General features: G+C 64.6%; 216 protein-coding genes, 3 tRNA genes and 5 pseudogenes (2 of these 224 running past the window's edge). 108 read left to right on the plus strand and 116 right to left on the minus strand.

Going from position 1 to position 226,437, the window contains the following annotated elements:
* Positions 1-177: the 3' portion of a hypothetical protein gene (locus VUG52_RS16600; RefSeq protein WP_331831799.1), read on the plus strand. Its footprint begins 120 nt before the window's first position; only the last 177 of its 297 coding nucleotides appear in the window; its start codon lies beyond the left edge, outside the window; it ends in the stop codon at positions 175-177.
* 94 nt (positions 178-271) lie between these two features.
* Complete coding sequence (locus VUG52_RS16605) at positions 272-409, plus strand: hypothetical protein (protein ID WP_331831800.1); 138 nt, start codon at positions 272-274, stop codon at positions 407-409.
* A gap of 24 nt (positions 410-433) precedes the next feature.
* Here the strand turns inward: VUG52_RS16605 and VUG52_RS16610 are convergent.
* Both VUG52_RS16610 and VUG52_RS16615 read right to left on the minus strand, forming a co-directional pair.
* Positions 434-730 (minus strand): annotated as a pseudogene (locus VUG52_RS16610) (hypothetical protein).
* A gap of 81 nt (positions 731-811) precedes the next feature.
* Positions 812-1,126, minus strand: a complete 315-nt coding sequence (locus tag VUG52_RS16615; protein ID WP_331831801.1) for a hypothetical protein — start codon at positions 1,124-1,126, stop codon at positions 812-814.
* Positions 1,127-1,483: 357 nt separating this feature from the next.
* Between VUG52_RS16615 and VUG52_RS16620 the strand changes: the two genes are divergently transcribed.
* The gene (locus tag VUG52_RS16620) at positions 1,484-1,786 is read left to right on the plus strand and encodes a hypothetical protein (RefSeq protein WP_331831802.1); all 303 of its coding nucleotides are present in this window, start codon (positions 1,484-1,486) and stop codon (positions 1,784-1,786) included.
* 275 nt (positions 1,787-2,061) lie between these two features.
* Positions 2,062-2,840: pseudogene (locus VUG52_RS16625) on the plus strand (IS5 family transposase); the annotation flags it as partial.
* A 1,163-nt stretch (positions 2,841-4,003) separates the two neighbouring features.
* On the opposite strand, the gene VUG52_RS16630 reads toward VUG52_RS16625, so the two are convergent.
* The 3 genes and pseudogenes from VUG52_RS16630 to VUG52_RS16640 form a co-directional block, all read right to left on the minus strand.
* A complete protein-coding gene (locus tag VUG52_RS16630) occupies positions 4,004-4,246 on the minus strand; it encodes a hypothetical protein (protein ID WP_331831803.1) in 243 nt (80 codons plus the stop codon).
* Positions 4,247-5,197: 951 nt separating this feature from the next.
* Positions 5,198-5,502: pseudogene (locus VUG52_RS16635) on the minus strand (hypothetical protein).
* 4 nt (positions 5,503-5,506) lie between these two features.
* Complete coding sequence (locus VUG52_RS16640; protein WP_050706352.1) at positions 5,507-5,800, minus strand: hypothetical protein; 294 nt, start codon at positions 5,798-5,800, stop codon at positions 5,507-5,509.
* A gap of 181 nt (positions 5,801-5,981) precedes the next feature.
* Between VUG52_RS16640 and VUG52_RS16645 the strand changes: the two genes are divergently transcribed.
* Complete coding sequence (locus VUG52_RS16645) at positions 5,982-6,158, plus strand: DUF3606 domain-containing protein (protein ID WP_082337789.1); 177 nt, start codon at positions 5,982-5,984, stop codon at positions 6,156-6,158.
* A 90-nt stretch (positions 6,159-6,248) separates the two neighbouring features.
* Here the strand turns inward: VUG52_RS16645 and VUG52_RS16650 are convergent, their stop codons facing one another.
* The 40 genes and pseudogenes from VUG52_RS16650 to VUG52_RS16845 all read right to left on the minus strand — a co-directional run bounded on the left by VUG52_RS16650 (position 6,249) and on the right by VUG52_RS16845 (position 33,727).
* A complete protein-coding gene (locus VUG52_RS16650; protein WP_050706303.1) occupies positions 6,249-6,437 on the minus strand; it encodes a hypothetical protein in 189 nt (62 codons plus the stop codon).
* Positions 6,421-6,969 carry a DUF2514 domain-containing protein gene (locus VUG52_RS16655; RefSeq protein ID WP_050706304.1) on the minus strand — a complete coding sequence of 183 codons (549 nt, stop codon included), beginning with the start codon at positions 6,967-6,969 and terminating at the stop codon, positions 6,421-6,423. The genes VUG52_RS16650 and VUG52_RS16655 overlap by 17 nt, the downstream gene beginning before the upstream one ends.
* Positions 6,966-7,397: a lysozyme gene (locus VUG52_RS16660; protein WP_050706305.1), complete on the minus strand. Its 432-nt coding sequence runs from the start codon at positions 7,395-7,397 to the stop codon at positions 6,966-6,968. Before VUG52_RS16660 ends, VUG52_RS16655 begins: the two co-directional genes overlap by 4 nt.
* Positions 7,398-7,909: 512 nt before the next feature.
* Positions 7,910-8,068: a hypothetical protein gene (locus VUG52_RS16665; protein ID WP_156329648.1), complete on the minus strand. Its 159-nt coding sequence runs from the start codon at positions 8,066-8,068 to the stop codon at positions 7,910-7,912.
* Between the two features lie 76 nt (positions 8,069-8,144).
* A complete protein-coding gene (locus tag VUG52_RS16670; protein ID WP_256206010.1) occupies positions 8,145-8,441 on the minus strand; it encodes a hypothetical protein in 297 nt (98 codons plus the stop codon).
* Between the two features lie 115 nt (positions 8,442-8,556).
* Positions 8,557-9,030 carry a phage tail assembly chaperone gene (locus VUG52_RS16675; RefSeq protein ID WP_256206011.1) on the minus strand — a complete coding sequence of 158 codons (474 nt, stop codon included), beginning with the start codon at positions 9,028-9,030 and terminating at the stop codon, positions 8,557-8,559.
* Positions 9,030-10,292, minus strand: a complete 1,263-nt coding sequence (locus VUG52_RS16680; protein ID WP_050706307.1) for a gp53-like domain-containing protein — start codon at positions 10,290-10,292, stop codon at positions 9,030-9,032. Before VUG52_RS16680 ends, VUG52_RS16675 begins: the two co-directional genes overlap by 1 nt.
* Before the next feature lies 1 nt (position 10,293).
* On the minus strand, positions 10,294-10,893 hold the full coding sequence (locus tag VUG52_RS16685) for a YmfQ family protein (protein WP_050706308.1): 600 nt from the start codon (positions 10,891-10,893) through the stop codon (positions 10,294-10,296).
* Complete coding sequence (locus tag VUG52_RS16690; protein ID WP_050706309.1) at positions 10,884-11,924, minus strand: baseplate J/gp47 family protein; 1,041 nt, start codon at positions 11,922-11,924, stop codon at positions 10,884-10,886. Before VUG52_RS16690 ends, VUG52_RS16685 begins: the two co-directional genes overlap by 10 nt.
* Positions 11,914-12,312 carry a phage GP46 family protein gene (locus VUG52_RS16695; RefSeq protein ID WP_050706310.1) on the minus strand — a complete coding sequence of 133 codons (399 nt, stop codon included), beginning with the start codon at positions 12,310-12,312 and terminating at the stop codon, positions 11,914-11,916. The genes VUG52_RS16690 and VUG52_RS16695 overlap by 11 nt, the downstream gene beginning before the upstream one ends.
* A pseudogene (locus tag VUG52_RS16700) lies at positions 12,309-12,827 on the minus strand (phage baseplate assembly protein V). Before VUG52_RS16700 ends, VUG52_RS16695 begins: the two are co-directional and overlap by 4 nt.
* On the minus strand, positions 12,824-13,933 hold the full coding sequence (locus tag VUG52_RS16705) for a phage baseplate assembly protein (RefSeq protein WP_050706312.1): 1,110 nt from the start codon (positions 13,931-13,933) through the stop codon (positions 12,824-12,826). The pseudogene VUG52_RS16700 and the gene VUG52_RS16705 overlap by 4 nt, the downstream one beginning before the upstream one ends.
* Positions 13,934-13,936: 3 nt before the next feature.
* Entirely contained in the window at positions 13,937-15,208 is a 1,272-nt protein-coding gene (locus VUG52_RS16710) for a DNA circularization protein (protein WP_052895998.1), read from the minus strand.
* 3 nt (positions 15,209-15,211) lie between these two features.
* Complete coding sequence (locus VUG52_RS16715; RefSeq protein WP_050706314.1) at positions 15,212-17,164, minus strand: phage tail tape measure protein; 1,953 nt, start codon at positions 17,162-17,164, stop codon at positions 15,212-15,214.
* Positions 17,165-17,293: 129 nt separating this feature from the next.
* Positions 17,294-17,608, minus strand: coding sequence for a phage tail assembly protein (locus VUG52_RS16720; protein WP_050706315.1), 315 nt, complete (start codon positions 17,606-17,608; stop codon positions 17,294-17,296).
* A complete protein-coding gene (locus VUG52_RS16725) occupies positions 17,608-17,955 on the minus strand; it encodes a phage tail tube protein (RefSeq protein ID WP_050706316.1) in 348 nt (115 codons plus the stop codon). The genes VUG52_RS16720 and VUG52_RS16725 overlap by 1 nt, the downstream gene beginning before the upstream one ends.
* Positions 17,956-18,012: 57 nt before the next feature.
* Positions 18,013-19,515, minus strand: coding sequence for a phage tail sheath subtilisin-like domain-containing protein (locus VUG52_RS16730; protein WP_050706317.1), 1,503 nt, complete (start codon positions 19,513-19,515; stop codon positions 18,013-18,015).
* Positions 19,512-19,694 (minus strand): DUF2635 domain-containing protein, encoded by a 183-nt coding sequence (locus VUG52_RS16735; protein WP_050706318.1) that lies wholly within the window; start codon positions 19,692-19,694, stop codon positions 19,512-19,514. Before VUG52_RS16735 ends, VUG52_RS16730 begins: the two co-directional genes overlap by 4 nt.
* Positions 19,691-20,266, minus strand: coding sequence for a phage tail terminator protein (locus VUG52_RS16740; RefSeq protein ID WP_050706319.1), 576 nt, complete (start codon positions 20,264-20,266; stop codon positions 19,691-19,693). Before VUG52_RS16740 ends, VUG52_RS16735 begins: the two co-directional genes overlap by 4 nt.
* Before the next feature lie 9 nt (positions 20,267-20,275).
* On the minus strand, positions 20,276-20,710 hold the full coding sequence (locus VUG52_RS16745) for a hypothetical protein (RefSeq protein ID WP_050706355.1): 435 nt from the start codon (positions 20,708-20,710) through the stop codon (positions 20,276-20,278).
* Positions 20,688-21,062, minus strand: coding sequence for a head-tail adaptor protein (locus VUG52_RS16750; protein WP_050706320.1), 375 nt, complete (start codon positions 21,060-21,062; stop codon positions 20,688-20,690). The genes VUG52_RS16745 and VUG52_RS16750 overlap by 23 nt, the downstream gene beginning before the upstream one ends.
* Positions 21,059-21,442 carry a head-tail connector protein gene (locus VUG52_RS16755; RefSeq protein ID WP_050706321.1) on the minus strand — a complete coding sequence of 128 codons (384 nt, stop codon included), beginning with the start codon at positions 21,440-21,442 and terminating at the stop codon, positions 21,059-21,061. The genes VUG52_RS16750 and VUG52_RS16755 overlap by 4 nt, the downstream gene beginning before the upstream one ends.
* A 9-nt stretch (positions 21,443-21,451) precedes the next feature.
* The gene (locus tag VUG52_RS16760; RefSeq protein WP_050706322.1) at positions 21,452-22,675 is read right to left on the minus strand and encodes a phage major capsid protein; all 1,224 of its coding nucleotides are present in this window, start codon (positions 22,673-22,675) and stop codon (positions 21,452-21,454) included.
* A gap of 15 nt (positions 22,676-22,690) precedes the next feature.
* The gene (locus VUG52_RS16765; protein WP_050706323.1) at positions 22,691-23,308 is read right to left on the minus strand and encodes an HK97 family phage prohead protease; all 618 of its coding nucleotides are present in this window, start codon (positions 23,306-23,308) and stop codon (positions 22,691-22,693) included.
* Between the two features lie 3 nt (positions 23,309-23,311).
* Positions 23,312-24,538, minus strand: coding sequence for a phage portal protein (locus tag VUG52_RS16770; protein WP_050706324.1), 1,227 nt, complete (start codon positions 24,536-24,538; stop codon positions 23,312-23,314).
* Positions 24,535-24,678 (minus strand): hypothetical protein, encoded by a 144-nt coding sequence (locus tag VUG52_RS16775; protein WP_052896001.1) that lies wholly within the window; start codon positions 24,676-24,678, stop codon positions 24,535-24,537. The genes VUG52_RS16770 and VUG52_RS16775 overlap by 4 nt, the downstream gene beginning before the upstream one ends.
* Positions 24,679-24,687: 9 nt before the next feature.
* The gene (locus VUG52_RS16780) at positions 24,688-26,424 is read right to left on the minus strand and encodes a terminase large subunit (RefSeq protein WP_050706325.1); all 1,737 of its coding nucleotides are present in this window, start codon (positions 26,422-26,424) and stop codon (positions 24,688-24,690) included.
* A gap of 8 nt (positions 26,425-26,432) precedes the next feature.
* Positions 26,433-26,909: a phage terminase small subunit P27 family gene (locus VUG52_RS16785; protein ID WP_050706326.1), complete on the minus strand. Its 477-nt coding sequence runs from the start codon at positions 26,907-26,909 to the stop codon at positions 26,433-26,435.
* A 115-nt stretch (positions 26,910-27,024) separates the two neighbouring features.
* Positions 27,025-27,414: a hypothetical protein gene (locus VUG52_RS16790; protein WP_162232971.1), complete on the minus strand. Its 390-nt coding sequence runs from the start codon at positions 27,412-27,414 to the stop codon at positions 27,025-27,027.
* Positions 27,314-27,658 (minus strand): HNH endonuclease, encoded by a 345-nt coding sequence (locus tag VUG52_RS16795; protein ID WP_082337781.1) that lies wholly within the window; start codon positions 27,656-27,658, stop codon positions 27,314-27,316. The genes VUG52_RS16790 and VUG52_RS16795 overlap by 101 nt, the downstream gene beginning before the upstream one ends.
* A gap of 39 nt (positions 27,659-27,697) precedes the next feature.
* Positions 27,698-28,018 carry a phage holin family protein gene (locus VUG52_RS16800; RefSeq protein ID WP_050706356.1) on the minus strand — a complete coding sequence of 107 codons (321 nt, stop codon included), beginning with the start codon at positions 28,016-28,018 and terminating at the stop codon, positions 27,698-27,700.
* Positions 28,019-28,242: 224 nt separating this feature from the next.
* Entirely contained in the window at positions 28,243-29,223 is a 981-nt protein-coding gene (locus VUG52_RS16805; RefSeq protein WP_082337782.1) for a DUF4238 domain-containing protein, read from the minus strand.
* Between the two features lie 45 nt (positions 29,224-29,268).
* Positions 29,269-29,658 carry an antiterminator Q family protein gene (locus VUG52_RS16810; protein WP_177330848.1) on the minus strand — a complete coding sequence of 130 codons (390 nt, stop codon included), beginning with the start codon at positions 29,656-29,658 and terminating at the stop codon, positions 29,269-29,271.
* A 3-nt stretch (positions 29,659-29,661) separates the two neighbouring features.
* Positions 29,662-29,979 carry a hypothetical protein gene (locus tag VUG52_RS16815; protein ID WP_050706357.1) on the minus strand — a complete coding sequence of 106 codons (318 nt, stop codon included), beginning with the start codon at positions 29,977-29,979 and terminating at the stop codon, positions 29,662-29,664.
* Entirely contained in the window at positions 29,979-31,265 is a 1,287-nt protein-coding gene (locus VUG52_RS16820; RefSeq protein ID WP_050706327.1) for a tyrosine-type recombinase/integrase, read from the minus strand. The genes VUG52_RS16815 and VUG52_RS16820 overlap by 1 nt, the downstream gene beginning before the upstream one ends.
* Positions 31,262-31,558: a DUF1364 domain-containing protein gene (locus tag VUG52_RS16825; RefSeq protein ID WP_050706328.1), complete on the minus strand. Its 297-nt coding sequence runs from the start codon at positions 31,556-31,558 to the stop codon at positions 31,262-31,264. The genes VUG52_RS16820 and VUG52_RS16825 overlap by 4 nt, the downstream gene beginning before the upstream one ends.
* Positions 31,540-31,752, minus strand: a complete 213-nt coding sequence (locus VUG52_RS16830; RefSeq protein WP_082337785.1) for a hypothetical protein — start codon at positions 31,750-31,752, stop codon at positions 31,540-31,542. The genes VUG52_RS16825 and VUG52_RS16830 overlap by 19 nt, the downstream gene beginning before the upstream one ends.
* Positions 31,749-32,432, minus strand: coding sequence for a replication protein P (locus VUG52_RS16835; protein ID WP_050706329.1), 684 nt, complete (start codon positions 32,430-32,432; stop codon positions 31,749-31,751). The genes VUG52_RS16830 and VUG52_RS16835 overlap by 4 nt, the downstream gene beginning before the upstream one ends.
* Positions 32,429-33,157: a DnaT-like ssDNA-binding domain-containing protein gene (locus tag VUG52_RS16840; RefSeq protein WP_050706330.1), complete on the minus strand. Its 729-nt coding sequence runs from the start codon at positions 33,155-33,157 to the stop codon at positions 32,429-32,431. The genes VUG52_RS16835 and VUG52_RS16840 overlap by 4 nt, the downstream gene beginning before the upstream one ends.
* Before the next feature lie 162 nt (positions 33,158-33,319).
* Positions 33,320-33,727: a helix-turn-helix transcriptional regulator gene (locus VUG52_RS16845; RefSeq protein ID WP_442964594.1), complete on the minus strand. Its 408-nt coding sequence runs from the start codon at positions 33,725-33,727 to the stop codon at positions 33,320-33,322.
* On the opposite strand from VUG52_RS16845, the gene VUG52_RS16850 reads away from it, so the two are divergent.
* From VUG52_RS16850 to VUG52_RS16865, 4 genes are all read left to right on the plus strand, one after another.
* Positions 33,702-34,430 carry an XRE family transcriptional regulator gene (locus tag VUG52_RS16850; RefSeq protein WP_050706358.1) on the plus strand — a complete coding sequence of 243 codons (729 nt, stop codon included), beginning with the start codon at positions 33,702-33,704 and terminating at the stop codon, positions 34,428-34,430. The genes VUG52_RS16845 and VUG52_RS16850 overlap by 26 nt on opposite strands.
* A gap of 317 nt (positions 34,431-34,747) precedes the next feature.
* Positions 34,748-34,930 (plus strand): hypothetical protein, encoded by a 183-nt coding sequence (locus tag VUG52_RS16855; protein ID WP_050706331.1) that lies wholly within the window; start codon positions 34,748-34,750, stop codon positions 34,928-34,930.
* A gap of 158 nt (positions 34,931-35,088) precedes the next feature.
* The gene (locus tag VUG52_RS16860; protein WP_050706332.1) at positions 35,089-35,940 is read left to right on the plus strand and encodes a ParB/RepB/Spo0J family partition protein; all 852 of its coding nucleotides are present in this window, start codon (positions 35,089-35,091) and stop codon (positions 35,938-35,940) included.
* Between the two features lie 3 nt (positions 35,941-35,943).
* Complete coding sequence (locus tag VUG52_RS16865; RefSeq protein ID WP_050706333.1) at positions 35,944-36,327, plus strand: helix-turn-helix domain-containing protein; 384 nt, start codon at positions 35,944-35,946, stop codon at positions 36,325-36,327.
* Positions 36,328-36,466: 139 nt separating this feature from the next.
* Here VUG52_RS16865 and VUG52_RS16870 read toward each other — a convergent pair whose 3' ends face one another.
* The gene (locus VUG52_RS16870) at positions 36,467-37,231 is read right to left on the minus strand and encodes a hypothetical protein (protein ID WP_156329650.1); all 765 of its coding nucleotides are present in this window, start codon (positions 37,229-37,231) and stop codon (positions 36,467-36,469) included.
* 99 nt (positions 37,232-37,330) lie between these two features.
* On the opposite strand from VUG52_RS16870, the gene VUG52_RS16875 reads away from it, so the two are divergent.
* Complete coding sequence (locus VUG52_RS16875; protein ID WP_050706335.1) at positions 37,331-38,035, plus strand: hypothetical protein; 705 nt, start codon at positions 37,331-37,333, stop codon at positions 38,033-38,035.
* Positions 38,036-38,059: 24 nt separating this feature from the next.
* Here VUG52_RS16875 and VUG52_RS16880 read toward each other — a convergent pair whose 3' ends face one another.
* Positions 38,060-38,356 (minus strand): hypothetical protein, encoded by a 297-nt coding sequence (locus VUG52_RS16880; protein ID WP_050706336.1) that lies wholly within the window; start codon positions 38,354-38,356, stop codon positions 38,060-38,062.
* A 68-nt stretch (positions 38,357-38,424) separates the two neighbouring features.
* Positions 38,425-38,622 (minus strand): hypothetical protein, encoded by a 198-nt coding sequence (locus VUG52_RS16885; protein WP_052896007.1) that lies wholly within the window; start codon positions 38,620-38,622, stop codon positions 38,425-38,427.
* Between the two features lie 122 nt (positions 38,623-38,744).
* Here VUG52_RS16885 and VUG52_RS16890 point away from each other — a divergent pair, with 122 nt between their 5' ends.
* Positions 38,745-39,524, plus strand: coding sequence for a DUF2786 domain-containing protein (locus tag VUG52_RS16890; protein ID WP_050706338.1), 780 nt, complete (start codon positions 38,745-38,747; stop codon positions 39,522-39,524).
* A 43-nt stretch (positions 39,525-39,567) separates the two neighbouring features.
* Here VUG52_RS16890 and VUG52_RS16895 read toward each other — a convergent pair whose 3' ends face one another.
* The 4 genes from VUG52_RS16895 to VUG52_RS16910 all read right to left on the minus strand — a co-directional run bounded on the left by VUG52_RS16895 (position 39,568) and on the right by VUG52_RS16910 (position 40,972).
* Positions 39,568-39,840, minus strand: a complete 273-nt coding sequence (locus VUG52_RS16895; RefSeq protein ID WP_050706339.1) for a hypothetical protein — start codon at positions 39,838-39,840, stop codon at positions 39,568-39,570.
* 155 nt (positions 39,841-39,995) lie between these two features.
* The gene (locus VUG52_RS16900; protein WP_050706340.1) at positions 39,996-40,223 is read right to left on the minus strand and encodes a hypothetical protein; all 228 of its coding nucleotides are present in this window, start codon (positions 40,221-40,223) and stop codon (positions 39,996-39,998) included.
* Between the two features lie 10 nt (positions 40,224-40,233).
* Complete coding sequence (locus tag VUG52_RS16905; protein ID WP_052896010.1) at positions 40,234-40,590, minus strand: hypothetical protein; 357 nt, start codon at positions 40,588-40,590, stop codon at positions 40,234-40,236.
* A 217-nt stretch (positions 40,591-40,807) separates the two neighbouring features.
* On the minus strand, positions 40,808-40,972 hold the full coding sequence (locus tag VUG52_RS16910) for a hypothetical protein (RefSeq protein WP_155952720.1): 165 nt from the start codon (positions 40,970-40,972) through the stop codon (positions 40,808-40,810).
* 105 nt (positions 40,973-41,077) lie between these two features.
* On the opposite strand from VUG52_RS16910, the gene VUG52_RS16915 reads away from it, so the two are divergent.
* Positions 41,078-41,323, plus strand: coding sequence for a DUF4224 domain-containing protein (locus VUG52_RS16915; protein ID WP_050706341.1), 246 nt, complete (start codon positions 41,078-41,080; stop codon positions 41,321-41,323).
* A gap of 1 nt (position 41,324) precedes the next feature.
* Entirely contained in the window at positions 41,325-42,374 is a 1,050-nt protein-coding gene (locus VUG52_RS16920) for a tyrosine-type recombinase/integrase (protein WP_050706342.1), read from the plus strand.
* 121 nt (positions 42,375-42,495) lie between these two features.
* Here VUG52_RS16920 and VUG52_RS16925 read toward each other — a convergent pair.
* A tRNA-Ser gene (locus tag VUG52_RS16925) sits at positions 42,496-42,583 on the minus strand.
* Between the two features lie 147 nt (positions 42,584-42,730).
* Between VUG52_RS16925 and VUG52_RS16930 the strand changes: the two genes are divergently transcribed.
* The 8 genes from VUG52_RS16930 to VUG52_RS16965 all read left to right on the plus strand — a co-directional run bounded on the left by VUG52_RS16930 (position 42,731) and on the right by VUG52_RS16965 (position 48,537).
* On the plus strand, positions 42,731-43,402 hold the full coding sequence (locus VUG52_RS16930) for a Bax inhibitor-1/YccA family protein (RefSeq protein WP_028692373.1): 672 nt from the start codon (positions 42,731-42,733) through the stop codon (positions 43,400-43,402).
* Between the two features lie 214 nt (positions 43,403-43,616).
* Complete coding sequence (locus tag VUG52_RS16935; RefSeq protein WP_050706343.1) at positions 43,617-44,996, plus strand: nucleobase:cation symporter-2 family protein; 1,380 nt, start codon at positions 43,617-43,619, stop codon at positions 44,994-44,996.
* Between the two features lie 86 nt (positions 44,997-45,082).
* Positions 45,083-45,475: a sulfurtransferase complex subunit TusD gene (gene tusD, locus VUG52_RS16940; protein WP_028692375.1), complete on the plus strand. Its 393-nt coding sequence runs from the start codon at positions 45,083-45,085 to the stop codon at positions 45,473-45,475.
* 1 nt (position 45,476) lies between these two features.
* The gene (gene tusC / locus VUG52_RS16945) at positions 45,477-45,836 is read left to right on the plus strand and encodes a sulfurtransferase complex subunit TusC (protein WP_331831808.1); all 360 of its coding nucleotides are present in this window, start codon (positions 45,477-45,479) and stop codon (positions 45,834-45,836) included.
* Complete coding sequence (gene tusB, locus VUG52_RS16950; protein ID WP_050706345.1) at positions 45,836-46,132, plus strand: sulfurtransferase complex subunit TusB; 297 nt, start codon at positions 45,836-45,838, stop codon at positions 46,130-46,132. The genes tusC and tusB overlap by 1 nt, the downstream gene beginning before the upstream one ends.
* Positions 46,129-46,464 (plus strand): TusE/DsrC/DsvC family sulfur relay protein, encoded by a 336-nt coding sequence (locus VUG52_RS16955; RefSeq protein WP_028692378.1) that lies wholly within the window; start codon positions 46,129-46,131, stop codon positions 46,462-46,464. The genes tusB and VUG52_RS16955 overlap by 4 nt, the downstream gene beginning before the upstream one ends.
* A 29-nt stretch (positions 46,465-46,493) precedes the next feature.
* Entirely contained in the window at positions 46,494-47,477 is a 984-nt protein-coding gene (locus tag VUG52_RS16960) for a glycosyl transferase family protein (RefSeq protein ID WP_262952434.1), read from the plus strand.
* Positions 47,478-47,574: 97 nt separating this feature from the next.
* Positions 47,575-48,537, plus strand: a complete 963-nt coding sequence (locus VUG52_RS16965) for a glutathione S-transferase family protein (protein WP_331831810.1) — start codon at positions 47,575-47,577, stop codon at positions 48,535-48,537.
* Positions 48,538-48,650: 113 nt separating this feature from the next.
* On the opposite strand, the gene cysG is transcribed toward VUG52_RS16965, so the two are convergent.
* The 6 genes from cysG to VUG52_RS16995 form a co-directional block, all read right to left on the minus strand.
* Positions 48,651-50,042 carry a siroheme synthase CysG gene (gene cysG, locus VUG52_RS16970; protein ID WP_050706348.1) on the minus strand — a complete coding sequence of 464 codons (1,392 nt, stop codon included), beginning with the start codon at positions 50,040-50,042 and terminating at the stop codon, positions 48,651-48,653.
* A complete protein-coding gene (gene serS, locus VUG52_RS16975) occupies positions 50,043-51,323 on the minus strand; it encodes a serine--tRNA ligase (protein ID WP_050706349.1) in 1,281 nt (426 codons plus the stop codon).
* A gap of 30 nt (positions 51,324-51,353) precedes the next feature.
* Positions 51,354-51,728, minus strand: a complete 375-nt coding sequence (crcB, locus tag VUG52_RS16980) for a fluoride efflux transporter CrcB (protein ID WP_028692383.1) — start codon at positions 51,726-51,728, stop codon at positions 51,354-51,356.
* Complete coding sequence (locus tag VUG52_RS16985; RefSeq protein WP_110733657.1) at positions 51,725-53,050, minus strand: replication-associated recombination protein A; 1,326 nt, start codon at positions 53,048-53,050, stop codon at positions 51,725-51,727. Before VUG52_RS16985 ends, crcB begins: the two co-directional genes overlap by 4 nt.
* Before the next feature lie 12 nt (positions 53,051-53,062).
* The gene (lolA, locus tag VUG52_RS16990; RefSeq protein WP_028692385.1) at positions 53,063-53,686 is read right to left on the minus strand and encodes an outer membrane lipoprotein chaperone LolA; all 624 of its coding nucleotides are present in this window, start codon (positions 53,684-53,686) and stop codon (positions 53,063-53,065) included.
* Between the two features lie 62 nt (positions 53,687-53,748).
* Positions 53,749-56,193: a DNA translocase FtsK gene (locus VUG52_RS16995; RefSeq protein WP_186735334.1), complete on the minus strand. Its 2,445-nt coding sequence runs from the start codon at positions 56,191-56,193 to the stop codon at positions 53,749-53,751.
* 425 nt (positions 56,194-56,618) lie between these two features.
* On the opposite strand from VUG52_RS16995, the gene aat reads away from it, so the two are divergent.
* The 3 genes from aat to infA all read left to right on the plus strand — a co-directional run bounded on the left by aat (position 56,619) and on the right by infA (position 58,387).
* Positions 56,619-57,299: a leucyl/phenylalanyl-tRNA--protein transferase gene (gene aat / locus VUG52_RS17000; RefSeq protein ID WP_050706359.1), complete on the plus strand. Its 681-nt coding sequence runs from the start codon at positions 56,619-56,621 to the stop codon at positions 57,297-57,299.
* 57 nt (positions 57,300-57,356) lie between these two features.
* Positions 57,357-58,064, plus strand: a complete 708-nt coding sequence (locus VUG52_RS17005) for an arginyltransferase (RefSeq protein ID WP_028692388.1) — start codon at positions 57,357-57,359, stop codon at positions 58,062-58,064.
* 104 nt (positions 58,065-58,168) lie between these two features.
* Positions 58,169-58,387 (plus strand): translation initiation factor IF-1, encoded by a 219-nt coding sequence (infA, locus tag VUG52_RS17010; RefSeq protein WP_002553999.1) that lies wholly within the window; start codon positions 58,169-58,171, stop codon positions 58,385-58,387.
* Positions 58,388-58,529: 142 nt separating this feature from the next.
* Here infA and clpA read toward each other — a convergent pair whose 3' ends face one another.
* Positions 58,530-60,800, minus strand: a complete 2,271-nt coding sequence (gene clpA, locus VUG52_RS17015; RefSeq protein ID WP_050706360.1) for an ATP-dependent Clp protease ATP-binding subunit ClpA — start codon at positions 60,798-60,800, stop codon at positions 58,530-58,532.
* A gap of 30 nt (positions 60,801-60,830) precedes the next feature.
* Complete coding sequence (clpS, locus tag VUG52_RS17020) at positions 60,831-61,205, minus strand: ATP-dependent Clp protease adapter ClpS (RefSeq protein WP_050706361.1); 375 nt, start codon at positions 61,203-61,205, stop codon at positions 60,831-60,833.
* 231 nt (positions 61,206-61,436) lie between these two features.
* Here clpS and cspD point away from each other — a divergent pair, with 231 nt between their 5' ends.
* Positions 61,437-61,691, plus strand: coding sequence for a cold shock domain-containing protein CspD (cspD, locus tag VUG52_RS17025; RefSeq protein ID WP_050706362.1), 255 nt, complete (start codon positions 61,437-61,439; stop codon positions 61,689-61,691).
* Positions 61,692-61,767: 76 nt separating this feature from the next.
* Here cspD and icd read toward each other — a convergent pair whose 3' ends face one another.
* Positions 61,768-63,024 carry an NADP-dependent isocitrate dehydrogenase gene (gene icd / locus VUG52_RS17030; protein ID WP_050706363.1) on the minus strand — a complete coding sequence of 419 codons (1,257 nt, stop codon included), beginning with the start codon at positions 63,022-63,024 and terminating at the stop codon, positions 61,768-61,770.
* Positions 63,025-63,484: 460 nt separating this feature from the next.
* On the opposite strand from icd, the gene VUG52_RS17035 reads away from it, so the two are divergent.
* From VUG52_RS17035 to VUG52_RS17065, 7 genes are all read left to right on the plus strand, one after another.
* Positions 63,485-65,710 (plus strand): NADP-dependent isocitrate dehydrogenase, encoded by a 2,226-nt coding sequence (locus VUG52_RS17035; RefSeq protein WP_331831812.1) that lies wholly within the window; start codon positions 63,485-63,487, stop codon positions 65,708-65,710.
* A 170-nt stretch (positions 65,711-65,880) separates the two neighbouring features.
* Positions 65,881-66,321 carry an NUDIX hydrolase gene (locus VUG52_RS17040; protein WP_050706365.1) on the plus strand — a complete coding sequence of 147 codons (441 nt, stop codon included), beginning with the start codon at positions 65,881-65,883 and terminating at the stop codon, positions 66,319-66,321.
* Positions 66,322-66,380: 59 nt separating this feature from the next.
* Positions 66,381-67,505: a tRNA 2-thiouridine(34) synthase MnmA gene (gene mnmA, locus VUG52_RS17045; RefSeq protein ID WP_050706366.1), complete on the plus strand. Its 1,125-nt coding sequence runs from the start codon at positions 66,381-66,383 to the stop codon at positions 67,503-67,505.
* Complete coding sequence (gene hflD / locus VUG52_RS17050) at positions 67,502-68,128, plus strand: high frequency lysogenization protein HflD (RefSeq protein ID WP_050706367.1); 627 nt, start codon at positions 67,502-67,504, stop codon at positions 68,126-68,128. Before mnmA ends, hflD begins: the two co-directional genes overlap by 4 nt.
* A 204-nt stretch (positions 68,129-68,332) precedes the next feature.
* Positions 68,333-69,703 (plus strand): adenylosuccinate lyase, encoded by a 1,371-nt coding sequence (gene purB, locus VUG52_RS17055; protein WP_331831815.1) that lies wholly within the window; start codon positions 68,333-68,335, stop codon positions 69,701-69,703.
* Between the two features lie 81 nt (positions 69,704-69,784).
* The gene (locus tag VUG52_RS17060; RefSeq protein WP_050706369.1) at positions 69,785-70,951 is read left to right on the plus strand and encodes a ribosomal protein uL16 3-hydroxylase; all 1,167 of its coding nucleotides are present in this window, start codon (positions 69,785-69,787) and stop codon (positions 70,949-70,951) included.
* Complete coding sequence (locus VUG52_RS17065) at positions 70,944-71,378, plus strand: GNAT family N-acetyltransferase (RefSeq protein ID WP_050706370.1); 435 nt, start codon at positions 70,944-70,946, stop codon at positions 71,376-71,378. Before VUG52_RS17060 ends, VUG52_RS17065 begins: the two co-directional genes overlap by 8 nt.
* Before the next feature lie 169 nt (positions 71,379-71,547).
* Here the strand turns inward: VUG52_RS17065 and VUG52_RS17070 are convergent, their stop codons facing one another.
* Entirely contained in the window at positions 71,548-73,398 is a 1,851-nt protein-coding gene (locus VUG52_RS17070) for a polyurethane esterase (RefSeq protein ID WP_331831817.1), read from the minus strand.
* 236 nt (positions 73,399-73,634) lie between these two features.
* Between VUG52_RS17070 and VUG52_RS17075 the strand changes: the two genes are divergently transcribed.
* From VUG52_RS17075 to VUG52_RS17095, 5 genes are all read left to right on the plus strand, one after another.
* Positions 73,635-75,581, plus strand: a complete 1,947-nt coding sequence (locus tag VUG52_RS17075; RefSeq protein ID WP_331831818.1) for a DNA topoisomerase III — start codon at positions 73,635-73,637, stop codon at positions 75,579-75,581.
* A gap of 154 nt (positions 75,582-75,735) precedes the next feature.
* Entirely contained in the window at positions 75,736-77,025 is a 1,290-nt protein-coding gene (locus VUG52_RS17080; RefSeq protein WP_050705233.1) for an NAD(P)/FAD-dependent oxidoreductase, read from the plus strand.
* A complete protein-coding gene (locus VUG52_RS17085) occupies positions 77,018-77,578 on the plus strand; it encodes a helix-turn-helix domain-containing protein (protein ID WP_050705232.1) in 561 nt (186 codons plus the stop codon). Before VUG52_RS17080 ends, VUG52_RS17085 begins: the two co-directional genes overlap by 8 nt.
* A 10-nt stretch (positions 77,579-77,588) precedes the next feature.
* On the plus strand, positions 77,589-78,941 hold the full coding sequence (locus VUG52_RS17090) for a glutamine synthetase family protein (RefSeq protein WP_331831820.1): 1,353 nt from the start codon (positions 77,589-77,591) through the stop codon (positions 78,939-78,941).
* Between the two features lie 327 nt (positions 78,942-79,268).
* Positions 79,269-80,042: a TSUP family transporter gene (locus tag VUG52_RS17095; protein ID WP_050705230.1), complete on the plus strand. Its 774-nt coding sequence runs from the start codon at positions 79,269-79,271 to the stop codon at positions 80,040-80,042.
* Positions 80,043-80,903: 861 nt separating this feature from the next.
* On the opposite strand, the gene nudC is transcribed toward VUG52_RS17095, so the two are convergent.
* Together nudC and VUG52_RS17105 are read right to left on the minus strand one after the other, a co-directional pair.
* A complete protein-coding gene (gene nudC / locus VUG52_RS17100; RefSeq protein WP_050705229.1) occupies positions 80,904-81,734 on the minus strand; it encodes an NAD(+) diphosphatase in 831 nt (276 codons plus the stop codon).
* 36 nt (positions 81,735-81,770) lie between these two features.
* Positions 81,771-82,583, minus strand: coding sequence for a crotonase/enoyl-CoA hydratase family protein (locus VUG52_RS17105; protein WP_028692407.1), 813 nt, complete (start codon positions 82,581-82,583; stop codon positions 81,771-81,773).
* Positions 82,584-82,734: 151 nt separating this feature from the next.
* Between VUG52_RS17105 and nhaB the strand changes: the two genes are divergently transcribed.
* Positions 82,735-84,237 (plus strand): sodium/proton antiporter NhaB, encoded by a 1,503-nt coding sequence (gene nhaB / locus VUG52_RS17110; protein WP_050705228.1) that lies wholly within the window; start codon positions 82,735-82,737, stop codon positions 84,235-84,237.
* 174 nt (positions 84,238-84,411) lie between these two features.
* On the opposite strand, the gene VUG52_RS17115 is transcribed toward nhaB, so the two are convergent.
* Entirely contained in the window at positions 84,412-84,732 is a 321-nt protein-coding gene (locus VUG52_RS17115; protein ID WP_050705227.1) for an I78 family peptidase inhibitor, read from the minus strand.
* Positions 84,733-85,020: 288 nt separating this feature from the next.
* On the opposite strand from VUG52_RS17115, the gene VUG52_RS17120 reads away from it, so the two are divergent.
* The gene (locus tag VUG52_RS17120) at positions 85,021-85,233 is read left to right on the plus strand and encodes a hypothetical protein (RefSeq protein WP_050705226.1); all 213 of its coding nucleotides are present in this window, start codon (positions 85,021-85,023) and stop codon (positions 85,231-85,233) included.
* Here VUG52_RS17120 and VUG52_RS17125 read toward each other — a convergent pair.
* The 7 genes from VUG52_RS17125 to VUG52_RS17155 all read right to left on the minus strand — a co-directional run bounded on the left by VUG52_RS17125 (position 85,205) and on the right by VUG52_RS17155 (position 92,355).
* The gene (locus VUG52_RS17125; protein WP_050705225.1) at positions 85,205-86,215 is read right to left on the minus strand and encodes a nucleoside hydrolase; all 1,011 of its coding nucleotides are present in this window, start codon (positions 86,213-86,215) and stop codon (positions 85,205-85,207) included. The genes VUG52_RS17120 and VUG52_RS17125 overlap by 29 nt on opposite strands.
* Before the next feature lie 146 nt (positions 86,216-86,361).
* A complete protein-coding gene (rbsD, locus tag VUG52_RS17130; protein ID WP_050705224.1) occupies positions 86,362-86,766 on the minus strand; it encodes a D-ribose pyranase in 405 nt (134 codons plus the stop codon).
* The gene (rbsK, locus tag VUG52_RS17135) at positions 86,763-87,671 is read right to left on the minus strand and encodes a ribokinase (RefSeq protein WP_050705223.1); all 909 of its coding nucleotides are present in this window, start codon (positions 87,669-87,671) and stop codon (positions 86,763-86,765) included. Before rbsK ends, rbsD begins: the two co-directional genes overlap by 4 nt.
* A 9-nt stretch (positions 87,672-87,680) precedes the next feature.
* The gene (locus tag VUG52_RS17140) at positions 87,681-88,706 is read right to left on the minus strand and encodes a LacI family DNA-binding transcriptional regulator (RefSeq protein ID WP_050705222.1); all 1,026 of its coding nucleotides are present in this window, start codon (positions 88,704-88,706) and stop codon (positions 87,681-87,683) included.
* Between the two features lie 4 nt (positions 88,707-88,710).
* Complete coding sequence (locus VUG52_RS17145) at positions 88,711-89,703, minus strand: ABC transporter permease (RefSeq protein ID WP_050705221.1); 993 nt, start codon at positions 89,701-89,703, stop codon at positions 88,711-88,713.
* Positions 89,700-91,253: a sugar ABC transporter ATP-binding protein gene (locus VUG52_RS17150; protein WP_050705220.1), complete on the minus strand. Its 1,554-nt coding sequence runs from the start codon at positions 91,251-91,253 to the stop codon at positions 89,700-89,702. Before VUG52_RS17150 ends, VUG52_RS17145 begins: the two co-directional genes overlap by 4 nt.
* Positions 91,254-91,407: 154 nt before the next feature.
* The gene (locus VUG52_RS17155; protein ID WP_050705219.1) at positions 91,408-92,355 is read right to left on the minus strand and encodes a sugar ABC transporter substrate-binding protein; all 948 of its coding nucleotides are present in this window, start codon (positions 92,353-92,355) and stop codon (positions 91,408-91,410) included.
* Positions 92,356-92,697: 342 nt separating this feature from the next.
* Here VUG52_RS17155 and VUG52_RS17160 point away from each other — a divergent pair, with 342 nt between their 5' ends.
* From VUG52_RS17160 to VUG52_RS17170, 3 genes are all read left to right on the plus strand, one after another.
* Positions 92,698-93,786 (plus strand): asparaginase, encoded by a 1,089-nt coding sequence (locus tag VUG52_RS17160; RefSeq protein ID WP_050705237.1) that lies wholly within the window; start codon positions 92,698-92,700, stop codon positions 93,784-93,786.
* A gap of 231 nt (positions 93,787-94,017) precedes the next feature.
* Positions 94,018-94,260, plus strand: a complete 243-nt coding sequence (locus VUG52_RS17165) for a DUF1654 domain-containing protein (protein ID WP_050705218.1) — start codon at positions 94,018-94,020, stop codon at positions 94,258-94,260.
* A 6-nt stretch (positions 94,261-94,266) separates the two neighbouring features.
* Positions 94,267-94,956 (plus strand): endonuclease, encoded by a 690-nt coding sequence (locus VUG52_RS17170; RefSeq protein WP_050705217.1) that lies wholly within the window; start codon positions 94,267-94,269, stop codon positions 94,954-94,956.
* 6 nt (positions 94,957-94,962) lie between these two features.
* Here the strand turns inward: VUG52_RS17170 and VUG52_RS17175 are convergent, their stop codons facing one another.
* Together VUG52_RS17175 and VUG52_RS17180 are read right to left on the minus strand one after the other, a co-directional pair.
* On the minus strand, positions 94,963-95,388 hold the full coding sequence (locus VUG52_RS17175) for a bifunctional (p)ppGpp synthetase/guanosine-3',5'-bis(diphosphate) 3'-pyrophosphohydrolase (RefSeq protein ID WP_050705216.1): 426 nt from the start codon (positions 95,386-95,388) through the stop codon (positions 94,963-94,965).
* Positions 95,389-95,623: 235 nt separating this feature from the next.
* A complete protein-coding gene (locus tag VUG52_RS17180) occupies positions 95,624-96,193 on the minus strand; it encodes an SPOR domain-containing protein (RefSeq protein WP_050705215.1) in 570 nt (189 codons plus the stop codon).
* A 158-nt stretch (positions 96,194-96,351) separates the two neighbouring features.
* On the opposite strand from VUG52_RS17180, the gene VUG52_RS17185 reads away from it, so the two are divergent.
* Positions 96,352-98,409 carry a hypothetical protein gene (locus VUG52_RS17185; protein WP_050705214.1) on the plus strand — a complete coding sequence of 686 codons (2,058 nt, stop codon included), beginning with the start codon at positions 96,352-96,354 and terminating at the stop codon, positions 98,407-98,409.
* 70 nt (positions 98,410-98,479) lie between these two features.
* Here VUG52_RS17185 and VUG52_RS17190 read toward each other — a convergent pair.
* Positions 98,480-98,556, minus strand: a tRNA-Val gene (locus tag VUG52_RS17190).
* Between the two features lie 301 nt (positions 98,557-98,857).
* Positions 98,858-98,934, minus strand: a tRNA-Val gene (locus VUG52_RS17195).
* A 202-nt stretch (positions 98,935-99,136) separates the two neighbouring features.
* Here VUG52_RS17195 and VUG52_RS17200 point away from each other — a divergent pair.
* On the plus strand, positions 99,137-100,420 hold the full coding sequence (locus VUG52_RS17200; protein WP_050705213.1) for an NAD(P)/FAD-dependent oxidoreductase: 1,284 nt from the start codon (positions 99,137-99,139) through the stop codon (positions 100,418-100,420).
* A 53-nt stretch (positions 100,421-100,473) separates the two neighbouring features.
* Here VUG52_RS17200 and VUG52_RS17205 read toward each other — a convergent pair whose 3' ends face one another.
* Positions 100,474-101,166: a peptidase C39 family protein gene (locus VUG52_RS17205; protein ID WP_052896440.1), complete on the minus strand. Its 693-nt coding sequence runs from the start codon at positions 101,164-101,166 to the stop codon at positions 100,474-100,476.
* A gap of 204 nt (positions 101,167-101,370) precedes the next feature.
* Here VUG52_RS17205 and VUG52_RS17210 point away from each other — a divergent pair, with 204 nt between their 5' ends.
* Positions 101,371-101,550: a hypothetical protein gene (locus VUG52_RS17210; RefSeq protein WP_050705211.1), complete on the plus strand. Its 180-nt coding sequence runs from the start codon at positions 101,371-101,373 to the stop codon at positions 101,548-101,550.
* A gap of 102 nt (positions 101,551-101,652) precedes the next feature.
* Here the strand turns inward: VUG52_RS17210 and VUG52_RS17215 are convergent, their stop codons facing one another.
* Together VUG52_RS17215 and VUG52_RS17220 are read right to left on the minus strand one after the other, a co-directional pair.
* Positions 101,653-102,405, minus strand: coding sequence for a TerC family protein (locus VUG52_RS17215; protein WP_050705210.1), 753 nt, complete (start codon positions 102,403-102,405; stop codon positions 101,653-101,655).
* Positions 102,406-102,420: 15 nt separating this feature from the next.
* The gene (locus tag VUG52_RS17220; RefSeq protein WP_050705209.1) at positions 102,421-102,660 is read right to left on the minus strand and encodes a hypothetical protein; all 240 of its coding nucleotides are present in this window, start codon (positions 102,658-102,660) and stop codon (positions 102,421-102,423) included.
* A 132-nt stretch (positions 102,661-102,792) separates the two neighbouring features.
* On the opposite strand from VUG52_RS17220, the gene nhaR reads away from it, so the two are divergent.
* From nhaR to VUG52_RS17235, 3 genes are all read left to right on the plus strand, one after another.
* A complete protein-coding gene (gene nhaR, locus VUG52_RS17225) occupies positions 102,793-103,686 on the plus strand; it encodes a transcriptional activator NhaR (protein WP_050705208.1) in 894 nt (297 codons plus the stop codon).
* A gap of 155 nt (positions 103,687-103,841) precedes the next feature.
* Positions 103,842-105,053 (plus strand): serine/threonine transporter SstT, encoded by a 1,212-nt coding sequence (gene sstT / locus VUG52_RS17230; protein WP_050705207.1) that lies wholly within the window; start codon positions 103,842-103,844, stop codon positions 105,051-105,053.
* A 123-nt stretch (positions 105,054-105,176) separates the two neighbouring features.
* Complete coding sequence (locus VUG52_RS17235; RefSeq protein ID WP_198745278.1) at positions 105,177-105,818, plus strand: YceH family protein; 642 nt, start codon at positions 105,177-105,179, stop codon at positions 105,816-105,818.
* 1 nt (position 105,819) lies between these two features.
* Here the strand turns inward: VUG52_RS17235 and VUG52_RS17240 are convergent, their stop codons facing one another.
* A complete protein-coding gene (locus VUG52_RS17240; protein WP_110738951.1) occupies positions 105,820-106,011 on the minus strand; it encodes a hypothetical protein in 192 nt (63 codons plus the stop codon).
* A 182-nt stretch (positions 106,012-106,193) separates the two neighbouring features.
* Here VUG52_RS17240 and VUG52_RS17245 point away from each other — a divergent pair, with 182 nt between their 5' ends.
* The gene (locus tag VUG52_RS17245) at positions 106,194-106,658 is read left to right on the plus strand and encodes a nuclear transport factor 2 family protein (protein ID WP_050705204.1); all 465 of its coding nucleotides are present in this window, start codon (positions 106,194-106,196) and stop codon (positions 106,656-106,658) included.
* Positions 106,659-107,149: 491 nt separating this feature from the next.
* Here the strand turns inward: VUG52_RS17245 and VUG52_RS17250 are convergent, their stop codons facing one another.
* Positions 107,150-108,211 (minus strand): sigma-54 interaction domain-containing protein, encoded by a 1,062-nt coding sequence (locus VUG52_RS17250; RefSeq protein WP_262974615.1) that lies wholly within the window; start codon positions 108,209-108,211, stop codon positions 107,150-107,152.
* A gap of 328 nt (positions 108,212-108,539) precedes the next feature.
* Between VUG52_RS17250 and VUG52_RS17255 the strand changes: the two genes are divergently transcribed.
* The 4 genes from VUG52_RS17255 to VUG52_RS17270 all read left to right on the plus strand — a co-directional run bounded on the left by VUG52_RS17255 (position 108,540) and on the right by VUG52_RS17270 (position 112,690).
* Positions 108,540-109,607: an ABC transporter substrate-binding protein gene (locus tag VUG52_RS17255; protein ID WP_050705200.1), complete on the plus strand. Its 1,068-nt coding sequence runs from the start codon at positions 108,540-108,542 to the stop codon at positions 109,605-109,607.
* A 15-nt stretch (positions 109,608-109,622) separates the two neighbouring features.
* Positions 109,623-110,846 carry a lipase family protein gene (locus tag VUG52_RS17260; RefSeq protein ID WP_262974616.1) on the plus strand — a complete coding sequence of 408 codons (1,224 nt, stop codon included), beginning with the start codon at positions 109,623-109,625 and terminating at the stop codon, positions 110,844-110,846.
* A gap of 15 nt (positions 110,847-110,861) precedes the next feature.
* A complete protein-coding gene (locus tag VUG52_RS17265; RefSeq protein WP_050705198.1) occupies positions 110,862-112,031 on the plus strand; it encodes an LLM class flavin-dependent oxidoreductase in 1,170 nt (389 codons plus the stop codon).
* A 386-nt stretch (positions 112,032-112,417) separates the two neighbouring features.
* The gene (locus VUG52_RS17270) at positions 112,418-112,690 is read left to right on the plus strand and encodes a type II toxin-antitoxin system ParD family antitoxin (protein ID WP_050705197.1); all 273 of its coding nucleotides are present in this window, start codon (positions 112,418-112,420) and stop codon (positions 112,688-112,690) included.
* A 74-nt stretch (positions 112,691-112,764) separates the two neighbouring features.
* On the opposite strand, the gene VUG52_RS17275 is transcribed toward VUG52_RS17270, so the two are convergent.
* Positions 112,765-113,502: a class II aldolase/adducin family protein gene (locus VUG52_RS17275; protein WP_262952953.1), complete on the minus strand. Its 738-nt coding sequence runs from the start codon at positions 113,500-113,502 to the stop codon at positions 112,765-112,767.
* Positions 113,503-113,517: 15 nt separating this feature from the next.
* Positions 113,518-114,564: an ABC transporter substrate-binding protein gene (locus VUG52_RS17280; RefSeq protein WP_050705195.1), complete on the minus strand. Its 1,047-nt coding sequence runs from the start codon at positions 114,562-114,564 to the stop codon at positions 113,518-113,520.
* A 319-nt stretch (positions 114,565-114,883) separates the two neighbouring features.
* Between VUG52_RS17280 and VUG52_RS17285 the strand changes: the two genes are divergently transcribed.
* The 8 genes from VUG52_RS17285 to VUG52_RS17320 all read left to right on the plus strand — a co-directional run bounded on the left by VUG52_RS17285 (position 114,884) and on the right by VUG52_RS17320 (position 128,336).
* Positions 114,884-116,116 (plus strand): acyl-CoA dehydrogenase family protein, encoded by a 1,233-nt coding sequence (locus tag VUG52_RS17285; protein WP_262974339.1) that lies wholly within the window; start codon positions 114,884-114,886, stop codon positions 116,114-116,116.
* A 111-nt stretch (positions 116,117-116,227) separates the two neighbouring features.
* Entirely contained in the window at positions 116,228-118,009 is a 1,782-nt protein-coding gene (locus tag VUG52_RS17290; protein ID WP_050705193.1) for an ABC transporter ATP-binding protein, read from the plus strand.
* The gene (locus VUG52_RS17295; RefSeq protein ID WP_050705192.1) at positions 118,002-119,822 is read left to right on the plus strand and encodes an ABC transporter ATP-binding protein; all 1,821 of its coding nucleotides are present in this window, start codon (positions 118,002-118,004) and stop codon (positions 119,820-119,822) included. The genes VUG52_RS17290 and VUG52_RS17295 overlap by 8 nt, the downstream gene beginning before the upstream one ends.
* A gap of 233 nt (positions 119,823-120,055) precedes the next feature.
* Complete coding sequence (locus tag VUG52_RS17300; RefSeq protein WP_050705191.1) at positions 120,056-121,204, plus strand: LLM class flavin-dependent oxidoreductase; 1,149 nt, start codon at positions 120,056-120,058, stop codon at positions 121,202-121,204.
* Positions 121,205-121,215: 11 nt separating this feature from the next.
* Positions 121,216-122,283: an ABC transporter substrate-binding protein gene (locus VUG52_RS17305; RefSeq protein WP_050705190.1), complete on the plus strand. Its 1,068-nt coding sequence runs from the start codon at positions 121,216-121,218 to the stop codon at positions 122,281-122,283.
* Positions 122,280-123,338, plus strand: a complete 1,059-nt coding sequence (locus tag VUG52_RS17310) for an ABC transporter substrate-binding protein (protein ID WP_050705189.1) — start codon at positions 122,280-122,282, stop codon at positions 123,336-123,338. The genes VUG52_RS17305 and VUG52_RS17310 overlap by 4 nt, the downstream gene beginning before the upstream one ends.
* A gap of 182 nt (positions 123,339-123,520) precedes the next feature.
* Entirely contained in the window at positions 123,521-125,761 is a 2,241-nt protein-coding gene (locus VUG52_RS17315; RefSeq protein ID WP_050705188.1) for a TonB-dependent receptor, read from the plus strand.
* Between the two features lie 133 nt (positions 125,762-125,894).
* Positions 125,895-128,336, plus strand: coding sequence for a TonB-dependent receptor plug domain-containing protein (locus VUG52_RS17320; RefSeq protein WP_050705187.1), 2,442 nt, complete (start codon positions 125,895-125,897; stop codon positions 128,334-128,336).
* Positions 128,337-128,402: 66 nt separating this feature from the next.
* Here the strand turns inward: VUG52_RS17320 and VUG52_RS17325 are convergent, their stop codons facing one another.
* Positions 128,403-139,229, minus strand: coding sequence for a peroxidase family protein (locus VUG52_RS17325; protein WP_050705186.1), 10,827 nt, complete (start codon positions 139,227-139,229; stop codon positions 128,403-128,405).
* A 657-nt stretch (positions 139,230-139,886) separates the two neighbouring features.
* Between VUG52_RS17325 and VUG52_RS17330 the strand changes: the two genes are divergently transcribed.
* The 4 genes from VUG52_RS17330 to VUG52_RS17345 all read left to right on the plus strand — a co-directional run bounded on the left by VUG52_RS17330 (position 139,887) and on the right by VUG52_RS17345 (position 144,972).
* Complete coding sequence (locus tag VUG52_RS17330; RefSeq protein WP_050705185.1) at positions 139,887-141,623, plus strand: type I secretion system permease/ATPase; 1,737 nt, start codon at positions 139,887-139,889, stop codon at positions 141,621-141,623.
* 6 nt (positions 141,624-141,629) lie between these two features.
* Positions 141,630-142,967, plus strand: a complete 1,338-nt coding sequence (locus VUG52_RS17335) for an HlyD family type I secretion periplasmic adaptor subunit (RefSeq protein ID WP_050705184.1) — start codon at positions 141,630-141,632, stop codon at positions 142,965-142,967.
* 1 nt (position 142,968) lies between these two features.
* Complete coding sequence (locus tag VUG52_RS17340) at positions 142,969-144,297, plus strand: TolC family outer membrane protein (RefSeq protein ID WP_050705183.1); 1,329 nt, start codon at positions 142,969-142,971, stop codon at positions 144,295-144,297.
* Between the two features lie 66 nt (positions 144,298-144,363).
* Positions 144,364-144,972 (plus strand): hypothetical protein, encoded by a 609-nt coding sequence (locus VUG52_RS17345; protein ID WP_050705182.1) that lies wholly within the window; start codon positions 144,364-144,366, stop codon positions 144,970-144,972.
* Positions 144,973-144,978: 6 nt separating this feature from the next.
* On the opposite strand, the gene VUG52_RS17350 is transcribed toward VUG52_RS17345, so the two are convergent.
* Positions 144,979-145,326: a hypothetical protein gene (locus VUG52_RS17350; protein WP_156329615.1), complete on the minus strand. Its 348-nt coding sequence runs from the start codon at positions 145,324-145,326 to the stop codon at positions 144,979-144,981.
* Between the two features lie 424 nt (positions 145,327-145,750).
* On the opposite strand from VUG52_RS17350, the gene VUG52_RS17355 reads away from it, so the two are divergent.
* From VUG52_RS17355 to VUG52_RS17380, 6 genes are all read left to right on the plus strand, one after another.
* Positions 145,751-146,125: a hypothetical protein gene (locus VUG52_RS17355; RefSeq protein WP_050705180.1), complete on the plus strand. Its 375-nt coding sequence runs from the start codon at positions 145,751-145,753 to the stop codon at positions 146,123-146,125.
* A 151-nt stretch (positions 146,126-146,276) separates the two neighbouring features.
* Complete coding sequence (locus tag VUG52_RS17360; RefSeq protein ID WP_050705179.1) at positions 146,277-146,621, plus strand: metalloregulator ArsR/SmtB family transcription factor; 345 nt, start codon at positions 146,277-146,279, stop codon at positions 146,619-146,621.
* A 21-nt stretch (positions 146,622-146,642) separates the two neighbouring features.
* A complete protein-coding gene (locus VUG52_RS17365) occupies positions 146,643-147,926 on the plus strand; it encodes an arsenic transporter (protein WP_050705178.1) in 1,284 nt (427 codons plus the stop codon).
* A gap of 15 nt (positions 147,927-147,941) precedes the next feature.
* Positions 147,942-148,412, plus strand: coding sequence for an arsenate reductase ArsC (locus VUG52_RS17370; protein ID WP_050705177.1), 471 nt, complete (start codon positions 147,942-147,944; stop codon positions 148,410-148,412).
* 109 nt (positions 148,413-148,521) lie between these two features.
* Entirely contained in the window at positions 148,522-149,337 is an 816-nt protein-coding gene (locus tag VUG52_RS17375; RefSeq protein ID WP_050705176.1) for an isocitrate lyase/PEP mutase family protein, read from the plus strand.
* Between the two features lie 17 nt (positions 149,338-149,354).
* Entirely contained in the window at positions 149,355-149,555 is a 201-nt protein-coding gene (locus VUG52_RS17380) for a hypothetical protein (RefSeq protein WP_050705175.1), read from the plus strand.
* Positions 149,556-149,569: 14 nt separating this feature from the next.
* Here VUG52_RS17380 and VUG52_RS17385 read toward each other — a convergent pair whose 3' ends face one another.
* The 3 genes from VUG52_RS17385 to atzF are packed head-to-tail and all read right to left on the minus strand — an operon-like array spanning position 149,570 to position 155,756.
* The gene (locus tag VUG52_RS17385; protein ID WP_050705174.1) at positions 149,570-150,298 is read right to left on the minus strand and encodes a GntR family transcriptional regulator; all 729 of its coding nucleotides are present in this window, start codon (positions 150,296-150,298) and stop codon (positions 149,570-149,572) included.
* 9 nt (positions 150,299-150,307) lie between these two features.
* Positions 150,308-153,931 carry an urea carboxylase gene (uca, locus tag VUG52_RS17390; RefSeq protein WP_331831825.1) on the minus strand — a complete coding sequence of 1,208 codons (3,624 nt, stop codon included), beginning with the start codon at positions 153,929-153,931 and terminating at the stop codon, positions 150,308-150,310.
* 10 nt (positions 153,932-153,941) lie between these two features.
* A complete protein-coding gene (gene atzF, locus VUG52_RS17395; RefSeq protein ID WP_256205981.1) occupies positions 153,942-155,756 on the minus strand; it encodes an allophanate hydrolase in 1,815 nt (604 codons plus the stop codon).
* 346 nt (positions 155,757-156,102) lie between these two features.
* Here atzF and VUG52_RS17400 point away from each other — a divergent pair, with 346 nt between their 5' ends.
* Entirely contained in the window at positions 156,103-156,966 is an 864-nt protein-coding gene (locus tag VUG52_RS17400; protein ID WP_050705171.1) for a sensor domain-containing diguanylate cyclase, read from the plus strand.
* A 106-nt stretch (positions 156,967-157,072) separates the two neighbouring features.
* On the opposite strand, the gene bla is transcribed toward VUG52_RS17400, so the two are convergent.
* The gene (gene bla, locus VUG52_RS17405) at positions 157,073-157,948 is read right to left on the minus strand and encodes a class A beta-lactamase (RefSeq protein ID WP_052896438.1); all 876 of its coding nucleotides are present in this window, start codon (positions 157,946-157,948) and stop codon (positions 157,073-157,075) included.
* Between the two features lie 205 nt (positions 157,949-158,153).
* Between bla and VUG52_RS17410 the strand changes: the two genes are divergently transcribed.
* The 4 genes from VUG52_RS17410 (at position 158,154) to VUG52_RS17425 (ending at position 159,894) form a co-directional block, all read left to right on the plus strand.
* Entirely contained in the window at positions 158,154-158,471 is a 318-nt protein-coding gene (locus VUG52_RS17410; protein WP_050705170.1) for a hypothetical protein, read from the plus strand.
* A 99-nt stretch (positions 158,472-158,570) separates the two neighbouring features.
* Complete coding sequence (locus VUG52_RS17415) at positions 158,571-158,954, plus strand: tautomerase family protein (RefSeq protein ID WP_050705169.1); 384 nt, start codon at positions 158,571-158,573, stop codon at positions 158,952-158,954.
* A 50-nt stretch (positions 158,955-159,004) separates the two neighbouring features.
* Entirely contained in the window at positions 159,005-159,223 is a 219-nt protein-coding gene (locus tag VUG52_RS17420; RefSeq protein WP_189657284.1) for a hypothetical protein, read from the plus strand.
* A gap of 17 nt (positions 159,224-159,240) precedes the next feature.
* On the plus strand, positions 159,241-159,894 hold the full coding sequence (locus VUG52_RS17425; RefSeq protein WP_050705168.1) for an HD domain-containing protein: 654 nt from the start codon (positions 159,241-159,243) through the stop codon (positions 159,892-159,894).
* A 124-nt stretch (positions 159,895-160,018) separates the two neighbouring features.
* Here the strand turns inward: VUG52_RS17425 and VUG52_RS17430 are convergent, their stop codons facing one another.
* Complete coding sequence (locus VUG52_RS17430) at positions 160,019-160,480, minus strand: Lrp/AsnC family transcriptional regulator (protein ID WP_050705167.1); 462 nt, start codon at positions 160,478-160,480, stop codon at positions 160,019-160,021.
* Positions 160,481-160,609: 129 nt separating this feature from the next.
* On the opposite strand from VUG52_RS17430, the gene VUG52_RS17435 reads away from it, so the two are divergent.
* The 6 genes and pseudogenes from VUG52_RS17435 to glsB all read left to right on the plus strand — a co-directional run bounded on the left by VUG52_RS17435 (position 160,610) and on the right by glsB (position 166,787).
* Positions 160,610-161,845 carry a Zn-dependent hydrolase gene (locus VUG52_RS17435; RefSeq protein ID WP_050705166.1) on the plus strand — a complete coding sequence of 412 codons (1,236 nt, stop codon included), beginning with the start codon at positions 160,610-160,612 and terminating at the stop codon, positions 161,843-161,845.
* A 38-nt stretch (positions 161,846-161,883) separates the two neighbouring features.
* Positions 161,884-163,089: a diaminopropionate ammonia-lyase gene (locus VUG52_RS17440; RefSeq protein ID WP_050705165.1), complete on the plus strand. Its 1,206-nt coding sequence runs from the start codon at positions 161,884-161,886 to the stop codon at positions 163,087-163,089.
* A gap of 195 nt (positions 163,090-163,284) precedes the next feature.
* Positions 163,285-164,454 (plus strand): MerR family transcriptional regulator, encoded by a 1,170-nt coding sequence (locus VUG52_RS17445; protein ID WP_050705164.1) that lies wholly within the window; start codon positions 163,285-163,287, stop codon positions 164,452-164,454.
* Positions 164,455-164,479: 25 nt separating this feature from the next.
* Positions 164,480-165,037: pseudogene (locus VUG52_RS17450) on the plus strand (HD domain-containing protein); the annotation flags it as partial.
* Between the two features lie 9 nt (positions 165,038-165,046).
* A complete protein-coding gene (locus VUG52_RS17455) occupies positions 165,047-165,553 on the plus strand; it encodes a GNAT family N-acetyltransferase (protein ID WP_262951374.1) in 507 nt (168 codons plus the stop codon).
* A 316-nt stretch (positions 165,554-165,869) separates the two neighbouring features.
* Positions 165,870-166,787, plus strand: coding sequence for a glutaminase B (glsB, locus tag VUG52_RS17460; protein ID WP_028691427.1), 918 nt, complete (start codon positions 165,870-165,872; stop codon positions 166,785-166,787).
* A gap of 9 nt (positions 166,788-166,796) precedes the next feature.
* Here glsB and VUG52_RS17465 read toward each other — a convergent pair whose 3' ends face one another.
* Complete coding sequence (locus tag VUG52_RS17465; RefSeq protein ID WP_262951349.1) at positions 166,797-167,831, minus strand: AraC family transcriptional regulator; 1,035 nt, start codon at positions 167,829-167,831, stop codon at positions 166,797-166,799.
* A 238-nt stretch (positions 167,832-168,069) separates the two neighbouring features.
* On the opposite strand from VUG52_RS17465, the gene VUG52_RS17470 reads away from it, so the two are divergent.
* On the plus strand, positions 168,070-169,017 hold the full coding sequence (locus VUG52_RS17470; protein WP_423812671.1) for a SphA family protein: 948 nt from the start codon (positions 168,070-168,072) through the stop codon (positions 169,015-169,017).
* Positions 169,018-169,247: 230 nt separating this feature from the next.
* On the opposite strand, the gene VUG52_RS17475 is transcribed toward VUG52_RS17470, so the two are convergent.
* The 7 genes from VUG52_RS17475 to VUG52_RS17505 form a co-directional block, all read right to left on the minus strand.
* Positions 169,248-170,525 carry a DSD1 family PLP-dependent enzyme gene (locus tag VUG52_RS17475; RefSeq protein WP_050705160.1) on the minus strand — a complete coding sequence of 426 codons (1,278 nt, stop codon included), beginning with the start codon at positions 170,523-170,525 and terminating at the stop codon, positions 169,248-169,250.
* 15 nt (positions 170,526-170,540) lie between these two features.
* Positions 170,541-171,935 (minus strand): D-arabinono-1,4-lactone oxidase, encoded by a 1,395-nt coding sequence (locus VUG52_RS17480; RefSeq protein WP_050705159.1) that lies wholly within the window; start codon positions 171,933-171,935, stop codon positions 170,541-170,543.
* Positions 171,936-171,950: 15 nt separating this feature from the next.
* On the minus strand, positions 171,951-172,307 hold the full coding sequence (locus VUG52_RS17485; protein ID WP_050705158.1) for a c-type cytochrome: 357 nt from the start codon (positions 172,305-172,307) through the stop codon (positions 171,951-171,953).
* A gap of 305 nt (positions 172,308-172,612) precedes the next feature.
* Entirely contained in the window at positions 172,613-176,848 is a 4,236-nt protein-coding gene (locus tag VUG52_RS17490; protein WP_050706430.1) for a hemagglutinin repeat-containing protein, read from the minus strand.
* A gap of 38 nt (positions 176,849-176,886) precedes the next feature.
* Positions 176,887-178,596, minus strand: coding sequence for a ShlB/FhaC/HecB family hemolysin secretion/activation protein (locus VUG52_RS17495; RefSeq protein ID WP_050706431.1), 1,710 nt, complete (start codon positions 178,594-178,596; stop codon positions 176,887-176,889).
* 420 nt (positions 178,597-179,016) lie between these two features.
* Positions 179,017-179,709: a hypothetical protein gene (locus VUG52_RS17500; protein ID WP_050706432.1), complete on the minus strand. Its 693-nt coding sequence runs from the start codon at positions 179,707-179,709 to the stop codon at positions 179,017-179,019.
* A 12-nt stretch (positions 179,710-179,721) separates the two neighbouring features.
* The gene (locus VUG52_RS17505; protein WP_050706433.1) at positions 179,722-180,297 is read right to left on the minus strand and encodes a hypothetical protein; all 576 of its coding nucleotides are present in this window, start codon (positions 180,295-180,297) and stop codon (positions 179,722-179,724) included.
* 142 nt (positions 180,298-180,439) lie between these two features.
* On the opposite strand from VUG52_RS17505, the gene VUG52_RS17510 reads away from it, so the two are divergent.
* The 9 genes from VUG52_RS17510 (at position 180,440) to VUG52_RS17550 (ending at position 189,772) form a co-directional block, all read left to right on the plus strand.
* A complete protein-coding gene (locus VUG52_RS17510) occupies positions 180,440-180,898 on the plus strand; it encodes a GNAT family N-acetyltransferase (protein ID WP_050706434.1) in 459 nt (152 codons plus the stop codon).
* Positions 180,899-181,215: 317 nt separating this feature from the next.
* Positions 181,216-182,718, plus strand: a complete 1,503-nt coding sequence (gene proP, locus VUG52_RS17515) for a glycine betaine/L-proline transporter ProP (protein WP_050706435.1) — start codon at positions 181,216-181,218, stop codon at positions 182,716-182,718.
* Positions 182,719-182,867: 149 nt separating this feature from the next.
* Positions 182,868-183,323: a (2Fe-2S)-binding protein gene (locus VUG52_RS17520; protein ID WP_050706436.1), complete on the plus strand. Its 456-nt coding sequence runs from the start codon at positions 182,868-182,870 to the stop codon at positions 183,321-183,323.
* Positions 183,323-185,566 (plus strand): xanthine dehydrogenase family protein molybdopterin-binding subunit, encoded by a 2,244-nt coding sequence (locus VUG52_RS17525; protein ID WP_050706437.1) that lies wholly within the window; start codon positions 183,323-183,325, stop codon positions 185,564-185,566. Before VUG52_RS17520 ends, VUG52_RS17525 begins: the two co-directional genes overlap by 1 nt.
* A gap of 17 nt (positions 185,567-185,583) precedes the next feature.
* Positions 185,584-186,918, plus strand: coding sequence for a c-type cytochrome (locus VUG52_RS17530; RefSeq protein ID WP_050706438.1), 1,335 nt, complete (start codon positions 185,584-185,586; stop codon positions 186,916-186,918).
* A 168-nt stretch (positions 186,919-187,086) separates the two neighbouring features.
* Complete coding sequence (locus tag VUG52_RS17535) at positions 187,087-188,103, plus strand: XdhC family protein (RefSeq protein WP_050706439.1); 1,017 nt, start codon at positions 187,087-187,089, stop codon at positions 188,101-188,103.
* A 111-nt stretch (positions 188,104-188,214) separates the two neighbouring features.
* The gene (locus VUG52_RS17540) at positions 188,215-188,790 is read left to right on the plus strand and encodes a hypothetical protein (protein ID WP_050706440.1); all 576 of its coding nucleotides are present in this window, start codon (positions 188,215-188,217) and stop codon (positions 188,788-188,790) included.
* A 63-nt stretch (positions 188,791-188,853) separates the two neighbouring features.
* Positions 188,854-189,408, plus strand: a complete 555-nt coding sequence (locus tag VUG52_RS17545; RefSeq protein ID WP_050706441.1) for a lipocalin family protein — start codon at positions 188,854-188,856, stop codon at positions 189,406-189,408.
* 58 nt (positions 189,409-189,466) lie between these two features.
* Entirely contained in the window at positions 189,467-189,772 is a 306-nt protein-coding gene (locus VUG52_RS17550; RefSeq protein WP_050706442.1) for an NIPSNAP family protein, read from the plus strand.
* A 60-nt stretch (positions 189,773-189,832) separates the two neighbouring features.
* On the opposite strand, the gene VUG52_RS17555 is transcribed toward VUG52_RS17550, so the two are convergent.
* From VUG52_RS17555 to VUG52_RS17600, 10 genes are all read right to left on the minus strand, one after another.
* The gene (locus tag VUG52_RS17555; RefSeq protein WP_050706443.1) at positions 189,833-190,099 is read right to left on the minus strand and encodes a hypothetical protein; all 267 of its coding nucleotides are present in this window, start codon (positions 190,097-190,099) and stop codon (positions 189,833-189,835) included.
* Positions 190,100-190,170: 71 nt separating this feature from the next.
* On the minus strand, positions 190,171-190,725 hold the full coding sequence (locus VUG52_RS17560; RefSeq protein WP_050706444.1) for an EndoU domain-containing protein: 555 nt from the start codon (positions 190,723-190,725) through the stop codon (positions 190,171-190,173).
* Positions 190,726-190,804: 79 nt separating this feature from the next.
* Positions 190,805-191,587 carry a glycoside hydrolase family 19 protein gene (locus VUG52_RS17565; RefSeq protein WP_050706445.1) on the minus strand — a complete coding sequence of 261 codons (783 nt, stop codon included), beginning with the start codon at positions 191,585-191,587 and terminating at the stop codon, positions 190,805-190,807.
* A gap of 96 nt (positions 191,588-191,683) precedes the next feature.
* The gene (locus tag VUG52_RS17570; protein WP_050706446.1) at positions 191,684-192,070 is read right to left on the minus strand and encodes a hypothetical protein; all 387 of its coding nucleotides are present in this window, start codon (positions 192,068-192,070) and stop codon (positions 191,684-191,686) included.
* Between the two features lie 31 nt (positions 192,071-192,101).
* A complete protein-coding gene (locus VUG52_RS17575) occupies positions 192,102-192,275 on the minus strand; it encodes a hypothetical protein (RefSeq protein ID WP_256206015.1) in 174 nt (57 codons plus the stop codon).
* Between the two features lie 43 nt (positions 192,276-192,318).
* Complete coding sequence (locus tag VUG52_RS17580) at positions 192,319-192,624, minus strand: hypothetical protein (protein WP_050706448.1); 306 nt, start codon at positions 192,622-192,624, stop codon at positions 192,319-192,321.
* Positions 192,624-192,896 carry a hypothetical protein gene (locus VUG52_RS17585; RefSeq protein ID WP_050706449.1) on the minus strand — a complete coding sequence of 91 codons (273 nt, stop codon included), beginning with the start codon at positions 192,894-192,896 and terminating at the stop codon, positions 192,624-192,626. The genes VUG52_RS17580 and VUG52_RS17585 overlap by 1 nt, the downstream gene beginning before the upstream one ends.
* 87 nt (positions 192,897-192,983) lie before the next feature.
* Positions 192,984-193,592 carry a DUF2589 domain-containing protein gene (locus VUG52_RS17590; RefSeq protein ID WP_050706450.1) on the minus strand — a complete coding sequence of 203 codons (609 nt, stop codon included), beginning with the start codon at positions 193,590-193,592 and terminating at the stop codon, positions 192,984-192,986.
* Between the two features lie 11 nt (positions 193,593-193,603).
* On the minus strand, positions 193,604-194,092 hold the full coding sequence (locus VUG52_RS17595; RefSeq protein ID WP_050706451.1) for a DUF2589 domain-containing protein: 489 nt from the start codon (positions 194,090-194,092) through the stop codon (positions 193,604-193,606).
* Between the two features lie 196 nt (positions 194,093-194,288).
* On the minus strand, positions 194,289-195,329 hold the full coding sequence (locus tag VUG52_RS17600) for a helix-turn-helix domain-containing protein (protein WP_052896032.1): 1,041 nt from the start codon (positions 195,327-195,329) through the stop codon (positions 194,289-194,291).
* Positions 195,330-195,553: 224 nt separating this feature from the next.
* On the opposite strand from VUG52_RS17600, the gene glpT reads away from it, so the two are divergent.
* Positions 195,554-196,906 (plus strand): glycerol-3-phosphate transporter, encoded by a 1,353-nt coding sequence (gene glpT, locus VUG52_RS17605; protein ID WP_050706452.1) that lies wholly within the window; start codon positions 195,554-195,556, stop codon positions 196,904-196,906.
* Between the two features lie 48 nt (positions 196,907-196,954).
* On the opposite strand, the gene VUG52_RS17610 is transcribed toward glpT, so the two are convergent.
* From VUG52_RS17610 to VUG52_RS17620, 3 genes are all read right to left on the minus strand, one after another.
* Positions 196,955-198,559 carry a mechanosensitive ion channel domain-containing protein gene (locus VUG52_RS17610; RefSeq protein WP_050706453.1) on the minus strand — a complete coding sequence of 535 codons (1,605 nt, stop codon included), beginning with the start codon at positions 198,557-198,559 and terminating at the stop codon, positions 196,955-196,957.
* Between the two features lie 447 nt (positions 198,560-199,006).
* Positions 199,007-199,471 (minus strand): GNAT family N-acetyltransferase, encoded by a 465-nt coding sequence (locus VUG52_RS17615; RefSeq protein ID WP_050706454.1) that lies wholly within the window; start codon positions 199,469-199,471, stop codon positions 199,007-199,009.
* A gap of 5 nt (positions 199,472-199,476) precedes the next feature.
* Positions 199,477-199,674 carry a DUF1737 domain-containing protein gene (locus VUG52_RS17620; protein WP_050706455.1) on the minus strand — a complete coding sequence of 66 codons (198 nt, stop codon included), beginning with the start codon at positions 199,672-199,674 and terminating at the stop codon, positions 199,477-199,479.
* Positions 199,675-200,175: 501 nt separating this feature from the next.
* Between VUG52_RS17620 and VUG52_RS17625 the strand changes: the two genes are divergently transcribed.
* Positions 200,176-200,532 (plus strand): hypothetical protein, encoded by a 357-nt coding sequence (locus VUG52_RS17625; RefSeq protein ID WP_050706456.1) that lies wholly within the window; start codon positions 200,176-200,178, stop codon positions 200,530-200,532.
* A gap of 214 nt (positions 200,533-200,746) precedes the next feature.
* On the opposite strand, the gene VUG52_RS17630 is transcribed toward VUG52_RS17625, so the two are convergent.
* The gene (locus tag VUG52_RS17630; protein ID WP_050706457.1) at positions 200,747-201,001 is read right to left on the minus strand and encodes a hypothetical protein; all 255 of its coding nucleotides are present in this window, start codon (positions 200,999-201,001) and stop codon (positions 200,747-200,749) included.
* Between the two features lie 492 nt (positions 201,002-201,493).
* On the opposite strand from VUG52_RS17630, the gene VUG52_RS17635 reads away from it, so the two are divergent.
* A complete protein-coding gene (locus VUG52_RS17635) occupies positions 201,494-202,570 on the plus strand; it encodes a type I restriction endonuclease (protein ID WP_050706458.1) in 1,077 nt (358 codons plus the stop codon).
* Between the two features lie 61 nt (positions 202,571-202,631).
* On the opposite strand, the gene VUG52_RS17640 is transcribed toward VUG52_RS17635, so the two are convergent.
* A complete protein-coding gene (locus tag VUG52_RS17640; RefSeq protein ID WP_050706459.1) occupies positions 202,632-204,428 on the minus strand; it encodes a glycoside hydrolase family 15 protein in 1,797 nt (598 codons plus the stop codon).
* Between the two features lie 335 nt (positions 204,429-204,763).
* Between VUG52_RS17640 and VUG52_RS17645 the strand changes: the two genes are divergently transcribed.
* The 5 genes from VUG52_RS17645 (at position 204,764) to VUG52_RS17665 (ending at position 211,525) form a co-directional block, all read left to right on the plus strand.
* The gene (locus VUG52_RS17645; protein WP_220689919.1) at positions 204,764-207,121 is read left to right on the plus strand and encodes a type VI secretion system Vgr family protein; all 2,358 of its coding nucleotides are present in this window, start codon (positions 204,764-204,766) and stop codon (positions 207,119-207,121) included.
* Positions 207,122-207,326: 205 nt separating this feature from the next.
* Positions 207,327-208,457 (plus strand): VRR-NUC domain-containing protein, encoded by a 1,131-nt coding sequence (locus VUG52_RS17650; protein ID WP_162232976.1) that lies wholly within the window; start codon positions 207,327-207,329, stop codon positions 208,455-208,457.
* A complete protein-coding gene (locus VUG52_RS17655) occupies positions 208,450-209,550 on the plus strand; it encodes a type VI immunity family protein (protein ID WP_082337801.1) in 1,101 nt (366 codons plus the stop codon). Before VUG52_RS17650 ends, VUG52_RS17655 begins: the two co-directional genes overlap by 8 nt.
* Before the next feature lie 10 nt (positions 209,551-209,560).
* Positions 209,561-209,818 (plus strand): PAAR domain-containing protein, encoded by a 258-nt coding sequence (locus tag VUG52_RS17660; RefSeq protein WP_082337802.1) that lies wholly within the window; start codon positions 209,561-209,563, stop codon positions 209,816-209,818.
* 657 nt (positions 209,819-210,475) lie between these two features.
* Positions 210,476-211,525, plus strand: a complete 1,050-nt coding sequence (locus VUG52_RS17665; RefSeq protein WP_050706461.1) for a 3-oxoacyl-[acyl-carrier-protein] synthase III C-terminal domain-containing protein — start codon at positions 210,476-210,478, stop codon at positions 211,523-211,525.
* A gap of 60 nt (positions 211,526-211,585) precedes the next feature.
* Here VUG52_RS17665 and zwf read toward each other — a convergent pair whose 3' ends face one another.
* Together zwf and gnd are read right to left on the minus strand one after the other, a co-directional pair.
* On the minus strand, positions 211,586-213,079 hold the full coding sequence (gene zwf / locus VUG52_RS17670; RefSeq protein WP_050706462.1) for a glucose-6-phosphate dehydrogenase: 1,494 nt from the start codon (positions 213,077-213,079) through the stop codon (positions 211,586-211,588).
* Entirely contained in the window at positions 213,080-214,099 is a 1,020-nt protein-coding gene (gnd, locus tag VUG52_RS17675) for a phosphogluconate dehydrogenase (NAD(+)-dependent, decarboxylating) (protein WP_256206016.1), read from the minus strand.
* A 160-nt stretch (positions 214,100-214,259) separates the two neighbouring features.
* Between gnd and VUG52_RS17680 the strand changes: the two genes are divergently transcribed.
* The 8 genes from VUG52_RS17680 to VUG52_RS17715 form a co-directional block, all read left to right on the plus strand.
* Complete coding sequence (locus tag VUG52_RS17680; protein ID WP_220037411.1) at positions 214,260-214,427, plus strand: DUF6026 family protein; 168 nt, start codon at positions 214,260-214,262, stop codon at positions 214,425-214,427.
* Positions 214,428-214,919: 492 nt separating this feature from the next.
* The gene (gene glgA, locus VUG52_RS17685) at positions 214,920-216,479 is read left to right on the plus strand and encodes a glycogen synthase GlgA (RefSeq protein ID WP_050706464.1); all 1,560 of its coding nucleotides are present in this window, start codon (positions 214,920-214,922) and stop codon (positions 216,477-216,479) included.
* A gap of 14 nt (positions 216,480-216,493) precedes the next feature.
* Positions 216,494-218,236, plus strand: a complete 1,743-nt coding sequence (gene treZ, locus VUG52_RS17690; RefSeq protein WP_050706465.1) for a malto-oligosyltrehalose trehalohydrolase — start codon at positions 216,494-216,496, stop codon at positions 218,234-218,236.
* Positions 218,233-220,302 carry a 4-alpha-glucanotransferase gene (malQ, locus tag VUG52_RS17695; protein WP_050706466.1) on the plus strand — a complete coding sequence of 690 codons (2,070 nt, stop codon included), beginning with the start codon at positions 218,233-218,235 and terminating at the stop codon, positions 220,300-220,302. Before treZ ends, malQ begins: the two co-directional genes overlap by 4 nt.
* Positions 220,299-223,073 (plus strand): malto-oligosyltrehalose synthase, encoded by a 2,775-nt coding sequence (locus tag VUG52_RS17700; protein ID WP_050706467.1) that lies wholly within the window; start codon positions 220,299-220,301, stop codon positions 223,071-223,073. Before malQ ends, VUG52_RS17700 begins: the two co-directional genes overlap by 4 nt.
* A gap of 20 nt (positions 223,074-223,093) precedes the next feature.
* Positions 223,094-223,360: a DUF2934 domain-containing protein gene (locus VUG52_RS17705; RefSeq protein ID WP_050706468.1), complete on the plus strand. Its 267-nt coding sequence runs from the start codon at positions 223,094-223,096 to the stop codon at positions 223,358-223,360.
* 125 nt (positions 223,361-223,485) lie between these two features.
* Positions 223,486-225,639, plus strand: coding sequence for a glycogen debranching protein GlgX (gene glgX / locus VUG52_RS17710; RefSeq protein WP_050706469.1), 2,154 nt, complete (start codon positions 223,486-223,488; stop codon positions 225,637-225,639).
* Between the two features lie 125 nt (positions 225,640-225,764).
* Positions 225,765-226,437: the 5' portion of an endonuclease/exonuclease/phosphatase family protein gene (locus VUG52_RS17715; RefSeq protein WP_050706470.1), read on the plus strand. It continues 122 nt past the right edge of the window; 673 of the gene's 795 nt are visible here — the first part of the coding sequence; the start codon lies at positions 225,765-225,767; its stop codon lies off the right edge, out of view.

Raw genomic sequence — 226,437 nt, forward strand, 5'->3', positions numbered from 1 at the left:
AAGGTGCTTGAGCCGCTGCCTGCTCGCATCAAGCTCTCGGAGCTGATCGACCAGCTCACCAAAGCCTTCGAAGACAGCCACCTCCGCGACAAGCATGGTAGCGAGGCGCCGACGTTCATCATCGAGAAGGGCACAGAGCTTCTCGTCCACCTCCGACTACTGGCACCTCTATGCTGATGCCAACGAGGAGGTACACAAGTATTCCTGCCAAGTGCAGATGGCGTTCATCGGCGAGGGTGAATGCTACTCACTTCGCGTTGGCGAAACCGACATGAAGAAGTCCGTGATTCTTGGCAGCGCTTACGGCGCCGAGGCCCTGGTGTTGAACCTGTACACGGGCGGCACCAAGGTGGAATATGAGCAGGTGTACGTCGGCAACATCCGCTACAGCGAAGAAGCCTACGATTGACTCTACTACGCTGCCCGCAGCGCTTTAGAAGTCCGCCCCTTTTACCTGGCCGACCCCGTTGCCTCTGTTCTTACCGGTATACGAGACATCAGGCGAGCCATCCGGGTTGATCGATAGCGAGATAGTCACGTCGCTGTCCTAGGCTTCGAAGTAGTTGTCGTTGAACTTCTTCAGATTCCCTTCCTTGCCATTGATGTAGATCGGACCGCCCTTGTCGGCGTGCACCTCGATGTTTCCTGGGCAGGTGGCGTTCACCAGCGGAATACCAGCTTGGGCCGCGCTTGAGGCCGCCAGCAAAGCACCTATCAGTAGTCGCTTCATCTCACGCTCCTTGGTGAATTGACGGAGAAGGAAGCAATAGCCCATTTCAGCGCTGCCCGCCAGCGCCTTCGTTTACCGTACTTACCGTGCGGCTTGGACGACAAAGAACGCAGCAGGCCAGATCAGCAATGCAGATTTGGCGAAAATAGACATCACCCGTGTACGGATCCGCCGCAGCTCAACCATCATCACCGCTGTGCAGATGACAATGGCAATCGGCATTAGCCACAGCAGGTGGAAGACACTTATGCCGGTGATTAGCGTGATGCCTATGAGCACCCACCAGTGCATCAAAGCCGCGAGTGTCGCCTTCACGCGAAACTGTGGATTGATGATTACACCTAAGCTCCAGGAAAAAGCAAAAAACAGCACCACACCCCAGGCTGCAATTGCCATCGTCTACCCCCTGTTTTCCGATAAACGCTTGAAGAAATAGCTCACCCTCATACATTCCGCCACCCCGGCGAGGGCGGAGCCTGCACGCAAGGACCACGATGTGACCACAGCAATCGACCTGTTCGCCGGCCTCGGCGGCGCGTGCGCCACAGGCGTACAGGTGCTTTAGGCAGTCAACCACCGCCCCAAATACGAGCGTCTTAGCGCCTATAGATATTTGAACACGCGCTAAAATTTAACGCAGGCAGCTACAACGACGATGGGGATCATCGAAGCATTAGTAGGTGCTCACACACGGTGCAAAGAGCCAGGAAGGTGGAGTTCTTGCGCTCTACTTATTCCAATTGGAGCGATAACGTGGACATTACCAAATTCGGCCCACCCGAGGTTCGCGGTATAGACCTCGACTGCGACATTTACTTCACTCTCAACTCGGCGGAGGTAGAGGGGTTGAGCAATCCTGTGACTGCAGCGGCCATCCTGGCTGCTATGACTCCGCTCGTCCCGCCTTTTGGGGCGATCGCCGCAGCAATGATCCTAGCGTACATAGATACGATGCAGCAGCACTCCAGCGATAGGGGTGTATCTGTTAAGTGTACGATCCGGCAAGGAGCAGGCAGTCTTATGCAAATGAAAGAGTTTATTGCAGAGCCAATATAATACGCTGCTGTTGAAGTTTTAATGTGAAAAGGTCATCGGGACGGATCCCGGTGACACCTAGATCTCTCATCAGTAATATCTCCGAGTTTTGCGGATTGCGCAGGATAGACAACCGGAATTCCGCCAACTGTCCCACAGATAATCTTAATCCTGTCACGCTCACAGTAGTAGATCCCAGCACCTAGGTTCTGTATGAAAACCTTTGAAACCTCACCAGAGCCTCTGGAAGCCTGATTTTCCGTAGAGTTCTCGCTTTTTAGGCGAAGGATTCTGCCATGTCCAAGCGATACGAACTTTCCGACGCAGAATGGGAAATAGTCGCGGACCTCTTCACCGCACATCGACGTACAGGACGCCCGAGAGTCGATGATCGCTTGATGCTCAACGGCGTGTTGTGGGTGCTGTGCTCCGGTGCAACCTGGCGGGACATGCCTGAACGATTCGGGCCTTGGTCGACGGTCTATCAACGATTTCGAGACTGGCGAAACCAAGGAACCTTCAACAAGATGCTCAAGCGGTTACACCTCAAACTCAATGCACAGGGCCAGATTGACTTGACCACCTGGTGCATCGACTCAACCGCCGTGAGGGCCACCCGTGCCTCTGCCGGAGCAGGCAAAAAAGGGGGGCTGAAGAACCAACGGTCCACGCACTTGGACGAAGCCGGGGTGGGTTGACGACGAAAATTCACATGGTCAGTGACGCCCATGGCATCCCACTCCACTTCACGCTCTCAGGTGGTAACGCCAGCGACATCTCCATGCTCAGCGACTACTGGACGGTGTCCACATCTCCTCGAACCGAGGTAGGCCGCGCAAGCGCTGCCGCTGGCTCCTGGCCGACAAAGGCTATGACGCAGAATCCTTGCGGCAATACTGCGACCGCTATCGGATGCAGCCGGTGATTCCGCTGCGTGACATGAAGCGCAAGCCGAAGCCGGGCTTACCGCGCCTGTTTGACTAGCCCAAGTGTCGGCAGCGGAATGCTATCGAACGGCTATTTGGTTGGTTGAAGGAGCACCGCCGCCTAGGTACACGCTATTGCAGGCTAGCGGCGGTGTTTACGACATTACTTTTCGTACAGTGCCTAACTCAAAAAGCAAACCAGAGGTTCACTAGTCACCTATTTTTTATATCCGCAGCTTTTCCCGTAACTTCCTGTATCCTCACATACCAAACCAGAGCAGCAGGTATAACCTTCGACGCCGCAAAGATCCCCTATGCCTGAGCACTTTTCTGCCAGAATCTGCTTATTTTTTTCCTTTTCAGTCAGTAGCATAGACTGCTGTCTGTAGGCGTCCCGCAGCCCACTTCCATTTATCGGCTTTTCCGTCTCAGAAGCGACAGACACTGAGCTTAGGACAACCATGAAAATGGCAATAAAAACTTTCACAGCAAACACCTCGCCAGTAAGTACATGACAAGCTAGATGCTAGCCCACAGAAAGCCATGTGAAATACTCATTCGCTATTAAGCTTATTTACAACACCCTACTTAATTAACCCCCAGCCGCCATACGCATCACATCGAAACCAACTCAGCGCGACACCCATTAGGCACCCAGACAGACTCATAGCAAGGAGACCGTAACAAAATACCGAAAATATCTCCCCATTTTTATTCACTACCGCTATATAGCAGCGCGGTATCGGCAAGCGCCAAGCCTGCCAGGCCAATTACACGACGATAAGCAACTTAAAGAAACGATGCCACTTGAGTCTGCAGACCTGTACCCCCTGCACGGGTCTCCAAGCCCACACCTGAGGCCTATGTGGCGCGGGGCATAGGCACAGAAAATTCGACATGTTTAGCCCGGAGGCTCGGCGGGGAAAATCAAAGGACCACGCGTTTGGGAAAGGCTGGGTAAACTGATAACGAAAACTCAGGTGTGAGCTTGTGTATGCTTACCCCAACGACTGTCGAGGGAGTGCAAGATGTCCGATCCATCTATCAACTTCAAGTGCCTCGGTCACTACAAACGCGACGCCGATAATATCGAGCACTACACCATCGAGGTGACCTGCACGCATAACAATCAAGTGGAAGTTCTTCAAGTCAAGCCGGAGCACCTTCTCTCGGTACAGAGCATGAAAAGGCTTCTCTTGGACCGATGTATTTTCTACTCAACCACTCAAAAGATGCATACCGACGCTATGCTTTCAATGCTGGAGCGCGGTAGCCTCAAAAACAACGCAAACGCAAAGGGTGAAGCACACCGTCAGACGTTGGAGGTGACTTCAATGATCGCGCATGTCCGCCCTTCGCCCTCTGAAGCATAGGCGATCTGAGGTCGTCTCAGCGTGTCGCGACTTAACTCAACGTTGAAAGCTGAAACGTCGTAAATCTCAAATGGCCGCACCAGATATCCCTGATTCACAACGTCCGGATCTTCGGTGGTCACCAAGATATCAAGGGCTGGGTCAAGCTTCTGCAATTGTTCGATCAGTTCACGGACTTTCATAGGGCATCCATCTCCAATGCCACGTATTGACTCGCTGCGGCGGCAATGCGACAGGCATCACATGCAGCCTGTGGGTGAGTTACCGTAAAAATTAACGCTTAAGCCTTACGGCGACTGCTCCTGAAACCAATAATCAGCAGGACAGCTCCGCTAACCATCATCGCTGCTCCGCTATACCCAAAAGCAGGCCGCCCCATTGCGCCAGCTGCTGCGAAGCCAGCTCCGGTGGATAGCAATGGGATGGCTGCGTAGGTGAATGGGGGCCTGGCTGTCTTGCTCATTTCGGTCCTCCTGATTGAGGATCCATTTAATCACATCCGGCTGGCAGCGCGACTTAGCCAAGCCAAGGGTCAGCCTTTCGAGGTGTTCGCCGAGAGGGATGCAGCGCCTATGAGATCGAGCGCCGCTCGCGCAGCGCATCGCGGGGCAAGCCCGCTCCCACATCTGTTTCGGGCCAGTTATGCCTGTGCCGCCGCGGCTGTACGCCTTGGTGCATGCCTCAAGTCAGGACAGACGGCTGCAGCGACCACGCGCAAACAGCGTTGTGCAAACAGGGCGGACCAGGCAATGACACAGGAGTGATTGGCCCGAAATAGATGTGGGAGCGGGCTTGTCCCGCGATGCGCCGCGCGGGCGGCGCTCGATCTCGAGAACACTGCAAGGCTATCGCCAGGCCCCTGCCCGCCCACATGCGATCAAACGCCCCTCGCCCGCCCCTCCAAGAACGCCCTCCCGGACAACTCCCAACCCCAGAAACGCAAAAGCCCTGACAATGTCAGGGCTTCAAATATGGCGGAAGCGTAGAGATTCGAACTCTAGGATAGTTGCCCATCGACGGTTTTCAAGACCGCACCATAAGCGCCCATTTATCAAGGCGTCAACGCAATAATCGGTTCCAAAACTAAGAAGAGATGGCTCGGCTACAGGCCGCATAGAAGAAGGGCCACAATTTCAGTTTTGGAACCGATTTTCACCCCTCCACGGCGTTCTGCCGACCACGATCCGTTCTGGCTCGTCCGCCCCCTCAACCGCCCACCTTTTCCAGCCAAAATGAAGACCTATTCGCGCTCCAGTAGCGCCCACACCCTGGCCGCTTCGGCGAGCTCAAGCATGTCAGAAAGTACACTGGGATCGATCTCGTGGCGCCGGCAGGCGGCATAGGCCATTTCCTCCAGCACGGCGGCGCGCCCATCCGGATCTGTGACTAAGGCTGACTGGTCACTCAGCTCATCTAGCCAGGGCTGAGGGATCCCCATCAGGCTACTCAACACGACACCACCAAGACTGTGAATACAGAACGCCGTCAACCTCTTCGAAGCCAGTGATGTTCATACCGAGCTGTGCCATGCCGTTGACGCAGGCATCGTGCAAACGAGGAATGATGTCCCCGCTCGGACTTGGATTGAAAACCCAGGCTTCAATGCATGGACGCCCAAGCACCTTGCTGTGCCCGTACTCAATGTGCACGTCTGCGCGCAGCGGCTTGATCCTCTTGAGCTGATCGTTGGGGATGACGACACCACGCTCTCGGCGGCGAACAAGGAGAAAGTACATGCGACACCATGACTGTATATGCATACAGTATTTGAGCATCCGAACGAATGGCCTGGCCAGTACCATCCGGCGGGCGGTCCTGCATGACTAGGAAAGGGTGGGCTGCTCCAATGCACTGCTCTGCGAGTCGTCTATATTGAGCTGGGCTTGGATGGACCAAGCGAAACTAGAGGACATGAGCATGGCTGATGATCTGTCGAACCGCGGGCCACAGGACCGCTCTCGGATCAATCTGAGCGAAGACTGGGAAGTCCAGTATTGGACCAAAAAGTTTGGCGTCACCAAGCAGCAGTTATCCGATGCTGTGAAGGCCGTAGGTAGCAGCGCCGACGCTGTGCAAAAGAAGCTTGGCAAATAAGGCTGCGGGTGAGTCAGAGCGCGAGCGTGGTATCGGTCGCGCTTCGCTCTGCTTTGTGGTTACTGCGAAAAACAAGTCTGCCTCGGCGAGTCAGTGACGGGTCAGCGGTTGGTGCCCCAGCGCATAGAGCTGGTATTCGGTCACAGCTTGGAAAGCAGACTCAGCGATTACCCGAAGGCGCTCTACCTCCTCTGCCGAGACTTCGGCGGCCTGAGCATTGTGGTACGTGCGCAGGGCCTCAATTGCCTCGCGTATCAACGGCTCACCCGCCTCTATCATCCCCTCGATGGTTCGCTTCACGGCTCTGTCCTGTTGGCTTGACCAAGGCATTATAGGACGCCTCACAGGCAAGGCTCGCTACTCGGGTTCTATCATAAGCTGCCGCCAGCTCTCGATTCGTTTCGACAGACCTGTCGAGCAGTTCGGAGAGCACCATGGCGGCGCGGCGGGCTGTCTCGCCTCGAGCGGCAATGGCGGGATCTTGGCCGGCACAACCGACGGTGGCAGCGAGCTTTCCGGCTTCGTCGCGCAGCCGCTGGCCAGCAGCATCAGCCCCAGCAGCACCGGTTTCAGCGATCGTTCTTTGTTCCTGAGCATGCGCCCTCACCTCTTCATGTGCCGCAGTGCGGCGCTGTTCCTCCTCCCGGGCGCCGCGCTCGCCCAGCACCTCGGCCAGGCGATCACCGCTGTCCCGCTGTGCAGATGCCGCGACAGCCTCGGCGCGCTCCACCGATCGCCCGTGCTGGTAGACGAGCCAGTACGACCCGACCACGGCCAGCAGCGCGATCACTCGAACGCCCCAGCCGCTCACGCAGCCTCCAGGAACAGATCGCGCTCAGCGGCGCGGCGGCGGACCAGGCCCGGCAGAACCTTGCCCCCCGCCTTGTTCCACCGCGGGAACTGCTCAGCGGCGGCGGCATACTCCCCGGCATTGAGCAGGCGCCGCAGCGTCGACGACTTGAGGTTCGCCGCGCCCAAGTTGTAAGTGAAGCTGATCAGGGCGTCCCACTGGTTCTGGCTCAACGGCGCCGTCACGGCGCGCTGCACCTCCGGCTCGAAGCGCTGGACGTCGTTCAGCAGCATGCGTTCGGCCTGCTCCTTGCTGATCGACATCCCGGACTTCACGCCCCGGGTGGTGCCATAGCCGATGGTCCAGACGCCGACGGCATCCTGATAGGCCTGCAGACGCAGGCCCTCGAACGATTTAATGAGGCTCAAGCCGCGTTGCGATGTACGCATGGGTTTTCTCCAGACAAAAAAATACCGCCCCATAGGCGGTTCGGTGATGTTGCGGTCCGGCTATGCCGGGCGGGTTGGCCGATGATCAGCCTGCCGGTCACCCTCGGTACCGTCCTGCCATTTGCGGACCAGGCCCCGGTAGCACAACCACTAGGGGCTAGTGCCGGGCTTTTCGTTTGCTCCTCGCCGACAAGCGCTCCATGCTCTCCTCCCCACTTGGTCTACCCTTACCCCTTCAAACCACTCACATGAAGGGTGCGAAGATGCCCGCGGATGAGAAGCGGAGATTTGCTGAGGCGCTGGAGCACTGGGCGGAAGCTGTAGATGCGATCCGCGCCCGGGATCGGGCTGAGGCCATTGCCCGCGTCGAGGAACTGGAGAGCGCCCGCCTCATGCAGATTTTGCTCGCCAGCGCACTAGGGGTGCACCACGCCGGGAAGCGCCGCAGTCAAGGGTGAGCGTCGGATGTAAAAAGCCCAGCGCATGGCTGGGCTTAGGACACCTTCTGAGTATCACTCTCGCGGAACGTCTACCTGATCTGGATTCTCGCGCTGCTGCCCCATCCCTTCATCTTCTTCCTCTTCGTCCATGAGCGGATCGTCTTCCACCGAGTCCGGTTGAGTCGGATCATCTGGGTCTCTGCCGCCCTGCTCTCTTGGATCTGTGCTCATAGCTGCATACCTCGGAAGGAATTGCGGGGTACCACAGTTCATTCGAGATTCGCTACTCCACAGCCGTTCGTTTTGTTTATGTCCCACCGGTCGCCTGGACGGGCGCCGAGGCGCTGTCGGCTATTTCTCTGGCCCGAGCTACACCCCACAGCATCGCCGTGGTCATCGACTGGCCAGGCCTGGTCTCATAGGCCTCTTCGTGCAATACATCGCCATCCTGGCCATAAAGTCCGATGAACATTTGAGTGGCGCCAACCCGGGAAAGACGAACCTGCACATCAATGGTCGTTCCAGAATCAAGTATCTCGGTGTGCGTTCGGCAGTGAAGCTGGGCATCCGCCCAATCCCAATAGGTGGAACCTCTCGTTCTCATTTCGATCTCCAATGGATGAGATCTAAGTAAGGCACATCAACGTCATGCCCTCTAGCCCGCCTGTCAGTATCATTGAACTAACTCCCACTTTTGTAATTTGTTGGTCATAGAACGCTCATTGGCTGAGAGCGGCAAGCCATTCCGGTGGCGTCGGACGCCCCGGCAAGTCAGGAAATGTCGAGGATTCCGGCCACTTGCGTAGCGCGCTGCGGAACAACTGAAGTTCGCGGTACTGCTCGGAGGTCAGCGTGGTGCTCGCTTCAAACTCCAGCTCGTCGCGATGGCGCGTCACGATTGAGTCGGTCTGCAGCAACTGCTGATCACGCCACCGGCGCTCACGCTCGGCCAGCACCTCATTGGACGGCGGCGGCGGTTCCGCTAGCTCTGGCTCGCCATCAGCGCCGGGCACGATCACTTGCCCTTCCTCGGTGCCAGCGCACAACTTCGCTCGATGCTCGGTGCTCACCTCCAGGGCGTCGGCGGGCATGGTCAGGTTGTAGGACGGAGAGAACCACCCCGCGAGTTCGAAACTGTAGAACCACACCGGTTCCATCGGCCCCGAAGTCAAATCGTCTTCATGTCCAGTCATCAGTATCCCCAAGCCATCCAGCTGATGTATTGATTTGCCGCCCCGGTGGTGGTCGACACGTCTTGCGTGAGACGCAACGTTGAATTCGACGCAAGCGTCGCATAGGCGCTGTAGTTGCCCTGGTTGTTGGCCGTACCGGCCGCCACAGTAGCGAGGGCACCTCTGCCCATGTTGAAGGTGATAGGCAGCGTGACGTCGACCGACGACTCCGGCGCGACCAGCGTCGTCCCCATCACCAGAAGCAAGCCGCCAGTGCGGTCAGGAATGCGAATGAAGTCCGGTGCACCAAAGTTACGACGGGGTAACAACGCTTCGACGGCCTGGTTAATCAGGTAGTTGGTGTCGGCCCTGGTGTAGACATTGGCCACGTCGGCCTTGCTGGAGGGGTCGAAGTTTCCGCTATGGAACAGCGCTCGCCATTGCCCGGTTCCGTTGGTCTCTACCCGGCGAACGCAAAAGTGATCATGCGTGACGGCCCCCAGGAACTGGATGGCCATCTTCCCGTCCGGGTACTTAATGGACATGCCACCGGCGTAGCTGATACCAACCGGCTTATCCGTCGTGGCATCCGCTGCCGCCAAGAAGCGGGTATCCGTGATATCTGCCATCGCTCCGGCCACAACCCCCGGTACACCGGTTACCCCGCCCAGGTCGGAACTCCCTCCCACCACGCGGCCTGCCGAATCAACAGTCACCTTGGCATACGAACCAGCGGCGACCACGCGACCGAAGGCCAGGGTAAACGTCAGCTCAGTGACTCCCACCGTTATAGGACCAGGCGTGGCCAACTGCCAAACCGAGGGACCATAGGTGGTGCCTGCGGCCACCGCCACGACCAGACCGCCGCCGACATCGCCACCACCGCTGAAGTCATCGGCGCGTCGCCACGCATTGGCTTGCGCGAGCCAGATGCCGTTCAAGGCCTTGCTGGGCTGATCCTTCACCAGAACGCGATCACCGGCTGCGAGCTGCACACCGTCGATCACCTGCAGGCCATCCAGGCCGATGGCGGCCGTGGTCGCCACCCGCACCGCTCGCTTGAAATCTCCCGACAGCATGCTGCGAATCGACCGCAACAGCTGGTCATGTGACGCCTCATCGGGTTCGAGGCCTGCAGCCTTGATGACGTTCACCAGCTCTTCAGTAACGCCGTTGCCCCAAGATGCCGGGATCAACGATCCAGGCTGGCCGGTGGTGGTGTTTTCGTCCACAAAGCGCCCGTCCACCAGGCCGGCGCCTGGTGTGCTCTTTGGATAATCCATGTCATTCCCCGTACTTGATAAATTCAATCGCATGCGCCGGGGCGCTGCGTCTTAATGCGCACTCCAAGGCGCCGCTGGGATTGCCCCCGAACGTTTCGCCGAAGTAGGCAGCACCGAAGCGACGCCCGAGTCGGCGACGCGGCCCAGTGTCCAGCGTCCACATGAATTGAGCTGCCCAGGTGCCAAAGCGGGCCGAGCCGAAACGCGAGCGCCCAAAGCGCGGCGCCCGGTGTTCGATTACCTGGGCATTCGGATACCCCTGGGTGATGGCCAGCTCTACGAAGTAGGCCCGCGACTGGCCCCCCACCTCTGTCAGGCGACGGCGCACAGCAAGCTGACGATCCTCGAACTTGGGAGCCTCGCCCATGCATGGGTCCGGCAGGAACATCACCCGCTCCCAGTCAGGCACCAGTTCGCGCACGGTGTCGGGATTCGATTCGGCCAGCAGGTCCTGGGCACGCACGTCCTCGACCGCGAGCAGCTCGGCACCGGCCAGCAGCAGCTGGTCAATCCCGCGATTGAACTCCAGATCCCAGGCAGGCCCTGGCGGCAACAGGCTGCGCAGCTGCGCGTGGTAGTCGGCGGTGGTTCTCAACGCCATAACACACCCCCATAGGTGAGCAGCTCATTCGGTGCCGCCTGGACGTTGCCCGCCGGGCTCAGTACCTGGTGGTCGCGCTCACCTGCCGCCCCACTGATCGCCTCCCGGACATGCGAGAGCAGCAGCTCGGCTCCCAAACCGGATTCGCGCTGATGCAGCTCCACGAGCTCGGCCTCCACGGCGCGGCGCACTGCAGAACTGTCGGGGCTCACCTTGATTTCGTACTGCACCGGCTTCTCAACCGGAGGCAGCACGTATACCTCTGCCGTCACCGGGCGTTCCTGCTCGATGTACTCCTGCACCACGGCGCAGGCTTCGGGCGTGGGAATCGGGTCGATGTCGTTGTCACGCACAAAGAACACGCCCACCGTGCCCGGCCCCATCCAGCGTCGAACGATCCAGGCCCGCGTCACGCCCGGCACTTCCAGCGCCCAGGTCTCGTAATCGCTTTGACTGCCACCGTGCGGAATGACGCGGTACGAGCGAATCACCCGAGCGCGCAGCGCCTCGATGCTCTCCTGCTCGGTACCGCCACCCAAGCCAGGGGCTGCAACCTTGGCCACGTCGTTGACGCCGAGCACCGGCGAAACCAGCCTCAGCGTGACGCCCGGCGGGGTGTTACCGAGTTGGCCTGGTTCGACCGCTGCGACTTCCAGCGCGACGCCGGCAGCGGCCAGGGTGCCGCCGATCACTACTCGAAATAACAGGCCATCGTCGCGCTGCAGTAGCACCCCGGCATCGATCACGGCTCCGGGCGCGCCCGTGAAGGCTGCGCTACCGGTGGCGGATACCGCCGGCAACCGATCACGCTTGAGGCGGGCCGCCGCCATCCGGCGCAGGGTGTCTTCGTCAGCCGTGTCCGGCAGGATCTGGTCAGCAATGTATTTCTGTTGGCCGTATCGCCCGTAGGACGCAGCCGCCAACACCCGAGCCAGCACCTCGGCATCGCTGCGCTGCAGCGCCGTGGAGCCCGCCAGCGCCGCTTGCTCGCGGCTGATCAGCTCGGGCAGGTTTGGAATATCAAACGGCATGTATCACCTGCCATAGATTGTCGAGTTTCAGGTCCACCTGCCCGCCATCGCGTAGGCTGATGACGACGGCAAGGTCGAGTCGGTCGATGCCCCGGGTAACGGCCACAGCCACGTCGGAGACGCGGCCATCGTCCAGCATCCAGGCCAGTGACTCGCGGGCGAAGGTTTCTGCGTCTCGCAGCGTGGCGTCGGTCAAGGTGCGCCGGCGCAACTGCCACAGCCGCGAACCAATGCGGTCATTCGCCACGCTGGGGAAACTGTCACCCCACCAGCCGTGGCGCTCGTTGTCATCGAGCACGTCGTCAGCCTCGGCGCGGCGCCAGGTCAGCAGGCTGATCACCGCTGCCCGCCGCCAGGCGCTTTCGGAGGCGTCATCGAGCAGCGTCATGCTGCCCCCTCGGGCTTGGCCGTCAGCTTGTCGCCCACGGCAACACCGCCGTGCAGGTGGTTGATCTGGCTGATTGAGCCGGCGATCTGGTCGCCGGCCGACACGATGCGGCCGGTGGTACGGATCTCGGGGCTGTCGATCTCGACCGCCGTTGCCGCATTGATCTTGAAGGTCCGGGTTGTCAGCTCCACCACGTTGCCGCGCTTGAAGACCAACGTGTCCTTTTAGTCGGTGTAGATGGCCACCTCCCCGGCCTGCAGCTCGGCGATCCGGAACTGACGGTCGGCGACGCAGATGACCACGCCGTGGGAGCGGTCGCCGTTGAAGAACAGCGACAGGCCTTCGGCGCCAGGATGGGGGTGAGCGCTGAACCCGTAGGGTTCGAAGTGCTCCATGCCGTCTTTCACCTCGTCGGCGTGCAGCCGCATCTGCAGGGTCTGCATCTGGCTGCCGGCGTTGACCAAGGAGACAACGCCACGGGTCACCAGATTGCGGATCTGTCTCAAAGGGTTCATGGCGCGGGCTTCCAGTCAGCGGGGATCAGGTACTCGAAGTTGTCGGCCTTGCCGCCCTTCTTGAGCTTGCGTGCCTTGTGCGGGTCTTTCGGCTCGGGGTCGAAGCCATCGGGCGGGCCGACGGTGATGTTGCAGATCGTGCCGGCGTCCAAGCTGTACTCGATCTCACTGATCAACATGTCGCGGTCGATCCCAAGCACCGGGTCTACGATGCGCACCAGCATGTTCGGCAGCCACAGCGCACCGTTGGACTGCCGCCAGCCTTGCACCTGGTACTTGAGGGTCAGCGCCTTCCCCATTCGGTTGCCGCGCTCCCAGTTCGCCCGCGCACTGGCCAGTTCCGGCGTCATCTGCCCGCTTTCATGGATCAGCAACACCCGCCTGCGCGCCGCTCGGGGATCGGTGACGGCGGCCTTCACCTCGCTTGCCTGCTCGGCGCGCTCGCCATCGGCGCCGGAGCGCTGCCCGGTAACCCGGTACTCGGAGAACACCCCCGAGAAATCCAGATCCGCTTCACCGCTCAGCAGGTTTTCGCCCAGCACCAGACTGTCGACGGCATGGCCGGCGCTGCCCGGCTTGATGATCACCAGCCGACCGCGTGGGTCATCGGTGGACAGCAGGCGCGAGAGCGTCAGCAGGCGGTCGATGGATTCGAACGTGGTTTCCCCAGGCTCGATGGTGTGGTCGGCCAGCTTGCCGGTGTCCGGCACCTGGCTGCGCACCGCGATGTTGTAGTCGCTGGCCAGCGAGGTGACGATCCGCTGCACGCTCTGTCCTTTCCACTGCCCTGGCTTGTTCACTGCAGAGCAGTCCACCAGGTCAGCGGTCAGTGAGCGGCCGCTGATCGAGCGCGTCACCTGCCGGGCGTCGTAGCGTACCGGCGTGGCGAAGACCCAGCCGGTCAGCACCAGGTCTTCGCCGATCAGCACTTCGCAGCGGTCACCCTGGCGAATCGGGATTTCTTGGGCCTGGCCGGGCCACTGCCACGTCACATCGAGGCTGAAATCCCGGGCTTGGCGCTCGATGCCGGCGCCGATGCGGACTTTCTTCCAGCCGCCATAATCCATGCCGTTCACGCGCAGCGTGACAGCGTTCAATGGGTTCATTCGTTACTCCTGTGCGACGCGCAGGGTGTCCGCCGGCAGGAAGCCGGGGTGTTTCACCGTGTTGCGCGAAACGATCTCGTCGGCGCGTGTGGCATCGCCATACAGCCGGTACGCCAGCACCACCGCCGGCAGGCTTTCTTTTGGGGTGACATCGACCAGGCGCACACCTGCCATGGCCACCTTCGTCAGATGAGCGCGCAGTTTCTTCTGGGTGCTCTGCAGCACGGCGAAATGCGCCGGCGGCGCGGTCAGCCCGGCTTGCCAGATCGCATCGCTAAGCGCGTCACGCAATGCCAGCACGGCGTCGGTGGTGGGCACCTCGGGACGCGTGATCGGCGTTCCCACCTGCTGCTCAAGCGTGGGCACCCCGGGCAGCGTCACCGGTGCCTGCACCACCGGCATTTGCGCGGCGATCTGCACGGCCTTGACCAGCAGCGCGTCACGTACCAGGTCGCGGGCGGCCTCCACGGCAGCCACGGTGGCTTGGCCACCAGCAGGCGGCGATGCCGCAGTCAGACCTGCCGCCGCCGTTGTTGCGTTGCTGGCCTGGCCGGCCAACACGGTAAACGCGGGCGCCTGATCCTCGTCGCCCGTCCACCGGCGGCCATCCCCGAAACCGGAGAACTGCGCGTCGACCATTGTGGCCAGGTTGTCGGGGAAGTTGGCCAGCAGGTCGGCCAGCGCCTTGACCGATGTGATCGCGCCGGCGATCTGCCCGAACTCACCCTGAATCGCCATCTGCACACCGGCGATACCGTTCTGCAGCTGCACCGCGGCGATCCGCACTCGGTTGACCACGGCCATGGCGGCCCGGTAGCGCGCAATCGCCGAGTCGAGCCAACTCTCGGACTGGTCTTCCAGCTGTCGCGAGGTGTTGGGTACACCCACCGGATAGCCCTTCTCCCCGGCCTCGATAAAGTCCAGCTCGAAGCGCACCATGCCACCGGCCTTGCGGTCGTGCGATACGTCGCAGCCATCGCCGGCGGTGACCTGCATGCGTCCGAACCAAGGGTGTACCAACTCCCCGGGGCCAGGCTGGTTCAGCGCGTGCAGGAGGTTGTCGCGCTGGAAGAAGCAATCGTCTCCGATGACGAAGGCGGTCAGCTTGACCCGTAGCGTCTGCGCGCCCATGTCTTCCACCAGCGGCTTGTCCCGTTGCGGGTATTCGTGCAGTTGGACACGGCGCCCTACCGGCGTTGAATCGGCGTCGACAAAGAAACCCACCCCACGGAAGGACGCGGGGTGCAACTGATCGCGCCACGTTTGCTCAGCCATGCATCACCTCGCGAGCGATCGATAGCCGACGTTCTGCGAAACAGACACGCCGGGCTGGTTGGTCTTGGCTTCCTCCACCCGCATGCCGGGTGGGGCGTTTTCGAAGCGCACCGCAATGGAGCCTTCCAGGCCTTGCTTCTGACCTTGGGCTGCCTGCTGCACGAGGGAGCCCGGTGCCGGCCCGCCCGGGGCACGCAACAGGCTGGCCGTGCCCACGGCCGGAGCCTTGAGCAGGTCGGCGGTGGCAGGAATGCCGAGCCGGGTGCTCATGGCCTGCTGCTGGGCCGCCGCCTGCTGGCCCGCATTGGCGGCCAGCAACGCACCATCGCCCTGCCCTACGGCCTCACCGTTCCTCACGTTCTGCGCATACGCAGCGCGCTGCATAGTGGCGGTGATGCCTTCGCCTTTGCCTTCATCATCCATGCCCATGAACTTCATCATCGGCTCGATGAACTTACGCACCCTGTCCCAGATGCCCTTGAAGAACCCGACGATGGGTTCCCAGTTCTTCATGATGAAGCCTAGCGGCGTCCAGGCAGCAAACTGCTTGAACAACTCCCAGACCGGCACGGTGTAGGCCTTGATCAGCTCCCACAGTGCCTCGAAGAACGGCCCCACGGTGTCCCAGTTGGCAATCAGGAAACCGGCGGCAAGCGCGATGCCGCGCACGATCATGCCGATAGGGCTCATGCTCGCGACCCCGTTCATCAGGGTCAACACTGCCGTGGCACCAGCAGTTGCCAGGCGCAACACCGTGAAGCCCACGGCTGCGCCAAGGATCCCCTTGATCAGCCCCGGGTGAGCAGCCGCCAGACCGGCAACCTGACTCACCAGCGGGCCAACGAATGCAAGGAAGTCGTTGAGCGGCGGCAGCAAGATCGAGCCAACCGAGATACCCAGCCGGGTCACCCGGTTCTGCAGCAGCTGCAGGGCATTGGCCGTGGTCGCCGCCCGCGCCGAGTACTCCGCCTCCATGGAACCGGCGAACTTGCCTTCGGCACCGACGTTCTTGAAGTTCTTCTGCAGCGTGTCGAGGCTGGTCAGCAACGGAGCGATGGCCCCCACCGACTCCTTGCCGAACAGATTGGTCAGTACCGCCGCCTGTTTGCTCTTCTCGACCTTGGCCAGCGTCTTGAGCACCTTGTTGATCGTGCCTTCGCTGTCCTTCTGCATACCCTCTGCGATCTCATTGGCATCCAGGCGCAACGCCTTGTAGGCCTCCCGCTGAGACTTCGTCGCTGCATTGCCAGCGGTCAGGGTCAGCATGAAGTTCTTGATGCCCGTGGCGGCCACATCCTGGGCAATACCCACCCCGGCCAGGGCCGAGCCCATCGCCGCCAGTTGCCCGGCGTTGACCCCGGCCACCTCGCCCAGCGGGCCAATGGCCGTCACGATGGCGGAGATCTGCGCCGTGCTGGCCGCGCCCGTATTGCCCAGGTAGTTGATCTTGTCGGCGAGGGTGACAACCTCGGCCTGGTTCAGGTGAAACGCAGTCCGCCACTTCGCCATCATCTCGCCCGATTGCTCGGCGGTCTGGTCGAAGGCAACCCCCATCTTCACCGCGTCCTCGGCGAACTGGTTCAGCTCTGCCCGAGCGATACCCGACTGACCGCCGGCCGCGACAATCGCCGCAATGCCGTCAGCCGCCATAGGCAAACGCTCGGACAGGTCGAGCACGTCGGTGCTCATGGCCTGGAACTGCTCGGGCGTTTCGAAGTCGACGACCTTCTTGACGTCGGCCATGGCGCTTTCGAAGTTGATCGCCGCCTTGACCCCCATCACGAACGGGGCCGCCATGGCCCCGCCCTGGACTGCATCGGCGAAAGTGATCTTGCCAAGCCCTGAGGCGTTGATCTGCTTGCGCAGCGTGGCCACGTTCTTGCGCACGCCGGTCAGCACCGGCGAAAGCTTGTCGACGCCGGTGATCAGCGCCTTGAGCTGGAATTTATCCGCCATCCCCTGCCCCTACTAGTGATTGAATCCGGCTCGCGTTGGCGTAGCCCTCCAGCAGGTCGTCCAGCGACCAGTCCTTGACATGCTCGGGGCTGAGCTTCCAGTACCAGGCGAGGTCGTAGACCAGCTGTGTCAGGCCGCCGAGGCTTCCTCCTTCGCTTCCTTCTTCTTCGGGGATGCCATGAAAAAACCGGCCAGCGCCCAGGCGACGGTGTTGAGGTCCATCACCTCCAACTGGTCAACCGAACTGCTGGGAATTCCGGCACAGACCACGATGTACTTGGCAGCCACATCGAGATTGAGGCCAACCGACTCGTCCTTCTCGATGCGGTAGGGCAACTGGCCGATTTGTCGGCACTCTCGCGTCGTAGGGCGGCGCAGGGTCAGCTCGGTAAGCGGCTCGCCGTGAGCCTGGATGGGGGTGTCAAGTTTGATGGTGGTGGTCATTACTGCCAGTCTCCCGAAACGCCTTCGAAGTTGAGTGAAACCTTGCCATCGTCGCCGGTCACGTTGACGTCATCGACCGTGTAGGCGCCGGACAGCACATAGCTGCTGCCGTCCTTGAACTCGGCGGTAATGGTCATGTTGGTGGCCTCGGCGATCTTGGCGAACGGGAAGCCCGGGGTTTTAACCGCGTCGACCTTGAGGAACGGGGCGCGATCTTCTTCTTTGAAATAGCCAGGCGTGATGGTTTCGCGCTTGACCTTGGACAGCGGCGCTTCGACGCCGCCAGTGATAATCAACTGGGCACCGTCCACTTTGATGTAACAGGTGCCCGCGACTTTCTGACCCATAAAAAGCCCTCATGAAAAAGCCCGCACGCGGCGGGCTTGGGATAGATGGGACGCGGATCAGGCCGCGTCGGCGGGGTATTGCAGGCGGAACTGGTACAGCAGCGCGAACACGCGCAGCTGGTTGACCAGATCCGGCGGATACAGCACGTTCAGGCGGTTGGGATTGGTGGTGTCCCGCTCCACGATCAGGTTGGCCTTGAACGCCTCGGTGTTCTCCACGATGCCCAGGCTTTCGAGGTAGCGATAACCGGCAATCAGCTCGCCACGGATCACCAATGGCGTGACGATGGCCTGGCCAGGCCCGAAGACCGTGCCGTCGTTGGCCAGCTTGTGACGGCCGTACTTGCTGGTGATAATGCTGGCCAGGTAACGCAGCACGTAGGCCGTCTGGTGCAGCGGTTCGCTGTCCAGAAACGAATCATCGACCTGGCCGTAGGCGTTCTTCTGGTAGGTAGTCACGGCGCGCTGCAGGCGCATGTAACCACCTTCGTAGTACGCCGTGCCGATGCCGTGACTCAGCAGAGATTGGCGCTCGGTCAGCATGAAGCGCTCGCTGGACTTGGCCGGATCCAGCCCCGGCAGTGTACCGGTCTGTGTCGGCCGGGCCGGGTCGGCACTGATGAACACCGCCGTGCGCGCTGCAACCTGCGCCGCGACCACCCACACCGGCTGCGGCACGCCGGTTTCGAAGCCGATGATGGTCATGTGCGGGTCGTTACGCTGACTACCCAACGCGACCAGTTGGCCGAGGGTGCCGCGCTTGGCGCTGTAGACGTGGCCCCACAGCTGTTTCGACCAGGACCAGCGACCGCTGTTTTCGTCCATGGCGTCTTTCCAGGCGTCCAGGGTGTCAGCGTCAGTCCAGGGTTGCGCGCAGAACTCGAACGGCTCGTCACCCAAGGCTGCCAGCAACGGCGCCATATCAGGGCTGCCCACGCCGCCAGTCATCACGGCGACGGCCAAGGTCAGCCCCTGCGGGGTTTCCTCGCCATTCGCCCGCCCCAGGCGGTTCAGCTCGACGCGCACATCATTGCCCAGCTCGCCCTTGAACTTTGCTTCCAGGGTGACCACCCCACCGGCAGCCGTCGCGGTCACCGGCAGGTCGAGCATGGCATTCACGCTGGCAGCAACTGCCGTGGCCACCGCTGCCGCGCTCATGGTCGCAGTAGCCGTGGTGCGCACCCGGGTTCCGCCGATGTACAGATTGACCAGGCCGGCGGCAGACGCCGTGCCCGTTACCGTAACGGTAGCCTTGGCAGTGGCGCCTTCGCTGACCTTCACCGGCAGGCACCAGACCTCCCCCGCCACGTCGATGGCGCGATGGGCCGCGAACATCGTCGCCAACATCGAGCCAGGGCCACCAATTTCGACGGCCTCGGCCTGCCGGGACACCAGCACCAGACCACCGATCTCGGCGCTGTCGGCATCGTCGTTGACCTGGCCGACGATCAGCCGCCGCAGGGCACCGGCAGCGCCGCTATTGGCCATGCTGTTGTCGACCTCGGCATAGAACAGCGGCACCTTCAGGTCGCTGGGGATGAAGCTGAACGGGACACTCATGCCTGGGACTCCTTCGCGGCCTTCTTGGTTTCGACCGGCACTACATCGCCTGCATCGAGACGACGTTGCCAGTACGCGTTATGCGGGACCGAATCCCCCGCTTCAGGCAGCAACACGCCACCCTTTTCCGGTATCGGGCACGCACGGCCCGAGGCCGGCTTGACCTTGATCTGTTTCATTGGGGGAAGTCCTCGTGAATCTCGAAATCGATTCGGCCATCAGGGCCGACGGGTGGGTGGCTGTCGACACGAAGGTTGAAGCCCTCCAGTGCCGGCAGGCCGGCCAGCTGCCATTCCTGCCAAGTCTGCGGCTTGCCTTCGCCGGCCTGATCCCAGCGGCCGAGCTGAAAATCGGCATAGAAGCGATAGCGGTAGACCATGCGGTCGCGGTCGAGCAGCAATAGCTGGCCGCCGTCGTACAGCAAAGGCCCCGATTCGTTGTCGGGCTCGAAGCCCACCAAGACGCGCCACACCTGGGCGCGCACGTCGTGCAGCACGTCGACCACCGACTGCCCGCGCTCATCGTCGGTCGGCAGTACAACGCAGACGTCGATCACGTCGCGAACAGCCTGGGTGTAAACGTTCTTCGCTTGCGGCTCATCGGCCGAATCGCCAACGGCGATCACATAGGCCGCCGGCGGGGGCATCTTGGCGCTGTCGGCGGTCGGATCCCAATCCAGACCACCAGCCACGCGCCCTTCGAAGCCAGGCGCATAGGCGCGCAGCTGCTCGATCACAGGCGTGATTTTCATTTCAGGTACTCAGTTGAGCAGCGCGGCGGCAAAGGCCTGCTGCAGGATGCGTTGCACCTCGGCGCGGCTGTCGACCAGGGCGTCGGTCATGTAGTTGTCGCGGGGCTTGATCCGCCACCCGCCCCCACTCTTGCGGCGCACGCCGTAGTGCAGGTAAGCCGGGTAATACTCCTTCATGCTCGTGGTCTTGCTGGGTGCGACACGCACCAGAAATCCCGAGCGCGACACCTTGTAGCCGATGGAGTCGGTAGTGGCCCCACTCCTGTTGACTGGGTAGCCGTCCTGGCCACCGCCGAGCGCCAGATTCATCTGCGCCCGGCCGGTAATCAGTTGGCCAACCTTGCGCATGCCGGCGCGGATCTTTCGCTTGTTGAAGGCCTCTTGGTCGAACTTGTCGAAGCCCTCGACATGCAGATAGCCGTCAATCGAAACGGAGTTGGCCACGGCCACCTCCCGCCGGCGCATTCGCCGCCTGCAGCTCCTCGACCTCGATCACCGACCACACCTGCCGCCCGCGCATACCGGTAGCCCGCTTGACGCGGAACACCCGGCCGCCGGCGACCAGTTCATGCCGCGTGTCCAGGTCACGCACGAACCGGCAATAGATCCGATGCGTGATAGTCGTGCCGGTCTGCACCGACCCGGTGTAGGTGGCCGTGCCTAACGGCTCGATCTTGCACCAGCGTTTGGCTACCGGCTCGAAATTTGACTCAAGGCCTGCAGAGCCTTTTGGCGTGTCGCTGCGGATGCGCACCACCGCCCGGGTGCGCAGTTCGCCCGCTTCCGGCTCCCTCACAGCGTGAACCAGCGGTAAGGCTGCACCAGGGCGTCATAGGCCAGCGGCAGCGCCTTGGTGCCGTTGCTGGTCGACTCGGTGACCGGCTCGCGGTTGCGGTGCCAGTGGGCGACCAACAGCAGCATGGCCAGCGCCACGTCGTCCGTTACGGGTAACGCGTTCTCCGAAGCATCGAGCGGCAACAGCCCACGTAGGTAGGCTTCATCGCCGGTCGCGTCTGCCGGCGCGTCGGCCGGCAGCGTGACCCAGTACAACCGCCGGCCGCTGTCCTTCTCGACCTGGCGACGCGCTGCGCGGGCGTAGGCCTGCAGCAGCGTGTCTTCCTCGGTTTCGTCCAGCTCCAGCTTGCAATGGCTCTTGATCTGCTCAAGCGTCAGCATGGGCACCCCTCAGGCGGTCTTGCCCACCAGGTGCTTGATGGCGGCCGTGTCCTGCAGCACCAGGCCGAAGCGCACGAACGCCAGGAAGCCGACCTGGCCGTACTCGGCGTAACGCTCCACCAGGCGCTTGAGGGTCAGGCTGCGGACCGCGCGCAGCACCAGTTCGTTGAAGTCGCCGGCATACATGAATTTCTTGCCGGCGCCGATATCGGCGATGGCCTGATCGATCACGTACTGATGCTTGAGGATGGTGGCCGGACGGTCGCTGTCGATGCCGGGCAGCCACAGCGGACGGTTGTTGGCGTCCACCATTTCTTCCATCGCCTGCAGCGTCTTGTCGTTGAACGCCAAGCGGAACTTGGCGGCCGCACGATACGCCGGGTCAATGGAGTGAATCAGGCTGTTGACCTCCTGCCAGGTAAAGGCGGTGGCCTTGGCCGTCATGGCACCTTGAGGGGTCGAGTATTCCAGGCCCTTCGGCTGCGCCGGCGCATCGGCGGTTTCGCCGGTACCGGTGCCCTGGACGATCAGGCGGTTACGGGTACGCGACACGCGCTTACCGATACGGCCGGCCAGGTAGCCTTCCATGTCAATGCCCGAGTCCTGCAGCAGCTGTTCAGAGACGCGGATGATCTTCGAGCTGATGGTGTGCGACCCCATGGTGCCCATCCCGAACTCGACATCCTTTTCGCCGGCGGGCTTGTTCTCGCCGATCAGCTCGCCTTCTTCCTCGCCGCCGTTGCTGGTGGCCCAGGCGATAGGCGCGCCGTTGTCGGTCTGCAGCAGCTGGCACACCGAAGCAATACCGCCGTAGGTCACCAGCGATTCGATCACCTTGGCCTGCAGGGTGGTCGGTACGGTGAAACCGCCTGCCTCGTTCGGATTGGTGCCTTGAGCACGCATTTCCAGAACCACGGAACGCTGCTCGGGGGTCAGATACTCCAGGCCGCGACGTACCCAGTTATCCCAGGCGCTGCGCTGCTCAGCTTCCGCCTCGTTCTTCGGCGCGCCGGCCGGACGCTCACGGTCCAGACCTTCGACAAAGCTCTGATCCTGGGCGCGCAGCTCTTCTTCACGCTCGATCTTCTCGCGCAGCCCCTTGAGGTCGGCTTTCATGCCTTCCCACTTGGCGCGGACTTCGCCGGTCCAACCGTCGTCCGGGGTGGTGTCATGCAGCGAGCGCATTTCGGCCGACAGCTTGTTATAGGCTTCTTTCATTTGTTGCAGGGTCATAGCTCCCCCTTGGGATCACAGTTCAGTTAGGTCAAGCAGGCGCTCGCGGGCCTCGCGCTCAAAATGTGCGCGGGCTTCGTCGCCTTCGGTTTGCGCCTGCTTCCAGGCAGTCAGGGAGCGCTGGGCAGCGCTGGAGTCGGGGTAAGCCGGGAACGCCACCGGCCCTACGTCGCGCAGCTCGGCGATCTTGAAGATCGTGCGCACGATCAGACCGTCTTTCTCCTCGTGCCAGGTGTCGCCACCCTTGGCCACGCGCATGGCGAAGCTGCTGCCGCTCATGTCGCCACGGCGCAGCGGCTCGACCACCAGGTCGCGGATGGTCTGCGTATTGGGCGTATCGATTTCGTAGGCCAGGCCGCGTTCATCCACGGTCAGGCGCAGCGTGCCGCTGGCCGTGCGGCCCAGCAGGTAGGTCGGGTCGTGGTTGAACAGCGCTCGGGTGTCCTGGTTCAGCACGTCGTCAAACGCGCCCGGGGCGATGATCTCCACGAAGGTGCCGCCCAACAGGTCGCTACGCTGGTTGAAGACAGCGGCATAGCCGGCGATCTTCGGCGCGCTGCCCTGCTCATCCGGCTGGACAGCACGAAGCTCGCAATGCTGCGCCTGCAGCATGCGTTGTTCGAATTCACTCATGGGTTATTCCTGCTTCGTTACGGGTAACGGCTTGCCGTCGGCGCCGAGCAGCTGCGTGTTGACGTTGAGCAGCATCGAGTCGAGGCCTTCCAGCTGATTGAGGTCTTCCAGCACGCGCACTTCGTTGCGGCTCATCCAGCCATCCTGAATGGCGATGCGGTAGAACTCGGCGCGCTCTTTCGGGGTGCCGCGCAACAGGCCGGCCAGATTGAACTTGACGTAGTAGCCGGCCATGCGCTCGGCGCGGGTGAAGACGCGGCGGTTTACTTCTTCCTCCCAGTTCTTCACCCACGGCATGACCGTATGGCGCACGAACTGGATGGCCTGTTCGCTGATGTTGGAAAACGTGGCCTTTTCCAGGTCGTTGATCATGTGCGCCGGCACGTTGAAGATGCTGGCAATCTCGCTGCGGGTCAGCTTGCGAGTCTCGAGAAACTGCGCATCCTCGGGCGCGATGGTCAGCGCCTTGTAATCGAGGTCGGCGGGCAACAACAGCGTCTTGTTGTCCGAACGTTTGAGCCGTTCCACGGCGGCGCGCCAGACCGTTTTCAGGCGCTCCCAGCTGGTGTTATCCAGCTTCCCGTCCTTGACGGTGACCAGTCCAGTCGGGCGGCCGCCACCTTCGAAAAACTCCTTGCCATAGCGCACCGTGGCCATGCCTAGGCCGATGGTGTCGGCGTTCTGCCGGATGGGGCTGATCCCCATGCGCCGGTGCGAGCCGATGGCGCGCAGGTGAATCATGTCCTCGGGTGACACCGCTAGCGGCGCGCCGTCCTCATCCTGGGTCGAATACACCCAGCGATTGCCGTTCTTCACCAGATCGGTGTGTTGCGGCTCGTGCATTTCCAGCGACAACAATTCACCGCGGCGACTGCGCACCGTGCGCGTGTAGCCGTTGCCCCAGCCGAGCACATGGGCTTGCTTGGTTTCCCGCCAGCGGTAGGAGGTCTGCCAGGTGTTAGGCTCATCGTGCAGCAGGTAATGGGCCGGATGGTCGGTGGCCACCTCGATCCGCCCGTTGACCTTGCGCAGCACGCTCAGCGGCAACTGGGCCATGGAGCTGGACAGCACGTAGATGCAGGCATACACCGCCGTCAGACGCATGGCCGAAGCCGGGCTGACGCTGATGCCCTGCCCTTCGAACAGGTATTCGGTCAGCTCCTTGCTGTTCATCGGCGTGCTGGGCACTTCCAAGCTGCTGCGCTGCTCGAACATCGCGCCCAGGATCATCGCCACACCGCCTTGGCGGCGCCGGCCACCAGCAGGCCGCCACCGACCATCAGGGCCACACCCGCCCCAAACTGGACGTAGAGGCCCGCGACGAACAGGCAAAAGCCTGCCGTCCCGATAGATTCAGGAAGCCATTTCATCGTAGGGGCTCACATAGCTAATAGGTCGTCTTCGGTCAGGCTGGCCAACAGCCCTTCCGGCTCAAATTCGCTGACCATGGCGCGGTTCATCGCCATCAGCGCGGCGACAATGCCGTCGATTTTGCGCATGTCAGTCTTGCCTTCGTCGGCCTTCATCGGCGTGATGCAGCCTTTGAACGGACGCACCACGACGTTTCCGGCCTGCCAGGCCAATACCGGGTCGCTGGAGTGGCGCACGCGACCGGACAGCAGCGCCGCTTCCAGCTCACGCATGGGCAGGTTCATGCTGGCCACGCCGCCGCCCATTTCGACTACATCGGCGCCGTCCTTCTGTAGCTGGTGGGCCAGCTGGGTGGCGCGCCATTTGTCGTAGGCCACTTCCTGCACATCGAACATGCCAGCGAATTCGCCCACCATGTCGCGCACCAGGTCGAAGTCCATTTCCTCGCCGTCGCAGACTTCCAGCAGGCCGGCGTTGGCCCAAGCCTCGTAAGCGGCCTTGTTGGGGCCGCCCCGCTCTATCGCGCCTTCGGGCAAGAACGACTTGCAGAAGATGGTCCAGCGGTTGACCCACTTGCCGCTCCCCGGGACCAGCTCCACCTTGTCCAGGAACACCAGCGACACCGCGCAGATATCCGATTTGCTGGCCAGGTCAATGCCAATCCAGCAGCGTTGCCCCAAGAACTGATCCAGGGTCAGCGTAGGGTCGCCGCACGCCTCCCAGTCGGCCATGTTCAGCCAGGCTTCCTTGGCGCTTACCCAGATGTTGAGGTGCTTGGTCTTGAACGCGTTTTGCCGTGACGGGTAACGCGTCGCATCAGCCTGGCGTTTCAGCAGGTACTCCGCCCCGACCGAGACGCCATAGTTGGGGTTGGCCTTGCGCAGGACCGCCGGGTCTTTCCAGTCGTCGTCCTCGTCAATCGTGTAGATGATCCCGAACAACTCATCGTTCGGCACCGTCCCTTCCAGCTTGTCGATCACCTGGGCGCGCTGCAGGTAGCACGGCCCGGCGATGTTGTAGCCCGCCGTGGTGATGGCGAACATCATCGGCTGATCACGGGCGCCCATGCCGGTCAGCATGGTTTCATAGAGCGCGGCCGAGGTGTGTTCGTGGAACTCGTCCACGATGGCACAGCTCGGCGACTGGCCGTCGCCGGGGTCGCCGATCAGCGGTTCGAACTTGCTTTCGTCACCGATCACCGACAGGTTCTTTGCCGCGACCTGGATACCGAAGGCCTCGACCAGTTCGGGGGTGCGTCGCACCATCTGCCGCGCCGGCTTGAACACCTCCCAGGCCTGCCGCTCGGTGGTCGCACCGCAATACACCTCGGCGCCGAACTCCCCGTCCATGACCAGCATGTACAGGCCGACACCAGCGGCCAGCACGCTCTTGCCGTTCTTGCGCGGCACCTCGATGTAAACCTCGCGGTACCGCCGGCGGCGGGTCTTCTTATCGACCCAACCGAAGATGCTGCAGAAGATAAACAGTTGCCACGGCTCAAGCTTGATCAGCTCGCGCAGCGCCGCCCATTTGCCCTTGGCGTGCGGCAGCAGCTGGATGAACACCGCCACCTGCTCGGCAGTGTCGCGGTCGAAGGTCCAGCGAAAATTACGCTTCTTCGATTTGGCCAGGTCCTCCAGATGGAGCTGACAGGCCCGGCGCACGTACTTGCATGCTGCGATCTTGCCGGCCACCACGTCACGGGCGTACTTGTTCGCCGCGTTTACGTTCGGGTAGCTGGCCATGTCCTAACTCACTTCGAGGCCCGCCCTCCCTTGAGCACGATGAACGGGTTTTCTGGTTTCTCCGGCCCGCCGCTGCCCATCAGGCGCGCACGGCTGGCCGGGTCCAGCCCGAGGGCTGCCCCGAAGCTGGCCAGCTGACGCAGCGCCTCATTGATCACGGTGCAGGCGGGGTTTTTCTTGAGCACGCCCTTGGCGTCCACGACGGTGATGCCATTGCTGGCCACTTCTGCCTCAGCCAGCCGCCACCGCTCATAGGCGGCGCAGAAGACCGCCAAGTTGTGCGTGTCGGTGCGGGTCATGATCCCGGTTTGGGTCAACCACGGTGCAATGGCGCCCCACATTTCAACGGCCCATTCCCCAAGCCACTCCGGGGCGTCTGGGGTTTCCGCCAGCGGCGCCGGCGCGGGGCCGTCCTTCTTGAGTTTTCGCTTGCCGGGATTGCCCTGCAGCAGCTTGAGGGCGGTAGGTTTCGCGGGTCGCCCCATCGTTTAGGCCTCCCGATTTTCTGGAATGCGATTTTTTTTAATTTCGCGGGTGTGTGAAAAAGGCTGGGCGATCGGTGGAGAGAGACGAAAGCTGTAGAGATTTTGTCCCGCCCCCTCATTTGGCCGTTTTTTGACCACTTTTCGCTAATTTTGCCCGCAGACTCTCGCCATCGATTAAGGCAGCCAGATGTACAAACGGACGCTCTGGCACTCCGTCTGCGGCATGCATGTATGCATCAATTGCTGCCACTAACTCATGCAGAACACGCGAAATCAGCTCTGGAATTCCAAGCTTATGAATGTTTTTCCAGGAATACAGCGCTCGATCCAGGTGCCAGTCACCATGGCGGATCAGTTCGGCACTTCGACTGCGCTTGATCGCTTTTTCGCGCAAACGCATAGCCTCACGCGCCAGTCGGACGGCCTGACCGCGCCCGTGCCGACTCTGCCGCCGTTTTGAACTTGTGGCAGTTTTCATTGATGGCAAACAGGTTGGATGGGTCATTCGTTCCCCCTTCAAACTTCGGTATACGGTGATCAACCTCTGTCGCTGGCAGGCGGCGACCATTGCAGACAGGGCACTGGCACAGATAACGATCACGTTTGAGTACTGCCTTGGCAAGCTTGCGCCATGCCCAGTCATAGCCACGCTGCTCAGCAGTGCCTCTTGAAGGGGTGTTCCAACCGCTAGCGAGGTACGCATGACTTTCGCAGTAACCGCTATCGGCCTGAGTCTTACGTGGGCACATCGGCGACCGACAAGGTCGCTTTGCCTTCGGTGGCACACTTCACTCCTTCGACAGTAGGCCGGCACGTTTGGCTAGAAATTGTGTGTACAACCCGCCTGCTACATCTGCACCAATAACGGCAATCACGATCCCAAGACCGGCGGCCAGATAGAGATTGCTCCAGACCGCCATTGCGAGTAGCAGTGTCGCCATTCCGAGCAGGCCTGATGCCAGAAAACGCAACGCAACTCTCTGGAGAATCTGACGCAGGCCCAACTCAGTTCCCGATGCTCGCAGCATTTCACCTGACAACCCGGCCATGCTTAGAAGCACTAAAAGCCAAAGAGGAACATCGGCTAACGCCTGATGCTCAGTATTCATGTGCATTCCTCAATCAACTCCGACCTCCATGGGCTCGCATCTGGCTGATGCCAACGAGTTAGCCATAGGATCGGGAACAAAACCCGCTCGATGGCAAGGCTTTGGAGATGGCATAAAAAAACCCAGCTCGATGGCCGGGTTTCCGAAGGGGCGTCGCGCTGCGTTCACAGCACCACACGCTGCTATAAAAACAGACTCATTCCGTGCGGAAAAGCCTTTTTTCACTACGGGGTCGTCTTGGTCCACTTTGGCTTCTTGGTACGGACATCAAATTCTAGTTCGTGAATAAGAAGATCCCCACTACGAAACGACAATTTGCTAGCTCGGTGAACAGGCGAAATATCTTCAAATTCTGCTATGAGATCTTCTTGAGAGTCCGAATTAGATATAACTGCCTCGTAGCCAAAGCGACATGTCTGGGCATTGATATACTCAATCCATTTCTCATCTGTCGTATCTGCGTGCGCCAAGCCATTGCGTACAAAGTTATCCCGATACTCCGACGCCCCCAGCAACAACATATCCGGACTGATAGGAAATTGAACCACCGTTGGACCACCCAGCTTAATCCTATATGGCTTCTGCTCTCCAAAAGGCAAAGAAGAGTCATACCAGGCGACTGGGTTATCGCTGGTAAGGAACGGCAACCCAGTCTTATTATGAAGCAATATCCACCCGACGCTATCAATAACAGGAGCAATGCCCTTGATGATTTCCACCATTGCGTGAATGCTTTGATGAGGGTCGATTGATATATCGACCTTCTCTAATAGGTCCTTATGACCTTCGGGAGCCGGTGGAAGTTTACCATCACGCTGTAACTTTAGAGCAACGCCTCTTACCGACTCAGCCATTAACGACTCCATTGCATCGCGACAAGCTGGAACTCGTGCACGCTGGAGCGCCATGAAGTTAAAAAGCGCTTCAAGATTGTCGTTAACATTCTCCCGAGACTTAAGCCGTTTTACCAAAGGAGGCCAGCCGCCTTCAAACCCGCAGAAGAAGTCTTCTAAACGGTTGTTATCCATGCCGCCTTCTGGCTTGGGTTGGGAATAGTAATATCTTTGGAATTGTGTTGCATCCGGAACCACTGGGAGTGGTTTTCCATCACCATCCTTTCGGTACACGAGAACGCGCCCATGCTCATTGCAGAATGAATTCAAATACGCCTTGGGAATGAAATGATGCCGTTTTTTCTGGCTCATCCTACATCTGACTCCTTGGCTAAATTTATCATTCTAGCCTATCCACTAAGCTGCCGGACGCATATTTTCTATACAGCAGTCGATCCAGGCAACTCCAGCACGGACCAACTCTCTAGCCTTGCCTTCGCTGATTCCGTAGTTCCGACCTACCCGTAACATTGGCCACTTAGCACCGAAATACAGCCAGATCACATCCCCCATTTGCTGGTCACGCTTCGTGAGTTTTGCGATAGCGTTGTCAATAGCGAGCGCCCAATCATCGCTAATACAGTAGCTCTTGCTTGTCGACACTGCAGGGTGTGCGAGACGCATTAATGCAAGCGAAGGAGACACACATGCCGGGACCCCCGCGCTATCAATCCTCCACCATCCCCATTGCTCCAGAAGATACTCAGTGTCACCCAGCGGTCGCCCTGCCGGTTTTCGAATCATCATGCCTCAATCCCCTGTGTAGTTAACGCCACCAGCGCCAAGCCGGTTGCCTTCCTGATATTGCTCCGCCGGCCCGAATACCCGAGCCGCCCTCAATTGCTCAATCTGCCGTGTCGCGACCTGCAGCCTCATGCTGAGCTGAGTCACCAGTTCATCCAGGGCCAGGGCCTCACCAGTTGCAGCCGCCAACCACCCAGAGGCATTACAGTGGTCGCATGGCAGTTCGTAAAACACGCCCTTGATGACCGCTCTCCCACGGCACAAAGGGCACTGAGCCAGGTCGATCACCGACCTCGTGAGGGCCGGGCCGTGGCTCTTTTTCATCATTTCGAATCCTCGCCTATGGTTGTTTCCTGAATCCCGTTGCAGCCCTCGCGCTGCGCGGCCTGTGGGCCATTACCCGAATCTGCGTTTCTACCCTCCTTCTTCCCGTGGATGCGCTCGAAACCCTTGCTGTCGAGAAACGCATGCCACTGTTCCAGGGCGTCGCGCTTGCGCTCCTCGGCGGTGGTCTGGATGTACACCTGAACGTTGTGGCCCATGGCGTGGTTGATCAGCAGCTCACCGATCAGGAAGTCGATGCCCAGGTCCGCCCAGCAGCCCCTGGCCAGCTTGCGCAGGTCGTGACTGGTCCACTCGCCTTGCCCCAGGCGGGTGAACACCGCGGCGGCCTGCTTCTCGCTCAGGCAGCGCCCTGACCGGCCCGGGAACAGGAAGCGCCCGGTGTAGCCCTGGGCCTGCTGGAACTCGCGGTACTGGGTCAGCAGCGCGCACACCTGGTCGGTCAGCGGCAGCGAGTGCTCCACCCGGGTCTTGGTGTGCTCGGCCGGCAGGTACCAGCGGCGGGTGGCCAAGCTGATGTGCGCCCACTGCGCCATGCGGGTCTCGCCGACACGGTTGCCGTGACACAGCATCAGCAGGGCCAACATGGCGTCGGTGGGTGCCTGGGCGTTGACCTCGACCAGCAGGGTCAGCAGGTGTTCGATCTGTTCCGCACGCAGGCGGGCCGCCTTGGGCTTGATCCGCGCCTTGGTGAAATCGCCGAAGCGCATCCCCGCCATGGGGTTGGTCGCAACCATGCCCAGGGCCTGGGCCTTCTTGAACGCATCGGCCAACAGGCCGAACACCAGGCGCACGTACTCAAGCGACAGCTGCTCCTGCAGCGGCCACACCAGATCGCGATCCAGCGCGCTGCGACTCACATCGGCCAGGGCCATGCCGCCCAGGCGCGGAATCAGGTGGCGGCTGATCGCCGACTTGGCCGTGGCTTTGCGCTTGGCCGACAGGCTGCGGTTACGCTCCAAGCGATCGGCGAACCAGGCCAGCAGCTCGCCCACCTGCTCCCAGCCCGACACCGTGGCGACGTTATCGGCGGCCAGCCGCTGGCGGATCTCCGGCAGTGCGGCCAGCACCACCTTGGTGGACTGGTCGGGATAGGCGCCGATGCGGTGCCAGCGCTTGCGCACCACCAAGTACCAGGTGCCACGCGGGCGGGCCTCGGTGAAGCGGAAGCGCAAGCCTGGATAGCGTGGGTCGCGTAGCAGCACGGCGGACAGGTCGTCCCCCCGGCGGCGTAGCTCTGCGTCAGAAAATGCGATAACCGACGTCATGCAATCAGCACCCCTTCGTTGAGCAACGCGGCCTGGGTGCGCATGACGCCCTCGGCGTGGTACTGCCGCGCAATGTCACGGTCGACTACTCGACTACGATTGTCACAGGCGTCATGGCAGGCGCTGCACGCCCAAGCGCCCTGCATGTCGTGTGGTTTCATGCCGGCGCCGCAAGTGCCCGCCATGCGGTAATGAGCAAGCACGGTGGTTTCTGGGTTGCCATTGCACACCCCGGGAATGCGCACTTGGCACTCCCGGCCGCGTGCGGCCTTGGTCAGCTTCGATTGCCGCATGGGCTGTCTTCTCCATGAAGGTCAATGACGGTGTAAGCGCTCGGCCACATGAGTTGGCCATGCGCGACGGCCGAAGCTTCGTCGCGATAGAGCGCAATGGGTGGATGCGAGGTACTGGAGAGCCCGAACAGATCGGAGCGGCAGTACAGCGCGTATCGGTATTCGGTGAGGTCAGGTGCGGGAAGCTCGATCATCGGACGAGCATCCTGGATCGGATCGCCGCCAGGGCTTCATTCCCCACTTTGGGCGTGCGCTGGCCTGGCACCTCCGCAGGGAGAGCTAGCGGCATTCTCTGGAGCGGCTCACCTGCGACCAGGCGCCGAACGGCAATCGTGTAGTTGCGCTCGAACAGCTTGGCGCTCACATCGGTAGCCAGCTTGTTCAGGTTCTCGAAACCACTTTCCTTGGCGGCATGCCAGACCGCGTCATGGGTCCACTTGCCCTTCCCTGCCATGGCGGGATGCGCGTTACGGCACGCCTCACGGAAGGCAGTAGCCAGCGGGGGAAGACCCAGCATTTCCGGCGAAGGCTGGCACCACTCGATGAACTTCCCGGGTGCCGGGATGAACTCGCGGCCGGATTGCCGGCAGCGCATCAAACCGAACTGCAGTTGCTCCGGGGTGTTGATGCCAGCCTCGAGAAATGCAGTTAGCCACTGCTGCTTGGCCGCCTTGTACGTCGCCTCATCCGGCCATGCCTGCTTCCAGGCGCTGCAGATCGTGCGCAGATCACGGAACAGGTCGTTGATCACCCCCGCAGTTTTGCGATTGAGCTCGGCCTTCACGTCGGCAGGCAGCGAGTAATCCGAGGGCACGTATTGGCCAGTCTGGACCTTTGCCCACAAGCCATGGGCCACGGTTGCAACCTGATTCATTGGCCGCCCCCTTCCCCGATCCACGATGTGTCATCGTCATCAAAGCTGGAGCGCTGCGATCCACCGGTACGAACAACGGGCGAGCGAGCAGCACGGGCGAGATCGGATTTGACCCAGCTGACCAGAGCGGCCAGCCACTGCTTTTCGGTTTGGGCCACGCCCTTGGCATCGTGGTGGAGCACAAAGCCGGATATGGCAACCGCGTTGAACTGATCCAGGGTCAGACCTGCCCGACGGGCGTAGGCCTTCAGCAATTCCGGATTCGGTTCCCAGTCGAGGGACATTGCGAATGGCTCGCGCAGAGAGAGAGTAGATTGGTTCAATGACGGATTGGGTGCAGCTGCTGCACCCCGTTCTGCGTTTTGCTGCACCCCGTTCTGCTGTGAGCTGCACCCCGTGCGGTTTCCTGCACCCCGTTCAGGACGGGGTGCAACAGATGCACCCCGCTTAATCAACAGGTCGTAAACGACAGGGCGACGGTCACGGCGATCGATATGGGCAGCAGCAATTGCCTGGTTACCCTCAGCGATCCAACCGGCCTGGGCGAGCTCATCTAGCTTCAGCCGTACTGTTCGCTCAGAAAGGCCGGTGTCGTCAGAGAGAGTCCCGGCAGAAGGGAATGCCCCTCTTCCATCGCTGCCTGCGTAGTTGGCGAGGCAGAGCAGGACATGACGGGCTGCAGGATTCTCGAGTGCAGCTTTGGGAATGGCGAGTGCCCAGGTCATAGCTTGTACGCTCACGCTTGCCACCGTTGCGATGGACATAGAGCGACAGGCGCAGCATTGCGCGCAGCATTGGAGAAATGCATAATTGATCCCGATTCAGAAGTTGAGAAAGCCGGGCTGCCACCCGGTTTTTTTATGCCCGCGATTTGGGTACTGGATGAATTAGCAGGTGTTTTGGCCATCTACTCGCACAAGGCTGGCTAGATCAGAATCTGCACCACTTGGCGTCAGACCTCCGGCTGAAACAGGGAAAACATCATCCAGGGCGCAAGTCGCTCCAAGTTGATTTAGGGCCGAGACGATCTGTCTTGCCTCTTCCAGCCCTGGGGCCCTCCGCCCCGCCTCATAATTGGCGAGCCGTGATTGGTTCCAATCGAGCTTTCGCCGGAGACTGGCCTGACTGATACCCGCCCCCTTTCGGATCTGTCGAACGTGGTTCATAGGGGTTCCTCTTGCCTGGGCCCCAGGATAAACACGTAACGTGTTATTTTCAATCACGAAGAGTGAAAGCGAGCTATTTCGTAACGTGATTACAATCACGGCTATGAAAGAGACCCTCGGACAACGCATCAAACGCCACCGCAAGGCTGCCGGGCTCTCCCAGGCCGCGCTGGCGACTGCCTGCGGCTGGAAATCCCAATCACGGGTGGGCAACTACGAAACTGATACGCGGGAGCCATCTCTCGCGGATCTGCGCCTAATCGCAAATGCGATTGGTGTGGATGAGTCGGAAATCATCTTGGATTACAAACCGAGCGCCCCGGAAGCGGGCGCTGAGGCTGTCGAATCAAACGCGACGATGATTGGCCCATTTGATGTGTGGGATGACGAAACGCCATTGGATGGAGATGAGGTATACGTGCCCTACCTGAAAGAGGTCGAGCTTTCAGCAGGCCGAGGCCGCACGGTTGTTGAGCAATCACATACGCGCAAATTGCGGTTCGGCAAAATCACCCTTCGCCGACAGAACGTGCAACCGAGCGAAGCAGTTTGTGTGACCGTTGGCGGCAATAGCATGGAGCCCGTGCTACCCGATGGAAGTACAGTCGGCGTTGATCAGGGTGCCACTACCGTAATCGATGGCAAGATGTACGCAATCAACCATGGCGGCCAGCTGCGGGTGAAAACCCTATACCGCTTGCCTGGGGGTGGGATCAGGATGCGCAGCTTCAACCGTGATGAGCATCCTGACGAGGAATACAGCGCAGAAGAGATGGTCGCTAAAGAGATCGTCATTCTAGGGAAAGTCTTCTGGTCCTCGGTCCTCTGGTAGCACTCCTTTCGCCAACCAAGCCCGGCTAAATGCCGGGCTTTTTGTTGCTCGACTGAAAAATAATCACGTTTCGTGTTGACACCAATTAACACAATACGTGATATTTGCCTTCGCCGGATCGACACCGGCCAGCAACGAAGGCAGCGATGAACAGGCCTCAACTGTTCAGAGGGGTGGCAACTGCCCTGGGCGTGCAGCGTAAAGCGCCAATGCAGTTTTCCAGCGGGTGAGCACCGCGGCTGGAGCAAAAACAGATTTCACCGGCTGGCCTTGGAAACAGGGCCAGACGGGAAATCAACCGTCCTGAGAGCAAGACGATGACCAAGGCCGAACAGCTCCTGAACGCAACTGGCGAGGAAATCAAAGCCGCCGCACTCCGCCGCGAGATCCTGGACCACGCCACGCAGTTCACTTTCGACGACGGTAGCTCGATCCAGTGCCGAAAACTGTCTGGTAGATCTGCCTTCGCTCGTAGTGGCTGGCACCTGAAATCCAACTGAGCATCCAGTACCACGTCCGCCTGACGTTAACTGCCCGATCACCTGGTCTTCCCCAGCACCAGGCTGCATCGGAGAGCCCTTCCCGACCCTACATCAACATGTTCAGGGAGACAGGCGGGAACGGCTCTCCAATGCAGCCCCAACGGAAGTGAATTGCAATGACAAAGTCATTCAAGCAAATGATCAAGGATGGCGATGTGCGCCGCGCAGACGCCATGAAGGTGAAGCTGGAAGATCTCCATGAGGAACCCGGCTTTAACTTGCGCACTGAGGGCGATGCGCTCGAAGCAAGTATCGACGCCCTTGCAGAGTTCATCGCCGGGGGCGGCCAGATCCCTCCACTTGAGGTGCGACCTCGCGCAGAAGGTGGCGTATGGGTAGTCGATGGCCATCGGCGCCGTCGCTCACTCCTCAAGCTCGACAACGCCGGGCGGTTACCTCGCACGCCGAGCAAAGATCCTACGCAACCTCCTGAGGCTTGGATTGCGGTCACCGCCTTCGAAGGCAGCGATGCAGATCGAGTCGCACGAATCATCACCAGCCAAGAAAACGAAAAGCTTTCCCCTCTTGAGCTGGCCGAGGGCTACAAGCGATTGCGAGCCTTCGGATGGACGCCCGACCAGATCGCCAAGAAAGTCGGTAAGACACGACAGCATGTCGAGCAGGTGCTCACCGTGGGCAATGCAAACACCGACGTGCAGAACCTAGTAGCAGCCGGACATGTATCGGCGACCACAGCCGCCCAGGTTGTCCGCGAGCACGGAGACGGTGCCGGGAAGGTACTAGGCGCTGAACTGGAAAAAGCTCAGGCCAAAGGAAAGAAGAAGGTCACGGCGGGCACGATGAAAGGCCCGACGATCCCTAAGCCTAGGCTCGTCGCCGTGCACACCGCTTCATGCAATTTGATTGCATCGCTGGACTCCATTGACGAAGACAGCGGGCATCTCACTCTGCCGACCGCGCTAGTCCTTGAGCTGCGTAAAGCCCTGGAAGGCGCTCTACCGAGATAACTCATGGAAACGATCACCTGCGGCACATGGACAGGCCATCTTGGCAAAGGGTTGGCTCCACGCGAGCTGGAGGCGCTGCTCGGCGTCGCCCAGGGCATGACCGCGAAACAGATTGCCCAGCAGATGCAGATCACCCCAGGCACAGTCGCCAACCGCATTGAAAACGCGATGTTCAAGCTCGGCGTGGCCCGACGGGCCGCTGCGGTGGCCGAAGCCATGCGGAGGCAGATCATCAGCCCGCTATGCATCGCCCTCGCCGGCCTGATCGCGATGCATGCGGTCATTGATGACAGCGATCCACTGCGCCGCGACCGCAGGGCGCCAGAGCGGCGCACAGCCCAGATTCGAATCGTTCGTAAGGCCGAGGCCTTCGAGCACCACGCCTGAAGTGTCCCGAGAAAATCTAATGCAAGCAAAAATGCCTCAAACCTTGGAGTACAAAATCGCCTTGCTAAAAATCTTGCTTCTGCGCTCAAGGGCGGTACGGAACGAAACCCACGCCAAGATCAAACAGACGCCGCCGCGCTTACTGCGGCATAAACCGTTCGTAACTAGAACGCTTAACATTAATTAGCTTTTCCGAGTTCTTTGGTATTACAGCAGTTACTTTATTAAATTGACCGTCCTTCACCCCACCCAAAACAAACCTATCGCCATAACCAGCTAATATAACATACTCCTTTCCATCCATCTCAAAAGACGAATAGCTAGTTTTGAATCTAGCTGCGGCCTTCCCCACACCTACAGTCATTGAAGAAAAAACCAGAACCACGAAACACATAACCGATACTGCAACCAATTTATCCCAAAATTTTGCCGGACGTGATGACGGACGCGAACCGTCTATGTCTCTGATTCCTTCGGCATCAGCCGCCGCCGCCATAGCGCTTGACCAGCCCACCTTAATTGCCTTAAAGGCCACTGACAATAGTGAAATGAACATGAGCCCCACAGTGAACCCGACAGCTATGTAGGTGGCAATCTTGCTAAACCCAGTTGTGTACACCCCGATAAGCAGCGGAGCAGGCATTAGCAACTTGATTGCCCACCATCGCACCTCTCTCCTCCTATTTGTCCCTAAGTTAAAAAGAAGATATCCATAAAGGCATAATGGCACGAAAGCCAAAAAAACAAACATCAGCGCAGGAAGCATCATCTTTAGATCTACATCAATTAGCTCCCGCGAAATACCAAGCTCATCAGCGTAGCCAATTTCATACATCCAGGCCATATAGAAGGCTATGACTGGTAGCAGAGCCAGCATTACACCTTCTTTGAATTCAAACCGCATAACCTATCCTAGTTATCCGCCTGCAATAGGTGGAGGCTACCTAAATTGCCAACATGCTGCCACCACTACGGAGGGAGGCGCACGCGCAGGAGACACCCCATGCAACTCGACATAAACATCGAAGGAATCGTAGCCGCATCAGTAGCCGCCGCGCTGAGCCCGGAAAAGCTGCAGCCGATCATCAGCAAGAACGTGGAGAGCGCAGTCAACAGCGCGATCCAAGAGCAGTTCAACTGGAACTCACCGTTCAAGAAGCTGCTGGAAGAGAGCCTGGCGGGCGCCATGCCTACCAAGATTGCGGGCCTGGGCCGCTACGGGGATCTGGTGCTCAAGACTGTCTCCGCGATGATCAACGACTACCAGGAACAGGCGCTACGCCAGACCATCACGGAAAAGCTCGCCAAGGTGCTGGAACCACTGCCAGCTCGAATCAAGCTCTCGGAGCTGATCGACCAGCTGACCAGGGCCTTCGAAGACAGCCACCTCCGCGACGATAGCGAGGCGCCGACGTTCATCATCGAGAAAGGCACGGGCTACTCGTCCACTTCCGAGTACTGGCACCTCTATGCCGATGCTAACGAGGGGGTAGATAAGTACTCCTGCCAGGTGCAGATGGCGTTCACCGGCAAGGGTGAGTGCTACTCGCTTCGCGTTGGCGAAACAGACATGAAGAAGTCGCTGATTATCGGCAGCGCATACGGCGCCGAGGCCCTGGTGCTGAACCTGTACACGGGCGGCACCAAGGTGGAATACGAGCAGGTGTACGTCGGCGAAATCCGCTACAGCGAAGAAGCCTACGACTGACTTTACTGCGCTGCTGGCAGCGCTTTAGGAGTCCGCCCCTTTTACCTGGCATACCCCGTTGGCTCGGTTCTTACCGGTATACGAGACATCCGGCGAGCCGTCCGGGTTGATCGACAGCGAGATTGTCACCCCGCTGCCTTTGGCTTCGAAGTAGTTCTCGTTGAACTTCTTCAGCTTGCCTTCTTTGCCATTGATGTAGATCGGGCCGCCCTTGTCAGCGTGCACCTCGATGTTTCCTGGGCATGTCGCGTTCAGCAGTGGAATACCAGCCTGGGCAGCACCAGACACCACCAGCAATGCCCCCAGCAGTAATCGCTTCATCTCATGCTCCTTGAGTGAATTGACCGAGAGGGAAGAAATAGCCCAATTCGGCGCTGCCCGCCAGCGTATCAGCCCTTCCGGTATACCTCAGGTGACCAGGCGCTGCAGAAAACGATGACGCCAAAGATCAGCAGATAAAGCCAGTGTTGGCTCGGGTACGAGAAAGACCCTACCTGGGCGACCAAAAAAGCAGCGCCGCCCGCATCCAGACGCTGCCGGCGGGTGAACCTCTGCTGCAGCGCTACCAGCTTTCTCTTCCATCCCATTACCACTCTCCTTGTTTGGTAAGCGGCGAAGCATATCACTTGGCGCTGCCCGCCAGCGCCTTCCCCTATTCAACGATAACGCCGACCTGGTGAGGGCGGCGCCTGCACGCAAGGACAACGACATGACCGAACAACAGCACGACGAAAGCAAACTCGAACGGATCATCCGCAAGATCAAGCGCTGCCTGGCCCTTTCGAAAAGCTCGAACGAAACCGAGGCGGCCACAGCTATGCGCCAGGCTCAGGCTCTGATGAGAGAGTACCGCCTCACTGAGGTAGATGTTCGCCTCAGCGACGTCGGCGAGGTCGAATCTGACAGCTCAAGAGCCAAACGCCGCCCAACCTGGGCTCGAGACTTAGGCTCGATTGTTGGGGACGCCTTCGGAGTTAGGTCATTCTCCCGACGCCAGTGGTGCGCGTCGACACGTAGAGTCATCGAACGAGAGCTGTATGTGGGTGTGAATCCGGCTCCCCAAGTCGCGATGTATGCATATGAGGCGCTACTGACCAAACTCATGATCGCCAGGCGTGACTACGTGTCTCAGGTTCGAGCAGGCAAACAACGCAGCGATTACTCGCCAGAGACTGCTGGGGATCATTTTGCACTGGCCTGGGTATCGGCTGTATACGACAAGATCCACGAGTTGGTGCCGCGCGGTGAAGAAGATCACGCCATCGGGCAGCATTCCTCTGGACGCGATCTCATGGCAGTAGAAGCGCAGGACCAAGCCTTGATCGAGCAGTTTTTGACTGGTAGGGCGATTGGAAAGGCCCGCAAATCGCGAGACGTGGAACTTGACCTCAATGCCCAGATCGCCGGTCTACTAGCAGGCCGGCGTGTAGAACTGAATCCTGGCCTGGCGACCGGGAGCGAATCCCAACTCCAGCTCGCAAGCGTTTGAGGCATTCCCGTGCCTCCAGAAAGCTCGCATGCGGTGAACAGATCTACCTCCACCCGCCAGCCACGAACGTCTTCGCCCGGAGCACTCCCCAGAGCAAGGCCCGACTCATCGTTTCATTCGGCCTGGAGCTATACGTCTCCTCTACGATTCGGTCCCCGCTGTTGGCGTACACCCCGATGAAGAGCTGCGTTTCGCCTGTCCGCGAGAGTCGGGCTTGCACGTCGATACTCCTGCCGTCATCAAGAGTTTCCTCATGATGGCGGAGGTGAAGCGCTGGGTCTGCCCACGTCCGGAATTTCTCACCGCGACATCTCATATCGATCTCCTCTGATACCTCAGTAGGCGCGGTAATCAGAGAGATAGATATCCGTTTCGCTTAAATGCGACCAGCGGCCAAAGACTGGCAGTTCCTGGCAGATTTGACACCTAACCCCGAGATATCGAGGTACGGTGCCGATAGCCGTCGATTAGTCACATATCGTCTGGGTTGTTCGGAGCTGAGTCGTTCTCTTCGCCGGTCTGCAGGTCAGCGAATTTAATCCACTCATCAAAGGCAATTCGATGGGCTTTGCACGTCTTCTCCCAGTCGACCCCGCTCATTCGACCGTAGGCCACCTGGTTCATCGTGGCGGCAATTTGAGCATCAAGCTCTCTTAATAGCTTATAGGCCTGATAACGGCCTTCCTTTGCGCTTGGCATGTAGCTCACCTCACTGGTGGGATAGATGAGCTATCAGCTTCAACGGCTCATTACGGTGGACTCCGCCCTTACCTAGTCTGTTCCATGCATTGACTGTCTTACCTTTGCCTCCAACTGCTGTCACGTTGGTCTCACACAGGCTCACCAGTCGGGACGTCTCAAAATCGCCCGATTTCCGATCGGCTTTCAGGATAAAGGTGAAGCTCCCAGTGAGTCCTTGGCGAAGCTCCTTCGGCATCAAGAAGCCGAAGTGAATCAACCAGGAACCATCATCGAGACGGAACGTATCGCTACGGTAGCGCTCCACTTCTGCTTCAGTAATGCCAATCTCAGCTGCCACTTCTCGATTGGTAGGTTCGCGATCCATCGGTGATGCTCCTTCTGGCCTTGCGCCGGGATGCCACCAATACGCCGCAACACGCGAATAAATCGCACTGACAGTTGCCGGCGGCGCCTGTTCTAGCTGCATGATCCTTTACTGGTCGTGGCTCATCGCCTTCCTTGAAGCGGTGTTGAGCTATTCGCCCCGAGTTTTCACTGCACGCTAGAAAGCCGCCTTTTGAAGACGGCTCTAAGCATCATGATCACGATTTTACTGACTGCCCTTTGGCCCAGTGGGCCTTAGGTAAGCTTCGGTTAAAGCCGCTGACACCTGAGGGGACATTCTGAATTTCCCCGCCTTTGGACAAGAACTGTTCAATCTTTTGCTTCAGGTGCAAATGCGCCTGATGCGTCGCGGATTCGTACATGTTCTTACCCCTTCGATGAGCCGGACGAATGCCGACTCGCTCCCCACTATACCCCTTTACCCCGATTGGTGCGGGTAACGGGGCTGCATATCCAAAGAGACCATCATGGAAACCGAGATCCTTTCGGACGAAGAGCTGGCCGACCTTACCGGCTACAAGGCCAGAGGCTGGCAGCGCCGCTGGCTCAATGATCGCTGCTGGCACTTCGTCGAGAGCCGCGGCGGCCGCCCTCTCGTGGGGCGCCAGTACGCCCGGATGAAGTTGGGCGTAACACCGGAGGTGGTCACCCTGGCTCCTCCCCCGCTGCCACCGACTACCACCTGGACACCAGACTTTTCGAAAGTGAGATGACATGCGCCCGCGCAAGACTGAGAACCGCCACCTCCCGCCCCGACTGTACGAACGAAAGCGCAAGCGTAAAAGCGGCAAGATCTGGGTCAGTTACTACTACCTCGACAGATCGGGAAAGGAGATCGCCCTAGGCGCCGACCTGAATATCGCACGATTAAAATGGGCTGAGCTTGAAGCGAAAGACAAGCCTCATGATCTGCTTCTGATGAAGGCGATCTTCGATAGGTACCAGCGAGACGTAATCCCCAAGAAGGCAGAACGGACGCAGAAGGACAACCTGGCAGAGCTCCGCCAGCTTCGCCCCTTCTTCGACGCGGCGCCTATTGAAGCCATAACGCCGGCCCTGGTCGCACAGTACAGGGATGCCAGATCAGCGCCCGTGAGGGCAAACCGGGAGATCGCGCTTCTGTCCCACGTCTACAACCTGGCCCGAGAGTGGGGCTTCACCACGAAGGAGAACCCTTGCCAGGGCGTGCGTAAAAACAAGGAGACGCCGCGGGACTTCTACGCCAATGACGCGGTCTGGAGTGCGGTGTATGCGAAAGCAGTTGAAGAGCTGAAGGTCGCCATGGACCTAGCGTATTTGACGGGCCAGCGTCCTGCGGACGTGCTGGTGATGAGGAAGGACGACATCGAGGACCAGGCCCTCGGCGTCAAACAGAAGAAGACCCACAAGAAGCTGCGGATCATGCTGGAGGCGGATGGATTGGCAAGCGGCCTGGGCGTTCTGATCGCAAAGATCTTGAAACGCAACGAGGCTCACACCTCGCCTTACTTGATTCTCACCGAGGCGGGCAAACGGGTCACAGCCGCAATGCTACGACACCGCTGGGATGATGCCCGAGAGCAAGCAGTGAAGGAAGCTGTAGCAGCCGGAGACCAGATGCTAGCGGGCCGGATCAGCCAATTCCAGTTCCGCGACATTCGCCCGAAGGCGGCCTCGGAAATCACCGATGTCGACCATGCCAGCCTGCTGCTTGGCCATACGAAAGGAGACATAACCGAGCGGGTTTATCGACGCGTCGGGGCACTCGCCAAGCCGACCAAATGAGCAAAGTATTAGGACGCGTCCTAATTCAAAGTATCTGGCACCATTCCCAAAGGTGTTCCCATGGGTAGTTTTACTATGCCCCAAAAACGCAAAAAGCCCTGAAAAATCAGGGCTTTGAATGTGGCGGAAGCGTAGAGATTCGAACTCTAGGATAGTTGCCCATCGACGGTTTTCAAGACCGTTGCCTTAAACCACTCGGCCACGCTTCCAGCTTGTTTTGCGGCGGCAATCATACCGTAATGTAACAAGCTGTCAAACTCTCTGTGTCGCGCCCTGCGACAGCTCTGATATGCTCTGCCTCATACGTTCCACTACCGCCGGTCCCGGACCGCGGTCTCACCCCAAAGGAGTGCGCCATGCGCGAACAGGATTACGCCGTCCAACACGGCCAGCAGGTCGAGCAGCAGGAGGTCAGCAAGGTCCTGCGCAACACGTACAGCCTGCTGGCCCTTACCCTCGCCTTCAGCGGCATCATGGCCTTCGTCGCCCAGCAGATGCGTGTCGGCTACCCGAACATCTTCGTGGTGCTGATCGGCTTCTACGGCCTGTTCTTCCTCACCAACAAGCTGCGTGATTCGGCCTGGGGCCTGGTGTCCACCTTCGCCCTCACCGGCTTCATGGGCTTCATCCTCGGCCCGATCCTCAACCGCTACCTGGGCATGGCCGGTGGCGCCGAAGTGGTCAGCTCGGCCTTCGCCATGACCGCCCTGGTGTTCGGCGGCCTGTCGGCCTACGTGCTGATCACCCGCAAGGACATGAGCTTCCTCAGCGGCTTCATCACCGCTGGCTTCTTCGTCCTGCTGGGTGCCGTGGTGGCCAGCTTCTTCTTCCAGATCAGCGGCCTGCAACTGGCGATCAGCGCTGGCTTCGTACTGTTCTCGTCGGTCTGCATCCTGTTCCAGACCAGCGCCATCATCCATGGCGGCGAGCGCAACTACATCATGGCCACCATCAGCCTGTACGTGTCGATCTACAACCTGTTCGTCAGCCTGCTGCAGCTGTTCGGCATCATGGGCCGCGACGACTGATCGAGCCGGTCGACAGCGCCTCACAAAAAGCCCGCTTCGGCGGGCTTTTTCGTGCCTGCTGAACAGCGGTAGCAAAGCCGACGAAGATTGACTTAAAAGTCAGCTTATTACCCCCATTTCTCCGCGATTGTGCGGCCATCGTGCTTGCCTCTACCCCTATGGCCTTTCTGCCCGTAGAATGCGCTCCTTTTTTCTTCCGGGGCGGCATTTTCCCATGAGTTCACACGAACACGGCCCAGGCGCGGCGGCGCCTGCCAATGAACTGGTCCTTGGCCTCGAGGACAAGCCTCGCCTGCTGATCGGCCTGCTGGCGGCATTGCAGCACCTGCTGGCGATCATCGTGCCGATCGTCACGCCGGGCCTGCTGATCTGCCAGGCGCTGGGCGTGTCGGCGCGTGACACCAACCTGATCGTGTCGATGTCGCTGGTGATCTCGGGTATCGCCACCTTCGTCCAGTGCAAGCGCTTCGGGCCGTTCGGCGCCGGGCTGCTGATCGTCCAGGGCACCAGCTTCAACTTCGTCGGCCCGCTGATCGCCGGCGGCGCGCTGATGGTCAAGCAGGGCACGCCGGTCGAGAGCGTGATGGCGGCGATCTTCGGCGTGGTCATCGCCGGCTCGTTCGTGGAAATGGGCGTGTCGCGCATCCTGCCCTTCGTCAAGCGCCTGATCACCCCGCTGGTGACCGGCATCGTCGTGCTGATGATCGGCCTGACCCTGATCAAGGTCGGCCTGATCAGCATGGGCGGCGGCTTCGGCGCCATGGCCAACGGCACCTTCGCCGATGGCGAGAACCTGCTGCTGTCGGGCGTGGTGCTGGCGATCATCGTCATTCTCAACCGCATTCCGGTGGTGTGGATGCGCAGCTGCGCCATCGTCATCGCCCTGGCCGTGGGCTATGCCCTGGCCGGCTACCTGGGCCGCCTGGACTTCACCGGCATGCACCAGGCCGCATTGTTCCAGGTGCCGACACCACTGCAATTCGGCCTGGGTTTCTCCTGGTCGCTGTTCATCCCGATGCTGGTGATCTACCTGGTCACCTCGCTGGAAGCCATCGGTGACGTGACCGCCACCAGCAAGGTCTCGCGCCAGCCGGTGGAAGGCCCGGTGTGGATGCAACGGATCAAGGGCGGGGTGCTGGTCAACGGCGCCAACTCGCTGCTGGCCGGCCTGTTCAACACCTTCCCCAGCTCGATCTTCGCCCAGAACAACGGCGTGATTCAGCTGACCGGCATCGCCAGCCGCCATATCGGCATCTGGATCGCCGCCATGCTGATCCTGCTGGGCCTGTTCCCCAGCGTCGCCGGGGTGATCCAGGCGGTGCCGGAGCCGGTGCTCGGTGGCGCGGCCATGGTGATGTTCGGCGCCGTGGCGGCCTCGGGCATCAATATCCTCGCCAGCACCCGCCTCGACCGCCGCGCCCTGCTGATCATCGCCGTGTCGCTGTCGCTGGGCCTGGGCGTGGCCCAGGTGCCGGAGTTCCTCGCGCACATGCCGGCAGCGCTGCGCAACGTGCTGGAGTCGGGCGTCGCCACCGGCGGCATCTGCGCCCTGCTGCTCAACTGGTTCCTGCCCGAGGGCAAGGAACAGGCCTGAGCCGCACCCGCCTGAGCAAAAAGCCCGCGCCCACCAGCGCGGGCTTTTTGCTTTATCATGGCCGCATTCATTTGCACGAGCCTTCCATGAAATTCGCCATCGCGGTCTTTTCCCCGGCCCATGCGCCCTCCTCGCGCCGCGCCTTGCGCTTTGCCGAGGCGGTGCTGGCCGGCGGGCATGAAATCGCCCGATTGTTCTTCTACCAGGATGGGGTGCACAGCGCCTCGGCCAATATCGTCACGCCCCAGGACGAACTGGATGTGGCCGCGCAGTGGCGCGCCTTCGTCAGCGACCACCGCCTGGACGCCGTGGTGTGCATCGCCGCGGCCCTGCGCCGGGGCGTGCTCGACGATACCGAAGCCAACCGCTACCAGCGTCCGGCGGTGAACTTGCCGATGCCGTGGGAGCTGTCCGGCCTGGGCCAGCTGCACGAAGCCGCGCAACTGGCCGACCGCCTGGTCTGCTTCGGAGGTGATTGAGATGGCCAAGTCCTTGCTGATCATCAGCCGCCAGGCGCCCTGGAGCGGCCCGTCCGCCCGCGAGGCGCTGGACATCGCCCTGGCCGGCGGCGCCTTCGACCTGCCGCTGGGCATGCTGTTCCTCGATGACGGCGTGTTCCAGCTCGCCGCCGCGCAGCAACCCGACGCCCTGCAGCAGAAGAACCTGACCGCCAACCTCCAGGCCCTGCCGATGTTCGGGGTCGAGGAACTGTTCGCCTGCGGCCACAGCCTGGCCCGTCGCGGGCTGGACGCCGACGCCCTGGCGCTGCCGGTCGAGGTGCTCGACGATAGTGCGCTGGCCGCGCTGATTGCCCGTTTCGACCAGGTGGTGACGCTCTGATGACGACCCTGCATGTAATCGCCCACTCGCCCTTCGGTGACGAGCGCCTGGCCAGTTGCCTGCGCCTGCTGGGCCCGCAAGACGCGCTGCTGCTGTGCGGCGACGCCACCTACGCGCTCAAGGCCGGCAGCGAACCGTTCGCCGCCCTGCAGGCCGCCAACCTCGGCGGGCGGCTGTTCGCCCTCGCCGAAGACCTGCAGGCTCGCGCCCTCGACAACCCGCTGGCCAAGGCCGTGGACTACGCAGCCTTCGTCGAGCTCTCCCTGCACCACGACAAGGTCAACAGCTGGCTATGAGTACCCTGACTGTCGGCGATCGCCACATCGCCCTGGACAAGGACGGCTTCCTGGTCGAGCTGCAGGACTGGTCCCACGAAGTCGCCGAGGCCCTCGCCACCCGCGAAAGCATCGCCCTGACCGCGGACCACTGGGAAATCCTCGAACTGCTGCGCCAGTTCTACCAGGAGTACCAGCTGTCGCCGGCCACCCGCCCGCTGATCAAGTACACCGCGCTCAAGCTCGGGGCGGAAAAAGGCAACAGCCCGCACCTGAACCGCCTGTTCAATGGCACCCCCGCCAAACTCGCCGCCAAGCTGGCGGGCCTGCCCAAGCCGACCAACTGCATATGACCGAGCCACAGCTGAACGACGTACGCCCGCTGACCCTGGAAACCCCGGCCGAACACCCGTTCGCCGAATTCGTGCGCATCCTCGGCAAGGGCAAGCGCGGCGCCCGCGGCCTGACCCGCGAGGAGGCCCGCGCCGCCATGACCCTGCTGCTCGAAGGCAAGGTCGAGGACACCCAGCTGGGCGCCTTCCTGATGCTGCTGCGGCACAAGGAAGAAAGCGCCGAGGAGCTGGCCGGCTTCACCGAGGCCCTGCGCGCCCACCTGCAGGCGCCGCGCATCGCCGTCGACCTCGACTGGCCGAGCTACGCCGGCAAGAAGCGCCACCTGCCCTGGTACCTGCTGGCGGCCAAATGCCTGGCAGGCAATGGCGTGCGCATCCTGATGCACGGTGGTGGCGCCCATACGGCCGGGCGGCTGTACACCGAGCAACTGCTCGATTTGCTGGACATCCCGCTGTGCCGTGACTGGACGGCCGTGGAGCAGGCCCTGGACAGCCGCCGACTGGCCTTCTTCCCGCTGCAGGACTGGGCGCCGCAACTGCAGCGCATGATCGACCTGCGCAACACCCTGGGCCTGCGCTCGCCCATCCACTCGCTGGCCCGGGTGCTCAACCCGCTTGCCGCCCGCTGCGGCCTGCAGAGCATCTTCCACCCCGGTTACCAGGCGGTGCACCGCGAAGCCAGCCGCCTGCTCGGCGATCATGCCGTGGTCATCAAGGGCGACGGTGGCGAGATCGAGGTTAACCCGGACGTCATCAGCCACCTGTACGGCACCTCGGCCGGCGAAGCCTGGGACGAGGAATGGCCGGCGCTCAGCGCCCAGCGCCATGTGAAGCCGGCCAGCCTGCAGCCCGAGCACCTGCTGGCGGTGTGGCGCGGCGAGGCGCAGGACAGCTACGGCGAACTGGCCGTGGTCGCGACCATGGCCCTGGCCCTGCGTGGGCTCGGCCAGGAGCGCGAGCAGGCGTTCAGCAAGGCCCGCGCCTACTGGGCCGCCCGCAAAGATATCGAATAAACCGATAGGAATAGGGCAGTCTTTTCGCTATTTATTCGAACGCTTTGCCCTAGACTGAGCTCCAACGACAAACGATTGTGTTTCGAGGAGCTCCGAGATGGGCCTTTTGATCGATGGCCGCTGGCATGACCAGTGGTACCAGAGCAGCAAGGATGGCGCCTTCCAGCGCGAGAATGCGCAGCGGCGCAACCCGCTGCCTGCCGCCGAAGCCGGCCGCTATCACCTGTATGTGTCGCTGGCCTGCCCGTGGGCGCACCGCACCCTGATTTTTCGCGCCCTCAAGGGCCTGGAGCCGTTGATCGATGTCTCGGTGGTCAGTTGGCTGATGGGCGAGCACGGCTGGACCTTCGACCAGCAGCAAGGCTCCAGTGGCGATCAGCTGGATGCGCTGCAGTACCTGCACCAGCGCTACACCCAGGACGATCCGCACTATACCGGGCGCGTGACCGTGCCGGTGCTGTGGGACAAGCAGGAGAAGCGTATCGTCAACAACGAGTCGGCCGAGATCATCCGCATCTTCAACAGCGCCTTCGACGGGCTGACCGGCAATACCCTGGATCTCTATCCCGAGCCGCTGCGGGCGACCATCGATGGGCTCAACGAGCGTATCTATCCGGCGGTGAACAACGGCGTGTACCGCGCCGGCTTCGCCACTTCGCAGGACGCCTACGAGACCGCCTTCGACGAGGTGTTCAATGAGCTGGATCATCTGGAAGGGCTGCTGGGTCGCCAGCGCTACCTGGCCGGCGAGTACCTGACCGAGGCCGATGTGCGCCTGTTCACCACGCTGGTGCGTTTCGATGCGGTGTACCACGGGCACTTCAAGTGCAACCTGCGCCGCCTGAGCGACTACCCGAACCTGTCCAACTGGCTGCGCGAGTTGTACCAGTGGCCGGGCGTGGCGGGCACGGTGAACATGGAACATATCCAGAAGCACTATTACATGAGCCACAAGACCATCAACCCGAACGGGATCGTGCCCAAGGGGCCGTTGCAGGACTTTGGCTTGCCGCATGACCGGGAGCGGTTGTCGGGCAGAGGGATCTGGCAGAGAGGATGAAGACCCCACGTGGGAGCGGGCTTGCCCCGCGATGGCGCCGGATCAGGCAACAATGTTGCCGCCTCTGACGCTATCGCGGGGCAAGCCCGCTCCCACGTGGATCTACAACGTGCTCAGGCGTCTTGCGACCCTTCAAACCACGCCAGCTTCTCGCGCAGTTGCACCACTTCCCCAACGATTACCAGGGTTGGCGCATGCACTTCATGACGCGCCACCAGCTCCGGCAGGTCAGCCAAGGTACCGGTGAACACCCGCTGATTACGCGTGGTCCCCTGCTGCACCAAGGCTGCCGGCGTGCTCGCCGCGCGCCCATGGCGGATCAACTCGGCACAGATGGTCGGCAACCCGACCAGCCCCATGTAGAACACCAGGGTCTGGGCCGGCGCCACCAGGTCATCCCAGGGCAGGTTGCTGGTGCCGTCCTTCAGGTGACCGGTAACGAAACGCACCGACTGGGCATAATCGCGATGAGTCAGCGGAATCCCGCCATAGGCGGAACAACCACTGGCCGCGGTGATACCCGGCACCACCTGGAACGGGATACCCTCATCCGCCAGCTCCTCGATCTCCTCGCCGCCACGGCCGAAGATGAACGGATCCCCCCCCTTGAGCCGCAGCACGCGCTTGCCCTGGCGGGCCAGGTCGACCAGCAGGCGGTTGATCTTGTCCTGTGGCACGGCGTGGTCGGCGCGGCGCTTGCCGACATAGATGCGCTCGGCGTCACGCCGGCACATCTCGATGATGGCCGGGGCCACCAGGCGGTCGTACAGCACCACGTCGGCCTGCTGCATCAGGCGCAGGGCACGGAAGGTCAGCAGGTCCGGATCGCCCGGCCCCGCGCCCACCAGGTACACCTCGCCGCCCTGCTGCACCGGCGCGCCATCTACCAGCGCCTGCAACAGGCGCTCGGCCTCGGCGCCCTGCCCGGCCAGCTGGCGCTCGGCAACCGGGCCCTGGAACACGCTCTCCCAGAAGCCACGGCGCTGATTGACGTCCGGGTACAAGGCCTTGACCTTGTGCCGGAAACGCGCCGCCAGCCCGGCCAGCTCACCGTAGGCGGACGGGATCCAGGCTTCCAGCTTGGCGCGGATCAAGCGCGCCAGCACCGGCGCGTCGCCACCGCTGGAGACCGCCACCACCAGGGGTGAGCGGTCGACGATGGCGGGGAAGATCACCGTGCACAGGGCCGGGGCATCCACCACGTTGACCGGCAGGCTGCGCGCCTGGGCCTCGGCCGAGACCTGGGCGTTGAGCGCGGAGTCGTCGGTGGCCGCGATCACCAGGCGGCAGCCCTCCAGGTCGCTCGCCTGGTAGCCACGCACCAGCACCTCGCCACCGCCCTCGCGGGCCAGCGCGGCCAGCTGGCCGTCGACCTCCGGCGCCACCACCCGCAGCGCGGCGCCGGCATCGGCCAGCAGGCGCGCCTTGCGCAAGGCGATCTCGCCGCCGCCGACGACCAGCACGCGGCCGCCCTGCAGCTTATGGAAAAGCGGCAGGTAGTCCATTCAGCGAATGACCTCGACGCCACCCATGTACGGCTTGAGCACCTCCGGCACACGGATCGAACCGTCGGCCTGCTGGTAGTTCTCCAGCACCGCCACCAGGGTACGGCCGACCGCCAGGCCCGAACCGTTGAGGGTGTGCACCAGCTCCGGCTTGCCGGTTTCCGGGTTGCGCCAGCGGGCCTGCATGCGGCGCGCCTGGAAATCACCGCAGTTGGAGCAGGAGCTGATCTCGCGGTACTTGTCCTGGCTTGGCACCCATACTTCCAGGTCGTAGGTCTTGACCGCGCCGAAGCCCATGTCGCCGGTGCACAGCGCCAGCACGCGGTACGGCAGCTCCAGCAGCTGCAGCACGCGCTCGGCGTTGGCGGTCAGGCCTTCGAGGGCTTCCATGGATTTCGCCGGCTCGACGACCTGCACCATCTCGACCTTGTCGAACTGGTGCTGGCGGATCATGCCGCGGGTGTCTCGGCCCGAGGCGCCGGCTTCGCTGCGGAAGCACGGGGTGTGGGCGACCAGCTTCAGCGGCAGCTGCTTGGCGTCGAGGATCTCGCCGGCCACCAGGTTGGTCAGCGACACTTCGGCGGTCGGGATCAGGTAGAAGTCGGCTTCGCCTTCACGGCTGATCTTGAACAGGTCTTCCTCGAACTTCGGCAGCTGGCCGGTGCCCTGCAGGGCCGGGGCCTGCACCAGGTACGGGGTGTAGTGTTCCTCGTAGCCGTGTTCGCCGGTGTGCAGGTTGATCATGAACTGCGCCAGGGCGCGGTGCAGGCGGGCAATCGGGCCGCGCAGCACGGCGAAGCGGGCGCCGGACAGCTTGGCCGCGGCCTCGAAGTCCAGGCCACCGCTGACTTCGCCCAGGGCGACGTGGTCCTTGATCTCGAAGTCGAAGGTGGCCGGGGTGCCCCAGCGGCGCACTTCGACGTTATCGTCTTCGCTGGCGCCGACCGGCACGCTGGCGTCCGGCAGGTTGGGGATGGTCAGCAGGATCGCGTCCAGCTCGGCCTGGATACCGTCCAGCTCGGTCTTGCCGGCGGCCAGTTCATTGGCCATGCGCTCGACGTCGGCCATCAGCGGCGCGATGTCCTCGCCCTTGGCCTTGGCCTGGCCGATCGATTTGGAACGGGCGTTACGCTCGGCCTGCAGTTGCTCGGTGCGGGTCTGCACCGATTTGCGGCGCTCTTCCAGCGATTCGATGCGCGCGACATCCAGGCTGAAGCCACGGGTGGCCAGGCGGTCCGCCACTGCCTGAAGTTCAGTGCGTAACTGTTTGGAATCGAGCATGTCGTTCTCTCGTTATGTGTAGATGTTGGTTCAGAATCGGGTCAGGGACAGGCCGGCCCAGGTCGCGAGCAGGCCGCCTACCACGCTGATAATGGTATAGCCCAAGGCCAACGGGACCTGCCCGCTTTCCATCAGGCGCACGGTATCGAGCGAGAAGGAGGAAAAAGTGGTCAAACCGCCGAGAAAGCCGACGATCAGCCCGGCGCGCAGCTCGACCGGCGCCAGCGGCTTGTGCAGGAACAACCCGTAGAGCAGACCAATCAGCAGGCAGCCGACCAGGTTGACCGCCAGCGTACCGGCATAGAAGTGCCGTGGCCAGTGGGCCGCGACCCAGTTGGCGGTGGCGAAGCGCAGCAGCGTACCGGCAATCCCGCCGGCGCTGACTGCAGCGATAAGTGCGATCACGGTTTTCTCCGCTGACGGGGGCTGTTGCGGTCCAGCTCGGCCAGGTGCTTGAGCTTCTCGCCGATCTTCAGCTCAAGTCCTCTCGGCACCGGCTGGTAGTACTGGCGCGGCTCGAGCTGTTCGGGGAAATAGTCCTCGCCGGCGGCGTAGGCGTCCGGCTCGTCGTGGGCATAGCGGTACTCCTCGCCATAGCCCAGTTGCTTCATCAGTTTGGTCGGCGCGTTGCGCAGGTGCAGCGGCACTTCCAGCGAACCGTGCTCGGCGGCCTCGCGCATGGCCGCCTTGAAGCCCATGTACACCGCGTTGCTCTTCGGCGCGCAGGCAATGTAGGTGATGGCCTGGGCCACCGCCAGCTCGCCTTCGGGGCTGCCCAGGCGCTCCTGCACGTCCCACGCCGCCAGGCACAGGCTCAGGGCGCGGGGGTCGGCATTGCCGATGTCCTCGCTGGCCATGCGCACCACCCGGCGGGCGATGTACAGCGGGTCGCAGCCACCGTCGAGCATGCGCGCGTACCAATACAGCGCGCCGTCCGGATTGGAGCCGCGCACCGACTTGTGCAGCGCGGAAATCTGGTCGTAGAAGGCCTCGCCGCCCTTGTCGAAACGCCGGCGGCTGTCGCCGAGCAGGCTCTGCAGCAGCTCGACGCCGATTTCGCCGCCGTCTTCGGCCAGGTCCGAGGCATTCTCGAGGAAGTTGAGCATGCGCCGGCCATCGCCGTCGGCGGCGGCCATGAGCATCTTGAAAGCCTCATCGCCCACCCGCAGGTTACGCTTGCCCAGGCCGCGCTCCTCGCTCAGGGCGCGATCGACCAGCTTGCGCAGCGCGGCCTCGTCCAGGCTCTTGAGCACGTAGACCCGCGCCCGCGACAGCAGCGCGTTGTTCAGCTCGAACGACGGGTTCTCGGTGGTGGCGCCGATGAAGATCAGCGTGCCGTCCTCCACATAGGGCAGGAAGGCGTCCTGTTGCGACTTGTTGAAGCGGTGCACCTCGTCGACGAACAGGATGGTGCGCCGGCCATATTGGCCGGCCTGCTGTTTCGCCACCTCGACCGCCTGGCGGATCTCCTTGACCCCGGCCAGCACCGCCGACACCGTTTCGAAGTGGGCGTCGCAGAACTGCGCCAGCAGCCGCGCCAGGGTGGTCTTGCCCACCCCAGGCGGCCCCCAGAAGATCATCGAGTGCAGCGCACCCTGCTCCAGCGCCTCGCGCAGCGGCTTGCCACGCGCCAGCAGGTGCTCCTGGCCGACGTACTCGTCCAGGTTGGACGGACGCAGGCGAGCAGCCAGGGGCTGGGCGACGGGTTCGCTTCGAAACAGGTCCATCACAGGCTCCGCTTACTCCTTGATGACGTCAGCGCCCTTGGGGATGTCGAACTGGAACTTGCTGTCCGGCACCGCCTGGTTGGCCTTGACGCCATTGAACAGGATGTTGGTGCGCTGGCCGACGCTGTCGATCAGCTGCATGTCATTGATCAGGCCCCGGCGGAACGACACGCGCAGCGAGTCGAACAGGGTATCCTTGGTCTTGGGCTTCAAGGTGAAGTCCATCACTTCGCCCTGTTCCTTGGAGGTGATGTCGAAGCTCTGGCTGATCTTCGACACATCGCCGGACAGCAGCAGCGCCGGGGTCTGGTTCAGGCGCACGTCGAGCTTCTTGATGGTCGCCTGCTCCAGGTCCGGGTCCCACAGGGTGACGTTCTTGCCGTCGGACACCACGACCTGCTCCTGCGGCGCATCGGTGTGCCAGTAGAACAGGCCCGGGCGCTTGACGGTCATCTTGCCGTTGGTCTCCTGCAAGCTGGTGCCGCCGGCATCCAGGGTCAGCTGGGAGAAATTGGCTTCGATGGTCTGCGACTTTTCCAGCAATTGCGTCAGGCGCTGGACGTCCTGTTCGCCGGCCTGGGCCGACAGGCTGGCCGTAGCCAGGGCAGAAACCAACAGCATGCGAATGGCGCGCATGGAAATCCTCATTGCACAGTGAAGGGGCCGGACGCCGTCAATGGCACCCGGCAGGTTGTTCATCAGTCGCGCGGGCCGCCCGGGGCAATCACTTCCCGCGAGCCGTTGCTGTTCATCGGCGTGACCACGCCGGCCATTTCCATCGACTCGATCATCCGCGCGGCGCGGTTATAGCCGATCTTGAGCTTGCGCTGCACCGCCGAGATCGACGCCCGGCGGCTTTCCAGCACGAACTGCACGGCTTCGTCGTAGAGCGCGTCGGCTTCCGGGTCGTCGCCATCGCCGCCGCCACCACCGCCGCCGTCGAAGCCGCTGCCGGCCTCCTCGACGCCGTTGAGGATGTCATCGTTGTAGTCCGGCGCGCCGCGCAGCTTCCAGGCCTCGACCGTGCGATGCACCTCGTCGTCGGAAACGAACGCGCCATGCACGCGAATCGGCAGGCTGGTGCCCGGCGGCATGTAGAGCATGTCACCGTGGCCGAGCAGCTGTTCGGCTCCACCCTGGTCGATGATGGTCCGCGAGTCGATCTTGCTCGACACCTGGAACGCCATGCGGGTCGGGATGTTGGCCTTGATCAGGCCGGTGATCACGTCCACCGACGGGCGCTGGGTGGCCAGGATCAGGTGGATACCGGCGGCACGGGCCTTCTGGGCGATACGGGCGATCAGCTCTTCGACCTTCTTGCCGACGATCATCATCATGTCGGCGAATTCGTCGACCACCACCACGATGGTCGGCAGGGTGTTCAGCGCTGGCGGCTCGTCGTCCATGCTCTCGCGACGGTACAGCGGGTCGTGGATGATCTCGCCGGCTTCCTGGGCGTCCTTGATCTTGCGGTTGAAGCCCGCCAGGTTGCGCACGCCCATGGCCGCCATCAGCTTGTAGCGGCGCTCCATCTCGGCGACGCTCCAGCGCAGGGCGTTGGCGGCGTCCTTCATGTCGGTGACCACCGGGCACAGCAGGTGCGGGATGCCTTCGTAGATCGACAGTTCGAGCATCTTCGGGTCGATCATGATCAGCCGCGCGTCTTCCGGGCCCGACTTGAACAGGATCGACAGGATCATCGCGTTCACACCCACCGACTTACCGGAACCGGTGGTACCGGCCACCAGCAGGTGCGGCATCTTGGCAAGGTCGGTGATCACCGGCTTGCCGCCGATGTCATGGCCCAGGGCCAGGGTGACCGGCGACTTGTTCTCGTCGAACTGCGGCGACGACAGCACCTCGGAGAAGCGCACCATCTGGCGGTTCTCGTTGGGGATCTCGATACCCACGGTGGTCTTGCCGGGAATGACCTCGACCACGCGCACGCTGGTCACCGCCAGCGAGCGCGCCAGGTCCTTGGCCAGGTTGGCGATACGGCTGACCTTGACGCCCGCGGCCGGCTGGATCTCGTAGCGGGTGATCACAGGGCCCGGGTGGATCGAGTCGACCGCGACTTCCACGCCGAATTCCTTGAGCTTGATCTCCAGCAACTGGCCGACGCCGGCCAGGGACTCCGGCGAGTACTCGATCTTTTTCTGCTCGGCCGGGTCGAGGATGGAAATCGACGGCAAGGTGCCTTCCACGGCGCTGTCGATGAACAGCGGTGCTTGTTTTTCCTTCATGACCCGCTTGCTCGGTTCTGGCGCCTTGTCCGCGGTCGGCGGGATGATCACCGGGGCGGCGGGCTGCGGGCGAGCCACCACGGTTTCGCGTGGCGCGACCGGGCGGGCCGGCGGCTCTTCGCGCATCACCACGGGCTCGGCGCGTTCACGCGGCTGCGGCTTGGCCGGCTCGCGTTTATCGCCTTTGCCGCCCAGGTCGAAGACCGGATCGTCGACTTCACGCAGTTGGGCTTCCAGGCGCTTGCGTTCGTTGCGCGCCTCCCACCAGCGGTTGGCGGCGCCCTGCACCAGTTCGAACAGGTCGAGGGTGATCTTGCCGGTGAGGTCCATCACCTTGAACCACGACAGGTCGGTGAACACGGTCAGGCCGAACAGGAACAGGGCGATGAACATCAGCGTGCTGCCCTGCACGTTCAGCAGGTTGCGTGCCAGGTCGCCGAGGCTCTCGCCCAGGGCGCCACCGGCGGAAAACGGCATGCTCGCCGGCGGGTGGAAGTGGATATGCGCCAGCGCCGCGCCCGACAACACCAGGAACACCAGGCCGATCAGGCGCCAGGAGAACAGCCAGCCGCTCCACTGCCAGGGCTGGTGGCGCTCGCGGAAGATCTGCCAGGTCTTGATCGCCAGCAGCAGCGGGAAGATATAGGCGAAATAGCCGAGCACCATGAACAGGATGTCGGCGAAATAGGCCCCGGCGCGACCGGCGGCGTTCTGCACCTGCTCGGCGTTGCTGGTGTGGCTGAAGCCCGGGTCGGCGGTGTCATAGGTGACCAGTGCCATCCACAGGTACAGGCACAGCGCGCCGACGGCGATCAGCGCACCTTCCTTCAGGCGGTAGTGCAGCTGTTGCCGCCACAGGGGCACTGGCAAGGGGGCTGGAGTTGCGGTGGATTTCTTCAAAACGCGTCTATTCCTGCGCGTGCTGCGCGTCCAATAGTGATTGGCCGGTCACTGGCCAATGAACCACTACTTTTAACATTACTGCCCGCCAGCCGCCATGGCGGCACGCCGTGTGGGGCGTGAACGGGGGCTACTTTCATATAGCTGCAATTTGAGCATGCATTTTCTTTTGTGACAAAGGCTTATGCTGTGTTTTTGCACAGGTGTGACAGCAAAAGCGCCAGATGGTGCCAAGTGACCTGGCAATGGCTGGGCAATGACCAAGGGTTTCGCCTGATCCGACGCCTTCGCGGGTAAACCCGCTCCCACAGGGTTATCGGCACGCCTGTGGGAGCGGGTTTACCCGCGAAGGCGCCACAGCAGTTGACCCTGCCAGGCACGCACGCCATGCTGCCCTCTCCCCTCCCCCGCCGCTCAAGAACCCCATGCTCACCTGGCTGACCCGCGACTCGCTGACCTTCCCGCCCCTGGAAAAGGCCCTGCACGATCCCAACGGCCTGCTCGCCGCCGGCGGCGACCTGACCCCGGACCGCCTGGTCGCGGCTTATCGCCATGGCTGCTTCCCCTGGTACCAGGACGGCCAGCCGATCCTCTGGTGGTCGCCCGACCCACGCACCGTGTTGTTCCCGGACGAACTGCACGTTTCGCGCTCGCTGGCCAAGCTGATCCGCCAGGGCCGCTACCAGGTGAGCTTCGACAGCGACTTCGCGGCGGTGATCGAGGCCTGCGCCGCGCCACGGGACTATGCCGACGGCACCTGGATCACCGACAACATGCGCGCCGCCTACTGCGAGCTGCACCGCCGCGGCATCGCCCATTCGGTGGAGGTGCGCCGCGACGGCGAGCTGGTCGGCGGCCTGTACGGCCTGGCCATGGGCCGACTGTTCTTCGGCGAGTCGATGTTCAGCCGCGCCGACAACGCCTCCAAGGTGGGCTTCGTGACGCTGGTCGAGCACCTCAGGCAGGCCGGCTTCGTGCTGATCGACTGCCAGATGCCTACCGACCACCTGCACAGCCTGGGCGCCCGCGCCATCAGCCGGGCCGACTTCGCCAGCCATCTGGCGCGGTACCTGGACCAGCCCAGCGGCGCCCGCTGGGTTGCCTAGGCGAGTTCCCGGAGCTGGCTTACACTTAGAGACAACGTCTCACCTAAGGGGTTGATCATGACAGAGCTGGCGCGGTTGAAGTTCTATGCCACTCAACCCCACTCCTGCAGCTACCTGCCGGATGAGCAGGCGACCACGCTGTTTCTCGACCCGAGCCAGCCGATGGACGTGCACGTCTATGCCGACCTGTCGGAAATGGGCTTTCGCCGCAGCGGCGATCACCTCTATCGCCCGCATTGCCAGCAATGCAACGCCTGCGTGCCGGCGCGCATTCCGGCGGCGCGCTTCATTCCCAACCGCCAGCAGCGCCGAATCCTCAAGCGCAACGCCGACCTGACCGTCACTGCCGCCCGCCCGTCCTTCAAGGAAGAATACTTCGACCTGTACCGGCGCTATATCGAGCAGCGCCACGCCGACGGCGACATGTACCCGCCCAGCCGCGACCAGTTCTCCACCTTTCTGGTCCGTGACCTGCCGTTCTGCTGGTTCTACGAGTTCCGCCTGGAGGGCCGGCTGCTGGCCGTGGCGGTGTGCGACCTGCTGCCCAACGGGCTGTCGGCGGTGTACACCTTCTACGAGCCCGACGAGGAGCGCCGCAGCCTGGGGCGCTATGCCATCCTCTGGCAGATCACCGAAGCCCTGCGCCAGGACCTCGAGGCGGTGTACCTCGGCTACTGGATCAAGAACTGCAAGAAGATGAACTACAAGACCCAGTATCGCCCCATCGAACTGCTGATCAACCAGCGCTGGGTCACCCTCAACTGAAAGGCATTGGCTTGAAACACAAATTTCGGGCATAATCCACGCCACTTTTTTTGCCCGGTGCAGTCGTGCGTCGGGCCATCACTGGATACCGAGGGCTTTACTGCATGTCGAAAGAAGACAGCTTCGAAATGGAAGGCACTGTCGTCGACACCCTGCCCAACACCATGTTCCGCGTGGAGTTGGAAAACGGGCACGTCGTTACCGCGCACATCTCTGGCAAGATGCGCAAGAACTACATCCGTATTCTCACTGGCGACAAGGTCCGCGTCGAACTGACGCCGTATGACCTGAGCAAGGGCCGCATCACCTACCGTGCGCGCTAAGCTCCAGCCATGAAAAAGCCCGGCAAATGTGCCGGGCTTTTTTTGTGGGCGCTGAAAAGCATCGCGGAGCAAGTCGCATCGGCGCACCGCCGCTCCCACGCCAGTAGAGATGGCGGGGGAGCGGGCTTGCCCCGCGATGGCATTACGCGACTTCAGCCGTGGTCTCGTAATCGAACACCAGCTCGCCATCGCGCAGGTCGACGTGTACCACGCCACCGTGCTCGGCCAGCTCGCCGAACAGGATCTCCTCGGCCAGCGGCCGCTTGATCTTGTCCTGGATCAGCCGTGCCATCGGCCGCGCGCCCATCTGCACGTCGTAGCCCGAGGCCGCCAGCCAGCCACGGGCGGCGTCGGTGACCTCCAGCAGCACACGCTTGTCTTCCAGCTGCGCCTGCAGTTCGATGAGGAACTTGTCGACGATGCTCTTGATCGTCTCGTGGGACAGGCGGCCGAACTGGATGATGGTGTCCAGGCGGTTGCGGAACTCCGGCGTGAAGCTCTTGCGGATGACCTCCATCGCGTCGGACGAGTGGTCCTGGTGGGTGAAGCCGATCGAGGCCCGCGCGGCGGTTTCGGCGCCGGCGTTGGTGGTCATGATCAGGATCACGTTGCGGAAGTCCGCCTTGCGCCCGTTGTTGTCGGTCAGGGTCCCGTGGTCCATCACCTGCAGCAGCAGGTTGAAGACTTCCGGGTGGGCCTTCTCGATCTCGTCGAGCAGCAGCACGCAGTGCGGTTGCTTGGTGATGGCCTCGGTCAGCAGACCGCCCTGGTCGAACCCGACATAGCCGGGCGGCGCACCGATCAGGCGCGACACGGTGTGCCGCTCCATGTACTCGGACATGTCGAAGCGCACCAGTTCCACGCCCAGGGCCTTGGCCAGCTGGCGGGCGGCCTCGGTCTTGCCCACGCCGGTGGGGCCGGCGAACAGGAACGAGCCGACCGGTTTGTCCGGCGCCTTGAGGCCGGCACGGGACAGCTTGATGGCGGTGGCCAGCGAGTCGATCGCCGCATCCTGGCCGAACACGGTCAGTTTCAGGTCACGCTCGAGGTTGCGCAGCAGTTCCTTGTCGGAGCTGGTGACGTGCTTCGGCGGAATCCGCGCGATCTTGGCGACGATGTCCTCGACCTGCGGCACGTCGATGCGCTTGACCCGATTGGCTTCCGGCTGCAGGCGCTGGTAGGCGCCGGCCTCGTCAATCACATCGATGGCCTTGTCCGGCATATGCCGGTCATTGATGTAGCGCGAGGCCAGTTCGGCGGCGGCGCGCAGGGCCTCGTCGCTGTACTCGATGTTGTGGTGGCTCTCGAAGCGGCCCTTCAGCCCGCGCAGGATGCCCACGGTGTCCTCCACCGATGGCTCGGTGACATCGACCTTCTGGAAGCGCCGCGCCAGGGCGCGGTCCTTCTCGAAGATGCCGCGGAATTCCTGGAAGGTGGTGGAGCCGATGCAACGGATCTCACCGGACGACAACAGTGGCTTGAGCAGGTTGGACGCATCCATCACGCCACCGGAAGCCGCGCCGGCGCCGATGATGGTGTGGATCTCGTCGATGAACAGGATCGCCTGCGGCCGCTTGCGCAGCTCGCCGAGCAGCGCCTTGAAGCGCTTCTCGAAGTCGCCGCGGTACTTGGTACCGGCCAGCAGCGCGCCAAGGTCAAGGGAGTAGACCACGCTCTGCGCCAGCAGGTCGGGGACCTGGCCGTCGACGATGCGCTTGGCCAGGCCTTCGGCGATGGCGGTCTTGCCCACGCCGGCCTCGCCGACCAGCAGCGGGTTGTTCTTGCGCCGGCGGGCGAGGATCTGCGCCACGCGCTCGACCTCCTGCTCGCGCCCGACCAGCGGGTCGATGCGCCCGGCCCGGGCCAGTTCGTTCAGGTTGCTGGCATAGGCGTCCAGCGGGTTGCTGGAAGACGACGCTTCGCCGCCCTCCTCGTCCTGCATGTCCTGCTCGCTTTCGTTGTGCGAACCATGGCCCGGCACCTTGCTGATGCCGTGGGCGATGTAGTTGACGACGTCGATGCGCGCCACGCTCTGCTGCTTGAGCAGAAACACCGCCTGGCTTTCCTGTTCGCTGAAGATCGCCACCAGCACGTTGGCGCCGGTCACTTCGCGCTTGCCGGAGCTCTGCACATGGAACACGGCACGCTGCAGCACACGCTGGAAGCCCAGGGTCGGTTGCGTCTCGCGGTCCTCGTCATGCACGGGGATCAGCGGGGTGGTCGAATCGATGAACTCCTGCAGGTCGTGCTTGAGTTTGTCGAGATTGGCGCCACAGGCGCGCAGAACGGTCGCGGCAGCCTCATTGTCAAGGAGTGCCAGCAGCAGATGTTCGACGGTCATGAACTCATGACGCTTCGAACGAGCCTCCTTGAAGGCCAGATTGAGGGTGACTTCGAGCTCGCGGTTTAACATAGCTTCACCTCATACCCAAGTGGTCGGCGATTAACCGTCCTTCTCGATTTCACAGAGTAGCGGATGCTGGCTTTCCCTGGCGTATTGGTTGACCTGCATGGCCTTTGTCTCGGCGATGTCACGGGTAAACAATCCGCATACTGCCCGCCCTTCGGTATGGACGGTCAGCATGATCTTCGTTGCCAGCTCGCGGTTCAGATTGAAGAACGTCTCGAGCACTTCGACGACGAAATCCATCGGCGTGTAGTCATCGTTGAACAAAACCACCTTGTACATCGGCGGCGCCTGCAGGATCGGCTTGGCCTCCTGGACGGCAAGGCCGGCGCCATCGTCCTCATGCCCGTCCTCGTTCGACTGCGGGCGATCCTGATTGAATGTTAGTCGAATCTCACTGAGTACATGCATGGAAAGAATTTCATCATGAGCGACAGGTTAAGGTTGTGGGTTGACCGCGCAGGCCTGTCCCGGCGCGGGCGCCGGCTGACCTTGACTATCGGCAAAACGGTGTTACAACCAATAAGAACCCACCGTGGTCGATAAAGATCCGCGCAGTCAACCAGATTTTCTCGCAAGGTTCGTATGCGGATGAAGTGGATGATACTCCAGTGATGGAGTCCTTTGCAGAGGGACATAGGGATGGCAAGCGGTAAAGTCAAGTGGTTCAACAATGCCAAGGGCTACGGATTCATCAACGAGGACGGCAAGACCGATGATCTGTTCGCCCACTATTCAGCGATCCAGATGGACGGTTACAAGACGCTGAAAGCCGGCCAGGCCGTGAACTTCGAGATCATCCAGGGCCCCAAAGGGCTGCACGCGACCGACATCAGAAGCGCCACCAGCAGCGTCCAGGCCAGCGCGACGAACCCGGGCAACACCATCGAAGTCTGATCCCCGACCCGTCTGCCGGTAAACGAAAAAACCGGTCGCCCCTTTAATAAAGAGGCGACCGGTTTTTTTGCCCCGCTTACATGTGCTTGATCAGCGCCTCGCCAAAGCCCGAGCTGCCGACCAGGGTCGCGCCCTCCATCAGGCGCTCGAAGTCGTAGGTCACGGTCTTGGCCGCGATGGCGCCATTGGTGCCCTTGATGATCAGATCGGCCGCCTCGGTCCAGCCCATGTGCCGCAGCATCATCTCGGCCGAGAGGATCACCGAGCCCGGGTTGACCTGGTCCTTGCCGGCGTACTTCGGCGCGGTGCCGTGGGTGGCCTCGAACATGGCCACGGTGTCCGACAGGTTGGCCCCCGGCGCGATGCCGATTCCGCCCACTTCCGCGGCCAACGCGTCGGACAGGTAGTCGCCGTTGAGGTTGAGGGTGGCGATCACATCGTACTCGGCCGGACGCAGCAGGATCTGCTGGAGCATGGCGTCGGCGATGGCATCTTTTACGATCACCTCGCGGCCGGTTCTCGGGTTCTTGAACTTCATCCACGGGCCGCCATCGAGCAGTTCGGCGCCGAACTCGTCGCGCGCCACCTCGTAGCCCCAGTCCTTGAAGGCCCCTTCGGTGAACTTCATGATGTTGCCCTTGTGCACCAGGGTCAGCGACTTGCGGTCGTTGTCCACCACATACTGCAGGGCCTTGCGCACCAGGCGCTTGGTGCCCTCCTTCGAGACCGGCTTGACGCCGATGCCACAGTCCTGGTCGAAGCGGATCTTGGTGACGCCCATTTCCTCCTTGAGGAACTTGATCACCTTGTTCGCCTCGGGCGAACCGGCCTTCCACTCGATGCCGGCATAGATGTCCTCGGAGTTCTCGCGGAAGATCACCATGTCGACGTCACCCGGCTTTTTCACCGGGCTTGGCACGCCCTGGAACCAGACCACCGGCCGCAGGCACACATAAAGGTCGAGCTGCTGGCGCAGGGCCACGTTGAGCGAGCGGATGCCGCCGCCGACCGGGGTGGTCAGCGGCCCCTTGATCGACACCACGTAGTCGCGCACCGCATCCAGGGTTTCCTGGGGCAGCCAGGTGTCCTGGTCGTAGACCTGGGTGGCCTTCTCGCCGGCATACACCTCCATCCAGGCGATCTTGCGCTTGCCGCCATACGCTTTCTGCACGGCGGCGTCGACTACCTTGATCATCACCGGCGAGACGTCCACGCCGATACCGTCGCCTTCGATGTAGGGAATGATGGGGTTATCGGGAACATTGAGCGAATGGTCTGCATTGACGGTGATCTTGGCACCATCAGACGGAACCTTGATTTTCTGGTATCCCATGCTGCACTACTCCGCTTTTCCTGGTGTGATTGGAAATCGTGCGATCCACTGAGCCTAAACCACATCTGCCGACCTGCAAGCTCGCTGCCACGACAGCCGAAAATGGACTGGAAAATCCCCCTGGCAACCTGCGGCAACACGCCACATTGCTCCTACGTCTTTGGTCTTATAAATGCGCTGATACCACTTCGCCTTGCTGAATAGCCCAAAGGGTTTGATATACTCCGGCGCGACCATGGGGTCATCGGGGCGAACCCTAGGAAAATGCGGCTCGCCCTTGGTCATGAATGACCGCAAAGCCTGGGTTGTTACCGCGGCCCAGCACTTGACGCTCGACTGATGCATCCACCATCACCGCTCGCAGCCTCTCGACTTTCCGCTCATGGCGTCGCCAGGGCGAAGCGCCTACCCTGCGCACCTCGAGACTCGAGTACGCTCAGCACATAGAGAGTTAACCCGCATGCCCACCCGTTCCAAGATCATCTACACCTTCACCGACGAAGCCCCCGCCCTCGCCACCTACTCGCTGCTGCCGATCGTCGAGGCCTTCACCGCTTCGGCCGATATCGCCGTCGAAACCCGCGACATCTCCCTGGCCGGCCGTATCCTCGCCGCCTTCCCGGAGCAACTGGGCGCCGAGAAGCAGGTAGGCGATCACCTGGCGGAACTGGGCCAACTGGCGACCACTCCGGAAGCCAACATCATCAAGCTGCCGAACATCTCCGCCTCGGTTCCACAGCTGAAGGCCGCGATCAAGGAGCTGCAAGCCAAGGGCTTCAACATCCCTGACTACGCCGACGAGCCGGCCAGCGCCGAGGAAAAAGAATCCCGGGCCCGCTACGACCGCATCAAGGGCAGCGCCGTGAACCCGGTCCTGCGCGAAGGCAACTCCGACCGTCGCGCACCGCTGTCGGTCAAGAACTACGCACGCAAGCACCCGCACAAGATGGGCGCCTGGGCCGCCGACTCCAAGTCGCACGTTGCCCACATGACCCAGGGCGACTTCTACGGCAGCGAAAAAGCCGCGCTGATCGAGGCTGACGACAGCCTGCGCATCGAGCTGGTCGGTAAAGACGGCTCCACCACCGTCCTGAAAGAAAAAACCGCCGTCAAGGCCGCCGAAGTCATCGACTGCGCCACCCTGAGCCGCAAGGCCCTGAAAGCCTTCATCGCCGAGCAGATCGCCGATGCCAAGGCCTCCGGCGTGCTGCTGTCGGTACACCTGAAAGCCACCATGATGAAGGTCTCCGACCCGATCATGTTCGGCGTGATCGTCGAAGAGTTCTACAACGACGTGCTGGCCAAGCACGCCGCAGCCCTGGCTGAAGTCGGCTTCAACGCCAACAACGGCATCGGCGACCTGTACGCCCGCATCAAGGATCTGCCAGCTGAAAAGCAAGCCGAGATCGAAGCCGACATCCAGGCCCTGTACGCCGTTCGCCCGGCCCTGGCCATGGTCAACTCGGACAAGGGCATCACCAACCTGCACGTACCGAGCGACGTCATCGTCGACGCCTCGATGCCTGCGATGATCCGCGACTCGGGCAAGATGTGGAACACCGCCGGTGAACTGCAGGACGCCAAGGCGATCATCCCGGACCGCTGCTACGCCGGCATCTACCAGGCCACCATCGAAGACTGCAAGGCCAACGGCGCCTTCGATCCGACCACCATGGGCAGCGTGCCGAACGTCGGCCTGATGGCGCAAAAAGCCGAAGAGTACGGTTCCCACGACAAGACCTTCCAGATCAAGGCCGACGGCGTCGTGCGCGTGGTCGATGGCAAGGGCAAGGTCGTGCTGGAGCAGAACGTCGAAGCCGGTGACATCTTCCGCATGTGCCAGACCAAGGACGCGCCAATCCAGGACTGGGTCAAGCTGGCCGTCAACCGCGCCCGCCTGAGCAGCACCCCTGCGGTGTTCTGGCTGGATCCGGCCCGCGCCCACGACGGCGTGATGATCGAGAAGGTGCAACAGTACCTGAAGGATCACGACACCTCCGGTCTGGACATCCGCATCCTGGCCCCGGTCGACGCCATCAAGTTCTCCCTGGCCCGCATCCGCGAAGGCAAGGACACCATCTCGGTGACCGGCAACGTGCTGCGCGACTACCTGACCGACCTGTTCCCGATCATGGAGCTGGGCACCAGCGCCAAGATGCTGTCGATCGTCCCGCTGATGAACGGCGGTGGCCTGTTCGAAACCGGCGCCGGCGGTTCGGCACCGAAGCACGTGCAGCAGCTGGTCGAAGAGAACTTCCTGCGTTGGGACTCGCTGGGTGAGTTCCTGGCCCTGGCCGCTTCCCTGGAGCACCTGGGCAACACCTACGACAACCCGCGCGCCAAGGTCCTGGCCAACACCCTGGACCAGGCCACCGGCAAGTTCCTCGACACCAACAAGTCGCCTTCGCGCAAGGTCGGCGGTATCGACAACCGTGGCAGCCACTTCTACCTGACCCTGTACTGGGCAGAAGCCCTGGCCGCCCAGACCGACGACGCCGCCCTGCAGGCGCGCTTCGCCCCGCTGGCCAAGACCCTGAGCGAGAACGAAGCGACCATCGTCGCCGAGCTCAACGCCGTCCAGGGCAAGCCGGCCGACATCGGTGGCTACTACGCCCCGGATGCCGAGCTGACCGCCAAGGTGATGCGCCCGAGCCAGACCCTGAACAACGCCATTGCCGCACTGTAAGGTTCGCTTGACGTAACAGCACAGACCCCGGCCACGCACCGGGGTTTGTGCTTTTTGAAGTTTGTGAAATCTCCCGTGGGAGCGGGCTTGCCCCGCGATTGCGCTGAACCTGTATGGGCGCAATCGCGGGGCAAGCCCGCTCCCACGCCCCCCGCCATGGAGCCCACTGCATGACCTGGCAACCCCACATCACCGTCGCCACCATCGTCGAGCACGACGGCAAGTTCCTCTTCGTCGAGGAGTTCAAGGCCGGCCAGCACGTATTCAACCAGCCCGCCGGCCACCTCGAAGCCAACGAAACCATCGCCCAGGCCGCCCTGCGCGAAACCCTCGAGGAAACCGCCTGGGAAGTCGAGCTCACCGGCGTGGTCGGCATCTACCTGTACACCGCACCCAGCAACGGAGTCACCTACCAGCGCATCTGCTTCGCCGCCCGCCCCGTACGCCATCATGCCGACCTGGCATTGGACAGCGACATCGTCCGCGCCGTGTGGCTGACCCGCGACGAATTGCTGGCCGAGCCGTCGCGCTGGCGTAGCGAGCTGGTACCGCGCTGCCTCGACGACTACCTGGCAGGCCCGCTGCACAGCCTCGAGCTGCTGCGCGACTGACGCCAGCCCGCGGGTTTGATAGAATCGGCGTTTTTCCCCTCTGATACACACCGGTAGCCATGACCAGCCCAGCACTCAAAGACCCCGCCAAGACCCGCGTCATCGTCGGCATGTCCGGCGGCGTGGACTCTTCCGTCTCCGCCCTTCTGCTCATCGAGCAGGGCTACCAGGTGGAAGGTCTGTTCATGAAGAACTGGGAAGAGGACGACGGCACCGAATACTGCACCGCCCGCGAAGACCTGGCCGACGCCCAGGCCGTGTGCGACCGCATCGGTATCAAGCTGCACACCGCCAACTTCGCCGCCGAATACTGGGACAACGTGTTCGAGCACTTCCTCGAAGAGTACAAGGCCGGCCGTACACCCAACCCGGACATCCTCTGCAACCGCGAGATCAAGTTCAAGGCGTTCCTCGACTACGCCCTGTCCCTGGGCGCCGACCTGATCGCCACCGGCCACTACGTGCGCCGCCGCGACACAGGCGAGCTGACCGAGCTGCTCAAGGGCCTGGACCCGAACAAGGACCAGAGCTACTTCCTGCACGCCGTCGGCGGCAAGGAAATCGCCCGCACCCTGTTCCCGGTCGGCGAACTGGAAAAGCCCGAGGTACGGGCCATCGCCGAGAAACACGGCCTGGCCACCGCCAAGAAGAAGGACTCCACCGGTATCTGCTTCATCGGCGAGCGCCGCTTCAGCGATTTTCTCAAGCAGTACCTGCCAGCCCAGCCCGGCGAGATCCAGACCACCGAGGGTGAAGTGATCGGCCAGCACCATGGCCTGATGTACCACACCATCGGCCAGCGCCAGGGCCTGGGCATCGGCGGCCTGAAGGACGCCGGCGACGAGCCGTGGTACGTGCTGGAAAAAGACCTCTCGCGCAACGTGCTGGTGGTCGGCCAGGGCAACGAACACCCGTGGCTGTTCTCCCGCGCCCTGTTGGCCTCGGAGATCTTCTGGGTCAATCCGATCGACCTGTCCAGCCCGCGCCGGCTGACCGCCAAGGTGCGCTACCGCCAGGGCGACCAGCAGTGCACCCTGGAACGCACCGAGAGCGGCTACCGCGCCGTGTTCGACGAGCCGCAGCGCGCCGTGACCCCGGGCCAGTCGGTGGTGTTCTATGATGGCGAGGTATGCCTGGGCGGCGGTGTGATCGAGATCGCCGAGCCGTGGAGCCCGCGTCGATGAACAACCTTCAGGAGCAGTTGGTCGCCCTCGGCGGCGTGTTCCAGGCCGCGGTGCTGGTCGACCGCATCGCCCGCACCGGCCAGGCCAGCGAAGCCAACATCGGTTGCATGCTCGGCAGCCTGCTGGTGCGCGACCCGAAGGACACCCTGGAGGTGTTCGGCGGCGACGACCTCAACCTGCGCGACGGCTACCGCGCGCTGGTCGGCGCCCTGGAGCGCGACCCCAGCAGCCTGCAGCGCGAACCGCTGCGCTACGCCCTGTCGATGCTGGGCCTGGAGCGCCAGCTGAACAAGCGTGGCGACATGCTCGACACCATCGGCAACCGCCTGCCGCAGATCCAGTCCCAGGCCGAGCATTTCGGCCTGGTTCACGAAAATGTCATCGCTTCCAGCGGAGCCTTGTACCAGGACACCCTGAGCACCCTGCGCCAACGCATCCAGGTACACGGCGACATGCGTTTCCTGCAGCAGGCCAGCAATGCCTCGAAGATCCGCGCCCTGCTGCTGGCCGGCATCCGCGCCGCGCGCCTGTGGCGCCAGCTGGGCGGACACCGCTGGCAGCTGGTGTTCAGCCGGCGCAAGTTGCTCAATGAACTGTACGGGATGATGCGTACTGATTCCTGAACGTCTGTATTGATCCTCGTGGGAGCGGGCTTGCCCCGCGATTGCGATGCCGGACGCAACGCCGCCATCGCGGGGCAAGCCCGCTCCCACGCCCGGTACCACCCGTTTCAAACAGGCCCGACCTTTGGTCAGCCACCCGACTCGGGCGCGATTTTCATGTATGATATGCGCCCTTCCAAAAGCCTGACTGTCCGAGAACACCCCATGCAGCTCTCCTCGCTCACTGCGGTTTCCCCTGTAGACGGCCGTTATGCCGGCAAAACCCAGGCCCTGCGCCCCATCTTCAGCGAATTCGGCCTGATCCGTTTCCGCGCCCTGGTCGAAGTACGCTGGCTGCAGCGCCTGGCCGCCCACCCGCAGATCGGCGAAGTACCGGCGTTCTCCGCCGAAGCCAACGCCGTGCTGGACAGCCTGGCCACCGATTTCAAGCTCGAGCACGCCGAACGCGTCAAAGAGATCGAGCGCACCACCAACCACGACGTCAAGGCCATCGAGTACCTGCTCAAAGAGCAGGCTGCTCAACTGCCTGAGCTGGCCAAGGTCAGCGAGTTCATCCACTTCGCCTGCACCAGCGAGGACATCAACAACCTGTCCCACGCCCTGATGCTGCGCGCCGGCCGTGATGAAGTGCTGCTGCCGCTGATGCGCCAGATCGCCGAATCCATCCGCGCCCTGGCCCACGCCCACGCCGACGTGCCGATGCTGTCGCGCACCCACGGCCAGCCGGCCTCGCCGACCACCCTGGGCAAAGAGCTGGCCAACGTCGTCTACCGTCTGGAGCGCCAGATAGCCCAGGTGGCCGCCGTGCCGCTGCTGGGCAAGATCAACGGCGCCGTGGGCAACTACAACGCCCACCTGTCGGCCTACTCGCAGATCGACTGGGAAGCCAATGCCCGCGCCTTCATCGAAGACGAGCTGGGCCTGGTGTTCAACCCCTACACCACCCAGATCGAACCGCACGACTACATCGCCGAGCTGTTCGACGCCATCGCCCGCTTCAACACCATCCTCATCGACTTCGACCGTGACGTCTGGGGCTACATCTCGCTGGGCTACTTCAAGCAGAAGACCGTCGCCGGCGAAATCGGCTCCTCGACCATGCCGCACAAGGTCAACCCGATCGACTTCGAGAACTCCGAAGGCAACCTGGGGATCGCCAACGCGCTGTTCCAGCACCTGGCCAGCAAGCTGCCGATCTCGCGCTGGCAGCGCGACCTGACCGACTCCACCGTGCTGCGCAACCTGGGCGTGGGCTTCGCCCACAGCGTCATCGCCTACGAAGCCAGCCTCAAGGGCATCGGCAAGCTGGAAGTCAACGCCGCCCGCATCGCCGCCGACCTGGACGCCTGCTGGGAAGTCCTGGCCGAGCCGATCCAGACCGTGATGCGCCGCTTCAACATCGAGAACCCCTACGAGAAGCTCAAGGAGCTGACCCGTGGCAAGGGCATCACCCCTGAAGCGCTGCTGACCTTCATCGACGGCCTGGACATGCCGGCCGAAGCCAAGGCCGAGCTCAAGCAACTGACTCCTGCCACCTACATCGGCAACGCGGTAGCCCAGGCCAAACGCATCTGACCTGCGCCCCGCGCTTAACGCCCGGCCTGGCCGGGCGTTTTTATTCCCGTACGAAAACTAAGTTTTTTCAATAGGTTGAACATGAATTCTGATACTCCACTGCAACTGTTGGGCGGCCTCACGGCCCGTGAATTCCTGCGCGACTACTGGCAGAAGAAGCCGCTGCTGGTGCGCCAGGCCTTCCCCGACTTCGTCAGCCCCATCGACGCCGACGAGCTGGCCGGCCTGGCCCTGGAAGAAGAAGTCGAGTCGCGCCTGGTGCTCGAGCACGGCGAGCGCCCGTGGGAGCTGCGTCGCGGCCCGTTCGCCGAGGATGCCTTCGCCGACCTGCCCGAGCGCGACTGGACCCTGCTGGTGCAGGCGGTTGACCAGTTCGTGCCGGAAGTCGCCGAGCTGCTCGAAGAGTTCCGCTTCCTGCCGAGCTGGCGCATCGACGATGTGATGATCAGCTACGCGGCGCCCGGCGGCAGCGTCGGCCCGCACTTCGACAACTACGACGTGTTCCTGCTGCAGGGCGACGGCACGCGCAACTGGAAAGTCGGGCAGATGTGCAACAGCGACAGCGCGCTGATCGACCACGCCGACCTGCGCATCCTGGCCGACTTCGAGCAGAGCGAGGAGTGGACCCTGGAGCCGGGCGACATGCTCTACCTGCCGCCGCGCCTGGCCCACTACGGCGTTGCCGAGAGCGAGTGCCTGACCTACTCCGTAGGTTTCCGCGCCCCGAGCGCCGCCGAAGTGCTGACCCACTTCACCGACTTCCTCGGCCAGTTCCTGCCCGATGAAGAGCGCTACAGCGACGCCGACGCCCAGCCGGTCAGCGACCCGCACCAGATCCAGCACGATGCCCTCGACCGCCTCAAGGCGCTGATCGACAAGCACATGGCCGACAAAGACCTGCTGCTGACCTGGTTCGGCCAGTTCATGACCGAGCCGCGCTATCCCGAGCAGGTTGTCGGCGAGGAGCTGAGCGAGCAGGAGCTGCTCGACTACCTCGGCCAGGGCGCCATCCTGATCCGCAACCCGAGCGCGCGCCTGGCCTGGTCGGAGTTCGGCGACGACCTGCTGCTGTTCGCCAGCGGTCGCAGCTGCCCGCTGCCGGGCAAACTGCGTGAACTGCTGAAGCTGATCTGCTCCGCCGACGCCCTGCACAGCGAGAACCTTGGGCAGTGGCTGGAGGACGAAGACGGCCTGATGCTGGTACAACAGCTGGTCATGCAAGGCAGCCTGGGATTCGCCGATGAATAAGATCAGTGTTCGACTGGCCGACTGGCACAAGGACAACGCCGACATCCACCGCATCCGCAGCGCCGTGTTCGTCGCCGAGCAGCACGTGCCGCCGGAGCTGGAATTCGACGCCGAGGACCCGACCGCCGTGCACTTCCTGGCCATGGAGGGCGACTACCCGATCGGTACCGCCCGCCTGCTGCCCGACGGCACCATCGGCCGGGTCTCGGTGCTCAAGGACTGGCGCGGCCTGAACGTGGGCGACGCGCTGATGCGCGCGGTGATCGTCGAGGCGCAGAACCGCGACCTCAAGCAGCAGATGCTCAGCGCCCAGGTGCACGCCACGCCGTTCTACGAACGCCTGGGGTTCCGCGTGGTCAGCGAGGAGTTCCTCGAGGCCGGCATCCCGCACGTGGACATGGTTCGCGACTCGCGCGAGATGGCCTGAGCCCTCAAGTTGGCCTGCTCTTTGTAGGAGCGGCCTTGCCGAGGCGTCGGACCGGCCGGAAAGGGCTGCGTAGCAGCCCCACGATTTCAGCATTGACGCAAAGATCGCCGGGGCCGCTATGCGGCCCTTTCACGGCACGAGGCCGCTCCTACAGAGTTCGCCCGCCCCCTCAGGCAATCACAATCTGCCCATCCCCCACCCCCTGCGCCGAGATCCCCACCAGCGTCACGCTGTCCCCGCCGAACTTCAGCACCAGGTCATCGCCAACCTGGCTGGCATGGGCACGCCAGTCTGGCGCCGCCGTACCGCCGTCCACGCCAATGAACACCAGTCGGTCCTGACCGGTGAAGTCCAGCACCCGGTCCTGGCCGAAATGCTCGCTGAACAGGAAGGTGTCGCGCCCCGCGCCGCCACTGAGCACATCGTTGCCCGCGCCGCCGACCAGCACGTCATTGCCAGCACCGCCCTGCAACCGGTCGTCACCGCCAAGGCCGAACAACCACTGGCCCTGGTTGCCCGCCACCAGCTGGTCGCCGGCCTGGGTGCCATTGAGCGAGGATGCGTAGGGCGTGACCTTGCCGCTCTCGAACAGACCCTGCGCCGCGACCCCGTGGCTGACCTCCTTGCTGAAGATCAGCAGGCTCGACTCCTTGCTCACCAGGTTCTCGACATTGCGCACCAGGCTGATGCCACCCTGGGCGTCATGCACGTACAGCACGCCATCGCCGTCCCGGGCGATGCTCAGGTTGGCCAGGGCGTCCTGCAGCTTCAGGGTGTCATGGCCGGCGCCGCCGTCGATCAGGTTGAAGCCGCCGTCGTCGCGGAAGGTGTCGTTGCCGGCCCGGCCTTCAAGGTAGTCGTTGCCGCGCCCGCCGTGGATCAGGTCGTCCTGCTCGGAGCCGATGATGAAGGTGCTGCCCTTGTGCGGCTCGGCATTGCGGTTGAGGTCCTCGACCCAGGTCGAGCCACGGGTGACATCGGACAGGTTGCTGACCACGATGGTCGAGTCGCGGCTGGTCCATTGATAGAACGACGACCCCAGCACCCGGCCAAGGCCATCGGCGTAGGCCGTCGGCAGGTGCGACAGCCAGGTGGCGATATTGCCGATGGAGAACGGCAGCAGGTTCCAGGCGTCGGAGGCGTAGTGGTCGTTGAAGTTGACGATGTTGTTGGTGGCCGAGGCCTTGGCGCCGTCGTGCACGCCCAGGGTGCCCCAGGTCGCCGAGGTGCCGTCGAGCACGCGGAACACCGGGTCGTTTTCGTAGCCGATATTGAGCACCTTGCTGGCATCGGCGGCCTGGGTCGGCGAGGCGAAGGCGACGTAGCGCGCATCCTGGTAGAAGCCGCCCCAGCGCGAGCCGCTGAGGTCGGCCAGGCTGTTGACCGCCAGGCCGCCGAGGCTGTGACCACTGACGGTGACATCGGCGCCGCTCAGGCCGTTGGCCTTGGCGAAAGCCGCCACATCGGCGAGCAGTTGCCCGAATGCGTTACCGGCGTAGTCACGGGCATAGCCGGCCGGGCCGATCGCCGCCAGCAGGTCGTTGATGGCATCGCCGATGGTGTCGCCCAGCAGGTTCTCGCGCGGCCCGCTGGTGCCGCGGAAGGCGATGCCGATGCCGCTGAGTTGGCCGGCGGCATCGTAGCGGCCGAGGATTTCCACCTGCGCCGAGGTGTAGCCCGGCGCTTCGCCGTGGAAGGTGCCACGGCCGTCGATCTTGCCCTGGTAGCCCAGTTGCGCCGCGCTGATCGGCGTCCAGCCGGCGGCCTTGACCTGGGCCAGGGCGCGGGCTTCGGAGTCGGGGTTCCAGGGGATGCCGGGGATCACGCCCTGGCTGTCGGTGCCGCCGATCAGCGCCTTGACCAGGGTGGCCGGCAGGCCCAGGCCGAAACCGTACTTCTGGTAGCCGGCGCTGAAGCCATCGTCGATGCCATGGTAGGCATAGCTGGCCAGGGCCATGGCATCTTTATAGAGCGAGGAAGAGGCAGTGCTGTCGAGCTGTCGGTAATCGAAAACGGGCATTGGTTTACATCCCTGTTGTTCTTGTAGGAAGGACACCCCAGCGACATCGTCCAGTGACACGACTGGCGGGCGAAAGGCAAAGCTGGCACGCAATTGCCGAATCGTCCAACCCCAAGGGGTGACTACCCTGCCAAACATGCGGGCGAAAAACCTGTACATGCATACAGATAAAGCTTGCCTGCGCGCCCTGGCTTGCGCATCCTAGTGCCCATCTTCCGTGATCAAGCGTTTCGGCCATGCGCCTCTTCCTCTGCGAAAAACCCTCCCAGGCAAAAGACATCGCCAAGGTTCTCGGCGCCCAGCGTCGTGGCGACGGCTGCTGGCAAGGCACCGATGTCTGCGTGACCTGGTGCATCGGCCACCTGCTCGAGACCGCCCCGCCGGACAGCTACGACGAGCGTTACAAACGCTGGACCCTCGAGGACCTGCCGATCATCCCGGAAAAGTGGAAGATGACGGTCAAGCCCAAGACCGCCAGCCAGTATAAGGCGGTCAAGCGTCTGCTCGGCGAGGCCCGCGAACTGGTGATCGCCACCGACGCCGACCGCGAGGGCGAGATGATCGCCCGGGAGCTGGTCGAGCATTGTCGCTACCGGGGGCCGATCCAGCGCCTGTGGTTGTCAGCGCTGGACGATGCCTCGATCCGCAAGGCGCTCGGCCGCCTGCTGCCGGGCCAGGAGACCTTCAGCCTGTACCATTCGGCCCTTGGCCGCTCGCGCGCCGACTGGCTGATCGGCATGAACATGAGCCGCCTGTTCACCCTGCTCGGCCGCCAGTCCGGCTACCAGGGCGTGCTGCCGGTGGGTCGGGTGCAGACACCGACGCTGCGCCTGGTGGTGGACCGTGACCGCAGCATCGCCGACTTCGTGCCGGTGCCCTTCTGGGCCATCGAGGTACAGCTGGAAAGCGCCGGCAGCGTGTTCAACGCCCAGTGGCGCGCGCCGGAGGACGCCTGCGACGACCAGGGCCGCTGCCTGAGGCAGGAGCTGGCCCAACAGGCCGCCGCCGACATGCAGGCGGCCGCCAGCGCCCGGGTGCGCAAGATCGTCACCGAACGCGTGCGCGAGGCGGCTCCCCTGCCCTTCGATCTCGGCACCCTGCAGGAGGTGTGCTCGAAGAAGCTCGGCCTCGGCGCCCAGGAGACCCTGGACATCGCCCAGGCCCTGTACGAAACCCACAAGCTCATCACCTACCCGCGCAGCGACAGCGGCTACCTGCCCCTCAGCCAGCACGGCGAGGCCGCTGGCATCCTCGCCGCCCTGCAGCGCGCCGACGACAGCCTCGCGCCACTGCGGCCGCACCTGGACCCAGGCCGCCGCTCGCGCGCATGGAACGACCAGAAGGTCAGCGCCCACCACGGCATCATTCCCACCGCGGCCGCCAGCGACCCGTCGCGCCTGCCGCCCAAGTACAAGGCCGTGTATACCCTGATTCGCGCCCGCTACCTGGCGCAGTTCCTGCCCAACCACGAGTACGACCGCACCCAGGCCGAGTTCGATTGCGCCGGCCATGCACTGCGGGCGGTGGGCAAGCAGATCGTCGAACCAGGCTGGCGCCGGGCGCTGCCCGAGGCATTGACCCCAGCCAAGGGCCGCGAAGCGCCACCGGCCCAGGTGCTGCCGACGCTGCGCGAAGGCCAGGACTGCGCAGTGCGGGACCTGCAGCTGAAGGACCTGTGGACCCAGCCACCCAAGCCGTTCACCGAAGGCGACCTGATCAAGGCGATGAAGAACGTCGCCAAACTGGTCGACGACCCTCGGCTGAAACAGAAGCTCAAGGAAACCACCGGCATCGGCACCGAGGCCACCCGCGCCAGCATCATCCAGGGCCTGCTCGACCGTGGCTACCTGGTCAAGAATGGCAAGGCCCTGTCGGCCACACCCGCCGCCTTCAGCCTGATCGACGCCGTGCCGCGGGCCATCGCCGACCCCGGCACCACGGCGATCTGGGAACAGGCGCTGGATATGGTACAGAGCGGCGAGATGAGCCTGGACGAGTTCGTCACCCGCCAGTCGGCCTGGATGGGCAAGCTGGTGCAACGCTGCAGCGGCCTACGCCTGACCATCAGCGGGCCGGCAGCGGGCAAGGCGGCGGCGCCGTGGAAGAAGAAGCGCAAGGGGGCTGCCAAGGGCAAGACAGCAGCCGGCAAGCCCCGACAGCCGCGGCGCAAGGCAGCGAACTAGCGTTCCAATCGCGGGGCAAGCCCGCTCCCACGCCCGTTCGTATTCGGCGCGTGGGAGCGGGCTTGCCCCGCGATGGCGCCATCTACTGGCGATATGAAAATCCTCTGCTATTTTTTCATGAAAATAATCAGAAGAAATTTCACGAGGCCCCGGCATGTTCAAGCAATCCGCCCAGCACGTCGCCAGCTACTACGCCCGCACCTACCCCGCCACCATCACCCTGCGCCCCACCCTGCAGGGCGCCCACGACACCGACATCCTGATCGTCGGTGCCGGTTTCAGCGGACTGCACACCGCCCTGCGCCTGGCCCTGGCCGGCCAGCGCGTGACCCTGCTGGAAGCCAGCCGGGTGGCCTGGGCCGCCTCGGGCCGCAACGGTGGCCAGGCACTGCTGGGCTGGTCGTGTGACATGCCCCCACTGGAGCGAGCCCTGGGCCTGGAGCGCAGCCGACGCCTGTGGGACAGCATGTGCTGGGCCGCCCGCGAGCTGCGCGAACTGCCTCAGCGCCATGGTTTCGACGTCGACTATCGCCTGGGCAGCCTGTGGACCGCCGTGTTGCCACGCCGGGTAAAACTGCTGGAGGAGGCCCGACGCGAAGCACAGGAGAAGTTCGACTACGACTGCCTGCGCCTGATCGGCCGCGACGAACTGCCCGAGTGGGTCGACAGCCCCCGTTACCAGGCCGCGCTGTACGACCCCAATGGCGCCCACCTCAACCCACTGAAGCTGGCCCAGGGCCTGGCCGGCGTGATCGAGGCGAACGGCGGGCGGATCTTCGAGCAAAGCCAGGTGCTCGACTACCACGAACACGCCAACGGCTTCGTCGCCCGCACCGATCAGGGCGAAGTGCGCAGTCGCGTACTGGTGCTGGCCTGCAATGCCTATATCGACCGCCTCGACCGCACCCTGTCGCGCCGCCTGCTGCCGGTGGGCTCCTACCAGGTGGCCACGGCGCCGCTGGACGCCGAGTTCGCCGCCTCACTGCTGCCACGCAACAGCTGCGTGATCGACAACCAGTTCGTTCCCGACTACTTCCGCCTGACGCCCGACCATCGCCTGCTGTTCGGTGGCGGCTGCACCTACCTGGGTGGCATCCCCAAGAACGTCGCCAGCGCCACCCGGCCCTACCTGGAACGGGTGTTCCCGCAGTTGCGAGGCGTGGCCATCGAACATGCCTGGGGCGGTCATATCGATTGCAGCATCCAGCGCACCCCGGATATCGGCCGTCAGGGCCAACGCTACTGGCTGCAAGGATTCTCTGGCCACGGCGTGCTGCCGACCCTGGCTGGCGCACGCGCCGTCAGTGACGCGATTCTGGGTGACGACGACCTGCTCACGCTTTACCAGGCTATCGACAATGGCCGCTTCCCTGGCGGCGACCTGCTGGCCGCGCCGTTGGAAGCGGCCGCCAAGGCCTGGTACAGGATGCGCGACCATGTCTGAGCCGATCGACGACAACCAGGGCCTGGCGCGACTGGTGCGCGACCTGCGCAAGCACCGCGGGCTGACCCTGGACGAGCTGGCCGGGCGGGTCAAGCGCTCGCTGGGCTTTCTCTCCCAGGTCGAGCGCGGTCTCTCGCGTCCCACGGTGGCCGACCTCACCGCCATCAGCGAGGCGCTGCAGGTTCCCACCACCTACTTCTACCAGGCCGTGCCGCCCCGAGCGCTCGACTGGGTCACCCGCCCCGGCGAGCGGCGCACCCTGTACTACGCCGCTGGCGTCACCGACGTGCTGGTCTCGCCGACCCTCACCGGCCGCTTCGCCATGCTCGAAAGCCACCTGGCGCCCGGCGCCAGCAGCGGCGAAGGGCACCTGGACGACAGCTCGGAACAGGGTGGCTTCGTCCTTGAGGGCGAACTGACCCTATGGCGCGAAGGCCAGGAGGACGCCATCACCCTGTACCCCAACGACAGCTTCCAGCTGCCGCCCCACAGCCAGTTCCGCTACGCCAACCTGACCGCCCGAACGACCCGGGTTCTCTGGGTCTTCCGTTGAGAGCATGCCAATGACAAGTACAACAGGCTTCCCCGATCTGCTCAGCGAAGTACGCGCCTTCCGCGCCCGACACCCCGAGGTGCGTTACGTCGACCTGATCAGCCTGGACATCCCCGGGCACTTCTACGGCAAGCGCTACCCCATCGACATGCTGGAAAAGGTGGCCGCCGGCAGCCCGCTCAAGTTGCCGCAGAACTGCGTGCTGCTCGGCGTGCAGGGTGGGCTGTTCCCCATCGGCGACTACTGCTTCAACGATGGCGACCCGGATGCCCCGCGCCGCCTGGTACCCGGTACGCTGAAGCCGGTGACCTGGGAGCGCGAGCCGCTGGGGCAGATGCTGATCACTTCGGACGGCACCGCGGCGCCCATCGAATTCGAGCCTCGCGAGGTGCTGGCCCGCGTCCTGCAGCGTCTCGAGCGTCGCGGCATCCGCCCGGTGGTGGCGTTCGAACTGGAGTTCTACCTGTTCGATCGGGCGCTGAAAGAGGGCCTGCCGCAGTTCCCCCGCGACCCGGCCAGTGGCGATGCCGACGACCAGCCGAACATGCATATCGAGCGCCTGTCGCGGTTTTCCGATGTGTTGCGCGAGATGGTCGAGACCGCCAACGCCCAAGGAGTGGACGCCAATGTCATCACCGCCGAGCTGGGCCCTGGCCAGTTCGAGATCAATTTCGCTCACTGCGACGACGGCCTGCGCGCCGCCGACTGGGCGGCGCTGTTCTGTCGCAGCACCCGTGGCGTGGCGCTCAAGCATGGGCTACGTGCCTCGTTCATGAGCAAGCCCTACCTGCATGCGCCGGGTAGCGGCATGCATGTGCACGTCAGCCTCTACGACCCGGCCGGCAACAACCTGCTCGCCGCCGACGCCCAGCGCCCGCTGCGCCATGCCGTGGCCGGCTGCCTGGCGCTGCTGCCGCACTGCATGCCAGTGTTCGCCGCCAACCACAACGCGTTTCGTCGCTACGGCGCCATGGTCAATGCCGCCAGCCGCGCGAGCTGGGGCTTCGAGGACCGCCACGCGTGCATCCGCATTCCCGAGTCGGATCCGCGCAACCTGCGGATCGAGCACCGGCTGGCCGGGGCGGATGCCAATCCATACCTGGTGCTGGCGGCGATACTTTGCGGTATGGAGCATGGGCTGGATGCCGCGCAGGAGCCGATCGCGCCGCTAAACGAGGATCGTGGCAGCGGGATCGACTTCCCCAAGGACATGCTCGGCGCGGTGGCGGCCATGCGCGGGCATCCGGCCGTCAACGAAGGGCTGGGCGCGGAGTTCGTGATGGTCTATTGCGAGAACAAGCGCCAGGACCACCTGGCGTTTCTGCAGGAGGTCAGTGCGCGGGAATATCGCTGGTTCCTGTGACATCCATCGCGGGGCAAGCCCGCTCCCACGCAACGATCCCGAACTGGCGTGGGAGTGCGCTTGCCCCGCAACGAGGCCGGCACTGGCGTGGGAGCGGGCTTGCCCCGCGATGAGGCCGGCACTGGCGTGGGAGCGGGCTTGCCCCGCGATGAGGCCGGCACTGGCGTGGGAGCGGGCTTGCCCCGCGATGAGGCCGGCACTGGCGTGGGAGCGGGCTTGCCCCGCGATGAGGTCGGCACTGGCACCCGCTATCGCCTGGTATTACCATGCACAACCTCTAGCGCGGCCTTTTGCCGCACCCCGCCTTCCAGCCTGCGCACGCCACCCATGCCCTTCGAACTCACCGTAGAACCGCTCACCCTGCTGATCCTCGCCTTGGTCGCCTTCGTCGCCGGCTTCATCGACGCCATTGCCGGCGGCGGCGGCCTGCTGACCACTCCGGCGCTGCTCACCGCCGGCATGCCGCCGCACCTGGTGCTGGGCACCAACAAGCTCAGCTCGACCTTCGGCGCCGCCACCGCCAGCATCACCTACTACCGGCGCAAGCTGTTCCATCCGGCGCAGTGGCGCCTGGCGATCGTCGGCACGCTGGTGGGCGCGCTGATCGGCGCAGTGGTGGCCCACTACATGCCCGCCGAATGGCTGAACAAGATGTTGCCGGTGATCGTCTTCGCCTGTGGCGTCTACCTGCTGTTCGGCGGCACGCCCAAGGCGCCTTTGGACGCCGAGGCGCCGATCAGGAAAAAGTGGCAGTTCCCGCAGGGTTTCACCCTGGGCTTCTATGACGGCGTCGCCGGGCCCGGCACTGGTGCCTTCTGGACCGTTAGCACGTTACTGCTCTATCCCATTGACCTGGTTCGCGCCAGTGGCGTGGCGCGGAGCATGAACTTCGTCAGCAACATTGCGGCGTTGACGGTGTTCATCATTTCCGGGCAGGTGGATTACATCGTTGGGCTGTGCATGGGGGTGTCGGTGATGGTCGGGGCGTTCTTCGGGGCGCGTACGGCGATCAGTGGGGGGAGCAGGTTTATTCGGCCGGTGTTTATAGCTGTAGTGTTGGCGTTGACTGTGCGGTTGGCTTGGCAGCATTGGTTTGGGTAGGGTTCGGGCTTGGGCTTGGGCTTGGGCTTGGGCTTGGGGGCGATTGTTTTGATTTTTGTATGCGCATTCGTAGAAGATAACGACATTTAGGCACCTTTCCGCCTTTACGGCGGCCTACTTTTCTCTTGGGAAAAGTAGGCAAAACCGTTCCGCTCCGTTCATCCGGCCCCTACGCTGCGCTCCGGGGTCCCCTCGCTACGTTCTTGCTCCCGGGAGGACCGCGCTGAACGCCCCATCCTGGGGCGCAGCGCTTGACGGCCATCCATGGCCGTCACCTCCCTCCGCAAGAACTCCGCTCGGCCTCCTGAAGTCGCAATTGGCGGCGCCTGGACTATTGCGCACTTAGAAGCAAGAGCAAGAGCAAGAGATGCGAAGTTAGTTGTTTGACAGTTATTTATATATTTGCTGTTCCGGCCCTTTCGCGGGGCAAGCCCGCTCCTACAGGGTTTTATATAACGGCGACTACTGCGTGGGAGCGGGCTTGTCCCGCGATGCGATCGAGAGATTAATTAATCTCCAACTAGCGACAGCTGCGCCAGCCCAGGCGCCGCCCGTAACTTCGCGACTTCAGGAGGCCGAACGGAGGTCTTGCGGAGGGAGGTGACGGGCATGGATGCCCGTCAAGCGCTGGGGCCCAGGATGGGCCCTGCAGCGCGGTCCTCCCGGGAGCAAGGCCGGAGTGAGGGAACCCGGAGCGAAGCGCAGGGCCGGATGAATGGAGCGCAACGGCTTTGGTTACTTTGGCCAAGACCAAAGTAACCCGCCGTAAGGGCGGAAAGGTGAATAAGCGTCGACATCACAAATGAATGCGCATACAACTTCCAAAACCAACCAACCAACCAACCAACCAACCAACCCAACTCAGGCAGACAAAACCGGCTCAGGAAGACCCAACCGCCGAGCAACATACAGATCAATCAAATACCGAGCAATCGACCGCCCCGCCGGCAAAGGCGGCAACTCATGCACATTGAACCACCGCGCATCCTCGATCTCATCCGCCTGCATGACAATCTCCCCCCCAGCATACTCGGCATGAAACCCCAGCATCATCGAATGCGGAAACGGCCAGCACTGGCTGCCAACGTACTGGATGTTCCTGACCTCCACCGCCACCTCTTCACGCACCTCGCGCACCAGGCAGTCCTCGGCCGACTCCCCCGGTTCCGCAAAGCCCGCCAGGGTGCTGTAGACCCCGGTAACGAAACGCGGCGAACGGGCCAAAAGCACCTCGTCACCGCGAGTAATCAGCACGATCATGCTCGGTGAAATCCGCGGATAGCTGCGCAAGTCGCAAGGCTGGCAGTACATCGCCCGCTCCCAGCGAATCTGCGTCATGGCCTGCCCGCAACTGCCACAGAAACGGTGCTCCCGAGCCCAGGTGCCGATCTGCGCAGCGTAACCAAGCACTTTGTAGGTATCGAAGTCGCCCTCGAGCATGAACCGGCGCAGCCCCTGCCAGTGGCAACCCGGCACCTCGCCGGCCCCGCGCAGCTCCAGCAGGAACACCGGCTGGCCGTCAAAATGGCCGATGCCATGCTCGCACAACACGTCCAGCTCCTGGCGCTTGAGCCAGTCGCGGGGGAACAGCGCGCCGTTGGCGTCCACCAGGAACCCCTCCGGGCTGCGGGCGACAGCCAGCCCCCCGGTGATCTGCGGGTCGAGTACTGCGGTTGTCCAGCGTGCTGACATGGTTCGGGTCCCTTGATGGCGCCCGCCACTGTCCTGTCAGTCGGCGAACGTCGGTTGCTGTTTGCTCATGTGCGCGGCCATGGCCACGCGCAGGTCCTCGGACTGCAGCATGGCGGCGTTCCAGGTGGCGATGTACTCCAGGCCATCGTCGATGCGATGGTCGCGCATGTAGCTGATCATCTCCTTGGTGCCGGCCACGGCGATCGGCGATTTTGCGGCAATCTCGCGGGCGATGGCAAAGACCCCGTCGAGCAGTGCCGCCTGGTCATCATAGACGCGGTTGACCAGGCCGATGCGCAGCGCCTCCTGGGCGTCGACCCGGCGGCCAGTGTAGGCCAGCTCACGCATGATGCCGTCGCCGATGATACGCGGCAAACGTTGCAGGGTGCCGACATCGGCGGCCATGCCCATGTCGATCTCCTTGATCGAGAACTGCGCGTCAGCGGCGCAGTAGCGCATGTCGCAGGCCGAGACCATATCGATGGCGCCGCCGATGCAGTAGCCCTGGATCGCCGCCAGCACCGGCTTGCGGCAGTTGTCCACGGCGTTGAAAGAGCCTTGCAGGCGCAGGATGGTGCGGCGCATCACCCGGGCGTTGCGGCCGACGTCCTTGCCCAGTTGCTGCGCCAGGGTGGCCAGCATCGTCAGGTCGATGCCGGAGGAGAAGTGCTTGCCGGCGCCGCTGATGACCACCACGCGCACCGCGTCGGTGTCGTCGATCCACTGGAAGATCTCGACCAGCTCTTCCCAGAAGGCGGCGTTCATCGCGTTGATCTTGTCCGGGCGGTTGATCTGCACGTGGGCGATGTTGTCGGTCAGTTCGACCTTGAACGCGGTGTATTCGGTCACGAGCGGCACTCCTGTGGGAAAAGGATTCACAACGCCGGATCTTAGCGCACCCGCAAGGCTGCACATGTGCCAAAAGCCGGACTGGATGACTTGCACCCCGAGGCGCGATGCGGCACCTTGCGCCACTGCTGAATCAAAAGGATACAAATTCATGTCCCGTTCCCTGACCGGCGCCCTCGCCCACGGCTTCCTGGGCCAGTCGCCGCGTTGGTACAAGGCCGTCATCTGCCTGTTCCTGGTCCTCAACCCGTTGCTGCTGGCAACCCTTGGCCCGGTGGTCACCGGCTGGGTGCTGGTGATCCAGTTCATCTTTACCTTGGGGATGGCACTCAAGTGCTACCCGCTGATGCCCGGCGGCCTGCTGCTGGTCGAGGCACTGCTGCTACGCATGACCACGCCCGAGGCCCTGTACGAAGAGCTGCAGCACAACTTCCCGGTAATCCTGCTGCTGATGTTCATGGTCGCCGGCATTCACTTCATGAAGGAGCTGCTGCTGTATTTATTCTCGCGGATCCTGCTGGGGGTGCGCTCCAAGGCGATACTGAGCCTGCTGTTCTGCGTGCTCTCGGCGTTTCTCTCGGCGTTCCTCGACGCCCTGACCGTGACCGCGGTGATCATCAGCGCCGCGGTGGGCTTCTATGCGGTGTACCACCGGGTCGCCTCGGGCACCAACCCACGGGAGGAGTCGGCGCTGGACAGCGACCACCAGGTCGAACAGTTGCACCGCGACGACCTCGACCAGTTCCGTGCCTTCCTGCGCAGCCTGCTGATGCACGGCGCGGTGGGCACGGCGCTGGGCGGCGTGTGCACCCTGGTGGGCGAGCCGCAGAACCTGCTGATCGGCCATGAAATGGGTTGGCACTTCGCCGACTTCTTCCTCAAGGTCGCGCCGGTGTCGATGCCGGTGCTGGCGGCGGGCCTGGTGACCTGTGTGCTGCTGGAGAAGCTGCGCCTGTTCGGCTACGGCACGCTGATGCCCGAACGCGTGCGCCAGGTACTGGCCGCCTACGCCGCCGAGGACGACGCCGCGCGCACTCCGGCCCAACGCATCGCCCTGGTGGTGCAAGGCCTGGCCGCCCTGATCCTGATCGTCTGCCTGGGTCTGCACATTGCCGAGGTCGGCCTGATCGGCCTGATGGTCATCGTGCTGATCACCGCCTTCACCGGCATCACCGACGAGCACCGCCTGGGCCGCGCGTTCCAGGATGCCATGCCGTTCACCGCGTTGCTGGTGGTGTTCTTCGCCGTGGTCGCAGTGATCCACCAGCAGCAGCTGTTCAGCCCGCTGATCGCCTGGGTACTGGCCCTGCCCAGCGAGCAGCAGCCGGGCATGCTGTACCTGGCCAACGGCCTGCTGTCGGCGATCAGCGACAACGTGTTCGTCGCCACCATCTACATCACCGAGGTCAAGCAGGCGTTCGTCAATGGCGCGATGAGCCGCGAGCACTTCGAGACCCTGGCGGTGGCGATCAACACCGGCACCAACCTGCCCAGCGTGGCCACACCCAATGGCCAGGCGGCCTTCCTGTTCCTGCTGACCTCGGCAATCGCGCCACTGGTGCGACTGTCCTATGGACGGATGGTGTGGATGGCCTTGCCCTACACCGTGGTCATGGGTGGCCTGGGCTGGTGGGCGGTGACCTACTGGCTGTAGCCGTTCCTACAGGGAGAGGCGCAGGATCAGCCGCAGTTGGCATAGGCAACCCTACCCTTGTCATCGACAGGTTCGTCCGGACTAACTTTCGGATAGCTGCAAAAAAACCGCCACTTGTGGCGTTTTTTTATTGGCTGCCAGGATCCCCCGGCACCACTGTAGGAGCGGCCTGGATCAGCCGCAGTTGACGCGGGTAACCACACCCTTGTCGTCGACATTCAGGTTCAACCGCTCGGAACGGTATTCCAGGGTGATCATGTCGTGAGGCTTGAGGATGCGCGCCATCTGCGAGCCACTGGCCTTCTTCGCCTGCTCCATCAGCTCTGGCGAGGCCAGCTTGCCAATGGTGAAGTCGGCGCCACTGGCTTCGCAGCGGCCGTCATTGCCGGCCGGGGTGGCCTGGGCACTGCTGCCGCCCGAGGAGCCACCAGTGCTGCAACCTGCCAGAACGGAAGCCACCAGCAAGGTCGCCAGGAAAGCGCGGGTACGGAACATGAATCCTCCTAAATAAATCCGGGAACTGCCTGATGCGACAATTCCTCCAGGCATTTGTTGCACAGCCGCACGATTCTGCCTGACTCGGCCACTTGACGCGAAAGGCAATCGTGACCGGATTTTGCACCGAACCGTCGGTTCGGCCAACCGCGCCCCTTATGCTTAAGTCGCAGGTCCCCTCACGCAAAGGCATGATTTACTGCAAGAAGCGGAGCGCGAAACGCCTCCCCTTCGAACGCCAGGACGCGGTATTCGACCTATCACCCAGGCCCCAGCGAGAACCGCCCCATGAGCAGCCACAGCATCGACGCCGATATCAAGGTCAAGTGGGACGAAGGCCAGAGCGCCTACAGTCCGAGCACGCCCGAAGAGCTGATGCTGATCGCCGTCGACCTGCTGGTGCGCGACCGCGGCGGAGAAGCGGCACGCAGCTTCATCGAGCAGGTGCTCGAGCGCCACGCGCCGCACGAGGCTATTTCAATCGAGCCAGGCGGGCGCTGAGCAGGTCGAAGAAGCCCTGGGCGTCACCCTCCTCGATCCACATCACGTTGGCCGGTTGCTTGAGCACGCCGTACCAGTCGGCGATGGTCTGGCCGAAGGTCGGGCCTTCACGGCTGTCGACTACCATGTGTACCTGGCGGCCCTTGAACAGCTCGGGCTTGAGCAGGTAGGCGATGACGCTGGCGTCGTGCACCGGGCCGCCGGGCATGCCGTAGTTGTCCATGTCGAACTTGATGTAGGCGTTGAGGATGTCCACCACCAGCTTGCTGGCAATGTTGTTCACCGCCGCCAGCTGCTTGAGGCGGGCGTCGCTGGTGAGCACCTTGTGGGTCACGTCCAGCGGCAGGTAGGTCAGCTTGACGCCGCTGGCCAGCACCACTTCGGCGGCGTGCGGGTCGGCGAACAGGTTGAACTCGGCGGCCGGGGTGATGTTGCCGCCGTTGAAGTGGGCGCCGCCCATCACCACCACTTCCTTGATGCCGTTGACGATCTCGGGCTTCTGGATCAGTGCCAGGGCCAGGTTGGTCTGCGGGCCGAGCATGGCCACGGTGATGCTGTGGGGCTCGGCGGCGCCCAGGGTATCGATCAGGTATTGCACGGCGTTGCCATTGGCCAGGGGCTTTTTCGGCTCGTGGACCTTGACGCCGGTCAGGCCTTCCTCGCCGTGGACGTTGGCGGCGTAGATCGGCGTGCGCACCATCGGCCGCCCTGCCCCGGCATATACCGGGATTTCTTCGCGGCCTGCCCATTCACGGGCCAGGCGGGCGTTGCGCGAGGTCTTTTCCAGGCGCACGTTGCCGGCCACGGTGGTGATGGCGCGGATCTTCAGCTCCTCGGGCGAGGCCATGGCCAGCAGCAGGGCCACCACGTCGTCGGCCCCGGGGTCGGTGTCGATGATCAGGTCGCGGGGCGCGGCCATGACGGCGGTGGCGGCTAGCGCGGACATGAGGACGGCTCCTTGGAGCAGGGATTTGAGGGACATTCAGCACTCCTTGTTGCTAGGGGATGGATTCAAGGGGGCCGCTTTGCGGCCCTTTCGCGGCACAAGGCCGCTCCTACACGAACCGGGTTGCCCCTCTGTAGGAGCGGCCTTGCGCCGCGATCGAGGGCAAGGCCCTCGCATTCGGTCTAAAAGGTAACGCCAGCCACCAGGGCAATATTGCTATAGGGCTTGCACTCCCCCGTACGCACCACGGCCCGGGCCTGGCGACACAGGGTCTTGAAATCAGCATGACTGAGCACCTGGCGCTGGCCCAGTTCGCCGCCGGCATGCAGCCGCTCGACCTCGGCCAACCCTGGCGGCAAAGCCTGGAACACCTCCTCGGCCAGCACATGCCGCTCGACCTGCATCTCGCTCAGCACCACGCGCAGCACACTGGCAAAATCCGGGATGCCCGGCGTCAGCGCCAGGTCGATCAGCTCCACACCCGGCGGCACCGGCAAACCCGCATCACCGATCACCAGGATGTCGCCATGGCCCAGCCCGGCGATGGTGCGCGACAGGGCGATATTCAACAGTGGCGTCTTCTTCATGGCGCCAGCTCCTTCAGGTAAGGGATCGACGGTTGCGCGCCGACACGGGTCACCGACAACGCGGCGGCGCGCTGGCCGAAGCCGATCGCCTCGTCCTCGGGCAGGCCGCGTGCCAGGCCCGCGGCAAAGCCGCCGACGAAGGTGTCGCCAGCCGCCGTGGTGTCCACCGGCTGCACCCGTGGCGCCGGGAAGTGCCGGCTGCCAGCGGCATCGACCAACAGCGCGCCATCACCGCCCAGGGTGACGATTACCTTGCCCGCGCCGAGCTGGCGCAGGCGTTCGGCCGCCCGGCGGGCGCTGTCCTGGTCGTCGACCTGGACCCCGGCCAGGGCCTCGGCCTCGCTCTCGTTGGGGATCAGGTAGTCGATATAGGCATACCACTCCGCCGGCAGCGGCCCGCTGGCCGGCGCCGGGTTGAGGATCACGGTCTTGCCCAGTTCGCGGCCACGGGCCAGGGTCCAGGCCACCGTGGCCGTGGGCACCTCAAGCTGGCAGATGATCACCTCGGCGCCCTGCAACAGGTGGTCGAAGCGGCTCACCGACTCGGGCCCGAGCAGGCCGTTGCCGCCGGGAATGACGACAATGGCGTTCTGGCTGGCGGCATCCACCACGATCAGCGCCACGCCGCTGGACACGCCCTCGCACAGGCTCACGCCCTGGCAATCGACGCCCTCGCGCTTTAGCGCCTGGCGCAGCTGCTGGCCATAGGCATCGTCACCGACGTTGCCGACCATCGCCACGCTGGCACCCAGCCGGGCCACGGCCACGGCCTGGTTGGCGCCCTTGCCGCCGGGCGCGGTGAAGAAACTGTCACCGGTCAGCGTCTCGCCGCCCCGGGGCAGGCGCTGGGCGCGGGCCACCAGGTCCATGTTGAGGCTGCCGACCACCACCACCTTGGCATCCATGGGTATTCCTTAACGGTAATCGTTGAACAGGTCCGGGCGCGGCCCGGTGGATTCACGCAAGACGATGCGCGGGGCGACGATGCGCTGCTCGGCGGCGCCGTCGCGCCGCGGCGTGACGATGCGCGAAAGCAACAGGCCGGCGGCGCTCTCGCCCAGCTCGCGGATCGACTGGCCAACCGTGGTCAGCGCCGGGTACACGTAGCGGCTCAGCTCGATATCGTCAAAGCCGATCACCGACAGCTCGCCGGGCACGTCGATATTGCGCTCGGCGGCGGCGCGCAACACACCGAAACCGATCATGTCGTTGCCGGCGAAGATCGCCGTGGGCCGCTCCCCGTCGAGCAGGCGCGCCGCAGCGGCATGCCCACCGGGGCTGGTGAAGTCGCTGTGCAGCACATGGCCAGGGGCGATGCGCACATCGGCCTCGGCCATCGCCCGACGGAAACCGGCCAGGCGCAGCTGGCTGACACCGGTGTCCACCGGGCCGCCGATGGTGGCAATCTCGCGGTGGCCCAGCTCCAGCAGGTGGCGGGTGGCCAGGTAGGCGCCCTGCTCGTGGTCGATGCGCACCAGGTCGGCCTCGACGCCGTCCAGGGCGCGGTCGACGATGACCATCGGCGTGCGCACGCCGCTGAGGCTGTCGAGCAGGTCCTGGTCCTCGCCCACCGAGGCGACGATCAGCCCGTCGATGCGTTTCTCCAGCAGCACGCGCAGGTAGCTGCGCTGCTTCTGCGGGTTGTCGTCGGAATTGCACAGGATCACGCAGTAGCCGTTGCGCTCGCAAGCGTCCTCGATGCCCCGGGCCAGCTCGGCGAAGTACGGGTTGACGCTGTTGGGCACCAGCAGGCCGATGGTGGCGGTGCTGCGGGCCTTGAGCGAGCGCGCCACGGCGCTGGGCACGTAGTCGAGCTCGGCGATCGCCGCCTCGACCTTCAGGCGCACGTGCTCGCTGACCGGGCGGGTCTTGTTCAGTACATGGGACACGGTGGTGTAGGAAATCCCCGCCAGTGCCGCGACGTCTTTGATGGTTGCCATGGTTTCAGTTCCGCCGGTTCGCACGCCGGCTGCGGTAAGTGTCGAGTACCACGGCGATGACGATCACCGCCCCGGTGATGATGCGTTTGGTCGGCTCGGAGGCGCCGATCTGGGCCAGGCCGGCGGCCAGCACCGAGATGATCAGCACGCCGAAGAAGGTGCTGATGACCGAGCCACGCCCGCCCATCAGGCTGGTGCCGCCAATCACCACGGCGGCGATCACCTGCAGCTCGAGGCCGGAGCCGGCGTTGGGGTCGGCAGCCTCCAGGCGCGAGATCTGGAACAGCGCGGCGAGGCCGGCGAGCACGCCCATCAGGGCGAACACCAGGATCTTGTAAGGGCGCGGGTCGATGCCGGCCAGGCGCACGGCCTCTTCGTTGGTGCCGATGCCGATCAGGTAGCGGCCGAACACGGTTCGGGTCAGCACCAGCTGGGCGGCGACGATCACCAGCAAGGCGATGATGAAGGCCGGCGAGATGCCGAAGGCGATGGGGTTGGAGAACCAGGCGAAGGCGTCGCCGATGTAGGCGGTGCGCGAGTCGGTGAACTGGTAGGCCAGGCCCCGGGCCATCTCCAGCACGCCCAGCGAGACGATGAACGAAGGGATGCGCCAGGCCACGGTGATGCTGCCGGTGACGGTGCCGGCCAGCGCCGCCACGGCCATGCCCAGCAGCGCGGCGGGCAGCACGCCCCAGCCCCAGCCGAGGATCGCCACGCTGACCGTCGAGGCAGCCAGGGCCAGCACCGAGCCCACCGACAGGTCGATGCCACCGATGATCAGGATGAAGGTCATGCCCACCGCCAGCACCATCAGGTCGGGGATCTGGTTGGCCAGGGTGCTGAAGGTGGCGTAGGACAGGAAGTGGCTGCTCAGCATCGAGAACAGCACGATCATCGCTAGCAAGGCGCCGGCCAGGCCCAGGTAGGTGGCCAGGCCGAAATAGGTGCCGCTGCGGCGCACGGGCGCGGCGCCCGAGGTGTTTGTTGTGGTTTTCATGCGTCCATCCTGGGGGCTGCGTCGTGCAGCAGGGCATCACGTTTCTGGTAGCCGGCGAAGGCGGCGGCAAGCAGTTGGTCCTGGGTCCAATGATCGCGGTCGAAGGTGTCGATCAGGCGCCCGGCGCTGAGCACGGCGATGCGGTCGCAGATCAGCATCAGCTCGCGCAGGTCGCTGGACACCACGACGATGGCCTTGCCCTGACGGGCAAGCTCGGCGAGCAGGCCATAGATGTCGAACTTGGCGCCGACATCGATGCCACGGGTGGGCTCGTCGAACAGCAGCACCTGGCAGTCGCGCTCCAGCCATCGGCCAATCACCACCTTCTGCTGGTTGCCGCCGGACAGCTCGCCCACGGCTTGGGCGGGGCTGGCGCTGCGGATGCGCATGGCGCCGATCTGGCGCTCGGCCAGTTCGCGCTCAGCGTCGCGGTCGAGCACGCCGGCGCTAGACACGGCGCCGAGGTTGCCCAGGGCAATGTTGGCGCTGATCGACTGGGTCAGCAGCAGGCCTTCGCCCTTGCGGTCCTCGGTGATCAGGGCAATGCCGGCCTTGACCGCGGCCTTGGGCGAATCGATGGTCACCGGCAGCGGCGGCTGGCCGAGGGCGACCTGGCCGCTGTCGGCGCGGTCGGCGCCGTAGATCAGGCGCAGCAGCTCGGTGCGTCCGGCGCCGATCAGTCCGGAGATGCCGAAGATCTCCCCTGCCCTGACCTCGAACGACACTTCGCGCACCTTGTCGCCACGGCTGAGCTTGTCGACCCTGAGCAGCGGCGCGCCAATGCTGCGCTGGCCGAGGTCGATATGCTCGCCCAGCTCGCGGCCGACCATCAGGTTGACCAGTTGCTCGCTGTTATAGCGCTGGATCGGCTCGGCGCACACCAGCTTGCCGTCGCGCAGCACGGCGATGCGCTGGGCCACGCGCTGCAGCTCTTCGAGGCGGTGGGAAATATAGACGATGGCCACGCCGCGCTGGCGCAGGCGCTCGATCTGGGTGAACAGCAGCTCCACCTCGCGGGCGGTGAGCATGGCCGTGGGTTCGTCGAAGATCAGCACATGGCAGTCGCCGATCAGGTTGCGGGCGATCTCGACCATCTGCTGGTGGCCGATGCCGAGCTCGCCCACGGGAGTGTCCGGGTCGATGGCATCCAGGCCGACCTGGGCCATGGCCGCGCTGGCCAGCTGGCGCAGGCGCTTCTGGTTGACCCAGCCGAGGCGGCTGGGCAGGTTGTCGAGGAACAGGTTTTCGGCCACGGTCAGGGTGGGCAGCAGGTTGAGCTCCTGCATAACCATGCGCACGCCAAGACGCTCGGCCTCGGCGCGGTTGCCGGGGCTGTAGGGCTGGCCGCGAAAGCGCATCTGTCCGGTGGTGGGGATCTCCAGGCCGCTGATCAGCTTGGACAGGGTCGACTTGCCCGCGCCGTTCTCGCCGGTCAGGGCCAGCACCTCACCGCCGCGCAGCTCGAGGGTGACGTCGCCGAGCACGGGCTGGGCGTAGGTCTTGCCCAGGCCGCTGACGGCTAGCACGGTTTCATTGGCCGATACTGACATGGCCATTCTCTCCTAGGACGAAGCATGACGCGTTTATAAGGCGGGCTTTCGTGGGAGCGGGCTTGCCCCGCGATAGCGTCAGGGCAGATACCCTTGTTGCATCTTCCGACGCCATCGCGGGGCAAGCCCGCTCCCACGCCCCCGCGATATCACTTCACTGGGTAATCAGCTCGACCGGCGTCTGGATGACATTGTCGGCATCCACGCCTGGCTTCTCGCCCTTGAGCATCTTCAATGCCGCCTGGATGCCGAACACCGCCTGCTGGCTGGCCGCCTGGTCGAGGGTGGCGAGCACGCGACCATCCTTGAGCATCGGCTTGATGGCATTGATGTTGTCGTAGCCGACCACCTGCACCTGGCCGGTCTTGCCGGCGGCGCGCACGGCCGAGACGGCACCCAGGGCCATGCTGTCGTTGCCGGCCAGCAGCGCCTTCAGGTCGGGGTATTCGTTGAGCATCGAGGCGGCCACGGCGTTGCCCTTGTCGATTTCCCAATTACCCGACTGCACCGAGACGATCTTCATCTGCGCGGCTTCCATGGCGTCCTTGAAGCCAGCGGTGCGCTGCTGGGCGTTGGTGGTGGTCGGCACGCCTTCGATGATGCCGACCTGATCACCGGCCTTGAGCTTCTGCTGGGCCAGGTAGTCGCCGACCAGGCGCGCGCCCTTGCGGTTGTCCGGGCCCACGAACGGCACGCTGATGCCCTTGCTCTTGAGTACGGCGGGGTCGAGGCGGTTGTCGATGTTGATCACGGTGATGCCGGCGTCCATGGCCTTCTTGATCACCGGTACCAGCGCCTTGGAGTCGGCCGGGGCGATGACCAGGGCCTTGGCGCCGGTGGCGATCATCTGCTCGACGATGCGGATCTGGTTGCCGGTGTCGGTCTCGTCCTTGATGCCGTTGGCCACCAGGGTGAAATCGTCGGGGTGGCCTTTCTGGTAGGCCTTGGCGCCGTCTTCCATGGTGCGGAAGAACTCGTTGGCGAGGGATTTCATCACCAGGGCGACCTTGGGCGCTTCCTCGGCGTGGGCAGTGGACAGGGAGAACAGCAGCGACGAGAAAACGGCGAGGGCCAGCGGACGGCCGGGGAACGGCAGTTTCATGGAAATGACTCCGAATCTTGTGGTTTTTATCGGATCGCAAACGTTTGCGGTAACCAACTATGGAAACAGGCGCCGGTTTTGTCAAATCCATTGCGTAGGGAGCTAGGACTACGCGCGTCGGATTATCCGCAATTCGTCCGAAAAACCGAACACCTTTCCAGCAAAAATTCGGTCAGCCGAACACGCGCACCCACCTCTGACCTTCTGGTCGCTTCGAGTACCCCCAGTCAAAACAGGGGTTTCAAGATGAAATACGACGAACGGTAGTTGCTGGTACGAAATCTGCCTTTACCCCAGTGCGACATAACGCACATCTCCTCCAGGAAGAGAGAAGCAGAAATGATGAAAACCGCTATCAAGACCTTCGCACCGAGCGCCCTGGCGCTGCTGCTGGTACTGCCAACCACCGTTTCCGCCAAGGAAGCCGCGCAACAACAGAAACTCGCCAACGTGGTGATCCTCGCCACCGGCGGCACCATCGCCGGCGCCGGCGCCAGTGCCGCCAACAGCGCCACCTACCAGGCGGCCAAGGTAGGCATCGACAAGCTGATCGCCGGCGTGCCGGAGCTGAAGGACCTGGCCAACGTGCGCGGCGAGCAGGTGATGCAGGTCGCCTCGGAAAGCATCGGCAACGACGACCTGCTCAAGCTGGGCAAGCGCGTCGCCGAACTGGCCGACAGCAAGGACGTCGATGGCATCGTCATCACCCACGGCACCGACACCCTGGAAGAAACCGCCTACTTCCTCAACCTGGTGGAGAAGACCGACAAGCCGATCATCGTGGTCGGTTCGATGCGTCCGGGCACCGCGATGTCCGCCGACGGCATGCTCAACCTGTACAACGCCGTGGCCGTGGCCAGCAGCAAGGATGCCCGCGGCAAGGGCGTGCTGGTGACCATGAACGACGAGATCCAGTCCGGTCGCGACGTGAGCAAGGCGGTCAACATCAAGACCGAAGCCTTCAAGAGCCAGTGGGGCCCGCTGGGCATGGTCGTGGAAGGCAAGTCGTACTTCTTCCGCCTGCCGGCCAAGCGTCACACCGTCAACTCCGAGTTCGACATCAAGACCATCAGCAAGCTGCCGGCCGTGGACATCGCCTACGGCTACGGCAACGTGACCGACACCGCCTACAAGGCGCTGGCCCAGGGTGGCGCCAAGGCGATCATCCACGCCGGCACCGGCAACGGTTCGGTGTCGTCGCGGGTGGTGCCGGCGCTGCAGGAGCTGCGCAAGGAAGGCGTGCAGATCATCCGTTCGTCCCACGTCAACCAGGGCGGCTTCGTGCTGCGCAACGCCGAACAGCCTGACGACAAGAACGACTGGGTCGTGGCCCACGACCTGAACCCGCAGAAGGCGCGGATCCTGGCCATGGTCGCGATGACCAAGACCCAGGACAGCAAGGAGCTGCAGCGGATCTTCTGGGAATATTGATCGGCGCCTGAAACCAGCCGGTGTGCTGCCTGCACCGGCCTCTTCGCGGGTAAACCCGCTCCCACAGGTCCAGCACAAATCCTGTGGGAGCGGGTTTACCCGCGAAAGGGCCAATAATCAAGGAACCAATCCCTCTACCACGGTCTTATACGGCTTTCATCCTACCTGCTGTTGCGAAACGGCTTACAGTGAAATACTGTATGCGCATACAGCAAAACAAGGAACAGCCCCGTGGCCAAACCCGCCTCCGCGTCGCCAAGCCCTTATGAACTCCTGGGTCAGCGCATCCAGAAAATCATCAACAGCCCCACCGCCCAGCGCAGCCGCGCCGCCTTGATCTTCCGCCTGGAGCACGAGTCGCCCGACGACTGGGCAACCCTGCTCGAGGAAATCGCCGAGAACGACAACGTCACCCTCGCCCACCGCGACGATGGCGGCGTGCAGATTTTCTGGACCGTGCCGAAGGAAGACTGACCGCGCATGAGAGTTTCGCTTTTCGCTGCCTGCCTGCTGCTGCTTGCCCCCCTCGCCCACGCCGACGCCCCGCGCACCTTCCAGGAGGCCAAGAAGGTCGCCTGGAAGCTGTACGCGCCGCAGTCCACGGAGTTTTATTGCGGCTGCAAGTACAAGGGCAACAAGGTCGACCTGGCCTCCTGCGGCTACGCGCCGCGCAAGAACCTCAACCGCGCCTCGCGCATCGAATGGGAGCACATCGTCCCGGCCTGGCAGATCGGCCACCAGCGCCAGTGCTGGCAAGACGGCGGGCGCAAGAACTGCACGCGCCACGACAAGGTCTACCAGCGCGCCGAGGCCGACCTGCACAACCTGGTGCCGAGCATCGGCGAGGTCAACGGCGACCGCAGCAACTTCAGCTTCGGCTGGCTGCCCGAGCAGCACGGCCAGTACGGCAGCTGCCTGACCCAGGTCGACTTCAAGGCCAAGAAGGTCATGCCGCGCCCGTCGATCCGCGGGATGATCGCGCGCACCTACTTCTATATGAGCAAGCAGTATGACCTGAGGCTGTCCAGGCAGGACCGCCAGCTGTTCGAGGCCTGGAACAAGACCTACCCGCCGCAGGCCTGGGAGCTGCAGCGCAACCAGCAGGTGGCGTGCGTGATGGGGCGCGGCAACGAGTTCGTCGGGCCGGTCAACCTCAAGGCTTGTGGCTGAACAGGGTCAGACCAGCGCCTGCAGGTAGGCGCTGGCCTGCTGGTAACGGCACAGCCGGGCCAGGTCGGCAGGGCCCGGGCAAGGGATGCGTGAAAGATCGCTGTTGTCGGCCAGGTCGGCGAGCTTGACCTGGCGCGCCAGGGGGTCGACACCCAGGCGGATGACGAAGGCCTCGTAGCTCTCGCCTTCGCGACGGCTCAGCGCCAGCAGTGCGGCGAGGATCTTCAGCGGGAAACCTTCGCGGGCGAGGTCGGACAGGGTGAGCGGGGTGTCTTCCAGCACGTCGTGCAGTACCGCGACGATGCGCTGCTCCGGGGTGATCACCCGCTCCATCACCCGCAACGGGTGGAGGATGTACGCCGCACCGCCTTTGTCGAACTGCCCTTCATGCGCCTTGATGGCCATCGCAATGGCCCGCTCCAGCGTCGCCATGAGCCGCCTCCCCACTCAACCCCCGCAGTAGACAGCATAGCTGCTGCACGGACTGGCCGGGAAGCAACTGCGCCTGTACTGACGCCATCGCGGGACAAGCACTCCGATCTAGCTGGAATAGCGTGGGAGCGGGCTTGCCCCGCGATAGGCTGTATGGCACCGGCTTCGCCGGTGATCGCGGGCCAAGCCCGCTCCCACAAGGTTACAGCCCAGCGAGCTTGATCCCCTTCAGCGATCAGCGCTTGACGCCGTGCTGGATGACGATCGAGTCGGTGCCCAGCTTGGCCATCACCTCGGCCTTGCGCGCATCGGCCTCGGCCTTGGCCGGGAACGGGCCCATCAGCACCACCGGCTTGCCGTCGCGGTATTCGACCCACGAAGGAATGCCCTTCTCGATCAGGCGGGCAGTCATGTCGGTCAGGGCGCCCATATTCGGCCCCTGGATAACCTCGACGTCCCAACCCTCCGGTGCCGGCTGCTCGGCCAGCGCCTCGGCGCGGCGCTGCAGGTCGGCACCACCGCAGACTTCGCGGATGCGCAGATTGTTGCCGGTCTCGTCGATGAGGATCTCGTACTGGCCGTCATGCTTGATCGCCACGTAACTGCGATAGGCCTCGTACTGCCCGGCGTCGTCCTTGCCGCGCACCTGGCCGCAGATAGAGCCCTGGGTGTCGAAGCGCACGTTGGCGAACTTGGCCGTCTTGGGGTTGTTCAGGTGTTCGGCCACCTGCTTGTGCACGCCTTCGACCTCGTTGTTACAGCCCGCCAGGGCCAACACCGCCATTACCACCGCCAGTTTGCGCACGCCTTTACCTCCAGATTCGAAGGGGCGAATTCTAGCATGGCCGGGAACATCCACTCATGGCACATCTGTCGCAGGCTTTGTCTGTTGCCTGCGGCCATCGACCTGGCCGAAGATGTCGCCGCGCCACAATGGACAGACAGCGACACAAGGACCTCAGGTTGGAACCTTCAAACGCCACAGCCACCCCTGCCAGCACACCCGAACTGCCGCAGGAGTGGCCCACGCACCTGCAGGCCGAAGCCAGCATCACCCCCGACACGCGTATCTACCCGCGCACGACCTTCGTGCTTGATTTCGCGATGCCGGCGGAATCCTTCGAACAGCTGTGCTGGTGGCTGCTGAGCAAGGAACAACCGCTTGGCGGCTGCCAACGCCTCGGTAAAAGCGGCACCCGGCAAGGCGGCATCGACCTGTTCGCCCATGACGAAGAAAGCCCCGAGCGGCTCAACGTCTTCGAATGCAAGGCCTGGAAGGACTTCACCGGCACCGAGCTGACAGGCGCCATCGATACTTTCCTGAATGGCCCCTGGCCTTCGCTCACGCGCTCGTTCACCCTGATCCTCGCGCAGCGCGAGATCGGCACACTGGCCAATCGCTGGATCGATGAGAAACAGCGACTGAAAGCGGCAGGCATAGAGGGGCAGCTGTGGACCGCCCATGACCTGACGCAGAAACTGCAGCTTCACCCCGACGTGCTGTCGAAGTTCTTCCCGGGCGCGCATATCGAGACGTTCGGCAACCTGTGGATGGAACGCGTGGGGTTCTCCGAGCTGGTTGCCAAATCCATCTTCGACCCACGCCCCTACGTGGCACGCAAAGCCAGGGCATTCATCGAACGCCCCGGCAGGCTGAGCGACCACCTGGCCGACGCCAGGCATGCGCCCGATAGCGCCTGCAGCCCCGACGCCTTTACCCGCATCGGCCATCACGGCCGCCATTGGTACTACCGCGGGCCCTGGTTTTCGCTAAGCGTGTTCCTGCCGGACCTGACCTCGTCCCGCGCTACCGCCGCCTTCGACTTCCACCAGCACGACCTGCGCGGGGTGACCATCACCGTCAGCCACGAATGGCTGCTCGAGCGATTTCTGTTTGCCAGCGGCGCGCCACTGGACAGCCAGTCGCGCCCGTTCATCGTCGGGCTGATGCCAGGCGACAAGGACCGTTACCTGATCGACCTGCCCAACAGCCGCCTGATACTCGAAGAACCCGTGGTCCAGGCACTCGCCGATGTCGCCGACGCGCTCACGGTGGTGATGCGCGACACCTTGCAGACACTGGAGCGCAGCCTGTCCGCCAGCGGATTTCCGTTTGTTGCCTACGGCGGCTCGCACCGGGTGAAGATCGGCTCGCTGCGCAAGCGCGCCTGGAGCTACATCGCCCGCTTCTGCGAGGCGCATGACTATGCCTCAGGCACAAGCCCCTGGCACATGTTCGACGCCCACCCGAGCATGCTCAAGCCCTTCCACCCACAGGCAACCGACCGTCACGACAGCGGATACCACGCGCTGATCACCACCCGCACGTCGACCGACGCGTTTTCCAGCGATTGGCTGGACCTGCTGTGGACGCCCCACGACCTCAGCGAACGCGAACCGTCGGCCAGAGGCTGGTGGCCCTGCCAGGACACCCTGGACTGGCTCGACCAGGAACTGCTGCCCGAGGTCAGGCGCTGGACCTGGGAGCGCGAATTCGGCTCACGCTGGCGCCGATTGCGCTACGCCAGGGAGGCTCGGAACTTCGCAGGCTATCTGGATTATCTGCTGACGATCGAGGATGTGCGCGAACAGGCACTGGTAGAACAAGGCAGCTGGCAGACGGACCTGCCGCACGCCATCAACCGACTCGAGCGCTACTATGCAAGCCGCTCGGCAGGGCACATCGACAAGCAGGATGTCGTCAACCTGTACCGCGCAGTCGCCATGATGGCAGGCTACAAGCGAGGGCTGCCCAGGTACCTTGCCCGGTCGCTGAGCCTCGAACCGACAGACGATCACGCAGCGTTGGTGACATCGATCCACCAGCACATCGAGACGTCACAAACCGTCGTCAACAATACAGTGGTCGAATATGCGCTGAAGGCCCTGGGCGCTCAGTTCGAGGGACCGGACAGCCCTTTGCTGGCCAATGAACGCCAGCAGATGCTGGACTGGTTGCTGCCGTTGGCACATGCGTGCGATGACGGTGCACTGGTGCGACGCCACAGCAGCAAGCGCTGAGGCCGCACCGGGGCATCTTTTCCTGCGCAAAACAAAAAGGGCGATCCTTGCGGATCGCCCTCTTCTGATTTGGTAGGCACAATTGGACTCGAACCAACGACCCCCACCATGTCAAGGTGGTGCTCTAACCAACTGAGCTATGTGCCTGTCGTGTGGTGCGCATATTAGTGATCGAATGCGTACCTGTAAAGCGTTTTTTTCAAAAAAATCAAAAACTTTGCGAAACTGCTTAATGCGAGCTCTGCCAGTAGATGCAACCCCCTGTAGGAGCGGCCTTGTGCCGCGAAAGGGCCGCGCAGCGGGCCCGGCAATTTGTGCCAGGAGCAAGGATCGCGGGGCTGCTTTGCAGCCCTTTCGCGGCGCAAGGCCGCTCCTACAGGGACCGCGTATGGCTGTAGAGCGCCAGAATGCAAAAAGGGCGATCCTTGCGGATCGCCCTCTTCTGATTTGGTAGGCACAATTGGACTCGAACCAACGACCCCCACCATGTCAAGGTGGTGCTCTAACCAACTGAGCTATGTGCCTGTCGTGTGGGGCGCATTCTACGCGATCCAGATACCCTGTCAACACTTTTTTTCACGCTAAGCTACTGAAACTTAAACTATTTATAGAAAGGCCAGGTTTCAGGGGGGCGTAAAGGATTTTCACCGGACGACTAGCGGGTGTTTATTATTATTGATAGCATCGGTACATTCGTTAAAAATATAAAACACGAGGTTCCTCGAGCATGGCTAACACCCCCTACCCCCAGTCCTACTACGCCGCCTCGGCCAACCCGGTGCCGCCACGTCCGGCGCTGCAGGGTGAGGTGGAAACCGATGTGTGCATCATCGGTGCCGGCTACACCGGCCTGTCCAGCGCCCTGTTCCTGCTGGAGAACGGCTTCAAGGTGAGCATCGTCGAGGCCGCCAAGGTCGGCTTCGGTGCTTCGGGCCGCAACGGCGGCCAGATCGTCAACAGCTACAGCCGCGACATCGACGTCATCGAACGCACCGTCGGCCCCAAGCAGGCTCAACTGCTGGGCCAGATGGCCTTCGAAGGCGGGCGCATCATCCGTGAGCGCGTGGCCAAGTACGACATCCAGTGCGACCTGAAGGACGGCGGCGTGTTCGCCGCGCTGACCAGCAAGCAGATGGGCCACCTGGAATCGCAGAAGCGCCTGTGGGAACGCTTCGGCCACACCCAGCTGGAGCTGATGGACCAGAAGCGCATCCGTGAAGTGGTGGCCTGCGACAATTACCTGGGCGGCATGCTCGACATGAGCGGCGGCCACATCCACCCGCTGAACCTGGCCCTGGGTGAAGCCGCCGCGGTCGAGTCGCTGGGCGGCATCATCTATGAGCAGACCCCGGCCGTGCGCATCGAGCGTGGCGCCAACCCCGTCGTGCATACCCCGCAGGGCAAGGTCCGCGCCAAGTTCATCATCGTCGCCGGCAACGCCTACCTGGGCAACCTGGTGCCGGAACTGGCGGCCAAGTCGATGCCATGCGGCACCCAGGTGATCACCACCGAGCCACTGGGCGACGAGCTGGCGCGCACCCTGCTGCCGCAGGACTACTGCGTCGAGGACTGCAACTACCTGCTCGACTACTACCGCCTGACCAGCGACAAGCGCCTGATCTTCGGTGGCGGCGTGGTGTACGGCGCGCGCGACCCGGCGAACATCGAGGCGATCATCCGTCCGAAGATGCTCAAGGCCTTCCCGCAGCTGAAGAACGTCAAGATCGACTACGCCTGGACCGGCAACTTCCTGCTGACCCTGTCGCGTCTGCCGCAGGTCGGTCGTATCGGCGACAACATCTATTACTCCCAGGGTTGCTCGGGTCACGGCGTAACCTACACCCACCTGGCGGGCAAGGTGCTGGCCGAGGCCCTGCGCGGCCAGGCCGAGCGCTTCGACGCGTTCGCCGGCCTGCCGCACTACCCGTTCCCGGGTGGGCAGATGCTGCGCGTGCCGTTCAGCGCCATTGGTGCCTGGTACTACAGCCTGCGCGATCGTCTGGGCTTCTAAGACAGTTCGGGGCCGCTTTGCGGCCCTTTCCGGCCGCAAAGCGGTCCCAACCCTCAATGCCCGAGGCTGGTGACCGCCTGCTTCGCCGCGATCTCCTGCCCCGCACGGGCCAGCTCGTCCGCCGCCTGCAACCAGCGCTGGCGATCCACCTGGGCCGGCAGTTGCCGTGGCGACTGCAGCAGCACCGCCCAGTTGCCCTCCTTGGCCCACGCCGACTCGAAATCATCGAAGGCCATCAACTGGCGCCGATGCATGCCCGAACGCAGCAGCACCCGCTGCTTGTAGCGGTCGTAGCCGATCAGCACTGCATAGCGCGGCTCGCTCCACCAGGCCGAACCTTCCTGATAACGCAGCAGCACCGGATAGCCGGCGGCCACCTGCGCGAGCAGCGCGTCCAGGTGCTTGTCCAGCGGGTAGACCACCCGCCCGTACTCGCGGGCTACCCGGGGGATGCCGGTGTCCAGCGATTCGGCGGCCTTGGGCAGGCCCAGCGCCTTGTCGAGCAGGCCCGGGGTGATCGGCGCGCCCTGTTGCGACAGCACCGCGGCCAGGGCCATCGAGCCGCTGTGGTTGGCGTTGCCGCGATAGAACGGCACGCTGCTGATCTCGACCCGCTGCGGCAGGCCCTTGAGCGCGGCCGGTGGCGTGCCGGCGCAGCCGGACAGGGTCGCCGCCACCAGGCAGGCGGCCAGCAGGCGACGTGGGCCCAGGGCCCGAAACTTGGAGAGCTTTTGCAACGTGGACACTCGCTTGTTCCGCGGCCAGGCAGGCGCGCCCGGCCAAGAAGCCTGATCATAGGATGCCGACGTTCGCGGGTATAGCCCGGTGCCGACTTGGAACGAAACGGCCCAAGGACTAGACCTTCGGTCAATGGAACGTCACAGCCGACAGGCTAGACTGAAGCTGTGTCTGGATGGCGAGCACGGCTCGCCAGAGAGAAGGAGGCACACATGAGCCTGACAATGGCAATTCTCGTGTTGGTCGGCATGTGGCTCAGCGTCGCGGCGGCCATGCTCTGGGGGGTGTTGCGCATCGTGCGCCGGCATTCCCACCCTCATCACTTGCCACCACAGGCCGTGGCCAAGGCCCAGCCGGTGCGTCGTGCACGACGCCATGCCGGGGCGCATTGACCTGAAACCTTCCTGAAAAGCATCGCGGGGCAAGCCCGCTCCCACGCCAGGAATAATTCTTGGCGTGGGAGCGGGCTTGCCCCGCGATGGCTTCAGGCGAGATCAGCCCTCGGCCGCCTCACGCTTCAAGCGCGCCCGGCGCGCCAGGATGTTGAGGATCTCGATCGCCGTCGAGAACGCCATGGCCGCATACACATAACCTTTCGGTACATGGGCGCCAAAGCCTTCGGCGATCAGGGTCATGCCGATCATGATCAGGAAGCCCAGGGCCAGCATCACCACGGTCGGGTTGTCGTTGATGAACTTGGCCAGCGGGTCGGCGGCCACCAGCATAACGATCACGGCGCTGATCACGGCGATGATCATGATCGGCAGGTGCTCGGTCATGCCCACGGCGGTGATGATGCTGTCGATCGAGAAAACGATGTCCAGCAGCAGGATCTGGAAGATCGCCGCGGTGAAGCCGATGGTCACGGCGTTGCCGGCCTTGGACTCTTCCTTGGCGCCATGGGGGTCGACGCTTTCATGGATCTCCTTGGTCGCCTTCCACAGCAGGAACAGGCCACCGGCGATGAGGATCATGTCCTTCCACGAGAACGTGTGGCCGAACACCTCGATGACCGGTTCGGTCAGCTGGACGATCCAGGCCACGGTGCTGAGCAGCGCCAGGCGCATGACCAGGGCCATGCTGATACCGATACGGCGGGCCTTGGAGCGGTACTGCTCAGGCAGCTTGTTGGTGAGGATGGAGATGAAGATCAGGTTGTCGATACCAAGCACGACCTCCATGGCCACCAGGGTGGCGAGGGCAACCCAGGCGGTGGGGCTTGCGGCGAGTTCCAGCAAATATTCCATTGGTCAGTCCTGCTCTCAGATGTCCTGGGTGTCTTTCTTGTCGTCTTCGGCCTTGGCCTTCTCGGCATCGCTGCCGATGGCGTCGCTCAGGGCCTGCTGGGCGGCGTCGTTGGTCTTGTCGATGGCCTGCTTGGCGGTTTCGGCGGCCTGGTCGAGCATCTGCTGGGCGGATTTCTCGGCCTGGTCGCAACCGGACATGGCGAACAGGGCCAGGGCCAGCACCAGCGGTGTACCAATGGATTTGAGTTGTAGCATGAGGTCCTCGCTTGTCGAATTCCGGGCGGCGCGTCATGCGCCTGATGGGGAGGCATTCTAAAGAGGCTGAAACATCCGGAAAATTCGTTTTTTCGGCGTGTATACTTCGGTTTTTCCGAACTGAGGCAAGCCATGCTCAACTACCGCCAGCTCCACTATTTCTGGGCCGTGGCCAAGACCGGCAGCATCGCCCGCGCCAGCGAGCAGCTGAACCTGACCCCGCAGACCATCAGCGGCCAGATCAGCCTGTTCGAGCAGACCTGGAACCTGGAGCTGTTCCAGCGCGTCGGCCGCCAGCTGGAGCTGACCGAGACCGGGCGCCAGGCGCTGGTCTACGCCGAGCAGATGTTCCAGATCGGCGGCGAGCTGGAGGCCATGCTGCGGGCCGGGCCGCAGGAGCAGATCCTGTTTCGCGTGGGGGTGGCCGACGTGGTGCCCAAGTCCATCGTCTACCGCCTGCTGGCGCCGACCATGGAGCTGGACGAGGTGCTGCGCATCAGCTGCCGCGAGGACAAGCTCGAGCGGCTGCTGGCGGACCTGGCGATCCAGCGTCTGGACCTGGTGATCTCCGACAGCCCCATGCCCAGCCACCTGGACATCAAGGGCTACAGCCAGAAACTCGGTGAGTGCGGCCTGAGCTTCTTCGCCACGCCCACGCTGGCCGAACGCCTCGACCGGCCCTTCCCCGCCTGCCTGGACGACGCACCGTTGCTGATCCCCGGCCAGGAAACCGTGGTGCGCAGCCGGCTGCTGCGCTGGCTGGCCGAACAGCAGGTGCAGCCGCGTATCGTCGGCGAGTTCGACGACAGCGCGCTGATGCAGGCCTTCGGCCAGTCGGGCAGCGGCATCTTCGTCGCCCCCAGCGTGATCGCCGAGGAAGTCTGCCGCCAGTACGGGGTGCGGCTGATCGGCCAGACCGAGGCGGTGAACGAGTCGTTCTACGCCATTTCGGTGGAGCGCAAGGTCAAGCACCCGGGGATCCTGGCGATCACCGAGGGCGCGCGGCGGGAGTTGTTTCACTGGTAACCCGTCGGGTACACAGGGTGCGTGGGAGCGGGCTTGCCCCGCGATTCAGGCGAAACCGCTTCGGCCAGTGATCGCGGGGCAAGCCCGCTCCCACGCTATGCCCCGCAGGTCTGTGATAAAGTCGCGCGCTTTCACGTAACTGGATTGCGCTGCACATGACCCCCATCCTCCGCCTCATCAACCGCACCGGCCTGGTGACGCAGATCTGCATCGGCCTGGTGGCCGGCATTCTCCTCGCCCTGCTCGCCCCCGCCGTGGCCCGCGACCTGGCGTTCCTCGGCAAGGTCTTCGTCAGCGCCCTGAAGGCCGTGGCGCCGGTGCTGGTGTTCATCCTGGTGATGGCCTCGATCGCCAACCACCGCCATGGGCAGGAAACCCACATCCGCCCGATCCTCTGGCTGTACCTGCTGGGCACCTTCGCCGCGGCGGTGGTGGCCGTGGCGGCGAGCATGCTGTTCCCGTCCAACCTGGCGCTGAGCACCAGCGACGCTGCGCTGAGCGCCCCCGGCGGTATCGCCGAGGTGCTGCAGAACCTGCTGCTCAGCGCCGTGGACAACCCGGTCAACGCGCTGCTCAACGCCAACTTCATCGGCGTGCTGACCTGGGCCATCGGCCTGGGCGTGGCCCTGCGCCATGCCAACGACACCACCCGCACCGTGGTCGAGGACCTGTCCAACGGCGTGACCCTGATCGTGCGCGTGGTGATCCGCTTCGCCCCGCTGGGCATCTTCGGCCTGGTCAGCGCCACCCTGGCGCAATCGGGCCTGGACGCGTTGCTCGGCTACCTGCACCTGCTCGGCGTGCTGATCGGCTGCATGCTGTTCGTGGCGCTGGTGATGAACCCGCTGATCGTGTTCTGGAAGATCCGCCGCAACCCCTACCCGCTGACCCTGCTGTGCCTGCGCGAGAGCGGCATCACCGCGTTCTTCACCCGCAGCTCGGCGGCCAACATCCCGGTCAACCTGGCGCTGTCGGAAAAGCTCGGCCTGCATGAGGACACCTATTCGGTGTCGATCCCGCTGGGCGCGACCATCAACATGGCCGGCGCGGCGATCACCATCACCGTGCTGACCCTGGCCGCCGTGCACACCCTGGGCATCCCGGTGGACCTGCCGACCGCGGTGCTGCTCAGCGTGGTGGCAGCAGTCTGCGCCTGTGGCGCCTCGGGCGTGGCCGGCGGCTCGCTGCTGCTGATCCCGCTGGCCTGCAGCCTGTTCGGCATCCCCAGCGAGATCGCCATGCAGGTGGTGGCGGTCGGCTTCATCATCGGCGTGCTGCAGGATTCGGCGGAAACCGCGCTGAACTCCTCCACCGACGTGCTGTTCACCGCGGCGGCGTGCCAGGCCATGGAACGACGCAGCGCCTGAAGCCCTCGTTACCGGTCAAGCCGCTTGCGTTGGAAGCGGGCTTGACCGGCAATGCCCCGGTGATTGCTTAAGCCCGGCGCTTTACCTAGGCTAGTGGCCTTTTCCTCGCAATGAGACAGGGCCATGTCAGAACACCAAACCACCGGCGAAGGCCGTTTCAGCAGCATCGAGATCCGCGTGCTCGGCTCGCTGATCGAGAAGCAGGCCACCAGCCCGGAAACCTACCCCCTGACCCTCAATGCCCTGGTCCTGGCCTGCAACCAGAAGACCAGCCGCGAACCCGTCATGAACCTCTCCCCCGGCCAGGTCGGCCAGGCCCTGCGCGCCCTGGAGAACCAGGAAATGGCACGCCTGCAGATGGGCAGCCGCGCCGACCGCTGGGAACAGCGGGTGGACAAGGCCCTGGAGCTGGTGCCGGCGCAGCTGGTGCTGATGGGGCTGATGTTCCTGCGCGGCCCGCAGACCCTCAGCGAGCTGCTGACCCGCAGCAACCGCCTGTACGCCTTCGAGGACGTCGATCAGGTCCAGCACCAGCTCGAGCGCCTGGTCTCGCGCGAACTGGCCCTGCATCTGCCGCGCCAGGCCGGCCAGCGCGAAGACCGCTACACCCACGCCCTGGGCGACCCGGCCGAGATCGAGGCGATTCTCGCCGCCCGCCAGCAGGACGGCGGCGGCCGCCCCGGCAGCGCGGCGGACGAGCGCATCGAGGCGCTGGAAGCCCGGGTGGCGGCGCTGGAGGCGCGCCTGGCCCAGCTCGAAGGTTGACTCAGGGCTTTTCGGCGTCGGGGAAGTTGCGACAGCTCTTGCGTTCGGCCAGCTCCCGCTCACTGGGGCGCTGGTCGACGAACACAGTGCGGCCGTCGGCGTAGATTTCCAGGTAGCCCCAGTGCAGGTCCTGCTCGGTCTGCCCGGGCTTGGGCGGGACGAGCCACCAGGGTTCGCGGCTGATCAGGTTCATGAGTGGGCTCCAGTGGGGCTGGGAATAGCTGGTGCGGTAACTATAGACAGCCAGGCATTGCATTCCCGCGCGGATTGTTCCTCCGAGGACAATTATGAAGTGCCCTGGGCACCGATTCTCACTGCCCTGCGACGGGTCTAATCTCGGTCTTGCAAACCCACTTCCCGCAAGGATCGACCACTATGTCCCGCCCACCACTGCCCCCCTTTACCCGTGAAACCGCCATCGAGAAGGTGCGCCTGGCCGAAGACGGCTGGAACAGCCGCGACGCCGCCAAGGTGGCCCTGGCCTATACCCTCGACACCCACTGGCGCAACCGCGCCGAGTTCTGCAGCAGCCGCGAAGAGGCCCAGGCCTTCCTCACCCGCAAGTGGAACCGCGAACTGGAGTACCGCCTGATCAAGGAACTCTGGGCCTTCACCGACAACCGCATCGCCGTGCGCTACGCCTACGAATACCGCGACGACAGCGGCCAGTGGTACCGCGCCTACGGCAACGAGAACTGGGAGTTCGCCGAGGACGGGCTGATGCGCAACCGCCACGCCAGCATCAACGAACAACCCATCAGTGAAGCCGAGCGCAAGTTCCGCTGGCCGCTGGGACGCCGCCCGGACGATCATCCTGGGCTGAGCGACTTCGGCTTCTGAGGAGCGACGCCGGATCTGCGGGGCCGTTCGACGGCCCCGTTTCAGGTTTGGGAAATGGACTACGTGAGCCTGGGAAACGGTGAGCGCAGCGTTGTGCCAGACTGCAGGGCGACTCCACTCCAGGACAGCCCGATGAGACCTCTTGATGCCCTTGAGCAACAGATCCCTCTGTTCGCCACCCTGGCCACGCACTCGGCCTACCTACGCGCCTTGCAAGACAGCCCATGCGGCATTATGTGTGTCGACGAGGGTGAACTGGTACGTATCGAGGCTGATGGTGCCCGGACAGTACTGGGCAAGGCCAGCCCCCGACGCAAGGTCAGGGTTGGTGAAATGCTCAGCGTAAGCAGGGTCGATGGCACGAAAGCCCGCAGGCGTGTAGCGGCTCCAGGCCATTCAAGACGCCTGTAGGAGCGGCCTTGCCGAGGCGTCGGACCGGCAAGGCCGCTCCTACAGGGGAACGCGCATGGCCGTCATTCGCTATCTCTCGCTCAACGGCCCCCCAATTCCCCGATCTTCTCCAACCGTGCCCGCACGATATTGCGGCTGATGTTCAGCAACCGTCCGGTCTGCAACTGATTGCCATGGCAATACCGATACGCGGCACGGAACACGGTCTCCTCGATGTGCTCGTACAGGTCCGGGATGTTCTGCTCGAACAATGCCAGCAAGGCGCTTTCCAGAGTCACTGGCGCCACCGCGCCCGGCGCCGGCAACCCGGTCACCTCCGGCTGCCCCAACGCCTGCGGGCGCATGTCCACCAGGTGCAGGTCCCCCGGCGCCACCTGCTGCTGCCGGCACACCAGCAGCGCATGGTGAATCGCGTTCTCCAGCTCGCGGATGTTGCCCGGCCAGCTGTGTGCCAGCAGCTTGCGCTCGGCCTCGATGCTCAGGCTGGCGCGCTCGTAGCCCAGGCGCCGGCAATGCTCCTCGATGAAGAACTCGGCCAGCGGCAGGATATCCCCCGGCCGCTCGCGCAGCGGCGGCAGGCGGATGGTCGCCACATGCAGGCGGTAGAACAGGTCTTCGCGAAAGTGCCCGGCCACCACGGCGTCGGCCAGGTTGACGTTGGTCGCCGCCACCAGGCGCACGTTGATCGGCACTGGGGTGCGCGAGCCGAGGCGCACCACTTCCCGCTCCTGCAGTACCCGCAGCAGCTTCACCTGCATGTTCAGCGGCAGGTCGCCGATCTCGTCGAGAAACAGCGTCCCGCCATTGGCGGCCTCGAACCAGCCGGCCTTGTTCGAGGTGGCGCCGGTGAAGGCGCCCTTCTCGTGGCCGAACAGCTCGCTCTCCACCAGGGTCTCGGCGAAGGCGCCGCAGTTCACCGCAACGAAAGGCTCGCGATGGCGGCGGCTGAGCTTGTGGATATGGCGGGCCACCAGCTCCTTGCCGGTGCCGGTCTCACCGATGATGAGGGTGTTGGCTTCGCTGGGGGCCAGGCGCTCGATGCGGCTGAGCAGCTCCTGGGAGCGCGGGTCCTTGAACACCAGCACGGTGGCGCGCACGGATTTGGTCAGCTCGCGGGCATTGGGATGGGTAATCAGCGACATAGGGGCATTCCTGGCAGTGTGTGCGCGCCCTCATAGTGCATGAAACAATTTAGACCGAAAAATTATTAATAAATATTTATATATTCGTTTAGTGAATATACAGAAAACCAATCGTTGCATTGCTGCTGGAGCAGCAACCGGTCAGCAACGGCCTGCCTGCCGATCAGCACCCCGAACCGCGCAACACTGCCGTCACAGTAACGCGTAACCCTTGCCGCACAAGGGCTGCAGCCTTGCCCGCAGCGCCCTGGCATGCATTTCGCTCCTGCCTGACAAACGCCTGGGCCGCTCAAGCACGCGGCCCGCACACTGTCGGGAGTGCAACATCATGAAAAACCTCTGGCGCCATGGCCTCGCCCTGCTCGGCCTGCTGTTGAGCCTCACCACGTGGGCCGGCGAGCCGCCCAAATCCGTGCGCATCGCCATCGTCGCCTTCACCCAGGGGGGCGTGCCGGTGTTCGGCGGCATCCCCGGGCGGGTGATCGAGGATGGCTGGCTCGCCCAGCAACTGGCCCAGCGCGGCATCAGCCTGGACTGGGTCGCCCTGCCCCACGCCGGCGCCGGTCCGCAGATCAACGAAGGTTTCAGCAACGACAGCCTGGACTTCGCCGTGCGCGGCGACCTGCCCTCGGTGATCGCCGGCGCCGGCAACGTGCCGGGCAAGCTGGTGGTGCCCGGTGGCAGCGGCAACAACGTGTACCTGGTGGTGCCGGCCAACTCCAGCGCCCGCAGCATCCAGGACCTCAAGGGCAAGCGCCTGGCCCTGCACCGTGGCCGGCCGTGGGAATTCGCCTTCAGCAACTTCCTCGTCAGCCAAGAGCTGCAACTGAGCGACTTCAAGATCGCCAACCTCAACCCGCAGGTCGGCGCGGCGGCGGTGTCGGCGGGCAAGGTGGATGCAGCGGTACTGCTCAACGAGGCCTATGCCCTGGAAGACAAGGGCGTGGCGCGCATCCTCTGGTCGACCAAGCAAGGCGCCGACGACTGGCGGCTGGTCTCGGACCTGTGGGCCACCGACCGTTTCGTCGAGCAGCACGCCGACCTCACTCAGCTGGTGGCCACCGCCTGGGTCAAGGCTGCCTGGTGGATCTCTCAGGAGCAGAACCGCGACGCCTACTACAAGTTGTCGTCCCGCGCGGGCGTCGCCGAGAGCGTGCTGCGCCGCGACGACCAGGACGACCCGGTGGCCTGGCAGGCGCGCTGGGCGCCGAAGAGCGATGCCCAGCTCAAGGCCCATTACCAGGCGCTGGCCCGCTACGCCTTGGACAACCGCCTGATCCGCACGCCCTACGACATCGGCCCGGATCTGGCCACCGGTTTCACCCGCCAGGCCCTGAGCGACCTGCAGCTCACCCATTACTGGCCGTCCCTCGACGCCCAGCTCAGCCAACACTGATCAAGAGATACGCCCATGAAACTGCACGTCTCATTCGCCCTGGGCCTCTCGGCCCTGGCCTTGTCCATTGCCGCCGTGGCCGCCGATACCTTCGTCCCCAAGCCCGACCCGCAACAGGGCGACGGCCGGGTATCGGCCTTCTACACCTGGAGCAAGGCCATCCCGGCCACCCCCGGCAAACTGCTGCGCAGCGAGCCGCTGGACAGCGCCCTGAGCCTGCCCAGCGCCGCCAGCGCGCAACGCATCCTCTACACCTCGCTGGACGGCATCGACGGCAAGACACCGATCGTGGTCTCCGGCGCGCTGTTCACCCCCAAGGGCAAGGCGCCCGCCGGCGGCTGGCCGGTGGCCAGTTGGGGCCATGGCACCGTGGGCATCGCCGATATCTGCGCGCCGTCCTGGGCCGGCCGCTCGTACCGTGACGTGCAGTACCTCAACCGCTGGCTCGACGAGGGTTATGCCATCGTCGCCACCGACTACCAGGGCCTGGGCGTGCCCGGCGGCCACCCACTGCTGAACAACCGCATGGCCGCCTACGGCATCCTCGACGCGGCCAAGGCCGTGGTCGCCGGCGTGCCGGGCCTGGCCAACAAGGTGCTGATCGTCGGCCAGTCGCAAGGCGGCGCCGGGGCCTTCGCCGCCGGCGCCTATGCCGCCACCTACGCGCCGGACCTCGGGGTGAAGGGCAGCATCGGCACTGGGGTGATCTACACCATCGGCGCGAAGAACGTCGGCGAGCAGGATGTGAACAAGGTCGATCCGGCGCTGGCCTACGGTTTCTACACCCTGCTGGCGGCGCAGCAGTACGACCCGAGCATCGACCCGCGCGACTTCTACACCGACAAGGCCCTGCCGCTGTTCGAGCAGGCGCGCAGCAGTTGCCTGTCCGCCCTGGTCAGCGATGTGGTCGGCAGCGGGCTGACCCCGGCCAATGCCAAAAAAGACTATCAGGGCGATCAGCTCAAGGCCTGGCTGGCCCAGGTGTCGTACCCGACCCTCAAGCTGGCGCAACCGATCTTCATCGGCACCGGTGCCGAGGACAAGACCCCCGCCGCCAGCACCCAGGTGGCGCTGATGCAGGATGCCTGCAAGGCCGGTTCCGTGGTCCAGGGCCACCTGTACAAGGGCCTGGGCCACAGCGAGACAGTCAACGCCTCGCTCCGGGACTCGATCCCGTTCGCCCGCCAGGTCATCAGCGGCCAGCCTGTCACCCCGATCTGCAACCCCAGTGTCCAGTAAGCCAGGAGCGCGACCATGAGCCTCGAATTCTTCACCCGCCTGCCACTGCACGGCGAGACCCAGTTCCTCCCGGGCGACCCGCGCAACCGCGGCGACTGGCATGCCGGCGGCCCCAGCACCGGGGCCGTCTCGGGCTTCGCCGTGGGCGATCACTTCAGCTATATCGACTACCTCGGCCAGGTGGCTCGCGCCGCCGAGATCAACGGCTTCGGCGGCGCGCTGATGGTCAACGCGCCGAGTGGCGAGGAGCCGTGGACGGTGTGCTCGCTGCTGGCCCGCGAGACCCGCACGCTGAAGTTCGTCACCGCCTTCCAGCCCTACCACTACACGCCCTGGGTGGCGGTGCAGCAGGCCGCCACCTACCAGCGCGCCACCGGCAACCGGCTGGTGTGGAACATCATCAACGGCGGCTCGGACGCGATCCAGCGCCAGGTCGGCGACTTCGAAGGACACGATGAGCGCTACGCCCGCGCCACCGAGTTCATGGACGTGGTGCGCGGTTACTGGCACAACCCCGACTTCCACTACCAGGGCCGCTACTACAGCGCCGAAGGCGGTGGCCTGCGCGGGCCATTGAAGAAGGCCGAGCTGCCGCTGATCTGCACCGCGGGTTCGTCCGAGGCGGCGCGGGAGTTCGCCGCCCGGCACGCCGACTTCTACCTGATGCGCGCCGAGCACCCCGACGAAATCGCCGCGCTGATCGCCGACATCCGCGCTCGCGCCTTGAAGCACGGACGCAGCGATATCCGTTTCGGTCTGTCGATCGATGTCATCACCCGCGACACCGAGGAGGCCGCGCTGGCCGAGGCCAAGCGCTTCTTCGACGAGGGCGTGGCCAAGGGCACGGTCAAGGCCCGCGCTGCCCATGCCGGGCTGCGCACCGCGCGCAAGCTGAGCTACGAGCACGAATACGCCGACCAGGACGAAGCGCGGGCCTTCGACGACTTCTTCATCCACCCCAACGTGTGGACCGGTTTCGGCTACATCGGCATCCCGCCGGGCTGCGCCTTGGTCGGCAGCCACGCCAACGTGGTGGCGCGGATCCGCGAATACCATGCCATAGGCATCGACCTGTTCTTCCTCGCCGGCTACCCGCACCTGGAAGAGGCCTACCGCCTCGGCGAATACATCCTGCCGCATTTCCGTGACCAACGCGCCCCGCTCACTCGTCCGGGCCTGGCCTGACCTCGGCGGCGCGCAGCCAGAGCGCTCGCTGTTCAGTGCATGGCGCTTCGAGAATCTCTGGCTAAAAGGCTGAGCACTACCCCCTGTAGGAGATCGCCCAGCCCTCCGGGCTACGCTGTCGCGCAGGGAACAGAATTCCAGCGTGGGAGCGGGCTTGCCCCGCGATCACCGGCGTAGCCGGTGCCAAACGCCGCATCGCGGGGCAAGCCCGCTCCCACGCTGTCCCAGTCAAATCAAAGAGTTGTGTTTTGTTCCAGGAGAGCAGCCAACCGCAGGCGCAGGCGGCCTGCAGGGTGCCATAGGTCGGTTGCTCTGCCGTCACCTTTGGCGTTTGAGGTAGGGATATGGCATAGATCGCCATATCCCTTCATTACCTGGAGCACAGCATGGCCACTCACAATGTGTTTGTCCCAGGCCCCATGGAGCAGACCATCGAAGAGCTTGTGCAAACGGGTCGCTACCAAAACCTCAGCGAGGTGGTGCGTGCGGGCCTGCGCATGCTCATCGATCACGAAGCTCAGGAGCAGGCACGCCTCGAGGCCCTGCGTACCGCTGCCAGCATCGGCATCATGCAACTGAACGCCGGTCAGTTCGATGAGGTCGACCTGGACAATCTGGATGAGTACCTGGGGAGCCTGGGGCAGGCTGATAAAGAATGACACGGCAGGACGAGTCGCACGCCCCAGAGGATCTTGACCTCCATGAGCGTGCTCCATGCGCGAAAGGTGGGGGATCAGTTGCGGCGGTCGATGCCGGGCACCAGGCCCAGTTCGCTGGCGCGCTCGTACAGGCCGCTCATCTTCCACTGCTGGGTGAGCACGCCCGGGCCATAGGGGCGCGAGCCGCCGAGGGCGTCGGCGAGCAGCTGGATCTGCGCGCCCTCCTCCAGCAGCAGGATGAACTCGGCGGTGGCGCGCAGGCCATGCTTGCCCCACACAGTGGCGCCGCCGTTGGCCTCGAGAATGGCCAGGTTGAACGGGTTGGCGACGATCTGCTCGAGGATGAAATCCACCTCGGCCTGGCGGCGGTCGATGTACACCGGCAGCTCGCGGGCCAGCTGGTAGCGCTGCACAGGCACGTAGTGGAACGGCAGGCTGCGGTGGGTCTGGGCCCAGGCGCCTAGATACGGGCTGTGCACGTGGGACACGGTGGTGATGTCGGCGTGGGTCTGGAACAGCTTGGTGTAGCGGCCCAGCCCTCCCTTGCCCTTGCCCTTGCCGAGGATGACATTGCCGGCGAAGTCGCTGACCGTCGCCTCCAGCGGCTTGCGGTGGTTCCACGGGCCGCCGTAGTTCACCGATACCAGCAGCTCCTCGCCGGGCACCCGCTCGATGAAGCCGACGGTGCCATTGGCGGTGATGGTGCGGGTTTCGCGAAACACGCTGAAGGCCGCTTCGGCCTCGGCCAGCACCTGGTCGGTGAGGGCTTGCAGCTCGGCGGTGAGGGGGCGTTCGTTGATCAGTACGGTCATGCTCGTTCTCCGGTATCAGGCGCGGCGCTGGGCCAGCAGGTCGTGGGCGGCTTGCAGGGGGCGGTGGTCGACCCAGTCGGCGAGGTCGAAGTCGCGTTCCAGGAAGCCATGCAGGTTGAGGAAGGTCTTCTGGATGTCGAGGAAGGCCAGGCGTTGGGGCGACAGGTCCGGTGCCAGGGTGGTGTGGAAGTCGCCGCGATAGGCGTCGGCCACGCCCTGGCTGCCGGCGCGGGTCTCGTCCTCGAGGATGGCGTTAAGCGCGTCGCGGTTGCCGGCGGCCCAGTCGGCGGCGCGCAGGGTCTGGGCGAGGAAGCGCGTCACCAGGTCGAAGTGCTCGTCGAGCAGGCGCTGGTGCACGGTGATCGGCCGTGGCGTGCCGTTGTTGATGCGGTGGCGCGGTTCAGGCAGGGCATCGAGGTCGATGCCCACCACCAGGCCCAGGCGGCGGGCGGCATCGGCGGCGGCGGCGCCTTTGACGTACACCGCGTCGACCTCGCCGCGCGCCAGCGGATCCAGGCCCGACCACAATCGTTGCAGGCCCAATTGCGGGGAGCCGGCGTCGAGTGGGTCGTGCAGCGCCACCTCCACCAGGTGCACGTCATCGAAGCCCAGGCGGGCCGAGGCCAGCGCGCCTTTGTAGCCGTGCAGGCTCATGGCCCGGGCGATGCTGCCGGGGCGGTCGGCGCCCCAGGCCGGCAGGGCCAGACGCTTGCCGCGCAGGTCCTCAGGGCGGCGGATGTTGCTGTCGGGGCGGACCAGGATGGTCTGCCATTCCTCGATCCAGGTCAGGCCGATCAGCCGCGTTGGCGCACCGGCGGCGCGGGCGGCCAGGGCTGGCAGGTTGCCGCCCTCGCGGAACAGCCCGGGTAGTTGGTGATCGTAGTGGTGATGGCCGAGCTGGCGGGCCTCCTGCAGGGTATCGATGGGCAGGCCGTCGGCGGCGAATTCGTCTTGCAGCCAGCCGAGCTTGTAGGCGATGCCCGAGGCGGTGGGCACCGGGCAGCGGGTGAACCAGAGGCGCTCCAGGGTTTCGGGTTTGGGGGTGGCTTGAGGGAGGGTCATGGGGGGCTCCTTGGACGTCGTGCGAGGACCATTGCAGCGGCCGTGCCAAGGGCTGGAATGCCCGGAACAATGGGATTTTCGATGATGGCCAGGGTGGTGATTGCTGACCAGGATGCAGGATTGCGGCGCGGGTGTTGCCAGATCAGCAGAAACCGCGACCAGGGGTGTTGCTGGAGCAGCAAGGATGCGCTGAAAGCCCTCTACTCCATGGACTTCAGGGCTGTGGCAAAGAAGTTGCTCTGGTGTTCGCAGGCATCGCGGGGCAAGCCCGCTCCCACACCGACCCGCGATGGGCCATACACCGCCACCGAGGTAACCCATGACCACCATCGAACACCCGCCAGCCCGGCGGATCACCCATGAAGCCGAAGCCATCGACATCGCCCGCCAGGTCGCCGGCGAAATCGCCGCCCTCGCCGCCGACCCAGAAAACAACCGGCAACTGCCCCGCCGCCAGGCCGAGCTGCTGTCGAGCAGCGGCCTCACCGCCATCGGCGTGCCCACACAGTTCGGCGGCCTCGGCGCCTCGGTCGCGACCATCGTCGAGACCGTGCGCCTGGTCTCCACCGCCGACGGCGGCGTCGGCCAGTTGTTGCAGATCCACAACGTGATGCTGCGCGGTGTGCTCGGCGGCTACCCCGACGAGGTCCGCGACCGTGTGCTGGCCGATGTACTGGCCGGCAAGCGCCTGGGCAATGCCCTGGCCGAGGTCGGCGGCAAGAACAAGTTCGCCCTAAAGACCCGCGTCGAACGCCGCGCCGACGGCAAGCTGGTACTCAATGGCAGCAAGTTCTACTCGACCGGCGCCTACCTGGCCGAGTGGATCTCGCTGACCGCCGCCAGCGAGGACGGTGGCGCCGGCGTGCTGCTGCACCGCGACACCCCCGGCCTGACCCTGGTCGATGACTGGGACGCCTTCGGCCAGCAACATTCGGTGAGCGGCACGGTGAAGTTCGACGAGATCGTCCTCGACGAGCGCTTCGTCACCTTCCGTAGTGGGCCGATGAAACGCACCGGCCTGACCTTCCCGCAGATCCTTCACGCCGCCATCGACAGCGGCATCGCCGCCGGCGCCCTGCAGGCGGCGCTGGACTACCTGCGCGAGCACGCCCGGGCCTGGGTCGAGAGCGGGGTTGAGCGGGCCAGCGACGAGCCGCACATCATCCGCCAGGTCGGCGAGTACGCCGTGGCCCTGCGCGGCGCCGAGTCGGTGCTGCGCGAGGCGGCGCGGGTGTTCGACGCCCATGAACGCAACCCGGCGGACAAGGCGCTGGAGGATGAGCTGATCCTCTCGGTGGCCACCGCCCGGGCGCATGCCGACGGCGCGGCGCTGAAGATCGCCAGCGACCTGTTTTCACTGCTGGGGGCCAGTGCTTCGCTGAGCAAGTGGAACCTGGACCGCTTCTGGCGCGATGCCCGCGTGCACACCACCCACGACCCGATCCGCTGGCGCCTGCACAACGTCGGCAACTACTACCTCAACGGGGTGGATCCGGGGGAGTACACGGCGGTGCTCAATGCCAAGGAAGCGCAAGGCGCTACACGTCGCTGACGCCATCGCGGGGCAAGCCCGCTCCCACGCCAGACCTGCAACGACACCATTGGCGTGGGAGCGGGCTTGCCCCGCGATGAGGCCCGCCCCACCATCAGACCCGAGCCCTGCATGACCTCCAGACACCCCCTCCTGCGCGCCCTGGCCATCTACCGCGAGATGCCCTGGCGCTTCATCCTGGTCGCCACCCTGTACATCGCCGGCAACCTGGGCCTGGCCTGGCAGCAATGGCTGATCGGTCACGCGGTCGACGATGTCGGCGCCGGCCGCGCCGTCACCCGCCTGGCCGACGGCAGCCTCGACGCCAGCCTGGGCTGGCACTGGCTGTGGACCCTGCTGGCCATCGCCCTGGCCCGGGGCCTGCTGCAGTACGCCGCCGCGGTGCTATCGCTGGTGCTCAGCCAGGCCTTGCTGACGCGCCTGCGCGAACGCATTCTCGAACAGGTCCAGGCCCTGCACCTGGGCTATCACTGGCGCCATGGCATGGGCGAGTTGCTGACCCGTACCACCCGCGATGCCGACAAGGTGCGCGATGCGCTGATCACCTTCTGGCGGCAGATCGTCGAAACCCCGCTGGTGCTGCTGGCGGCGGTCGGCCTGCTGGCCTGGTACGACCCGCTGCTGGGCCTGGTGCCACTGCTGCTGACCGGTGCCGGGCTGTGGCTGTTCGTGCGCCAGACCGAACGCCTGGTCGGCCTCGACCGGGCCGTGGCCACGGCCTACGACCAGGTCAGCCAGGACCTGGCCGAAGGTATCGGCGGCGTGCGGGTGATCAAGGCGTTCGGCCTCGAGGGCCGGCGCATCGCCCGCTTCGCCGAGCAGGTGACGCTGTTCAGCGGCCATGCCCGCACGGCGCTGGCCTATGCCAGCTCGCGCATTCCCCTGCCGCAGGCGGTAGTCGCCCTCGGTCATGTGTGGATCCTGGTGTACGGCGCCCACCAGGTGGCCGCCGGGCGCCTGGGCATCGGCGAGCTGGTGACCTCGCTGCTGGTGGGCACCACCCTGGTGTTTCGCATCGAAGGCATCGGCCGGGTCATGCAGACCTTCGCCGACGCCCGCGCCAGCGCCGAACGCATCTGGCAACTGCTCGACGAGCGCCCCGCCATTCGCAGCGGCCAGGGCGCGCTGCCAGAAGGGCCGCTGGGCCTGAAGCTGGAGCAGGTGCGCGTGGCCGCGCCGCAGGCCGGCCGCGACCTGCTGCATGGCTGCTCGCTGCAGCTGCGCCCCGGCGAGGTGGTGGCGCTGGTCGGCGCCACCGGCAGCGGCAAGAGCCTGCTGGCCAGCCTGCTGCCGCGCCTGGCCGAAGTGGATGGCGGCAGCGTGCGGGTCGGCAGCGACACCCATGGCTGGCACGATGTACGCGATTTCGACCTGGCGGCCTTGCGCCACCGGGTGCAGGTGCTGCCCCAGGAAAGCTTCCTGTTTTCCGACTCGCTCGCCGCCAACCTGCGCCTGGCCGCGCCCGACGCCACCGACAGCGAGCTGCGCGAGGCCCTGCGCCAGGCCGCCGCCGAGGATGTGCTGGAGCGCCTGCCCCACGGCCTGGACACACCGCTGGGCGACCGTGGCGTGACCCTGTCCGGCGGCCAGCGCCAGCGCCTGTGCCTGGCCCGCGCCCTGCTCGGCGCGCCCGACATCCTGTGCCTGGACGACGCCACCAGCGCCCTGGACGCCCAGAGCGAGCGCCGCGTGCTCGACAACCTGCGCCGTCAACGCAGCCAGACCGGTCGTGCGCCGACCCTGCTGCTGATCACCAGCCGCCTGTCCACCCTGCTGCTGGCCGATCGCGTGCTGCTGCTCGACGGCGGGCGCATCAGCGCCAGCGGCAGCCACGCCGAGCTGACGGCAAATAACGCCCACTACCGCGACCTGCTGGGGATCGAGCATGGCTGAAAGCGAAATCGACATCGAACAGCGCCTGGCCCGCCAGGCCCTCGACCGCGGCATGTTGGGCCGTCTGCTACCGCTGCTGCGGCCGATCCGTGGGGCGATCCTGAGCGTGATCGGCCTGGAACTGCTGCTGGTGTTCACCGTGTTCCTGCGGCCGTGGTTCGTCCGCGAACTGCTCGACCGCGGGCTGATCCAGGACGCCGGCCACTGGCTGCTGGACGAGCGCCTGGTGCTGTGGCTTGGCCTGGGCCTGGCCGCCAGCTGGCTGGGCCGCTTCCTGCTGGCGGGCGTCTCGCAGTTGATTGCCGGCGGCGCCGCCATCGGCGTGCTCAACGCCCTGCGCGTGCAGGTGTTCGCCCATGTCCAGGCGCTGTCGGTGAGCTACTTCGACCAGACCCGCGCCGGGCGCATCATCGCCCGCGCCGACCGCGACGTCGACGCGCTGGAGCCGTTGCTGGTGCAAGGCCCGCCGGAGCTGCTGGGCGCCCTGCTGCGCTGCGGCCTGGCCGGGGTGATGCTGTGGCGCATCGAGCCGAGCTTCTTCTACAGCCTGGCGGCCACCGTGCCGCTGCTGGCGCTGGCGACCTGGCGTTTCAAGCGGGTGTCGCAGCGCAACTGGGCCAAGGTCGCCGAGCAGCGCAGCCGCTTCACCGCGCATCTGGTCGAGAGCGTCAGCGGCGTGCGCCTGATCCAGCAGTGCGGGCGCGAGGCCAGCAACCAGCGGCGCTACCGGCACCTGCTGGAGGCCTTCAACCAGGCGCTGATCCACGGCAGCCTGCGCACCGGCTGGTTCGCGCCGTTCACCGCGCTGCTGGGCACGGCGGGCATGGCCGTGCTGTTGCTGGTGGGCGCCTTCGGCCTGGTCGAAGGCCGGGTGAGCGTCGGCCAGGTGGCCGAAAGCCTGTTCTACGTGTTCCTGTTCCTCGGCCCGTTGCAGGAGCTGTCGGACCTGTTCGAGCGCTACGCCACCGGCAGCGCCTCGGCGCAGCGCATCTTCCTGCTGCTCGACACCGGCGCCCAGGTGCTCGACCCCGCGCAGCCAAGGGCACTGGGCCGAGCCCGGGGCCAGGTGGACTTCGCGCAGGTCGGCTTCGCCTACAATGCCAACGCCCGCCCTGTGATCGACGGGCTCGACTTGCATATCCCGGCGGGCGAAGTGCTGGCCATCGTCGGCCCCTCGGGACATGGCAAGAGCACCCTGGTGCAATTGCTCACGCGCTTCTACGACGTGCGCCACGGCGCGGTGAAGCTCGACGGCATCGACCTGCGCGAGCTGGCCCAGCACGACCTGCGGCGCAACATCGGCGTGGTGCTGCAGGACAACGTGCTGTTCAGCGGCAGCCTCCTCGACAACCTGCGCCTGGCCCGGCCCGGCGCCGATGATGCCCAGCTGATCGCCGCCGCCCGCGAGCTGGGTGCCGACGAGGTGCTGGAGCGCCTGCCGCTGGGCTACCACACCGAGGTCGGCCCGCTGGGCAGCCACCTGAGCCACGGCCAGCGCCAGCTGGTGTGCCTGGTGCGCGCCTACCTGGCCGACCCTGCGGTGCTGGTGCTCGACGAAGCGACCTCGGCGGTCGACGTGCACACCGAGCGGCGTATCCAGCAGGCATTGCGCCGGCTGTGCCAAGGGCGCACGGCGATCATCATCGCCCACCGCCTGGCGACCATCCGCGACGCCGACCGGATCGCCGTGGTGCGCCATGGGCAGGTGGTCGAGCTGGGACGACATGCGGCGCTGGTGGAGGCCGGCGGGGTGTATGCCGGGTTGTACGCGGCGTATCTGCGCAGTGCCGGGGAGGTCGCCATCGAGAACTAGGGCCCTTTCGCGGGGCAAGCCCGCTCCCACGCCAACTGTGCCGTTGCGGGTCTGGCGTGGGAGCGGGCTTGCCCCGCGATAGGGCCCTGCTGCTGCTCATGCAATCACTGCTGCCCGACTGCTGCCACAGCAGCACCCCAGCCTCGCCACCCCACGCCGTTGCGGCCTTGCAGGGCCATGGCACAGCCGTTGCACCACCCTGCCCATCGACAACCTCCCCTTCAGGAGCTCCCATGACCACCGAATTCTTCTGGCGCCTGCCCCTGGGCACCGACGGGCCGCAGCTGTCCACCGACCGCCACACCCGTGGCAACCCGCAGCACCGCCCGGGCCACATCGCTCCGGGTCGCCTGCCCAGCGGCGAAGCCGACGGCTTCACCTACATCGACTACATCGCCCAGGTGGCCAAGGCCGCCGAGCTGGCCGGTTTCGAAGGCGCCCTGCTGCCCACCGGCCCCGAGCCGTGGATCGCCGCCGCAGCGCTGGCGCGCGAGACCCGGCGTATCCGCTTCCTGATCGCCTTCCAGGCCACCTGGACCCTGCCCGCCTACGCCGCGCAGCAGGCAGCGATCCTGCAGAACCTCAGCGGCGGGCGGCTGGACTGGAACATCATCACCGGCGGCAACCCGGCCAGCCAGCGCGCCAACGGCGACTTCCTCGAACACGACCTGCGCTACAAGCGCACCGGCGAATTCCTCGACGTGATCCAGGGCCTGTGGGCCAATGACAGCTTCTCCTACGAAGGCGACATCTACCGCCTGGAGCACGGCAGCCTGCCGCCGGGGCTGGCCCACGAGCGCAAGCCCGGGGTGTACTTCTCCGGCTTCTCCGACGCCGCGCTGGAGGTCGCCGCCCGCCACGCCGACGTCTACCTGAACTGGGCCGAGCCGATCGACAAGCTCAAGCCGCACATCGAGCGGGTGCGCGAACTGGCCGACAAGCAGGGCCGCACGGTGCGCTTCGGCCTGCGCGTGGACCTGTTCGCCCGCGAAACCGAAGAGCAGGCCTGGCGCGAGCTGCGCCAGCAGTTCGAACGCCTCGAAGGCAGGAGCAGCGCCATCGCCAAGGGCTTCGTCACGGGCTCCGACTCGGTCGGCGGTGCGCGCCAGGCGGCCTATCACCAGCACCTGCAGGACTTCGACGAACTGAAGCTGGCGCGCAATCTCTGGGCCGGTTTCGCCAAGGCCAAGCCCGGCCCGACCGTGGGGCTGGTGGGCAGCCACCAGAACATCGCCGAGCGCCTGGCCGAATACCGCGACGCCGGCTTCTCGACCTTCATCCTGGCGGCCAACCCGCACCTGGAAGAGGCCCTGCGCATCGGCCAGGAAGTCCTGCCGCTGGTGCAGCAGGCTGCCGCCACGCCGCTGAAGGCCAGCGCCTGAGGAGAACGACCATGAGCCAACCCCTCGACACCCTCTGGTACACCCGCTGTCCGGTGCCCACCGGCCTGGGCATCGCCGTGCAGCAAGGCTGGCTGCAGCAGGACCTGGCGGCCCTGGGCACCCGCGTGCAGTCGCTGCGCGAAGCCGACGACCAGGCCGTGCGCGAATCGCACTTCGACCACACGCTGCGCAATTCGGTGCGCCACGGTGGCAGCATCCCGGCGATCTGGGCCCGCGCCCAGGGCCGCGAGACCCGCGTGATCGGCCTGTCCTGGGCCGACGAGGCGCAGCTGATCCTGACCCGACCGGACAGCGCCATCCACAGCGTGCAGGACCTCAAGGGCCGGCGCTTCGGCCTGCCCGACTGGAGCGCGGCGCAGATCGACTTCACCCGTGCCCAGGCCCTGCGCGGCCTGGAAAACGCCCTGAAGCTGCACGGCCTGCAGGTGGGTGACCTGCACCTGGTCAACTACCGCTACCACGGCACCTTCAGCGACCGCCCGGTGCGCAATGTCGCCGGCACGCCGGTGTCCATCGGCCAGGGCGAGGGCCGCAACCTGGAGCTGGCCGGCCTGCTGCGCGGCGAGGTGGATGCGATCTTCCTCAAGGGCACCAGCGCCGTGCAGCTGGCCCACGCTTTCGGCCTGCGCACCGTGATCGACACCGGCAGCCACCCCGACCCGCTGATCCGCAGCAACAACGGCACCCCGCGCACGCTGGCCGTGGACAGCCATCTGCTCAAATGGCACCCCGACGTGGCCCGCACGCTGCTGGCCAGCGTGCTGCGCGCCGAGCACTGGGCGCAGCAGCACCCGGACGAGACCCATCGCTACCTCGCCCGCGAAACCAACAGCAGCGAATACTGGGTCGGCGTGGCCTATGGCAACGACGCTCACCTGCGCCTGCGCACCGCCCTGGACGGGCAGGCCATCGACGCGCTGCAGGACTTCGTGCAGTTCCTCGCGCGCTGGCGCTTCATCCCGGCCAGCTTCGCGGTGCGCGACTGGATCGACCGGCAGCCGCTGGACGCGCTGCTCGCCGCCCCTTCAGCCATGGACAGGAAACCCGTCGCCCTATGAGCAAGCCCCTGGAAACCCTCTGGTACACCCACAGCCCGGTACCCACCGGCCTTGGCATCGCCGTGCAGTCCGGGCGCCTGGCCCAGGCCTTCGCGCCGTTCGGCACGCGCATCCAGTCGTTGCGCGAGTCCAGCGAGCGCGAGGTGCGCGAGGCCCACTACGACCACCACCTGCAGAACTCGGTGCGCCATGGCGGCAGCATCCCGGCGATCTGGGCCTACGCCAGCGGCGTCGAGACCCGGGTGCTGGGGCTGAGCTGGATCGACGAGGTACAGCTGATCCTCACCACCGAAGAGAGCGGCGTGCGTGGCATCCGCGACCTGAAGAACCGCCGCTTCGGCCTGCCCAAGTGGGCCAACGTGCAGATCGATTTCACCCGCGCCCAGGCCCTGCGCGGCCTGGAGAACGCGCTCAAGCTCGAAGGCCTGAACGTGGCCGACGTCGAGCTGGTCGACTACCCCTACGGCGGCACCTACAGCGATGAACCCAAGCAGCATTTGTACGGCTCGGAGGTGGCACTGGACACCCGCCGCGTGAGCCGGCGCAACAACGAGTTGATCGGCCTGCTGCGCGGCGACATCGACGCGATTTTCCTCAAGGGCGCCCACGCGGTGCAGCTGGCCCACGAGTTCGGCCTGCGGGTGGTGGTCGACACCGGCAGCCACCCCGACCCGCTGATTCGCAGCAACAACGGCACGCCGCGCACGCTGACGGTGGACACCCACCTGCTGCACGAGCATTTCGAGGGCAGCCGCACCCTGGTCGACACCGTGCTGCGCACCGAGCAATGGGCCTGGGCCAACCCCGAGGACACCCGGCGCTTTCTCGCCCGCGAGCTGAACACCAGCGAGTACTGGGTGGCGGCGGCCTATGGCGAGGATGCCCACCGGCGCCTGCGCACGGCGCTGGATGGCCGCTCCATCGCGGCGTTGCAGGACTTCAGCGAGTTCCTTCATCGCTGGGGGTTCATCCCGCGGCGCATCGATGTGCGCGAGTGGATCGATTCGAGCGTGCTGGAGCAGGTGATCGGCTCCACATCGCGATTGGCTGTCTGAACCTGCAAGGGCATTGGGGCAGCCCTGCTGCCCCAGCAACACCCGCCAAACACCCCGCTGCTGCGTCATCCACATCGATCGCTTCAACAACCAATAAATACTAATAAAAACAGTGTGTTATGAGCCTGGCACAGTCCCTGCTCTGTCCTCCCCAACAACGCTTTCACTTGGGGAGATTCCACATGTACCAGCGCCATCCACTAGCCCGCCAGATCAGCCTCGCGCTGCTGCTGGGCAGCACCGCCAGCCACACCTTCGCCGCCGACGACACCAAGACCGAGCCGGCCCTGGAGACCGTCACCGTCACTGCCCAGCACCGCGAACAGACCCTGCAGGAAGTGCCGGTGGCCGTGTCGGCGATCAAGGGCACGCAACTGGTCGCCGACGGCGTGCGCTCGATGGGCGACATCACCACCTTCGTGCCCAATGCCTCGGCCAAGAACCCCGACGGCGACGGCCGCCCGCGCTGGTACATCCGTGGCCTGGGCACCGGCGACACCGGCGCGGCGACGGTCTACCCGGTGGGCATCTACGCCGACGACGTCTACCTCAACGCGCCCATCGCCGGCGGCGGGCCGCTGTTCGACCTGGAACGCATCGAGATCCTGCGCGGCCCGCAAGGCACCCTGTACGGCAAGAACACCACCGCCGGCGCGGTCAACGTGATCTCGAAGAAACCGACCTTCGACACCGACGGATATGGCACGGTCGGCTTCGGCAGCAAGAACGAGCGCATCCTCAACGGCGCCCTCGGCGGCACCCTGGTGGACGAGAAACTGGCTGGCCGGGTGTCGCTGTATTCCGAGGAACGCGACGGCTTCCAGCACAACGACTTCGATGGCAACAGCTACGGCGACGTCAACAAGAAAGCCGTGCGCCTGCAGTTCCTCGCCCAGCTCAACCCGGACCTGGACGCCCTGCTGAAGATCCACAGCCGCCAGTTCAAGGGCGACGGCAGCAACGGCTCGCTGCCGGTGGGCCGCTACTATAACGTCGGCTACCAGCGCCCCAATGGCCGCGACATCTCGCTCAATGTCAACGAGGACTACCGCCTCGACCACGACGGCGCGTCATTAACCTTCAACTGGTACCTGGGCGACTACACCCTGACCTCGATCAGCGCCTACGACTACATCCGCAACCGCTCCACCACCGACGCCGACTACACCCCCTACGAGGTCAATGGCGCCGCGATCACCGACAACAGCTACCGCCAGTGGTCCCAGGAACTGCGCCTGGCCTCGCCGGAAGACCGTCCGCTGCACTGGCTGCTCGGCGCCCATTACTTCCACGAAGACCTCGACAGCGCCTCGCAGCGCATCGTCACCCCGGGCCCGACACCCAACGGCAGTGGTTCCAACCAGGTCGGCAGCACGGCGTTTCGCGACCTGGGCTTCGACCACCGCACCGACAGCTACGCGCTGTTCGGCAACGTCACCTATGACTTCACCGACGACTTCAGCGTGACCGGCGGCCTGCGCTGGACCCAGGAGAAAAAGGACATCGACCTGGACCTGGTGCAGCTGACCCGCGCCAGCGCCAACGGCCCGCTGATCCCCATCGCCGGCGCCGGCAGCAACGGCAACCGCCAGCAGGACAAGACCTGGGAAGCCTGGACCTACGACCTGACCCCGGAATACCGCATCAACGACAACCTGCGGGTGTTCTTCCGCTATGCCCATGGCTTCCGTTCCGGCGGTTTCAATACCGGGCTTTCCACCAGCCTGGCGCAGCTGACCACGGTCGATCCGGAAGAACTGGACGCCTACGAACTGGGACTCAAGTCCGAGTGGTTCGACCGGCGCCTGACGGTCAACGCCAACGTTTTCTACTACGACTACTCGGACATCCAGGTGAACCTGCTGACGGTCAACAGCGGCGTGCTCACCACCGCCCTGACCAACGGTGCCAAGGGCAAGGTCAAGGGCGCCGAGCTTGAGATCGAGGGCCAGCCCACCGAGCGCCTGCACCTGCGCGCGGCGGTGTCGTTCCTCGACACCGAGTACACCGATTTCAAGAACACCAACCCCACCACCGGCGCGGTGACCGGCGACTACAGCGGCAACAGCTTCGTGCGCTCCCCGCGCAACGTGGTGTCGCTGGGCGCCGACTACACCCTGCCACTGGACGTGCCCGGGCGCGTGGTGGCCGGTGGCGACGTGAGTTTTCGCGACAAGGAGTACTTCCTCGCCGACCGCCAGAGCAGTGCCGACGAGACCCTCAGCCAGCCGCACTACACCCTGGCCAATGCGCGCCTGAGCTGGTTCAGCGCCGACGACAAGCTCAGCGTCACCGGCTTCGTCAACAACCTCACCGACCGCCGCTACCAGGTGCATGGCCGGCCCAACGGCGGTGCCGGGCAGTACGTGATCACCTACGGCGATCCGCGCACCGTGGGGATGAGCGTTACCAGCCGGTTCTAGGTCGCCGTTTGCGGCCCTATCGCGGGGCAAGCCCGCTCCCACGCCAATGCTGCCGTTGCAGGTCTGGCGTGGGAGCGGGCTTGCCCCGCGACAGGGCCGGCACAGTCCACACTTCTTTTCAGCAGGAATCCCCATGCCCCACCACACCCCCTTGGCCCTGAGCCTGGCCATCGGCAGCCTCGCCGTGCCCGCGCTGGCCGCCGAATCCACCGACCGCCTCGACACCGTGGTCGTGGTCGGCACCCACCGCAGCGACCTCACCGCCCTGCAAAGCGCCGCCCCGGTGGACGTGCTCAGCGGCGAAAAGCTCCAGGAAACCGGCGCCCGCGACCTGTCCGGCGCCCTCACCGCCCTGTCACCCTCGTTCAACTACCCGCAATCACCACAAGGCGCCTTCGCCGGTTCCATCGCCCAGGGCGCCTCGCTGCGCGGCCTGGCCTCCGACCAGGTGCTGGTGCTGGTCAACGGCAAGCGCCGCCACACCAGCGCCAACGTCACCCGCCAGGGCCTGGCCAACGGCCGTGGCGCGGCGGCGGTGGACCTGAGCCTGATTCCGCTGGTGGCAGTCGAGCGGGTGGAGATCCTGCGCGACGGCGCCGCCGCCCAGTACGGTTCGGACGCCATCGCCGGGGTGATCAACATCGTGCTCAAGGAGCGCGACGAAGGCGGCAACCTCGGCTACCGCTTCGGCGGCTACGACAAGGGCGACGGCCTGCAGCGCAAGCTCAGCGGCTGGAAAGGCTTCGCCCTGCCCAATGACGGTTTCCTCACCCTGGCCTTCGATGCCGGCAGCCAGGACCCGGCCAGCGACACCCGCGACGACAACCGGATCTTCTACCCCGGCTCCACCAGCACCGCGACCCCGCGCGAGCAGAACAACCGCTACCGCAACTGGCGCTGGGGCTCGGGCAATGTCTCGGACCAGTACAACTTCACTGCCAACGCCGAAATGGGCCTGGGTGATGGCCTGAGCGCCTACGGCCTGGCCACCTACGCGCACAAGAACACTGACGCCGAGAACTTCTTCGACCCGCCCACCACCCTGCGCAACAACTACGGTAGCGTGGCCCTGGCGCGCTACCCGGAAGGCCGCTTGCCGATCACCCGCTACGGCCTGGAGGACCATGCCGTCACCGGCGGCCTGCGCTACGAGGACGAAACCCTCGGGCACTTCGACCTGGCCCTGAACCATGGCAACAACCGCGTCGACTCCACCGACCGCGATGCCATCAACCCCAGCTGGGGCACGGCCAGCGCCTCGACCCTCTACACCGGCCGGCGCGAGGCCGACCAGACCAACCTGACCCTGGACTGGACCCGCGACTTCGCCACCGACCTGCTGTTCAAGCCACTGACGGTGTCCGCCGGCCTGGCCTGGCGCGAGGAAAACTACCAGCTCAGCGCCGGCGACGCCCAGGGCTGGCAGAACGGGCCGCTGTTCAACACCGTCGACCCGCTGACCGGGCGGCGCATCCCCGGCTATTATTCGGGCATCACCCAGGTCGACGCCGCCTCCCTCGACCGCCGGGTGATCGGCGCCTACTTCGACCTCGAAGGGCAGATCACCGAGCAGTTCCAGGCCGGCTTTGCCCTGCGCAGCGAGCATTACTCCGACTTCGGCGACACCACCAACGGCAAGCTGTCGCTGCGCTACGACTTCACCCCCGAGATCGCCGCCCGGGCCAGCGCCAGCACCGGCTACCGCGCGCCGTCGCTGGTGCAGTCGGGGCTGTCGTCGTTCAGCGTGCAGGTGGTCGAGCAGCCGCCAGGCAGCGGCAACTGGGTCGAGGTGCAACAGCGCACCCTGCGCGCCGACAGCCCCGAGGCGCGGCTGCTGGGCGGCAAGGCGCTCAAGCCCGAGGAGTCGACCAACTTCTCGGTCGGCCTGGTATGGCGTCCGCTGGCCAACGCGTCGCTGACCATCGATGCCTATCGCATCGACATCGACAACCGCATCACCCTGTCCGACCAGCTGCCGGCCTCGGTGGTCGGGCCGATCTTCGCCGGCACGCCGTACGCCAACATCCAGAGCGCGGCGTTCTACAGCAATATCGCCGACACCCGCACCGACGGCATCGAACTGGCCGGGCATTACCAGCTCGACCTCGGCGCCTGGGGCCGGCTGGACCTCAACGGCGGCTATGCGCGCACCAACACCCGCATCACCGGGCTGGACGATGTCGGCGGCATTGCCGGCACCCAGATCATCGGCCGCAACACCCAGGGGCTGATCGAGGACGGCACGCCCAAGGACAAGCTGACCCTGAGCGCCAACTGGCAGTACCAGGGCTGGAACGTGACCGTGGCCCAGCGCCGCTACGGCCAGTGGCAGAACCGCAACGCCGCCAATCCGGCACTGGACCAGACCTTCGGCGCGCAGTGGGTGACCGACCTGGACGTGGCCTACCGTTTCGGGCTGGGGCTGACCTTGTCGGTGGGGGCGATCAACCTGTTCGACAGCCACCCCGACAAGCTCGAAGGCGCGCAGCTGTACGGCGTGCCGAAGTATTCGATCACCAGCCCCGAAGGAGCGCAGGGGGCGTTCTACTACACCAGCCTGAGCTACGATTTCTGATGGCCCATCGCGGGCAAGCCCGCTCCTGCAGGAGCGGGCTTGCCCGAGACATCGACACACTTGCCCTCAAGACGCGAGGATAAAGTCCGCCGCCGTCACGCTGGTCGCATCCCCCACCCCGACCAGGCGTATGGAGTCAGGCCCTCCGAAACTGACCAGCGTATCGGCGCCCACATCGGCAATGCTGACACTGACGGCAAAGCTCGCCGCGGTAATGCTCAGCGCCGTGATATCCAGCCGGTCCTGGCCGCCTGCCGGGGCGGCGTCGAAGCCGAACACCTGGTCGGTGCCGAAGCCCGCCGCGAACTGGAAGATATCGTTGCCGTCGCTGGCCACCAGCGAGTCATTGCCGGCGCCACCGCTGACGATGTCGTCACCGGCCCCGCCATCGACGAAGTCGTTGCCGTTGCCGCCCTGCACGACATCGTTGCCGCCACCGCCCAGCACCGTGTCATTGCCGTCGCCACCGACCAGCACATCGATGCCGACGCCACCGTCGAGGTTGTCGTTGCCCGCCCCGGCCTGCAGCGTGTCGTTGCCGACACCGCCATTGAGCGAATCATCGCCCTCCCCGCCGTCAAGACTGTCATCGCCGCCGCCCCCGTTCAGGCTGTCGGCGCCGAGGCCACCGATCAGCTGGTCGTTGCCGGCATCGCCGTTGAGCGTGTCGTTGCCGGCGTTGCCGACCAGGGTATCGTTGCCGCCGTCGCCACTGAGGGTGTCGTTGCCGGCACCGCCGGTGATGACGTTGTTCAGCCCGTTGCCGGTGCCGACGAAGTTGCCGACGCCGGTGTAGGTCAGGTTCTCGACGTTGGCAGCCAGGCTGTAGCTGGCCAGCGCGGTCAACACGGTGTCGATGCCGCCGCCACCCGCCTCGACCACCACATCCGACGTGGAGTCGACGATATAGGTGTCGTTGCCGGCACCGCCCACCATCCGGTCACCACCGGCACCGCCATCGAGCTGGTCGTTGCCGGCCGCGCCGGTGAGGGTGTTGGCCAGCGCGTTGCCGGTGCCGGTGAAATTGCCGCTGCCGGTGTAGGTGAGGTTCTCGACGTTGGCGCCGAGCTGGTAGCTGAGCAGGCTGGTCTGCACCAGGTCGGTACCGCCACCGACCGCCTCGACGACACTGTCGCCGGCATTGTCGACCACGAAGGTGTCGTTGCCGAGGCCGCCGTCCATGGCATCCGCGCCAACGCCACCGTTGAGGGTGTCGTTGCCGTCCTCGCCGAACAGGAAGTCACCGTCGTCACCGCCGTTGAGGATGTCGTTGCCCGCCCCACCAAACAGCTGGTCCACCGCGCCCAGCCCATTGAGCGTGTCGTTGCCACCCAGGCCCCGTAGCACATCGTTGCCCGCGCCGCCGGTGAGTATGTTCGCCGCGCTGGTGCCCACCAGGGTGACGCCGGTCAGCAGGCGCACCGCCGTGGTCGCGGCAGAGGTGACGGTTTCCTGGGCGCCGAAGCCGTCGGTGTAGCGCACGATCACCCGCAGTTGCTGGTTGCCCTGGGCGAAGCCCGGGGTGTAGCTCGCCGTGGTGGCGCCGGCGATATCGACGAAGTTGCCGCCCACGCCCTGCTGCCACTGGAAGCTGAAGGCGCCCAGCCCGTCGAGATCGGCGATGCCGGCGGTCGAGGCGGTCAGCAGCTGCCCCTGGTCCGGCGTGGTGTCGCTGATCAGCACCGTGCCAGTCGGCGCATCGTTGACGTTGGCCACCGGTCCGAGGATGTCGGAGGCGGCGCGCTCGGCCACGCCGAAGGTGTCCACGTAGCCCACCTGCACCCGGACATGCTGGCCGACCTGGGGCTGGCCAAGGGTGAAGGTACTGGCGGTGGCACCGGCGATATCGACCCAGCCCGCGCCGTTGTTCATCTGCCATTGGAAGGTGAACGGCGCGCTGCCGATGCCGTCGGCGTCGACGATGGTCGCCGGGTTGGCGCTCAGCACCTGGTTCTGCACCAGCAGCCCGGCCACGGCGGGCCCGCTGCTGGGCGCGCTGTTGGCCGAGGAGTCGACGATCTCCAGGGTGCCCTTGGCATCCTGGTACACCGCCCGCACGCGAATGTTCAGGCCGGCGACATCATCCGCCACCCGGTAGGTGCTGCCAATCGCCCGCGAGACCTCGCCGGCGGCGACGAAGGTGATGTCCTCGTAGACGCCCGTGCCGGGGATGTTCTCCACCTGCCAGTAATAGGCCACCGGCCCGCTCAGCGCGCCGCTGGGGTTGCTCGCGCCCTGGTTGTCGGCATCGTGCACCGCCAGGTCGCTGACCCGCAGCAACTGCCCGGCCACGGGCGTGTCGTCGCGCAGGCCGGTGGCATCGTCGACGATCGCCAGGTGGCCGCTGGGGCCGTTGTTCACCGCGCTGCCCACGCCGGAAGCCTGGGCACCGTCGGCGAACTGCAGGCGCTCGATGCCGGTCAGGCGATCGACGCCGTCGCGGCCGACCACCGTGTCGGTGACGATCACCGTGTTGCCTTCGACGACGATGCGGTAGTCCGTGGCGATGCCGGAGAACAGCGCGGTGTCGTACTGGTCGGTACCGCTGAGGATTTCCCGCACGATCACCAGCTGGCCGGGGTTGTAGGTGCCCTTGAGCATCAGCGGCACCATCGGCTCCATGCTGTCGAACGAGGCGATCTCCGGCCCGCTGCCGTCATTGTTGGCACGCACGCTGATGCGCACGTTCAGCCACTTGTCACCGTCGAGGATATCGTCGCCGCCACGCCCTTCGATCAGGTCGCTGCCACTGCCGCCGAGGATGATGTTGCCGCCGTCGTAGAAGGTCGCACCGACGGGCAGCAGCCCGGCCAGGCCGTTGATCAGGCTGATGTTGGTGAGCACGCTGCCGGTGGCCCCGGCGGTCGGCAGCGAGGTGGCGTCCTCGTTGTCGCCGCGCAGGAAGTCACCGTGCGCCGAACCCGACAGCCCTTCCATGATGTCGAAGCGCACCAGCGCCGAAGCCCCCGAGCCCGGTACCGGCGGCACATCGAAGAAGCGGTCGCTGTAGTCGACGGTCACGCCCTGGGCCAGGCCCTTGAAGGTCGCCCAGTCATAGCCGGAACCGCCGATGTAGCGATCGCCGAAGCCGAGGCTGCCGACCATGATGTCGTCGCCGCCTTCACCGTTGAACTTGTCGTTCTCGTTGCCGCCGACGAACACATCGTTGCCGATCACCGGGTCGTTGCCGAGGGGGTCGAAGTTGTCGCCGGGGGCGCCGTCCGAGGTGCCCTTCTCGATCCAGTCGTCGCCTTCGTTGCCCATGTCCTGCTCGTTGGCCTTGCTGCCGAGGATGAAGTCGTTGCCCTGGCCGCCGATGGCCTCGGAAGCATCCTCGCCGGTGACGATGAAGTCGTTGCCGAAGCCGCCGATGATCAGGTTGACGCCATTGCCGCCATGCAGCACATCGTTGCCGTCGCCGCCCTGGATGTTATCGTCGCCGCCCATGTCGCTGATGATGTCGTCGCCGGCACCGCCGCGCAGCTGGTCGTTGCCGTAGCCGCCTTCGATGCGGTCGTTGCCGCCGTCGCCCCAGACCGTGTCGTCGCCTTCGCTGGAAACCAGGATGTCGTCGCCCTGGGTGCCGCCCAGCACGATGTGCTGGTCACCGGCATAACGGATGTAGTTGCTGTCGGGCCCTTCGGTCAGCGGGCTGTCGCGAAACACCACCTGCTGGCCGTTGTCGCCGAGCGGGTCGGCGTTGCCCAGGCCGTCGTTGTACTGCTTGCTGCGATCCAGCTCCAGGTAGAACCCGGGGTCGGAGAACACCAGGCCCGGCAGGTGCGTGGCCAAGGTGTTGGCCATGATCAGCTTGGCGAACGAGTTGCTTTCCAGCTCGGCGTTCATCGACAGGCCGGCGGTGCGCTCCAGGTAATAGAAGCGGTCGCCGTCCTGCAGTTTCTCCAGCTGGTTCTCGAACACGAAGTTGAAGGTGCTGCCGAGCATGCCGCCGAACGGGGTCTTGGCCTCGGCCAGGCCGCCAATCCACAGGTCGATGGCATCGACGCCGGTCACCGTCACGCCCTTGAGGTCATCGACGCTGCCCAGCACCCCGTCCTTGCCCGCCAGCGTCACGTTGGCCCAGCTGCCGCTGCCGTTGAGGAAGTCCAGGCGGTCGGACGGCGCGTCCGCGCCACCGAACACCAGGGCCAGGGCCGCGGCACGCTTGCCGTCGAGGGTGGTGGCCGAGGTGATGGAGCCGTGGGTGCCGTAGGCGGCGATGAAGTTGATCAGCGATTCCGGGTGCTTGAGGTGCTGCACCAGGTCGACCCAGCTGGTGTAGGGCTTGAGCTGGGTATCGCCGGTCTGCCCGAAGATGTCGCGGCGCACGGCGTTCAGCGAGGGGATGCCGACATCGCGGCCACGGGCGATGTTGATCGCCGGCAGGTCCAGCGGCAGGCCGAGCAGGTTGTTGCGCAGCGCCTCGGTGACGAACTCGTCGATCTCGTTGCCGGCCTGGCGGGTCACCCCGCGCACGATGGCGCTGGTCGCCTCCTCGGGGGTCACGCCGCTGGCGGCGTAGGCCAGCGGGTTGAGGAACGCCGCGATCAGGCCCATCTGCTGCTCGGGGTTGGCGCTGGCCGGGTCGCCGATCACCTTGAAGTCGATGTCGAAGCGGTCGACGGTTTCGGTCAGCATCGAGTGGCCGAAGCGGTACACGGTGTGCGCGAACTCGGCGACGATCGAGGCATCGAGGTCGACGTCGTAGACCTGAGTCGGGGCGAAGAACAGGTCGACGCGCGGCTGGATGGTCCGGGCGAATTCCTCGAACACCAGGTGCTGGTACTGCATCTCGGTGCCGAACTTGGCTGCCTGGAACAACCGCTCGCCGTTCCACACCAGGGCGTCGATCTCGGCCTGGCTGGCGGGCAAGGCGCTGACCGGGGTCAGCAGCCACTCGTTGAGGAAGGCCAGGTCGCCCGAGTCGAGCACGGTGTCCTGGGTCTGCGCCACCAGCCGGTTGTGCTCGGAATGGAAAATCGCATGCACCGCGGTCAGGCCGATGTTCTCGTTGACCCGGCCATCGCCGGCGATGTAGTGGGCGTCCAGCAGTTCATTGTCGTAGGCCAGGTTGGCGCCGGTGTGCGGGTTGACCGGCACGGCGTTGCCGGTGGCGCTGTCGGCATCCGGCGCCAGCACGCCGCCGATGGACACCGGCACGGCATTGTGGGCGATGTCGGCGAGGAACTGGTGGCCGGTGCGCACGGCGTGGGTCAGGTCGATCGGCGCCAGCGGGTTGCCTTCGACCAGCACATCGTCGGCGGTGCCACCCAGGCCGTCGGCGCCCTTCATCACCACCATCGGATAGCCATGCGGCCCCTTGATGAAGTTGCCATAGGCATCGGTGGCCAGCAGCGGCACGTTGTCGACGTCGGCGTCGGTCAGGTGGATGCCGAGGATGTCGTTGGCCTGGGCCTTGACCACCTTCCAGGTGGCCATGCCACCGATCTCGCTGTCGTCAGCGGTGCCGAACTTGCCGTCGGCGCCCAGGTCACGGTTGGTGATCAGCCGGCCGGTGGCGATGGGGCCACTGGCGGTGAGCTGGTAGCCACGCAGGAAGACCTGGTGCGAGGGGTGCGAGCTGTAGGTCTGGTTCTGGTCGACGAACGGCGTGGTGGTGTTGGTGTGCTCGTGGATATCGTCGGCGTTGCCGAGGATGCCGTCCGGCCCCGGCAGGTTGGTGGCCCGGGTCAGCACCATGAAGTTGGCGGCACCGCCCGGCACGTACAGCGGGTCGTCCGGCTGCAGGGGTATGAAGATGGTCCCCGAACCGCCCTTGGTGACCAGGTCCAGGCCGTGGTCGAAGAACTGGCCGAAGAAGGTCATCCAGGCGTTGAACGGCGCCGACAGCCCGGCATCCGCCGAGGTGTTCTCGAACAGGAAGACATCATGGTCGTCGCCGGTGCCGAACTGGCCGTCCATGCCTGGGCTGGCGACCACCCGCACACCGTCCTTGAGCTGGTCGTCGTTGCCCGGCGTGCCGAAGTCCAGCACGCCGTTGGCGCCGGGGTCGTAGGCGCTGGCGTAGGCCGCCGGGTTGTTCGAGGTCTGGTCGACGATCAGGTTGCTGATGGTGCGCGGCTGCGAGTCGAACACGTAGCCGCTGGTCTGCTGGTACGACGAGCCGGGAATGGCCGGTGAGCCGGGGCCGAAGAACCCGGCAGGCGCGCCCTCGGCGGCATTGAACACCGGGTCGGTCAGGCGCGGGAAGACATTGTCGGCGGCGCCATACTCGGTGTGGTCATGGCCATTGAGGTTCATCAGGTTGTTGTTCGAGCCGTCGACCGCGCGCAGGCCCAAGGGTGCGCGGATGTTGGGGATCAGCGAGAGGATGTCCTGCCCGGCGGCATCCGCTTCGGCGATCTTGATCTGGGCAAGGATGAAGTTGAGGTCGGAACGGACCATGTGCAGGCCCTCGCCCCCCGCGCTGGCATCGACCACCGGCGTGGGCGCGGTCGGCACCACCGGCGCGCCGGCCTCGACCACGCTGGTGGGCGCGGAGAACAGCACCTCGGTGGTGCCGTGGGCGTCCTGGTAGATCGCCTTGACCCGCAGCGAAAGGCCGACCAGGTCCGGCGACACCTTGAACGCGGTGCCATCGGCGCTCTGGAACGCCAGGTCGCCGGCCGGCAGCAGGATGATGTCCTGGAACACGCCGCTGCCGGGGTCGGCCTCGAACTGCCAGTAGTAGGACACCGAGGCATTGGCCAGGGTGCCCAGCGGGTTGCCCGCCGTGACGTTGTCGCCGTCGCGCACCCCGGCCATGCTCACGCTGAGGATATCGCCCACGGTGATCGCGCCACCGTTGCCGTCACTGAGGCTCGGGCTGCCAGTCGGCTGCGCGTTCAGGCCCGGCACCAGCACGCGCTGGGCATCGGCGAACTGCAGGCGCTCGATGTGCAGCAGGGTATCGGTGCCGTCACGCCCGGCCACGGTATCGGCCACGGTCCATACATCGTCCGCCAGATCGGCGGTGCCGCGGGTGTCCTGGGTCACCACATACTCGGCCTGCACCCCGGAGAACACCGCGGTGTCGAAGGCCGCGCCGCCAGTCGAGGTGCCGGGCAGGATTTCCCGGATGGCCTTGAGCTGGCCGGGGTTGTAGGTGCGGTCGAGCATGAACGGGATCATCTCGACCATGCTGTCGAAACTGGCGATTTCTGGCCCCGTGTGGTCGACGTCATCGGCGGCGTAGACCGCGATACGCACGTTGAGCCACTTGTCGCCGTCGATCAGATCGTCGCCGCCGCGACCCTCGATCAGGTCGCTGCCATTGCCGCCCAGCAGGATGTTGCCGGTGGCAAAGCCCGTGGTCGGCAGCCCGGCGTCGGCGAGGAACTGCGCCAAGCCGCGGATCAGCGCGACATTGCTCAGGGCGCTGCCGGTGGTGCCGCCATGGTTGAGGATGGTGACCGCATCGACGTCGTCGCCCTTGAGCACGTCGGCAAAGCGCGAACCGGACAGCCCCTCGACCTCGGCGAAGCGATCGAGGATCGACGCCGGCGAGGCGCCGACCGGGTTGAACACCCCGGCGTTCTGGTTCGGCGCGTTGCCATGGGGCTGCGCCAGCGCGGCCAGGCTCAGGTCGGCGGTGACGCCGACCTGGTCGTTCTTGTAGGTGATCCAGTCGAAGCCGGACATGCCGTCCATCTTGTCCTGGGCATCGCTGCCGACAAAGATGTCGTCGCCGCCCTCGCCGATCATTTCGTCGAAGCCGCCGCCGCCGACGAAGATGTCGTTGCCCACCACTTCATCGGTGAGCAGCGGCGCGAAGTTGTCGCCCGGCGCGCCGTCCTGGGTGCCCTTCTCGATCCAGTCGTCACCTTCGTTGCCGGTGGGCGGCAGGTTGGTCTTGGCGCCGAGGATGAAGTCGTCGCCCTGGCCGCCGAAGGTGGTGCTGATGTCCTCGGTGGTGATGATGAAGTCCTGGCCGTCGCCGCCGAGGATCAGGTTGCCGGCGGCGAGCATGCTGCCGGCGACGATCACGTCGTTGCCGGCGTTGCCTTCCAGGCGGTTGTCGCCGAACGCGTCAGTGATGATGTCGTCGCCTGCGCCACCGAGCACGGCATCGTTGCCGGCGCCGCCCTCGAGGTAGTCGTTGCCGCCATCGCCATAGAGCGTGTCGTCGCCTTCGCCGGAAAGGATGATGTCATCGCCCGAGGTACCGCCGAGCACCATATGGTCCTCGCCGGTGTAGTGCAGGTAGTTGCCGTCCGGCCCCACGGTGTCGGGGTTGTCGCGAATGACCAGCGGCACGATCTCCACGCCGTTGATCTCGATCCCTCCGGTGGGGTCGGCGCGGCCGTCGCCGCCAAGGCCGGTGAACTGGTTGGCCTGGTTGACCTCGAGGGTGAAGGTCGGGGTGAGGAACACGGTGTTGGACAGGTGGGTGACATCCGAGTTGGCCATGATCAGCTTGGCGAACGAGTTGTTCTCCAGCTCCGCGCCGAAGTTAAGGCCCGCGGTACGCGACAGGTAATAGAAGCGGTCGCCGTTCTGCAGGGCCTCCAGCTGGGTCTCGAAGACGAAGTTGAAGGACGAGCCGAGCATGCCGCCGAAGGGCATCTTCTGCTCGGCCAGGCCGCCGACCCAGAAGTCGATGGCGTCGACCCCGGTCACCGTCACCCCGCTCAGGTCGTCCGCGGTGCCCAGCACGCCGTCCTTGCCGGCCTTGGTCACGTTGGCCCAGGCGCCGGTGCCGTTGAGGAAGTCCAGGCGGTCGGACGGCGCGCCGCTGCCGCCGAGCACCAGGGCCAGGGCGGCGGCGCGCTTGTCGACCAGGGTGGTCGCCGAGGTGATCGAAGCGTGAGTGCCGTAGGCGGCGATGAAGTTGACCAGCGACGCGGGGTGCTTGAGGTGGTCGGCAAAGTCGACCCAGCTGATGTAGGGCTTGAGCTGGCTGTCGCCGGTCATGGTGTAGAACTCGCGCCGCGCCTCGTTGAGCGAGGGGATGCCGGTGTCGCGGCCACGGGCCAGGTTCAGCGCCGGCAGGTCCAGGGGCAGGCCGAGCAGGTTGTTGCGCAGCGCCTCGGTGACGAACTCGTCGATCTCGTTGCCAAGCTGGCGGGTCACGCCACGGATGATCGCCCCGGCCGCTTCATCGGCGGTGGCGCCGCTGCCGGCGAAGGCCAGCGGGTTGAGGAAGGCGGCGATCAGGCCCAGTTGCTGGTCCGGGTTGTCCGGATCGCTGAGGATCGGGTTGAACGCCGGGTCGAAGCGGTCGACGGTCTCGGTCAGCATCGAGTGGCCGAAGCGGTACACCACATGGGCGAATTCGGCGAGGATCGCCGGGTTGATCGAGGTGTCGTAGCCACTGGGGGCGAGGAACTCGTCGATCTGTGGCTGGATCGTGCGGGCGAACTCCTCGAACACCAGGTGCTGGTACTGCATCTCGGTACCGAACCTGGCCGCCTGGAACAGGCGTTCGCCATTCCACACCAGCGCCGCCACCTCGGCGGGCGTGGCGGGCAAGGCGGCCACATCGTCGATCAGCCACTCGTTGAGGAACGCCAGGTCGCCCGAGGCGAGGATGGTGTCCTTGGTCTGCTGGACCAGGCGATTGTGCTCGGAGTGGAACACGTGATGCACGGCGGTCAGGCCGATGTTCTCGTTGACCCGGCCGTCACCTGCGATGTAGTGGGCGTCGAGCAGTTCGTTGTCGTAGGTCAGGTTGTTGCCGCCCGGGCCCATGGGCTGGGCATTGCCCACGGCACTGTCGGCATCGGCCTGCAGCACCCCGCCGACCAACACCGGCTCGGCGTTGTGGGCGATGTCGTCGAGAAAACCATGGCCGCTGCTCACGGCATTGGCCAGGCTGATGGGCGCGGCGCGGTTGCCTTCGACCAGCTGGGTGACGTCGTCGGCGGTGCCGGCAATGCCGTCGGCGCCATTGCCCACGCGGATCACCACCTGCGGCATGCCGTTGGGTCCACGCAGGAAGTTGCCATAGGCGTCGGTGGCCAGCAGTGGCACCCGGTGCACGTCGGCGTCGGTCAGGTTGATGCCGAGGATGTCGCGGGCCTGGGCCTTGACCACGGCCCACGTGGCCATGCCGCCGTTCTCGCCGTTGCCATCGTCGCTGGTGCCGAACTTGCCATCGGCGCCCAGGTCACGGTTGGTGATCAAGCGCCCGGTGGCCACCGGGTGACCGGCCGCATCGAGGGCGTACTCGCGCAGGAATACCTGGTGCGAGGGGTGCGAGCTGTAGGTCTGGCTCTGGTCGACGAAGGGCGAGGTGGTGTTGGGCTGGCCATCGTCGGCGGTTCCGACCACGCCATCGGCGCCGGCCGTGCGCACGGCACGCGGCAGCACCATGAAGTTGGTCGGGCTGTTGGCCACGTACAGCGGGTCGTCCGGTTGCAGCGGGATGAACACCATCTGGCTGCTGCTCTTGGTGACCAGGTCCAGGCCGTGGTCGAAGAACTGACCAAAGAAGGTCATCCAGGCGTTGAAGCCGGCGGTCAGGCCGGCATCCGGCGACTGGTTGGGAATGAAGAACACCTCTTTGTCATCGGCGGTGCCAAACACCCCGTCGATGCCGGGGCTGAGCACCGGGGCGGCGCCGCCGTTGGCATCGACCGCGGCCGGGTTGTTGGCGGTCTGGTCGACGATCAGGTTGCTGATGGTGCGCGGCTGGCTGTCGCTCACCGTGCCGGTGCCGGAATACGCCGCGCGGTACTGGGCATCCATCAAGCGCAGGAAGGCGTTGTCCGAGGCGCCGAACTCGCTTTGCCCGGTCACCAGGTTGTTGTAGCTGCCATCGACGGTACGCAGGCCGAACGGCACCTGGCTGTTGGGCAGCAGGTCGATGAGGCTGGCGCCCTGGGCGTGGGCCTCGGCGATGAAAATCTGCTGGAGGATGAATTGCAGGTCGGACTTGCTGAAATTGGCCATGATGGTTGACCTCTGTCTGTCGGGAGCGAGGCGCAGGCGCCCGTCGCGCCCGGTCGGTGGCGTGCACGGTCATGCGGTTGGTTTTTTTATGGCGAATACGGGTGCGCGACAGCGTTACCCGTCGTGCGGGCTACGTGCCTCGGATTCGCGAAGGTTCAGGGCTCGCCGTCGCTCAGGCGCGGCGCTCCCGGGCCCGGGGCGGGCCATGGTTTCTCGAATGGCAGGGGAACGTCCTGTAGAGCCCATTCACTCGGTACAAGAACAGGAGACGAGTCATGTTCTGCTCCCACAGGAATGTCGACAAGGATTCGCGAGGGGTCGGGGCGACAGCAGGCCTGCGGCGAAAGTTCCCACGAACTGATTAAGACTAAAGTTGCGCGGCAAAATCTTGTCAATATTTCGTCAGCAAAAAATATCTCGCATCGATAATGCTTCTCAAGCCACTGTTTTTAATAGGAACTTGAAGGAACATATAGAGCAAAAAGATATTACAAGATATTTCTACGCAACCTACTCTGCTGTTTGTGGGCTCCCTGCAGCGTATTCGGAATAACCCGCCACAAGAGCGACAGACCTTCTGCAGGCCAGCAACCACAAGGCTTTTAGCCCGACCACCGCAACGGCGGCCGGCATTTTGCGCAGAGGGAGGCTCCCCCGATGACCAGGCAGACAGGTACCCGCTCCGAGCTGGCCGAGGCACTGTTTCAACTGCGACGCAGTTTCTATGCCCTGGCGGTGTTCAGCGGGGTGATAAACGTCATGATGTTGACGCCCGCCGTGTACATGCTGCAGGTGTACGACCGCGCGCTGGTCAGCCGCAACCTCACGACCCTGGGCATGCTGACGGTGCTGGTGGTAGGGCTGTTCCTGCTGATGACCACCCTGGAGCTGCTGCGCAGCCGGGTGCTGGTGCGGGTCGGCAACCGCCTGGACATGGCACTCAACCGACGCCTGTTCAGCGCCGCCTTCGAGCGCAACCTCAGTCGTGCCGGCGGCAGCCCCGGCCAAGCGCTGCAGGACCTGGCGCAGGTGCGTCAGTTCCTCACCGGCAACGGCCTGTTCGCCTTTTTCGACGCGCCCTGGACACCGATCTACCTGCTCGTCGCCTACCTGATCCACCCGCTGCTCGGCCTGGTCACCCTGGTCGGCTCGCTGATCCTCGCGGCCCTGGCCTGGCTCACCGAAAAGGCCACCAAGCAGCCCCTGGGCGAGGCCAACCACGCCGCCCTCGCCTGCGCCCATTACGCCAACAACAACCTGCGCAACGCCGAGGTGATCGAGGCCATGGGCATGCTGCCGTCGATCAGCCAGCGCTGGTTCCAGAGCCACCTGCGCATCCTGCAGATGCAGACCCTGGCCTCCGACCGCGCCGCCGTCATCGGCAGCATCGGGCGCTTCGTGCGCATCACCCTGCAGTCGCTGATCCTCGGCACCGGGGCCCTGCTGGCGATCGAGGGCAAGATCACCCCGGGCATGATGATCGCCTGCTCGATTCTGACCGGCCGAGCCTTGGGTCCGGTGGAACAGGTGATCGCCGCGTGGAAGCCGCTGCTCGGCTGCCGCCTGGCCTGGGGGCGGCTCAACGGTTTGCTGCAGGACTACCCGCAGCGCCCGCCGAGCATGTCGCTGCAACGGCCGCTGGGCATGCTGGCGGTAGAGAACGTCTATGCCGGCGCGCCCGGCACCAGCAGCACCATCCTGCGCGGCGTCAGCCTGAGCCTGACGCCGGGTGAAAGCCTCGGGGTGATCGGCCCGTCCGCCTCTGGCAAGTCGACCCTGGCGCGGTTGCTGGTCGGGGTGTGGCCAGCCCAGGCCGGCAAGGTGCGCCTGGACGGCGCCGACATCTTCACCTGGAACAAGCGCGAACTGGGCCCCTGGCTCGGCTACCTGCCCCAGGATGTCGAGCTGTTCGAAGGCAGCATCGCCGACAACATCGCCCGCTTCGCCGAAGTGGACAGCGAGGCAGTGATTCGCGCCGCCCGGAGCGCCGGCGTGCACGACATGATCCTGCGCTTTGCCCAGGGCTACGACACCCGCCTGGACAGCGACGGCGGCCCGTTGTCCGGTGGCCAGAAGCAGCGCATCGCCCTGGCCCGCGCGCTGTACGGCGAACCCAACCTGATCGTGCTGGACGAACCGAACGCCAACCTCGACGACCTCGGCGAGAAGGCCCTGGTCGACGCCCTCGCCGAGCTCAAGGGCCGCGGCGCCACGGTGGTGCTGATCTCGCACCGCCCCAACGTGCTCTGCGCCGTCGACAAGGTGCTGATGCTGCGCGACGGCGCCGTGCAGATGCTCGGCAGCCGTGAAGAAGTGTTCGCCGCCCTGCGCACGGCCAGCGTGATCCCCGCTGGCGCCGCGACCCCGCTGGCCGCCGTCAAGGTACGGGAGTGACCGATCATGATCCATTCCACGCAAACCGAACTGCTGCCCAGCGACGCCAATCCGATCGACCTCGACGTCGGCAAACCCGTGCGCTGGGGCCTGTGGCTGGCGCTCGCCGGCTTCGGCGGCTTCCTCCTGTGGTCATGGCTGGCGCCCCTGGACGCTGGCGTGGTCGCCACCGGCACGGTCAAGGTCACCAGCAACCGCAAGGCCGTGCAGCACCTGACCGGCGGCACCGTCGAGGCGATCCTGGTGCACGAGGGCGAGCGGGTGAACAAAGGCCAGGCGCTGGTACGCCTCGACGCCCTGCATGCGGTGGCCGAGCAAGGCGCGGTCAGCGCCCAGTACATTGTCAGCAAGACCGTGGAGAACCGTCTGGAGGCCGAGCGCGACGGCCACGACACGGTGACCTTCGCCCCTGCCCTGCTGCGCCAGTTCGAAGACGATCCGCGCCTGTTGGCGGCCATGGACCTGCAACAGCACCTGCTGGCGACCCGCCGCGCGGGCCTGGCCGGCGAGATCGGCATCCTCGAGGAGAACCTCGCCGCCTCGGCGGTGCAGCTCAAGGGCCTGCAGCAGGTGTATGGCGCCCGCGCCTCGCAGATCGGCTTCCTCGGCCAGGAGCTGCAAGGCACGCGCATGCTCGCGGCCGAAGGCTACGTGCCGCGCAACCGCCTGCTGGAGCTTGAGCGCAGCAACGCCGACCTCTCCGCCGGCCAGGCCGAGAACCTCAACAACATCGCCCGGGTTCGCAGCCAGATCAACGAGCTCAGGCTGCGCGTCCTGCAGCGCCGCCACGACTACCTCAAGGAAGTGCAGTCGCAGCTGACCGACACCGCCAAGGAAAGCACCACCCTGGCCGATCGCCTGCGCGCCCTGGACTACGAAGTGACCCATACGATCATCCGCGCGCCCATCGACGGCATGGTCCAGGCCTTGAGCATCGCCACCGTCGGCGGGGTGGTCCAACCCGGCAGCCGGATCATGGAGGTCGTCCCGCTCGACGAGCCGCTGCAGGTCGACGCGATGATCCCAGTGCAGGCCATCGACCGCATGACCCCGGGCCTGGCCGTGGACATCGCCTTCCCGGCCTTCAACCACGCCAGCACACCGAACATTCCCGGGCGCGTGCTGACCGTCTCCGCCGACCGTCTACTCGACGAGGAGAGCAAGCAGCCGTTCTACCTGGCCCAGGTGGAGGTCACAGCCGAGGGCATGGCTTTGCTCGGCAGCAACCATATTCGCCCCGGCATGCCCGCCACCGTCACCATCAAGACCGGCGAGCGCAACCTGCTGAGCTACCTGCTCAAACCCCTGCTCGAACGCGTCGACGCCGCGTTCAAGGAGCAATGAGATGAACCGCCACTGCCTTGGCCTGTGCCTGCTGGCGCTGGCGTCGCCAGCAGGCGCCATGGACCTCAAGCAAGCCTGGGATCTGCTGCAGTACCAGGGGCCGATCTACCGCGCCGCGGTGCATGAACAGCAGGCCGGTCTGGAAAACCGCGCCATCGGCCAGGCCGGCCTGCTGCCGCAGGTCAACGCCTCGGCCTACGCCAACCGCATCGACGGCAGCCAGCGCCAGCACGGCATCGACAACGACCTCGACTATGACGCCACCGGCGCCAACCTGCGCCTGCGCCAGCCGCTGTTCAACAAGCAGAAGATGGCCGAATACCGCCAGGGCCAGCAACGCGCCGACTACAGCGTGGCGGTGTTCGACGCCAAGAGCCAGGACGCCGCCGTGCGCCTGGCCGACAGCTACTTCGACGTGCTCCTGGCCAGCGAGACCATCAACCTGGCCCGGGCCAAGCTCGGCGCCTTCGAGGAGCAGCTCGGCTCGGCCAGGCGACGCATGCAGCTGGGGGCCGGCACCATCACCGATATCGACGAGTCCCTGGCCCGCCGTGACCTCGCCGAGGCCGAACTGATCGAGGCCCAGGACAACCTGGCCAACGCCAGCCGCAAGCTGGCCGAGTACATCGGCGAGACACCCGTGTCGCTGACCACCCTGCAGGCGGACTTCGCCACCCCGCCGCTGCTGCCGGACAACTTGCGCGACTGGCTGGCCAGGGCCCAGGCCGACAGCCCGGTGATCCAGGCGCGCCGGCACAGCTACGCGCTGGCCGAAGAAGAGGTCAAACGCGCCAAGGCCGGCCACTGGCCGACCCTGGACTTCGTCGCCGGCTACACCGCCGGCAAGAGCCAGTCGATCTCCGAGCTGAACCAGCGCAACCACTACAGCTCGATCGGCCTGGAGCTGAACATTCCGCTTTACAGTGGCGGCGGCGTCAGTGCGCTGAGCCGCCAGGCCAGCGCCAACAGCGCCAAGGCCCTGGACGAACTGGATGCCACGCGACAGGAAGTCATCACCGGCACCACCCGCGAGTTTCGTGGCGTGCAAAGCGGCGCCCTGCGCGTGCACGCGCTGGAAAAGGCGGTGGCCTCCAACGAACGCTCGCTGCTGTCGGCACGCAAGGGCTTCAGTGCCGGCGGCACCAGCACCAACGCCGATGTGCTCGACGCCGAGGAGCTGCTGTTCGTGGCACGGCATGACCTGTTCGAGGCCAAGCTGCGCTACCTGATGTCGCGCCTGCGCCTGGCCTCGGCGGTGGGCAGCCTGGGGGATGATGACATCGACCAGATCAACCGGTACCTGGGGCCGGAGTTGTTGGTGAACAACTAGCCCCACGACATCCGCCCGCGGATTGGCGATACTACGCAGCCCTCATCCATGAAAAGGACTTCGCTGATGAAGCGACTGCTTGCCCTCACCCTCCTCACCCTGGCCATCGCCGGCTGCGACAAGGCCGAACAGACCTCCGCGGTGTCCGGCCAATGCGCCAAGGACACCGACTGCAAGGGTGAGCGCATCTGTGAAAGCGGCCAGTGCGTCAACCCGCAGCCCCAGGCCGCGCTGCTGGCCAAGCCCGCCGTCACCGCGCCGCTGGCGCCAAGCATCGCCTATGCACCGCTGCCGATCAGCGACGAAGGCGCCGGTCCGTTCAGCGTCCAGAGCATGGAACTGGGCACCGCGTTGAACTACCAGTCCCGGGCAGGCGTGATGAATGTCATGGAGTCCATCGTCGCCGACGCCGAAGCCACCGGCTACGTCGCCATCGAGAAGGCCTACGCCTTCGGCCCCAACCGTTATGTGCTGGTGGTGTCCACGGGCGAAGGCGGCAATGCCTGCCCGGCGTCCACCTATGTCTTCAGTTTCGACACCAGCGGCGAGTACGTGGATGGAAAGGCCGAAGTGGATGGCTGTTCGGAAATGGTCGAAAGCATGGCCGAGGGCAACAAGCTGACCATCAAGAAGGATGGCGCCGCGACCGTGGTGTACAACGGCCAGGTGAAATGAGTGGGCTCAGGCCGGCACCACGTTGACCCAGAACCCCAGCACCCGCTGGACCCGGACCGGCAGGATCTCGGTCAGCAGCATCAGGCTGGCATCCGGCTGGTCGAGGGACAATGACCTGCTGACCTGCAATCGCGCGACCCGCGGGTCGCACCTGAGCACGCCGGGACGATAGTTGTCGAGTTCCTCGAGCACCTCGGCCAGGGGCATGCGCTCGACCACCAGGTGTCCGTGGGTCCAGGCTCCGGCACCGGCTGGCAATGCGACCCTCGGAGTGCGTTCCGTGTCGCCGAACAGTTGCTGCCAACCGGCGCCCAGTGTCACCGGAGCTGCCGGACCAGATGCGATCGATGCCACGCCATCGAGCATCTGCACCAGGGTCGCGGATGCTTTAGCAGTTGAGCAAGACAGTTGCTCCTACATCTGTTTCGGGCCAGTCAATCCTGTGCCATTACCTGGTACGCCTTGTGGGTACGCCGCGGTTTCAGCGTGTGCACCACTGCCGCCTCGCCTGTCTCAAGACGTGCACCAAGACTGGCAACCATGGCCTGACAGGTTCGGCACGTTGCAACAAATGTAGGAGCGGCCTTGCGTCGCGATGCGCCGCGCGGGCGGCGCTCGATCTCATAGGCGCTGCAAGGGCTGTGGCGAACACCTCCCGAAGCAACCCCCCCTCCAGAACTTTTTCCATTTTCCCGGTCTATTGGGTGAGTGCTTTCCTCGGTTGCTCCAACAGCCACCGAACGCACGCTCTCCTGCCATTCAGAGGTTGTCTTCACTCATGAAATTCCCTGCCCCATGCATGCTGCTCGTTGGCCTGTTCGCACTCGCGGCCGCAGGCTCGGCATCCGCCGCACCGATGAAGACCTCGACACCTCACACCTTCGAACTGGCGGACCGCCAGGCCAGCGAAAACCCTTGGCCAAGCCTGGCCAGCACGCCCTCGGCGCCGCTGCTGGCCCATGACGACCGCTACCGGCACGACGAGCGCTGGCACGATCACCGCGACGACTGGCGTCGGGAGCAGTGGCGCCGCGAACAATGGCGCCGGGAACAGCACCGCCGCGAAATGGAACGGCAACGCTACTGGGAGCGCCATCACGAACGCGCCCTGCGACATCGCTATGACGACGACCACCGCTACTATCGCCGCTGAACAGTCCATGCGCTGCCTGCTTCCCTCTGGAACAAAACATAACTTGCTGATTTAGCTTGCACAGCGTGGGAGCGGGCTTGCCCCGCGATGGGGTTGCGCTTTACATATGGAAATTCGTATATTCGATTTTCCATATGTACAGGCCATCACCATGCTCACGCCCCCCGAGGTATTCAAATGCCTCGCCGACGAGACCCGCGCCCGTGCCACCTTGCTGATCGCCCAGTCGGGCGAGCTGTGCGTCTGCGAGTTGATGTGCGCCCTCGGTGACAGCCAGCCGAAGATCAGCCGCCACCTGGCTCAACTGCGCAACTGCGGCCTGTTGCAGGACCGCCGCCAGGGCCAGTGGGTGTACTACCGCCTCGCCCCGCAGCTCCCCGCCTGGGTGCATGACCTGCTGCAACTGACCCTGCGGGCCAACGAAACCTGGCTGCACGACAACACCACCCGCCTGCAGCTCATGGACGGCCGCCCGCAACGCGCCGCCTGCTGCTGAACCTGCCCCCGGAAAACACCCATGCTGATCGCGATCGCGGTATTCGTCTTCACCCTGGTGCTGGTGATCTGGCAACCCCGTGGCCTGGGCGTGGGCTGGAGCGCGGCACTCGGCGCGCTGATCGCCCTGGCCGTTGGCGCGGTCTCGCTGCAGGATATCCCGGCGGTCTGGGCCATCGTCTGGAACGCCACGGCCACCTTCATCGCCATCATTATCATCAGCCTGCTGCTCGACGAAGCCGGCTTCTTCGAATGGGCCGCCCTGCATGTGGCGCGCTGGGCCAATGGCAGCGGCTACCGGCTGTTCGCCTTCTGCGTGCTGCTGGGCGCGGCGGTGTCGGCACTGTTCGCCAACGACGGCGCCGCGTTGATCCTAACCCCCATCGTCATGTCGATGCTGCTGGCCCTGCGCTTCTCGGCGGCCACGACCCTGGCGTTCGTCATGGCCGCCGGCTTCATCGCCGACACCGCGAGCCTGCCGCTGGTGGTGTCGAACCTGGTCAATATCGTCTCGGCGGACTATTTCGGCCTGGGCTTCGGCGAGTACGCCGCGGTGATGGTCCCGGTGAACCTGGTCAGCGTCGCCGCCACCCTCGGCGTGCTTTGGCTGTTCTTCCGCCGCGACCTGCCCCGTCACTACGCCCTCGATGCGCTCAAGGCACCTGAGGCGGCGATCCATGACCGCGCCACCTTCGTGGTCGGCGGCTGGATGCTGGTGGTGCTGCTGGTCGGGCTGTTCGCCCTTGAGCCGCTGGGCGTGCCGGTCAGCGCGGTGGCGGCGGTGTGCGCGGCGATGCTGTTCGCCGTCGCCGCCCGCGGACATCGCATCTCCACCCGCCGCGTGCTGCACGAGGCGCCCTGGCAGGTGGTGATCTTCTCGCTGGGCATGTACCTGGTGGTGTACGGCCTGAAGAACGCCGGCCTCACCGACCTGCTCACGCAACTGCTCGACCGCCTGGCCGCGCACGGCCTGTGGAGCGCCACCCTCGGCACCGGCCTGCTCGCCGCCTTGCTGTCGTCGGTGATGAACAACATGCCCAGCGTGCTCATCGGCGCGCTGTCGATCCAGGCCAGCGATGCCCAGGGCCTGGTGCGCGAGGCGATGATCTACGCCAACGTCATCGGCTGCGACCTGGGCCCCAAGATCACCCCCATCGGCAGCCTCGCCACCCTGCTCTGGCTGCACGTGCTCGAGCGCAAGGGCATGCGCATCACCTGGGGCTACTACTTCAAGGTCGGCATCCTGCTGACCCTGCCGGTCCTGTTGATCACCCTCTCGGCCCTGGCCTTGCGCCTGAGCCTTTGATACCCGGAGCGCCCCATGCGAGTCCTGTTCATGTGCACGGCCAACAGTTGCCGCAGCATCCTCAGCGAAGCCCTGTTCAACCACCTGGCGCCGCCGGGCTTGCAGGCCGTGAGCGCCGGCAGCTTTCCAAGGGGCCAGGTGCTGCCGCGCAGCCTGAGCACCCTGCAGCAGGCCGGCATCGCCATCGAGGGGCTGAGCAGCAAAGGCAACGACGCCTTCGCGCACAACCCGCCGGACATCGTCATCACCGTGTGCGACAAGGCCGCCGGAGAAACCTGCCCGGTATACTTCGGCCCGGCCCTGAAATGCCACTGGGGGCTGGCGGACCCGTCCGAGGTGGTGGGCGACGAGCAGGCCATCGACGCCGCCTTCCGCGCCACCCTGGCGCATATCGAACGGCGCTGCCGGGCGTTCCTCGCCCTGCCCCTGGACCGCCTCGGGCGCGATCAGCTTGGGGTTGAACTGGAGAAGATCGGCAGGCTCTGAGGGCTGGTCCTTTCGAGGCGTTGCAACACGCTCGTCGAACCCCAGGGAAAATGGCAATCTAGGCCCCGCAGTGAACCATCAACAGGATGTTCAAGGGAGTCATGTCGTCATGGCAGCACTGGATCGCGTATTTCATGGTCTTCACCAGCAAGGGTTGTTACTTCTGGCCAACGTGGCGGACGCCGGCGGCGCGCGCCTGGTCGAGCGCCAGGGCAGCCAGGCGGTCGCCACCAGCAGCGCCGCCGTGGCCTGGTCGCACGGTTACCAGGACGGCGACAAGCTGCCCCTGTCACTGCTGGCCGGCACCGTCGAGTCGATGGCAAGGGTGCTCAGCGTGCCGCTGACGGTGGATATCGAAGGCGGCTATTCGCACGCCCCCGAACAGGTCGCCAAGGTCGTCGACACGGTCATCGCCGCCGGCGCGGTGGGGATCAACATCGAGGACGGCACGCAGCCTCCCGAACAGCTCCTGCGCAAGCTCGACGCCGCCAGAAACGCCGCGAGCCGGCGCGGGGTCGACCTGTTCATCAACGTGCGCAGCGATGTCTACCTGAAGAACCTGCTGCCCGCCGAGCAGCGCCTCGAGGAGCTCCTGCGGCGCGCCGCGCGCTATGCCGCTGGCGGCGCGAACGGGCTGTTTGCCGCCGGCGTGGTCGAGCCCGGCGAGATCGCCACGCTGTGCCGGGAGGTGACGTTGCCGGTCAACCTGCTCTGGCGCGCAGGCCTGCCCGCCCCCGCCGAACTGCAACGACTTGGCGTTCGCCGCCTGAGTGCCGGCTCGAGCATCGCCGAGTTTCTCTATGGCGCCATGAGCGGCCTGGCCCAGCGTTTCCTGGAAAGCGGCCAGCTCGACACCCACGGCTTGAAGGCCCACAGCTATGGTGAACTCAACGCACTGATGGCCAGCCAGGCCGATGGTTCCTGACTGGCGAGAACGTGTCCATGCCCGCAGTCGACAGCCCGGGGTCACCAGGCATCGCCCCCGACGACCTGGTGAGGATCCTCACCCCGTTCGTGGCGGATCGACGCTGCCGGGGCATGACGGTCACGGTCTTCGACCCCGACCTGGACCCCGATGGGCGCTGCGCGACGACAATCGTCGAGTTGCTGGGGCGGTTGCCGTTTCCCATCCAGCCGACCTGAGAACGTGCATAGCTTCAAGGTGTGACACGTCTAATCTGCAAGCGCTGCCGCGCGCTGTGCAGCATGTGCAGGGTGATCTTGCGCACCTCGGCCTTGCTGATCTCGATGTGCGAGCGCAACAACTGGCAGGCCAGCTCCGCGCGACGCTGCAGGATGGCCCTGAGGATATCGCCATGCTCCTCGTAGGTGATCGCGACCCGTGGCCGCTGGGTGAAATCCAGGCGGCGAATGATACGGATCTTCTCGGTGACCTCGCGATGCACCTGGGCCATCTCACGATTGCCCGTTGCCGCCACCAGCGCGCAGTGGAACGCCTCGTCCAGCTCACTGACCAGGCGCCCGTCCTGCTGGCGCTGGTCCTCCTCCACCAGCCAAACGCCCACCAGCGCCTGCAGCCGCTGGCTGAGCTCGACGTCCAGATCGCACAGGCACCTGACCGCCGCCTGTTCCAGCACGATGCGCAGGTCGTAGAGCGCCTCGAATCGCTCGAAGTCGAAGGGCACCACCTGCCAACCGCTGCGAAAATGCACCTCCAGATAGCCTTCACGCTCGAGCCTGTACAGCGCCTGGCGCACCGGGGTGCGGCTGACGGACATGCGCGTGGCCACCTCGCCTTCGCTGAAGCGATCGCCGGGCAGCAGGCGGAACTCGAAGATGTCCTCCTTGATCTGCTGGTAAAGGCGATCGGCGAGGTTGTCAGGCCGCCCCCTGGCGGCCTGGTTCGAGTCGATGGAAAATTGCATGGTGCCTCCTCAGGCCACGGGATCCAGCAGCATCAAGGTATCGCCGGGTGACACGGCGTTGCCGGGCTGGCAGCGCACGGCGCGAACCGTGCCGCTGACCGGCGCGGTGACCGCCAGTTCCATCTTCATCGCCTCCACCACCAGCAGCGGCGCGCCGGCCTGCACGGCCTGGCCGGGCTCGACCAACACCTTCCAGACACTGCCGCACATCTGCGCGCTGACCACGTGCGAGTCGTGACCGTCTTCAGCGTAGTCCTGGGCGAGCGCCTGGAGGCACTGTGGCTCGTCATCCTCCTGCCAACGCGCGACCTCGGCCTCGAACGCGCACTGCTGCCGGGCTTTGAAGGTGTCGATATCGACCGCGTTGTCCGCAAGGAAGCGCTGGTACTCGGCGAAGTCGAACTCGGCCTGCTCAATGCGGATTTCGGCACGGCCCTCACGGAACGCCTCACGGAAGACCTCCAGCTCGGCTTCGCTGACCGGATAGAAGCGGATCTGGTCGAAGAAGTGCAGCAGCCAAGGCTGGCCATCCTTGAACTGGGGGTTCTTGCCGAAGCGGTTCCAGATCGGCAGGGTCCGCCCCACCAGCTGGTAGCCGCCGGGCGAGTCCATGCCATAGATGCACATGTACATGCCGCCGATTCCCACGGTGCCTTCGGCGGTGAAGGTGCGCGCCGGGCTGTACTTGGAACTGAGCAGGCGGTGGCGCGGATCGAGCGGCACGGCACAGGGCGCATCGAGGTAGACGTCGCCCAGTCCGAGGATCAGGTAGCTGGCGTCGAACAGGATGTCGCGCACCTGCTCGCGGCTGGCCAGGCCATTGGCGCGCTGGATGAAGTCGACGTTGTTGGGCAGCCAGGGGGCTTCGTTGCGCACGGTTTCGCGGTAGCGCTGCACGGCATTCAGCGTGGCGCTGTCCTCGAAGGCCATCGGCAGGTGGACGATCCGCGTCGGCACCTTGACCTGGTCGACGTCCGGCAGGCGCGCCTCCAGCGCCAGCAGGTGCTCGACCAGCGCACGCTGGTGCAGGACCCGGCTGTCGTAGCGCAGTTGCAGCGAACGCACCCCCGGTGCCAGCTCTTCCAGCCCGAGCAACGGCTCGGCCTTGAGTGCCTCCATAAGCAGATGAACGCGCAGACGCAGGGCCAGGTCGAGCACATTGTCACCATACTCGAGGAGCACATAGGCGTCCCCGGCCTGGCGATAACTGACCTGAGGCCGTTTGCCGCTGGCAGGCAGTTGCGCCAGCACCGTGGCCGATGGGGTGTCACCCGGTAGCAAGCTCGGCGCGGCCAGGGTCACCGCCGAGATCGCCGCCAGCGAAGCGATGCAGCCCAGCTGCGCCTGCTCGAGGCTGCGCGCCTGCTGGAAGCTGATCGGCTGGAAGCGCACCGTGTCGCCGGGCTTCAACTGGCCGACCTTCCACAGTTCGGCCTTGGCGATGGTCACCGGGCAGACGAAGCCGCCCAGGCTGGGGCCGTCCTTGCCGAGGATCACCGGGAAGTCGCCAGTGAAGTTGATCGCGCCGATGGCGTACTCGCAGTCATGGACGTTGGACGGATGCAGCCCGGCCTCGCCGCCATCGGCGCGGGCCCAGGCGGGTTTCGGGCCCGACAGGCGCACGCCGAGACGGTTGGAGTTGTAGTGCACCTGCCACTGGCTGGCGAAGAACGCCTCGATCGCCTCCTCGGTGAAGAAATCCGGCGCACCGTGGGGGCCATAGAGCACGCCAATGTTCCAGGTCTGGCCATATTGCGGGACCAGGCTGTCGTCCAGGGCCTGCGGTGGGTTGACCGGCGCCGGCGTGGTGCAGGCGGGCAAATGCGGCTGGGAGATGGCGAGCATATCGGCGGGGCGCAGTGTGCGCCCGGCATGGCCGCCGAACTGGCCGAGGGCGAACGTCGAGCGGCTGCCAAGATAGACCGGCACATCCAGGCCGTTGCGCACCGCCAGGTAGCTGCGACAGCCCGACTGCGCCCGCCCGAGTTTCAGCACCTGCCCGGCCTTGACGCTGATGGGCGCCCAGTACGGCATGTGCTCGCCATCCAGTTGCGCCGGGCAATCGGCACCGGCCAGGGCAATCAGGCAGTCACTGTGGAAACGCAATGTCGGCCCTTGCAGGGTGAACTCGAGCCCTGCGGCACTTTCGTGGTTGCCGACGATGCGATTGGCCAGGCGGAAGGCGAAGTCATCCATCGGACCGGATGGCGGTACGCCGATGTCCCAGTAACCCAGGCGGCCGGGGTAATCCTGAACGCTCGAATAGGTCCCGGGCTCCAACACTTCGATCACCTGGGGGCGGTACTCGAAGGTGTCGAGCAGCCGCGTCCACACCTGCCCGCTGTGCAGTCGCGGGTCGGCGACCACCTGGCGCAGGTAGTCGAGGTTGGTGGCGATGCCATGCAGCCGCGTGGCTGCCAGGGCGTCCTGCATCTTCGCGATGGCCTGCCCGCGATCGGGGGCATGCACGATCAACTTGGCAATCATCGGATCGTAGAAGGGAGACACCTCGCTGCCAGTGCTGACCCAACCGTCGATCCGCACCCCTTCGGGGAAATGTACGTCGGTGAGCAAGCCTGGGCTTGGCTGGAAATTCTTCAGCGGATCCTCGGCGTAGATACGCACCTCGATGGCCGCGCCCTCGGGTGCGCGCATCAGCGCCGGCCAATCGACAGGGTCGCCCGCCGCGACCCGCAGCATGCATTCGATCAGGTCGAGCCCGGTGACCATTTCGGTGACCGGGTGCTCGACCTGCAGGCGTGTGTTGACTTCAAGGAAGTAGAAATCATCACGCGCCGCGTCATAGATGAATTCGACCGTACCGGCGCTGCGGTAGTTGACCGACTGGCCAAGCTCGATGGCCGCGCCATGCAGGCGTTCGCGCGTCGCTTGCGGCAGGTTGGGCGCCGGGGTTTCCTCGACGACTTTCTGGTTGCGCCGTTGCAGCGAGCACTCACGCTCGCCAAGGGCCGCCACGCGGCCACGGCCATCACCGAAGATCTGCACTTCGACGTGCCGGGCGTGATCAACGAAACGCTCGAGGAACACGCCGGCATCACTGAAGAACTGCTCGCCCAGGCGCTTGACGCTGTCATAGGCGCTGCCCAGCGCGGCCGCATCCGCGCAGCGGGTGAGGCCGATACCGCCGCCACCGGCGGTGGTCTTGAGCATCACCGGGTAACCGATCCGCTCGGCGGCGGCGAGCGCCTCGTCGAGGCTGTGCAACAAGCCGGTACCCGGCGCCATCGGCACCCGTGCATCCGCCGCCAGCTCACGCGCCCGGTGCTTGAGGCCGAACTCGCGGATCTGCTGGCCGGTCGGGCCGATGAAGGCGATGCCGGCGGCTTCGCAGGCGTCGGCGAACTCGGCGCTTTCGGAGAGAAAGCCATAACCTGGGTAGATGGCCTGGGCGCCGCTCTGGCGGGCAGCCTCCAGGATCTTGTCGACACGCAGGTAGCTGTCGGCGGGTTTGTCGCCACCCAGGGCGATGGCGATGTCGGCATCGCGCACGTGCTGTGCGTTGCGATCCGGGTCGGCATACACGGCAACGCTTCTCACGCCGAGGCGCTTGAGGGTGCGGATGGCGCGCACGGCGATCTCGCCGCGGTTGGCAATCAGTACGGTATCGAACATGGCACGCTCCTCAAGCAGGTTTGCGGCTGGCGATGAAGGCGCGCCATCCGCCAAAGGCGGTAATGTCTTCGGCGCTTGCCAGTGCCAGGGGCTCGCAGATGAACCCCTTGACCCAGCGGCCGTCGGCCAGTTGCAGGTTGCCGATGCCCAGCGGTGGCGGGATCTCGGCGACAAATTCGCCAAAGCGCGCAAGCGGGATGTCCCACAGTTCGACGATGATCGACGCGCCTTCGACGGCCCTGGCCAGCCCCGGCTTGGGCGGCACGGAGCCCGGCAAGGCGTAGAGCCGATAGTCGGGAGCGGTCAGGGTCTGCTCGACCAGCACCGCGTTGCGATTGCGCAGCTGGAAATTCAAGGGCATCCCGCTCAGGTGCGCACCGACGACGGCGACACGAACGCTTTCGGGAGCCGGCTGCGGCTTGGCCATAGGTGGCAGCGAGCGTCCGGTGTTGCCCAGGGGCAGGTCGAAGGCCGCCTGCAAGCGCTTGCCCAGCGACGCCAGCGCATGGTCGTGCCAGGCCGGTGCCAGCAGGGTGATGCCCGCCGGCAGCCCGTCATCGCGCATGCCCGCTGGCAGGGCCAGGGCGCTCAGGTCGGCGAGGTTGGTGAAGTTGGTGTAGGTGCCGAACTGCGAATTGAACAGAACCGGCTCAACCTTCATCTCCTCGAGCGTGCGCAGGGTTGGCGAGGTCGGTACCAGCAGTGCGTCAAAACCTTCCAACACCTGGTTGATGGTTCTGCTCAGCTCCGCGCGCAGGTACTCGGCGCGATAGACATCACGGGCGTCGTAGCGATAGCCCTGCTCGACGACACTACGCACGACGGGGTCGATAGCCTGCGGCGACGACTCCAGCATGGCGGTCAGCGCGACGGTCCGCTCGGCCACCCAAGGCCCCTGATAGAGCTGCTCGGCCAGAGCACGGAACGGCGTGAAGTCGACAGGCACCAATTCAATGCCCATCTCGCCCAGGCGTTGCAGCGTCTGCTCGAACACCGCCTGGTTACGCTGGTCGCCGAAGAATTCCAGGGTATCGGGAATCGCCAGGCGTGGCGCGGTGCCAATGGCCACCGGAGCTGTGCCCGGGTTGCGACGTGAATAGGCATCGGCGCCATCGTAGCCACCGGCCAGTTCGGCGACGGATTCGGCGTCGGCCACGCTCAAGGCGAACACCGACACGCAGTCCAGGGTGCGGCAGGCCGGCACCAGCCCGTGGGTGGACAACCAACCCTTGGTCGGCTTGAGGCCGACGATATTGTTGAAGCCGGCCGGCACCCGCCCGGACCCGGCGGTGTCGGTACCCAGGGCAAACGCCACCAGCCCGCGGGCGACGACCGACGCCGAGCCGGAACTGGAACCACCGCTGACATAGTCGGGGTTGAAGGCATTGGGCACCGCGCCGAACGGCGAGCGGGTACCGACCAGTCCGGTGGCGAATTGATCAAGGTTGGTCTTGCCGATCAGCACCGCACCTGCGGCCTGCAAGCGAGCGACCACGGTGGCGTCACGCTCGGCCTGGTAGGCGAACGCCGGACAGGCGGCGCTGGTGCTCCAGCCGGCGACGTCGATGTTGTCCTTGACCGCGAACGGCACGCCATACAGCGGCAGCTTGCCCAGGTCGCCCTGTACCGCCGCCAGCTGTTCGGCCAACAGTGCCAGGCGCCGGGCCAGTTGCTCGGCCGAGGCCAGGCTGAGCCAGGCCGGGTCGTCAGCTCGCGCCTGCTGCAACACCTCGAACAGCACATCGGGGCTCAGGGCTTCGTCGCGGTACGCGCGTTGCCAGTCGTGAAGCGTCCAGCCGGTGAAGGGGGTGGTGTGGGTTTGCATACAGGGCTCCATCTTGTATCCAAGGATGGATGCGACATGAGCAACCTTCGGGCCATATTGCCGCAGCCCTTGATTTGCAAGGGTTTGCCAATGTTCGCCGCTTTTTTTCAAGGCGATCCTGCAAGCACATGGTGCACCGGCTCGCGTTCGCGGTGCGTTACAGTGCGCATGTCCTCAGGCGACAAACGCCGAGGGTTTTGCGCCCGCCCAGGTAGTGCCCCGCCCCAGGTCCTGTGTATGCTGCACGGGCGCGGCGAGCGCCCCCCCGGCGGCTTGCAGGACCTCGCGCGGCCGCCCTGCGTGATCGGACCATGACCGGGCTACCCGTATCGGACACCCCTGCCCTATGCCCGTCGACCTGCAAGCGCTCTACCCCAGGCTGATCCACCTGATGCTGGACACCGTGTTCGTGGTCGACCGGGAGGACACCATCGTGTTCGTGAGCAACGCCTGCGAAGCCTTGCTCGGCTACCGCGCCGACGAACTGACCGGCACCCCGATCACCCGCTACATGCACCCGGACGACCTGGAGGCCACCCGCGCCTCGATCGTCCGGGTCATGGACGGCACCCCGCACTTCGACTTTCGCAACCGCTATGTGCGCAAGGATGGCGAGATCGTGCATATCCTCTGGGCGGCCTTCTGGTCCGACGAGGTAGGGGCGCGGATCGGCGTCGCACGCAACATCACCGCCCTCACCCAGGCCGAGCAGGAGCTGCGCTTTCTCGCCCATCACGACCCGCTGACCAAGCTGACCAACCGCTCGCTGTTCAACGACCGCCTGGCCACCGCCCTGCGCGCCGCCCGCCATCAGCAGCGCCAACTGGCCTTGCTGTTTCTCGACGTCAACGACTTCAAGGGCATCAACGATGTGCACGGCCATGCGGCCGGCGACCGCGTGCTGTGCACCATCGCCCAGCGCCTGCAGGACAGCGTGCAGGAAGCGGACACCGTGGCGCGGATCGGTGGCGACGAGTTCATCGTGCTGCTGACCGACGTGCCGTCGGAGGACGCCGTGTTCGAGGTGGTCGAGCAGATCGCCATGGTCATGGAGGAGCCGCTCGGGGCCGAGTTCGGCGATGTCAGGATGCCGTCCTGCAGCATCGGCGTGGCCTGCTATCCCACCGATGGCGAGGATGCCGACACCTTGCTCAGCCATGCCGATGGCGAGATGTACCGCAAGAAGCGGCGGCGGGTGCGGGTGGGGTGATGGCCTGTTGTGGCCACATCGCGGGGCAAGCCCGCTCCCACGCAAATGAGCGCGCGCAACCACTCGTGGGAGCGGGCTTGCCCCGCGATGTGGCCCGCACACTTGCTCAGCCCTTCCAGGCCTCCACCACCACCCGCGTGGCCGCCGCGATCGTCTCGCTGTTCCACGGCGCATCCTGTTTCGTGCTGCGGCTGAACACCACCAGGATCCACGGCGCCCGGCCCTTGGGCCAGATGACCGCGACATCGTTGGCCACGCCATAGTCGCCCGAACCGGTCTTGTCGCCCACCACCCAGTCCTTCGGCAGCCCGGCACGAATACGGGCATCGCCCGTGGTGTTGCCCTTGAGCCAGGCCTGCAGCTGTTGTTGCGCGGCGGCGGGCAGGCCATCGGTGAGCAGCAGGCGCTGCAGGGTCATGCCCATGGCCAGGGGCGTGGTGGTATCACGCGGATCCCCCGGCAAGGCGGTGTTCAGCGTCGGCTCGTTGCGATCGAGGCGGAAGGTCGGATCGCCCAGGCCACGGACGAACGCCGTCAGCCCGGGCGGACCGCCGACCAGCTCGAGCAGCAGGTTGCCAGCGGTGTTGTCGCTGTACTGGACGGCGGCGGCGCACAGTTCGGCGACGGTCATGCCAGGCCCGACATGCTTTTCGGTGACCGGCGAATAGACCACCAGCTGCTCGGTGCCATAGGCGATACGCCGCGCCAGCAAGCCCGGCTCGACCTCATTGCGGTGCAGAACGGCGCCGGCGAGGACGGCCTTGAACGTGCTGCAGAAGGCAAAGCGCTCTTCGCCGCGCCAGGCCAGCTGCCGACCGCTGCCGGTGTCCAGGGCCCACAGGCCGATGCTGCTGCCGCTGGCTGCCTCGAGCTGTTGCATCGCCTGGCGCAGCGAATTGTCCGCCCAGGTGGGCAGGGTCAGCAGGGCCGAGCAGCCGAGCGCGCCCTGGAGCACGCGGCGACGGCTGAGGGTGGTGATCATGCAGGCATTCCTTGAGAAAATGAGCAAAACGCGAAGGCTAGAACGTTTTAGCACCTGAGCCAAGCAGCGCCTTTTCCCTCCAGCAGGACCACCCATGCCGTGGGAAAGCGGATTCTTTTCGCGCCACTGCCCTGGCCACCCTTGCGTTGACCGGCAAAAGGCAGGACAGTAACCGGGTGTTCCCGCAATGAAACGGAGATTCGCCTTGACTACCGATCGCCTGAGCCTGCTCCAGTTCGAGCAACTCAGCCTGAAGCCCGCCGCCGCCAGCCAGTTCGCCCTCTCGCTGAAGGACCTCGAACAGCTGACACTCCCCGAGCGCTACGCCTATCGTGCAGCCCACTACCTGGGCGACATGGCCGAGGCAGAGAACAGCCAGCAGCTGGCTGTCGCCAAGGACCAGGGCATCGGTTTCACCCAGGGCCTGCTCACCGCCGCGGCCATCGAAGACGCCCTGGCGAAAAGGCTGATCGAGGTCTTCAATAACGCCAGCGAGCGTGCCCTCAAGCTGCTGCCACAGTAACGGTAGTTGCTTTCCCGAGCCCGGCGCCTGTCCGGGCTCATGCCTGATCCTGCCCTACCAGCTTCTGCGTCTCGCCTGGCCATCGTCCAAGGAGTCCACATGCCACTGGTACGCATCGATATCAAGCGCCACCCCGACCCGGCTCATCTGCGCACACTCGGCCAGATCGTCTACGCCTGCATGCGGCGCACGATCAATGTGCCCGAGCACGACAATTTCCAGATCCTGACCGAACACGACGGCGACCGCCTGGTGAACGACCCGCAGTACCTGGGCATCCAACGCTCCGACGGCCAGGTGTTCATCCAGATCACCCTCAACGAAGGCCGCACCCTGGAGCAGAAGAAGGCGCTGTACCAGGCCATCGCCGAAGGTTTCGAGCGCGAGGCCGGGGTGCGACCGGAGGATGTGTTCATCAACCTGGTCGAGGTGCGCAAGGAGAACTGGTCGTTCGGCAACGGTATCGCCCAGTACGCCAGTTGACGGCAGTGGGCAGCCTGGCACCGTCCTTACCCTGGCCGCAGGAGCATCCGATGATCAGCGAACTGTCCGTTCATGTCCTGTTCCGCAGCCTGTGCTATCCGCTCGGTTGGCCACTGGTGAAGCTGGCCACGCTGGGCAGGTACCCGTCCAGGGGCGCCTGGTACACCGAGCGCGCCGAGGCCGAGTGGACAGCGGCCATCGGCCTTGTCGTACTCTTGCTGCTACTGATGCTGTTGCTGGGGCAATTCGACGTTGCGCCTTTCCCCTGATCCGCTGGAGCCCTTCATTGACCAACACGCCCTTCTTCCCCTTGCAGACCCTCGCGGCCGAGTTGCTGCCCCACCTGCCCGCCGACAGTAACGACGGCTCCCACGACCTTGCCCATCTGCAACGGGTCTGGAGCAATGTCCGGCGTATCCAGGCCAGGGAAGGCGGCGACCTTGAAGTGCTGCTCGCCGCCACCGTGCTGCACGATTGCGTGGCGGTGGAAAAGAACTCGCCCCTGCGTGCGCAGGCCTCGACGCTGTCGGCCGAACGCGCCGCCGCGATCCTTGCCGACATGGGCTGGCCGCAACCGCGCATCGAGCAGGTGACCCATGCGGTGATGACCCACAGCTACTCGGCGGGCCTTTCACCGCAGAGCCTGGAAGCGAAGATCCTCCAGGACAGCGATCGCCTGGACTCCATGGGCGCCGTCGGCATCGCCCGCTGCTTCTATGTGTCCGGGCGCATGGGATCGGCGCTCTACGACGTCGAGAACCCTACCGCCGCAGGCCGGGACTATCGCGACAACCGCTTCACCATCGAACATTTCCACACCAAGCTGCTCAAGCTCGCCTCGGGCTTGCAGACCGGCGAAGGCGCGCGCCTGGCCGCGCTCAGGCATCAGCGGCTGGCGTCGTTCCTGGCCGAATTCATGGAAGAAATCGGGGTGGACTGATACCCGTCCCAGTCTACCGTTCGTGGAACTTGGCAACGGCCAGGAGCACGACCGCAAGGAATGGCCTGCGGAGCGCTTCGCGCACCTGTTGCAAAGCGGCTGAATCGATCACGTCAGCATTGACTCAGGCCGCAGGCACCTGCATGCCTGTCTTCACATTGCTCATCGACACCAGTGTCTTGAACCGCTTGACATTGTTGCTCTCGAAGAACAGCGCTCGCGTCAGCTGGGTGTACTGTTCCATGTCCCGCACAAGCATGATCAGCACGAAGTCGCATTCCCCCGCCACGTAATAGCACTGTTGCACCTGTGGGCAGGCCATGAAGGTGCGCTTCATGGCGTCGAGCAGGTCGAGTCGCTCGTTCTCCACCTCCACTTCGGTGATCACGGTCAGGCTGTAGCCCAATGCGCCTGCGTCCACCTGGGCCACGGTTCGCTGGATCACGCCGTCGTGGGTGAGTTTCTTCAGCCGGCGATTGACCGCAGCTGACGACAGGTTCACCTGCGCACCCAGCTCGATCTGCGAAGTGCTGGCGTCACGCTGCACGGCGTCGAGCAGTGCGCGGTCGAAGGAATCGAGGCTCATGGCATAGGTCCTGAGAGGCGCATGAAAACGCAATGAAATTACGCCTCATGTCGAAAAATCAATATTTCAGTTCACAACCACTGAATACCATTTCAGCAACACCGCATGAAACGCTTTCCGGAGAACCCCATGAGCGAGCTTTACCTCAATGGCCCGAAACTGCTGGAGCAAATCCACGCCTTGGGCAAGATCGGCGCCGATGCACTCGGCGGCGGTAGGACCCGCATCGCCTTCACCGACGCCGACAAGGCCGGTCGCGACCAGCTGGTGGCCTGGATGCACGAGCTTGAACTGGAGATCGACGTCGATCGCATCGGCAACATCTTCGGCACCCTGCGCGCCTGCGACGACACCGCGCCTCTGATGATTGGCTCGCATATCGACAGTGTCACCCATGCCGGGGCGCTGGACGGTTGCTACGGGGTGCTGGCCGGACTGGCGGTGCAACGCGCCTACCGCGAAGCCGGTGCGCTTCCGGCACGATCGATCACCGTGGCAGCCTTCAGCAACGAGGAAGGCGTGCGCTACCAGCCGGACATGATGGGCTCGCTGGTCCATGCCGGTGGACTGGCGCTGCAAGCGGCGCTGGACACGCTCAGCAGCGATGGCACGCGCCTGGGTGATGAGCTGCGACGCATTGGCTATGCCGGCGATCTGGAACCCGGTGCAATCATGCCCCACGAGTACCTCGAGCTGCACATCGAACAGGGGCCGATTCTCGAAGCCGAGGATACGTTGATCGGAGTGGTGGAGAACCTGCAAGGGATTTCCTGGCAGCAAGTGACGGTGACAGGCAATGCCAACCATGCCGGCACCACCCCGACCCGGCTACGGCATGACGCAGGTTACGCAGCCTGCGCCGTGGTCACCGAAATGCGGCGCCTGGCGCGCGACAGCGGCACGACGTTGGCCACCACCGGTTGCATGCGCTTCGAGCCCGATGTGATCAATGTGATCCCGCGTCGCGCCACCTTTACCGTCGACCTGCGCGATCCGGACGAACAGCGCCTGCAACAGGCCGAGACACACCTGGCAGATCTTCTGCGGCAACTTGCCGAAGCCGAAGGCGTGGTCATCGAAACCGAGCAAAAAGTACGTCTGGAGCCGGTGATTTTCGATGCCACGCTGGCAAATGCCATCGAGGCCAGCGCCGGGCGCCTGGGCCTGAGCCACCGGCGCATGACGTCCGGCGCCGGCCACGATGCGCAGATGATCGCGCGTATCGCTCCAGCGGCGATGATCTTCGTGCCCAGCCGTGGCGGTATCAGCCACAACCCGCGTGAGCACACCGACGACGACCAGTTGCTCAATGGCGCGCGGGTGTTGCTGGACGTGGTCACCCAACGCCTGGGGGCCAGGCGCTGAAGCCTGCCCCATCGCTGTCTGTCGAAAGGAAATTTCCCATGCTGTTCACCAACCCCAACGCCACACGCACGCCCTACCCCGCCTCCCTGCAAGCCCTGATGAGCATTCGCCGGGCCAACGAAAGCCGTCAGTGGCTGTCGCACTGGCCGCAGTTGCGCGCCACCGGCACACCGCTCCATAACCTGCCAGACCTTGCCGCCGAGCTGCGTGTCGGGCAGGTTCTGCTCAAGGACGAGTCGGTGCGCTCGGCGCTGGGCAGCTTCAAGGCACTGGGGGCGCCCATCGCCCTGGTACGCCTGATCCTGCGCACCTTCCCCGCGCTTGGCTTCAGCGCCGCCGGCCTGTTCGCTGGTCGGCACGCCACTCAGTTGGGCGATTTCAGCGTGATCAGCGCTACCGACGGCAACCATGGGCGCGCCCTGGCAGCCGCCGCTCAGAGCATCGGCTGCCGTTGCATCATCGTTCTGCACGCCCAGGTCAGCGTCGAACGGGAACAGGCCATCGCCGCCCATGGCGCGCAGATCGTGCGGATCGAGGGCAACTACGACGCCTCGGTGGCGCATGCCGCGGCACTGGCCCAGGCCAATGGCTGGCAGGTGGTCTCGGACACATCCTACGATGGTTACGAACAGATCCCTGGGGACGTGATGCAAGGCTACGGTACCCTGGTCGCCGAACTGGCCGAGCTTGGCGAGCGGGCTCCGACCTTCACCCATGTGTTCCTGCAAGGGGGCGTGGGAGGGTTGGCGGCGGGCGTCGTCAGCTACCTCTGGGAGCTTCATGGCGAGGGACGCCCGACCTTCATCGTGGTTGAGCCCGAGCAAGCCGACTGCCTCCTGCAAAGCGCCATGGCCGGGCAAGCGCGTGCCGCCAGCGGCTCGGTGGACTCGCTGATGGCCGGACTGGCCTGCGGACAGGCATCGCCGCAGGCGTGGCGATTCCTGCAACCGAGCGTCGATTTCTTCATGACCCTGGAAGACGTCGATGCGGTTGCCGCAATGCGCCGCCTGGCACAGGGCAGCGCCCGAGACATCCCGTTGCTCGCCGGTGAGTCGGCGGTGGCCGGACTGGCGGGGTTGACCCGTTTGATGGCACAGCCTGGTCTGGCAACCCAGGTGGGACTCGGTCGCGACTCGCGGGTGCTGTTGATCAGCACCGAAGGGGCCACGGCACCAAGCCTGTACGCAGAGCTGGTGGGCGAGACGGCAGCGTCGGTGCTGGCACGACAGCAGGCCTGGGGTTGAGTGCGCCGGCCTGGCCTCATCGCGGGGCAAGCCCGCTCCCACGCAGGTGATGCCGACAACGCCGTTGCCTGCGTAATGGCGCAATCCCAAAGATTGGGAGAACACCTGAAAAAAACACCCGTATCTGCGAGAACCCGCTTTACCTGTCTATAACTTCATAGTTCATCATCGCCCCACTGCATGAGGGGAAGACTGGTGTATCGCATTTCCGAACTGGCGGCGAAGGTGGGCCTGAGCCGCTCCACGCTGCTCTACTACGAAAAACTCAGGCTGGTGTCCTCGCGGCGCCAGGCCAACGGTTATCGCACCTACGGCGAGCAGGACCTGCAGCAGCTGCGCCTGTTGCAGCAACTGCAGGCCGGCGGCCTGAGCCTCAAGGAATGCCAGGCCTGCCTGGAAGCGCGCCTGGACCGCGCAGCCCTGCTCGAACGCCTGCACACCCTGGACGAAGAGATCGCTGCCCGGCAACGCTCGCGTGACCTGCTGGCGGCGATGCTCGGCTTGTCGTCCATGCGCCCCTGGCACCAGGCCCTCGAGCAGCAGGCACCCGGCGCCCACCTGGCGTGGCTGCGCCGGCAGGGATTCAATGAGAAACAGGCCCTGCGCCTGAAATGGCTGTCCCGCGACATGAACGAACACGACCGCTACATGGCCGACTTCGAACGCATCTTCGATGGCCTCGAGTACCTCGGCCCGGGCTCGGCACAGGACTCACTCAAAGCACTGCACGCCCTGCCCCACGCCCCCGCGACGCTGCTGGACATCGGCTGCGGCCGTGGCGCCTCCTGCGTGCTGCTGGCCGAACACAGCCAGGCGCACATCACTGCGCTGGACAACGACGAGCACAGCCTGGGTTGCCTGCGCGCGACCCTGGTCGCCAAGGGCTTGCAGGCGCAGGTCACGCCGATTTGCGCGAGCATGACCCAGCTGCCGTTCGCGCCTCGGCACTTCGACGCGATCTGGGCGGAGGGTTGCGCCTACATCATGGGCTTCGACAACGCCCTGGCGTACTGGCGCGCCTTTCTCAAACCCCAGGGTTACCTGGTGGTCAGCGACCTGGTGCGGGTGGCCGAAAAGCTCGCCCCGTCGGCCGAGGCGTTCTGGCAGGCCGCCTACCCCGACCTGCACAGCGTCGACACGCGCCTGGCCGCCATCACCCGCCTGGGCTATCGCACCCTGTCGCACTTTCCCTTGAGCGCGCAGGCCTGGGCCAACTATCTGGAGCCGCTGCGCGAACGCGTGGCCAGCCTGGCGGACGAGGACTTCGCCTCCCAGGCCCTGGCCGACATCCGCCGCGAACTCGAGATCCACGAAAACCACCTGGGCGAGTACGGGTATCATCTGTTCGTCATGCAGACGCGCTGAACCCGCCCCAGGACATGGAGTCACCATGAATATCGAAAAACTGCAGAACCGCCTCGCCTTCCTGCGCCAGGCCGAACAACTCAAGAGCGTCATCCGCAGCGCCCACACCTCCAGCGGCCGCGCCGAAAGCACCGCCGAGCACACCTGGCGGTTGTGCCTGATGGCCATCACCTTCGCCGACGAACTGGGCGACCTCGACCTGCTCAAGGTGCTGAAGATGTGCCTGGTCCACGACCTGGGCGAGGCCATCAGCGGCGATGTCCCGGCCGTCAGCAAACAGGGCTTCCCCGACAAGAGCCGGCAAGAGCGCGAAGACCTGCTGCACCTGATGTCGAGTCTGGACACCGTCCTGCGCGACGAGATCATGGCGTTGTGGGAGGAATACGAGGCCGCGACCTCATCCGAGGCGCAGGCAGTCAAGGCCCTCGACAAGCTGGAGACCCTGCTGCAGCACAACCAGGGCCGCAACCCGCCGGGCTTCGACTATGCCTTCAACCTCGATTACGGCAAGCGCTACACCGCCGCCACGCCGCTGTTCGAGGCCCTGCGCGGCCTGATCGACGCCGACACGCGCCGGCATCTCGACAATGGCATCAGCCTGCGCGACGAGCGCCCGGAGGATGCCACCACCATCGGCCAGCTGACCGAGGCCGCCTTTGCCAACGCCGAACACAGCAGCCACACCGAGCAGTTCATCGTCACCGCCCTGCGCCGCGCCGGAGCGCTCACGGTATCGCTGGTGGCCGTGGAGGCCGGTGTCATCGTCGGCCATGTGGCGATCTCCCCGGTGACCCTGTCGTCCGGTGCCGAGGGCTGGTACGGGCTGGGACCGGTCTCGGTGCTGCCGCAGCGCCAGGGCCAGGGCATCGGCTCGGCGCTGATCAACGCCGCGCTGGCCCGCCTGCACGGCCTGGGAGGCCAGGGCTGCGTGGTGCTGGGCGACCCGGGGTACTATGGCCGCTTCGGTTTCAAGGCCCAACCGGGCTTGAGCTTGCCGGGCGTGCCGGCCGAGTACTTCCAGGCCCTGGCCTTCAGCGGTGATGTACCGCAGGGCAGCGTGCAATACTCCACGGCGTTCGAGGCAACCTCCAACGCGTAAACACGGTCACTATAGGCGATCACCCAGCCCTTCCGGGCTGCTCTATCCCACAGGGAACCATTCCCTGTGGGAGCGGGCTTGCCCCGCGACGGCGTCGGCAGCCACAATCTTGTCACGCCGACGCCATCGCGGGGCAAGCCCGCTCCCACGCTGGAACCCTGTGCCCCGCGCGACATCGTAGCCCGGAAGGGCTGTGTGATCTCCTACAGGTTGCGCATCATCACGCGAGCCAACGCGAACAGATGTGCTCCGCAGCCTGCAGCCATCGTCTACCTGAACGTTTCGATCGCGCCTTTCCTTCGCACCAGGTTTCCCGATGCAAGCACTCCTGCAAGAGATCCTCGACCACGTCCGCCCCCTGCTCGTCCAGGGCCAGGTGGCGCAATACATCCCCGCCCTCGCCCAGGTCGACCCGAACCAGCTGGGCATCGCCGTGCAGAGCCTGGACGGCCAGTTGCACTGCGCGGGTGACGCGCACACGCCGTTCTCGATCCAGAGCATTTCCAAGGTGTTCAGCCTGGTGCAGGCGATCAACCACAGCGGCGAGGACATCTGGTCGCGGCTGGGCTACGAACCTTCGGGCCAGGCGTTCAACTCGCTGGTGCAGTTGGAGGTGGAAAAAGGCCGGCCACGCAACCCGTTCATCAATGCCGGGGCGCTGGTGATCTGTGACATCAACCAGTCGCGCTATGCCACGCCCACCCTGTCGATGCGCGACTTCGTCCGCCGCCTGGCGGCCAACCCGCGCATCGTCAGCGACACCGTGGTGGCCGAGTCGGAATACCAGCACCGCGCGCGCAACGCGGCCATGGCCTACCTGATGCAGGCCTTCGGCAACTTCCACAACGATGTCGATGCGGTGCTGCGCAGCTACTTCCACCATTGCGCGCTGTCGATGAGCTGCGCCGACGTGGCGCGCGGCTTTGCCTTCCTGGCCAACAGCGGCTACTGCCCGCACAGCGGCGAGCAGGTGCTCAGCCCGCGCCAGGCGCAGCAGGTGAATGCGATCATGGCCACCAGCGGGCTGTATGACGAGGCCGGCAACTTCGCCTACCGGGTCGGCCTGCCAGGCAAGAGCGGCGTAGGCGGCGGCATCGTCGCGGTGGTGCCGGGGCGCTACAGCATCTGCGTGTGGTCGCCGGCGCTGAACGCCTCGGGCAACTCGCTGGCGGGGCTGCGCGCGCTGGAGCTGCTGAGCGAGCGGATGACCGGGTCGGTGTTCTCGGCGGTCTGAGCGAACATCCTAAAGGACCGGACTGTCGCGCCAGGCCGAGGGGCTCTGTCCGGTCCAGCGCTTGAACGCCCGACGAAAGCCGCGCACATCGCTGTAGCCCAGCGCCTCGGCAATGCGTTCGATGGGCATGTTCGGATTGCCCAGCAGGCTCATCGCCCGCGACTGGCGCACCTGCTCCTGCAAACCTTCGAAGGTCACGCCGTGCTCGGTCAGGTGCCGGCGCAGGGTACGGCTGCTCATGTTGAGGTCGGCGGCGACACTGTCGATCCGGCAGCCCTCAGGCAGATCGCGGGCGATGGCGCGCTCCACGCTCTGAAGCAGGCTGGCCTTGTGCTGCAACGGCGCGCACTCCAGCTCCAGCAGCTTGAGCGCCTGGCGCAGGGCGACCGGCTGATGGCCGGGCAACGGCTGGTCGAGCCAGCCGCTGGCGATCACCATGCGGTTGTGCAGGCAGCCGAACGTCACCGCCGGCCCTAACAGTTGCACGTAGCTGTCCCGATAGGCCGGCGCGGCATGGGTGAACTCGAAGCGCAACGGCTGGAACTCGGCACCGATCAGCGCCCGGCCGTAGACCAGCATGCTGGCGAAGAACTCCTCCACCGCGAACACCTGGATCTCGGCGTAGGGCAGCCGGCAGTCGACCTCGATAAAGGTCTCCTGCGCGCCTTCGTGCAGGCTGTAGACCGCGATGCCGCCACTGGCATGCTGGTAGCGCACGCCCACCTCGAAGGCATCGCGCAGGGTCCGGCACAGCGACAGCACGTGCCCCAGCAGGCCCAGGGTGCCCAGTACGTTGCGATGCCCGACCCACAACCCCAGGCCCTGCCCGGGCAAGGCCTGCAGGGTGCGCTGGATCAGTGCCACGGCCTGGCGACAGGCGATGCGCTGGGCCGGGTCCTGCAGCTCAGCCGGGGTGAAGCCCAGGCCGCGGCACAGCCGCTCGCCGTCCAGGCCACGGTCGCTGGCGAGCTGGACCAGGGTCTGCAACATGAACGGCGACGCCAGCGCCAGGTCGAGTTGCGGGTCGAGGGGGGTACTGGGCATGAAAGGCTACTCCCGGGCCGAGGCGCCTGAAGTTCTAATTGTCGGGGGCACTGCGCTCGGCGCCGTCATCATATCGCGCAGGGGCGCGCCCCGACGGCGAGAGTAACAAAATATTGCAGAGTGTCCGGCAAAGCCCCCCTGCCTGTCCGGCACGGCCCTGCGCCCCCTGGCGGCCAGCGCTTATTTGTATAGGGCGGCACGACGCCGCTCGCCCACAACAATAAGAACGAGCCCGACCATGAACCCGACCCGCCACGCCTGGCTGCCCCCGGCAGCCGCCTGCATGCTCAGCGCCAGCCTCACTCTCCCCGCCCATGCCACCGAAAATGGCGTGGACAACATCGGCCCCGGCACCGACGGTTTCTTCGTCCTGCCGCTGAACGTCGACCAGTTGCCGGCGCACATGTTCGCCTTCAACCTCTACTACAACCACTACCAGGCGCGAAAGCTGGATATCAGCTCGCTCGGCGGCAAGGTCGAGCAGGTGAAGATCACCTCCGATGCGATCATCCCGCGGCTGGACTACCTCAGCCCGCTGCGCCTGTTCGGCGGGCGTGTCGGCGGCTACGTGGCGCAGCCCTACATGCGCCAGCAGGTAGCGATGTTCGGCCAGCGCAGCCGCCGCGAGAGCCAGGGCGATGTCACCATCGCACCGATCATCCTGTGGGACATGGGCGCGGACCTCACCCTCGGCGCGGCGCTGGAGATCACCCTGCCCACCGGCGACTACGAAGCCACGCGCATGGCCAACACCAGCAACAACTTCTATACCTACAAGCCGCTGCTGTCGGCGACCTGGCTGCCCAGTGAACGCAGTGAGGTATCGGTCAAGGCCACCTACAGCTTCAACGAAGAGAACCACGACACTGACTACCGCTCGGGGCAGCTGTTCCATTTCGACTATTCGGCCAGCTACCGAGTGACCGACAACCTGCGCTTGGGGATCAATGGCTACTACGTGAAGCAGACTACCGACGACAAGCAGTTCGGCAGGACCGTGAGCTTCATGGGTGAGGATGTCGATGATGGGGTGCGCGGGCAGGTGTTCGCCATCGGCCCGGCGCTGCATTACACCTTCCTCGAGTACGCCAGCATCGAGGCGCGCTGGGCCAAGGAGTTCGCGGTGCGCAACAGGCCGGAGGGGGAGATGCTGTGGGTCAAGCTGAGTTTGCCGTTTAGTTTGTGAGGGCCGATCCGTTGCTATTTTCAGCGTTTACGCCTTGATCGCCGGGACTGCCTTGCAGCCCTTTCCGGCCGGTCCGACGCCTCGGCAAGGCCGCTCCTACAGGGAGTGCGGTCGCCTGTAGGAGCGGCCTTGTGCCGCGAAAGGGTCGCAAAGCGACCCCGGCAATCTTGAACTTGAAAGGGATGGCCCATTCAGGGGAATGCATGAGTTATTGACTGCGCAGCAACCCACTACGCATACACCGGCCAGCGCTCGACAATCCGCCCGCCGCGTACCGCCAGCAAGTCACCGAACTGCAGCAGGATCGCCTCGGACTGGGTCGGGCGCAGGAACACCTGGTCGTCGACCTGCAGGCCCACCGCCGCCGAGCCATTGAGCATTTCCTGGTTGGAGCTGCGCCCGTACAGGCCGTTGAAGCGCAGCCCCTTGGGCGACTCGGGCTCGGCCAGCCAGTTGCCGCCATAGATGAAGAAGGTCTCGCGCTGATTCGGGTCCCACCAGGCGAACAACGCCGACTTGCCGTCCAGCGCCGGAATCTGCACCGCACCCGTGCGCTTGATCACCGGCGTGGCGATATAGGCCGCCGGCTGGTGGTCCTGCAGCGACGGCAGGTCGTAGTGAGTGGGCTTGAGCAATGCCGAGCCCACCGATACCTCGCTGCTGGTGCGTTCGTGCTCGTGCATGCGGTAGCTCGGGCTGCCGGCGGTGTTGAGCGTCAGGTCCGAGTGCCACAACCCGGGGTAGCGGCTGCGGGCATGGTCGACGAAGCCGTCGTACAAGCCCATGACCTTGGCGAACAGCGCCTGTGGTGATCCGAGGATACCCGGCACGCCCATGCCGACGAAGGGGTCGTAGCCCATGAAGCCGGCGAAGGCCAGGTGCCGGGGATTGGCGGCGATGATGGCCAGCATCCGCTCCAGCTGCGCCGAGTCCTTGACCCCGCCACGGTGCAGGCCGACATCCAGCTCGATATTGATCCGCAGCCGGGTGCCCAGTCCCTGGGCCAGCGCCAGGTACTGTTGCAGGCGCTCGGGGGTGTCGAGCAACCACTGCAGTTGCCTGGCCGGGTCGAATGCGCCGCGATGCGCTTCATAGAACAGCTGCGCCGAACGCACCGGCAGCGGCTTGCCAAGCAGGATGTCGGCCTCGGGGAAGCGCAGCGCATCGTGGTTGAGAAACGGCTGGTGAAACGACATCAGCCGGCGGGTATCGGCACGCCGGGCGATGTAGTCGAGCAACTGCGGCGAGGGCAGCGACTTCTCCACCAGGCGCAGCTGCTTGCCGGCACGGCGCACCGACTGGGTCACCACATCGATGTTGTGGTCCAGGCGGTCGAGGTCGATCAGCATCACCGGGCGCATCGGCCCGTGCTCGCGCAGCTCGCGCTGCAACCTGGCGAAATAGTCGTCGTGCGGCGCCCCTTGGGCGCCAGGGCGCAGCCAGGCGCCGGCAGCGGCCAGCAGCACGCCGGCACCGGCCGCGCCGACCAGGAATTTGCGTCTGTTCATCACATCTCCTTGTGCTCAGGCCACGCCGAGGATCGAGGCCAGGTGGCCATTGAGGAACTTGCCTGTCGGGTCCAGCGCCTGGCGCACCTCGGTGAACGCCTTCCAGCGCGGGTACAGCGGCTGCAGGGTGCGCGCATTGAGGGTGTGCAGCTTGCCCCAGTGCGGGCGCCCGGCGTATTTCCAGAAGATCGGCTCGATGGCGGCGAAGAAATTGTGGTGGTCCATGCTGTAGTGCTGGTGCACCGAGATCGAGCAACTGTCGCGCCCTTCGAACATGCTCAGCGGGATATCATCGGCCTTGACGTAGCGGTACTCGATGGGAAACCAGGTTTGCAGGTCGCGCTCGCGGATCAGCGCGAGGATCTCCCGCAGGCAGGCCGGGCCGTGCTCGGCGGGCACCGAGTACTCCATCTCGTTGAAGCGCACGTTGCGCACATTGGCGAAGATCTCGTACGAGTCACCGACCCGCTCGTCGAAGCTGGCGACATGCCGCAGGCTGTTGAGCAGTAGGCGCCGGGCTTCGGGAAAGTCGCTGCCGTACTTGTCGAGCTTCTCGATCAGGCTGACGAATTCGTTGCCACTGCCGCCGGCCGTATCCTGGTCAGCGGTGGCGGCATCATTGGTCTCGTTGAGGGCGATGGACAGCGCATAGTCGGAATGGGTGATCACCAGCATTTCCCAATGCTGGTTTTCCCGGGTGTTCTTCTCCACGTCCTCCAGCAATTCGTCGGTGCGGGCGATCCATTGCCGTTCGCGCAGGCGGAAGGCCTCGCGGTTCTGCAGGCGGATCCGCGTGGCCACGCCCAGCGCGCCGAGGGACACCCGCGCCGCGGCGAACACTTCGGGGTGCCGATGGCTGTCACAGTCGAGGACCTCGCCGCTGGCGGTGACCAGTTGCAGGCCGGTGACCTTCGAGGAATACGAGCCAAAGCCGACGCCGGTGCCATGGGTCGAGGTGGCGATCGCGCCGGCCAGGGTCTGGTAGTCGATGTCGGCCATGTTCGGCAGCGCCTGGCCGACCGCCTTGAGCGCCGCGCCCATCGCCGACATCGGCGTGCCAGCGGCGAACTCGGCCTGCAGGGTGGTGGGGTCGTGGTCGAGCAAGCCGTTGAAGTAGCCCAGCGACAGCAAGGTGCCGTCGCTGGGCACCAGGGCGCTGAAGGAGTGCCCCGAACCGACCGGACGCACCCTGCCGGGGGCCTGGCGGATGGCCTGGGCCAGTTCGTCGAGGCTCTGCGGCGCCAGCCGCGCCTCGGGCAGGCAGCTCTGCGCGCCGGACCAGTTGCGCCAAGGGATCAGCCGTGGCGCGCGCAACAGTTGTGCCAGTGCCGGATTGGCGGAAAGCGCGAGCAACGCGCAGGCCGCGCTGGTGTGTTGCAGCCAGCGACGACGGGACAGGTGAATCGTCATGGGAGTACCTTGCGCTCAGTGGAGGGGCTGGCCGGACATGTAGCCGATCAGGGCAAGGAACTGCGCCTCGCTGCACTGCATGCACAGGCCCATGGGCGGCATGCCCTGGTAGCCGTTGATGCTGTGCTCCAGCAGGCGGTCGACGCCCTGGGCCAGGCGCGGCGCCCAGGCCGCAGCGTCGCCTGCCAAGGGCGCGCCGGACGCGGGGTTGGCGTGACAGGTCTGGCAGGTGCTGGCGTACAGCGCGGCCAACGCAGGGTCCGCAGGGGCGGCCAGGCTGGCGGCGGGTTTGCTGTCGTCGCGGCAACCGCCGAGCAGCAGGGCCAGGGTGGTCAGGGCGGCTGCGCACGGCAGCGGTGGGAAAAACGGCATGGTGCTCCCCTCTTCTACCGTGATCGGGCACGGTGTTTTCTTGTGGTGGGTAGGGGGCAACAGTACGGCGGGGACGGGCAGGCGGTTCAGGGCAATGGCGGACAGCGAGGGGGGTGGGATCGGACAAGCCTGCAAAGCGGGACTAGCCCGCTTGCAGGGGGCAGAAGATGACGAGCGCTGCGTGGGAGCGGGCTTGCCCCGCGATTCAGGCGGTGCGGTGCATGGCACCGGCGTTGCCGGTGATCGCGGGGCTAGCCCGCTCCCACGTAGTCTCTCTTCAGGTTGGGGGCACGAGGCGCGCCCTGTCAGCCCTTGTTGGTCAGGCCATCAACCTGGCCTTCGACCGTCACCGGCCCGACCTTCAGCTTGCCGCCTTCCAGCGACACGCTGGGCAGGCCGGCCTCCGGCAGCTTGGGCAGGTCAAGGGTGGCCTTGACCTGGTAGCCGAGCGGCTTGACCTCGGCCCCGAGCGTGGTACCGCCCTGCTCCACGCCCTTGACCTGCAGCTCCAGCCCACGCTGCGCCGCGATGCCCGAAGCCTGCGTGACCCCGGCCTTGCGCACGAACTCGCCCTGGGCATTGAACGATGGCGTGTAGTCGAAGCCTGGCTTCTCCTGGCCCTCCTTCGCCTCGCCCGGCTTGCCGGCCAGGCCCGCGCCCAGGTCGACCCGCACCGAGGTGGTGGTGTCCTGGCGTTCCGCTACCGTCAACCCGCCCGCCAGCTTGCCGCCGACCTGCTGGCCGTCGACCCGGGCGCCGCTGAGTTGCGCCGCACCGGCACTGTTCAGGGTCACATCGCCAGCGGTGATATGGCTGTTCTGCTGGGTGGTGGCCTGCAGATGGTCCACCTGCACCTTGCCGCCCAGGTCGAAGTCATGGGACGAGCTGACCTTTTGCCCGGCGTCCGCCGGTGTATTTCGGCTCAGGTTGCTCCCGGCCTTCACCTCGACGCCCCAGTTGGTACGACCCTGGGTGGACTGCGCCGACTCCAGCGCCAGGCCACCCTCGCCTGCGCCGACGTTGACGGCCGTGGCACCGACCTGGGTGCCCTGCAGATGCACCGACTGGCCGGCCAGGTCCACGTTGCCACGGCTGTTCAGCTGACCGCCGGCCAGGGTCTGCGAGCGTTCGTTGGTCTGGCCCACATTGAAGTTGCCGCCCAGCTTGCCGCTCAGGTCACGGCCCTGCTCACCGGTGGCAGCCTTGCCACCGAGGTTGAGGCCACCGCCCAGATGACTGCCGCTGACGGTCCGGGTGTCGCTGGCGGCCTGCAGGTCGAGGGCGCCACCGGCCTTGAGTTCGACCGGGCCGTTCGCGTCGATGCGCGTGCCCTGCAAGGTCTGGTCGCCAGCACTGCCCAGGCGCACCGGGCCGTTGCCGCTGATGCTCGCCACCTGGGCCTTGCTGTCGACACTGTGCTCGCCGGCATGGTCCAGCTGGAACCCAGCGCCCAGGTCGACCTTGTCGCCCACCGGCAAGGTACCCACGGTCAGCGAGCCGCTGCCACCGAGGCTGCCGGTGTCGCGACGCGCCTGGTTGCTGGCCTGGTCCAGGGCCAGCTTGCCGCCGGTGTTGACCGCCACCGCGCCCTGGCCACCGTCGAGACGGCTGCCTTCGAAGCGGGCATCGCCACCGACCTGGATGTTCAGGCCCTGGTTGCCACTGAACGTACCGACCACGGCAGTGGATGTATCTTCGCTCAGGTGCTTGCTGCCACCGGAACCATTGGCGGTCACGTTGAGGTCCTCGCCGGTCTTGGTGTAGATCCGGGCGGACACATCAGCGTTCACCTGCTGCTCGTTGCGGCTGTGGGTGTTGCTGGCCGCGTCGGCCTGCAACGAACCGGCCTTGATGTCCAGCGCGCCGCCGTTGGCGTTGTAGCGGGAGCCCTGGTCCTTCAGCGCGCCGGCCACGTCCAGCTGCACGCCCTGGCCATTGAACTGGCTGACCACCGCAGTGCCGGTCTGCTCGCCCTGTTGCTGGCTGGCATGGCCCACGGCCAGGTCGACGCCCAGGTTCGGCGTGCCGAGCTTGCCCAGCGCGGCGGTCAGCGAAGTCTTGCCGTCCAGCACGTCCTTGACGTCGTTGAGCGGCAGCTTGCCGTCGAGCGCATCCTTGACCGATACCTTGCCGTCCACCACGTCCTTGACCGCCCCGGCGATCGGCCGGGCGATGTCCTTGTACTCGACGTTGACACCGACATCCGCCGTCCAGCTGCTCTGCTGGTGGCTGCTGCTGGTGGTGTCGCGGGCCGCACGGTTGTCCACCTGGCCTGCGCTGATGCTCAGGGTGCCGGCGCTGTTCACCTGCGCGCCTTCGCTGGCCAGGGTGTCGGCCTTGATTTTCACGCTGCCGGCGCTGTCGAGGCCGGTGGTCTTCGCCGTGGTGCTGCTGGAAGTGTCCTGCTGGGTGCCATGGGCGAAGTCGACCCCGGCGCCGGCACGGTCCAGGCCGGCGGTAAGGTAGACGCCACCGCCGGTGTGGCTGCTGTCGCGGGACTCGCTGCGGCTGTCCTGCTCGGCCAGCAGCGACACCTGCTTGCCGGCCAGGGTGGTATCGCCCGCGGTGGACTTCACCGCTGCACCCTTGACGCTCAGGTCACCGCCGGCGGTCAACTGAACTTCGCTGCCGCTGAGGCTGGAACCCTGCTGGCTGACCTGGCTGCCACTGGTGCTCTGACGATCGCTCGCATAGCCGACGCCAGCACGATACTGCCCGGAGCCCGGCGCGGTCTCCTTGGCCGACGCAACGAAGCCACGGCTGCTGCTGGCGCTGTTGTGTTCGCGGGTGTCCTGGGCCGAGGCGACCTTCAGATCGCCCGCCGCCTCAGCGTTCAGCGCACCGGTGGCCTTGACCGTCGAGCCGACCACGTCGATGCCCTCGGCGCTGCTCAGGCCGACGTTGCCACCGGCCACCAGCTCGCTGCGCACCGCGGTGCTTTCCCGGCTGTTCTGCTTGGCTTCGTTGTGGCTGACGCCGAAGAACTTGCTCTGCTGGTTCTGGCTGTCGCGCTGGTCGGTGCGCGAGGCGTTGCTGATCTGCACCTGCTTGCCGGCGATGCGGATGTCCTGGCCACTGGTCAGCTGGGCACCTTCGGCCAGCACCGAGGCCTTGGCGTGCAGTGCGATGTCGCCACCCTTGAGCTGGCTGGTGACGCTGCGCTGGGTTTCATTGCGGTTGTCCCAGTCGGCCTTCCAGAAGCCCTTGGTGTGCTTGCCCTGGTCGGTCTGCACCTGGCGCTCGGTGGCGGCGGTCAGACGCAGGTCGGCGCCGCTGTCCAGGCTCAGCTTGCCGGGCGCCTCGAGGCTGGCGGCGCTGAGGGTGAGATCCTGGCCGGCGTGCAACCCGGCATCACGCTGTGCCACGACCCGGGTGGCGTGCTCGCGGGTGTCGCTGTCGGTCTGGGTGCGCTGGTAGGTCTCCCAGTCGATGCCCAGTGCGCCGCTGCGCCAGTTCTCGCGTTTTTCCTGGAGCTTGCGGCTTTGCACGGTGCTCAGGGTGAGGTTGCGTCCGGCGTCGAGCTTGACGTCACGCCCGGCCACGTCGGCGGCGGCCAGGGTCAGGTCCTGGGCGCCACGCAGTTCGACATCACCCTGGCTGCTGCGCACGCCGGCACGGGTCGCTTCCAGCGAGTCGGCCACGGCAGCGCCGCTGACGTTCAGGTCTCCCGCCGAGTCGATGCGCACGCCGTCGCGGCCGTCGATCTGCCCCGACCCGACCCGTACCCCGGCACCCTGCGCGGTGCTGACGATATTGATGCGTCCGGCCTGCATCGCGCCGAACAGGCTGGCATCGATACGCTGCTCGCCACTGGCCGCGCCGCGGTCGACGACCTTGACCTGGCCGCTGGCATAGTCCACCTGGTTGCGGCCCACGGTGAGGTTGAGCTGGTCACGGGCATCCAGACGGCCCTGGCTGTCGATGTGCGGGGCGATCAGGTTGACCGAACCGCCGTCGTTACGCAGGCCGGCGCCCTGCACCTGCAACTGGCCGTTGGCGTCCTGGGTGCCCAGGGCCTTGAGTCGGCCCGCGTCCAGTTCAGGGCGGCCCACCACCAGGCTGGCATTGGGTGCGTTGATGAAGCTGGCGCCGTTGACCGAAATCCCGTTGGGGTTGGCCAGCACGTAGTCGGCGGCGCGGCCGAAGATTTCCTGGGCGCCATTGATGGCGGATGCGTTGCGGCTGACCACTTCGTTGAGGATCACGCTCGCCGCCTGGCCCTGGAACTGCGGGTTGGCCGCCAGCTCACCGGCCAGCTGCGAGTGGCCGGCCTGCAGGGCGTTGTTCAGCACCAGGCCCTGGCGGTCGACGTTGTAGTCAAGGAACTGGTTGTGCGACAGGCCCGCGCCGTTGGGGGCGACGATATTGACGATGGGCACGCCGCCCTGGGTCTGCAACTGTGCCGTGCCCCCGGGGCCGGGGGCGACCACGACGCCGCCGGCCAGCGCCTGGGGCAGGCTCGCGGCCAGGAACAGGCTGGCTATCGCCCAGCGCAGCTTGCCTTGCGGGGACAGGTTGAAGGTAAAGGGGGTCTTGGGCATAGGTCACTCTCCATGTCGGTACTGCTAATTCGGTGCGCTCACATCTGCACGGCGGCCCTGAACAGCCAGACCTCTGGCTCGCGGTGGTAACCGCTGGGGGTGGTCAGGCTGCGCTGGTAGTCAACGTCCAGCTGCAGCGCCTTCCAGCTCAGGTTCAGGCCCAGGCTCGCGCCGCTCAGGCGCTGGCTGGCAGCGCCGTGGTCGGCCTTGATCCAGCCGTGGTCCAGCCCCAGCCGCGGGGTGACGGTCAGCGGCCCCTGGGGCTGCAGCGGCAGGCGCAGGGTGTTGCGCCACACCGCGCCGCTGGCCCCGGACAGGCTGCTGAGGCGGTAGCCGCGCACGGCGGAATCGTCGGTGCCGAGCAACTGCTCGATGGCCGGCAGCGGGTCGGGGCTGTACTGCAGGTTGAGCTGGCTCTGCCACTGCCAGGCCTGGCCCAGCAGCTGGCCGTTGCGCCATTGGCCGAGGCCGGCGCGGTACTTGCGAAACTGCGCCATGGGCAGGTCGGGCACTGGCCGATCGGCATCGTCGTCGGCGCCAAACCAGTGCAGTCCCTGGGCGTAGTTGAGGTCCAGGTTCCACACCGCACTGTCGAGCCAGAACAGGTTGAGCCCGGCCTCGGCCACCGTCAGCGTCGGGCTCTGCACGTCCAGGCGGACCTTGGCGAATTCGCTGTCGACGTCCTTGTGCGCCAGTTGCAGGCTGGCGCTCAGTTGATGGCGCTGGTCGCGCCACAGCACGCGCTCGCCGCGCAGGCTGAGCTGGTCGGTGATGCCGGTGCTGTGCAGGGTCAGGGTGCTGAGCTTGATCGGCGAGCGGTACTCGGCATGGCTGGCGAACAGGCTGAACGTCCAGTAGCCGTAGGGAATCGCGTAGTACAGGCTGGCATTGCGGCTGTAGCGATCGCCCTGGTTGAGGGTGTCGCTGGCCGACAGGCTGAGCAGGTCGTTGAGCGCCAGCGGATTGTCCAGGCTCAGGCTGTACACGCTGCGGTCACGGCCAGTGCTGGCGCTGCCGAGATTGTCCAGGCCCAGGCCCACGGAAACCCGTGGCTGGCCGGCGCTGCGCGGGCGCAGGATGATCCGCGAGGCGCCCGGCTGGCTGCCGGGGGCGATGTCGGCGGTGAGGTCGACCGAGCGCAGGCGGTTGAGCTGGTCCAGGCCCTGCTCCAGGTCGCGCAGGTTCAACGGCTCGCCGAGCATGCCGGGGAAGGCCCCGGCCAGGGATACCGGCAGGCGTTGGTCGGCCAGTTCGATGGCTTCCAGGTAGCCTTCGTCCACCAGGATGTCCAGCGACTGCCCGGCCGCCGGAGCGCTGCTCAGGTAGGGGCGGCTGGCGATATAGCCCTTTTCCAGGTACAGCGCGGTGATGCCCGCCAGCAGCTGATTGATCTGCCCCACGCCCATGCACGCGGCCACCAGGGGGTCGATGCGGGCATCGAGGGTGGCGCGGTCGATCAACGTGACACCGCCGATGCGCACCCCGGCCAGCGGCCAGCAGCGCGCATCCGGGGCCGCGGCCTTGGGAGCCTGTGGGGTGGTGTCGGGCGCGGTGAACGCGCCGCGTTGCAGTTGCCGGCGACGTTGTTCCAGTTGCAGTTGCTGCAGGTCGTGTTGCTGCTGTTGCTGTTGGCGCAGCACTTCCTGGCCGGGGGTAAATGTCTCGGCATGCAGGTTGCCGGCGCACAGGCACGCCAGTACGACAGACAGCGTTAATTGACGACGATCAACAGCAGACAGGTACGACATACAACACCCATTCGCAGGCAAAGGCACAGCGAGAATCGCAGTACTTGGAACTTCCCAGCACGGTCACCGAGGGTTATCGGCACACGCGCAATAACTTTAGAAAGTTGAGCGTTGTTTGTTGAAACGCTCGCGGAAAAGTTAACGACTGCTAATTACTACATGGCTCTGGGCATGACCGCAGGGTCACTGGATAGCCTGTAGTAAAGCGGGTATATGGGTTGACGAGATCGAATTGTCCAACAATCCAACTTGATGACTGTCAGGCCCCACGGTACTTGTAGAAACGAGTGAGAGACACCGGACTTTAGTCGTACGTGACCTGCTGGTTAAACTTTCCGGCTTGCGAGCAGAAGGAAAGTCTGGCGAACATCAATAGAAAGCTCAACGTCGTATCACTGATCAAATTTTCTGTACACCGGACTACTCCACCAGATAAAGGGGGTGAGTATCACACAAGGGGTGAGCGCTATTCAGCACCCGCTCCAGCAAGCAACGTTCTAATTCGGTGAAATACGTCGCCCCGAAGTCGAAAAAGGTCCCGGCTGGATTTCGCTGTACATGGAACAAGCCGACAAGGTTATCGCCATCACGTTCGAAGATCAGTTCCAGATGCGACTCGGCTCGCGTACTACCGACAAGATAAATGTACCCCGCCACCTCTGCCCAACCGCACCAGCTCAGTTCCGCCCATAACTGCAGGCTGCCATTCTCGGTCGCTGCTTGAGGCAACGCCCAAGCCCCGGTACCGTTTGCCCATCCACACAAGGCCGGTAGCAATCGCTCCAGGGACAGAACCTGCAGCATGTGCCCGCGCAGACCGAAATGCACAGAGTCGATCGTCGATTCAGGGGCAGCATCGAGTGCAACCACCCTGGCGTGCAGCACATGGCTAAAGGCGATTTCAGAAGGTTGCTCACTCCAGCCATTGAGGTCGGAAACACTTGGGCACCAGATGAGCCGAACGGTTTCATCAACCTGAATGCGCTCATTGCGCTCGAAATAAGCGAGCGTGACCGCCCCGACAACCGGCAACAGCGCATCGAGACGCACCTGCGGGGCGCTGTGATCGACTTTGCTGTCATTGGGCCAGAACAGTGGCCAGTAAGTCTGCATCAGAGCACATCCTCAACCGTCCATGCTCTTGGTCAACGCTTCGCTGCCCTTGGGCGGGTAGACCACCTCTCGGGTATCGAGGTCGCGAATCTCGGAGGTGATGGTGATGGTCATCGTCTCTCGACCGGGCGGGCCATTGATGGCATCGACGGTGTCGAAGTCGACGATGTAGCGCTTGCCTGCGCGGAACTCGACGTCGCGCGCGGTGAAACCGCATTTGCCGCCACCAGTGCCCAACGCGTTCATCGAGGCCCAGCACCAGCTCAGCGAGTGCTTGCCCGGCGTCAGCCGCAGCGCCTGCTTGCCCGCGATATCGAGGATCGAGCGCCGCCCGGCGCCTTCGAGCAACTGGTCATCGACATGGGTGGCCAGCAGCAGGCGATGGAACGGCACGCCCAGGGCGCGGTAACGGACGGTAGCGAAGTACACGACCGGTGCGTCGGCCTGGTTGCCGGACAGATCATAGGGCGTCATCGTCTCAGGCGCCCAGTCACCCTGGTACTCCTTGTAGTGGTAGTTGGAGCAGGCACCGAGCAGGCTGGCAAGTGACAGGGCGATAAGCGATTTGAGGCAGGACGACAGACGCATGGTTCTTCCTTGATGAATGCAGGCGCAAGGATAGCGGCTGCGTGCGCTTAAAATCAAAACGCCATCACCCTCGGCGAGCACGCATCGCGGTGTATGCTTCGCGCAAAGCTCCGCCCCTCCTGCCCCTGAAAAGGACATCGTCATGCTCCGCCTGGACTGGCTGAAACACCACATGGCCCACAGCGACACCCTCGCCCAGTGGCTGCACCAACAGTTTCACTATGAGTACGCGGACGTGCCGCTGGCCGACTGGCAACGTGAATTCGCCGAAGGCCAGCACAACGGGCAATGGCAATGCCTGGTCGCCCTGGACGGCGACCGCCTGCTGGGCAGTGCGGCCCTGGCCAGCGACGACCTGCCCGGGCGCAGCGACCTCGGTCCCTGGCTGGCCTGCGTGTTCGTCGCCCCAGAGGCGCGTGGCCAAGGCCTGGCGGAGCAGCTCATCGAAGGTGTCTGCGAGCATGCACGCAGCAACGGAGTTGCCACGCTCTACCTGCATACCCACGACCAGGATACGTACTACGCCAAGCGCGGCTGGACGCGCATGGCGCCGTTCGAGGCCTGGGGGCATAGCCATTGGTTGATGTCTCGCACGCTCTGACCAGCGCTGCTCACATGGAACAAAACATAATTCTTTGATCTGATTGGGGCAGCGTGGGAGCGGGCTTGCCCCGCGATCACCGGCGTAGCCGGTGCCAAACACCGCATCGCGGGGCAAGCCCGCTCCCACGCTGGAATTCTGTTCCCTGCGCGACAGCGTAGCCCGGAGGGCTGGGCAATCTCCTACACGAATCGTGCATGGTTTACCCCACGCAAATGACCCCGCAGGGAATTATTTAGCGCGCCGTTGTATCTGACCCTAGGTACAAGGCTGGCCAAACCATGGCCACGCCCCAAGCCTTCTAAGGACAACGGCCCATGAAATCACGCAGGAAACCCGTCAAGCCCATCGGCTTGAAGGACATCACCATCGTCGACGACGCCAAGATGCGCAAGGCCATCACCGCCGCCGCCCTGGGCAATGCCATGGAGTGGTTCGACTTCGGTGTCTACGGCTTCGTCGCCTATGCCCTGGGCAAGGTGTTCTTCCCCAACGCCAGCCCCGGCGTGCAGATGATCGCCGCCCTGGCCACCTTCTCCGTGCCGTTCCTGATCCGCCCGCTGGGCGGGCTGTTCTTCGGCGCCCTGGGCGACCGCTACGGACGGCAGAAGGTGCTGGCCGCGACCATCGTGATCATGTCGCTGAGCACCTTCGCCATCGGCCTGATCCCCTCCTACGCCAGCATCGGCATCTGGGCGCCGATCCTGCTGTTGCTGGCGAAGATGGCCCAGGGCTTCTCGGTGGGCGGCGAATACACCGGGGCATCGATCTTCGTCGCCGAGTACGCCCCGGATCGCAAGCGCGGCTTTCTCGGCAGCTGGCTGGACTTCGGCTCGATCGCCGGCTTCGTCCTCGGCGCCGGGGTGGTGGTGCTGATCTCGACGGTGCTCGGCGAGGAGCAGTTCCTCGAATGGGGCTGGCGCCTGCCGTTCTTCCTGGCCCTGCCGCTGGGCCTGATCGGCCTGTACCTGCGCCACGCCCTGGAAGAAACCCCGGCGTTCCAGCAACACGTCGACAAGCTCGAGCAAGGTGACCGCGAAGGCCTGGCCAGTGGCCCGAAAGTGTCGTTCAAGGAAGTCGCCACCCAGCACTGGCGCAGCCTCTTGACCTGCATCGGCGTGGTGATCGCCACCAACGTCACCTACTACATGCTGCTCACCTACATGCCCAGCTACCTCTCGCACAACCTGCACTACAGCGAGGACCACGGCGTGCTGATCATCATCGCGATCATGGTCGGCATGCTCTTCGTGCAGCCGATCATCGGCCTGCTCAGCGACAAGTGGGGGCGCAAGCCGTTCATCATCATCGGCAGCGTCGGCCTGTTCCTGCTGGCGATCCCGGCGTTCATGCTGATCACCAGCGGCAAGCTGGCGGTGATCTTCGCAGGCCTGTTGATCCTCGCCGTGCTGCTGAACTTCTTCATCGGCGTGATGGCCTCGACCCTGCCGGCGATGTTCCCCACCCATATCCGCTACAGCGCCCTGGCCAGCGCCTTCAATATCTCGGTGCTGATCGCCGGCCTCACCCCGACCCTGGCCGCCTGGCTGGTGGAAACCAGCGACAACCTGTACATGCCGGCCTACTACCTGATGGTCATCGCCGTGATCGGCCTGCTCACCGGCCTGACCATGAAGGAGACCGCCAACCGCCCGCTGCGCGGCGCCGCACCGGCCGCCTCGGATATCGAGGAAGCCCGCGAACTGCTGCAGGAGCACCACGACAACATCGAGCAGAAGATCGAGGACATCGACGCGCAGATCGCCGAGCTCGAGGCCAGGCGCAAGACCCTCGCAGAGCAGCATCCGCGCATCGATTGAGGGCTACTTGCGCATTCCGCCGGATTGCTTGCCTGATCCTCTGAATCTGCGGGGTGTATCGGTTGCGCAATGGGCCGCTGTGCTAGCGTTTCTGGATTGGGGAACAGCGTATTCCCCACTTCCACAACCGATGATCAGCAGGTGAGCCCATGGAACTACGAATCAACCAGCAGACCTACCAGGTCGAGGCTGACGCCGACACGCCCTTGCTCTGGGTGATCCGCGACGACCTGGGCCTGACCGGCACCAAGTATGGTTGCGGCCTGGCCCAGTGCGGCGCCTGCTCGGTGCTGGTGGACGGCAACGTGGTGCGCGCCTGCGTCACCCCGGTGGCCGGCGTGGTCGGCCGCGAGGTCACCACCATCGAGGCCATCGAGCACGATGCCGTGGGCAAGCGCGTGGTCGCCGCCTGGGTCGAGCACCAGGTGGCCCAGTGCGGCTACTGCCAGTCCGGCCAGGTGATGGCGGCCACCGCGCTGCTCAAGCACACGCCCAAGCCCAGCACTGCGCAGATCGACGCGGCCATGGTCAACCTGTGCCGCTGCGGCACCTACAACGCGATCCATGCCGCCGTGCAGGAACTGGCCGAAGGGGGTAAAGCCTGATGAGCACACGCATCGATACCCCCGAAGACTTGCTGAAACTGCCAGCAGGCGAAACCGTCAACCTGTCGCGCCGGCGCTTCCTGGTCGGCACCACCGTGGGCGCGCTGGTGCTCGGCTTCGGTCTGCCAGTGGGCGCACCACGCGTACAGGCCGCCAGCACCGCGGAGCGCGGTACCCAGGTACCGGCCTTCCTGGAGCTGCGCCCGGACGGCAGCGTGCGCCTGCTCAGCCCATTCATGGAGGGCGGGCAAGGCGTCAATACCGCCATGGCGCAGATCGTCGGCGAGGAACTGGACCTCGATCCTGCCCGCTTCCTGGTCGAAAGCGCGCCCGCCGGCGAAGCCTACGTGGTGATGGAAAACGGCCTGCGCATCACCGGCGGCAGCATGTCAGTACGCATGAGCTACCCGACCATGCGCCGCCTCGGCGCCCTGGCCCGGGCCATGCTGCTGCAGGCCGGTGCCCAGCAGTTGGGCGTGCCGGTGAGCGAGCTGACCACCGAGCCGGGCAAGGTAGTGCATGCCGCTTCGGGCCGTTCGCTCGGCTACGGTGAACTGGCCGAAACGGCCATGGACCTGCCGGTGCCGGACCCCGCCAGCGTCACCTTGCGCGACCCCAGCCAGTTCCGCTGGATCGGCAAGCCGGTAAAGCGCCTCGACGCCTACGACAAGTCCACCGGCAAGGCCATCTACAGCATCGACATCAAGGTCGACGGCATGCTCCACGCCGCCGTGCAGCATGCGCCGCGCCTGGGCATGACCGTCGGCAGCCTGCGCAACGAAGAGCAGGTCAAGACCATGAAGGGGGTGCACTCGGTGCACCAGTTGCCCGGTGCCGTGGCGGTGGTCGCTGAGCGTTGGTTCAACGCCAAGCGCGCGGTGGAGGCCCTGCAAGTAGACTGGAAGGAGGCGGCAGCCGACAGCCAGGTGCGGCCAATGCCCGCCGATTTTTCCACTGACGGCTGGCGCGACCACCTGGCCGCCCAGACCGGGCCGAGCCGTGACGAGGAAAACCAGGGCGACGTGGCGGGCGCCCTGGCCAGCGCCAAGACCACCGTCGAGGCCACCTACCACAACCAGTACCTCAATCACGCGCAGCTCGAACCGCCCTCCGCCACCGCCCGTTTCAACCCCGATGGCAGCCTGGAGGTGTGGCTGCCGAACCAGGCCCAGGACATGTTCCGCGACGACATCGCCAAGCGCACCGGCCTGGACCCGGCGCGGATCACCCTGCACTCGCCGCTGCTCGGCGGCTTCTTCGGCCGCCACTTCCTGTACGACTCGGCCAACCCCTACCCGCAGGCCATCGCCCTGGCCAAGGCCGTGGGCCGGCCGGTGAAACTGATCTGGAGCCGCGAGGAGGAGTTCCTGCGCGATGCCATGCGGCCAATGGCCGTGGTCAAGTTCCGCGCCGGCCTGGACGACAAAGGCCTGCCGGTGGCCATCGAGGCAATCAGTGCCACCGAAGGTCCGACCGAGGCGCTCGCCGGCAAGCAGGGCGACAAGGTCGACCCCACCGCCCTCGAAGGTCTGTCGGGCAAGGCCTACGCCATCGCCAACAAGCGCACCGCGCAGATCTATGTCAAAGGCCCGGCCATGCTCGGCTACTGGCGCTCGGTGGGCAACTCGCTGAACGACTTCTTCTACGAGTCGTTCCTCGACGAGCTGGCCGACAAGGGCGGCCATGACCCCTTCGAGCTGCGTCTGCAACTGCTGCAGGGCAACCCGCGCCTGACCACCCTGCTGCAGGCGGTGGCGGAATTGTCCGGTGGCTGGAAACGCGGCCCGTTCACCGCCGAGGACGGCAGCAAGCGCGCCCGTGGCGTGGCCATGGCCTCGCCGTTCGGCTCGGAGGCGGCGGTGATCGCCGAGGTGTCACTGGAGGCCGGCCAGGTCAAGGTGCACGACATCTGGCAGGCCATCGACCCGGGCAGCATCGTCAACCCGGCGATCATCGAGGCCCAGGTCAACGGCGCGGTGTCCCTGGGCCTGTCCCAGGTGCTGCTGGAGGAATCGGTGTGGCTCAACGGCATGCCACGGGCGCGCAACTACGACCTGTACCCGGTGCTGCCGCCGTCGCGCATGGCCCGGGTGCATGTGCGCATCGTCGAAAGCGGGGCGAAGATGGGCGGCATCGGTGAGCCACCGCTGCCGGCGGTGGCGCCCGCGGTGGCCAACGCCGTGGCACGGCTCACCGGCCAGCGCGTGCGCAGCATGCCCCTGAGCCGCCATACCTTCAGCTGACACGACAAGGACAGCCCATGAACAACAGCCGATTCGCAAGAACCGCAGGCTGGCTGGCCTTGCCGTGCCTGGTCGCGGCAGGCCTGCTGGCCTGGTACGTCACCCGCGAGCCCGCCTCGCCCTTCAGCGCCACGGACAGCGCCGACGCCGCCCTGGTCAGCCGCGGCGAATACGTCGCCCGGCTCAGCGACTGCGTGGCCTGCCACAGCCTGCCGGGCAAGGCGCCGTTTGCCGGCGGCCTGGAAATGGACACGCCGCTGGGCGCCATTCATGCCACCAACATCACTCCCGACCGCGAGCACGGCATCGGCACCTACAGCCTGGCCGACTTCGACCGCGCCGTGCGCCAGGGCGTCGCGCCGGGTGGGCGACGGCTGTACCCGGCCATGCCCTACCCGTCCTACGTCAAGCTCAGCGACGACGATGTGCGGGCGCTCTATGCGTTCTTCATGAAGGGCGTGCAGCCGGCCGCCGAGGCCAATGTCCCCAGCGACATTCCCTGGCCGCTTAACCTGCGCTGGCCCATTGCCCTGTGGAACGGCCTGTTCGCGCCGACCAGCGCCTATGCGCAGAAGGCCGACCAGGACCCGCTGTGGAATCGCGGCGCCTACATCGTCCAGGGCCCCGGTCACTGCGGCAGTTGCCACACGCCTCGGGGCCTGGCCTTCAACGAGAAGGCCCTGGACGAAAGCGGCGCGCCGTTCCTCGCCGGCGCCCTGCTCGATGGCTGGTACGCGCCGAGCCTGCGCCAGGACCACAACACCGGGCTCGGGCGCTGGAGCGAGCCGCAGATCGTGCAGTTCCTCAAGACCGGGCGGAACAAGCACGCGGTGGTGTACGGCTCGATGACCGAGGCGTTCAACAACTCCACACAGTTCATGAGCGACGACGACCTGAACGCGATCGCCCGCTACCTCAAGTCGCTGCCCGGCGACCCGGGGCGTGACGGCGCACCCTGGCAGTATCAAACCACTGCCACGGGGCTCGACACGCCGGGGGCGCATACCTACGCGACCCGCTGCGCCAGCTGCCATGGCCTGGACGGCAAGGGCCAGGCCGAGTGGATGCCGCCACTGGCGGGCGCCACCTCGATGCTGGCCACGGAGAATGCCTCGGCGATCAACATCACCCTCAACGGCTCGCAGCGCATCGTCGCCGCCGGGGTGCCGGATGCCTACCGCATGCCGGCGTTCCGCGAGCAGTTGTCGGACCAGGAGATCGCCCAGGTGCTGAGTTTCGCCCGCAGTGCGTGGGGCAATCACGGCGGCGCGGTAGAGGCCAAGGCGGTGGGCACGTTGCGCGGGCATACCGACCCGGCCAGCAGCAGCCCGATCATCCTGCATATGCGCTGAGCAGTGCTGTGGGAGCGGGTTCACCCGCGAAGCAGGCACTGCGGTGGATGGCACGGGCTTCGCCCGTGTTCGCGGGTAAACCCGCTCCCACAGGGATCGGGTCAGCTTTCAGAAATTGAGCAAGACAGTTGCTCCATAGGCACTCGGCAAAACGAGGTTTCACACACCATGGAAAGCATCGACCTGCTGGTCCTGCGCACCACCCATGACTGGCTCCAGGCCGGCCATCGCGTGCTGCTCGCCACCGTCGCCCGCACCTGGGGTTCGTCGCCGCGCCCGGTCGGCTCGATGATGGCCCTGCGCAACGACGGCCGGGTGGTCGGCAGCGTGTCCGGCGGTTGCATCGAGGACGACCTGATCCACCGCTACACCACCGCCTACGGCGGCCCCGGCCTGCCCGAGGGGGCGCCCGAGGTGATCCGCTACGGCATCAGCGCCGATGACGCCCACCGTTTTGGCCTGCCATGCGGCGGTACGTTGGAACTGATTCTCGAGTTCATGCCCGCCATCGCCTCGTTGCGACACCTGCTGGAGCAGCTCGACAACGGCCAGCTGATGCGTCGCCAGCTGACCCTGGCCGACGGCGCGGTCGAGCTCGAACCCACCGCCACCCCGGAACAGTTCTGCTTCGATGGCCGGCAGATGACCAACACCCTCGGCCCCGGCTACCGCATGCTGCTGATCGGCGCCGGCGCGCTGGCCGAGTACCTGGCGACCATGGCCCTGTTCAACGGCTTCCGGGTGGCGGTGTGCGACCCCCGGCCCGAGCACATGGCCACCTGGTCGGTCGCCGGCGTCGAATACCTGAAGGGCATGCCGGACGATGTGGTGCGCGACTTCAAGGCCGACCTGCGCACCTGCATCATCGCCGTCAGCCACGACCCCAAGCTCGACGACCTGGCGCTGCTCGAAGCCCTGCACGGCCCGGCGTTCTACATCGGCGCCATCGGCTCGCGGCGCAACAGCCAGCTGCGCCGCGAGCGGCTGATCGATCACTTCGGCGAAACCGAACAGTCCCTCGAACGCCTGCATGGGCCCATCGGCATCTACATCGGCAGCAAGACCCCGGCGGAAATCGCGGTGAGCGTGATGGCCGAAGTGCTGGCGGCGAAGAACGCCGTGAGCTTGCCGGGGGCGGTGAGTGTGTCCGGGGCCAAGCGCGAGCGTGATCATCAACCTTTGTAGTGCCTGAACCGGCCTCATCGCGGGGCAAGCATTGGCCACACATCTGCCAACCAGTGTCTATGCTTCTTCTCGCATACACCCACCGGTATCGACCACAAGGAAGACAGGCCAATGAACCCAACCCGCGCCATCGCTCTCGCCTCGCTCATCTTTGCCGCCAGCCTCACCGCCCACGCCGCCGAACTGCCCATCGCCAGCGAAGCGCTGGAAAGCCATGTCACCACCGAAGTGACCAAGATCGACCTGCCCAACCGCCAGGTCACGGTCAAGGGCCCCCACGACAAGGACGTGACCTTCCAGCTCACCGAACAGGCCAAGGCCCTGCCCAACCTCAAGGTCGGTGACCAGGTCGACATCAAAGTCACCCGTGCCATCGCCTATGTACTGAACACCGATGTCGGCGGCGCGCCCAAGGCCTCCGAGGAATCGGGCACCATCCGCGCCACCGCGGCCAACCCCAACCCAGGTGGCGAGGCTTTCCGCCAGGTCAAGGTCACCTCGCAGATCAAGAAAATCGACCTCAACACCCACGAAGTCACCCTGCTGCCACCGGAAGGCAAGCTGCAGGTGGTCAAGGTCGAGGACCCCGAACTGCAGGCACGCATGAAGAATCTCAAGCTCGACCAGACCGTCGAAGCCATCTATACCGAAGTGCTGAGCGTGGAGACCTCACGCCCAGCCCAGTAAAACCTTTGGCCGGCCCGCGCATCGAAAGCCATGTGACCCTTTCCCCCCTTCAGGAGGTTTCCCATGGCGATGCGCCTGGCCGTGCCGTTTTGCTGCTGCCTCACCCTCGCGCTCACGGGCTGCACCAGCGCCCGCGATGAACCGCCGCCCACCACGCAGCAGGTCGAACTGCAGCGCTACCAGGGCACCTGGTACGAACTGGCGCGCCTGCCGATGTTCTTCCAGCGTCACTGCGTGCAATCCGAGGCCCATTATGGCCTGCGCAAGGACGGCCGTATCGACGTGACCAATCGCTGCCTGGAGCAGGACGGCCAGTGGAACGAAGCCCGAGGCGTCGCCGAGCCGCAGGTGGCCGGAAGCACCGACAAGCTCTGGGTGCGCTTTGACAACTGGTTCAGCCGCCTGGCCCCCGGCCTGACCAAAGGCGAGTACTGGGTGCTCTACCACGACCCGGACTATCGTGTGGCGCTGGTCGGCCATCCGAACCGCGAGTACCTGTGGCTGCTGTCGCGCTCACCGACCGTCAGCGCCCAGACCCGAGAACAGCTGCTGGAGCTGGCACGCCGGCAAGGCTATCCCACCGACCAACTGATCTGGCGACAACCAGCCCCCCAGTGACGGCCGCCATCCGCCCCTGTAAGGTGAGCCACCCGGCTCACCCAAAGGATTGCGTGCAATGATCACCTGCCACCTCAAGTACATCATCGACCCCTACCAGATCCCGGCCTTCGAGGCCTATGGCAAGCTGTGGATCGGCCTGGTCAACCGCATGGGCGGTACCCACCACGGCTACTTCCTGCCCAGCGAAGGCGCCAACAATGTCGCCTACGCCCTGTTCAGCTTCCCCAGCCTGGCGGCCTACGAGCAGTACCGCAAAGCCTCGGAAACCGACCCGCAATGCATCGCCGCCTTCGCCCTGGCCAACGAGCAACGTTTCATCCTCAGCTACGAACGCAACTTCCTGCGGCCAGTGCTCGATTGACCTTCACAGGCCCGCAAAAACGTGGCAAGCACCACCGGCGTGCCGGCCCGACGCAGGGTTTCAGTAGCGCGCCTTCGGCTGCCAACCCTGCAGGGTCTCGATGAAACTGTCCAAAGGCAGGCGCACCGCAGGCCAGTCCTCCCTGTAATGGTGTTCGATCAGCACGGCGTCCTCTTCGAAGGCAACGTGGTAGGCGTTGCCGCTGTAGGCCTCCACCATCCGGTTGCGACGTGCGGCCAGGGCCTTCTCGAGCAAGTGCTCGAGTGCCACGGCCGTCACCTCGTCGTCGAGGAACTGCTGCAGGCCTGGGGGGCGGGGGTTGGACATGAGCATGCTCCTTTGCCAGGGATACGGAAGAGCCGGGCATGATGCCCGGCCCTGGTGAGGGTGACGCAGGATCAGTAGTCAGGATAGGCGGTGGTCACCACCGTGCCAGCCCCATTCAGATAACCGACGATGTTGAACGATGCGCCAGGGTTGCCGGCCACGCAATGAGCCCCCGACGGTCCGCGGAACTCGTTGCCGTTCAGCGAGGTGCGGTTGTTGTAGGCATTCTGGATGGCCGCCACCACATTGGCTTGCGAGCAGCTGTCCGGGAACATGGTGGAGATGGACTTGCTCGCGGTCACGCCGTTCTGGGTGATGTTGAAGCTGCGCAGGACATAGATCCCGGCCGGCCCGACCGGTGTATTGGTGGTCGCCGCCGTGAAGGCCACGGTGGCGGGCAACTGTCCGCCAGGCCTGCTGTGGAAGCCCTTGGCCCGGTTGTTGGCCACCTCGCCGCAGAACACATGCTGTTGATTGACCGCCGGCACGCCGCCCGAGTTGGGCTGTGGGCATGCCACGGCGGCCTGGGCGGACGCCACCGGCACCAGGCTGAACGCCAGGCTGCCGATGACCGCCAACCCAGCCAGCGCGGCGCGTGCATGTGGGAATACGAAAGTCTTTTTCATCATGAAGCTCCTTTTTTACGGTGACAGGACGTTGTTGTCCTCGGGTTCCGCCGCTGCCGGCGAAAAGGGGGAATGGAGTTCAGCCGATCAGCAGCCACCTGGCCCGGGCGAGGTACGCGGCGCGGTCGTCGAGACCGTTGAAACCGCCATTGACGCGGCGGGTGACCTCACGCAGGTCATCCTTGTCGGCCCAGTCGTTGAGCTTGCGGTTCGCCCAGAACCAACCGGCGACGTCCACCGCCAGGGCCGGGTCGCTGCTGACCAGGGAGGGATCGTCCTTGCTCTCGAAATCGCGCTTGCAGTACTGGCCGTACTGGCGGTAGTTGGCGCGACCGGTCAGCTGGATCAGCCCGCGTCCCTTGAAGCGCGGCCCGTCGCCCGGTTGCAGGTTGCCCAGGTCCTTGCGGCCCTCGTAGGCACTCCCGGAGGCCAGCTCCTCGGTGTATCGCAGGCAGCCGCTCTCATGGGCGATCTGGGCAAGGAAGTGGGCGATGCGCAGCGGCGTGTCGATGCGGTAGCGGGTCAGCACGTCGAGCACCGGTTGGTGGAAGGCATCGATACGTGCGCCGCTGGCATTGATCAGCGCCAGCCACAACTTGGGCGCGACCAGCCCACCGGGCAGGCCCACGCGCAAGGCGGCCAGGGTCGCATCGCCCGGCGCCACCGGCTTGCCCTGCGGGCTGCCGATGATCTGCTGGAAGGTGTCCAGCGCACTGCGCGTGCCGCCCCCCCACAGGCCATCGATGCCAAGCGCGCAGCTGAAGCCGCGTTGACCGCTGTTGAGGTTGAGCAGCAGCTGCAGGCTGCGCACATCGGCTGGGGCGTTGTTGCCGCCCGCCCCTACGGTGTTGGTGATGCACATGGTCAGCTCCTTTTTTCAGGCAAGCCGCTCCCCGTGGGGCAGCGGCCAGGCCGTGCCTTGAAGGCGAAGCGAATGGATGACGGTTGGTTGTGGCGGCTACCTGGCGGGCGGCACCAGGGTGGCGCTGTAGGCGAGCTTGTTGGCCTGGGTGAACAACTGGATCTGCAGGCCATCACTGCCCTGGCGACTCTGCAGGTAGCCCAGGGTCAGCGGTCCGCAACGGCCCGCCCCACCGCCTTTGAGGCTGTAGCTGCGCTCCGGCCCATCCGCGCCGTTGAACTCCAGGGCGAAATCGCACGCCCATCCGGCGCCGAAGCGCACCTTGCCGGCGTTCTTGCCCAAGCCTGCGCCAGGATCGATGTTCAGCAGCACCGGCACGTTGGTGCCGTTGTCCTTGAGCGTGCCCTGGTACTCGTCGGCCCACGCCGATCCCAGGCCGGCCAGTGCAAGGGCACCGGCCAGTGCGGTTGCCAGATGTCTCATGGTGACTCTCCTTGTTGGGTGATTCATGGGTTCAGAACGCCAGCACCAGCCCCGCCCACTTGGCGATGGCCAGGGCCAGGTCGGGCTGGATCGCCCCCAACGCCACCAGCGCCGACAATGCGGCTGCGCCAATGGCGCACAGCACGCGCTTGCCGATGGACATCCGAGCCGGTTGGCCTGGTTTGTTCTTGAGAATCGTGCGCATGGTTCGGGTCTCCTGGGTTGAAAGCAGCAAACGCATCGAGCGCTCAGTCGGCCTGGCCATCACCGGGCCTCCCGTAGTGGCCGAACAGCTCGCCATCGAGGCGAACGACAATCGCCTCACCGGCATCGCCGGGCACCTTGATACTCAGCTCATGCAAGGTTTCATTGCGCCGTGGCGCGCGACCGACACGCAGTGCCAGCCTCCCCGGCGCATCGCCGGGCTCGAGGGTGGCGGCCAGCACCACCTGCATCTCTGCGATCCGGATCCCCGGCCAGCGTTGCCCGGTGGCCTGCCGCGCGCACTGCACGGCGCCGCCCAGCGCGTGGACGAACTCTGCGAAGTGGTTCATCACGAGGCCTCCTGTTCGTCGGCCAGCCAGAACGGCCGACGGGCGAAGCCCACGTGGTAGATGAGTGACTGCAGCACCACCTGGTGCTCGCCGATGTTGAGCAGGTTGAAGGTTTTCTCGATGCCGACGATGCGCCCCTTGGGCGGCTCGCTGAGGCAGCGGTTGAGCAACGCGGTCTGCGCCTGGATCAGCTCGTGCGACGTCAGCTTCTCCGGATCGGTGCTGCCGACGACGATGCGTTTCACATATCCCACGTCCGTTAGATCGAACATCACGGAACTCCTTTCCGGAAAAGTCTGACGGCCAACCCCTGGCTAGCGCTCACACGCCCACAGGGCTGGCGTTGGGCCGATCACCGCTTACTGCTGGGTGATGGCTTTGGGCGCGACCGACTGCGAGATCATGTCCAGCACCCGGGCCAGCCCTTCCGGCATACCGTCGTCGGCCGCGTGGACCTCGACGTGATACTTGGCCGACTGGTCGGTCGAGCGGGTGTTCTCCTTGTGCGAGGACACCGAGCCGGAGATGTTGACCTTGGCGCTGAACGGCCCCCAGCCCACGCTGGCCTCCGCCGACATCGCCGCCTGGGCGTCGGTGGCTTCGCGCGATTGCTCGGAGTTCTTCACCTCCATGTCGAAGGTGATGTCGACCTTGTTGATCGACAGGTTCGGCACCTTGACCACCGCCAGCAACGGGACTTCGAGCTCCACCCGTTCCATCGGGATGGTGCCGTCATCGGGCTTGCTGGTGGACGGACGGTCGAAGCGGAAGCTGACCGTGCGCACATCCCCCACCGCGTTGGGGTCAGTCGGGTTGTTGGGGTCAGGCAGGAAGCCGATCACCTTGATGAAGTCGGCGGTGGCATTGGCCAGGCGGACCTGGGCGTCGCAAGCGGCTGTGAGAGGACCGCCGATCAGGTCGCCCATAGGCAGGCCGCGGAACTGGTCACCCATCGAGAAGTTAGCCATTTGTGTTTCTCCTAGATCAATTTATCGAGGTTTTGCAGCAGCCGAGCCATCCCCTCCGAAGGGGGCTGGGTTTCGACTTTGAGGGTGACGCGCGCCAGCGGCCCGCCTTCACCATTGCGGCGAACGCCCAGGTCGACGTTCAGAGCCTTGTGGGTCTCGCTCGGCCAGCCCGAGTCGTCATCACCGGCAGTCGCCGGGCCGACGTTCGCGGCCGAGCCGTCATCGGCGTTCAGCCCTACCTCGAACGAGATTTCCATGTCCTTCACGGCCATCAGCCGCGCCCCCACCAGCGACAGCAGCGGGACCCGTACCACGCGCTCCTCGCCGTCCCTCGCCTCGGGCGAATGGGACGGCAGGCGCACATCGATGCTGACCGGCCGGTTGTCCTCGTCGAAGTACTGGCGCACCGTCGATACCTGGAAGCGCTGGATCTTGTCCTGCGCCTCGGCGACCGCGCCGGCGATGCTCTGGATGAGGTGATGGAGGGATTGATTCGCCACGACCGACGCTCCTTGTCTCATGCGGTGCCGATGCCGTCCGGGTGGCTTCGGTATGCCCCACGCGTTGCAGGGTTCAGGCCCTGACGACGGCACCGGGTTGGATGGATGGTTGGGTTACCAGGTGAGCCCAGATTACGGATGGGCCCGGGGGGTGTCCGGGGGCGTGCGTCCCGAAAACAGGGTCAGCCGTCCCGAATCAATGACTGGCCAACTCGCGTAGCCAACGCGCCATCGAGGGCGGCTCGCCAACCCGCGCATCCGCGCAGGCCAGCTCGCCCCGCTGCAAGGCGGTACGCGCCGCGCGGGGAGACAGGCCGAAGGCCTTGCGGAACACCTTGCGCAAGTGCGCCTCGTCGGTGAAACCATGGTCATAGGCCAGATCGCCGATGCGCCGCCCGGCATTGCCGGGCTCGCCCAACGCCTGCAGGTAGCGGCGCAGGCGCCGTTGCAGCAGGTAGTGGCGCACCCCGCCGAATCGCTCGAATGCCCGATACAACTGACTGCGCGAGGTTCCCATGGCCTTGGCCAGCAGCGTCGGGGTAAGGTCGTTGCGCTGCAAATTGCGCTCGATGTAACTGCGTGCCCGGCGACCGAGGTCGCCCTGTGTGGGCATGGCCTTGACCTGGCTGCAGGCTGCCGCGCTGATCAGGCAGGCACCGATCACCCCCACCAGCGGCTGGCCAAGATGTACCAATTGCTCCTGGGTCAATTGTGGCGCGGCCGTGGCGAGCGACAAAAGCAGGCTGGCGAGCAGGCGCCCCATCGTGCTCTCCCGCCCCAGGCGCAGGCCATGCAACTGCCATGTGGGGTGCCCCAGCGCGGTACGGGGTATCACCAGGCTCAGGCCTTCGCCGCCGGCCATGGCAAAAGCCGCCGGCTGTGTCAGGTCCAGCACTACCACATCCCGCGCCCGTACGCGTATGCCATTGCCAGCTGCCAGGCCACGCTGCAGCGGCAGGTGCAGCACATAGTGATCGAGGTCGCAGCCGCCCAGACGGTGCGCGTCACGATCATAGCGGGCGCCCTCCAGGTAACCACGGCACAACAAAAAACGCTGGAAATGAAAGACCTCGAGCGAGACAGCGAAGGCATCGCCTGTGCTGGCCGCCGTGCTGAACAGCACATCGGCCGCCAGGCGCCAGGCACGGAAGTGGTCCGTAGTGATGTGCAGGATGGGCAGTTGCGTGTCGCGGGGGGCGGTGCTGGTGGGCTCGGCTTGCGTTACGTGAATATCCATGTGTTTCGGCTCTTCTATCCATAGTCGAGCCGGAAAAGTGGTTCACTTCCGATCAGCCTGTAGCCATTTGCCATTATTCGTGTCAGGTATCTGCCATCAACCTGTCGTCGAGAAACACGGCAATTTTCACAAAACAACACCTGCTCCCCGCGAAACAGATATTTTTTCTGTAACGAAAATGTAAAATTCGTTTTCGCATACCTATAACAAGTTGGGAGCTTCACATGTTTGCCTTCTTCCGCCCTGCCGCGCACCAGGCGCCGCTGCCCGACGAGCGCGTCGACAGCACCTATCGCCGCCTGCGCTGGCAAATCTTCGCCGGGATCTTCTTCGGCTATGCCGGCTACTACCTGCTGCGCAAGAACTTCTCCCTGGCCATGCCCTACCTGATCGAGGAAGAGGGCTACACCCGCGGCCAGCTGGGCGTGGCGATTTCCGCCATCGCCATCGCCTACGGCCTGTCCAAGTTCCTCATGGGCCTGGTCTCGGACCGCTCCAACCCGCGCTATTTCCTGCCCTTCGGCCTGCTGATCTCGGCCGGGGTGATGTTCATTTTCGGTTTCGCGCATTGGGCCACGTCCAGCGTGACGATCATGTTCGTGCTGCTGTTCATCAACGGCTGGGCCCAGGGCATGGGCTGGCCGCCGAGCGGCCGGACCATGGTGCACTGGTGGTCGCAGAAGGAGCGCGGTGGCGTGGTTTCGGTGTGGAACGTCGCCCACAACGTCGGTGGCGGCCTGATCGGCCCGCTGTTCCTGCTGGGCCTGGGCTGGACCAACGACTGGCACGCCGCCTTCTACGTGCCCGCCGCCGTGGCGGTGCTGGTGGCCGTGTTCGCCTTCGCCACCATGCGCGACACCCCGCAATCGGTCGGCCTGCCGCCGGTCGAGCAGTACAAGAACGACTACCCGGAAGGCTACGACGAGAGCCACGAGCAGGAATTCAGCGCCAAGCAGATCTTCGTCGAGTACGTGCTGCGCAACAAACTGCTGTGGTACATCGCCCTGGCCAACGTGTTCGTCTACCTGCTGCGCTACGGCGTGCTCGACTGGGCGCCAACCTACCTGAAGGAAGCCAAGCACTTCAGCGTCGACACCACCTCGTGGGCCTACTTCTTCTACGAGTGGGCCGGCATCCCCGGCACCCTGCTGTGCGGCTGGATGTCCGACAAGATCTTCCGCGGCAACCGCGGCCTGACCGGCATCGTGTTCATGGCCCTGGTGACCGTCGCCACCCTGGTGTACTGGCTCAACCCACCGGGCAACCCGACCGTCGACATGATCGCGCTGTTCGCCATCGGCTTCCTGATCTACGGGCCGGTGATGCTGATCGGCCTGCAGGCACTGGAACTGGCGCCGAAGAAAGCCGCCGGCACCGCGGCCGGCTTCACCGGCCTGTTCGGCTACCTGGGCGGTTCGGTCGCAGCCAGCGCGGCGATGGGCTACACCGTCGACCACTTCGGCTGGGACGGCGGCTTCGTGCTGCTGGTGAGTGCGTGCGTGCTGGCAATCGCATTCATGGTGCCGACCCTTTGGCACACCAAGGCGGCAAGTGCCAGTCGCGAGGCGGTGGCCTGATAGCCAAACCCTGAATCGGCGGCGCCCTTTGTAACGGCGCCGCTGGTCTCACTCCCCGGGCGCATCCGGCGCCTGCGCCGGCGCGCTGTACCAGCGCTCGGGCGGCACCCACTTCTCCTGTGCCGGGTCGCCCAGGTAATGCGGCGACATGATCTGCACGCCGTATTCGTTGAACACATCCTGGATATTGGCGTGCAGCAGGCTCAGCAGCTCCGCCCGCGGCCTCGGCTCGCTCGGCACCGCCTGGGCGACCAGGCGGTATTCCGGGTAGAAGTCCGACAGCCCGGTCTGGAACACCTGCGGCCTGGGGCTGGCGAGGATGCCGTCGGTGCGCCGTGCCGCCTCGGTCAGCATCGCCTCCACCTGGCGCCAGGGCGTGTCGTAGCCGATGGTGACCACGGTATCGACGATATACCCCGGCCCCTGCACCGCCCGTGAATAGTTGCGGGTCACGGAACCGGTGATCATCGAGTTGGGCAAGGTCAGCACTTCGCCCAGCCCGGTGCGGATGGTGGTGTTGAACATCCCCACCTCGGTCACCGTCCCCTCGTGCTCGCCGACCCGCACGTACTCGCCGGCCTTGAGCGTGCGCGAATAGGTGAGGATCAACCCCGCCGCCGCCTGGCCGACCACGCTGGAGGCGCCCAGGGAAATCATCAGGCCCAGCAACACCGACAAGCCCTTGAACGCATCGGTGCCCGAGCCCGGCAGGTACGGGTAGGCCATCACCAGGGCGAACAGCCAGATGGCCAGGGAGGTCAGGCGCGTGGTCGGTTGCAGGGTCTCGCCGGTCAGCCAGGGCACGCTGCCGGGGCGCGCCAGGCGCTCCAGCAGGCGGCGACTGAAGCTGCTGATACCACGGGCGATGAAGAAGATGGTGATCGCCACGGCGATGCCCGGGATGGCATGCACGATCCCGTCGAGCAGGTAGCGCAGCAGGTCGAGCAGGTGCAGGTTGAGGCTCTCGCCCCAAGGACGGGTGTAGGGGAATCGCGACAGCACGAAGCTCAGCCACTGGTAGCTGAACAGCGCCACCAGCAGCCAGTAGAACAGCCGCAGCAAGCGGTCGACCAGGGCATAGACGTACTGCATGTCGAACAACGGCAGTTGCCCCACCTTGAGCTGGTAGGCGCGGTTGCGCATCAGCCTGGGCAAGAGGCCAGTGAGCTTGCGCCGGGCAACATGGGCGCCCTTGAGCAGCGCGACGTAGATCAGCGTGGCCAGCAGCGAGTAGCCCAGGGCCACGAACAGGAAATGCAGGCTGCGCGCCTCGCCGGTTTCGTCCACCACCTGGCGCAGCACCACGGCGGCCTGTTCGGCCGCCGCCCGGGTATCGCCCGAGCCGCCCGGCAGGTCCTGCGGGGCAACGATGAAGGCGCGCCGGTCACCGATCAGGACCAGTTGGCTGTCCATCATCGGATCGACCCTCACCTGCAGCCCCTCGGCACCGCGCAGGGCCTCGTCGACCACCGCCCGGGCGCGCTGCGCACGCACCGCCGGGGGTTCGCCGAGCACGCTGGCGTGGAAGGTGAAGACCGTGCGATTGGCTACCGTCAACTGCGCCGCGACAGGTGCTGTGCCATCGGCGTCGTCGGCCATGGCGGCGGGTATCAGCAACAGCAGCGACAACAGCAGGTAGTACAGGCGTTTCATCAGGCAGCTCCCTGGCCTTGCGTGACCTATAGCACGCAAGCGTAGCTGCTCCTTGCGGGGGCTTCAGGCTGCCTGGTGTCCGCCGCAACCCTTGCAGCGCCTATCAGATCGAGCGCCGCCCGCGCGGCGCATCGCGACGCAAGGCCGCTCCTACATTTGTTGCAACGTACCGAACTTGTCAGGCCATGGTTGCCCGCCTTGGCGCATGCCTTGAGACAGGTGAGAAGGCAACGATGCCTACACTGAAACCGCGTCGTGCCAACAAGGCGGCCCAGGTAATGGCACAGGATTGACTGGCCCGAAACAGATGTAGGAGCGGCCTTGCGCCGCGATGCGCCGCGCGGGCGGCGCTCGATCTGATAGGCGCTGCAAGGCTTGCGGCGGACACCTTGCGGCCCTCACTCGGTCTATAGCCATAGCGCCCATTTTCCCTAAAAGGCCTACCCCTCAGGGCAACAAAATAGTCTTTTTCATAAATAACCGGGCAAACCCATCCTCTGTCGCCCGATGCGTCTCGCGATAGCCCGCCTTCCTGTAAATCTCGATGTTCTCCACCATCCGCTCATGGGTGTAGAGCCGAACGGCCATGCAACCTGTTGCACGGGCATGCTCCTCGCAAAACGCCATCAACCGCCTGCCAATCCCCTGCCCTTTACAGTCCGGCAGCACCGCGACGTTGACCAGCAGCATCACACTGCCCTCCTGGCGCAACACCAGCACCCCGACGATTCGCGTGTCTTGAATGGCAACGAACACCTCGTCGTCCTGCACGACTTGCCGATAGTCATCAAGCATCGGCGCAGGTACCCGACCGATCCTCGCGATGTAGGGGCTGTAGGCCTCTGCGACCAGGACGGCAACTTCATCAGCGTCGTCGGGCATGGCCCGGCGCAGGCGGATTGCGGCATCCATCCGTCTCAGTCCCTGGCTACCGGCCACAGCACCGCCTGCGCAGCCACTACATATCCCTTGCTGCTATCGAAGGTCAGGCTGGGCGAACCATAAAGCTGATAGCCCAAGGCCAGGATCTCGGAAATGCGCTGGCAGAAACTGGCATCGTCCTTGCCGGTGATCAGGCGATAGACCGGCAGGCCGTTGGGTGGGGTCGAGGGCATCTGAGTATTCCTTTCATGGCAGGCGTCTATCGCGTGCGGGGCCGGACATCATGCCATAGCTGCCACTTCATTCGCCTAGGTGAGGCCTGCGCAATCCATTGGTGAGTATCGGAACCATGCAGCGTCATTGCGGGATAACGATGGCGCCAGCAGCGGCACGGAAATGCCCTACAACGAAGAGAGAGATTCTGACGCTCAGATCAGCCCCAGTCTCATCCATTTGAATCTACAGTCATGTCCGATGCATCAGGCATGCGAACAGACTTCGGCAAAGATGCTACAAGGACGCACTACGCCCATGGACCTAGAATGCCAGACACGATCCAAGCCACAGAACGTCTCTCCAGACGCCGACAATATCAGCCCCCCCCCCCGCATACCTGGTGACCGCTGAAGAACGTCAAGTACAGCCTTCCATTCTTTATGACGGAGACTTGAGCATGATGTGGCCCATTGCCTCGCCCCCTATCTGCACACAGTCGTTTGAGGGGCTGGCACATTGTGGAGGTCCTCTACGACTTCGACGGCCCCAAGATATTCACCACGCTTGGCAGCGGTGTCCTCCTATATTTCTGGTACGAAAGCGAGGAAGACCGGGAAGAGCAGCTGATTCGCTACCTGGTCACCCCGGCAAGCCCCTCACAGATCCAGCAATTGAAGGCTGGGTACAAATCTGTACATGACCTGCTCAAGCAGAACTGGCTCTGGGTCGTCGATATGCACTACGACCTGTCTCCCTCCATGGCCTGGCGCCTGGAAAGCCTGGATGACGTACCAACGCAGTTCAAGCCGCCCCCCCACGCCACCCTTTGTCCAAAGCATCTGCATATACCTGCTTCCACTCAGTCCGTGCCATAGCCGTCGGCCCTGGCCTGACCAGCGACCCAAAAACTGCACGGCATCTGTAGAAGATCGCACGGACCTTAGAGCTGCGCTGTCGCTCTGGGAACTGCACCTCTGTGGGAGCGGGCTTGCCCCGCGATAGCGCCAGCGCGGCCACCCACGCAGCCAACGTCAATCATCGCCAGACATGCCCACTTCAACCACTACATTCCACGCGAGATGCGCAAACTCAATGGTGTGTCTGCACCTGAACTGGCACCTGCACCTGCGTTAACGCGGAGTCCAGCAGCGCGCGCACGGTTTCCATCTCGTGCACCGCCGTCAGCGCCAGCGTTGCACCGAGCGAATGCGGATGTGAGGCCAGCACCGACTGATGGGCCACGATCAGGGCGCAACGCACATATTCCGTGGCCTGGATCAGGGTGTCTTCAAGGTGATGAGGGGAAGGATTGGATGGCGGTGGATCGGGGACGATCTTCAACATGGCACTGCTCCCTTTGCTTGGAAGATGCCGCCATTCACTACCTTGCAAGTAATGGTGGCGGTCGTGTGCAGGGCTGCAAGACCGGGGCAATAGGAGAAAACCCGGCTGGCCCGAGGGCCACCCACACACAACCGCCATAAATCAGCCACAGACATACGCCGGCGGCATAGCGGTTAGCGCTAGGCTTCCTATCACACACAGGCTTGCAGACCTGGTCGTTGAATTGGCAACGACCGAAGGAGCCTAGATTGCTGAGAAAACCGTAGCAATGGCTGAGGAGGGGCAAAAGGATGATTCGGAAATGGACTACAAGCAATGAGGAAAATCTGATCGTTCTGCGGATTTAGGATTAACTTTCAGGCAGCTAAATTGTGCTTTCACCTGCCTGTTCGGGTATCCAGCATGGATGAAACGACAGTAGCGGCAAGCTGATCCACCATAGTAGCGTCTTGCCTCTACCGCCCGGATGGGCGAGCACGCACTGGAGCGCAAATGGAATTTGTAGAACGTCTCAACGCGATGGCCGCCAAGGTCAACCAACTGGCTTCGAGCATTCAAACTGAAGAAGCTACTAAAACGGCATTCATCATGCCCTTTATCCACTCCGTCCTGGGCTACGACGTTTTCGATCCGTCCGAGGTTGTTCCAGAATACGTCTGTGACGTGGGCACAAAGAAGGGTGAGAAAATTGATTACGCCATCTTGAAAGATGGTGAAATACAGATCCTCATCGAAACGAAGAAAATAGGCGAGCCCCTCAACATCAACCATGCGAGCCAATTATTCCGTTACTTCCACGTCACAACGGCCAGAATTTCAATACTGACGAATGGGCGGCATTACCGCTTCTTCACAGACCTTGACGCACCGAACAAAATGGATGAAAAGCCATTTTTGGAAATCGACCTTCTTGATATTGATGAGCACGTTATCCCGGAGCTGCAGAAACTTACAAAATCAGCCTTCGACGTTGACTCAATAATCAATGCGGCAGGAGAGCTCAAGTACGTCGGGCAGATCAAACGGGTCATCGCGTCACAATTCAGCCAACCTGACGATGACTTCATAAAATTCTTCGCCTCACGCGTCTACGATGGTGTCATAACTCAAAAAGTAAGAGAGCAGTTCAGTTTGCTGACTCGCAAGGCAGCCTCTCAATTTTTGAATGACCAGATCAACGATCGCCTGAAGTCAGCCATGAGTGGTGTTTCTTACCCAACCCCTGCTGAAAAGGTTGTTACCGAAACGCAGAGTGAGTCCGCGGATAGCGCAGAAGATCGCATTCAAACCACAATGGATGAGTTGGAAGGTTTCCACATAGTCAAAGCTATTGTCCGTACCACTGTGGACTCCAAACGTGTCATCCACCGAGATACGCAGAGTTATTTTGGGATTTTACTAGACGACAACAACCGGAAACCGATCACCCGGCTTCACTTCAACCGTTCACAAAAATACATCGGTATTTTCGACAAAGATAAAAATGAGACACGCCACCCCATTAACTCATTAGACGACATCTATGAATTCGCTGATCAGTTAAGGGACACCGTGGGCTACTACGAGTAAAGAAAAGACGCCCTCACCACTGGAGTGCAACCAGGGCAAAGGCAACCCTATTTTCTCTCCATCAACTGCTCCCCGCCCGATCCCGCACCGGACACTGCGCCCGGTGCAGGTTCAACGCCGTATTGATGATCCCGATATGGCTGAACGCCTGCGGAAAATTCCCCAGCATGCGCTTCCCCGCCGGGTCGTACTGCTCGGCCAGCAGCCCCACGTCATTGCACAACCCCGTCAGTCGCTCATACAGCACCTGCGCCTCGTCCTGCCGCCCCAGCAGCACATACACATCCGCCAGCCAGAACGAACACACCAGGAACGTCCCCTCCCCCGGCGTTAGGCCGTCGCTGCAACTGTCGCTGTCGTAGCGCAGCAGCAGGCCGTTGCGCAGCAGGCGCCTTTCGATCTGTTCCAGGGTGCGCAGAAAGCGTGGATCGTCGGCCGGCAGAAAGCCGGTCAGGGCAATCTGCAGCAGGCTCGCGTCCAGCTCCGTCGAGCCGTAGGCCTGGACGAAGTGCCGGCCGCCAGCGTCCAGCCCGCGCCGGCAGACCTCGTCACGGATCTCGTCCGCCACCTGGCGGTAATGCCGGCTGCGCTCACGCCCCTCCTCGGTGGTGTCGGCCAGGCCCGCCGCCCGGTCGAAGGCGACCCAGGCCATGACCTTGGAGTGCACGAAGTGCTGGCGACCGCCCCGCACCTCCCACAGCCCCTCGTCCGGCTCGCGCCAGATGCCTTCCAGGTACGGCAGGATCGCACGGGCGATGGCCGCGCTACGCGGGTGGCGCGGCAGGCCGCCCTTGATCGCCTGGGTCATGGCGTCGGCCAGTTCGCCGTAGATGTCCAGCTGCAACTGGCCGGCGGCGGCATTGCCGACCCGCACCGGCTGCGAGCCTTCGTAACCCGGCAGCCAGGGCAAGGTGAATTCGGGCAGGTCACGTTCCCCCGCCAGGCCGTACATGATCTGCATCTGCTCGGGGTTGCCGGCCACCGAGCGCAGCAGCCATTCGCGCCAGGCCTGGGCCTCGTCGAAATAGCCCAGGTTCATCAGCGCCAGCAGGGTCATGGTGGCGTCGCGCAGCCAGCAGTAGCGGTAGTCCCAGTTGCGCTCGCCACCGACGCGCTCGGGCAGCGAGGTGGTGACGGCGGCGACCATGCCGCCGGTGGGTGCGTAGGTCATGGCCTTGAGGGTCAACAGCGAACGACGCACACGGTCGGTGTAAGGCCCGACATCAGGGCAGCGGGCGGCGAAGGCCCGCCACTGCTCGAGGGTCTGTTCGAAGTCGTGGTCGATGTCGCAATCGGGCTGCACGGGCAGGTGCGAGGCCTGGTGGCAGAGGCTGAACACCTGGCGCTGCCCCGCGCGCACGCGAAAACGGGCGACGCTGTGGTGGTCGCGGCCATGGGTTTCGGTGCTGCTGCGCAGGATCAGCCGATCAGGGCCGGCGACGGCGCTCAGGGTCAGCGGGTCGATCTTTTCCACCCAGGGCACGCTGCGGCCGTAGTCGAAGCGCAGCACCAGGTCCATCTCGAAGGCCGTCTCGCCGGCCAGGCCCTCGACGATGCGCAGCACGGCGTTGCGCTCGCCCAGGGGCATGCAGTCGAGCAGCCGGGCGCGGCCACTGGCGGTGGTCCAGGTGGTTTCCAGTACCAGGGTGTCGTCGAGGTAGCGGCGGGTGCTGTGCTCGACCGGGTCGCTGGGGGCGATGCGCCAGCGGCCGTTTTCCTCGTTGCCCAGCAGCGCGGCAAACACCGCGGGGGCATCGAAGCGTGGCAGGCACAGCCAGTCGAGGGCGCCGTCGCGGTTGATCAGGGCGGAGCTACGGCAGTTGCCGATGAGGGCGTAGCCTTCGATCGGTGCGGACATCGGGCATCCTCTGGTGGGTGGGTCTGAGGTTGGATGCCAAGTTAGGTGTGCTTGTTCCGACGAGTGACACCCCGCTTCCGGCAAGCCGGCCCTGCTCAACTGTGCGCCTATGCGCCAACTGTCACACCCCGTCAGGGTAGGAGTTAGCTTTGGTTTTGGGCTGCCACTCATCGCGAGATGACCTCTTGCCCGGTTCTCATATCGCCAACTTAGGAAATTTCCCACGCACCATACGGAATTTGCCGGCAATACATTCTCTTTAGCTCTCTTTACGGTCTTCTTACTTCACTATCGGTGCCCTCCTGGGCAACCGTCGGACCGGGAAAGGAGTGCACATGCCCAGCCAATCCGATCTGCGTTACAGCTTCCAACCCTTGGTTGGTGAAGCCGAGTTCGAAGTGGTGTCGTTCGAGCTCAAGGAAGGGATCAGCCAACCCTTCGAGTTGGCCTTGAAGCTGATCAGCTTCGAAGATGATGTCGACTTTGGCCACCTGCTCGACAAGCCCGTGCTGTTCACCATCTGGCGCGGCGAACTCCCCGTGCGGCATGTCCATGGCCTGGTCAGCCGTTTCAGCCAGGGAGAGAGCGGCTTTCACCGCACCTACTACCACGCCCTGGTCGAGCCACAGCTGGCCCGCGCCCGATTGCGCTCGAACTGGCGCATCTTCCAGCACAAGACCGCCCCGCAGATTCTTGACCTGATCCTCCAGCGCCAAGGCATCGTCCAGTACCGGTTCGGTAAAGGCTTCGATTATCACACCCGGGAGTTCTGTGTTCAGGCCGGTGAAAGCGACCTCGATTTCTTCGCCCGCATCGCTGCCGAAGAAGGCCTTATCTACCGATTCGAGCACACGGAAAAACACCACACGCTGATCATCACTGACCGGCTGCTGACGTTAGGCCACATCACGTGCAATGCAGATGACGACGAGGAAGGCTTCGTCGATGACGATGCCCCCGCCAAGCCCTACACCGTGCTGTACCAGGCCAACAGCGGTGGCGACCAGGCTAAGCCATGCCTGCATCGCCTGTGCTATAGCGAGCAGGTCCGTACTGCCCGCCAGGTGCAGCGCGACTACACCTTCACCAACCCGGCTTACCGCCAGGAGCACAGAGCATTCGGCCGCCACCTTGAACATCAGTCCACCGACTACGAACGCTTCGACTATCCCGGCCGCTACAAGCGCGATGCCGTCGGCAAACCCTTCACCGAAAACCGCATCACTGGTCTGCGCCACGATGTCCGTATTGCCGAGGTCACGGGCGACGATGTGCGCCTGCAGCCAGGCCTGAGCTTCACCCTCACAGGCCACCCACGCGAAGACCTGAACGTGCATTGGCGGGTGAGCACCATCACCCACGAGGGCAGCCAGTTCACCAGCCTGCAGGAAGAAGTCGCCGGCACCGATCAGGGCACGCGCTACGCGCAAACCGCCGTACTGGTTCCCGGCCGGGTCGAGTGGCGCCCTGCTCCACAGGAAAAGCCCCGCGTCGATGGCCCGCACATGGCCACCGTGGTCGGCCCACCCGGCGAGGAGATCTACTGCGACGAATGGGGCCGGGTCAAAGTCAGTTTTCCCTGGGATAGGGAGAGCCAGAACAATGAGTTCAGTTCGTGCTGGGTCCGCGTGTCCCAAGGATGGGCCGGGGGAAGCTGGGGCTCGATGGCCATTCCGCGCATTGGCCAGGATGTGATCATCCAGTACGTCAACGGCGACCCTGACCAACCCATGATCACCGGGCGCACCTATTGCGGCGACCAGTTGCCACCCTACGACCTGCCCGATCATAAGACCCGCATGACCATCAAGAGCCAGACCCACAAGGGCAAAGGCTTCAACGAACTACGTTTTGAGGATGAACTGGGCAAGCAGGAGGTATTCATCCATGCCGAAAAGGACCAGAACAACGTCGTCAAGAACAACGAAAGCACCGTTGTCGGCAATGACCGCAATGAGGAGGTTGTAAATAATGAAACCTTAAAAATTGGCAACAACAGATACTGTCACATTGAAAGAAACGATGAAAATAACGTTGGAAACGACAAAATCCAGCGCACCAACCAAGACTACATCCGTCAAACTGGCAGAAACTACGAATCCATCACCCAGAAAAATAAAACTGACACGGTTGGCAATGATCGCCACGAAAAAACAAAAAACAATCACCACACTTTAACTGAAGGCAACACAATTCACCACACGCTAGGAAAACTCACACTTAAAGCAGACCACGAAATCGAGCAGCTCACTCAGCATCTAAAAGTCAGCGCGGGCCAGAGCATCACATTACAAAGCCCGGGAGGGCGCATCACACTAGATGACTCTGGTGTAAGCATCGAGGGATTATCAATCACAATAAAAGGAGAAATAAGTGTTCCATGCGATGGCCGCGGCGATATTTCCTGGATAGGTGATGGCAAGCCAGCAACAGGCAGTCTTGAGGCTTTTTTCTTTTTGGAAAGCGCCGAATCTGGAGAGCCGCTGATTGGTCACCCTTACGAAATACGTAGAGAGAGCGGGCATATTTTCCGAGGCATTACAGATGGAAATGGTAGAACACAAACAGTCATCTCAGCCGAGACAGAGATCATCAATGCCCAAGCACTTCACAACCCCGATGACACGCTGATCATCGAAGCCTCCTATTGGGACAGTTTCTCAGTTGCAGATCTCGACTTTGCCAAAACCTAAGAAAAAATCAGGTTCCTAAATGAACTCCAGCACACCACCCCTAAAAACAACCTCCACCCCCACTGGAGAAAGGCGTACGACCACCAAGCTTACAGCGACCGGAACCCCACTTCCTGTAACAAACCCTTTCGACCTCTGGTATCTATGCGAGAAAGCGGCCTACGCAAAAAACACGCCATTCAGACGTGCGAAAGACAGTCGGCCCATGTACCAACGTACCGTATCGCAACTCATAAGAGCTGACAATATCTCCTTCCGTTATAAATTCCCTTACTGCGGAGAGGTAGGGTACAACATGACTGTAAGCCCACCACAACCCATAATGAGCGAACGAGAACCGTTCCGCCCTAGCACATTCCCCATCTCACAGTACCAACAAATAACAAACAAATTACTTGGAAATTTCCCAACATTAAAGATCGAAACAGACCTCCTAAGCAAGCCTGAGCTAGAGTCCATCCTATCTAGCATTTTTCCGACTAAAACGGAGATTTTTCAGCCAGACTCAAAAAAAAGACTCACAGGGCTCGTAAGAATACCAGACGTCGTAAGACTGAAGTCATTCCAACAACCAGGAAAACTTCAATACAGCCAAAAAAATCTATTATCTGTGATAGAGATGAAATTTCCAGGCGATACCTTGTCACCCGCTCAACAACTGGCTTACCAACGGATTGCAGGAGACCCCGGAAACCTGAGACTGCTCGAAACAAAGCAGTGCGAAATTGGGGATAAGAAGAAATGGCGTGAATGGGTAAGAGCCAATGTTAGCGAACCCGTATACCGACCGGTTGGCCAGGTCATGAGCCTGGCATCGAGGGCGTCCGCTGAAAAACACAAGCTGCTAATCGGCCAGATCGATGCGGAGCATGCGCTAGCCATAAGGCTACTAACTTCGCAGCCATCAGCTTCCGGACCACAGTTGAGCGCCACGCCTAAAAACGTTTCTTCGATTGAAAATCGACGAGCTATGGCCGGGATTGAACTTACCCTCGCCGCCCCATTTGTTGCGGTAGGTGCTGCAATGATGGCGATCGCAGCAACTCCTGTGGCAGCGGCCTCTGAGGGGAGTGCGTTAGTTGCGCATGCTGGCGGCCAGGCGGTCCGCATCGCCCCATTGCTAAATATTTCGCCCAAAGAATTAATTACTGGAATATTAGGAGCGGGTGCAGCTTCACCCGCTTTCGCAACCGCCAATGACCTTCCAGCCTCCACTACAGGCAATCAAACATCAACTATTCAAATAGAGCAATGGAATACTTACCAACGCCATCAGTCCACCACTCTTCAAAACTACGTAATTTGGGAAAATCTTCCGGAGAAACTACATGACTGAAATTGATTTTTTTGAAAATTTCGACAAACACCACTGGGATCTTGTATATGCAGATGAAGCACACGACGACCAACCTGTTGTCCAGGTAGGAATTGTTGCCGCCTTCTACATGAAAGGTGCATACACCCCCTTAAAGCGGATGGCGATCGCCGAAGCATTCAAGATCTACTGCCAGCTTTACGAGGAGAAACTTAACTGGGGTTACATGGGCGGTGAAACTATTACAACACATGAATTCAGCGCCACAATTAAGCAAAAATGCATAACCTATACTTGTTCTGAAAGCCCTTCAGAACCAGTATCATTCATGTGGTCTTCCGCGAAAGGCTTTAACACTACGGGTGATTTTTTATTTCAAGCATTCTCACCAGCCGACTGGTTTGAACAGATTCATCATGCACTGAGCGTTGTTAGAGTTTACTTACCTATCGACGCACTGCGAGAAAATGCAAGCGTCTTCGACACACTGATAAAATCCCTATGCCGTCTGCTGGAGCCGCTACACGGCAGCGCAGGCTTTGGCATACAGAACTGCCATGAACATCAAAACTACCAGCACACCGAACGCGAAATATTGAGCGCATATAGAGGCGTAGACTTAAGCTTACTCATTACAAATGAAAGCTGGCGCACCGGCTACGTAGGATTGAATTGGTACACTTACATTAACAATGACTGGATCAGCTCACTGACTATCCAGAAACCACTCACAGAGCTACTCAAAGACACACGTATAATAATTACAGAGGACGCCCCCACCACAATCATCAAAGCTGGCAACTGGCCAGCCTTAGGAAAGTCGGACACAAATCCTCTACCAGAGCTATACGTAAAAGTGAACGAAGTTATTAAACCTCTCAGGGTCACCAACATCGGCTCTTTACATTATGGTTCCACCTCAGGCGAAATTCGTCTCAACGTCCGCACAAGTAATTTGTGGATGCGCCGCTTTGACCTCCCTCCAGGACACAGCACACCTGCGACACCAAGAAAATACTACCGCTATTCAACCGCAGAAATGAAGAAGATGGAAGAGGATCGTTTATTATTCGACTCCTTTCTCAACGGCACTCCCTCTCACTATAAACCTTGAGCCATTCAATATGCCTGCCATAATTTTAGTCGGCCACTCGCACAATTGCCCACGCTGTGGCCTCACGACCGTTACCAGTGGAGCGAAGTCAGTTACCATCAATAACCGGCCCGTTGCTTGCGTGGGTGATCACCTTGACTGTGGAGCAGTGATAGTAAGCGGTTCATCATTAATGATGATAGCGGGATCCCCCGTTGCGCGCGCAGGGGACTTAACCAACCATGGAGGAGTATTAGAGAACGAAGACAACTGTTGGAAAATAGACTAAATTGAGGCCTAAAATACTTTACATTAGCCTCCAGAAAATAACTCACCCCATCATACCATTACCACTCTAGTGTCCTACCTCGAAAATAAGCTGTTCACTTTTTGCAGGGTCTTGGGCGCGCGGCCGGCGTTGCCGCTCACCAAAACAGAACGCATTTCCGAGGCAGAGCACTAGCATCTGTCTGAAAACCATTGAAATCTCACTACCGCCTATTGGTGCTGCAGTAAAAGCAATAACCACAGGCACCGTCGCCAGCCAGTATGACCATCGCAATAAAGCTTTCCACCAGTTTTCAGTAGCCTGCTCCTAGACGGCGGTACTTCTTTGGTTAACCATACAGTTGCACTTGCATGTCCGACCGAGAGCGTTAAGTGAATGCCCCAAGTGATGTGCAATACCACGCCCCCAGCCGCATAGGATTTGATCTACACGCTCAATCGCATGCCGCTGGCGAGACGCAAGAACATTGATCCACGGCATGGGTGGGACATTGCCCTGTGCTAGAAATATGCCGGTCAGTTGGCGTCACCGGGGCTGCTACGCAGCCCCTTTCGTTTAACCGACTGGCATCAGGCCATTGGCTGCTTACACGGATGAGCACGCCTCCACTCATGCGCATATACCGCGCAGGATCAACCCCCTCAACAAGGACGTTATATGAAGATCGTCGGACTTTCCGCAATACTGCCGTCACGCCAAGTCACCAACCAGGACGTCATCGACCTGGTCGAACAACACTCCAGGGACACCTTCCAGGAGGACTTGCCGAAAACCTTGAAGACCATCGGCAAGTTGCTGGAAAAAAGCGGCAGCGACACCCGCCATTGGCTGGCGGCTGACGAGACGCCGATGGCACTCATGGAAACGGCGTTCGACGCGGCGCTGGCCCAGGCCAATATCAGCAAGGCCGACCTGGACCTGTTGATCTATCCCAATGTCACCCGCGGCTTCATCGAGCCGGCCAACAGTACCTTCATCGCCAAGGCGCTGGGCCTGAACTGCCGCAACTTCGATGTGGTCGATGCCTGCAACGGCTGGGTGACGGCCATGGACGTCATCAACAGCAAGATGCAAGCCGGTGAAATCCGCTACGCCGCCATCGTCAACATGGAGTTCGGCATGTCGGAAGGCGGGCCGGTGATGCCCAAGAACTTCTCGTTGCAGTCGTCGGCCGAACTGGCCTACAAGTTCCCGAGCTTTACCATTGGCGAGGCCGCCGTCGTCACCATCCTGAGTAACGAGGCACCGGGGAACTTCAAGTTCTCCTATATCAATAGGCCCGACCTGAGTGACTTGTCGACGATCTCCTTGCCGGACTGGAAGCTGTTCTGCAACGAGGCCGATATCGCCAAGATCGAACCGACCGGTGGCCAGTACCAGTTCAACTCCTATGCCGCCGCCTTGCATGAAGACGGGCGCAACGAAGCGATCAAAGTCTTCAACCTGCAGAAACTCAGCGCGGACGACGTGCACAAGGTGTTCATCCATACCGGCTCGCCAAAGATGTGGGAACACATTGGCCAGATGATCGGCGTCGATCACAAGTTGCATCACGTCGGGCACAAGACCGGCAACATCATTACCGCGTCGATTCCCTTCGGCATCTTTGATGCCATGAGCCGCGGCGAAGCCGAGCCAGGCCAGTTCTGCATGGGCTGGGCGGGCAGTGGCGGGATGGTGTTCTCGGCGCTGTCGTTTACCTTGTAGGGCTGCTCTGAAATCCTGCCGCCGTGCTGCAACGGCGGCAGGTCGCTATCTCCGCTGGCGTCACCCCAGCGTATGCCACTCGCGCTTGTCCCGCGCCAGCAGCTCGTCGCCGGCCTCGGGGCCATCCTCCCCCGCCGCATACCCGTGCACCTCGCCGCCCTCGGCCGCCCAGGCATCGAGGAACGGTTGCACCGCGCGCCAGCCGTTCTCGATGTTGTCGGCACGCTGGAACAGGGTCTGGTCACCGGTGAGGCAGTCGTAGATCAGCGTCTCGTAACCGGTCGCCGGGGTCATCTTGAAGAAGTCCTTGTAGGCGAAGCCCATCTCGACATTCTCCATCACCAGCTCCGGCCCCGGGCGCTTGGCCTGCAGGTCGAACCACATGCCCTCGTTGGGCTGGATCTGGATCTTCAGGTAGTTCGGCTTGGGCCGCTCCAGCTCGCTTTCGCGAAACTGCGCGTAGGGCGCCGGCTTGAAGCAGATGGCGATCTCGGTGTCGCGCACGCTCATGCGCTTGCCGGTGCGCAGGTAGAACGGCACCCCGGCCCAGCGCCAGTTGTCGATCATCACCTTGAGGGCGACGTAGGTCTCGGTCTGGCTGTGCGGGGCGACGTTGGCCTCCTCGCGGTAGCCGGGCAGCTGCTTGCGGCCCTGCTTGCCGGCACTGTACTGGCCACGTACGGAATTGCGCAGGGCCATCTTCTGCGACCAGGGGCGGATGGCGCCGATCACCTTGGCCTTTTCACCGCGCACGGCGTCGGCGCCGAAGGCCGCCGGCGGCTCCATGGCGACCATGGCCAGCAGCTGGAACAGGTGGTTGGGCACCATGTCGCGCAGGGCGCCGGTGTTGTCGTAGAACGCCCCGCGCGTCTCGACGCCGACGGTCTCGGCGGCGGTGATCTGCACGTGGTCGATGTAATGATTGTTCCAGAACGATTCGAACAGGCCGTTGGAGAAACGGCTGACCAGGATGTTCTGGACGGTCTCCTTGCCCAGGTAATGGTCGATGCGGTAGATCTGCCGCTCGTTCATCACCTTGAGCAGGCGGGCGTTGAGCGCCTCGGCGCTGGCCAGGTCAGTGCCGAAGGGCTTTTCCACCACCACCCGGCGAAAGCCCCCGCCCGACTCGTCGAGCAGGCCGGCATCGCCCAGGCGCTGGGCCACCTCGGGGAAGAAGCGTGGCGAGGTGGCCAGGTAGAAGATGGCGTTGCCGTGGCGCGTCTTGTCGATGCGCCGGGCCAGGGCCTGGTAGGTCTGCGGATCGAGGAAATCGCCGGTCTGGTAGTCCAGGCGCTTGGCCAGGCGTGCCCAGAGTTTTTCGTCCAGGCACTTGCCGGCGTCACGCTCGGCCATGAAGGCATGCAGGCGCTCGGCGAACGCCTCGGCCGTGGCGGCGTTGTGATCGACCCCGACGATACGCATGTTGCGATCGAGCAGGCCGTCACGGCTGAGGTTGTACAGCGCTGGCATCAGCAGGCGCTTGACCAGGTCGCCGCTGGCGCCGAACAGGAACAGGGTGCACGGCGGCGCAGCGGGGATGGTCGATTTGTTCATTCAGTCCTTCTTCTTCTCGACGTGGCCGCCAAAGCCCAGGCGCATGGCGGAAAGGATCTTGTCACCGTAGGTGCCCTGCTGCTGGCGCGAGCGGAAGCGGGCGAACAGCGCGCTGGACAGCACCGGCACCGGCACCGCCTGCTCGACGGCGGCGTCGATGGTCCAGCGGCCTTCGCCGCTGTCGGACACCGAACCGCTGAATTCGGTCAGTTGCGGGTCGGCGACCAGCGCGTCGGCGGTCAGGTCCAGCAGCCAGGAGGTGACCACGCTGCCACGGCGCCACACTTCGGCGATCTCGGCCACATTCAGGTCGAAGCGCTGGTCCTCCGGCAGTTCCGGGCCGCCCTTGCTGCGCAGCAGGTCGAAGCCTTCGGCGTAGGCCTGCATCAGGCCGTACTCGATGCCGTTGTGCACCATCTTCACGTAGTGGCCGGCACCGGGCGGGCCGGCGTGGATGTAGCCGTGCTCGGCGCGCTCGTGCTCGCCGCTGCGGCCCTGGGTGCGCGGAATGTCACCAACGCCCGGGGCGAGGGCCTTGAACAGCGGCTCCAGGCGTTCGAACACCGCCTTCTCGCCGCCGATCATCATGCAGTAGCCACGGTCCAGGCCCCACACGCCGCCGGAGGTGCCGACGTCGAGGTAGTGCAGGCCACGCTTGCCCAGCTCGGCGGCACGACGCACGTCGTCCTTGTAGAAGGTGTTGCCGCCATCGATGATGGCGTCGCCCGGCTCGAGCAGGTCGGCCAGCTGGGCGATGGTCTGCTCGGTGATTTCACCCGCCGGCAGCATGACCCACACTGCCCGCGGCGCCTTGAGTTTCTGCACCAGCGCACCGAGGTCGTGGGCGCCCACGGCACCTTCGCCTTCCAGGGTGGTGATGGCTTCGCGGTTGCGATCGTGGACCACAGTGCTGTGACCTGCGCGCATCAGGCGCCTTGCGATATTGCCGCCCATGCGGCCAAGCCCGATGATTCCCAGTTGCATGTGACGACGCTCCCGTTGGTTTTGCTTTACAACAATTGACGATTTCAGATTAGTCCAGCGTTCTGGCGTAGGGTTCACCGACGAACGGGGCGACAACGATAAACAAAAAAGTTCCCAAGGGCCTGCGAAGAATTCAGAATGCGCGCCGCGCGAAGCGACTACGCTTCAAATTGTCACCAGCCATGCGAGGTGTGCCATGGGTACCCTGATGCCAGCCACTCCCACCCAGACCCTCTACGTCACCGTGCGCCGCGACGAGCTGCGCCAGTTGAAGGACGAACGTGACCAGCTGCGCCAGCAGGTCGCCCAGCTGAACCTGCTGCTGGAGCAGGCCCGCGTGCAAGGCAAGGCCGCCGGTCTCTGATCCACCCATCCCGTGTGGGAGCGCCCTGGCTCCCACCCTCTCGCTGACGACCTTTCCTGTTGCCGTATCACGCCCGTCGCGGGTCGAACCCGTTGCGTTGCGCTGCGACCCTCATATTTTGCAACAACTAGCCAACGTTTGCGCGGACAAACGCCCTCGAGAAAAATGACCAACGGGTCACTTTTCTCGCATTTCGTCTCCTACACTCCAGTTTCGGCCCGCGTTTTGCTCATAAAAAAGTGACGTAAAAAAGTCGAACTTTGCAGAACACGGGCAGGTCAGGACTTAAGTGGGCCGACGCAAAAGGACTTCCTCACGTCAGGCCCGCCCACCCCAACCAGTCCATACGTCTTTCGGCCGGAATGCCGAACGTGCCGTGCCTGCGCGCACGAATCTGGGGCAAGGACCGCACTACGAAGATGCAACAACGATCAGAGAGCACACCCACGAGCCAACGTTAAGCACACACCAGAACAAGGGACGGAGAGAAGTATGATCAGTGCCGCTGTCGAACCTCACGTAGAGTCATTCAACCCGGATAGCCGCGAGCCGCTGCCATCGGCGCTCGCCCCGACAGTCAAGGCACCCGGCGCCCAGCGCCAGCACAATCCGAACAAGCGCAAGATCCTGTTCGTCACCTCGGAGATCGCCGACCTGGTCAAGACCGGCGGCCTGGGTGACGTGTCCTCCGCCCTGCCCCGCGCCCTGGCGCACCTGCACGACGTGCGGGTGCTGATCCCCGGTTACCGCCAGGTGATGGAAAGCGACAACCCCATCCATCTCGTCGGCGAACTGGGCGGCCACGCGGCCCTGCCACCGTGCAAGATCGGGCGCATGGACCTGGCCGACGGCCTGGTGATCTACGTGCTGATCTGCCCCGAGCTGTACCAGCGCGACGGCACGCCCTACGGCGCCAACAACGGCCGCGACTGGCCCGACAACCATATCCGCTTCGCCCGCCTGGGCCTGGCGGCGGCGGAAATCGCCGCCGGCGAAGGCATGGCCCACTGGCGCCCCGACCTGGTGCACGCCCACGACTGGCCGGCCGGGCTGGCCCCGGCCTACATGCACTGGCGCGGCCTGAGCACGCCGACCCTGTTCACCATCCACAACCTGGCCTACCAGGGCGTGTACAGCCGCGGCTGCAGCCCGGAGCTGGCGATCCCCGACCACGCCATGCAGCAGGAAGGCATGGAGTTCTACGGCAAGCTGTCATTCCTCAAGGCCGGCCTGGCCTACTCCAGCCACATCACCACGGTCAGCGCCACCTACGCCCGGGAGATCACCACCCCCGAGTTCGGCTGCGGCCTGGACGGCTTCCTCGCCAGCAAGGCCCAGCAAGGGCTGCTCGGCGGCATCCCCAACGGCATCGACGAAAGCTGGGACTCGGCCACCGACCAGCACCTGAAACACAATTTCAGCCTCAACGACTGGGCCGGCAAGGCACGCAATGCCCAGCAGGTGCGCGAGCTGTTCGAACTGGAGCCGTCGGACGGGCCGCTGTTCGCCGTGGTGTCGCGGCTGGTCTACCAGAAAGGCCTGGACCTGACCCTGGGGGTGGCCGACTACATCGTCCAGCAGGGCGGCCAGATCGCCATCATCGGCCGCGGCGAACCCGAGGAGGAACAGGCCATGCGCGAGCTGGCCCTGCGTCATCCGGGCCGTATCGGCGTGCGCATCGGCTTCAACGAGACCGACGCCCGGCGCATGTTCGCAGGCAGCGATTTCCTGCTGATGCCGTCGCGCTACGAGCCCTGCGGCCTGAGCCAGATGTACGCCCAGCGCTACGGCTCGCTGCCGGTGGCGCGCAACACCGGCGGGCTGGCCGACACCATCGAGAACGGTGTAACAGGCTTTCTGTTCGACGACTCGACCGTCGACAGCTACCGCGAGGCCCTGGCCCGCGCCTTCTATGTGTACGGCAAGAAGAACCTGCTGAACGCCATGCGCTGCCTGTCGATGACCCAGCCGTTCAACTGGTGCCAGGCGGTGGAGCCCTATGCACGCCTATACGAGGACTTGGTCAAGCAGGCGCAGCACGTCCACTACTGAGCGGAGAGCTGGCGATGCACAAGCATGGCGCACACCTGCTGGACGCCACGTCGGCGCGCTTCGCCCTCTGGGCGCCGGATGCGCGCAGCGTGAGCGTGGAACTGGAGCATCAGCCGGCGATCGAGCTGTTGCCCGACGGTGACGGCTGGTACACCGGCGTGGCCCCGTGCCGGGCCGGTGACCGTTACCACTACCGTATCGACGGTGCACTGAAGGTGGCCGACCCGGCCTCGCGCTACCAGCCCGATGGCGTACAGGGCCCAAGCCAGGTGGTGGATGTGGCCAGCTACGCCTGGCGACACCCCTGGCAAGGCCTCCCCTGGCACGAGGCGGTCATCCAGGAGCTACATGTCGGCTTGCTCGACGGCTATGTCGGGGTGGCCCGGCACCTGCCGCGTCTGGCCGAACTGGGCATCAGCGCCGTCGAACTGATGCCGCTGGGACAGTTCCCTGGCGAGCGGAACTGGGGTTACGACGGCGTGCTGCCCTATGCGCCGCAAAACACCTATGGCAGTCCCGAGCAATTGTGTGAGCTGGTCGACCAGGCACATGGCCATGGGCTGATGGTGCTGGTCGATGTGGTGTACAACCATTTTGGCCCCGACGGCAATTACCTGCAGCAGTACGCCAGCCCATTCTTTCGCGAGGATCGGCAGACTCCCTGGGGTGCAGCCATCGACTTCCGTCGCCCGCAGGTGCGCGAGTACTTCATCCAGAACGCCCTGATGTGGTTGTGCGACTACCGCTTTGATGGGCTGCGCCTGGATGCCGTGCACGCCATCGACCAGCCCGACTTCCTGATCGAGTTGGCACAAAGGGTACGCGCGGCTGTGGAGCCGGGCCGCCACGTATGGCTGGTGCTGGAAAACGAGCACAACCAGGCCGGGCTGCTGCAACAGGGTTTCGACGCGCAGTGGAACGACGACGGCCACAACGCCCTGCATGTGCTGCTGACCGGCGAGACCGAAGGCTACTACGCCGACTACAAGGACCGGCCGATCGACCAGCTGGCCCGCTGCCTGGCCGAAGGCTTCGTGTTCCAGGGCCAGCCCGACCGCCACGGCACGCCACGGGGCGAACCCAGCGGCCACCTGCCACCGAGCGCCTTCGTGCTGTTTTTGCAGAACCACGACCAGGTCGGCAACCGCGCCCTGGGCGAACGCCTTACCCGCCTCTGCCCGCCGCCGGCCCTGCGCGCTGCCACCGCGCTGTTGCTACTGGCGCCGATGATCCCGCTGCTGTTCATGGGCGACGAGGACGGCAGCCGCGAGCCGTTCCTGTTCTTCACCGACTTTCACGATGAGCTGGCCGACGCGGTGCGTGAGGGGCGGCGCGGCGAGTTCGCCCATTTCGACGCCTTTGCCGACCCGCACAAACGCGAACAGATCCCCGACCCGAATGCCGAGGCGACCTTCACCTCGTCCCGGCCCCGGCACCAGGATGTGCTGGCCGGCTGGCACGGCCTGTACCAGCAACTGCTCGACCTGCGCCGGCGCCATATCATCGCGTACCTGCCCGGCACCCGCGCCCTCGGCGCCGAGGTGCTCGGCGACCAGGCGCTGACCGCCCGCTGGCGCCTGGGCAACGGCTGCGAGCTGCGCATCGACCTCAACCTCGCCGCCCAGCCCCAGCCGGTCGCGCTGCCCGCCCTGCAACGGCGCCTGTATGACAGCAGCGACAACGCCCACCCCGATTCGACCCTTGCCGCGCACAGCTGCGTGGTCAGCCTGCTGCCCCCCGACCAGGAGACGCCATGAGCGAACAGCCCCTCCACCGCCTGGCCGCGCGGGTCGGCCTGGCCCGCGACTGGATCGACGCCAACAACCGCCCGCAGCAGGTCAGCGACGAGGCATTGCGCCGGGTGCTAGCAGGCCTCGGCCACCCGGCCGACGATGCCGCCGCCATCGCCGCCAGCCTGCGCGCCGTCGAGCAGGCCGAGGACAGCGAACACCTGCCGCCGCTGCTGACCGTCGATGTCGGCCAGCCCCTGGACCTGCAGCGCTATTTCAGCGCCGGTCGCCAGGCACATTGCACCCTGGAGGACGGCAGCCAGCGCAACCTGGCCCTGGACGCCCAGGCGCGCCTGCCGGGCGAGCTGCCATTGGGCTACCACCGCGTGGACATCGATGGCCGCAGCTTCAGCGTGGCCGTGGCGCCGCCGCGCTGCCATGCCCTGGAGGACCGCGTCGAGCAGCAACCGCCGCGCTGCTGGGGCATCGCGGCGCAGCTGTACAGCCTGCGTCGCCCCGGCGACGGCGGCTACGGCGACTGCCTGGCCCTGGAGCAACTGGCGCGCAACGCCGCCGAGCGCGGCGCCGATGCCCTGGCGATCAGCCCGATCCACGCCCTGTCGGCGTTCGACCAGCGCCACTTCAGCCCCTACTCGCCCTCCAGCCGGCTGCTGCGTAATGTGCTCTACGCCAGCCCCGGTGTCGTCTTTGGCGAGCGCGAGGTGCGCATGGCCATCGAGGCCTGCGACCTGCAGGCGACTCTCGACACGCTGGAGCAGCAGGCGCTGGTGGACTGGCCACGGGCCGCCGATGCCCGCCTGCGCCTGCTCGAGGCGCTCTACCGGCAGTTCAGCCAGGGCGAGCACCCGCTTCGCCAGGACTTCGACAGTTTCCGCGCCAGCGCCGGCGAGCAGCTGGAGCACCATTGCCGCTTCGAAGTGCTGCAGGCCGAAGCGGTCAGCACGGGCCTTGGCGCCGACTGGCGCCGCTGGCCCAAGGCCTGGCACGATCCCTATCACCCTGAGGTCGAGGCCTTCGCCAACGCCTACCCGGCGCGGGTCGAGTTCCACGCCTTCTGCCAGTGGTTGACCGAACGCAGCCTGCAACGGGCCCAGGACGCGGCGCGCGGCAACGGCATGGCGGTGGGTCTGATCGCCGACCTGGCGGTGGGGGCCGACGGCGCCGGCAGCCAGGCCTGGAGCCGCCAGGACGAACTGCTGGCCGAGCTCAAGGTCGGCGCGCCGCCGGACATCCTCAACCGCTCCGGCCAGGACTGGGGCATCTGCGCCTTCTCCCCCGAGGGCCTCAGGCGCAACGGCTACCGCGCCTTCATCGAGATGCTGCGGGCCAACCTGGCCCATGCCGGCGGCCTGCGCATCGACCATGTGATGGGCCTGCGCCGGCTGTGGCTGATCCCCCGTGGCGCCAAGCCGAGCGAAGGCGCCTACCTGGACTATCCGCTGGACGACCTGCTGCGCCTGCTGGCGCTGGAGTCGGCGCGGCACCAGGCGATCATCCTCGGCGAGGACCTGGGCACCGTGCCCGAGGGCCTGCGCGAACGCCTGGCCGACAAGGCCGTGCTGGGCATGCGCGTGCTGCCGTTCGAGCAGGCCGCGCCCGGGCAGTTCAAGCCGATCCTCGACTGGCCGGACAACGCCCTGGCCACCACCGGCACCCATGACCTGGCGCCCCTGGCCGGCTGGCTGGCAGGCCGCGACATCGACTGGAGCCATCGCCTGCAACTGATCGACGCCGCCACCGAACTGCACTGGCGCCATACCCGGGCCCTGGAACGCGATGGCCTGCGCCGCACCCTGGAGCAGAACTACGGGCCACTGCGCGGCGACGACGCGCTGATCGATGCGGCGATCCGCTATGTTGGCCATACCCGCGCGCCGCTGGTGCTGGTGCCGCTGGAGGACCTGCTGGGCAGCGACGAGCAAGCCAATCTGCCCGGCACCACCGAAGGCCACCCCAATTGGCGCCGGCGCTTCCAGGCGCCAGTACGCGACCTGCTCGACGACGAGGACGCCGCCCGCCGCCTGGAGCTGCTGGCCCAGGCCCGCGAACAGGCCTGGGAGCGTGATCGATGAAACCCTTGACCGCGACCCTGCGCCTGCAACTGCACAGCGACTTCACCCTGGATGACGCGGTGCCGCTGGTGCCCTACTTCGCCCGCCTTGGCATCAGCCACCTGTATGCCTCGCCGATCCTCACCGCCCGCGCCGGTTCCCGGCATGGCTACGACGTGGTCGACCCGACCCGGGTCAACCCCGAGCTCGGCGGCGAGGCGGCGCTCGAACGCCTGGTGGCCGCCCTGCGCCAGCACGGCATGGGACTGATCCTCGACACCGTGTCCAACCACATGGCCGTGGGCGGCGCCGACAATCCCTGGTGGCAGAGCCTGCTGGCCTGGGGGCGGCGCAGCCCCTATGCGGAATTCTTCGATATCCAGTGGCATTCCAGCGACCCGTTGCTGGCCGGGCAGCTGTTACTGCCGTTCCTTGGCAGCGACTACGGCGCGGCCCTGCAGAACGGCGAGATCCCGCTGACCTTCGACGCGCCACAGGGGCGTTTCGAGGTGGCCCACCATGAACATCGCTTCCCGATCTGCCCGCTGGACTACGGGCGCATCCTCGGTCAGGCCGGGGACCCACGCTTGCAGGCACTGGCCGCGCACTTCAGCGCCCTCGGCGAGGCCGACGACCCACTGGCCGAGGCCCTGCCCCTGCACCGCGAACTGGCCCGCCTGAGCGCTGCCGGCGCGAACCTGCAATCGGCCCTCGGCGCCTTCGACAGCCGCACCGAGGCCGGTTTCAAGCACCTGCACCTGCTGCTGGAACGCCAGACGTACCGCCTGGCCAGCTGGCGCACTGCCGCCGACGACATCAACTGGCGGCGCTTCTTCGACATCAACGAACTCGGCGGCCTGCGCGTGGAACGCGCGGTGGTGTTCGAGGCCACCCATGCCAAGCTGTTCGAGCTGATCGAACGTGGCCTGGTGGACGGCCTGCGCATCGACCATATCGACGGCCTGGCCGACCCGCGCCGCTACTGCCGCAACCTGCGCCGCCGGGTCGACCGCTTGCTGGCGCGACGGCCGCTGGATGCCGCGCTGGCGCACTTCCCGATCTATGTGGAGAAGATCCTCGGCGCCGACGAACACCTGCACCGTGACTGGCTCACCGACGGCACCACCGGCTACGAGTTCATGAACCAGGTGTCGCTGCTGCAGCACGATCCCGCCGGCGAGGGGCCGCTGGGCGAGCTGTGGAGCGCCGTCAGCGAGCGCCCTGAATTCGCCGAGGAGGTGCGCACGGCCCGCCATCTGGTGCTCAACGCCAGCCTGGCCGGCGACTGCGAGTCGGTGGCCCAGGCCCTGCTGCAGGTGGCCCGCGACGACCTGATGACCCGCGACCTCACCCTCGGCGCCATTCGCCGGGCGCTGCAGGCGCTGGTCGAGCACTACCCGGTGTACCGCACCTACATCAACGCCTGTGGCCGCCCCGCCGAGGACGAGGCGTTTTTCCAGCAGGCGCTGGCCGGGGCGCGACAGTCGCTGGGTGAAGCCGACTGGCCGCTGCTCGAGCAGCTCGAGCGCTGGCTCGGTGGCCAGCCGTGGCGCCGCCTGCCGCCGGGCCGACCGCGCAAGCACCTGCGCCATGCCTGCGTGCGCTTCCAGCAACTGACCGCGCCCAGCGCCGCCAAGGCCGTCGAGGACACCGCGTTCTATCGTTCGGCCCGCCTGCTGTCGCGCAACGATGTGGGCTTCGACGCCGAGCGTTTCAGCGCCGCGCCGGCCTGGTTCCACAACGAGGCCCAGCGCCGCCTGCGCGACTTCCCCGACAACCTGCTGGCCACCGCCACCCACGACCACAAGCGCGGCGAGGACTGCCGGGCGCGCCTGGCCGTGCTCAGCGAGCACGGTCCCTGGCTGGCCAGCCGCGTCGAGCACTGGCGCGAGCTGGCCGCGCCGCTGCGCGAAGCGCTGGACGACGGCGAGGCCCCCAGCCCCGCTGACGAACTGCTGCTGTTGCAGACTTTGCTCGGCAGCTGGCCGCTGTCCCTCGACCTGCATGACACACCGGCCCTGCGCGCCTATGCCGAACGCATCCGTCAATGGCAGCGCAAGGCCCTGCGCGAAGCCAAGCTGCGCAGCAGCTGGGCCGCGCCGAACGAACGCTACGAGCAGGCCTGCGCGGCCTATGTCGACGGCCTGCTGCTGGACGACGAGAACCAGCAGCTGCGTCAGTCCCTGCACGAGGCGGCGCGCCGCCTGGCATGCCCTGGCGCCTTGAACGGCCTGGTGCAGTGCCTGCTGCGCATGACCACGCCCGGCGTGCCGGACCTGTACCAGGGCAACGAGTACTGGGACTTCTCGCTGGTCGACCCGGACAACCGCCGCCCGGTGGACTACCCGGCAAGGCGCGCCAGCCTCGACGACGGCACCCCCCTGACCGAGCTGCTCGCCCACTGGCGCGATGGCCGCATCAAGCAGGCCCTGGTGGCCCGCGTGCTGGACGCGCGCCAGGCCCATCCCGAGCTGTTCCAGCGCGGCGCCTACCTGCCGCTGACCGTGCAGGGTCGCCACGCCAACCAAGTGCTGGCCTTCGCCCGCCTGGGCCAGGGCGAACGCGCCATCATCGTCGTACCACGGCTGGCCAGCGCGCTGCTGGGCGCGGCCGCCACCCCGTTGATCCCGGCTCCGAACTGGGACGATACCCGGCTTGTACTGCCGTTTGCCTTGTCGCCTGCCAACTGTTCGGGACTTTTCGGCGGCGGTGCTGTCACCCCTTCAAGGGAGCTGATGTTGAGCACCGTGCTGATGGAGTTTCCGGTCAATGTGTTGATTGAACATGCCTAACTGCATTCAGGAGCGTCGAGATGAGTGTCGAAGAAAAGCGTATTCGCGAGTTCGCCTATCAGATCTGGGAGTCGGAGGGTAAGCCCGAGGGGCGCGAGGAGGAACATTGGGACAAGGCGCGCAAGCTGGCCGAAGCCGAGGCGCTCGCCCCCAAGGCGCCACCACGCAAGAAGACCGCGGCCAAGCCCAAGCCACCGGCAGACCCCAAGGTGGCGGCGTTGCCAGGCGTGAAGCCGGCTGCTGCGGCTAAAAAACCGCGAGCGGCGAAGAAGCCTGCTGCTGGTTGAGGCTTTTGCAAGCCTGTACCGGCCTTATCGCGGGGCAAGCCCGCTCCCACCATGGAATGTGACGCGATCAGAACGTGGGAGCGGGCTTGCCCCGCGATCCCTATCCCCGGACCATGAGGACCGCCATGAGCCCCCGCACCCCGAAGAAGACCCGCTCCGTCGCCCCGTCGCGCATTCGCGAGGGCCTGCCCTTTCCACTCGGCGCCACCTGGGACGGCCTGGGGGTCAACTTCGCGCTGTTCTCGGCCAACGCCACCAAGGTCGAGCTGTGCCTGTTCGACGCCAGCGGCGAAAACGAAATCGAGCGCATCGAGCTGCCCGAGTACACCGACGAGATCTACCACGGCTACCTGCCCGACGCCCACCCGGGCCTGGTCTACGGTTACCGGGTGTACGGTCCCTACGAGCCGGAGAACGGCCACCGTTTCAACCCCAACAAGCTGCTGATCGACCCCTATGCCAAGCAATTGGTGGGCACGCTGAAATGGTCCGAGGCGCTGTTCGGCTACACCATCGGCCACCCCGATGCCGACCTGTCGTTCGATGAGCGCGACAGCGCAGCGTTCGTGCCCAAGTGCAAGGTCATCGACCCGGCCTTCACCTGGGGTCGCGACCAGCGCGTGTCGATCCCGTGGGAGCACACCATCATCTATGAAGCCCATACCCGCGGCATCAGCATGCGCCACCCGGCGGTGCCCGAGCACCTGCGCGGCACCTTCGCGGGGCTGGCCAACGACGAGCTGCTGGCGCATATCAAGGAACTCGGCGTATCGAGCATCGAGCTGCTGCCGATCCACGCTTTCGTCAACGACCAGCACCTGCTGGACAAGGGCCTGAACAACTACTGGGGCTACAACAGCATCGCCTTCTTCGCGCCCCATCCGCGCTACCTGGCCAGCGGCAAGATCGCCGAGTTCAAGGAGATGGTCGCGCACCTGCACGACGCCGGGCTCGAGGTAATCCTCGACGTGGTCTACAACCACACCGCCGAGGGCAACGAGCGCGGCCCGACTCTGTCGATGCGTGGCATCGATAATGCCTCTTACTACCGCCTGATGCCCGACGACCGGCGTTTCTACATCAACGATTCGGGCACCGGCAATACCCTCGACATGAGCCATCCACGGGTGCTGCAACTGGTCACCGACTCGCTGCGCTACTGGGCCGGCGAGATGCACGTGGACGGTTTTCGCTTCGACCTGGCGACCATTCTCGGCCGCTATCACGACGGCTACAGCGAGCGCCACGGCTTCCTCGTCGCCTGCCGCCAGGACCCGATGCTCAGCCAGACCAAGCTGATCGCCGAACCCTGGGACTGTGGCCCGGGCGGCTACCAGGTGGGCAACTTCGCCCCCGGCTGGGCCGAATGGAACGACCGCTTCCGCGACACCGTGCGCAGCTTCTGGAAAGGCGACGAAGGCATGCTCGCCGACTTCGCCGCGCGCATCACCGCCTCGGGCGACCTGTTCAACAACCGCGGCCGACGCCCCTACGCCTCGGTCAACTTCGTCACCGCCCACGACGGCTTCACCCTGCGCGACCTGGTGTCGTACAACGACAAGCACAACGAGGACAACGACGAGAACAACCAGGACGGCACCGACAACAACCTGTCGTGGAACTGCGGCGTCGAAGGCCCCACCGACGACCCGGCGATCAACGCCCTGCGCATGCGCCAGATGCGCAACTACTTCGCCACCTTGCTGCTGGCCCAGGGCACGCCGATGATCGTCGCCGGCGACGAGTTCAGCCGCACCCAGCACGGCAACAACAACGCCTACTGCCAGGACAGCGAGATCGGCTGGGTGAACTGGGACCTGGACGAGGACGGCAAGGCGCTGATGGCCTTCGTCAAGCGCCTGACCCGCCTGCGCCTGGCCTACCCGATCCTGAGGCGCTCGCGTTTTCTGGTCGGCGACTACAACGAGGCGATCGGGGTCAAGGACGTCACCTGGCTGGCCCCGGACGCCAGCGAGATGACCGTCGAGCAGTGGGAGGACCCGCACGGGCGCTGCCTGGGCATGCTCATGGACGGCCGCGCCCAGGTCAGCGGCATCGCCCGGCCCGGTGCCGAGGCGACCATGCTGCTGATCGTCAACGCCTACCACGACGTGGTGCCGTTCACCCTGCCGGCGGTGCCGGAGGGCGACTACTGGAGCTGCCTGGTGGACACCGACCGGCCCGAGCTGCGCAAGCCGCAGCACCTGGCGTTCGACACGGTGTTCGAGGTCAAGGGGCGGTCGTTGCTGCTGATGGTGCTGCAGCGCGAGGAGGAGTGAACCCAGGAGCGGACGTCCGGTCCTAATTTGTACCGTGGGAGCGGGCTTGCCCCGCGATAGGGCCTCTGCCGTCATCGCGGGGCAAGCCCGCTCCCACGACGCACACGTTACCCAGAGGAGCGCCTGTGAAACTCGAAGCCGGCAGTCCAGGTTTCGCCAACGTCAACCAGGCCCCGGCCGTGCACCGGGTCAAGGTGCTGACGGTCAACACCCACAAGGGCTTCACCGCCTTCAACCGGCGCTTCATCCTGCCGGAGCTGCGCGAGGCGGTGCGCAGCACCGAGGCCGACATCGTGTTCCTCCAGGAAGTGCTCGGCAGCCACGACCGCCACGCCGCGCGCTACCCCGGCTGGCCACGGACCTCGCAGTATGAATTCCTCGCCGACAGCATGTGGAGCGACTTCGCCTACGGCCGCAACGCGGTCTACCCCGACGGCCACCACGGCAACGCGCTGCTGTCCAAGTACCCGATCATCGAGCACCGCAACCTCGACGTGTCGATCACCGGCCCCGAGCGCCGCGGCCTGTTGCACTGCGTGCTGGACGTGCCCGGGCAGCGCCAGGTGCATGCCATCTGCGTGCACCTGTCGTTGCTCGAGCGCCACCGCCAGCAACAGCTGCAACTGCTGCGCAGGCTGCTCGACGCCCTGCCCGCCGACGCCCCGGTGATCATCGCCGGCGACTTCAACGACTGGCAGCTGCGCGGCAACCGTACCCTGCACCTGCACCGCGACCTGCACGAGGCGTTCGAGCGCCATCATGGCCTGCTCGCCCGCACCTACCCCGCCCGCCTGCCCC

It is taken from the genome of Pseudomonas sp. LH21, assembly GCF_036549575.1.
GTDB classification, from domain to species: Bacteria; Pseudomonadota; Gammaproteobacteria; order Pseudomonadales; family Pseudomonadaceae; genus Aquipseudomonas; species Aquipseudomonas peradeniyensis.

Excerpts from the sequence above, each read along its gene's own strand:
- VUG52_RS16605 (WP_331831800.1), top strand. The coding sequence starts at position 272 with ATGAAGAAGTCCGTGATTCTTGGCAGCGCTTACGGCGCCGAGGCCCTG.
- VUG52_RS16615 (WP_331831801.1), bottom strand. The coding sequence starts at position 1,126 with ATGGCAATTGCAGCCTGGGGTGTGGTGCTGTTTTTTGCTTTTTCCTGG.
- VUG52_RS16630 (WP_331831803.1), bottom strand. The coding sequence starts at position 4,246 with ATGAAAGTCCGTGAACTGATCGAACAATTGCAGAAGCTTGACCCAGCC.
- VUG52_RS16640 (WP_050706352.1), bottom strand. The coding sequence starts at position 5,800 with ATGTACTTTCTCCTTGTTCGCCGCCGAGAGCGTGGTGTCGTCATCCCC.
- VUG52_RS16645 (WP_082337789.1), top strand. The coding sequence starts at position 5,982 with ATGGCTGATGATCTGTCGAACCGCGGGCCACAGGACCGCTCTCGGATC.
- VUG52_RS16650 (WP_050706303.1), bottom strand. The coding sequence starts at position 6,437 with ATGATAGAGGCGGGTGAGCCGTTGATACGCGAGGCAATTGAGGCCCTG.
- VUG52_RS16660 (WP_050706305.1), bottom strand. The coding sequence starts at position 7,397 with ATGCGTACATCGCAACGCGGCTTGAGCCTCATTAAATCGTTCGAGGGC.
- VUG52_RS16665 (WP_156329648.1), bottom strand. The coding sequence starts at position 8,068 with ATGAGCACAGATCCAAGAGAGCAGGGCGGCAGAGACCCAGATGATCCG.
- VUG52_RS16670 (WP_256206010.1), bottom strand. The coding sequence starts at position 8,441 with ATGAGAACGAGAGGTTCCACCTATTGGGATTGGGCGGATGCCCAGCTT.
- VUG52_RS16675 (WP_256206011.1), bottom strand. The coding sequence starts at position 9,030 with ATGACTGGACATGAAGACGATTTGACTTCGGGGCCGATGGAACCGGTG.
- VUG52_RS16680 (WP_050706307.1), bottom strand. The coding sequence starts at position 10,292 with ATGGATTATCCAAAGAGCACACCAGGCGCCGGCCTGGTGGACGGGCGC.
- VUG52_RS16685 (WP_050706308.1), bottom strand. The coding sequence starts at position 10,893 with ATGGCGTTGAGAACCACCGCCGACTACCACGCGCAGCTGCGCAGCCTG.
- VUG52_RS16690 (WP_050706309.1), bottom strand. The coding sequence starts at position 11,924 with ATGCCGTTTGATATTCCAAACCTGCCCGAGCTGATCAGCCGCGAGCAA.
- VUG52_RS16695 (WP_050706310.1), bottom strand. The coding sequence starts at position 12,312 with ATGACGCTGCTCGATGACGCCTCCGAAAGCGCCTGGCGGCGGGCAGCG.
- VUG52_RS16705 (WP_050706312.1), bottom strand. The coding sequence starts at position 13,933 with ATGAACCCATTGAACGCTGTCACGCTGCGCGTGAACGGCATGGATTAT.
- VUG52_RS16710 (WP_052895998.1), bottom strand. The coding sequence starts at position 15,208 with ATGGCTGAGCAAACGTGGCGCGATCAGTTGCACCCCGCGTCCTTCCGT.
- VUG52_RS16715 (WP_050706314.1), bottom strand. The coding sequence starts at position 17,164 with ATGGCGGATAAATTCCAGCTCAAGGCGCTGATCACCGGCGTCGACAAG.
- VUG52_RS16720 (WP_050706315.1), bottom strand. The coding sequence starts at position 17,608 with ATGACCACCACCATCAAACTTGACACCCCCATCCAGGCTCACGGCGAG.
- VUG52_RS16725 (WP_050706316.1), bottom strand. The coding sequence starts at position 17,955 with ATGGGTCAGAAAGTCGCGGGCACCTGTTACATCAAAGTGGACGGTGCC.
- VUG52_RS16730 (WP_050706317.1), bottom strand. The coding sequence starts at position 19,515 with ATGAGTGTCCCGTTCAGCTTCATCCCCAGCGACCTGAAGGTGCCGCTG.
- VUG52_RS16735 (WP_050706318.1), bottom strand. The coding sequence starts at position 19,694 with ATGAAACAGATCAAGGTCAAGCCGGCCTCGGGCCGTGCGTGCCCGATA.
- VUG52_RS16740 (WP_050706319.1), bottom strand. The coding sequence starts at position 20,266 with ATGAAAATCACGCCTGTGATCGAGCAGCTGCGCGCCTATGCGCCTGGC.
- VUG52_RS16755 (WP_050706321.1), bottom strand. The coding sequence starts at position 21,442 with ATGCTGACGCTTGAGCAGATCAAGAGCCATTGCAAGCTGGAGCTGGAC.
- VUG52_RS16760 (WP_050706322.1), bottom strand. The coding sequence starts at position 22,675 with ATGACCCTGCAACAAATGAAAGAAGCCTATAACAAGCTGTCGGCCGAA.
- VUG52_RS16765 (WP_050706323.1), bottom strand. The coding sequence starts at position 23,308 with ATGAGTGAATTCGAACAACGCATGCTGCAGGCGCAGCATTGCGAGCTT.
- VUG52_RS16770 (WP_050706324.1), bottom strand. The coding sequence starts at position 24,538 with ATGATCCTGGGCGCGATGTTCGAGCAGCGCAGCAGCTTGGAAGTGCCC.
- VUG52_RS16775 (WP_052896001.1), bottom strand. The coding sequence starts at position 24,678 with ATGAAATGGCTTCCTGAATCTATCGGGACGGCAGGCTTTTGCCTGTTC.
- VUG52_RS16780 (WP_050706325.1), bottom strand. The coding sequence starts at position 26,424 with ATGGCCAGCTACCCGAACGTAAACGCGGCGAACAAGTACGCCCGTGAC.
- VUG52_RS16785 (WP_050706326.1), bottom strand. The coding sequence starts at position 26,909 with ATGGGGCGACCCGCGAAACCTACCGCCCTCAAGCTGCTGCAGGGCAAT.
- VUG52_RS16790 (WP_162232971.1), bottom strand. The coding sequence starts at position 27,414 with ATGACCCATCCAACCTGTTTGCCATCAATGAAAACTGCCACAAGTTCA.
- VUG52_RS16795 (WP_082337781.1), bottom strand. The coding sequence starts at position 27,658 with ATGTGCCCACGTAAGACTCAGGCCGATAGCGGTTACTGCGAAAGTCAT.
- VUG52_RS16800 (WP_050706356.1), bottom strand. The coding sequence starts at position 28,018 with ATGAATACTGAGCATCAGGCGTTAGCCGATGTTCCTCTTTGGCTTTTA.
- VUG52_RS16805 (WP_082337782.1), bottom strand. The coding sequence starts at position 29,223 with ATGAGCCAGAAAAAACGGCATCATTTCATTCCCAAGGCGTATTTGAAT.
- VUG52_RS16810 (WP_177330848.1), bottom strand. The coding sequence starts at position 29,658 with ATGATGATTCGAAAACCGGCAGGGCGACCGCTGGGTGACACTGAGTAT.
- VUG52_RS16815 (WP_050706357.1), bottom strand. The coding sequence starts at position 29,979 with ATGAAAAAGAGCCACGGCCCGGCCCTCACGAGGTCGGTGATCGACCTG.
- VUG52_RS16820 (WP_050706327.1), bottom strand. The coding sequence starts at position 31,265 with ATGACGTCGGTTATCGCATTTTCTGACGCAGAGCTACGCCGCCGGGGG.
- VUG52_RS16825 (WP_050706328.1), bottom strand. The coding sequence starts at position 31,558 with ATGCGGCAATCGAAGCTGACCAAGGCCGCACGCGGCCGGGAGTGCCAA.
- VUG52_RS16830 (WP_082337785.1), bottom strand. The coding sequence starts at position 31,752 with ATGATCGAGCTTCCCGCACCTGACCTCACCGAATACCGATACGCGCTG.
- VUG52_RS16835 (WP_050706329.1), bottom strand. The coding sequence starts at position 32,432 with ATGAATCAGGTTGCAACCGTGGCCCATGGCTTGTGGGCAAAGGTCCAG.
- VUG52_RS16840 (WP_050706330.1), bottom strand. The coding sequence starts at position 33,157 with ATGACCTGGGCACTCGCCATTCCCAAAGCTGCACTCGAGAATCCTGCA.
- VUG52_RS16850 (WP_050706358.1), top strand. The coding sequence starts at position 33,702 with ATGAAAGAGACCCTCGGACAACGCATCAAACGCCACCGCAAGGCTGCC.
- VUG52_RS16845 (WP_442964594.1), bottom strand. The coding sequence starts at position 33,727 with ATGCGTTGTCCGAGGGTCTCTTTCATAGCCGTGATTGTAATCACGTTA.
- VUG52_RS16855 (WP_050706331.1), top strand. The coding sequence starts at position 34,748 with ATGACCAAGGCCGAACAGCTCCTGAACGCAACTGGCGAGGAAATCAAA.
- VUG52_RS16860 (WP_050706332.1), top strand. The coding sequence starts at position 35,089 with ATGACAAAGTCATTCAAGCAAATGATCAAGGATGGCGATGTGCGCCGC.
- VUG52_RS16865 (WP_050706333.1), top strand. The coding sequence starts at position 35,944 with ATGGAAACGATCACCTGCGGCACATGGACAGGCCATCTTGGCAAAGGG.
- VUG52_RS16870 (WP_156329650.1), bottom strand. The coding sequence starts at position 37,231 with ATGCGGTTTGAATTCAAAGAAGGTGTAATGCTGGCTCTGCTACCAGTC.
- VUG52_RS16875 (WP_050706335.1), top strand. The coding sequence starts at position 37,331 with ATGCAACTCGACATAAACATCGAAGGAATCGTAGCCGCATCAGTAGCC.
- VUG52_RS16880 (WP_050706336.1), bottom strand. The coding sequence starts at position 38,356 with ATGAAGCGATTACTGCTGGGGGCATTGCTGGTGGTGTCTGGTGCTGCC.
- VUG52_RS16885 (WP_052896007.1), bottom strand. The coding sequence starts at position 38,622 with ATGGGATGGAAGAGAAAGCTGGTAGCGCTGCAGCAGAGGTTCACCCGC.
- VUG52_RS16890 (WP_050706338.1), top strand. The coding sequence starts at position 38,745 with ATGACCGAACAACAGCACGACGAAAGCAAACTCGAACGGATCATCCGC.
- VUG52_RS16895 (WP_050706339.1), bottom strand. The coding sequence starts at position 39,840 with ATGAGATGTCGCGGTGAGAAATTCCGGACGTGGGCAGACCCAGCGCTT.
- VUG52_RS16900 (WP_050706340.1), bottom strand. The coding sequence starts at position 40,223 with ATGCCAAGCGCAAAGGAAGGCCGTTATCAGGCCTATAAGCTATTAAGA.
- VUG52_RS16905 (WP_052896010.1), bottom strand. The coding sequence starts at position 40,590 with ATGGATCGCGAACCTACCAATCGAGAAGTGGCAGCTGAGATTGGCATT.
- VUG52_RS16910 (WP_155952720.1), bottom strand. The coding sequence starts at position 40,972 with ATGTACGAATCCGCGACGCATCAGGCGCATTTGCACCTGAAGCAAAAG.
- VUG52_RS16915 (WP_050706341.1), top strand. The coding sequence starts at position 41,078 with ATGGAAACCGAGATCCTTTCGGACGAAGAGCTGGCCGACCTTACCGGC.
- VUG52_RS16920 (WP_050706342.1), top strand. The coding sequence starts at position 41,325 with ATGCGCCCGCGCAAGACTGAGAACCGCCACCTCCCGCCCCGACTGTAC.
- VUG52_RS16930 (WP_028692373.1), top strand. The coding sequence starts at position 42,731 with ATGCGCGAACAGGATTACGCCGTCCAACACGGCCAGCAGGTCGAGCAG.
- VUG52_RS16935 (WP_050706343.1), top strand. The coding sequence starts at position 43,617 with ATGAGTTCACACGAACACGGCCCAGGCGCGGCGGCGCCTGCCAATGAA.
- tusD (WP_028692375.1), top strand. The coding sequence starts at position 45,083 with ATGAAATTCGCCATCGCGGTCTTTTCCCCGGCCCATGCGCCCTCCTCG.
- tusC (WP_331831808.1), top strand. The coding sequence starts at position 45,477 with ATGGCCAAGTCCTTGCTGATCATCAGCCGCCAGGCGCCCTGGAGCGGC.
- tusB (WP_050706345.1), top strand. The coding sequence starts at position 45,836 with ATGACGACCCTGCATGTAATCGCCCACTCGCCCTTCGGTGACGAGCGC.
- VUG52_RS16955 (WP_028692378.1), top strand. The coding sequence starts at position 46,129 with ATGAGTACCCTGACTGTCGGCGATCGCCACATCGCCCTGGACAAGGAC.
- VUG52_RS16965 (WP_331831810.1), top strand. The coding sequence starts at position 47,575 with ATGGGCCTTTTGATCGATGGCCGCTGGCATGACCAGTGGTACCAGAGC.
- cysG (WP_050706348.1), bottom strand. The coding sequence starts at position 50,042 with ATGGACTACCTGCCGCTTTTCCATAAGCTGCAGGGCGGCCGCGTGCTG.
- serS (WP_050706349.1), bottom strand. The coding sequence starts at position 51,323 with ATGCTCGATTCCAAACAGTTACGCACTGAACTTCAGGCAGTGGCGGAC.
- VUG52_RS16985 (WP_110733657.1), bottom strand. The coding sequence starts at position 53,050 with ATGGACCTGTTTCGAAGCGAACCCGTCGCCCAGCCCCTGGCTGCTCGC.
- lolA (WP_028692385.1), bottom strand. The coding sequence starts at position 53,686 with ATGCGCGCCATTCGCATGCTGTTGGTTTCTGCCCTGGCTACGGCCAGC.
- aat (WP_050706359.1), top strand. The coding sequence starts at position 56,619 with ATGCTCACCTGGCTGACCCGCGACTCGCTGACCTTCCCGCCCCTGGAA.
- VUG52_RS17005 (WP_028692388.1), top strand. The coding sequence starts at position 57,357 with ATGACAGAGCTGGCGCGGTTGAAGTTCTATGCCACTCAACCCCACTCC.
- infA (WP_002553999.1), top strand. The coding sequence starts at position 58,169 with ATGTCGAAAGAAGACAGCTTCGAAATGGAAGGCACTGTCGTCGACACC.
- clpA (WP_050706360.1), bottom strand. The coding sequence starts at position 60,800 with ATGTTAAACCGCGAGCTCGAAGTCACCCTCAATCTGGCCTTCAAGGAG.
- clpS (WP_050706361.1), bottom strand. The coding sequence starts at position 61,205 with ATGCATGTACTCAGTGAGATTCGACTAACATTCAATCAGGATCGCCCG.
- cspD (WP_050706362.1), top strand. The coding sequence starts at position 61,437 with ATGGCAAGCGGTAAAGTCAAGTGGTTCAACAATGCCAAGGGCTACGGA.
- icd (WP_050706363.1), bottom strand. The coding sequence starts at position 63,024 with ATGGGATACCAGAAAATCAAGGTTCCGTCTGATGGTGCCAAGATCACC.
- VUG52_RS17035 (WP_331831812.1), top strand. The coding sequence starts at position 63,485 with ATGCCCACCCGTTCCAAGATCATCTACACCTTCACCGACGAAGCCCCC.
- VUG52_RS17040 (WP_050706365.1), top strand. The coding sequence starts at position 65,881 with ATGACCTGGCAACCCCACATCACCGTCGCCACCATCGTCGAGCACGAC.
- mnmA (WP_050706366.1), top strand. The coding sequence starts at position 66,381 with ATGACCAGCCCAGCACTCAAAGACCCCGCCAAGACCCGCGTCATCGTC.
- hflD (WP_050706367.1), top strand. The coding sequence starts at position 67,502 with ATGAACAACCTTCAGGAGCAGTTGGTCGCCCTCGGCGGCGTGTTCCAG.
- purB (WP_331831815.1), top strand. The coding sequence starts at position 68,333 with ATGCAGCTCTCCTCGCTCACTGCGGTTTCCCCTGTAGACGGCCGTTAT.
- VUG52_RS17060 (WP_050706369.1), top strand. The coding sequence starts at position 69,785 with ATGAATTCTGATACTCCACTGCAACTGTTGGGCGGCCTCACGGCCCGT.
- VUG52_RS17065 (WP_050706370.1), top strand. The coding sequence starts at position 70,944 with ATGAATAAGATCAGTGTTCGACTGGCCGACTGGCACAAGGACAACGCC.
- VUG52_RS17070 (WP_331831817.1), bottom strand. The coding sequence starts at position 73,398 with ATGCCCGTTTTCGATTACCGACAGCTCGACAGCACTGCCTCTTCCTCG.
- VUG52_RS17075 (WP_331831818.1), top strand. The coding sequence starts at position 73,635 with ATGCGCCTCTTCCTCTGCGAAAAACCCTCCCAGGCAAAAGACATCGCC.
- VUG52_RS17080 (WP_050705233.1), top strand. The coding sequence starts at position 75,736 with ATGTTCAAGCAATCCGCCCAGCACGTCGCCAGCTACTACGCCCGCACC.
- VUG52_RS17085 (WP_050705232.1), top strand. The coding sequence starts at position 77,018 with ATGTCTGAGCCGATCGACGACAACCAGGGCCTGGCGCGACTGGTGCGC.
- VUG52_RS17090 (WP_331831820.1), top strand. The coding sequence starts at position 77,589 with ATGACAAGTACAACAGGCTTCCCCGATCTGCTCAGCGAAGTACGCGCC.
- VUG52_RS17095 (WP_050705230.1), top strand. The coding sequence starts at position 79,269 with ATGCCCTTCGAACTCACCGTAGAACCGCTCACCCTGCTGATCCTCGCC.
- nudC (WP_050705229.1), bottom strand. The coding sequence starts at position 81,734 with ATGTCAGCACGCTGGACAACCGCAGTACTCGACCCGCAGATCACCGGG.
- nhaB (WP_050705228.1), top strand. The coding sequence starts at position 82,735 with ATGTCCCGTTCCCTGACCGGCGCCCTCGCCCACGGCTTCCTGGGCCAG.
- VUG52_RS17115 (WP_050705227.1), bottom strand. The coding sequence starts at position 84,732 with ATGTTCCGTACCCGCGCTTTCCTGGCGACCTTGCTGGTGGCTTCCGTT.
- VUG52_RS17120 (WP_050705226.1), top strand. The coding sequence starts at position 85,021 with ATGAGCAGCCACAGCATCGACGCCGATATCAAGGTCAAGTGGGACGAA.
- VUG52_RS17125 (WP_050705225.1), bottom strand. The coding sequence starts at position 86,215 with ATGTCCCTCAAATCCCTGCTCCAAGGAGCCGTCCTCATGTCCGCGCTA.
- rbsD (WP_050705224.1), bottom strand. The coding sequence starts at position 86,766 with ATGAAGAAGACGCCACTGTTGAATATCGCCCTGTCGCGCACCATCGCC.
- rbsK (WP_050705223.1), bottom strand. The coding sequence starts at position 87,671 with ATGGATGCCAAGGTGGTGGTGGTCGGCAGCCTCAACATGGACCTGGTG.
- VUG52_RS17140 (WP_050705222.1), bottom strand. The coding sequence starts at position 88,706 with ATGGCAACCATCAAAGACGTCGCGGCACTGGCGGGGATTTCCTACACC.
- VUG52_RS17145 (WP_050705221.1), bottom strand. The coding sequence starts at position 89,703 with ATGAAAACCACAACAAACACCTCGGGCGCCGCGCCCGTGCGCCGCAGC.
- VUG52_RS17150 (WP_050705220.1), bottom strand. The coding sequence starts at position 91,253 with ATGTCAGTATCGGCCAATGAAACCGTGCTAGCCGTCAGCGGCCTGGGC.
- VUG52_RS17155 (WP_050705219.1), bottom strand. The coding sequence starts at position 92,355 with ATGAAACTGCCGTTCCCCGGCCGTCCGCTGGCCCTCGCCGTTTTCTCG.
- VUG52_RS17160 (WP_050705237.1), top strand. The coding sequence starts at position 92,698 with ATGAAAACCGCTATCAAGACCTTCGCACCGAGCGCCCTGGCGCTGCTG.
- VUG52_RS17170 (WP_050705217.1), top strand. The coding sequence starts at position 94,267 with ATGAGAGTTTCGCTTTTCGCTGCCTGCCTGCTGCTGCTTGCCCCCCTC.
- VUG52_RS17175 (WP_050705216.1), bottom strand. The coding sequence starts at position 95,388 with ATGGCGACGCTGGAGCGGGCCATTGCGATGGCCATCAAGGCGCATGAA.
- VUG52_RS17200 (WP_050705213.1), top strand. The coding sequence starts at position 99,137 with ATGGCTAACACCCCCTACCCCCAGTCCTACTACGCCGCCTCGGCCAAC.
- VUG52_RS17210 (WP_050705211.1), top strand. The coding sequence starts at position 101,371 with ATGAGCCTGACAATGGCAATTCTCGTGTTGGTCGGCATGTGGCTCAGC.
- VUG52_RS17215 (WP_050705210.1), bottom strand. The coding sequence starts at position 102,405 with ATGGAATATTTGCTGGAACTCGCCGCAAGCCCCACCGCCTGGGTTGCC.
- VUG52_RS17220 (WP_050705209.1), bottom strand. The coding sequence starts at position 102,660 with ATGCTACAACTCAAATCCATTGGTACACCGCTGGTGCTGGCCCTGGCC.
- nhaR (WP_050705208.1), top strand. The coding sequence starts at position 102,793 with ATGCTCAACTACCGCCAGCTCCACTATTTCTGGGCCGTGGCCAAGACC.
- sstT (WP_050705207.1), top strand. The coding sequence starts at position 103,842 with ATGACCCCCATCCTCCGCCTCATCAACCGCACCGGCCTGGTGACGCAG.
- VUG52_RS17235 (WP_198745278.1), top strand. The coding sequence starts at position 105,177 with ATGTCAGAACACCAAACCACCGGCGAAGGCCGTTTCAGCAGCATCGAG.
- VUG52_RS17240 (WP_110738951.1), bottom strand. The coding sequence starts at position 106,011 with ATGAACCTGATCAGCCGCGAACCCTGGTGGCTCGTCCCGCCCAAGCCC.
- VUG52_RS17245 (WP_050705204.1), top strand. The coding sequence starts at position 106,194 with ATGTCCCGCCCACCACTGCCCCCCTTTACCCGTGAAACCGCCATCGAG.
- VUG52_RS17250 (WP_262974615.1), bottom strand. The coding sequence starts at position 108,211 with ATGTCGCTGATTACCCATCCCAATGCCCGCGAGCTGACCAAATCCGTG.
- VUG52_RS17255 (WP_050705200.1), top strand. The coding sequence starts at position 108,540 with ATGAAAAACCTCTGGCGCCATGGCCTCGCCCTGCTCGGCCTGCTGTTG.
- VUG52_RS17260 (WP_262974616.1), top strand. The coding sequence starts at position 109,623 with ATGAAACTGCACGTCTCATTCGCCCTGGGCCTCTCGGCCCTGGCCTTG.
- VUG52_RS17265 (WP_050705198.1), top strand. The coding sequence starts at position 110,862 with ATGAGCCTCGAATTCTTCACCCGCCTGCCACTGCACGGCGAGACCCAG.
- VUG52_RS17270 (WP_050705197.1), top strand. The coding sequence starts at position 112,418 with ATGGCCACTCACAATGTGTTTGTCCCAGGCCCCATGGAGCAGACCATC.
- VUG52_RS17275 (WP_262952953.1), bottom strand. The coding sequence starts at position 113,502 with ATGACCGTACTGATCAACGAACGCCCCCTCACCGCCGAGCTGCAAGCC.
- VUG52_RS17280 (WP_050705195.1), bottom strand. The coding sequence starts at position 114,564 with ATGACCCTCCCTCAAGCCACCCCCAAACCCGAAACCCTGGAGCGCCTC.
- VUG52_RS17285 (WP_262974339.1), top strand. The coding sequence starts at position 114,884 with ATGACCACCATCGAACACCCGCCAGCCCGGCGGATCACCCATGAAGCC.
- VUG52_RS17290 (WP_050705193.1), top strand. The coding sequence starts at position 116,228 with ATGACCTCCAGACACCCCCTCCTGCGCGCCCTGGCCATCTACCGCGAG.
- VUG52_RS17295 (WP_050705192.1), top strand. The coding sequence starts at position 118,002 with ATGGCTGAAAGCGAAATCGACATCGAACAGCGCCTGGCCCGCCAGGCC.
- VUG52_RS17300 (WP_050705191.1), top strand. The coding sequence starts at position 120,056 with ATGACCACCGAATTCTTCTGGCGCCTGCCCCTGGGCACCGACGGGCCG.
- VUG52_RS17305 (WP_050705190.1), top strand. The coding sequence starts at position 121,216 with ATGAGCCAACCCCTCGACACCCTCTGGTACACCCGCTGTCCGGTGCCC.
- VUG52_RS17310 (WP_050705189.1), top strand. The coding sequence starts at position 122,280 with ATGAGCAAGCCCCTGGAAACCCTCTGGTACACCCACAGCCCGGTACCC.
- VUG52_RS17315 (WP_050705188.1), top strand. The coding sequence starts at position 123,521 with ATGTACCAGCGCCATCCACTAGCCCGCCAGATCAGCCTCGCGCTGCTG.
- VUG52_RS17320 (WP_050705187.1), top strand. The coding sequence starts at position 125,895 with ATGCCCCACCACACCCCCTTGGCCCTGAGCCTGGCCATCGGCAGCCTC.
- VUG52_RS17325 (WP_050705186.1), bottom strand. The coding sequence starts at position 139,229 with ATGGCCAATTTCAGCAAGTCCGACCTGCAATTCATCCTCCAGCAGATT.
- VUG52_RS17330 (WP_050705185.1), top strand. The coding sequence starts at position 139,887 with ATGACCAGGCAGACAGGTACCCGCTCCGAGCTGGCCGAGGCACTGTTT.
- VUG52_RS17335 (WP_050705184.1), top strand. The coding sequence starts at position 141,630 with ATGATCCATTCCACGCAAACCGAACTGCTGCCCAGCGACGCCAATCCG.
- VUG52_RS17340 (WP_050705183.1), top strand. The coding sequence starts at position 142,969 with ATGAACCGCCACTGCCTTGGCCTGTGCCTGCTGGCGCTGGCGTCGCCA.
- VUG52_RS17345 (WP_050705182.1), top strand. The coding sequence starts at position 144,364 with ATGAAGCGACTGCTTGCCCTCACCCTCCTCACCCTGGCCATCGCCGGC.
- VUG52_RS17355 (WP_050705180.1), top strand. The coding sequence starts at position 145,751 with ATGAAATTCCCTGCCCCATGCATGCTGCTCGTTGGCCTGTTCGCACTC.
- VUG52_RS17360 (WP_050705179.1), top strand. The coding sequence starts at position 146,277 with ATGCTCACGCCCCCCGAGGTATTCAAATGCCTCGCCGACGAGACCCGC.
- VUG52_RS17365 (WP_050705178.1), top strand. The coding sequence starts at position 146,643 with ATGCTGATCGCGATCGCGGTATTCGTCTTCACCCTGGTGCTGGTGATC.
- VUG52_RS17370 (WP_050705177.1), top strand. The coding sequence starts at position 147,942 with ATGCGAGTCCTGTTCATGTGCACGGCCAACAGTTGCCGCAGCATCCTC.
- VUG52_RS17375 (WP_050705176.1), top strand. The coding sequence starts at position 148,522 with ATGGCAGCACTGGATCGCGTATTTCATGGTCTTCACCAGCAAGGGTTG.
- VUG52_RS17380 (WP_050705175.1), top strand. The coding sequence starts at position 149,355 with ATGCCCGCAGTCGACAGCCCGGGGTCACCAGGCATCGCCCCCGACGAC.
- VUG52_RS17385 (WP_050705174.1), bottom strand. The coding sequence starts at position 150,298 with ATGCAATTTTCCATCGACTCGAACCAGGCCGCCAGGGGGCGGCCTGAC.
- uca (WP_331831825.1), bottom strand. The coding sequence starts at position 153,931 with ATGTTCGATACCGTACTGATTGCCAACCGCGGCGAGATCGCCGTGCGC.
- atzF (WP_256205981.1), bottom strand. The coding sequence starts at position 155,756 with ATGCAAACCCACACCACCCCCTTCACCGGCTGGACGCTTCACGACTGG.
- VUG52_RS17400 (WP_050705171.1), top strand. The coding sequence starts at position 156,103 with ATGCCCGTCGACCTGCAAGCGCTCTACCCCAGGCTGATCCACCTGATG.
- bla (WP_052896438.1), bottom strand. The coding sequence starts at position 157,948 with ATGATCACCACCCTCAGCCGTCGCCGCGTGCTCCAGGGCGCGCTCGGC.
- VUG52_RS17415 (WP_050705169.1), top strand. The coding sequence starts at position 158,571 with ATGCCACTGGTACGCATCGATATCAAGCGCCACCCCGACCCGGCTCAT.
- VUG52_RS17420 (WP_189657284.1), top strand. The coding sequence starts at position 159,005 with ATGATCAGCGAACTGTCCGTTCATGTCCTGTTCCGCAGCCTGTGCTAT.
- VUG52_RS17430 (WP_050705167.1), bottom strand. The coding sequence starts at position 160,480 with ATGAGCCTCGATTCCTTCGACCGCGCACTGCTCGACGCCGTGCAGCGT.
- VUG52_RS17435 (WP_050705166.1), top strand. The coding sequence starts at position 160,610 with ATGAGCGAGCTTTACCTCAATGGCCCGAAACTGCTGGAGCAAATCCAC.
- VUG52_RS17440 (WP_050705165.1), top strand. The coding sequence starts at position 161,884 with ATGCTGTTCACCAACCCCAACGCCACACGCACGCCCTACCCCGCCTCC.
- glsB (WP_028691427.1), top strand. The coding sequence starts at position 165,870 with ATGCAAGCACTCCTGCAAGAGATCCTCGACCACGTCCGCCCCCTGCTC.
- VUG52_RS17465 (WP_262951349.1), bottom strand. The coding sequence starts at position 167,831 with ATGCCCAGTACCCCCCTCGACCCGCAACTCGACCTGGCGCTGGCGTCG.
- VUG52_RS17470 (WP_423812671.1), top strand. The coding sequence starts at position 168,070 with ATGAACCCGACCCGCCACGCCTGGCTGCCCCCGGCAGCCGCCTGCATG.
- VUG52_RS17475 (WP_050705160.1), bottom strand. The coding sequence starts at position 170,525 with ATGAACAGACGCAAATTCCTGGTCGGCGCGGCCGGTGCCGGCGTGCTG.
- VUG52_RS17480 (WP_050705159.1), bottom strand. The coding sequence starts at position 171,935 with ATGACGATTCACCTGTCCCGTCGTCGCTGGCTGCAACACACCAGCGCG.
- VUG52_RS17485 (WP_050705158.1), bottom strand. The coding sequence starts at position 172,307 with ATGCCGTTTTTCCCACCGCTGCCGTGCGCAGCCGCCCTGACCACCCTG.
- VUG52_RS17490 (WP_050706430.1), bottom strand. The coding sequence starts at position 176,848 with ATGCCCAAGACCCCCTTTACCTTCAACCTGTCCCCGCAAGGCAAGCTG.
- VUG52_RS17495 (WP_050706431.1), bottom strand. The coding sequence starts at position 178,596 with ATGTCGTACCTGTCTGCTGTTGATCGTCGTCAATTAACGCTGTCTGTC.
- VUG52_RS17500 (WP_050706432.1), bottom strand. The coding sequence starts at position 179,709 with ATGCAGACTTACTGGCCACTGTTCTGGCCCAATGACAGCAAAGTCGAT.
- VUG52_RS17505 (WP_050706433.1), bottom strand. The coding sequence starts at position 180,297 with ATGCGTCTGTCGTCCTGCCTCAAATCGCTTATCGCCCTGTCACTTGCC.
- VUG52_RS17510 (WP_050706434.1), top strand. The coding sequence starts at position 180,440 with ATGCTCCGCCTGGACTGGCTGAAACACCACATGGCCCACAGCGACACC.
- proP (WP_050706435.1), top strand. The coding sequence starts at position 181,216 with ATGAAATCACGCAGGAAACCCGTCAAGCCCATCGGCTTGAAGGACATC.
- VUG52_RS17520 (WP_050706436.1), top strand. The coding sequence starts at position 182,868 with ATGGAACTACGAATCAACCAGCAGACCTACCAGGTCGAGGCTGACGCC.
- VUG52_RS17525 (WP_050706437.1), top strand. The coding sequence starts at position 183,323 with ATGAGCACACGCATCGATACCCCCGAAGACTTGCTGAAACTGCCAGCA.
- VUG52_RS17530 (WP_050706438.1), top strand. The coding sequence starts at position 185,584 with ATGAACAACAGCCGATTCGCAAGAACCGCAGGCTGGCTGGCCTTGCCG.
- VUG52_RS17535 (WP_050706439.1), top strand. The coding sequence starts at position 187,087 with ATGGAAAGCATCGACCTGCTGGTCCTGCGCACCACCCATGACTGGCTC.
- VUG52_RS17540 (WP_050706440.1), top strand. The coding sequence starts at position 188,215 with ATGAACCCAACCCGCGCCATCGCTCTCGCCTCGCTCATCTTTGCCGCC.
- VUG52_RS17545 (WP_050706441.1), top strand. The coding sequence starts at position 188,854 with ATGGCGATGCGCCTGGCCGTGCCGTTTTGCTGCTGCCTCACCCTCGCG.
- VUG52_RS17550 (WP_050706442.1), top strand. The coding sequence starts at position 189,467 with ATGATCACCTGCCACCTCAAGTACATCATCGACCCCTACCAGATCCCG.
- VUG52_RS17555 (WP_050706443.1), bottom strand. The coding sequence starts at position 190,099 with ATGTCCAACCCCCGCCCCCCAGGCCTGCAGCAGTTCCTCGACGACGAG.
- VUG52_RS17560 (WP_050706444.1), bottom strand. The coding sequence starts at position 190,725 with ATGAAAAAGACTTTCGTATTCCCACATGCACGCGCCGCGCTGGCTGGG.
- VUG52_RS17565 (WP_050706445.1), bottom strand. The coding sequence starts at position 191,587 with ATGTGCATCACCAACACCGTAGGGGCGGGCGGCAACAACGCCCCAGCC.
- VUG52_RS17570 (WP_050706446.1), bottom strand. The coding sequence starts at position 192,070 with ATGAGACATCTGGCAACCGCACTGGCCGGTGCCCTTGCACTGGCCGGC.
- VUG52_RS17575 (WP_256206015.1), bottom strand. The coding sequence starts at position 192,275 with ATGCGCACGATTCTCAAGAACAAACCAGGCCAACCGGCTCGGATGTCC.
- VUG52_RS17580 (WP_050706448.1), bottom strand. The coding sequence starts at position 192,624 with ATGAACCACTTCGCAGAGTTCGTCCACGCGCTGGGCGGCGCCGTGCAG.
- VUG52_RS17585 (WP_050706449.1), bottom strand. The coding sequence starts at position 192,896 with ATGTTCGATCTAACGGACGTGGGATATGTGAAACGCATCGTCGTCGGC.
- VUG52_RS17590 (WP_050706450.1), bottom strand. The coding sequence starts at position 193,592 with ATGGCTAACTTCTCGATGGGTGACCAGTTCCGCGGCCTGCCTATGGGC.
- VUG52_RS17600 (WP_052896032.1), bottom strand. The coding sequence starts at position 195,329 with ATGGATATTCACGTAACGCAAGCCGAGCCCACCAGCACCGCCCCCCGC.
- glpT (WP_050706452.1), top strand. The coding sequence starts at position 195,554 with ATGTTTGCCTTCTTCCGCCCTGCCGCGCACCAGGCGCCGCTGCCCGAC.
- VUG52_RS17610 (WP_050706453.1), bottom strand. The coding sequence starts at position 198,559 with ATGAAACGCCTGTACTACCTGCTGTTGTCGCTGCTGTTGCTGATACCC.
- VUG52_RS17615 (WP_050706454.1), bottom strand. The coding sequence starts at position 199,471 with ATGGATGCCGCAATCCGCCTGCGCCGGGCCATGCCCGACGACGCTGAT.
- VUG52_RS17620 (WP_050706455.1), bottom strand. The coding sequence starts at position 199,674 with ATGCCCTCGACCCCACCCAACGGCCTGCCGGTCTATCGCCTGATCACC.
- VUG52_RS17630 (WP_050706457.1), bottom strand. The coding sequence starts at position 201,001 with ATGTTGAAGATCGTCCCCGATCCACCGCCATCCAATCCTTCCCCTCAT.
- VUG52_RS17635 (WP_050706458.1), top strand. The coding sequence starts at position 201,494 with ATGGAATTTGTAGAACGTCTCAACGCGATGGCCGCCAAGGTCAACCAA.
- VUG52_RS17640 (WP_050706459.1), bottom strand. The coding sequence starts at position 204,428 with ATGTCCGCACCGATCGAAGGCTACGCCCTCATCGGCAACTGCCGTAGC.
- VUG52_RS17645 (WP_220689919.1), top strand. The coding sequence starts at position 204,764 with ATGCCCAGCCAATCCGATCTGCGTTACAGCTTCCAACCCTTGGTTGGT.
- VUG52_RS17650 (WP_162232976.1), top strand. The coding sequence starts at position 207,327 with ATGTACCAACGTACCGTATCGCAACTCATAAGAGCTGACAATATCTCC.
- VUG52_RS17655 (WP_082337801.1), top strand. The coding sequence starts at position 208,450 with ATGACTGAAATTGATTTTTTTGAAAATTTCGACAAACACCACTGGGAT.
- VUG52_RS17660 (WP_082337802.1), top strand. The coding sequence starts at position 209,561 with ATGCCTGCCATAATTTTAGTCGGCCACTCGCACAATTGCCCACGCTGT.
- VUG52_RS17665 (WP_050706461.1), top strand. The coding sequence starts at position 210,476 with ATGAAGATCGTCGGACTTTCCGCAATACTGCCGTCACGCCAAGTCACC.
- zwf (WP_050706462.1), bottom strand. The coding sequence starts at position 213,079 with ATGAACAAATCGACCATCCCCGCTGCGCCGCCGTGCACCCTGTTCCTG.
- VUG52_RS17680 (WP_220037411.1), top strand. The coding sequence starts at position 214,260 with ATGGGTACCCTGATGCCAGCCACTCCCACCCAGACCCTCTACGTCACC.
- glgA (WP_050706464.1), top strand. The coding sequence starts at position 214,920 with ATGATCAGTGCCGCTGTCGAACCTCACGTAGAGTCATTCAACCCGGAT.
- treZ (WP_050706465.1), top strand. The coding sequence starts at position 216,494 with ATGCACAAGCATGGCGCACACCTGCTGGACGCCACGTCGGCGCGCTTC.
- malQ (WP_050706466.1), top strand. The coding sequence starts at position 218,233 with ATGAGCGAACAGCCCCTCCACCGCCTGGCCGCGCGGGTCGGCCTGGCC.
- VUG52_RS17700 (WP_050706467.1), top strand. The coding sequence starts at position 220,299 with ATGAAACCCTTGACCGCGACCCTGCGCCTGCAACTGCACAGCGACTTC.
- VUG52_RS17705 (WP_050706468.1), top strand. The coding sequence starts at position 223,094 with ATGAGTGTCGAAGAAAAGCGTATTCGCGAGTTCGCCTATCAGATCTGG.
- glgX (WP_050706469.1), top strand. The coding sequence starts at position 223,486 with ATGAGCCCCCGCACCCCGAAGAAGACCCGCTCCGTCGCCCCGTCGCGC.